This window comes from Planotetraspora sp. GP83, from assembly GCF_041262585.1.
In the GTDB taxonomy this organism is placed as follows: domain Bacteria; phylum Actinomycetota; class Actinomycetes; order Streptosporangiales; family Streptosporangiaceae; genus JAOEGB01.
Window position 1 is genome coordinate 1 of sequence record NZ_JBGCBZ010000018.1, and the last position, 181,276, is coordinate 181,276.

General features: G+C 69.9%; 157 protein-coding genes, 4 tRNA genes and 7 pseudogenes. 71 read left to right on the forward strand and 97 right to left on the reverse strand.

The window, feature by feature from the left end:
* Positions 1-207: 207 nt before the first annotated feature.
* The 3 genes from ABH927_RS23590 to ABH927_RS23600 are packed head-to-tail and all read right to left on the reverse strand — an operon-like array spanning position 208 to position 1,923.
* Complete coding sequence (locus ABH927_RS23590) at positions 208-873, reverse strand: rhomboid family intramembrane serine protease (protein ID WP_370024551.1); 666 nt, start codon at positions 871-873, stop codon at positions 208-210.
* A 60-nt stretch (positions 874-933) separates the two neighbouring features.
* Positions 934-1,335 carry a nitroreductase family deazaflavin-dependent oxidoreductase gene (locus tag ABH927_RS23595; RefSeq protein WP_370024553.1) on the reverse strand — a complete coding sequence of 134 codons (402 nt, stop codon included), beginning with the start codon at positions 1,333-1,335 and terminating at the stop codon, positions 934-936.
* Between the two features lie 27 nt (positions 1,336-1,362).
* Positions 1,363-1,923 carry a TetR/AcrR family transcriptional regulator gene (locus tag ABH927_RS23600; RefSeq protein ID WP_370024555.1) on the reverse strand — a complete coding sequence of 187 codons (561 nt, stop codon included), beginning with the start codon at positions 1,921-1,923 and terminating at the stop codon, positions 1,363-1,365.
* A gap of 102 nt (positions 1,924-2,025) precedes the next feature.
* On the opposite strand from ABH927_RS23600, the gene ABH927_RS23605 reads away from it, so the two are divergent.
* Complete coding sequence (locus tag ABH927_RS23605; protein ID WP_370024557.1) at positions 2,026-3,615, forward strand: MDR family MFS transporter; 1,590 nt, start codon at positions 2,026-2,028, stop codon at positions 3,613-3,615.
* 74 nt (positions 3,616-3,689) lie between these two features.
* Here ABH927_RS23605 and gndA read toward each other — a convergent pair whose 3' ends face one another.
* Together gndA and ABH927_RS23615 are read right to left on the reverse strand one after the other, a co-directional pair.
* Positions 3,690-5,111, reverse strand: coding sequence for an NADP-dependent phosphogluconate dehydrogenase (gndA, locus tag ABH927_RS23610; protein WP_370024559.1), 1,422 nt, complete (start codon positions 5,109-5,111; stop codon positions 3,690-3,692).
* A 100-nt stretch (positions 5,112-5,211) separates the two neighbouring features.
* Positions 5,212-6,411, reverse strand: a complete 1,200-nt coding sequence (locus tag ABH927_RS23615; RefSeq protein WP_370024561.1) for a TIGR03118 family protein — start codon at positions 6,409-6,411, stop codon at positions 5,212-5,214.
* 310 nt (positions 6,412-6,721) lie between these two features.
* Between ABH927_RS23615 and ABH927_RS23620 the strand changes: the two genes are divergently transcribed.
* On the forward strand, positions 6,722-7,606 hold the full coding sequence (locus tag ABH927_RS23620; RefSeq protein ID WP_370024563.1) for a hypothetical protein: 885 nt from the start codon (positions 6,722-6,724) through the stop codon (positions 7,604-7,606).
* On the opposite strand, the gene ABH927_RS23625 is transcribed toward ABH927_RS23620, so the two are convergent.
* Both ABH927_RS23625 and ABH927_RS23630 read right to left on the reverse strand, forming a co-directional pair.
* Positions 7,598-8,572 (reverse strand): sulfotransferase, encoded by a 975-nt coding sequence (locus tag ABH927_RS23625; RefSeq protein WP_370024565.1) that lies wholly within the window; start codon positions 8,570-8,572, stop codon positions 7,598-7,600. The two genes, ABH927_RS23620 and ABH927_RS23625, sit on opposite strands and share 9 nt — an antisense overlap.
* A 163-nt stretch (positions 8,573-8,735) precedes the next feature.
* On the reverse strand, positions 8,736-9,197 hold the full coding sequence (locus tag ABH927_RS23630; RefSeq protein WP_370024567.1) for an ATP-binding protein: 462 nt from the start codon (positions 9,195-9,197) through the stop codon (positions 8,736-8,738).
* A 106-nt stretch (positions 9,198-9,303) separates the two neighbouring features.
* Here ABH927_RS23630 and nhaA point away from each other — a divergent pair, with 106 nt between their 5' ends.
* Positions 9,304-11,196 (forward strand): Na+/H+ antiporter NhaA, encoded by a 1,893-nt coding sequence (gene nhaA, locus ABH927_RS23635; protein ID WP_370024569.1) that lies wholly within the window; start codon positions 9,304-9,306, stop codon positions 11,194-11,196.
* A gap of 19 nt (positions 11,197-11,215) precedes the next feature.
* Here nhaA and ABH927_RS23640 read toward each other — a convergent pair whose 3' ends face one another.
* The gene (locus ABH927_RS23640) at positions 11,216-12,463 is read right to left on the reverse strand and encodes a hypothetical protein (RefSeq protein ID WP_370024570.1); all 1,248 of its coding nucleotides are present in this window, start codon (positions 12,461-12,463) and stop codon (positions 11,216-11,218) included.
* An 82-nt stretch (positions 12,464-12,545) separates the two neighbouring features.
* Complete coding sequence (gene add, locus ABH927_RS23645) at positions 12,546-13,556, reverse strand: adenosine deaminase (protein WP_370024572.1); 1,011 nt, start codon at positions 13,554-13,556, stop codon at positions 12,546-12,548.
* A 142-nt stretch (positions 13,557-13,698) separates the two neighbouring features.
* On the opposite strand from add, the gene ABH927_RS23650 reads away from it, so the two are divergent.
* The 5 genes from ABH927_RS23650 to ABH927_RS23670 all read left to right on the forward strand — a co-directional run bounded on the left by ABH927_RS23650 (position 13,699) and on the right by ABH927_RS23670 (position 18,115).
* Positions 13,699-15,285, forward strand: a complete 1,587-nt coding sequence (locus ABH927_RS23650) for an ATP-binding protein (protein ID WP_370024574.1) — start codon at positions 13,699-13,701, stop codon at positions 15,283-15,285.
* A 36-nt stretch (positions 15,286-15,321) separates the two neighbouring features.
* Positions 15,322-15,990, forward strand: a complete 669-nt coding sequence (locus tag ABH927_RS23655) for a DNA polymerase beta superfamily protein (protein WP_370024576.1) — start codon at positions 15,322-15,324, stop codon at positions 15,988-15,990.
* Positions 15,987-16,751 (forward strand): DNA polymerase beta superfamily protein, encoded by a 765-nt coding sequence (locus ABH927_RS23660; RefSeq protein WP_370024577.1) that lies wholly within the window; start codon positions 15,987-15,989, stop codon positions 16,749-16,751. Before ABH927_RS23655 ends, ABH927_RS23660 begins: the two co-directional genes overlap by 4 nt.
* 61 nt (positions 16,752-16,812) lie before the next feature.
* Positions 16,813-17,613, forward strand: a complete 801-nt coding sequence (locus ABH927_RS23665; RefSeq protein ID WP_370024579.1) for an SAM-dependent methyltransferase — start codon at positions 16,813-16,815, stop codon at positions 17,611-17,613.
* 271 nt (positions 17,614-17,884) lie between these two features.
* Entirely contained in the window at positions 17,885-18,115 is a 231-nt protein-coding gene (locus ABH927_RS23670) for a hypothetical protein (protein WP_261588193.1), read from the forward strand.
* Positions 18,116-18,192: 77 nt separating this feature from the next.
* On the opposite strand, the gene ABH927_RS23675 is transcribed toward ABH927_RS23670, so the two are convergent.
* The 4 genes from ABH927_RS23675 to ABH927_RS23690 all read right to left on the reverse strand — a co-directional run bounded on the left by ABH927_RS23675 (position 18,193) and on the right by ABH927_RS23690 (position 20,627).
* Positions 18,193-19,971: a CBM35 domain-containing protein gene (locus ABH927_RS23675; protein WP_370024581.1), complete on the reverse strand. Its 1,779-nt coding sequence runs from the start codon at positions 19,969-19,971 to the stop codon at positions 18,193-18,195.
* Positions 19,972-20,383: 412 nt separating this feature from the next.
* Positions 20,384-20,458, reverse strand: a tRNA-Val gene (locus ABH927_RS23680).
* 13 nt (positions 20,459-20,471) lie between these two features.
* A tRNA-Cys gene (locus tag ABH927_RS23685) sits at positions 20,472-20,542 on the reverse strand.
* A 13-nt stretch (positions 20,543-20,555) separates the two neighbouring features.
* Positions 20,556-20,627 (reverse strand) — tRNA-Gly (locus tag ABH927_RS23690).
* A gap of 158 nt (positions 20,628-20,785) precedes the next feature.
* Here ABH927_RS23690 and hutH point away from each other — a divergent pair.
* Positions 20,786-22,333 carry a histidine ammonia-lyase gene (gene hutH / locus ABH927_RS23695; protein WP_370024583.1) on the forward strand — a complete coding sequence of 516 codons (1,548 nt, stop codon included), beginning with the start codon at positions 20,786-20,788 and terminating at the stop codon, positions 22,331-22,333.
* Positions 22,334-22,352: 19 nt separating this feature from the next.
* Here hutH and ABH927_RS23700 read toward each other — a convergent pair whose 3' ends face one another.
* Positions 22,353-22,565, reverse strand: a complete 213-nt coding sequence (locus ABH927_RS23700; RefSeq protein WP_370024585.1) for a hexameric tyrosine-coordinated heme protein — start codon at positions 22,563-22,565, stop codon at positions 22,353-22,355.
* A 256-nt stretch (positions 22,566-22,821) separates the two neighbouring features.
* On the opposite strand from ABH927_RS23700, the gene ABH927_RS23705 reads away from it, so the two are divergent.
* Positions 22,822-23,859, forward strand: coding sequence for a chorismate-binding protein (locus tag ABH927_RS23705; protein WP_370024586.1), 1,038 nt, complete (start codon positions 22,822-22,824; stop codon positions 23,857-23,859).
* 16 nt (positions 23,860-23,875) lie between these two features.
* Positions 23,876-24,706 carry an aminotransferase class IV gene (locus tag ABH927_RS23710; RefSeq protein WP_370024587.1) on the forward strand — a complete coding sequence of 277 codons (831 nt, stop codon included), beginning with the start codon at positions 23,876-23,878 and terminating at the stop codon, positions 24,704-24,706.
* 12 nt (positions 24,707-24,718) lie between these two features.
* Here ABH927_RS23710 and ABH927_RS23715 read toward each other — a convergent pair whose 3' ends face one another.
* Positions 24,719-25,972, reverse strand: coding sequence for an LVIVD repeat-containing protein (locus tag ABH927_RS23715; RefSeq protein WP_370024589.1), 1,254 nt, complete (start codon positions 25,970-25,972; stop codon positions 24,719-24,721).
* Between the two features lie 288 nt (positions 25,973-26,260).
* Between ABH927_RS23715 and ABH927_RS23720 the strand changes: the two genes are divergently transcribed.
* Positions 26,261-26,866: a DUF305 domain-containing protein gene (locus ABH927_RS23720; protein ID WP_370024591.1), complete on the forward strand. Its 606-nt coding sequence runs from the start codon at positions 26,261-26,263 to the stop codon at positions 26,864-26,866.
* A 32-nt stretch (positions 26,867-26,898) separates the two neighbouring features.
* Here the strand turns inward: ABH927_RS23720 and ABH927_RS23725 are convergent, their stop codons facing one another.
* Entirely contained in the window at positions 26,899-27,315 is a 417-nt protein-coding gene (locus ABH927_RS23725; protein WP_036329836.1) for an SsgA family sporulation/cell division regulator, read from the reverse strand.
* Between the two features lie 467 nt (positions 27,316-27,782).
* Between ABH927_RS23725 and ABH927_RS23730 the strand changes: the two genes are divergently transcribed.
* Positions 27,783-27,857: transfer RNA gene (locus tag ABH927_RS23730), tRNA-Val, on the forward strand.
* A gap of 492 nt (positions 27,858-28,349) precedes the next feature.
* On the opposite strand, the gene ABH927_RS23735 is transcribed toward ABH927_RS23730, so the two are convergent.
* From ABH927_RS23735 to ABH927_RS23840, 22 genes are all read right to left on the reverse strand, one after another.
* Positions 28,350-30,206: an ABC transporter ATP-binding protein gene (locus ABH927_RS23735; protein WP_370024594.1), complete on the reverse strand. Its 1,857-nt coding sequence runs from the start codon at positions 30,204-30,206 to the stop codon at positions 28,350-28,352.
* On the reverse strand, positions 30,199-31,989 hold the full coding sequence (locus tag ABH927_RS23740) for an ABC transporter ATP-binding protein (RefSeq protein ID WP_370024596.1): 1,791 nt from the start codon (positions 31,987-31,989) through the stop codon (positions 30,199-30,201). The genes ABH927_RS23735 and ABH927_RS23740 overlap by 8 nt, the downstream gene beginning before the upstream one ends.
* Positions 31,986-33,104 (reverse strand): lanthionine synthetase LanC family protein, encoded by a 1,119-nt coding sequence (locus ABH927_RS23745; RefSeq protein ID WP_370024597.1) that lies wholly within the window; start codon positions 33,102-33,104, stop codon positions 31,986-31,988. Before ABH927_RS23745 ends, ABH927_RS23740 begins: the two co-directional genes overlap by 4 nt.
* A 66-nt stretch (positions 33,105-33,170) precedes the next feature.
* Positions 33,171-33,311, reverse strand: coding sequence for a hypothetical protein (locus tag ABH927_RS23750; protein WP_370024598.1), 141 nt, complete (start codon positions 33,309-33,311; stop codon positions 33,171-33,173).
* Positions 33,312-33,349: 38 nt separating this feature from the next.
* Entirely contained in the window at positions 33,350-33,502 is a 153-nt protein-coding gene (locus tag ABH927_RS23755) for a hypothetical protein (protein ID WP_370024600.1), read from the reverse strand.
* A gap of 34 nt (positions 33,503-33,536) precedes the next feature.
* The gene (locus ABH927_RS23760; RefSeq protein ID WP_370024601.1) at positions 33,537-35,906 is read right to left on the reverse strand and encodes a lantibiotic dehydratase; all 2,370 of its coding nucleotides are present in this window, start codon (positions 35,904-35,906) and stop codon (positions 33,537-33,539) included.
* A complete protein-coding gene (locus ABH927_RS23765; RefSeq protein ID WP_370024603.1) occupies positions 35,903-36,748 on the reverse strand; it encodes a thiopeptide-type bacteriocin biosynthesis protein in 846 nt (281 codons plus the stop codon). The genes ABH927_RS23760 and ABH927_RS23765 overlap by 4 nt, the downstream gene beginning before the upstream one ends.
* Before the next feature lie 60 nt (positions 36,749-36,808).
* Positions 36,809-37,861 carry a RimK family alpha-L-glutamate ligase gene (locus ABH927_RS23770; protein WP_370024605.1) on the reverse strand — a complete coding sequence of 351 codons (1,053 nt, stop codon included), beginning with the start codon at positions 37,859-37,861 and terminating at the stop codon, positions 36,809-36,811.
* Positions 37,858-40,740: an AAA family ATPase gene (locus ABH927_RS23775; protein WP_370024607.1), complete on the reverse strand. Its 2,883-nt coding sequence runs from the start codon at positions 40,738-40,740 to the stop codon at positions 37,858-37,860. Before ABH927_RS23775 ends, ABH927_RS23770 begins: the two co-directional genes overlap by 4 nt.
* On the reverse strand, positions 40,740-40,925 hold the full coding sequence (locus tag ABH927_RS23780) for an aroma-sacti cluster domain-containing protein (RefSeq protein WP_370024608.1): 186 nt from the start codon (positions 40,923-40,925) through the stop codon (positions 40,740-40,742). The genes ABH927_RS23775 and ABH927_RS23780 overlap by 1 nt, the downstream gene beginning before the upstream one ends.
* Positions 40,926-40,959: 34 nt before the next feature.
* On the reverse strand, positions 40,960-41,586 hold the full coding sequence (locus ABH927_RS23785; RefSeq protein ID WP_370024609.1) for a GAF domain-containing protein: 627 nt from the start codon (positions 41,584-41,586) through the stop codon (positions 40,960-40,962).
* Positions 41,587-41,596: 10 nt separating this feature from the next.
* Positions 41,597-42,448, reverse strand: coding sequence for a S8 family serine peptidase (locus ABH927_RS23790; RefSeq protein ID WP_370024610.1), 852 nt, complete (start codon positions 42,446-42,448; stop codon positions 41,597-41,599).
* A 23-nt stretch (positions 42,449-42,471) separates the two neighbouring features.
* Complete coding sequence (locus ABH927_RS23795) at positions 42,472-44,055, reverse strand: BTAD domain-containing putative transcriptional regulator (RefSeq protein ID WP_370024612.1); 1,584 nt, start codon at positions 44,053-44,055, stop codon at positions 42,472-42,474.
* 64 nt (positions 44,056-44,119) lie between these two features.
* A complete protein-coding gene (locus ABH927_RS23800) occupies positions 44,120-47,020 on the reverse strand; it encodes an AAA family ATPase (RefSeq protein WP_370024614.1) in 2,901 nt (966 codons plus the stop codon).
* Between the two features lie 31 nt (positions 47,021-47,051).
* On the reverse strand, positions 47,052-47,300 hold the full coding sequence (locus ABH927_RS23805; RefSeq protein WP_370024616.1) for a hypothetical protein: 249 nt from the start codon (positions 47,298-47,300) through the stop codon (positions 47,052-47,054).
* A gap of 31 nt (positions 47,301-47,331) precedes the next feature.
* On the reverse strand, positions 47,332-50,151 hold the full coding sequence (gene lanM / locus ABH927_RS23810) for a type 2 lanthipeptide synthetase LanM (protein ID WP_370024618.1): 2,820 nt from the start codon (positions 50,149-50,151) through the stop codon (positions 47,332-47,334).
* Between the two features lie 560 nt (positions 50,152-50,711).
* Positions 50,712-51,566: a hypothetical protein gene (locus ABH927_RS23815; protein ID WP_370024620.1), complete on the reverse strand. Its 855-nt coding sequence runs from the start codon at positions 51,564-51,566 to the stop codon at positions 50,712-50,714.
* Positions 51,567-52,290: 724 nt separating this feature from the next.
* Positions 52,291-55,266 (reverse strand): glycoside hydrolase family 2 TIM barrel-domain containing protein, encoded by a 2,976-nt coding sequence (locus ABH927_RS23820; RefSeq protein WP_370024622.1) that lies wholly within the window; start codon positions 55,264-55,266, stop codon positions 52,291-52,293.
* Positions 55,267-55,562: 296 nt separating this feature from the next.
* A complete protein-coding gene (locus tag ABH927_RS23825) occupies positions 55,563-56,420 on the reverse strand; it encodes a carbohydrate ABC transporter permease (protein WP_370024624.1) in 858 nt (285 codons plus the stop codon).
* Positions 56,417-57,364 carry a carbohydrate ABC transporter permease gene (locus ABH927_RS23830; RefSeq protein WP_370024626.1) on the reverse strand — a complete coding sequence of 316 codons (948 nt, stop codon included), beginning with the start codon at positions 57,362-57,364 and terminating at the stop codon, positions 56,417-56,419. The genes ABH927_RS23825 and ABH927_RS23830 overlap by 4 nt, the downstream gene beginning before the upstream one ends.
* Positions 57,365-57,371: 7 nt before the next feature.
* A complete protein-coding gene (locus tag ABH927_RS23835; RefSeq protein WP_370024628.1) occupies positions 57,372-58,706 on the reverse strand; it encodes an ABC transporter substrate-binding protein in 1,335 nt (444 codons plus the stop codon).
* A gap of 162 nt (positions 58,707-58,868) precedes the next feature.
* A complete protein-coding gene (locus tag ABH927_RS23840) occupies positions 58,869-60,038 on the reverse strand; it encodes a PLP-dependent aspartate aminotransferase family protein (RefSeq protein ID WP_370024630.1) in 1,170 nt (389 codons plus the stop codon).
* 56 nt (positions 60,039-60,094) lie between these two features.
* Between ABH927_RS23840 and ABH927_RS23845 the strand changes: the two genes are divergently transcribed.
* From ABH927_RS23845 to ABH927_RS23860, 4 genes are all read left to right on the forward strand, one after another.
* Positions 60,095-61,126 (forward strand): LacI family DNA-binding transcriptional regulator, encoded by a 1,032-nt coding sequence (locus ABH927_RS23845; protein ID WP_370024632.1) that lies wholly within the window; start codon positions 60,095-60,097, stop codon positions 61,124-61,126.
* A 296-nt stretch (positions 61,127-61,422) separates the two neighbouring features.
* Complete coding sequence (locus ABH927_RS23850) at positions 61,423-62,010, forward strand: (2Fe-2S)-binding protein (RefSeq protein ID WP_370024634.1); 588 nt, start codon at positions 61,423-61,425, stop codon at positions 62,008-62,010.
* Positions 62,010-62,975 (forward strand): xanthine dehydrogenase family protein subunit M, encoded by a 966-nt coding sequence (locus ABH927_RS23855; RefSeq protein ID WP_370024636.1) that lies wholly within the window; start codon positions 62,010-62,012, stop codon positions 62,973-62,975. Before ABH927_RS23850 ends, ABH927_RS23855 begins: the two co-directional genes overlap by 1 nt.
* A 5-nt stretch (positions 62,976-62,980) precedes the next feature.
* Positions 62,981-65,152: a xanthine dehydrogenase family protein molybdopterin-binding subunit gene (locus ABH927_RS23860; protein WP_370024638.1), complete on the forward strand. Its 2,172-nt coding sequence runs from the start codon at positions 62,981-62,983 to the stop codon at positions 65,150-65,152.
* Positions 65,153-65,491: 339 nt separating this feature from the next.
* Here ABH927_RS23860 and ABH927_RS23865 read toward each other — a convergent pair whose 3' ends face one another.
* Positions 65,492-65,836 (reverse strand): hypothetical protein, encoded by a 345-nt coding sequence (locus ABH927_RS23865; RefSeq protein ID WP_370024640.1) that lies wholly within the window; start codon positions 65,834-65,836, stop codon positions 65,492-65,494.
* Between the two features lie 69 nt (positions 65,837-65,905).
* On the opposite strand from ABH927_RS23865, the gene ABH927_RS23870 reads away from it, so the two are divergent.
* Entirely contained in the window at positions 65,906-66,535 is a 630-nt protein-coding gene (locus ABH927_RS23870) for an NADP-dependent oxidoreductase (protein ID WP_370024642.1), read from the forward strand.
* On the opposite strand, the gene ABH927_RS23875 is transcribed toward ABH927_RS23870, so the two are convergent.
* From ABH927_RS23875 to ABH927_RS23895, 5 genes are all read right to left on the reverse strand, one after another.
* Positions 66,498-67,340, reverse strand: coding sequence for an oxidoreductase (locus ABH927_RS23875; protein WP_370024644.1), 843 nt, complete (start codon positions 67,338-67,340; stop codon positions 66,498-66,500). The two genes, ABH927_RS23870 and ABH927_RS23875, sit on opposite strands and share 38 nt — an antisense overlap.
* Positions 67,341-67,720: 380 nt before the next feature.
* Positions 67,721-67,951 carry a hypothetical protein gene (locus ABH927_RS23880; protein WP_370024646.1) on the reverse strand — a complete coding sequence of 77 codons (231 nt, stop codon included), beginning with the start codon at positions 67,949-67,951 and terminating at the stop codon, positions 67,721-67,723.
* Positions 67,952-67,992: 41 nt separating this feature from the next.
* A complete protein-coding gene (locus ABH927_RS23885) occupies positions 67,993-68,433 on the reverse strand; it encodes a VOC family protein (protein ID WP_370024648.1) in 441 nt (146 codons plus the stop codon).
* A 35-nt stretch (positions 68,434-68,468) separates the two neighbouring features.
* On the reverse strand, positions 68,469-69,299 hold the full coding sequence (locus ABH927_RS23890; RefSeq protein WP_370024650.1) for an alpha/beta fold hydrolase: 831 nt from the start codon (positions 69,297-69,299) through the stop codon (positions 68,469-68,471).
* A gap of 410 nt (positions 69,300-69,709) precedes the next feature.
* The gene (locus tag ABH927_RS23895; RefSeq protein ID WP_370024652.1) at positions 69,710-69,931 is read right to left on the reverse strand and encodes a hypothetical protein; all 222 of its coding nucleotides are present in this window, start codon (positions 69,929-69,931) and stop codon (positions 69,710-69,712) included.
* 1 nt (position 69,932) lies between these two features.
* Here ABH927_RS23895 and ABH927_RS23900 point away from each other — a divergent pair, with 1 nt between their 5' ends.
* Together ABH927_RS23900 and ABH927_RS23905 are read left to right on the forward strand one after the other, a co-directional pair.
* Complete coding sequence (locus ABH927_RS23900) at positions 69,933-71,372, forward strand: DUF6351 family protein (RefSeq protein ID WP_370024654.1); 1,440 nt, start codon at positions 69,933-69,935, stop codon at positions 71,370-71,372.
* A gap of 31 nt (positions 71,373-71,403) precedes the next feature.
* Positions 71,404-71,973, forward strand: a complete 570-nt coding sequence (locus tag ABH927_RS23905) for a hypothetical protein (protein WP_370024655.1) — start codon at positions 71,404-71,406, stop codon at positions 71,971-71,973.
* Between the two features lie 104 nt (positions 71,974-72,077).
* Here ABH927_RS23905 and ABH927_RS23910 read toward each other — a convergent pair whose 3' ends face one another.
* Positions 72,078-73,136: an alpha/beta fold hydrolase gene (locus tag ABH927_RS23910; protein ID WP_370024656.1), complete on the reverse strand. Its 1,059-nt coding sequence runs from the start codon at positions 73,134-73,136 to the stop codon at positions 72,078-72,080.
* Between the two features lie 272 nt (positions 73,137-73,408).
* Here ABH927_RS23910 and ABH927_RS23915 point away from each other — a divergent pair, with 272 nt between their 5' ends.
* Positions 73,409-74,179 carry an alpha/beta hydrolase gene (locus ABH927_RS23915; protein WP_370024658.1) on the forward strand — a complete coding sequence of 257 codons (771 nt, stop codon included), beginning with the start codon at positions 73,409-73,411 and terminating at the stop codon, positions 74,177-74,179.
* 9 nt (positions 74,180-74,188) lie between these two features.
* On the opposite strand, the gene ABH927_RS23920 is transcribed toward ABH927_RS23915, so the two are convergent.
* Positions 74,189-76,948, reverse strand: a complete 2,760-nt coding sequence (locus tag ABH927_RS23920; protein WP_370024660.1) for an AAA family ATPase — start codon at positions 76,946-76,948, stop codon at positions 74,189-74,191.
* A 163-nt stretch (positions 76,949-77,111) separates the two neighbouring features.
* Here ABH927_RS23920 and ABH927_RS23925 point away from each other — a divergent pair, with 163 nt between their 5' ends.
* Complete coding sequence (locus ABH927_RS23925; RefSeq protein WP_370024662.1) at positions 77,112-77,663, forward strand: TetR/AcrR family transcriptional regulator; 552 nt, start codon at positions 77,112-77,114, stop codon at positions 77,661-77,663.
* A gap of 652 nt (positions 77,664-78,315) precedes the next feature.
* Here the strand turns inward: ABH927_RS23925 and ABH927_RS23930 are convergent.
* Positions 78,316-79,179, reverse strand: coding sequence for a hypothetical protein (locus tag ABH927_RS23930; protein ID WP_370024664.1), 864 nt, complete (start codon positions 79,177-79,179; stop codon positions 78,316-78,318).
* A gap of 553 nt (positions 79,180-79,732) precedes the next feature.
* On the opposite strand from ABH927_RS23930, the pseudogene ABH927_RS23935 reads away from it, so the two are divergent.
* Positions 79,733-79,837, forward strand: a pseudogene (locus tag ABH927_RS23935) (hypothetical protein); the annotation flags it as partial.
* Positions 79,838-79,928: 91 nt separating this feature from the next.
* Here the strand turns inward: ABH927_RS23935 and ABH927_RS23940 are convergent.
* Together ABH927_RS23940 and ABH927_RS23945 are read right to left on the reverse strand one after the other, a co-directional pair.
* Positions 79,929-80,203, reverse strand: a pseudogene (locus ABH927_RS23940) (IS3 family transposase); the annotation flags it as partial.
* A 131-nt stretch (positions 80,204-80,334) separates the two neighbouring features.
* The gene (locus tag ABH927_RS23945; protein ID WP_370024666.1) at positions 80,335-82,398 is read right to left on the reverse strand and encodes a BMP family ABC transporter substrate-binding protein; all 2,064 of its coding nucleotides are present in this window, start codon (positions 82,396-82,398) and stop codon (positions 80,335-80,337) included.
* Between the two features lie 740 nt (positions 82,399-83,138).
* On the opposite strand from ABH927_RS23945, the gene ABH927_RS23950 reads away from it, so the two are divergent.
* The 7 genes from ABH927_RS23950 to ABH927_RS23980 all read left to right on the forward strand — a co-directional run bounded on the left by ABH927_RS23950 (position 83,139) and on the right by ABH927_RS23980 (position 88,211).
* A complete protein-coding gene (locus ABH927_RS23950; protein WP_370024668.1) occupies positions 83,139-83,894 on the forward strand; it encodes an SDR family oxidoreductase in 756 nt (251 codons plus the stop codon).
* 215 nt (positions 83,895-84,109) lie between these two features.
* Positions 84,110-84,595: a class I SAM-dependent methyltransferase gene (locus ABH927_RS23955; RefSeq protein ID WP_370024669.1), complete on the forward strand. Its 486-nt coding sequence runs from the start codon at positions 84,110-84,112 to the stop codon at positions 84,593-84,595.
* On the forward strand, positions 84,595-84,825 hold the full coding sequence (locus ABH927_RS23960; protein WP_370024671.1) for a hypothetical protein: 231 nt from the start codon (positions 84,595-84,597) through the stop codon (positions 84,823-84,825). Before ABH927_RS23955 ends, ABH927_RS23960 begins: the two co-directional genes overlap by 1 nt.
* The gene (locus tag ABH927_RS23965; RefSeq protein ID WP_370024673.1) at positions 84,815-85,324 is read left to right on the forward strand and encodes a ferritin-like protein; all 510 of its coding nucleotides are present in this window, start codon (positions 84,815-84,817) and stop codon (positions 85,322-85,324) included. The genes ABH927_RS23960 and ABH927_RS23965 overlap by 11 nt, the downstream gene beginning before the upstream one ends.
* A gap of 20 nt (positions 85,325-85,344) precedes the next feature.
* On the forward strand, positions 85,345-86,028 hold the full coding sequence (locus ABH927_RS23970; protein ID WP_370024675.1) for an alpha/beta hydrolase fold domain-containing protein: 684 nt from the start codon (positions 85,345-85,347) through the stop codon (positions 86,026-86,028).
* 180 nt (positions 86,029-86,208) lie between these two features.
* The gene (locus tag ABH927_RS23975; protein ID WP_370024677.1) at positions 86,209-87,411 is read left to right on the forward strand and encodes a low temperature requirement protein A; all 1,203 of its coding nucleotides are present in this window, start codon (positions 86,209-86,211) and stop codon (positions 87,409-87,411) included.
* A 74-nt stretch (positions 87,412-87,485) separates the two neighbouring features.
* Complete coding sequence (locus ABH927_RS23980; protein WP_370024679.1) at positions 87,486-88,211, forward strand: SDR family NAD(P)-dependent oxidoreductase; 726 nt, start codon at positions 87,486-87,488, stop codon at positions 88,209-88,211.
* On the opposite strand, the gene ABH927_RS23985 is transcribed toward ABH927_RS23980, so the two are convergent.
* The 5 genes from ABH927_RS23985 to ABH927_RS24005 form a co-directional block, all read right to left on the reverse strand.
* Complete coding sequence (locus ABH927_RS23985) at positions 88,169-89,644, reverse strand: MFS transporter (RefSeq protein ID WP_370024681.1); 1,476 nt, start codon at positions 89,642-89,644, stop codon at positions 88,169-88,171. The two genes, ABH927_RS23980 and ABH927_RS23985, sit on opposite strands and share 43 nt — an antisense overlap.
* Before the next feature lie 140 nt (positions 89,645-89,784).
* Positions 89,785-91,230: an aldehyde dehydrogenase gene (locus tag ABH927_RS23990; protein WP_370024683.1), complete on the reverse strand. Its 1,446-nt coding sequence runs from the start codon at positions 91,228-91,230 to the stop codon at positions 89,785-89,787.
* A gap of 115 nt (positions 91,231-91,345) precedes the next feature.
* Entirely contained in the window at positions 91,346-92,542 is a 1,197-nt protein-coding gene (locus tag ABH927_RS23995; RefSeq protein ID WP_370024684.1) for an oxygenase MpaB family protein, read from the reverse strand.
* A gap of 250 nt (positions 92,543-92,792) precedes the next feature.
* Positions 92,793-93,692, reverse strand: a complete 900-nt coding sequence (locus ABH927_RS24000) for an SDR family NAD(P)-dependent oxidoreductase (RefSeq protein ID WP_370024686.1) — start codon at positions 93,690-93,692, stop codon at positions 92,793-92,795.
* A gap of 32 nt (positions 93,693-93,724) precedes the next feature.
* Positions 93,725-94,378: an FMN-dependent NADH-azoreductase gene (locus ABH927_RS24005; RefSeq protein ID WP_370024687.1), complete on the reverse strand. Its 654-nt coding sequence runs from the start codon at positions 94,376-94,378 to the stop codon at positions 93,725-93,727.
* 229 nt (positions 94,379-94,607) lie between these two features.
* Between ABH927_RS24005 and ABH927_RS24010 the strand changes: the two genes are divergently transcribed.
* On the forward strand, positions 94,608-95,378 hold the full coding sequence (locus ABH927_RS24010; protein WP_370024689.1) for an SDR family NAD(P)-dependent oxidoreductase: 771 nt from the start codon (positions 94,608-94,610) through the stop codon (positions 95,376-95,378).
* Positions 95,379-95,546: 168 nt separating this feature from the next.
* Here ABH927_RS24010 and ABH927_RS24015 read toward each other — a convergent pair whose 3' ends face one another.
* Entirely contained in the window at positions 95,547-96,218 is a 672-nt protein-coding gene (locus ABH927_RS24015) for a TetR/AcrR family transcriptional regulator (RefSeq protein WP_370024691.1), read from the reverse strand.
* Positions 96,219-96,389: 171 nt separating this feature from the next.
* Here ABH927_RS24015 and ABH927_RS24020 point away from each other — a divergent pair, with 171 nt between their 5' ends.
* Positions 96,390-96,929: a carboxymuconolactone decarboxylase family protein gene (locus ABH927_RS24020; RefSeq protein WP_370024693.1), complete on the forward strand. Its 540-nt coding sequence runs from the start codon at positions 96,390-96,392 to the stop codon at positions 96,927-96,929.
* A gap of 91 nt (positions 96,930-97,020) precedes the next feature.
* On the opposite strand, the gene ABH927_RS24025 is transcribed toward ABH927_RS24020, so the two are convergent.
* Positions 97,021-97,743, reverse strand: a complete 723-nt coding sequence (locus ABH927_RS24025; protein WP_370024695.1) for a GntR family transcriptional regulator — start codon at positions 97,741-97,743, stop codon at positions 97,021-97,023.
* 320 nt (positions 97,744-98,063) lie between these two features.
* Here ABH927_RS24025 and ABH927_RS24030 point away from each other — a divergent pair, with 320 nt between their 5' ends.
* The 4 genes from ABH927_RS24030 (at position 98,064) to ABH927_RS24045 (ending at position 103,151) form a co-directional block, all read left to right on the forward strand.
* Positions 98,064-98,903 carry a fumarylacetoacetate hydrolase family protein gene (locus tag ABH927_RS24030; RefSeq protein ID WP_370024697.1) on the forward strand — a complete coding sequence of 280 codons (840 nt, stop codon included), beginning with the start codon at positions 98,064-98,066 and terminating at the stop codon, positions 98,901-98,903.
* A gap of 190 nt (positions 98,904-99,093) precedes the next feature.
* Positions 99,094-100,017, forward strand: a complete 924-nt coding sequence (locus ABH927_RS24035; protein WP_370024699.1) for a VOC family protein — start codon at positions 99,094-99,096, stop codon at positions 100,015-100,017.
* A 45-nt stretch (positions 100,018-100,062) separates the two neighbouring features.
* The gene (locus tag ABH927_RS24040; protein ID WP_370024701.1) at positions 100,063-101,856 is read left to right on the forward strand and encodes an FAD-dependent monooxygenase; all 1,794 of its coding nucleotides are present in this window, start codon (positions 100,063-100,065) and stop codon (positions 101,854-101,856) included.
* A gap of 302 nt (positions 101,857-102,158) precedes the next feature.
* On the forward strand, positions 102,159-103,151 hold the full coding sequence (locus tag ABH927_RS24045) for a pirin family protein (RefSeq protein WP_370024703.1): 993 nt from the start codon (positions 102,159-102,161) through the stop codon (positions 103,149-103,151).
* 204 nt (positions 103,152-103,355) lie between these two features.
* Here ABH927_RS24045 and ABH927_RS24050 read toward each other — a convergent pair whose 3' ends face one another.
* The 3 genes from ABH927_RS24050 to ABH927_RS24060 all read right to left on the reverse strand — a co-directional run bounded on the left by ABH927_RS24050 (position 103,356) and on the right by ABH927_RS24060 (position 107,052).
* Complete coding sequence (locus ABH927_RS24050) at positions 103,356-103,937, reverse strand: MarR family winged helix-turn-helix transcriptional regulator (protein ID WP_370024705.1); 582 nt, start codon at positions 103,935-103,937, stop codon at positions 103,356-103,358.
* A gap of 360 nt (positions 103,938-104,297) precedes the next feature.
* Entirely contained in the window at positions 104,298-105,107 is an 810-nt protein-coding gene (locus ABH927_RS24055; protein WP_370024707.1) for a hypothetical protein, read from the reverse strand.
* A 685-nt stretch (positions 105,108-105,792) separates the two neighbouring features.
* Positions 105,793-107,052, reverse strand: a complete 1,260-nt coding sequence (locus ABH927_RS24060; RefSeq protein WP_370024709.1) for a serine protease — start codon at positions 107,050-107,052, stop codon at positions 105,793-105,795.
* Positions 107,053-107,324: 272 nt separating this feature from the next.
* Here ABH927_RS24060 and ABH927_RS24065 point away from each other — a divergent pair, with 272 nt between their 5' ends.
* Positions 107,325-107,747 (forward strand): hypothetical protein, encoded by a 423-nt coding sequence (locus tag ABH927_RS24065; protein WP_370024711.1) that lies wholly within the window; start codon positions 107,325-107,327, stop codon positions 107,745-107,747.
* Here the strand turns inward: ABH927_RS24065 and ABH927_RS24070 are convergent.
* The gene (locus ABH927_RS24070; RefSeq protein WP_370024715.1) at positions 107,729-108,907 is read right to left on the reverse strand and encodes an ROK family protein; all 1,179 of its coding nucleotides are present in this window, start codon (positions 108,905-108,907) and stop codon (positions 107,729-107,731) included. The two genes, ABH927_RS24065 and ABH927_RS24070, sit on opposite strands and share 19 nt — an antisense overlap.
* 119 nt (positions 108,908-109,026) lie before the next feature.
* Here ABH927_RS24070 and ABH927_RS24075 point away from each other — a divergent pair, with 119 nt between their 5' ends.
* From ABH927_RS24075 to ABH927_RS24105, 7 genes are all read left to right on the forward strand, one after another.
* A complete protein-coding gene (locus ABH927_RS24075) occupies positions 109,027-110,586 on the forward strand; it encodes a sugar ABC transporter ATP-binding protein (protein WP_370024717.1) in 1,560 nt (519 codons plus the stop codon).
* Between the two features lie 62 nt (positions 110,587-110,648).
* Positions 110,649-111,668: an ABC transporter permease gene (locus ABH927_RS24080; protein ID WP_370024719.1), complete on the forward strand. Its 1,020-nt coding sequence runs from the start codon at positions 110,649-110,651 to the stop codon at positions 111,666-111,668.
* 81 nt (positions 111,669-111,749) lie between these two features.
* Positions 111,750-112,805, forward strand: coding sequence for an ABC transporter substrate-binding protein (locus tag ABH927_RS24085; protein WP_370024721.1), 1,056 nt, complete (start codon positions 111,750-111,752; stop codon positions 112,803-112,805).
* Entirely contained in the window at positions 112,802-114,010 is a 1,209-nt protein-coding gene (locus tag ABH927_RS24090; protein ID WP_370024723.1) for a Gfo/Idh/MocA family protein, read from the forward strand. Before ABH927_RS24085 ends, ABH927_RS24090 begins: the two co-directional genes overlap by 4 nt.
* Before the next feature lie 168 nt (positions 114,011-114,178).
* Positions 114,179-118,693: a ThuA domain-containing protein gene (locus ABH927_RS24095; protein ID WP_370024725.1), complete on the forward strand. Its 4,515-nt coding sequence runs from the start codon at positions 114,179-114,181 to the stop codon at positions 118,691-118,693.
* Between the two features lie 527 nt (positions 118,694-119,220).
* Positions 119,221-120,102 (forward strand): hypothetical protein, encoded by an 882-nt coding sequence (locus ABH927_RS24100; protein ID WP_370024726.1) that lies wholly within the window; start codon positions 119,221-119,223, stop codon positions 120,100-120,102.
* 75 nt (positions 120,103-120,177) lie between these two features.
* Complete coding sequence (locus tag ABH927_RS24105) at positions 120,178-120,996, forward strand: SAM-dependent methyltransferase (RefSeq protein WP_370024728.1); 819 nt, start codon at positions 120,178-120,180, stop codon at positions 120,994-120,996.
* 7 nt (positions 120,997-121,003) lie between these two features.
* Here the strand turns inward: ABH927_RS24105 and ABH927_RS24110 are convergent, their stop codons facing one another.
* Entirely contained in the window at positions 121,004-121,630 is a 627-nt protein-coding gene (locus tag ABH927_RS24110) for a TetR/AcrR family transcriptional regulator (RefSeq protein WP_370024730.1), read from the reverse strand.
* Between the two features lie 72 nt (positions 121,631-121,702).
* Here ABH927_RS24110 and ABH927_RS24115 point away from each other — a divergent pair, with 72 nt between their 5' ends.
* Both ABH927_RS24115 and ABH927_RS24120 read left to right on the forward strand, forming a co-directional pair.
* Entirely contained in the window at positions 121,703-122,197 is a 495-nt protein-coding gene (locus ABH927_RS24115; RefSeq protein ID WP_370024732.1) for an FBP domain-containing protein, read from the forward strand.
* Positions 122,198-122,428: 231 nt separating this feature from the next.
* On the forward strand, positions 122,429-123,235 hold the full coding sequence (locus ABH927_RS24120) for a hypothetical protein (RefSeq protein WP_370024734.1): 807 nt from the start codon (positions 122,429-122,431) through the stop codon (positions 123,233-123,235).
* Positions 123,236-123,264: 29 nt separating this feature from the next.
* Here the strand turns inward: ABH927_RS24120 and ABH927_RS24125 are convergent, their stop codons facing one another.
* The 8 genes and pseudogenes from ABH927_RS24125 to ABH927_RS24160 all read right to left on the reverse strand — a co-directional run bounded on the left by ABH927_RS24125 (position 123,265) and on the right by ABH927_RS24160 (position 128,223).
* Positions 123,265-124,641: an ATP-binding protein gene (locus tag ABH927_RS24125; RefSeq protein WP_370024735.1), complete on the reverse strand. Its 1,377-nt coding sequence runs from the start codon at positions 124,639-124,641 to the stop codon at positions 123,265-123,267.
* The gene (locus ABH927_RS24130; RefSeq protein WP_370024737.1) at positions 124,638-125,306 is read right to left on the reverse strand and encodes a response regulator transcription factor; all 669 of its coding nucleotides are present in this window, start codon (positions 125,304-125,306) and stop codon (positions 124,638-124,640) included. Before ABH927_RS24130 ends, ABH927_RS24125 begins: the two co-directional genes overlap by 4 nt.
* Before the next feature lie 289 nt (positions 125,307-125,595).
* Positions 125,596-125,994 (reverse strand): hypothetical protein, encoded by a 399-nt coding sequence (locus tag ABH927_RS24135; RefSeq protein ID WP_370024739.1) that lies wholly within the window; start codon positions 125,992-125,994, stop codon positions 125,596-125,598.
* 176 nt (positions 125,995-126,170) lie between these two features.
* The gene (locus ABH927_RS24140; RefSeq protein ID WP_370024741.1) at positions 126,171-126,515 is read right to left on the reverse strand and encodes a sensor histidine kinase; all 345 of its coding nucleotides are present in this window, start codon (positions 126,513-126,515) and stop codon (positions 126,171-126,173) included.
* Positions 126,516-126,609: 94 nt separating this feature from the next.
* Positions 126,610-126,672, reverse strand: a pseudogene (locus tag ABH927_RS24145) (hypothetical protein); the annotation flags it as partial.
* An 8-nt stretch (positions 126,673-126,680) separates the two neighbouring features.
* Positions 126,681-126,824 (reverse strand): annotated as a pseudogene (locus ABH927_RS24150) (response regulator transcription factor); the annotation flags it as partial.
* 57 nt (positions 126,825-126,881) lie between these two features.
* A complete protein-coding gene (locus ABH927_RS24155) occupies positions 126,882-127,823 on the reverse strand; it encodes a M56 family metallopeptidase (RefSeq protein WP_370024743.1) in 942 nt (313 codons plus the stop codon).
* A gap of 10 nt (positions 127,824-127,833) precedes the next feature.
* A complete protein-coding gene (locus ABH927_RS24160) occupies positions 127,834-128,223 on the reverse strand; it encodes a BlaI/MecI/CopY family transcriptional regulator (protein WP_370024745.1) in 390 nt (129 codons plus the stop codon).
* A 242-nt stretch (positions 128,224-128,465) separates the two neighbouring features.
* Here ABH927_RS24160 and ABH927_RS24165 point away from each other — a divergent pair, with 242 nt between their 5' ends.
* From ABH927_RS24165 to ABH927_RS24200, 8 genes and pseudogenes are all read left to right on the forward strand, one after another.
* Positions 128,466-129,767 carry a glycosyltransferase family 4 protein gene (locus ABH927_RS24165; RefSeq protein WP_370024747.1) on the forward strand — a complete coding sequence of 434 codons (1,302 nt, stop codon included), beginning with the start codon at positions 128,466-128,468 and terminating at the stop codon, positions 129,765-129,767.
* A complete protein-coding gene (locus ABH927_RS24170; RefSeq protein WP_370024749.1) occupies positions 129,764-130,600 on the forward strand; it encodes an undecaprenyl-diphosphate phosphatase in 837 nt (278 codons plus the stop codon). Before ABH927_RS24165 ends, ABH927_RS24170 begins: the two co-directional genes overlap by 4 nt.
* A gap of 158 nt (positions 130,601-130,758) precedes the next feature.
* Positions 130,759-131,670 (forward strand): helix-turn-helix domain-containing protein, encoded by a 912-nt coding sequence (locus tag ABH927_RS24175; protein WP_370024750.1) that lies wholly within the window; start codon positions 130,759-130,761, stop codon positions 131,668-131,670.
* On the forward strand, positions 131,667-132,257 hold the full coding sequence (locus ABH927_RS24180; protein ID WP_370024752.1) for a helix-turn-helix transcriptional regulator: 591 nt from the start codon (positions 131,667-131,669) through the stop codon (positions 132,255-132,257). The genes ABH927_RS24175 and ABH927_RS24180 overlap by 4 nt, the downstream gene beginning before the upstream one ends.
* 252 nt (positions 132,258-132,509) lie before the next feature.
* Positions 132,510-133,226, forward strand: a complete 717-nt coding sequence (locus tag ABH927_RS24185) for an alpha/beta fold hydrolase (protein ID WP_370024754.1) — start codon at positions 132,510-132,512, stop codon at positions 133,224-133,226.
* A 51-nt stretch (positions 133,227-133,277) separates the two neighbouring features.
* Positions 133,278-134,240 carry an alpha/beta hydrolase gene (locus tag ABH927_RS24190; RefSeq protein ID WP_370024756.1) on the forward strand — a complete coding sequence of 321 codons (963 nt, stop codon included), beginning with the start codon at positions 133,278-133,280 and terminating at the stop codon, positions 134,238-134,240.
* Positions 134,241-134,270: 30 nt separating this feature from the next.
* Positions 134,271-134,576: pseudogene (locus ABH927_RS24195) on the forward strand (substrate-binding domain-containing protein); the annotation flags it as partial.
* Entirely contained in the window at positions 134,573-135,730 is a 1,158-nt protein-coding gene (locus tag ABH927_RS24200; protein WP_370024758.1) for a mandelate racemase/muconate lactonizing enzyme family protein, read from the forward strand. The pseudogene ABH927_RS24195 and the gene ABH927_RS24200, both read left to right, overlap by 4 nt.
* Before the next feature lie 102 nt (positions 135,731-135,832).
* Here the strand turns inward: ABH927_RS24200 and ABH927_RS24205 are convergent, their stop codons facing one another.
* Both ABH927_RS24205 and ABH927_RS24210 read right to left on the reverse strand, forming a co-directional pair.
* A complete protein-coding gene (locus ABH927_RS24205) occupies positions 135,833-137,014 on the reverse strand; it encodes a hypothetical protein (protein WP_370024759.1) in 1,182 nt (393 codons plus the stop codon).
* Positions 137,011-137,352 carry a PadR family transcriptional regulator gene (locus ABH927_RS24210; RefSeq protein ID WP_370024761.1) on the reverse strand — a complete coding sequence of 114 codons (342 nt, stop codon included), beginning with the start codon at positions 137,350-137,352 and terminating at the stop codon, positions 137,011-137,013. Before ABH927_RS24210 ends, ABH927_RS24205 begins: the two co-directional genes overlap by 4 nt.
* Positions 137,353-137,595: 243 nt before the next feature.
* Between ABH927_RS24210 and ABH927_RS24215 the strand changes: the two genes are divergently transcribed.
* Positions 137,596-138,363, forward strand: coding sequence for a mechanosensitive ion channel family protein (locus ABH927_RS24215; RefSeq protein WP_370024763.1), 768 nt, complete (start codon positions 137,596-137,598; stop codon positions 138,361-138,363).
* Between the two features lie 10 nt (positions 138,364-138,373).
* Here ABH927_RS24215 and ABH927_RS24220 read toward each other — a convergent pair whose 3' ends face one another.
* Genes ABH927_RS24220 through ABH927_RS24230 form a run of 3 tightly spaced genes read right to left on the reverse strand, consistent with a single transcriptional unit; the run spans position 138,374 to position 139,537 of the window.
* Complete coding sequence (locus ABH927_RS24220; protein WP_370024765.1) at positions 138,374-138,682, reverse strand: DUF6401 family natural product biosynthesis protein; 309 nt, start codon at positions 138,680-138,682, stop codon at positions 138,374-138,376.
* Positions 138,683-138,708: 26 nt separating this feature from the next.
* Entirely contained in the window at positions 138,709-139,302 is a 594-nt protein-coding gene (locus ABH927_RS24225; RefSeq protein ID WP_370024767.1) for a nucleosidase, read from the reverse strand.
* A 55-nt stretch (positions 139,303-139,357) separates the two neighbouring features.
* Positions 139,358-139,537 (reverse strand): hypothetical protein, encoded by a 180-nt coding sequence (locus ABH927_RS24230; RefSeq protein ID WP_370024773.1) that lies wholly within the window; start codon positions 139,535-139,537, stop codon positions 139,358-139,360.
* 20 nt (positions 139,538-139,557) lie between these two features.
* Between ABH927_RS24230 and ABH927_RS24235 the strand changes: the two genes are divergently transcribed.
* Positions 139,558-140,175, forward strand: coding sequence for a CGNR zinc finger domain-containing protein (locus ABH927_RS24235; protein WP_370024778.1), 618 nt, complete (start codon positions 139,558-139,560; stop codon positions 140,173-140,175).
* A gap of 35 nt (positions 140,176-140,210) precedes the next feature.
* Here the strand turns inward: ABH927_RS24235 and ABH927_RS24240 are convergent, their stop codons facing one another.
* Positions 140,211-141,437, reverse strand: coding sequence for a cytochrome P450 (locus ABH927_RS24240; RefSeq protein ID WP_370024780.1), 1,227 nt, complete (start codon positions 141,435-141,437; stop codon positions 140,211-140,213).
* Between the two features lie 107 nt (positions 141,438-141,544).
* Here ABH927_RS24240 and ABH927_RS24245 point away from each other — a divergent pair, with 107 nt between their 5' ends.
* Positions 141,545-142,672 carry a TetR/AcrR family transcriptional regulator gene (locus tag ABH927_RS24245; protein ID WP_370024785.1) on the forward strand — a complete coding sequence of 376 codons (1,128 nt, stop codon included), beginning with the start codon at positions 141,545-141,547 and terminating at the stop codon, positions 142,670-142,672.
* 92 nt (positions 142,673-142,764) lie between these two features.
* On the opposite strand, the gene ABH927_RS24250 is transcribed toward ABH927_RS24245, so the two are convergent.
* A complete protein-coding gene (locus ABH927_RS24250) occupies positions 142,765-143,502 on the reverse strand; it encodes a TetR/AcrR family transcriptional regulator (protein WP_370024790.1) in 738 nt (245 codons plus the stop codon).
* A 190-nt stretch (positions 143,503-143,692) separates the two neighbouring features.
* Here ABH927_RS24250 and ABH927_RS24255 point away from each other — a divergent pair, with 190 nt between their 5' ends.
* The 9 genes from ABH927_RS24255 to ABH927_RS24295 all read left to right on the forward strand — a co-directional run bounded on the left by ABH927_RS24255 (position 143,693) and on the right by ABH927_RS24295 (position 151,088).
* A complete protein-coding gene (locus tag ABH927_RS24255; protein WP_370024793.1) occupies positions 143,693-144,127 on the forward strand; it encodes an ester cyclase in 435 nt (144 codons plus the stop codon).
* A 12-nt stretch (positions 144,128-144,139) separates the two neighbouring features.
* Positions 144,140-144,427, forward strand: a complete 288-nt coding sequence (locus ABH927_RS24260) for a hypothetical protein (RefSeq protein ID WP_370024798.1) — start codon at positions 144,140-144,142, stop codon at positions 144,425-144,427.
* A gap of 133 nt (positions 144,428-144,560) precedes the next feature.
* Entirely contained in the window at positions 144,561-145,265 is a 705-nt protein-coding gene (locus ABH927_RS24265; RefSeq protein ID WP_370024802.1) for a response regulator transcription factor, read from the forward strand.
* Entirely contained in the window at positions 145,262-146,779 is a 1,518-nt protein-coding gene (locus ABH927_RS24270; RefSeq protein ID WP_370024817.1) for a sensor histidine kinase, read from the forward strand. Before ABH927_RS24265 ends, ABH927_RS24270 begins: the two co-directional genes overlap by 4 nt.
* Before the next feature lie 41 nt (positions 146,780-146,820).
* Positions 146,821-147,384, forward strand: coding sequence for a hypothetical protein (locus ABH927_RS24275; RefSeq protein ID WP_370024822.1), 564 nt, complete (start codon positions 146,821-146,823; stop codon positions 147,382-147,384).
* Entirely contained in the window at positions 147,381-148,421 is a 1,041-nt protein-coding gene (locus ABH927_RS24280; RefSeq protein WP_370024826.1) for a peptidoglycan-binding protein, read from the forward strand. Before ABH927_RS24275 ends, ABH927_RS24280 begins: the two co-directional genes overlap by 4 nt.
* The gene (locus tag ABH927_RS24285; RefSeq protein WP_370024832.1) at positions 148,418-149,137 is read left to right on the forward strand and encodes an ABC transporter ATP-binding protein; all 720 of its coding nucleotides are present in this window, start codon (positions 148,418-148,420) and stop codon (positions 149,135-149,137) included. Before ABH927_RS24280 ends, ABH927_RS24285 begins: the two co-directional genes overlap by 4 nt.
* Positions 149,131-150,354, forward strand: a complete 1,224-nt coding sequence (locus ABH927_RS24290) for an ABC transporter permease (protein WP_370024838.1) — start codon at positions 149,131-149,133, stop codon at positions 150,352-150,354. Before ABH927_RS24285 ends, ABH927_RS24290 begins: the two co-directional genes overlap by 7 nt.
* Positions 150,355-150,674: 320 nt before the next feature.
* Complete coding sequence (locus tag ABH927_RS24295; RefSeq protein ID WP_370024843.1) at positions 150,675-151,088, forward strand: CoA-binding protein; 414 nt, start codon at positions 150,675-150,677, stop codon at positions 151,086-151,088.
* A 12-nt stretch (positions 151,089-151,100) separates the two neighbouring features.
* On the opposite strand, the gene ABH927_RS24300 is transcribed toward ABH927_RS24295, so the two are convergent.
* The 9 genes and pseudogenes from ABH927_RS24300 to ABH927_RS24340 all read right to left on the reverse strand — a co-directional run bounded on the left by ABH927_RS24300 (position 151,101) and on the right by ABH927_RS24340 (position 162,987).
* Positions 151,101-152,282, reverse strand: coding sequence for a globin domain-containing protein (locus ABH927_RS24300; RefSeq protein WP_370024848.1), 1,182 nt, complete (start codon positions 152,280-152,282; stop codon positions 151,101-151,103).
* A gap of 69 nt (positions 152,283-152,351) precedes the next feature.
* The gene (locus ABH927_RS24305; RefSeq protein ID WP_370024854.1) at positions 152,352-152,780 is read right to left on the reverse strand and encodes an Rrf2 family transcriptional regulator; all 429 of its coding nucleotides are present in this window, start codon (positions 152,778-152,780) and stop codon (positions 152,352-152,354) included.
* A gap of 36 nt (positions 152,781-152,816) precedes the next feature.
* Positions 152,817-155,576 carry an AAA family ATPase gene (locus ABH927_RS24310; protein WP_370024858.1) on the reverse strand — a complete coding sequence of 920 codons (2,760 nt, stop codon included), beginning with the start codon at positions 155,574-155,576 and terminating at the stop codon, positions 152,817-152,819.
* A gap of 47 nt (positions 155,577-155,623) precedes the next feature.
* Positions 155,624-156,562, reverse strand: a complete 939-nt coding sequence (locus tag ABH927_RS24315; protein WP_370024862.1) for an NADP-dependent oxidoreductase — start codon at positions 156,560-156,562, stop codon at positions 155,624-155,626.
* 32 nt (positions 156,563-156,594) lie between these two features.
* Positions 156,595-157,395 carry an alpha/beta hydrolase gene (locus tag ABH927_RS24320; RefSeq protein WP_370024866.1) on the reverse strand — a complete coding sequence of 267 codons (801 nt, stop codon included), beginning with the start codon at positions 157,393-157,395 and terminating at the stop codon, positions 156,595-156,597.
* Between the two features lie 325 nt (positions 157,396-157,720).
* Positions 157,721-158,023: pseudogene (locus ABH927_RS24325) on the reverse strand (hypothetical protein); the annotation flags it as partial.
* A 63-nt stretch (positions 158,024-158,086) separates the two neighbouring features.
* Positions 158,087-158,866: an SDR family NAD(P)-dependent oxidoreductase gene (locus tag ABH927_RS24330; RefSeq protein WP_370024869.1), complete on the reverse strand. Its 780-nt coding sequence runs from the start codon at positions 158,864-158,866 to the stop codon at positions 158,087-158,089.
* Positions 158,867-158,953: 87 nt separating this feature from the next.
* Positions 158,954-159,808: an alpha/beta fold hydrolase gene (locus ABH927_RS24335; RefSeq protein ID WP_370024880.1), complete on the reverse strand. Its 855-nt coding sequence runs from the start codon at positions 159,806-159,808 to the stop codon at positions 158,954-158,956.
* Positions 159,809-160,071: 263 nt separating this feature from the next.
* On the reverse strand, positions 160,072-162,987 hold the full coding sequence (locus ABH927_RS24340; protein WP_370024898.1) for a CBM35 domain-containing protein: 2,916 nt from the start codon (positions 162,985-162,987) through the stop codon (positions 160,072-160,074).
* Positions 162,988-163,715: 728 nt separating this feature from the next.
* Here ABH927_RS24340 and ABH927_RS24345 point away from each other — a divergent pair.
* On the forward strand, positions 163,716-164,273 hold the full coding sequence (locus ABH927_RS24345) for a MarR family winged helix-turn-helix transcriptional regulator (RefSeq protein WP_370024900.1): 558 nt from the start codon (positions 163,716-163,718) through the stop codon (positions 164,271-164,273).
* Entirely contained in the window at positions 164,270-164,650 is a 381-nt protein-coding gene (locus tag ABH927_RS24350) for a hypothetical protein (protein ID WP_370024902.1), read from the forward strand. The genes ABH927_RS24345 and ABH927_RS24350 overlap by 4 nt, the downstream gene beginning before the upstream one ends.
* 18 nt (positions 164,651-164,668) lie before the next feature.
* On the opposite strand, the gene ABH927_RS24355 is transcribed toward ABH927_RS24350, so the two are convergent.
* A complete protein-coding gene (locus tag ABH927_RS24355; RefSeq protein ID WP_370024903.1) occupies positions 164,669-165,016 on the reverse strand; it encodes an STAS domain-containing protein in 348 nt (115 codons plus the stop codon).
* 249 nt (positions 165,017-165,265) lie between these two features.
* On the opposite strand from ABH927_RS24355, the gene ABH927_RS24360 reads away from it, so the two are divergent.
* The gene (locus tag ABH927_RS24360) at positions 165,266-166,291 is read left to right on the forward strand and encodes a right-handed parallel beta-helix repeat-containing protein (RefSeq protein WP_370024905.1); all 1,026 of its coding nucleotides are present in this window, start codon (positions 165,266-165,268) and stop codon (positions 166,289-166,291) included.
* A gap of 95 nt (positions 166,292-166,386) precedes the next feature.
* Positions 166,387-166,992 (forward strand): hypothetical protein, encoded by a 606-nt coding sequence (locus tag ABH927_RS24365; protein WP_370024907.1) that lies wholly within the window; start codon positions 166,387-166,389, stop codon positions 166,990-166,992.
* Positions 166,993-167,049: 57 nt separating this feature from the next.
* On the opposite strand, the gene ABH927_RS24370 is transcribed toward ABH927_RS24365, so the two are convergent.
* The 5 genes from ABH927_RS24370 to ABH927_RS24390 all read right to left on the reverse strand — a co-directional run bounded on the left by ABH927_RS24370 (position 167,050) and on the right by ABH927_RS24390 (position 171,275).
* On the reverse strand, positions 167,050-167,709 hold the full coding sequence (locus tag ABH927_RS24370; protein WP_370024909.1) for a fasciclin domain-containing protein: 660 nt from the start codon (positions 167,707-167,709) through the stop codon (positions 167,050-167,052).
* 42 nt (positions 167,710-167,751) lie between these two features.
* Positions 167,752-169,407 carry a molybdopterin-dependent oxidoreductase gene (locus ABH927_RS24375; protein WP_370024911.1) on the reverse strand — a complete coding sequence of 552 codons (1,656 nt, stop codon included), beginning with the start codon at positions 169,405-169,407 and terminating at the stop codon, positions 167,752-167,754.
* A gap of 176 nt (positions 169,408-169,583) precedes the next feature.
* A complete protein-coding gene (locus ABH927_RS24380) occupies positions 169,584-170,351 on the reverse strand; it encodes an anti-sigma factor domain-containing protein (RefSeq protein WP_370024913.1) in 768 nt (255 codons plus the stop codon).
* Positions 170,348-170,968: an ECF RNA polymerase sigma factor SigK gene (gene sigK / locus ABH927_RS24385; protein WP_370024914.1), complete on the reverse strand. Its 621-nt coding sequence runs from the start codon at positions 170,966-170,968 to the stop codon at positions 170,348-170,350. Before sigK ends, ABH927_RS24380 begins: the two co-directional genes overlap by 4 nt.
* 118 nt (positions 170,969-171,086) lie before the next feature.
* Positions 171,087-171,275 carry a transposase gene (locus tag ABH927_RS24390; protein WP_370024915.1) on the reverse strand — a complete coding sequence of 63 codons (189 nt, stop codon included), beginning with the start codon at positions 171,273-171,275 and terminating at the stop codon, positions 171,087-171,089.
* Between the two features lie 165 nt (positions 171,276-171,440).
* Here ABH927_RS24390 and ABH927_RS24395 point away from each other — a divergent pair, with 165 nt between their 5' ends.
* A complete protein-coding gene (locus tag ABH927_RS24395; RefSeq protein WP_370024916.1) occupies positions 171,441-173,603 on the forward strand; it encodes a glycogen debranching N-terminal domain-containing protein in 2,163 nt (720 codons plus the stop codon).
* A gap of 19 nt (positions 173,604-173,622) precedes the next feature.
* Here ABH927_RS24395 and clpB read toward each other — a convergent pair whose 3' ends face one another.
* From clpB to ABH927_RS24425, 6 genes and pseudogenes are all read right to left on the reverse strand, one after another.
* Positions 173,623-176,241 carry an ATP-dependent chaperone ClpB gene (gene clpB, locus ABH927_RS24400; protein ID WP_370024918.1) on the reverse strand — a complete coding sequence of 873 codons (2,619 nt, stop codon included), beginning with the start codon at positions 176,239-176,241 and terminating at the stop codon, positions 173,623-173,625.
* Complete coding sequence (locus ABH927_RS24405) at positions 176,223-176,552, reverse strand: chaperone modulator CbpM (protein ID WP_370024919.1); 330 nt, start codon at positions 176,550-176,552, stop codon at positions 176,223-176,225. Before ABH927_RS24405 ends, clpB begins: the two co-directional genes overlap by 19 nt.
* Positions 176,549-177,631 carry a DnaJ C-terminal domain-containing protein gene (locus ABH927_RS24410; RefSeq protein ID WP_370024921.1) on the reverse strand — a complete coding sequence of 361 codons (1,083 nt, stop codon included), beginning with the start codon at positions 177,629-177,631 and terminating at the stop codon, positions 176,549-176,551. The genes ABH927_RS24405 and ABH927_RS24410 overlap by 4 nt, the downstream gene beginning before the upstream one ends.
* The gene (locus tag ABH927_RS24415; protein ID WP_370024922.1) at positions 177,631-178,227 is read right to left on the reverse strand and encodes a nucleotide exchange factor GrpE; all 597 of its coding nucleotides are present in this window, start codon (positions 178,225-178,227) and stop codon (positions 177,631-177,633) included. Before ABH927_RS24415 ends, ABH927_RS24410 begins: the two co-directional genes overlap by 1 nt.
* Before the next feature lie 15 nt (positions 178,228-178,242).
* On the reverse strand, positions 178,243-180,156 hold the full coding sequence (dnaK, locus tag ABH927_RS24420) for a molecular chaperone DnaK (RefSeq protein WP_370024924.1): 1,914 nt from the start codon (positions 180,154-180,156) through the stop codon (positions 178,243-178,245).
* Positions 180,157-180,972: 816 nt separating this feature from the next.
* Positions 180,973-181,276, reverse strand: a pseudogene (locus ABH927_RS24425) (hypothetical protein); the annotation flags it as partial.

The following is a 181,276-nucleotide window of genomic DNA, read 5'->3' on the forward strand; positions in this document are numbered from 1 at the left end:
CCCGCAACCACACAGACCTACAGCTTCCACGCCGACGTCACGATCTTCGAGAAGGGACTTGCCTCCCGTCCCCGACGCTAAACGCAACGGCGTTGCTCATGGCCTGCTCAGAAGGGCTGTGTGGGAATCTGTGCATGATCACGACTGGCGTGTGGGCTGATGAGCGGCCATCTCGGGGAGGGCGTGCATGATCACGCGCGAGGGGGGTCAGAGGCCGAGGTCCTCGATCTCCTTGAGTAGCGCGGAGCGGGAGTCGCCGGTCGCGGCCTTCGGGGCCTGCTTGGGGGCGTGGGCGGGGCGGCGGTCCCGGAACAGGTAGCCGCCCACGATCCCGCCGACGAAGCCGAAGGCGTGGGCCTGCCAGCCGATCCCCTCGGCCGGTAGGAGCCCCGCGAACTGGTAGGCGAAGCAGAGCCCCATGACCAGGCCGATGACGATGTCGATCAGGTGCCGGTCGAAGGCTCCGCGCACCAGCACGTACCCGAAGTAGCCGAACACCAGCCCGCTCGCCCCCGCCCCGATGGCGGAGGAGTCGGCGGTGAACCAGGACCCCAGCCCGCTGGCCAGGGCGATGAGGCCGGTCACCCCGAGGAACTTCCGCACGCCGCGATAGGCCGCCAGGAACCCGAAGATGAACAGCGGGCCCGAGTTGCCCTCGATGTGAGCCCAGCTCCAGTGGAGCAGCGGCGCGGAGACGATGCCCGGCAGCCGGTCGACGTCCCACGCCCTGATGCCGTAGTGGTAGCTGAGCCCGTAGTCGCCGGCCCAGTTCACGATCTGGACGACCCAGATGAGCCCCAGGAAGCCGACCATCACCCAGAACGCCTTCCGGGCCTCGGCGATCATGATTTCGGCGGTGTGCCCGTCGGTCACCGAACCTCCCCGTTCCGCGGATGACGCAGGCGGAAAGATATCGTCGCGGGCGCACGCGCGCTAGACGCGTTCGAGTACGACCACCGGGATCTCGCGGGAGGTCTTCGTCGTATAGACGTCGTAGTCGGGCCAGGCGGCCGTCATCGTCCGCCACATGTCCGGCTTCTCCTCCGGCGTGGCCGTACGGGCCCTGGCCCGGAACCTCTCACCCTTGACCTGCAGTTCGACCTCGGGGTCGGCCTGGAGGTTCAGGTACCACAGCGGCGGATCGTCGGATCCGCCCTTGGAGGCGACGACCAGATAGGCGCCGCCGTACGGCCGGTAGATCAGCGGGGTGCTGCGCTTTTCCCCCGACTTGCGGCCGGTCGTCGTCAGGATCGCGACGGTGGTGCCCTGCCAGTCGTGGCCCTCCTCGCCGTCGGTCTCGACGTAACGCCTGACGTGTTCCTGTCCGAAAAGCATGTCGGTCACCTACCCTTTCGCGGAGCGTCAACCGCGGGAGGCGTCGATCAATTCCATGGCGACGTTCAGCGCGGCCTCGGCCCGCTCCTCGTCGGTCACGTCCTCGTCGCGCACCACGAACCAGACCGCGTGCAAGGTGAACAGCGCCATGGAACGCTTCAGCCGGATGGTCAGCGGGTCGCCGGGGTCGCACAGCACGTCGAGGAGCGCTGTGATCCGCTCCCGCATCGCCTCCGCCTTGCTGTGGCCGCGCAGCGCGGTCTGGTTGCGTTCCATGAAACGCATGACCTCGTGATGGCGCCCGCGGGTCATGTCGGCGGAATAACGCCGGATGATCTCCCGCCTGGCCTCCTCCGTCCGCGGCTGCTGCTTCGCCCAGTCGATCAGCGCGTTGAGAGCCTCCATCCGGTCGTCCATGAGGCTGGCGACGATGTCGTCCTTGGTCTTGAAGTGGTAGTAGAGCGCGGCCTTGGTCACTCCGAGGGCTTCGGCGATCTCGCGCAGGGATGTCGCCTCATATCCCTGCTCGGTGAACAGCCTGATAGCGACCTCCTGGATGCGGGTCCGCGTATCGGTTTGTGCGCCCATGGTGAATAGTCCCTTATTTGGCTTGACGGCCGGCAAGTAAGGACCATACCGTGTCCCGGTGCACTAGCCGGTCGGCAAGTAAGTTCTTTTTAAGGGGGCCCTATGACGGAGACCGCGACCGCGACCGCGCCAAAGCGGTCGAGGGAAGTAATGATCGTGCTGCCGGGCCTGATGCTGGCGATGATGCTGGCGATGCTCGACAACATGATCGTCGGTACGGCGATGCCGAGGATCGTCGGCGAGCTCAACGGCCTGGAGTACTTCACCTGGGTGACCACGGCATACGTCCTGGGCACCACGGTATCGACCCCGATCTGGGGCAAGCTCGGCGACCTCTACGGCCGCAAGAACATCTTCCTCGGCTCGATCGTCCTGTTCCTCGTCGGCTCCGCGCTCTGCGGCATGGCGGGCACGTCGATGTTCGGCGGCACGGCGGACGGCATGACGGAGCTCATCGCCTTCCGCGCCGTCCAGGGTCTCGGCGCCGGCGGCCTCATGGTCAACGTGATGGCGATCATCGGCGACCTGGTGCCGCCCCGCGAGCGCGGTCAGTACCAGGGCATCATGGCGGCGATGATGTCGCTCGCCATGATCGCGGGCCCGCTCGTCGGCGGCTTCATCACCGACCACCTGAACTGGCGCTGGGCGTTCTACGTCAACCTGCCCCTCGGCGGCGTCGCGCTCCTGTGGCTGGTGCTCAAGCTGCACCTCCCCAAGTACCGCACCGAGCACCGCATCGACTGGCTCGGGGCCGCCGTCCTCACCGTCGGCATCACCGCGCTCGTGCTGATCACCTCGTGGGGCGGTCAGGCGCACGGCTACCCGTGGGGCTCGTGGCAGATCCTGGCGCTGGCGGCCGTGGCGGTGGTCGCGCTCGGGCTCTTCATCCCGATCGAGCGGCGGGCGGCCGAGCCGGTCATGCCGCTGCACGTGTTCCGCGACCGCAACTTCTCGCTGATCTCGCTGGTCGGCTTCCTGCTCGGCTTCGCGATGTTCGGCGCGATCAGCTTCATGCCGCTGTTCCAGCAGACCGTCCAGGGCGCGTCGGCGACCAACTCCGGCCTGCTCCTGCTGCCGATGATGGCCTCGATGATGGTCGTGTCGCTGTTCGTCGGCAAGGCGATCACCCAGACGGGCAAGTACAAGATCTACCCGGTGATCGGCGGCGTGGTCATGGCCGTCGGCATGTGGCTGCTGTCGCTCCAGGACGTCAACACCCCCGTCTGGCAGACCGGCGTGTTCATCGCCGTGCTGGGCCTCGGCATGGGCTTCCTGATGCAGACGAGCATGCTGATCGCGCAGAACAGCGTCGAGCAGAAGGACCTCGGCGTGGCCAGCAGCGCCTCGACGTTCTTCCGGTCGATCGGCGGTTCGTTCGGCATCTCGCTGTTCGGGGCGATCTTCAACAACCAACTGGAGTCGAGCCTCACCGAGAAGTTCGGCGCGAAGGTCGCCCACGCGCTCACCTCGGGCGGTCCCCGCATGGGCTCGGGGTCCCTCGGCAACCTGCCCCCGCAGGTCAAGGCCGGGTTCCTGGAGGGGCTCGCCAACGCGATCAGCTCGGTCTTCGGCTGGGCCGTCCTGTTCGCCGTGCTCGTCCCGGTGCTCGCCGCCTTCATCAAGGAGATCCCGCTCCGGGGCGGCGCCACCACCCCGAGCGAGCAGCCCGATCCGGTGGCCGCCTTCGAGTGACCCGCAGTTGAGGCCCTGTACGTGAGGCCCTGTACGGCTTACGCCCCCGCGCGGGCGTAAGCCGTACAGGTCGTTCAGGCGGGTCTTTCCACCCGGTCGCCGGACCAGTCGGTGTGGAACGAGCCGTCCCGGTCGACGCGCCGGTAGGTGTGGGCGCCGAAGTAGTCCCGCAGGCCCTGCAGGAGCGCCGCCGGGAGGCGGTCCCTGCGCAGGCCGTCGTAGTACGCCAGGGCCGACGAGAACCCGGGCGTCGGGACGCCGATGGTGGCCGCGGTCGCCACGACCCGGCGCCAGGAGTCCTGGGCCAGGGCGAGCGCGGCCGAGAACGTGGGGTCGACCAGCAGCGTCGGCAGGCCGGGGTCGGCGTCGTACGCCGACCGGATCCGGTCGAGGAACCGCGCCCTGATGATGCAGCCGCCGCGCCAGATCGTGGCCATGGCCCCCAGGTCGATGTCCCAGCCGTACTCCTTGCTCGCCGCCGCCATCTGGTCGAACCCCTGGGCGTACGCGACGATCTTCGAGGCGTACAGCGCCCGGCGCACGTCCTCGACGAAGTCCCCGTCCTGGGCGGCCGCGTGCGGACCGGCGAGCGACCGCGCGGCCGCGCGCTGCTCGGGGTGGCCGGACAGGGCGCGGGCGAAGACCGCCTCGGCGATGCCGGTCACCGGGATGCCGAGGTCGAGCGCGCTCTGCACCGTCCAGCGGCCGGTGCCCTTCTGCTCGGCCTGGTCGACGATGACGTCCACGAACGGCGTGCCGGTCTCCGCGTCGGTGTGACCGAGCACCTCGGCGGTGATCTCGATGAGGTACGACTCCAGCTCGCCCTCGTTCCACTCGCGGAAGACGTCGGCCAGCTGCGCCGGGGTGAGCGCGAGCGCCTGCCTGAGCAGGTCGTAGGACTCCGCGATGAGCTGCATGTCGGCGTACTCGATGCCGTTGTGCACCATCTTCACGAAGTGGCCCGCGCCGTCCGGGCCCACGTGGACGCAGCAGGGCGTCCCGTCGACCTTGGCGGCGATGTCCTCCAGCAGCGGGCCGAGCGTCTTGTACGCCTCGGCGGCGCCGCCGGGCATGATGCTGGGCCCGTTGAGCGCCCCCTCCTCGCCGCCGGAGATCCCGGTGCCGACGAAGTGGATGCCGCGCTCCTTCAGCGCCGCCTCCCTCCGGCGGGTGTCCTCGAAGTTCGCGTTGCCGCCATCGATGATCATGTCGCCGGGCTCCATGCGGGCGGCCAGTTCCTCGATCACCGCGTCGGTGGGCGCTCCGGCCTTGACCATGATGATCGCCTTGCGTGGCCGTTCGAGCGACGCGACGAAGTCCTCGACCGAGCCGGACGGGATGAAGGCGCCCTCGTCCCGGTGGTCCTCCATGAACTGCGTGGTGCGGCTCTCGGTGCGGTTGTGAATCGCGACCACGTGGCCATGATGGGCGAAGTTCCGGGCCAGATTGCGACCCATCGTCGCCAGGCCGGTCACTCCGATATCTGCTTTGTCCATACCTGCTTTGTCCATACCTGCTTTGTCCATACCTGCGTTGTCCATATGCCTAGTCATATACCGTTCGCCTCGTCGGATGCGGCATCGGCCCGGCGTCCGCTCAGTATCCGTAGCCGCCCGAGTGCGAGTGCGTCGGGGCCGGGGTCGCCGTGGGGGTCGCCGTGGGGGTCGCCGGCGGTGACGCCGATGTGGACGTCCCAGCGCCGGCCGGCCGGATCAGCCCGAGCAGGCCGTGCTGCGCCTTGCCGGTCCCGGCCGAGAACCACAGCGCGTCCGTGCCGCCGTTCTGCGCCGTGCCGGGCTCCAGGTCCCACAACCCCTCGATCGCGATGGCCGTGCCGTCCGTCTTGCGGAGCGGCCCGAGGTAGCGGCCGGTGTGCCGGTTGTACGCGTTGACCCAGCCGTCGCCGAAGTTGCCGACGAGGAGCGCCCCGGCGTAGGGGCCGAAGCCCTGGGGCGCGAGGGTCATCGCCCACGGCGCGTTGAGCGGGCCTCTGCTCGCGAACCGGCGCAGGTAACGGCCGCCGGGGCTGAACTGGCTGACGAAGCCCTTGCCCCGGCCCGCCACGGCCCCGCCCGTCCGCGGGTCGCGCTTGGCGTACGCGACGAAGACCGAGCCCCCGACCACCTCCACGTTGAAGGGGGAGTAGTCCGGCGGCAGGAACGGGTCCCGGAACTGGCGCCGAGTGAGCCGTACCCGGTCGAAGTCGTCGTCGAAGACGTGGATCCGGCCGTGCGAGAAGGACGGCGCCAGCAGGAACGTGCCGCGGTTGGTCTCCATGAGGGCCAGCCCCTTGTAGTCGGCGCCCCGGGTGAAGGCGCCGATGACGGCGTGGTCGGCGTCCGCCTTGGCGCTCCAGGCGGTGATCGCGCCGCTGGGGCTGGAGAAGATGAACGACGCCGGGGCCGTCCCGAGCCTGCCCTTGACGGTGAAGTTCTCGCCGCTGTAGAGCACCTGGCCGGTGGGGGTGCCGCCGGGGATCCACACCTGCGTGGGGGCCTTCTTCACGGTTCCCGCGCCGCCCGTGTAGACGGTGGCGCTGCCGGTGCCCGCGTCGGACACCCACAGGGTCGCGCCCATGGCGAGGCCCCACGGGTTGACCAGCTTGGGGTCCGTGACGGCGGCCTTGCCCGCGACGTCGGAGACCAGGTCGACCTCGGTGAACCTGGCCGGGGTGCGGGTTGTTCCGGAGTACCGGGTTGTTCCGGAATGCTGGGTTGTTCCGGAATACGCGGGGACCGCGCCGACGAGTGCCAGCGCGAGCGGTGCGGCGCAGAGCGTGACGATACGTGCCCGCATGGGGCCTCCCTGATGAGGATGAGACGGTGCGTCGGCATGCCCTTACGCCGGGAGATACGCCGCCCTCCTCCGGAGGGTTCACCCGAGGCGGTCGCGGATCCCCCGGTGGGCACAGCCGGTCAGCACAAGGGGAGGCAATGTGGTGTGCGGCGTCACATATGATGACGGAAACCTGTAAACCCGACGGGTTTTGTATAGAGATGGCACCCTGGGGCGAGTGAGGCTTGGTGTCGCCCGCGACTCCCTGCTATGAGGAGAGCCTAGAACCGGTCCTCTTGGCCGAGGCCCGGGCCGTCCCCATCGTCATTATGTGGAGAAGATCGACGTGTTCATACCGCAGCCGGAACGGTCAGTCGTCGCGGTTCCCCCACCCGGAGACGGGCCCGGGTTCTGGTCCGGGGCGCCCAGCGCCGTGAGCAAGGACGGGTGGATCTACCTCGCCTACCGGCTGCGCCGCCCCATCGGCGAGGGCAGGGGATACGCGGTCGAGGTGGCGAGATCGGCCGACGGGGAGCACTTCGAGACCCTGCTCACGATCACCAAAGAGGACATGAAGACGGAGTCGCTGGAGCGCCCCACCCTCGTGGTGACCCCGGAGGGCGTCTGGCGGCTGTACCTGAGCTGCGCGACGTACGGCACCAAGCACTGGCGGGTGGAGGTCATCGAGGCCGCCGATCCCGCCTCCTTCGACCCCGGCGACGCGCGCGTGGTCCTGCCCGGAGACCTCAAGACCGGCGTCAAGGACCCCGTGATCGTGCACCACGACGGCCTGTGGCACCTGTGGGCGTCCTGCCACCCGCTCGACGACCCGCAGGAAGCCGACCAGATGGTCACCGACTACGCGACCAGCGTCGACGGGATCGAATGGTCGTGGCAGGGGACCGCCCTCGACCGGCGACCCGGCGCGTGGGACTCCCGCGGCGTGCGCGTCAGCGCGGTGAGCTTCACCGGCGAGACCGTGATCGCCTACTACGACGGCAGGGCGTCGGCCGAGGAGAACTATGAGGAGCGCACGGGCGTCGCGATCGGCCCGGACCCGTCGACGCTGACCGCGACCGGGATGGAACCCGCCGCCCAGTCGGCGCACGGCGGGCTGCGCTACCTCGACATCGTCCCCGTCCAGGGCGGCCACCGGCTGTACTACGAGCTGACCCGGCCCGACGGCGCGCACGAGCTGCGCACCGAGCTACGCTGACCGGCCTCTCGGGCGGCCGTTGCGGGCCTGCCGCTGGCCGGAGGGCCGGCTGCCCACGAGGCCGCCCGACCTCTCGCGGGGCCGGAGCCAGTCGCTGAAGTCCTCGTCCGTCACGTCCTGCAGGACCGCGATGTCGGCGGCGAAGTAGGACAGCAGCTCCTGCCGTTCCGGCCAGGTCAGCGGCCGGCGCGCGCGTCCCTCCCGCTGGAGGACCCGTTCGAGCGGCGCCGTGAGCCGCTGCCCCAGCACCCGGTCGCCCAGCCGTACGAGCTGGGAGAGGAGCTCGTGGCGGCGGCTCTCCGGGGGGTGGGCCGTGACGTTCTCCTTGGGCACCTCGCCGACCAGCCCCCGCTCGACGCCGAGGAACCCGCAGATGCGGTCCAGCGTGTCGGCCGGGCGGTCCACCAGGTCGCGGTAGCGGAACAGGAGCACCTGCTCGCGCGGGAACAGCGTGAACAGGTGCCGCAGCTGCTCGCCGTACCGGCCGAGGCCGATGTAGTGCCAGAACGGTGCCCAGCCCGCCGCGGCGCGGCGCTTCTCCTCCGCGCAGGCCCGGATCACGTCGCCGATGGGCTCCAGCCCGGCGGACCACAGGTGGGTCCAGTTCGAATGCGCCCGCTCCACGGGGTCACGCAGCGAGACGATGAGCTTGGCGCCGGGGACCGTCTCCCTGATCCGCCGCTGGGCGGCCAGGTCGTAAAGGTAGAAGGGCGTCGACTCGCCGCGGAGCGTCCCCGGCGGAGCGCCCTCGAACAGCGCCTCGTAGTCGTCCCGCCGCCACACGTGCTCACGGTAGGTCTCCGCGTCGCCCGGACCGCCCTTGGCCGGCGGCGGGCCATCGGTGAGGAAGAACTTGGGTTCCTTGACGGCCGACATGAAGAGCCCCGGATGGCGGGCCAGGGCGGCGTGCAGGGCAGTGGTGCCGGCTTTCGGCACTCCGATCACCAGGAAGTCGGGCAGGGCCATGGCCATCCTCCGCCACTTCTTCTCGGGGCCACTCGTTCTCGGCCACTTTTCCTACAAGTTTAGTGTGAAATGCCACCTCCTGTGTAGGATTCCATCACAGATGATGTACCACCCTGGTCAGGGCCCTATCCGGGGCCTTATCGCCGACCTCGCCCCGCGCCTCTCAGCCGCTCAGGAGGGCGGGCTCGGCCGCTGAGCACGTCGTCCCGCACCGGCCCCTGAGGGCCTCGAACCAGATCTCGAACCAGACCTCGTTCCGGCCGCCCTCCCGGACGATTCCCCACCGGTCGGACAGCGCGTCCAGTAGCGGGAGGCCCCGCCCGCTGGAGCCGTTCGGCACGGCGTGGCCCGCGCAGGGCGGTCTGGCGGACCCGTCGTCCCGCACGCAGATCCGCACGCGGTCCGGCAGGCAGGACACCGTGATGGTGAAGGTGCCGCCGTCGCCCGACCGCGAGTGGATGACCGCGTTGGTGACGATCTCGCTGGTCAGCAGCACGCAGTCGTCGTGCCGTGGATGGTCGCGGCCCAGCGTCGCCGACACCAGCCTGCGCGCCCGCCCGACCTGTACCCGTCCGCCGGCGAGCCGCGCCACGCGGTTCCCCGCGCCGTCCCCCAAGATCTCCATGTAAGACAGGACGCTCGCCCGTCAACCCCAGATGTCACGAGAAAGTAGGAGTGTGCTTGCCTGGCGGATCGGGAATGTCGTGCCCCCGGTCAATGTCTGATGGAACGTGACGGAATCCCACGAACCATCCCAGGGCACCCTGTCGGGCCGGACTACGTGGGTGCGGCGCTTCGACACGCCGCTGCGCGAGTTCCTCCGCACCGAGACCGGCAGCGCCGCCATCCTCCTCGCAGCCACGCTGGCCGCCCTGGCGTGGGCCAACATCGACCTCCGGTCGTACGAGGCCGTCTGGGGGACGGGGCTGTCGATCCGCCTCGGCGGCTGGGGCGTGTCCCAGGACCTGCGGCACTGGGTCAACACCGGGCTGATGACGTTCTTCTTCCTGGTCGTCGGGCTGGAGGCCAGGCGCGAGTTCGACATGGGCGAGCTGCGCGACCGCCGGCGGCTCGTGCTCCCGCTCGCGGCCGGGGTCGGCGGGATGATCGTCCCCGTCGCGATCTACCTCCTGTTCAACGCCGGCCGGCCGTCCGTGCACGGCTGGGGCGCCGCGATGTCGACGGACACGGCGTTCGCCCTGGGGATGCTCGCCCTGGTGGCGAGGCGGCTCCCGGCCCGCGCGCACACCTATATGCTCACCGTCACCGTCGTGGACGACCTCGTCGCGCTGTGCGTGATCGCGATCTTCTACAGCGAGCACGTGCGGCCGCTCGCGCTTCTCGCCGCGGCCGGGATCTTCGCCGTGGTCCTCCTCGTCCGGTCCCTCGGCGTACGGCAGGGCATCGTGTACGCCCTGCTCGGGGTGGCGGCCTGGGTGGCGCTGTTCGAGTCGGGCGTGGAGCCGGTCGTGCTCGGCCTGGCCATGGGGCTGCTGACCTACGCGTCCCCGGCGGCGCGCGGGGACCTGGAGCGCGCGACCGACCTGTTCCGGCTCTTCCGCGAGCAGCCGACCCCCGAGCTCGCCCGGTCGGCGGGGGTGGGGCTGGCCCGGGCGCTCTCGCCGAACGACCGGCTCCAGCAGATCTACCACCCGTGGACGAGCTATCTGATCGTGCCCCTTTTCGCCTTGTCGAACGCCGGGGTCGCGATCAGCGGCGACTTCCTGTCGCGGGCCCTCACCTCACCCATCACGCTGGGAATCGTGCTGGCCTACGTCGTGGGCAAGCCGATCGGGATCATCGGGTCGAGCTGGCTCGTCACGCGCCTGACCCGAGGCGGCGTGCGGCCGCCCGTCGGCTGGGCGGCCGTCGCGAGCGGCGGCACGATCGCCGGGATCGGCTTCACCGTCTCCCTGCTGATCGCCACCCTGGCCTTCAGCGGGCCGCGGCTGGAGGAGGCCAAGTTCGGCATTCTGGCGGCGGCGCTGCTGGCGTCGGTGGTGACCTGGATCGTCTCCCGCGCGATCGCCCTGCTGCCGCCGTTGGTGCGGACCCGGGCGGTGCTCGGCACCGCCGAGAGCATCGTCGACCTCGCCGCTCCCGTCGATCCGGAGCGCGACCACCTGCGGGGACCGGACGAGTCGCTGGTGACCGTGGTGGAGTACGGCGACTTCGAGTGCCCCTACTGCGGCATGGCGGAGCCGGTCGTGCGGGAGCTGCTCAGGGACTTCGGGGACGTCCGCTACGTCTGGCGGCACCTCCCGCTGCGTGACGTCCACCCCTTGGCGCAGCTCGCGGCGGAGGCGGCCGAAGCGGCGGCGGAGCAGGGGGCGTTCTGGGAGATGCACGACCTGCTGCTCGACCACCAGGGCGACCTTCTGCTTCCCGACCTCGTCGGCTACGCCGAGAGCCTGGGGCTCGACGTCGAGAGATTCCGCCGGGACCTGGAGGGTCACGTGGGCGCCGCCCGGATCGCCGAGGACGTCGACTCCGCCGACGTCAGCGGCGTCTCGGGCACGCCGACCTTCTTCGTGAACGGCCGGCGGCACCAAGGCGCCTACGACATCACGACGCTCTCGGCCGCCGTGCGGGCGGCGAAGGCGCGAGCGATCCTGATGTCGTAGGCGACCGGCGGGGGGGGGATCAGTGCTCCGCGGAGGAGCCGTTCACCGTCAGGACGCGCTCCGGCACCTCGATGGCGGGGAAGGTGCCCGTGTCGATGATGCCGTGCTCGTTGTACGCCGCCTCCAGCAGCGCGTGCGCCCGCGGCTCCAGCTTCCACAGAGCGCGGCACTCCCGGGCGGTGCTCAGCGGGATGCCGATCTCCTGGGCGATGTCGGCCGCCCGGGGGACGAACTTGCGCTCGATCTGCTGGTCCCAGTAGTCCCGGGCCGCCCGAACGAGTGCCGCGCGCTGGGCCGTGTCCACCGGGGCGGCGGGCTCCGCGGCGCCCGAATCCTCCTCGTCATCGTCATCGAGCATGGTGGCCCTGACGGCGCCTGAGGGCAGCGCCGGGGGAGCGGGCGGCTCGGGCGCCCACGGCACCGGCGGGCTCAGGTCAATCAGCGCCGACGTGTTGTAGAGCGCTCCGATCTGCGACAGCAGCGCCTCCTGCCGCTTCTCGTCGATGGCGAGGCCGGTGTACTCCACCGCGCGGTCCATCGCCCGGTCGAGCTGGGCGAGGGCGGCCCGCATCTTGCGGTCCGGCGCCCCGGCCTCGCGCAGCGCACGGGCCTTCTTGGCCGCCAGCGCGACGCGGGTCAGCCTGCGGTGGGCGTCCACCTCGCTCGCCGTGCGGTCGCTGGCCTCGGCGAGCCCGACGCGGACGAGCACCCGTTCGGGGGTCAGCCGCCAGTTGATCCGGGCGCGGCCGGTGATGCGGTGCCGTTCGATCGCCATGCCGCGCTCCCACAGCCACGCGGCGACCAGCGGGGCCGCGAGCCGGAACAGCGCCTCGGCGACGCTGCGGGCGTCCATGCTCGACAACACCGCCGACAGGCCGGTGAGGGCCCACACGGCGATGCCGTCGATGCCCGCCGAGTAGTTCTCCCTCATGTTCCGGCGGGCCCGCACGGCACTGGTGATCACGGCGACTTCGATGAACGCGAAGAGCAGCAGCCGCAGCGGCCCGTCGAATCCGAGCACGTCGCCGGAGAAGCGCCACATGCCCTGTGCGGACACGCCGGTCGCGATGCTGGCGGCGACGATGGTGAGGATGTCCTCGGCTGGTCGGTCGGCGGCGTAGCGGCGGAAGAGATGGGTCGTCGCACGGATGGCGGCGCGCAGGGCGACGTAGGCCAGGGCCAGGAGGACCAGGGCGAACACGCAGATGATGACTGTTCCGACCGGATGGGCCGACGCGAACGCGGTTATTTTATCAATGGGTGGCATCAGTCACTGGCTCTCGATGTCCGACAGGGATATCTCCGAGATCATTCCAGAATGTCGGCACCCTATGTGAAGAAACCCCTGTCTAGTTATGTGACTGGGGGGACTGGAAGCCGGGGGAGGCCAGCCAGGCGTCCACCTGGCGGCGCAACCTGTCCTTCGTCCCTGCGGGCGCGAACGACGCGTCGATCGAGGCGCGGGCGAGCTCGGCCATGACCGCGTCGCCGTACCCGAAGGTGTCTCTGACGCGGGCGTACTCCTCCGCGAGCGACGTCCCGATGATGGAGGGGACATCGGTGTTCACCGTGACGACCAGCCCGGCGTCGCGGAGCCGGGGCAGCGGGTGGGCGGACAGGGAGCCGGCCACGCCGAGCGCGACGTTCGACGAGGGACACACCTCCAGCGGGATCCCGCGGTCGCGCACCTCCGCGACGAGCTCGTCGTCCTCCAGCACGCGGATCCCGTGTCCCAGCCGCTCGGTGCGGCCCAGCGTGACGGCCTCCAGGATGCTCTCCGGGCCGCGGCACTCGCCCGCATGGTGTACCACGTGGAGCCCGGCGTCCCCGGCCGCGTGGAAGACATCGGCGAACGGAGCCAGCGCGTAGGACTCCTCCCCGGCCACCCCGACGCCCGCGACGCCGTCGGAGGCGTAGCGCGTCGCCAGCCTCAGGGTGCGCCAGGCCCGCTCCACCGAGCGCCGCCGGGAGTGGTCGAGCAGCACGCGGCATTCGATGCCGTAGGCCACCTGCCCCTCCGCCAGGCCGTCCAGCACCGCCTCCAGCGGCATCTCCAGGTCGCCGAGCCTCTCGCCATGGGAGGCCGCGGTGAACGTCACCTCCGCGTAGCCGGTGCCCTGCGCCGCCTCGTCCTCGCAGAACTCCAGCGCGACGCGGCGGAAGTCCTCCGGCCGGCGCAGGCAGCCGCGCACCAGCGAGTTGTGGTCGGCGAACTCGCGGAAGCCGCTGAAGGTGAGCGGTGTCCCACCAGGGAGGTCCACGCCGTTCGCGGTCGCGATCTCCCGGAGGGTCGAGGGCCGCACCGTGCTCTCCAGGTGAACGTGCAGATGAGCCTTCGGCAGCCGTGTGAGGTCCCGCATGCCGGTGAGGATAGGAAACCCTCACCCGGACCGCATCCGAATTCTCCCGGCGGAGTACTCGCCCCACCCCGCGGGACCTCCCGCCGGAACCGCCTCCCCGATTGCCCTGCGAGGCCGGATCCCGGCAGCCTAACCTGGACAGGTGCTGCAGAAACCCGCGGAGATCGTCGACCGCGACAAGGACTGGGAGGTCCTGTCGGGGTTCCTGCGTCCGCGCCGGCCCGAACGGCCCGGGTCCTCGATCGCGGCCGTCACGGGACGCCGCAGGGCGGGCAAGACCTACCTACTGGGGCGCTTCAGCGAGCAGGCCGGCGGTCTCTATTACGAGGCCCGCCAGGAGGACAGCCTTCTGGAGGCCCAGGAGCGCCTCCGCGCCGAGATCGCCGCCTACGAGCCGACCCGCGCCTCGGAGATCAACGCGATGCCGCTCGGTATGGCCGACACCTGGGACCGGCTGCTGCAGACGGCGATGGACGTCACCTATGCCCGCCGGACAGGCGACATGGTGCCGCCGGTCATCATCGACGAGTTTCCCTACCTGCTCCGCGACACTCCGGTTCTGCAGTCGATCCTGCATCAGCTCTACGACACGCACATGTTCCGCCCTGGTGAGATCGCCCGTGGCGGGATGAGGATCGGCTATTTCGACCGGATCATTCAGGGAAAGCTGCTGCTCTGCGGATCGGCGATGTCAGTCATGCACGAGCTGGGTCACGGCTCCCGGCCGCTGTTCGGGCGGCTCGCCTGGACCATGACCGTACAGCCGTTCGACCACATCGACATGGCCCGGTTCTGGGGCATCGAGGACCGGGAGGTCACCCTCCTTCTCCACGCCGTCCTCGGCGGCGCCGCCGGCTATCTCGACCTCACGGACGACCGCACCGGCCTGGGGCCGCCCCGAAACCTCGGCGAACTCGACGCGTGGATCGCCAAGACCCTGCTCAGGCCAGAGCCGGACTACCTCACGGAAACCGAGATCTGGCACCTGCTCAGGGAAGACCCACGGGCGGGAGACAAGGTGATCTACCAGCGGGCGATGCAGGAGATCGCCGATGGCGCCACAACGGCGACCCAGGTGGGCGGCCGGCTGCAGAAGCCCAAGGAGGAGATCGAGCCGGTCGTCGACCGGCTGGTGGCGATGGGCTACGTCGAAGAGCGGGTGGAGCTCTTCCCGTCCAGCCAGTACGTGCTGCGGCTACGCGATCCGGTCATCCGATTTCACTACGCGGTGGTCGAGCCCTCCCTGGGGCTGCTGCGCGACGGGGTGGATCCGGTCGAGATCTGGAAGCAGTCCGCGAGTCGCTTCCGCTCCCAGGTGCTGGGCCCGGCCTTCGAGGAGGTCGTGTCCATCAGCGTCTCCCGCATGCTGCGCAATCGCGGCATCGAGATCGGCTACCACGGCTGGACTGTCGTCCACGACCCGGAGACCCGCAAGAACCACGAAGTGGACCTCGTCGGGCTGGAGCCGTTCGCATTGGCGCGCCACGAGAAGTCGCGGATCGCGGTGATCGGCGAGGCGAAGGCCACACAGCGGCCACGTGGCATGAAGGACCTGGAGCGCCTGCGCCGGATCCGCGACCTCCTCTCGAAGCGACGCCGGGCCGCCGACGCCAAGCTGGTCCTCATCTCGATGTACGGCTTCTCCGACGCGTTGCTCAAGGAGGCCGGGAACCGTCCGGATGAGGTGGTCCTCTTCGGCCTCGATGACCTCTTCGGCTGGAAGGGCTGACCCGGCGGTAGCGCGCCTGTGGCAGTATCCGCCCTCATGGAACTCCACGTGCCGGATCACACCGTGCTGTCCGTGGTCGTCGGGTCACGCGCGTACGGGCTGGAAACCGAAAGTTCGGACATCGACCGGCGAGGCGTCTTCGTGACGCCCACGCCGCTCTTCTGGTGCCTGGACAAGCCTCCGACGCATATCGAGGGGCCGATGCCCGAGCAGTTCTCCTGGGAGATCGAGCGCTTCTGCGTGCTGGCGCTAGAGGCGAACCCGACGGTCCTGGAGTGCCTGTGGTCCCCGATCGTCGAGCACTCCGGCCCGCTCGGCGACGGCCTGCGGGCCATCCGCCGGGCGTTCCTGTCCCGAAAGGCCGAGCGCACGTTCGCGGGCTACGCCGATGAGCAACTCCGCCGCCTGAAGTCGCACGGCTCGCCGGACGGCGACGTGAGGCCGCGCAAGATGGCCATGCACATGATCCGGCTGCTGCTCAGCGGCCTGCACCTGGCCCGCCACGGCGAGCCGCTCGTCCGCGTGGACGCCCACCGCGACCGCCTGCTCGCCGTACGGCGGGGCGACCTGGACTGGCCGGAGGTGCGGCGGTGGCGTGACGAACTGGCGGCTCAGATCGCCGAGGCCGGAAGCGTCCTTCCCGAGCGCCCTGACCGGGACACGGTGGAAGACTTCCTGATCACCGCCCGGAGATCCTCCCTGTGACCGCCATCCTGCCGGACTGGCTCGCCGAGATCCCCGGCGAGCAGCCGCATCCCCTGATATTCGCCACCGTCAGCGGCGCCCACCTCTACGGGTTCCCGTCGCGTGACTCCGACGTGGACCTGCGCGGCGTGCACCTGCTCCCGCTGGACCAGGTCATCGGGCTGCGCCCCGGGGAGGAGACCATCACCCGCTCCTGGCTCCGCGAGGGCGTCGAGGTGGACCTCGTCACGCACGACCTCGCCAAGTTCTGCCGGCTGCTCTTGGGGCGGAACGGCTACGTCCTGGAGCAACTCCTGTCGCCGCTGGTCGTGGCATCCTCGCCGCTCCACGAGGAGCTGCGGGCCTTGGCCTCCGGTTGCCTGACGCGGCACCATGCCCACCACTACCTCGGCTTCGCCCGCACGCAGCGGCGGCTGTTCGAGAGGACGGGCGAGCTGAAGCCCCTGCTGTACGCGTTCCGCGTGCTGCTCACCGGCATCCACCTGATGCGGACAGGGGAACTCGTCGCCGACCTGACCCGGTTGCTCCATGGCGGGCCGCCGTACCTGGCGGAGCTGGTGGCCGCCAAGCGCGCCGCCGAACACGGCGTGCTCCCCGGCGACGCCCCGGATCCCGTACGGCTGGCAGGCGATCTCGACCGGCTGACCGCTGAATTGGGGGCCGCGCGGGACGCTTCGGCGCTGCCGGACACGGCATCGGCGCACGATGCCTTGCACGATTTCGTGGTTTCGGCACGGCTTCTGGGGGGAGCCGAGCGCTGACAAAGCAGGATAGAAGTTATGCTGATCATTGTTGGGATCAATGCGCACGGGGGAGTGCCTATTGGGGCAGGATCGTGAATCGTGGGGCTTCGACCCGAACACGCCCAACATCGCGCGGCTTTATGACTACTACCTGGGTGGCAAGGACAATTTCGCGGCCGACCGTGAGGCGGCCGAGCGCATCCTGTCCGTCGCCCCGGAAGTACGGCTGGCCGCCCGCGAGAACAGGGCCTTTCTGGGGCGGGCCGTACGATTTCTCGCGCAGTCAGGGATCACTCAGTTCCTGGACATCGGCACGGGCCTGCCGACGCAGGGCAACGTCCACGAAGTCGCGGGCGAGATCGTCGACAGGCCCCGGGTCGTCTACGTGGACAAGGACCCGATCGTGCTCGGCCACGCGAGGGCGATCCTGGCGGGCCGCGGGGACACCACCGTCGTCGAGGGTGACCTGAGGCGTCCCGAGGAGATCCTCAACGACGCCGACGTGGTCAAGGCCCTCGACTTCACCAAGCCGATGGGCCTGCTCCTGGTCGCGATCATGCACTTCATCACCGATGAGGACGATCCGGCGCGCATCCTCACCACTCTGCGGGACGCCCTGCCGCAAGGAAGCCACCTCGTGCTGTCGCACGGCACCCGGGACACCCGCGCGGAGGCCGTGGAGGCCGGAACGCAGGTGTACCGCAACTCCACCGCGCCTCTGGTGCTGCGGAGCCGTGACGAGATCCGCGCCCTCTTCGACGGATTCGACCTGGTCGATCCGGGGCTGGTCTGGGTGCCCGAATGGCGGCCCGCGCAGGCCGGCGTCCTCGACCCGCCGGAGAAGTCGCTCATCCTGTGCGGCGTGGGCCGCAAGAGCTGACGGCGAGGCTCCCGCGTGGAGATCGGCCTGGCACTCGCCCAGTAGGGGCGGTTCGCGTCGCTGGAGAGCGTCACGCTGGTGGCTCGGGAAGCCGAGTCGCTCTGGCCCGCTCGCTGGCCAGCCTCGACCAGCTCAGCGCAAGCGTTCCGCGCCGCGCTCCACGGATGACGCGGCCTCGTCGCGTGGCTCCCGCGCCCCCGGCCGTTCCCGAGATGAGAGAATCCGGGGAACCGCACTCGTCAGCGGCGCCGTCACCACTCGAGGAGAACCGTTGACCTCATCCACCAAAGACAACCTCGATGTCGCCGCCAGCGCCCAGGAACTCGCGGACAGCGCGCCGGCCGGGTCGCTGAGCCACGCCGCCGCCAAGTCGGTGGCGATCACGTGCGCCACCACGCGGGACCTCGCCGAGGCCAGGGCCGCGCTGGACGGCATCACGCCCGACGACGTACGGCAGGCCGCCCTGGAGCTCCTGGACCGGCTTCTGACCGAGTCCGCCTGACGGCGTGCCGCCCGGGGACGGACCCCCGGGCGGCCGCCGCCGTCAGGCCGTCAGGTCGCGATGAGGCCGTCAGGTCGTCAAGAGGTCGTGATGAACTCGTCGGGGCTCGTCACGACGGGCGACTCGACGTAGAGACTGCGGTACTCGTCCTGGATCCCGCTGTTGTGCACCTGGATCGCGAGCGGGCCCACCCGACCGGCGGTGGGGTCCTTAAAGCGCAGGACCTCGACGCCCTTGCAGGTCGTGGCGCCCGAGGGGAGCGGGCAGCAGGCCATGCGGGCCACTCCGGTCGTCTGGTTGGCCACGATCTCGCACTGGCTCCAGACGTGGATGTCGATCTTGGTGTGCGGAACCTGCGTGAAGAGGCTGCCGCCGCCGTTGTTGTGCCCCGGCCGGTAGTCCCAGTGCCCGCCGTTCGGCGGCTGGAACTGGATGGCGCTGAGGGCGTCACGGATGGGGTCGGTCGTGCCCCAGATCAGCACGGTCGGCGCGTGGTCTCCGACGACCTGCCTGACGTTGAAGATCCAGCGGAAGCTGCCGACCTGCTTCTTGTTGTAGTAGATCCATCCCCGGCTGGCGCCCGTGCCGTGGATGGCGTTGTTCTGGACCGTCCAGCCGTTGGCGGCGTGCGGCGTCCAGCCGTCCAGGGTCGTGCCGTTGAACATCGACACGAGGTTGGGGTCGCCGTACGGGTTTCCGGGATTGCCGCTGTTCGTGGTGCCTGAGACCTCCGAGCTGTGCCCGGACTCGTTGCCCGCGGCGTCGACGGCGGTGATCGTGTAGGTGTGCGTCGAGGAGGCGGCCAGGCCGCTGATCGTGGCCGTGGTCCCGCTCGGGGTGGCGACGACGGTGGAGCCCTCGTAGACGCGGTAGCCGGTGACGGCGACGTTGTCGGTGGAGGCCGTCCAGGACAGCGAGATGCTGGCGGCGGTCGTGGCGGTCACCTGCGGGCCGGTGGGGACGCTCGGCGCCTGCGTGTCGTCCGTCCCGCCGCCGATGACGGTCAGCTTGTCGATGTTGGGCCCGCCGTTGGAGGTCGTCGCGGTGGCCCTGACCGTGTTCGTCCCGGCGTTGAGCGGGGCGCTGATCGTCGCGTCGGCCCACGTGTCCCAGTTGGCCGTGGCGTTGAACGCCTTGCCGGCCGCGACCACGGTGCCGTTGACCGAGATGTCCAGCGGGCGGTTGATCGTGGTGCCGTTGGCGTACCGCAGGACGAGGGAGGCGGTGCCGGCCGACGCGGCGCTGACCGTCCACTCGATGTAGCCGCCGGTCGTGTTGACGTAGTCGACGAAGCCGGTGCCGGTGAAGCCGGTGTGGTTGGACGCGATGGCGGCCTGGCTGAGCGTGGCGCTCTCGGCCTGATATTCGCTCGACGGCGTGTCGGAGGTCACGACCTCGACATAGTCGAGGTTGGGGTTGCCGTTCGACGTCGTCGAGGTGATCCGCACGGTGTTGGCGCCCGCGTTCAGCGTCGCGGTGAGGGTGGCGGTGGCCCAGGTGTCCCACGTGCCGGTGCTGTTGAAGGCCCGGGCGGCCGACACCACCGTCCCGTTGACCGCGATGTTCGAGGGCCGGTTGGTGGTGGTCCCGTTCGCGTAGCGGATCGAGACGGTGGCGCTGCCCGCGACGGGGGCGTTCACGGCGAACTCGACGTAGCTGCCGGTGACGTTGTCGCCGTTGACGTAGCCGGTGCCGGAGAACCCGGTATGAGTCGTTTCGAGGACTCCTTGGGAGATGGTGGCGTTCTCGGCCTCGTAGCGGTTGGTGGCCGCCTGGGCGGCCAGGTTCGGGAGGGCGGAGAGGATGAGAGCGAGCAGGGCGAAGAAGACCAGCCCAGCGCGGGTCGGTTGATGCACGGCTTCCCTTTCTGCCGAGTGTGCGCCTCGTTGCCTCCACCCAGAACAGACGGGGCGCCACCTGTTGACCGCTAAATCGGATCATCGGGTGATATATCAGGTCAAGTAGGAAAGGGGGCCCAAATCCCGCCCCCTTTCCCCGTGATCATGCACAGGTTCCCTGCGACGTCTCCTACCTCGCGCTTCACCGTTCGTGATCATGCACGGGTTCCCGTGGACGGCTCCCCGCCTCGGGCTTTGTTCCTCGTGATCTGGGCATGGCATGATCACGCCGTACGTTCGCGCAGGTCGTACGGCATGCGAGGGAATCTGTGCATGATCACGGCGTGGTTGGGGGGCGCGTGATCACGGCGTGATGGGGGGGCGTATAACGCGAGAACCCCAGACCGGGCCGGTCTGGGGTTCCTGCGAATGGTGGGCGATACTGGGATTGAACCAGTGACCTCTTCCGTGTCAGGGAAGCGCTCTCCCGCTGAGCTAATCGCCCCTCGAACTACCAGAGGTGGAGACGGGATTTGAACCCGTGTACGCGGCTTTGCAGGCCGCTGCCTCGCCTCTCGGCCACTCCACCAGGTGAAGCTCCGAGCGGAAGACGGGATTCGAACCCGCGACCCTCACCTTGGCAAGGTGATGCTCTACCACTGAGCCACTTCCGCGCGATGTCCGTCAGCTGTCCGCCAGCCGGACTCACGCAGAGCACTTTATCGAATCCGCGCCGACTCCCCAAATCGGCCCCGGCCGCGTGGTGACCTCCACCGGCTGTAAGGAGCTAACATGCGATACGCTGGTTACCTTTCCAGGAAAGAGTGGGACGATGCACGACAGCGGGGTCGTAGCGGTCGGGCCTGAGCCGCTGACCTTTGACGACGTGATCCGGGTCGCGAGGCACGGAGCGGCGGTACGGCTGACGGACGATGCGATCGCCGAGATGGCCGCCTCCCGGGGCAGGATCGAGGAGCTTGCCGAGGGCGACACGCCCGCCTACGGCGTCTCGACCGGCTTCGGCGCCCTGGCCACCCGGCACATCGACCCGGCGCTGCGGGCGCGGCTCCAGCGGAGCCTCATCCGCTCCCACGCCGCCGGATCCGGCCCCGAGGTGGAGACCGAGGTCACCCGGGCCATGATGCTGCTGCGCCTGCACACGCTCGCCACCGGCCACACCGGCGTCCGGCCCACGACGGCCAGGGTCCTGGAATCGCTGCTCAACGCGGGCGTCACGCCCGTCGTCCACGAGTACGGCAGCCTCGGCTGCTCGGGCGATCTCGCCCCGCTGTCCCACGTCGCTCTGACGATCATGGGGGAGGGGATCGTCCGCGACGCCGAAGGCAGGCTCAAGCCGGCGGCGGAGGCGCTCAAGCAGAGCGGCATCGAGCCCGTCGAGCTGGCCGCGAAGGAGGGGCTCGCCCTCGTCAACGGCACCGACGGCATGCTCGGCATGCTCGTGCTGGCCATCCACGACCTCACCCGGCTGCTCAAGACCGCCGACATCAGCGCGGCCATGAGCGTCGAGGCCCTGCTCGGCACCGACTACGTCTTCGCCGCCGACCTCCAGGCGCTGCGGCCGCACCCCGGCCAGGCGGCCGCGGCGGCCAACATGCGGGGAGTCCTCAGCGGCTCGGGGATCATGGCCTCCCACCGGGACGGCTCCTGCACCCGCGTCCAGGACGCCTACTCCCTGCGCTGCGCGCCCCAGGTCGCCGGAGCGGCCAGGGACACCGTCGCCCACGCCGCGACGGTCGCCGCCCGCGAGCTGGCCAGCGCGATCGACAACCCCGTGGTCCTCGCCGACGGCCGCGTCGAGTCGAACGGCAACTTCCACGGCGCCCCCGTGGCGTACGTCCTCGACTTCCTCGCCATCGCGGTCGCCGACGTCGCGTCGATCGCGGAACGGCGGACCGACCGCATGCTGGACGTGTCGCGCAGCCACGGGCTGCCGGCCTTCCTCGCCGACGATCCCGGTGTGGACTCCGGCCACATGATCGCGCAGTACACCCAGGCCGCCATCGTCTCCGAGCTGAAGCGGCTCGCCGTCCCCGCCAGCGTCGACTCGATCCCCAGCTCGGCCATGCAGGAGGACCACGTCTCCATGGGCTGGTCCGCCGGGCGCAAGCTGCGCCGCGCGATCGACGGCCTCACCCGGGTGCTCGCCATCGAGGTCCTCACCGCCGCCCGCGCCCTCGACCTGCGCAAGCCGTACGAGCCGGGGACGGGGACCGGCGCGGTGGTCCGGCTGCTCCGCGAGTCGGTCGAAGGTCCGGGGCCGGACCGGTTCCTCGCCCCCGAGATCGAGACGGTGGTCCAGCTCGTCGGCGACGGCTCGGTGATCGCTGCCGCGGAGACCGCGACGGGTCCCCTGCAGTAGGGGGCTCAGCGTAGGGGGCTCAGCGCCAGTAGTTGTTCGCCGCGGCGATGGTGGCGAACTCGATCGAGACGACATGGGCCGCGGTGGTCAGCGTCTCGGAGTCCATCGCGTTTCTGAGCACCTCCACGTCCGGCCCGATCGCGTGGATCGTGTTGCGGGCCATCAGGACGGCCAGGGCCCGGCCGTCCTCGGGGCTCGCGGTGATCAGCGAGTTGCCCGGCACGAGTTCCATGGTCAGCCCCCCGTTCCGTAGCCATCGGTAACGACAGACTAGCTCTCCGGAGCGCCGGAACGGCCGGCGACGGACCGAGGGCGGACCGGGGGGCTCACCGGTGAGGTCCCGGCTCCGCACCTTCCCATGCTCGGCCAGCCGTCCAATGTCGGTCACGAACGTCCTGATGTGCGGCCTCCCGGCCGCCCGCGCGCTGCTCCGGCTTCTCCAGAGGGGGGACGGCCCGTCGCGGGGAGCGGCCGGAAAGAATGGACCCGTGCGGGACGCTTTTGCCCATATCGGGGGATATCTGGCCACCGGGCTGCGGGAGGTGACCACCGATCTGGCCGCGCTCGACGGCTCCGGATGGTGGGCCGTCGTCGTGTCGTACGAGGGCAAGGTCACCTGCGCCCGCTTCGGCGACGTACGGCGGGCGCCGCTTCCACGGCCGGCCGGCCCCTGGCGGGGACCGGCCCCCGGCGCGTGGCGGAGCTCGCTCGACCAGGCCCGCTACGAGCTGGGCGTCCAGCGGATCAGGGACTACATCGAGCAGGGGGAGGTCTACCAGGCCAACCTGTGCCGGGTCCTGTCCGCCCTTCCCGGCAGGCCGGCGGACCCCCTCGCGCTCGCCGTACGGCTGGCAAAGGGAAATCCGGCCCCCTACGCGGCGGTGATCGACATCCCGGCGCTGGCCGTGGTGTCGGCCTCGCCGGAGCTGTTCTTGTCGCGCCGCGGGGACGTCATCGAGTCCAGACCGATCAAGGGCACCGGAGTCACCGCGGCCGATCTCCTGGAGAAGGACTACCCCGAGAATTTGATGATCGTGGATCTCGTCCGCAACGACCTCGGCCGGGTGGCCAGGGTAGGCTCGGTGTCGGTGCCCTCACTGTTCGAGATCGAGGAGCATCCCGGGCTGGTGCATCTGGTGTCGACGGTGCGCGCGAGGCTCGCCGAGGGCGTCGGCTGGCCGGAGCTGTTCGCCGCCACGTTCCCCCCAGGCTCGGTGACAGGGGCCCCGAAATCCTCGGCGGTCCGCGTCATCAACGAGCTCGAACCGGAGCCCCGGGGGCCATACTGTGGGGCGGTGGGCTGGGTCGACGCCGACCGCCGCGAAGCGGCGCTGGCCGTCGGCATCCGTACCTTCTGGATCGAGCACGACACGATCCGGTTCGGCACGGGAGCGGGCATCACGTGGGGCTCCGACCCTCGGCTGGAGTGGCTCGAGACCGAGCTGAAGGCCGCCCGGCTCATCGGATTGGCGTCAGGGAACGGGCCGGAAAGCACAGGGCCGGAAAGCACAGGGTCGGAAGCATAGAGATGGAGTTGGAGAGATGGCTGTACCCATCTGGGTGAACGGTGACCTCATCGAGCCCGGCAAGGCCGTGGTCTCGGTGTTCGACCACGGGCTGATGGTCGGCGACGGCGTCTTCGAGACGATCAAGGTCGTGGAGGGGGAGTCCTTCGCCCTCACCCGGCACCTCGATCGCCTCGCGCTCTCGGCCAAGCGGGTGGACCTCCCCGAGCCCGACCTGGCCTCGATCGCCGACGGCGTGCGCAAGACCCTGGCCGCCGCGCCGAAGTGGCCCCTGGGCAGGATCAGGGTCACCTACACCAGCGGGCCCGGGCCCCTGGGCTCGGACCGCGGCTCCGAGGGCACGACCGCGTTCATCATCGTGGCCGAGCAGAAGCCGTTCCCCGCCACCGGGGACGTCACCGTCGTGCCGTGGCCGCGCAACGAGCGCGGCGCGCTGGCGGGAGTCAAGAGCACGTCCTACGGCGACAACGCCAAGGCTCTCGCGTACGCCAAGGAGCGCGGCGGCGGCGAGGCGATCTTCGAGAACCTGGCCGGCAACCTGTGCGAGGGCACCGGCAGCAACATCTTCATCGTCACCGGCGGCCGCCTCGTGACGCCGACCCTCGCCTCCGGCTGCCTCGCCGGGGTCACCCGCGCGCTCACGCTGGAGTGGTGCGGCGGCGAGGAGGCCGACGTCCCGATCTCGGCGCTGTACGAGGCCGAGGAGGCGTTCCTCACCTCCACGACCCGTGACGTCCAGCCGATCCGCCTGGTGGACGGCAAGGCCCTGCCGCAGGCGCCCGGACCGGTCACGCTGGCGGCCATGAAGGCCTTCGCCGAGCGGTCGGCGGCCGACCTCGACCCGTGACGGGGCCGCCGTTCAGGCTCCGCCGTACGAGTGCTGGCTCTGGACGTTGAGCTCCTTCATGCGGACCGACTTGGCGGGGTCGGTGAGCGGGTCGTCGACGCGGAGGACGTCGAGGCCCTTGGTGATGTCGCTCGAGTAGATGTAGCCGTTGTAGTAGTACGCCGACCAGGACCCGCCGAGCTGCAGACCCGGCTTCAGCGGCCCGCGCTCGAAGTAGGCGATCTCCTTCGGATGGTCGGAGTCGGTGAAGTCCCACACCGAGACGCCGCCCATGTACCAGGCCTGGACCATGATGTCCCGGCCTGGGACCGGCACGAGCGACCCGTTGTGCGCCACGCAGTTCTCCTTCGAGCTCTGCACCCGTGGGATCTTGAAGAAGCCGTGCCGTACGAGCTCGCGGTCGGCCGTGATCTCGTAGACGGCGTCCGCGCCCTTGGTGGGGCTCCCGGAGCCGTCGCAGGTCGGGGCGATCCCGCCGCCGAGCTCGTCGCTGAAGACCACCTTGGTCCCGGCGTCGTTGAACGTCGCCGAGTGCCAGATGGAGAAATTCTCCTTGTCGGTCACCATCTGGAGCACTTTCGGCTTCACCGGATCGGAGATGTCCATCAGGACGCCGTCGCCGAAGCACGCCCCCGCCGCCAGCTTCTTCTCCGGGTAGACGGTGATGTCGTGGCATCCGGCCGCCGCGTACGCGTCGCTCTGGTCGAGCTTCCGGTCCTTGAACAGCTCGGGCTTCGCGATCACCTTGGCGCGGGCCGGGCTGTCGACCGGCACCTCGACGATCGAGATGTTCTCGTGCGGCGGCGGGCAGCTCTTCGATCCCGGCGTCGGCCCGGGGGAGGAGACGTAGAGGTAGAGCGTGTCCGAGGTCGTGCCGGGAACGACGGCGTGCGTGTGCGAGCCGCACTCGGTCTTCACCGCCGCGAGGTAGTGCGGGTCCGACTTCTCCGAGATGTCGAAGATCCTGATGCCCTCCCACTCGGTTGCGCTCATGGGGTCGCCGGGGGAGCTGGCGCAGGTGTTGTCCGTGCGCGGCTCGTCGATGGAGAGGAAGAGCAGGTCGCCGGAGACCGAGATGTCGTTCTGCCCGCCGGGACACTCTACCCGGGCGACCGCCTTCGGGTGCGCCGGATCACTGATGTCGGCCACGGTGAAGCCCTCGTAGTTGCCGACGAAGGCGTAGCCGCCCTGGAAGGCCAGGTCGGTGCCCCACGCCTCCGGCCCGTTGAACGGCGCGTCGAGCGGGACGTTCGCGATCACTTTCATGTTGTCGCTGTGCCGGATCTCGTCCGGCCCGGGGATGCCGGTGGCGCGTGACGTGGGGTTTCCTAATGTTTCGTGATTCTCCCGGGGAGGGGAGCCGCAGGCGGCGGCCGCACAAAGGACAGCGGCCAGGACGGCCGTGAGAATCGGTCGTTTCACTTGTCCCCCCATCCGGCCCGGGTTCCCTGGGCTCCCCCGCCGGGTGGAAAGTAGCCCAGTATGGAAACTATGTCGGGCGGGCGATCAGCGTGGGCGGCTTTCGTAACGGTTGGACTCGTATCGGTTGAGCTCGTGACGGGCGCGGCACTCGCCGGATGCTCGGCCGCCGACCCGCCCACCCCGCTCGTCGCCGGTTCCCAGGCCCCCGTCCTCGTCCCCGGAGCCCCAGGAGAGCCCGGCCGTACGGCGAAGCCCGGGCAGCGGCTGGGCGACTCGGAGGCGAGGTCGACCGGTGCGGACGTCCGCTTCGCGGAGGCGATGATCCCCCACCACAGGCAGGCGCTGGAGATGGCCGGCCTGGCCGGGGCGAGGAGCTCGGAGCCGCTGGTGACCGCCATCGCCGACCGGATCACGACGGGTCAGGGCCCCGAGATCACCGTGATGACGTCGTGGCTGGAGTCGCTCGGCCGCGAGGCGCCCTCCGCCCATGATCACAAGCCGGGGTACGGCATGGCGACGCTGGAGGAGCTGAACCGCCTGCGGGCGGCCAGGGGCGCCGCGTTCGACAGCCTGTTCCTGGAGTTGATGATCAGGCACCACCAGGGCGCGGTCCGCATGGCGGGGGAGGAACTGCGCGACGGCACGGACCGGGCCATGCGGAAGATGGCCCAGGACGTGGTGTCCGGCCAGCAGATCGAGATCACCCGCATGCGGGAGATCCTGGACGGCCGGTCATAGCGATCGTGCCGAGCCGGCCTTACGAGCCGGCCTTATGAGCTCCAGAGCATGTTGGTGAGCTCTTCGTCGAGGTCCATGAAGTCGGTCTCGCGACCGGCGGGGACGAGCTCGTAGGTTCGGTGCAGGAACTCGGTCAGCGGAGCCAGTGGGACCTCGAACAGCGCCTGGCCGAAGGGCGAGGTGAGGCTGATGTTGAGCGTGCGCTCGCCGTCGGAGCGGGCCGGCCAGACCTGGACGTCCCCGTCGCCGACGCGCCTCACGATGCCGACGGTCAGCAGCTCGCGGGCGAAGATCCACTCGACCGGTTCGTCGTTCCCCACGTGGAAGGCCATCCGGATGGCGTACGGATCTTCGGCCGTATAGCTCAGACCGGCGAGGAGGGGGACGGTAGTACGGTCGGGGACCACAAGCCGAAGGCCCAGCTCGGCAGAGACGGTGGTGCTGTTCATCGTCAGCCAAACCTTTTCGTCGTCGGGTCCCCTAACAGGGGCTTTCACTGCTTTGACGGACTTCGCCCGCTGCTCGCGCTACGAGATCGCGCTATGAGGCGAACGAAGAGACCCGTAGGAAAGATTCCGCCTCCAGGCCCTTCTGTAACGCAGATCACAGCTTGACATTCGGTCATCTACCTGCTCAAACATCGTCAAGAGCCGCATGATTACTCTGACTTGGCGCGTCGTTGGAGCCTTCCCGGTCCTGCTATTGCGGGCAAACGATCTTAGGTAGTGCGTATCGGTTGAGCATGGGGCATCACGATGCTATGACACCACACCGTCACGCCGGGCTTTCTCCGGGGAACCTTTCGACGCTGTTGGCGAAGGCCGGACGATCGAGCCTCGTCGCCCTTGCTTTCGCCAGCAGCCCCTAGGTTGCGGTATGGTTTTCCCCGTCGGCACCGCGAGGTGCGGACCATCCCGGGCGATTAGCTCAGCGGGAGAGCGCTTCGTTCACACCGAAGAGGTCACTGGTTCGATCCCAGTATCGCCCACCACGTTTCCGCAGTTCAGAGGCCGGATCCCATGTACGGGAGTCCGGCCTTTTTATCGTCTGACCCCGATCTGACCCCCGGATGAGCCGTCACCGCCTGTCCCGGACCGTCACCGAGCCCCTCGTAGCGGCACCCTCTCAAGCCCTCAGTTTCTGAAACGGTTGGGGTCTCTGCGACATGCCGAACTTCAGTGTGACCGGGCTGATCGCCGGGCACCGGCCCGGGTGTCACCGCCCCCACGACGGCTGAGACGACGAAGGGCACGGTGTAGAGCGCAGCGAGGCGCGTCCGCAGGGTGCGGCGATGCAGGCGCCGCAGCGAGGCCGCTTCGCGGAAGATCACACCACGCCTCTCCGATCCGGTACCCGCCCGCCCCGGTTCCACCGCCTGCGCATCGACCCGGCCGGGCTGGCGGCCGCTCTCACTGATCGGCACGCCCAGCCTGTCCCGCGACATCACCGGGCGCCTCCACCGTTGCCTGCAGGCGACGACGTGTCACGCGGGCGAGGCCAGAGCTGACTCCTGGTAGCCCTTGGCGTGCAGCTTGTAGAGGGTGGCGTACAGGTCTTCCGCGGCCATCAGTTCGTCATGGCTGCCCACCTCACGGATCTGGGCGTCGTCGAGAACGACGATGAGGTCGGCGCTGCGTACGGTGGCGAACCGGTGGGAGACGAAGACGGTGATCGTGCCCTCGCCCGACTGCGCCGCCGTCTCCTGGAAGCGCTTGAAGATCTCGTACTCGGCCGCCGGGTCCAGGTTGGCCGCCGGTTCGTCCAGCACCCGCAGCAGCGGGGCCGCCCGCATGCCCGCCCGGGCCATGGCCAGCTTCTGCCACTGGCCACCGGACAGGTCGGTGCCGCCGGGGAACGTGGCGCCGAGCTGGGTGCGCAGGCCCTTGGGCAGCAGGTCGGGGATGACCGCCGCGCCGGCCCGGTCCAGGGACTCCCCGACCGCCTCCAGGTCGCCGATCCGGGGCAGGTCGCCCAGGCCGACCGACTCGTGCAGCAGGAACTCCGGCCGCAGATAGTCCTGGAAGCAGGCAGTGGTACGGCTGCGCCAGGCCTGGAGGTCGTAGTCGGTGATGTCCCTGCCGCCGTAGGTGATGTGGCCCCCGGTGGGCTGGTACATCTGGCAGAGCAGCTTGACCAGCGTGGTCTTGCCCGCGCCGTTCTCGCCCACGATGGCCACGGTGCTTCCGGCGGGCAGGCGCAGCGACAGGTCGTTCAGGATCGGCCGAGAGACCCCCGGGTAGCCGAAGCTGAGGTGCTCAAGCACCAGGTCCTCGCCCTGAGCGGGGGGAACGGCCGAGCCCGCGGAGGCCTTGGCCGCGGTCTTGGCGTGGTCGTCCAGCCACAGGTAGTACCCGACCGAGCGGACGGACTTCTGCAGGAACGAAAGCATGTTGATCATGTTGGAGACGTTCCCGGTCAGCTGCCCGCCGAGGGAGAGGGTGAGGACGACGTCGCCCGCGGTCGCCTGGCCCCGCAGCACGGCAGCCACGACCAGGTAGAGCGCGCCCGCGAAGCCCAGGCCGAAGACCGTCCAGCCGGCGCAGGTCCACAGGGCGGTGCGCGCCTCGGCCCGCCGCTTGGGCCCGTCCACCTGCTCCTGCAGGTCGCGGTGGCGCTCGGCCAGTTCCCGCTGCAGGCCGCAGACGCGCACCTCCTTGGCCGCGTTCGGCGAGCAGACCAGTGCGAACAGGCTACGCCTGAGCCGGGCGGCGGACGTCGACTCCTCTTCGGCGCGGGCGGTGGCGCGTTCGCCCCGCCGTACGGCGAGCACGGTCGGGAAGGCCAGCAGGACCAGGAGGAGCAGTTCGGGGCGGACGCTGGCCAGCAGCGCGACCGTGAAGCCGAAGGTGATGAGCGTGCGCAGGTTCTCCACCAGCACGCCGAAGGCGGCGCCCAGCCCGGCGCGCTGGCTGCGCAGCAGGTCGAGCCGGTCCTGGTAGGCGGGGTTCTCGTGGTGGTCCAGATGCGGCAGGGTGCTGCACAGGGTCATGATGCGCTGGTCGAGCACGAGCCCGACGCGCTGTTGCAGCCGGTTGCGCACCTCGGCCACGAGGGTCGCGGTGAAATAGGAGGCGACCAGCGCGCCCGCCATCAGGGCGGCCGCGATCGTCATGCCGAACAGGTCGCCGGCGATGGCGCAGTCCACCATCTTCTGCAGGCCGATCGCGGTCACCGCCGTGATCGCGCCGGCCGCGGGGGCCAGGCCGAGGACGAGCAGGGCGTGCCGGGGGTTGGCCCGGAAGGCCGTGCTGATCAGCAGGGCGGCGCTGCGCACCACGGCGCGGGGGGTGACCTTCTCGTCCGCCACCGGCTTCTTGTGCGCCATCGGGTTCTCAGACATGGTGCGCCTCCCGGAATGGTGCGCTCTGCAGGGTGAACATGTGGGCGTACTGGCCGTCGAGTGCCATGAGTTCCTCGTGCGAGCCGTACTCGATCACCCGGCCGCCGTCGATGACGCAGATCCGATCCGCCAGCCGTACCGTGGCGAAGCGGTGCGAAACCAGGATCGTGGTGAGTCCTCGGGTGATGTCCAGGAAGTGCTCGTAGATCTCGGCCTCCGCGCGCACATCGAGGTTGGCGGTGGGCTCGTCGAGGATGAGCACGCGGGCGCCGTGCTCGACGGCCAGGAGCGCGCGGGCCAGCGCCACGCGTTGCCACTGGCCGCCCGACAGGTCGGTGCCGCCCTCGAACCTGCGGCCGAGCGGGGTGTCCCAGCCGAAGGGCAGTTTGGGAAGGACCTCGTCGAGACCGGAGATGCGGGCGACCCGCTCCAGCGCCGCGTCCGAGCGCTCCGCGTCGACCCGGCCGAAGCCGACGTTCTCCCGCAGCGGCAGCTCGTAGCGCAGGAACTCCTGGAAGACGACGGCGAGCTGGCGCCGCCAGGCGCGGGCGTCCAGGTCACGCAGGTCCACGCCGTCGACGGTGACGCGTCCGGCGTCCGGCTCATACAGCCGGGAGAGCAGTTTGATGATCGTGCTCTTCCCGGCGCCGTTGACGCCGACGATCGCGAGCGAAGAGCCGGCCGGGATCTCCAGGTCCAGGCCTTGCAGGACCGGGCGGTCCGGATAGCCGAAGGACACCCCTTCGAGGCGGATGCCCCGGGCGGGCAGGGCCGTGTCCGGTACGGCGGCCGCCCGCTCGTGCGCGGCTTCCACGCCCAGCTCGCCGACCGCGAGGGCGTGCGGTACGGCGGCGCTGGCGTTGGTCAGAATCCACTGCACATCCCCGAGGTAGCCCAGCATGGCCATGCCGGAGATGGCCTGCAGCGCGACGACGATCGACTCCACCCCGAGCCGGCCGCCGGAGGCCGCGAAGGCCAGGTGGAGGAAGACCGCCGTGTGGGCCGCGGCCAGCAGGACCAGGCTCACCACCTTGATGAGGGCGCTGCCGGAGCTGTTCAGCGCGGCCGTGCCTTCGTGCCACGCCCGGGTGAAGCGCTCGAGCAGCCAGTCCTGCAGGCCGAAGACCCGGATCTCCTTGGCGGCGGCGTCGCCGATCGCCAGGTCCCTGGCGTATCCGGCGTGCCTCAGCGCGGGCACCGCCTCGGCTACGGCGGCCACCGCCCGCCGCACGTCCCGCAGCCGCCACCGGGACAGGAGGATCCAGACGGCGGCCAGGGGCAGCGGCAGCCACCATTCCACGGTGGCCAGCGTGATCGCCGCGGCCAGGCCGCTCAGCCGGCTGGAGATCAGGCCGGCGAGCGAGGTCACTGCGGCGCCCGGCGGATGTCCCGTGTTCAGGCCCTGCGCGAGCTGGATGCGGTCGGCCACGGCGGGATCGGTGAGGTGGCCGATGCCGACGGGGCGCAGCGCGCCCTCCAGAGTGGTCTGGGTGAGCATCGCGGTGAAGCGGCGGGCCAGCCCGTTGCCGATGGCGCCGGAGATGGGGAAGATCGCCAGGCGGGCCACGAAGCTGACCATGAGGATGGCCAGGTGCCACCCCACGGAATCCGCCTGGTTGGCCAGGTCGTCCACGACGGCGCCGGTGGCCAGGATGAACCCGGCGCTCAGCAGGGCTTGCAGCAGCAGTACAGCCAGCAGGGTCACGGTCAGGCCGACGGAGACCCGGGGCAGGACCCGGATCACCGCGAGCACACTGGCGCGGTTGTCCGCGTGGTCGCTCATCTCAGGCCCAGCGCGGCAAGCCAGCGCCGGTTCCCCCCTTCCACGGTCAGCAGGGCGGCCAGCACACCGCTGGCCCCGTTCATCAATGACCAGTCGGTGGCCGCCAAGGCGGCGATCTCGTCCGGCCGGTCCAGGAGGTGGTCTTGCAGGTGCGTGGCGAGCGCCGCGGCCCCGGGCAACGGGGTGAAGCGCGAGAAGGCGTCGAAGATGAGCAGCAGTCCGGCCGCGCCGTGGCAGATGGCCAGGTCGCGCAGGTCGAGGTCGTCGTCATAGGCCGTCACGAAGGAGGCCGCCGCCTCCAGCGCGAACGCGGCGAGGCCGGCGTCATCCAGGACTCGCGCCGTCTCCCACAACACCCAGGCGTTGCTGGGACATCCATAGCACCAGGCCTGCAGCGGCCGTTGCCCGTGGAGGGCCCCGGTGCCGGGTGGCCAGGAGAAGACGCCGCGGTCGTCGAGGTAGCACTCGGCGACCATCCGGTCGGCGAGGCGGCGCAGCACCTCGGCCGCCTCGCCGGTGAGCCCGTCGACTTCGGCGGCGGCGCGCAGCGCGGTCAGGATTCCGGGAAGCCCGTGGGCCAGGCCCAGATTGATCCGGCCGATGTTCCAGGCGCGGCGCTCGTCGGCCTGGTGCGGGCCTACCCGCAACCGGGACAGGTCCGCCCCGCCGCACAGCCGCATCAGGTGCGCTGCCAGCGGCGCCCGCCCTACGGCGTCGATGCCGGGGTCGGCCGCCATGGCGAGCAGCACTCCTCCGGGTCCAGAGATGAGGTCGTAGTCCGGCCAGCCGACCTGCTCGTCGCGCCAGGTCAGCGCGGCCGCCTGAGCGACGAGCAGGTCGCGCTGTTCGGCCAGGGGCTCGGCGAGCCGGGGCCAGGAGGTCGCGGCGATGCGCAGGGTCAGCAGGCGTTCCGCCGTACCTCCGCCGAAGAGGCCGAAACGCCGGGGAGGCCGCCGCAGGCCGCGCAGCCAGGAGGCCAGCGCCCGGGTGGCGGTCGGCCCGGAGAGCGCGGCCGCGAGAATTGCCGCGCCCCCGTCGGGGGCGACCGCCGGGAGATCCCGGAGCAGCCGTTCGGCGTAGGACTGGGTCGAGGGTCGTTCGGTTACGCGGGTCATGGGTGGCCTTCCGCCTGTGGCGACGGCGGCGCACAGGGGCGTGCGCCGCCGTCGCCTCCGTGCTTGTCAGCAGGCGATGGTGCAGACGCAGCTGCTGGTGCAGCCGTCGGTGGTGCCGCCCCCGGGCGCGATGGAGTGGACCTCCAGCTCGTCGATGAGGGACTCGACCTCGTCCTGGCTCGGCTCGGGGGTGGGGTTCTCAGACATGATGATCTTCCTTTCTGCTCTGCTGTTCTATACGGACTTCAGAAGGTCTCGTCGCAGGCGATGGTGCAGATGCAGCTGCTGGTGCAGCCGTCGGTGGTGCCGCCCCCGGGCGCGATGGAGTGGACCTCCAGCTCGTCGATGAGGGACTCGACCTCGTCCTGGCTGGGCTCGGGGGTGGGGTTGTCGGACATGGGTGGTGCTCCTTTCGTGGGGGGTTCAGTTCCGTTAGGGCACGGAGACTGGTTCTCGGGCCGCGCGGGCTGCCAGCTCCTGTGGCGTCAGCCCGTACGGCAGGCGGAGGAGGATTTCGGCGGCCACATGTTCGGCCGCAGCCCTGACGGGAAGCTCGTCAGGCGCGGGAAGCATCTCCGAGATGGTGAGCGTCCGCGGCCCGTCGCCCCGCACGAGCGTCTTGAGCGTCTGCTCGAACACCCGGAGCGCGCGCAGGCTCTCCAGGTCGCAGGCGAGCGGCTGCTCGCCGTACGGACCGGAGACGAAGACCCAGCGGGGCAGCCCGAGCTCCGCGCGCAGCCTGCTGAGCGCCCGCAGCTCGGCGAGGTCTCCGCCGCCCACGGGGGCGAGCCGGCCGGCGTCCACCGCCCACTGGGCGACGGAGATCACCAGGGAGCCGGCCACATCGATGCGCGGGACGAAAGCGCGCTGGGGGTGGGCCCTGAGCGAAAGGCCCAGCCGGAGTGTGTGCGACGTGCGCTGCGGGGAGTCGGCGCACAAGATTCCGTTCATCACGGTCCAGGGCACCATCGGGGTCCGGGTCGCGTGCTGGAGAATCCGCAGAGGACGTCCCGCGTGGGAGATCACGATGCGCCCGTCGTCGGCGCGATGCACGCTGAGCTCGCCCAGTGGCAGGAAGCCGTCGGCGCCCTCGTCCCAGGACGAGCCGTAGTGACCCGCGTGGGGGTCGCCCGTCCACAGCTTGGTGAACCGGGGGCGGCGTACCGCGTTGGCGGCCCGCTCGGCCAGCGGCGGAACCAGCAGCTCCACCGAGGGGATGCCGGTGAGCCGGTCCAGCTCGGCCAGGAACGCCCGGTAGTCGTCGGCCGCGGGAACGCTGCCGTGCAGCCAGCGCAGCGTCTCGACGAAGCGCGCGTCCAGCACCCCGGCCGGTCCCGAGTTGTCCAGGACCCAGCCGCCCGAGGCCATCGGCCGGAGCAGGCAGTCCACCGGCCAGCGGAGCGGAGCCCGCGGGGCGCCTAGCGCGTCGAGCGTTTCGGCGGTGATGCTCACCGGGCCGTCGCTGGAGGCGATCAGGTCAAGCAGCCTGGCGTAGCCGGAGCCGGGCTGCAGGGCCGCCGGCCAGCCGGACCTGCCCAGCGGGCGCAGCGCCAGCTCGCCCTTCTCGAACTGCGCGGTGGCTTCTTCGGCGAAAACGTCCAGGACAGGCCGGGGCTGAGGGCCGACGCGGCCGGTAAAAGCGGGCTCTGCAGGCGAGCGCTCGGCCCTGATCAGCGCGAAGATGCGGCGGCACTGCTCGAAGGCGTGCTGCAGCATGGCCAGGTCGGGGGAGAGGGCTCCTCGCGTGCGCCGGTAGACGTCGACGAACCCGGTGTCGCCGGGTGTGTCCCGCTCGGTGATCGTCCGCCAGCGGCGACGCTGCTGCTCCAGGGGAGCCGACACCTCCAGCACACCTCGGCGGGCGAGCTTGGCGAGGAGTGCCGGCGACACGTCGGGCAGCTCGCGCGTCAGCTCCGCCACCGTGCGGGTGCGGGAGCCCAGCAGCCGGACGACCTCGTCGAGCCCCAGCGCCAGACGGACGTTGCTCATCACCGCGCGGGGGGTGGGGGAAGACGGGTCGACGGTCCAGACCGTGAGCCTGCCATCCTCCAGCCGGTGCAGCGGGGGGAGTGAGATCCGGTGGTCCGGGTCCAGCTGTTCGGCGCGGGCCAGGCCGACCCGGTGGGTGTGCACGTTCTGCGTCCACTCGGTCGCGACTCGGTCGTCCACCGACAGCTCGGCCACGGCATGCGTCTCCAGCTCATCCGGCTCGGCGAGCGGGACGAGCGCGACCTGGCCCAGCCAGGCTCTCGGCGTGGTCTTGACCGAGCCCCTGGCGATCATCCGCCACAGGTAGTCGCTGCTCTTGCGTAACCGTTTGGAGCTCCACGGCTCGCCTTCGCTCAGCCGGCGCCGGATGTCGGCGACGATGTCGAAGCTCTCGCTGTCCAGCGTCAGGCTGGAGCCGACCAGCTCCCACGGCAGCGCCAGCAGCCGCTCGTGTTCGGCGTCGATCCGGAGGCGGGTCAGCTCTTCCAACTCGCGCAGCCTGGCCGACAGACGGGTCACCTGGTCCACATCGGGGAGCAGGCCCTCGGTGACGATCGTGCGCAGCCGGGTGGTGTCGGCGTGTCTGCCCTGGTGCAGGCTGCGCCGTACGGACAACACCAGACGACGGTCCGCGACCCGGAGCTCGGGCCTGGGCACCAGCTCCTCCCCGAGCCGCTCGGCCAGAGCGGCCGCCCGCTCGCGGTAGGTCTCCTCGGCGTGGTCCAGCGCGCGGACCAGCTCGAACAGGTCGGGGGCCGATCCGGCCAGCCACGTCCTGATGGGCAGGCCCGCCATCCGCAGCAGGGCACTCATACGCCGCGCACCAGGAGGGCCTCGGTGATCAGGGCCTGCCGTACGGCGGGCAGCGCCGCCCGGTTCCAGTGGAAGATGATCATGAAGGCGGCGACCTCGCGGGGGCCGACGACGGCCAGACCACTCTCGAAGTACTCCTCGAACCAGCGCGCGCCCTCCCCGAGCACACCCGCGTGGTACTCCTCCGCCAGCGGGACCGCCTCGGCGGAGAGCTTGGCGGCCAGCTTGTCCCGGGACGGCCAGGCCGCGCGCAGGGCAGTGGCCAGGGCCTGGATGCGCGGGTCCGCCGCGGCGTCGGGGAGAGCGCGGCCATGGCGGCGCAGGCGGTCCCAGACGTCGAGGTCCTCCCAGCCCACCACCCTCAGGGTCGCCAGCAGCGACTGGACCATCAGCATGGACATCGCCCAGGCCGGCCCGGGCGCGGCCAGGCGGTGGTAGCCCAACCAGGCCAGCGAGTCCGCGGTGAACACCCGGTGCACGCTGCGCATCGAGGCGTCCCCGCCGAAGAGGTAGCTCTCCGGCTCGTAGACGCCGTGCCGCCACTGCTCGATCAGGCCCGCGTCCTGCCAGCCGCGCAACCGCTCGGCCAGCAAGGTGTCGAGCTCGGCTGACGCCTGGAACTCGGCTGACGCCTGGAAGCGGATGCGGAGGCCCGGCGCCTTGTGCATGAAGAAGAACTCGCTCGCCACGCCCTCGGCCAGCACCTGCCTTGCGAGGGAGCCCAGCTCCGCGTACAGGGTGGCCCATGCGTCCAGGCGCGGCTTGAGGCCGTACTGGAGCCAGCGCTCGGCCGGTCGCTCCGGCGGGGCGGCGGGCAGCACTTCCGATTCGATCAGTCGCATTACTGTCTCCGAGGTGGAGGGCGGACATGAGTAATGTCGAACGGGGCCTTCAGAGCCGGTTCATAGTCCGCTCATAGCGGTCAGGAAGGACATCGGGACGACCCGGCCGCCTCCCGCCGCGCAGTGGAGACCGGCGAGCATCCTGACCGCGGCACGTGTGATCGTCCGCGTGGCCGCCTTGCGCTCGAACCAGCGCCAGTCCCCGGTGACGTTGGCTTCCAGGAAGACCGGTTCGCCCCGGCTGAGCAGGAAGTCGAAGGCGGCGTACCCCAGGCCCAGAACGTCGGCCAGCCGCAGGGTCGCGCTCGCGACCGGCTCGGGCACGCGGCAGGACCTGACGCGCACGGCCCGTTCGTCGAGCCAGAGCGCCTCGGGAGCGCTCTTGACCACCCGGAAGCCGTGGATCTCTCCGCCGAGGTGGTAGACGCGCAGTTCGCACTCGTGGGGGACGTACTCCTGCAGCACCAGGGGCGCCTGGCGGGGCCAGCGCAGCACCTCGTCCCTGTCGGCCACCTGGGCGAAAGCGTTGGCCAGCAGGCCGGGTGCGGCCTCGACGGCGTGGCTGTCCAGAGCCTTGGCCACCACCCGCGGCGAGCGCAGCAGCGCGACATCGGTCCCCGGCTGGGTGGTGATCACCGTCTCCGGCACCCTGACACCGAGAGCTCGGGCGGCGGCCAGTTGCCGCAGGAGGCCAGGCCCGGTACCGAGGACGGGGGCGCCGGTGACGGCCTCCACCTGGCTCAGCAGGGCCCGCCACGCGTCACTGCGGTACCGCCTGACCGCGGTCACCGGATGTTCGGGCGCCGACCGCGGGGAAAGGTGCCTGACCCACAGCACGGTCGGGATCACGCCGTCGAACTGGACGCCGTCCGATGTCAACCGGACAGGCGTGCCGAGCCCGGCCCGCAAGGAGGGGACGCCCAGCCGCCACAGGCCCGCCCGCAGCGCGTCGACCTCCGGGTCACGCTCCCGCGCCAGAAAGACCGGACACGGTACGGCAGGCGCCCCCGGCCGCTCACCCCCGGAGGGGGGCCGCAGGTCGATCACCCGGGCCTGATCGTCGAGTTGCCACTCCAGCGGCCGGCCCGGCTCGGCGGGGCGCCCTGCGTTCAACGTTCCAGGCTCTCCAGCCAGGCGGTCACCTGGGCGGCCTGGAGAGTGGCGCCGCGGGCCTCGTAGAGCTCCACCGCCCGCGTGGCGAGTTCCACGGCCTCCGACGCCTGGCCCAGGTCCTTCCAAACGTGGGCGATCTCGGCCAGGGCTTCGCCGCGCAGGCAGAGGTCGTCGGTATCGGTCAGCAGGGCCAGGGCGGCCTCGGCGTGCCGGCGGCTGCCCGCCCGGGCGCGCAGGCAGGTGGCGATGAGATCGGCACGCAGTTCCAGATCCTCGGCAGGCAGCTCTGGGAGCAGCTCGGCCAGAGGCGTCCCGGCGTGGAAGCGCTCACGTGCGGCGTAGACCTTCAAGGTGCGGGCGGGCGTGGGCAGGCCCATCGCGACCAGGGTTCGGGCGGCTTCGCCGTACAGCCGGGCCGCCGTGGCATGGTCGCCGGCGAGCGAGGTGACCAAGGCCCTGGTCTGGGTCACCGCGATCCTGGCCAGGTGCAGGTTGAGGTCGCCGGCGTGCCCGTCCGCCAGGTCGAGCAGGGCGTGCGCGGCGTCGATCTCGCCGCGCAGAGCGAGCAGGCGGGCCTTGGTGAACAGGACCATCACCAGCAGCGACCGGTCCCCGGCGAACCGCTCCGCCAGGTCGGCGCAGAGGGCCAGCCCCTCGTCGAGGTGCGCGGGTGACCACTGGGCCAGCTCGCACCTGGCGATGAGCAACCGTTTCTCCTCATAGGCGTCGCCCAGCGCGCGGGCGTGCCCGGCGGCCGCGCGCATGGCCTCCTCGGCCTTGCCGACCTGGCCAGAGGCCAGCCAGGACAACGCGTGTACCTGCTGCATCCGGCACCAGCCGAGGTGGTCGTCGGCGTCCGGCTCCAGGTCGGTGAACGTGCCGGGTGTGCCGTACCGCAGCGCGAGAAGCTGCCGCTGGATGGCCAGGGTGCGCTGCCCGCGCGGGTCGGCGAAGGCCGCCGCGCTGCGGTCCAGTAGGGCGAACGCGTCCTCGCGCCGGCTCAGCAGGACGTAGGCGTCGCACAGGCGGATGACCAGGAGGCGGTGGTCCGGCTCTCCCATCGGCATCAGGGCCAGGGCGCGTTCGAGCAGGTTGACCGCAGCCGAGAGGTCCTTGCGCGCCAGCGCCTGCGTGCCCGCCTCGGCCAGGTGGCCGGACGCGCGCCTGGCCAGCGGCAGGTTGCCCGGATCGCCGGGGCTGACCTCTCCGGCCAGCAGGCAGGCGGCTTCGAGGTGGTAGGCGACCTCATGCACGTCGTCGAGCCGGTCGGCGATGCGCAGGTGCCAGTCTCGGCGCTCGGCCTTGGGGCTCATCGAGTAGACCACTTCGCGGGTGAGCGCCTGGGCGAAGCGGAAGTCGGGGCCGGCCCGCTCCACCAGGCGACGGCGACGCACCTGGAGGATGGCTCCGGGCACCTCTTCTGGCGCGTCGTGCAGCGCGGCCACGCCTTCGCTGCTGAAGCGGCGGCCGAAGGCGGAGGCGCGGGCCAGCACCCGGCGCTCGCCGGGGAGCAGACGATCGATCGTGGCGGTCAGCAGCGCCTGCACCGTGGGCGGGATGGCGTCCTCGCCCCCTTCGGCCAGCATGTCCATCATGAGCTCGGCGAACAGTGGGTTGCCCCCGCTGGCCTCGGCCACCCGCTCCAGCGCGTCGGTCGCCGAATGCGCCAGCACCCCCGTGTCGAGCTGGTCGAGGAAGAGATCAAGCTGATCGGGCGGCAGCGGGCCCAGCTCCATGACGGTGGCGGCGGCCCAGCCCGGCCGTGCCTCGACGAGCTCCGGCCGGGCCACGCAGATCAGCAGGACCGGCAGCCCCGTCAGGTCGGCCGCCAGCCCCTCCAGGAGGTCCAGCAGGGTGGGCTCGGCCCAGTGCAGATCCTCGCAGACCACGATCAGCGGGCGCTGTGCGGCCAGCTCCTCCACCTGGCGGCGCACCACCCACGCGAGCTCCTCCACGCCGCTGTTCGCGGCCATGCACCTGGCCAGTTCCGCACTGGCGGGCAGGCCCTGGAACAGCTCGGCGATCGGCTGGTAGGTGATGCCCTTGCCGTATGACTGACAGTGCCCCACCAGGACGTGGGCCTCTTCCCGCGGCACCGAGGCCAGGAACTCGCGTACCAGCCGCGTCTTGCCCAGCCCCGGCACGCCGAGCACGGTGACGACGCGGCACTCCTGGTCGCGCACCACCCTGCGGAAGGCGCGCCCCAGTTCGTCCAGCTCGTCGGCCCTGCCGACGAAGGGCACCCGGTCCCGCTCGACCGTTTTTTTCTGCCCGGCGACCAGCCACGCGGGCACCGGCTTGGCTTTGCCCTTCAACGTCAGCGGCGGCACCGGGCGCAGTTCCATGAGATCTCGGACGGCTTGCGCCACGCTCTTGCCGATGAGGATCTCCCCGGGACCGGCGGCCGACTGCAGCCGGGCAGCCGTGTTGACCGCGTCCCCCACCACCCGCAGGTCACCGGTGGGCAGCGCGGTGGCGATCACCTCACCCGAGAAGATCCCCGAGTGCACGTCCAGCCCGCCGCCCAGCTCGTGGACGCCCGCGGTGACCTCCAGGGCCGCCCGCACCGCACGCGCGGCGTCGTCCTCGTGCGCCACCGGCACCCCGAAGACCGCCATGACGGCGTCGCCGATGAACTTCTCGATTACGCCGCCGTGCCCGCCGATCGCCTCGGTGCAGACCCGGTAGTACCGGTCCATCAGGGCGCGCAACGGCTCGGGGTCCAGCCATTCGGCCAGGGTGGTCGAGCCGATCAGGTCGATGAAGAGCACCACCACGCTCTTGCGGCTGCGCAGCTCGGGGACGGTGTTCAGGCGGGCGCCGCAGTGGCGGCAGAAGCGGTCCTGTGGCGTGGTCTCGGCACTGCAGCCCGGGCACATCAGAGCACCTTGACCGAGTGGCCTTCCAGGTCGGAGTCGTCGGCCTCCTCCAGCCTGGACTTGATCGAGTTCAGCAGTTCCACCTCGGACTCGGACAGGCCGGCGAAGACGGCGCGCTGGCCATCGGTGAGGAACTCCAGGGGGTGACCGGCCTCCTGCAAGGCGGCCAGGGCGTCGAACGACATGGTTGTGTCCTTTCTGCTTGCGGCCTGAGCCGGTTCAGTGACGGCCTGAGCTGGTCAGCACGAACTTGCCCAGCGCATCGAGCAGCTCGTCCACGGCGGTGCTGGGCGCCTCGGCGCGGCTGAGCGCCCGCTCCAGCCGGTGCAGAGGTGTGACCTCCTGCCTTCGGGCGACCGTCACCAGCGCGAGGGCGATCGCCAGCTGGTTGGCAAGCTCGGTGAGCAGGTCGATCGCGGCCAGTTCGCCGAAGCGGTCGATGGCGGGGTCCAGCACCTGCATCACGCCGATGACGCGCTCCTCCAACTCCAGCGGGGCGGCCATCAGCACGTCGGGCACGTAGCCGGTGCTCTGGGCGAAGTCCCGGTCGAAGCGGGGGTCCTCACGGACGTCGCAGAGGATGGTCTCACCGGTCTGGAAGACCCAGCCCGCGATGCCGCGACCGGCGGGAATGGCCATGCCGACCAGGCGGTCCTCGCCCTCTCCGGAGGAGGCCTCGAAAACCAGTTGATCGCGCTGCTCGTCGTAGAGGAAGACGGAGGCCGCGGCGGCTGAGAAGGTCAGCCTGCCCAGCCGTACCGTCGACCTCATCAGCTCGGTGTGCGCGCCGGGCAGCAGCACCCGGCCCAGCGAGGCGGTCAGGGAGTCGGGCATCTCCAAGCCCATGTCGGTCTCCTCAGATCCTGTTGTCGGCGATCGCGGCCAGCACGTACTTGAGCTGGCCGGTGGGCAGGCCGGGGTGGTGTCCCAGGATGCGGGCGCACATTCCGGTGACATGCGGGGTGGCGAAGCTGTTGCCGGACAGACGCGATGTGCCGCCGCCCGGCTGCGGGACCTCCACCGCGACGCCACGGGCAAAGAACTCGACGGGGGGTTCGGGGTTGAACTCGAGGTATTCGCCTTCCGCCATGCTGTGCGAGCCGACAGAGATCACGCTCGAGAAGTTCCAGGGCCAGCTGCGCACCGGCCGGTTGTGCGCGGAGGCGACGATGGTGACCCCTGCGAAGTAGGCCCGGTCGGCCAGGTCGTGCAGGGCTTCCTTGTGCTCGGTGCGGCGGGTGGACAGGCTCAGGTTGATCAGATGGAAGCCGTGACCGATGGCCCATTCCAGCGCGCTCAGCAGCACCTCGCCGCTGCCCCGCAGACCGCTGCCGAGCACCCGGATGCTGGTCAGCTCGCAGCCCGGGGCCATGGCGCGGATCACCCCCGCGCAGGCGGTGCCGTGACCTGCCTGGTCTCCGGCCTCGTCCGGCACGATCTGGTGGTAGCTCACGCCGTCGTCGTCGGGCTCGCTGGTCACGGTGAACGTGGTGACCGGCCCGCCCAGGCCGGGGTGTGCCGTGTCCACGCCGCTGTCGATCAGGCAGACCCGTACCCCGGCGCCATTGGAGGAGCCCCATGCCCACTCGCGGGTGATCACGCACGGCAGCGCGAGCCGCGCGGAGTCCACACTCGCCCCGCGTGAAGCGTGGGCGATCCGGAAGGTCTGGGTGGTCGGCCTGTCCTCGACGACTCGAGTACCCGTCATGCGGGCATCGTCGGCGGCAGAGTTCAGAGTTGTCTCATAGTCCGGTTACAGTGCAGCCCGGCCAGCCCGAGCTTGCGCCGCTCTGGAGGCTTGATGGGCGGGGCGGCGTGCAGGACGATGTCGTCCTGTTCTTCGAGGTCGGCGACGACATCGGCGATCGTGCGCTCATACGAGAGGTCGGCGGCCGCAAGGCGCAGGGCGGCAGGTAGATAGTCGCAGAGCTCGGCCAACCGGGCGGCGGCCTCAGCTTCCCTCCGCACGCGCTCCGGGCCGAGCAGGTGCGTCAGCAGGTCCCGGGCCTCGCCGGGGTTGAGCGGCTGCAGTCGCAGCGGGCGGGCGCCGTCCAGTGCGATCAGCCCGCTCAGCCGTTCCCGGCTGGTGGTCAGGGTGAGGCTGCCACCGGCGCCGGGCAGGAGCGGTCTGACCTGCTCGGAAGTGACGGCGTTGTCGAGCAGGACCAGCATCCGCCGCCCGGCCAGCAGGGTGCGGTAGAGCGCCGCGGCCTCGTCTGGGCCCACGGGCATGCCGCCCTCGCTGACGCCCAGGGAGCGCAGGAAGCGGGGGAGGGCGCGGCGGGAGCCGTACTCGTGCAGGTCGATGTAGAGCTGCCCGTCGGGGAAGCGGTGGCGGACCCGGTGTGCCCAGTGCACTGCCAGGGCGGACTTGCCGGTTCCGGGCGGACCGATGATGGCGACGGCGACCGGCGTCGTGAGGTCCCCGGCCAGCTCATCCAGCCATCGCAGCTGGGGGGTCCGGCCGGTGAAAGCGGAGACGGCAGGGGGCAGCTGAGCGGGCGTCAACGGCTGCGGCTGCGCCGCCCGGCCGGGCGGCGGCAGCACCGGGTCGTTGCGAAGGATGGCCGTCTCCAACTGCCTGAATTCCGGACAGGGGTCGATGCCGAGTTCGTCGGCCAGGAGCCGCCGCGCCTTGCGCGCCACCTCCAGAGCCACATGAGTCTGCCCGCTGCGGTACAGGGCGGTCATCAGCTGGCAGGTCAGCCGCTCGCGGAAGGGGTGCGCGCGCGTCAGCGCGGTCAGCTCCTCCAGCAGGTCGCGATGGCGGGCCAAGCGCAACTCGGTGTCGATCCGGTCCTCGATGGCCGCCAGCCGGGCCTCCTCCAGGCCGCCGCCTAGGCGCTCCTGCACCTCGGGGGAGGCCGCTCCGGCCAGCGCGGGCCCGCGCCACAGGCTCAGTGCCGCCTCTAGCAGGCTCAGCCTGGCCTGATCGTCCAGGGCGGCGCGCGCCCGCTGCAGCAGGTCGCGGAAGAGATGCACGTCGATGTTGAGCGGGTCGGTGCGCAGCATGTAGCCCGATCCCTGTGAGCGCAGTTCCACCTCGGTGATCTGGCCGAAGACCGAGCGCAGTTGGGAGACCGCCACCCGGACCGCGTGTTCGGCGGTGCGGGGCGGCGATTCCGGCCAGTTGAGCTCGACCAGGCGAGCCATCGGAACCGGCCGGTTGGCCTCCAGTGCCAGGATGCCCAGGGTCAGGCGCTGTTTACGTGGCCCCAGCCCGAGGCGCTGTCCGTCGTGATACGCCTCGACGGCGCCGAGCAGTCGGAACTCCATCACACCGGCCACTGTGCCGCCGAATGCGGTGGTCGACATGGGCAGGCGTTACCCCCATATAGGTCGATATTTCGGTGTTTGGTGGGTGAATGCCCCCAGAAACTCAGCCCGTCAGCTCGACGGCAAGGTCGCACAGGGTGATGCGATCGGCCCGGCCGGTCTTGAGCAGGAGGCTGGCCACGTGCTTCTCGGCGGTCCGCGGTGAGATGAACAGCCGTTTGGCGATGTCCACGTTGCCCCGCCGTTCGGCCAGCAGCACGAAGACCTCGTACTCCCGCACGGTCACGCCCAGCCGCCGCAGAACCTCGGGGATACGCTCGTGGCCGCTGCGGCGGTGGGCCGCGCCGACCCCGGCCTGGCGCAGCAGGGTACGGCAGGCGCCGGTGACCGCGGGGATGTGCGCCCTGTGGAAGTACTCCTCCGCAGTGCGTAGCCACGCGGGCGCGTCGCCCCAGCCGTCGGCCAGTGCCGCCTCGGCGACCAGCCGCAGGCCCAGGTTCGCGGCCATGCCGTACGGCTTGGCCGCCTCCCGAGCCCGCTCGACGACGGCCCGCGCCTCGGCACCCTGCCCGGCCCGGCCCAGCAGCACGGCCTCGGCCAGCAACAGGAAGTGCCGGTTCCACAACAGCTTGGCGGCTGGGCTCTCACCGGCCACGGCGTATTCCCCGGCCCCGGTACGGCCCGCGAGCGTGTCCAGCAGCACGCCCAAACCGAACCGGCCGGTCAGCGAGTACACGCTCGGGTGGTTGTCCTCCCACGCCCTGGCCCGGCCCAGCGATTCCACGGCACGTTCCCGATCCTCCTCCAGCAGCGCGCAGACCGCCTGGCACAGGCCGTTCGACAGGGCCACGTACTCGCCGTCCTCGCCTCCCCAGCGCCGGAACTCGGCCAGCGCCTTGTCCATCTCCTTGCGCCTGCCCTGGTGGGCGGCGGAGGTGGCCTGAGTGAGCAGGACGTACTGGGTATAGTCGGCGTGGCCGAGCCGGATGCTGGTCTCGGCGCACGATGCGGCCAGGGCTTCGGCTTCAGCGTAGTCGCCGCGCAGGACGAGCAACATCGCCAGCGTCGCCTGGGCGGTGTGCACCGAGGTGACGGCGCCCGCCGCGACGCCCTGCCGTACGGCCTGCTCCAAGCGGGAGGTGTCGCCGTCGCGCAGGCTGCCGTTGATGGCCAGGCGCACCAGCGCCCGGATCTTCCACAACACCAGGCCATGTTCTTCGGCGATGGCGACCACCTTGCTCAGGCACTGGTCGGCCTCGGCCAAGCCTCGCGGGCGGACCAGATAGGCGAGCAGTTCCCACGCCTGGCAGGCCACCTCGGGCAGGGGCAGGCGCTCGGCCGTTTCCGCCGCCCGCCGCGCCAGCTTCTCCGGCTCCTGGCCGCTGTCGCGCATCAGCAGTTGGGCTTCGACCACGTCCAGGGCGGTGGAGTGCGTCTGATCGCGGTGGATCGTCAGCAGCTCCCGCGCCGCCGACACGTGAGCCAGGCCCTCGGCGATCCGGCCGGTCTCCGCCGCGATCCAGGCCAGCTTGAGACGCAACGCGATCCGATCGCCCGCCGGGATCTCCGGGCCATCCAGTTCCGGCAGCTCCACGGCCAGGGCGATGGCCCGGTCCGCTTGGCCACCCTCGGACAGCGCGTACAGCAGCGAGGCCAGTACTTTCGCCCGCAACCGTGCGCTGTCGGCTCGCAGCAGCTCGTAGGCGTTCTCCAGCAGGCTGATCGCCGAACCTGCCGCCCCGCTCTCGAGCAACCGCTGGCCCGCATCGGCCAGTAATCGCCCCGCCTCCGCATGCTCGCCCGCGGCCAGGTGTAGCGCGGCCACCACCTGGCACCACTCGCCAGGCAGGCCGGGATGGAGCCGGGTGACCGCCTGGACGGCCCCGCGGGCGATCATGGCGCGTTCGGTGGGGATCAGACTGGTGAGCAATGCCTCGGCGGTGAGAGCGTGGCGGAAGGCGTACCAGTCTGTCGCGGACTCGTCGGGTGTGATCAGCTGGGCGGCCACCCCGGCGCGCAGGAAGGCCAGCATGTCCCGGTCGGGCAGGCCGACGATCTCCTGCAGCGGCGAGACCGGGAAGCGCCGCCCGAAGATCGCGGCGGCGCGGAGGATCTCCTGCCCGTCCGGCCCGATCTGCTCGGCGCGTACGGCGATGCTCTCGACCAACGTGACGGGCACCTGGGTGGCCGGATCGCTGGTAAGGCGCCACCGGCCGCCTTCCCGCCGCAGAGCGCCGGTGCCGGCCATCGCGCTGAGCAGTTCCTCGATGACGAAGGGGTTGCCGTCGGCGGTGCGCTCCAGGTGGCGCAGGAGGCTGCCCGGCAGTTCGACTGACGTCGTGTCGAGGCAGGCGGCGGCCAGGGCGCCGATGTCGGTACCGGTCAACGGCCCGACCTCCACGAGGGTGGCCGCCCGCCGCCGGGCGCAGTCGTCGGCGAGCCTGCGGGCCGGACTGATGTGCCCGCGCAGATTGGCCAGAAGCAGGACGGGAAGATCGTGCAGGTTGTCGGCGAGGTACTCCACCACCGCCAGCGTCTCGGTGTCGGCGTCGTGGAGATCCTCCAGGACCAGCACACACCCGCGCTCCCGCCCGATCGCGATCAGCAGCCGGAGCACGGCCTCGGACAACACGATCAGCGATTCGAGATGCTCGGCGACCGGAGTGGTGCGCCATTCCGGCAGCAGGGTGGTCAGCGCGGGCAGGTAGGCGTCCAGAGCCGGGTCGTCGGGCGGCCCCTGGGTCCTGGCGAAGGAGAACAGGGCCTCCTTGAGCGGCTTGCAGGAGACGTCACGGCTGGAGCCGCTCCCCCTGCCGCGCAGCACCACCATGCCGTCATCCAGCGCCTGGTAGGTGCAGCCGGCCATCAGCCTGGACTTGCCGATCCCGGCGTCTCCGGTCAGGAAGACCGCGCCGCCACGCCCCTGCCCCGCGGCCCGCAAAAGCGAGCCGAGCAGCGCGCTCTCCCGGTCACGGCCGATGAGCAGGGGTGATCGAAACCGCATGGGGCAAGGGTAATTCTTCCCGGCTTAGGGGTCATCCCTCCCAGGTACAGGTGGTGAGGGTCGGTATCGGACCCCCGTCGCCGCCCGGCACTTCCACCAGGGCGGACATCGCGTCGGCGGCCGCGGGAGCGGCCGCGGCGACCGGCGCGAGCGCGGCGGCGCCCGCGACCAGACCGGCCAGGATCCACGGGCGGCTGGCCGCGGTGATCGCGGAGATCCTGATCATGATCTTGCCTGCGGGGTGCTCGTCCTCGTCGTTGTTCCACGAGTGGTCGGTCATGACTTCTCCCTTGTCGTGATGGAGTGGGTGACTACCGAAGAAGCAGCAGAGGCGGGATCTGCCCGGGGTCCGCCAGGCGCAGCAGACCGTGGCCGATACCGGCCAGACCGGACAACAACCCAGGAGTGGAAACCTGGTTCGGCGTGCCGCACCGCGGACCGAACCTTTCCAGGGAGGCTAGGAGGAACCCGGCATAGCGGTTCATGACGTTCCTGGCCTCCGGGTGGCCATGACCGGCAAGAGTGGTCAGGAGCTCGATGCGTCCCAGCTCGCCGTGGCACAGGTCGTGAGTGGCCAGCGGGCGAGCATCGCCGATTCCGGCCAGGACGTCCCCCCAGTCGTACGGCCCGCCATCGGCGCAGGCGAGAAGGGCGCCAGGAACCCCCTGGCACCACGACAGGCCGCGCGCCCCTGCCCTGCCGCCGGCGAGCAGCCGCAGGCCGAGCTCACCGTGACCGGCACGACGCAGCGCCCAGCCGACGCCGGAGCTCCCGAAGGCGAACCCAGGAGGCAGCTCTTCCCCCGACGCCCGGGCGGCGAGCACCCCGGCGCAGCGGTCGGCCGACTTCTTGACCCGCTCCAGGCCGGTTGCCCGGTGCACGGCGAGCAGGGCGGCCAGGCACCCGGCCAGGCCGTCGTACACGTCAAGGGGTGCCTGGTCGGTGACGACGGCATCGAGGAGGTCGAGAGTCGGTTCCAGACAGGCCGCGAGGCCGGTGTCGTCGAGCAGGGCCGGCAGCTGGGTGAGCGCGTAGGCGATGCCGCCCAGGCCGCTGAATCCGCCAGGCCCTACCGCCCTGGCCAGTTCCGGGTGGGCGGTCAGGGTTTCCAGCAGTTGGGGCAGCCCCGCAACCGCCTTCACCGCTATTTCCTGATATTTCATGACTCCGGTGGCTCGCCCGGCTTGGGCGAGAAAGAGGGCGACGCCGGTGTATCCGGTCGCCAGTCCTCCTCCCAATGGCATGACCGACCAGTGCCCAGAGCCAACGGGCTCGAGGCCCAGCCAGTTGACCCGCTCGCCGTCGCTGTGCAGGTCGGCACAGAGCTGGTCGCCGATGTCGCGGGCGGCGGCCAGCAGTACCTCCGGGTGGGGCGGCACCGGTGCCAGCCGTGATGTGGCAGGAACGGGCGGATGGTGGTGCTCTCCCGTGACGCGGGCCGCCAGCGAAGCCCTGGTGATCCACTCTTGGTCCGCCAGGTCGGCGGGCCCCATTGCAGCGACTTTCCTGGTTACGGCGTCCAGCCCGCTCTCCTTCAAGGAGACCCCCAGCGGGGTTCCGTCAGCGGCGAACAGCTCCAGCGAGTCGCCCCGGGTGCAGAACATCGGGACGTCTCCGGCCCACAGTGCGGAGACCTCGTGCGGCACCGCCGCCATCAGCACCGGATCGCCGCCCGACATGGTGGCCAACAGGTGGAAAACCGCGTCCCTGGTTCGCGACTGCCTCATCACGTCCGGATGCGTCGACTCGCTGAGCAGCTCGGCGTAGATCCGGCTCTGCCGTACCACGACCCGGACCTGATCCCCGGCGAAGCGCCGCAGCGGCCCTGCGAGCAACTCCTCGCGGCCCGCGGCGAAGGCGTTGTAGGCGTTCTGGAAGCCCTGCACCAGGCTCTGCACGTGCTCGGCGGGATCGGCGTCCGCGCCCGCCAGCGTGGGCCTGTTGGCGGCTCCGGCGAAGTGGCGGCTCTGACGCACCAGCCGCATCGTGTCAGTACCCGCATCCTCCCAGGTGGCGGCCGAGAAGGGAGCGATCTGCTCCTTGTCGCCGCCGAGACCGGAGATGTCCAGCGCGCCTCGGTCACCCACAACGAACTGGGGCAGCAGGGCCGTCCGCTGAACCGAGTCACGCAGCACCCGTACCGCGGGGTCCGCGGTGTCGGGACCCAACAGGCCGCTGGGGTGCAGGAGCGTCTCCAGGTCCACGATGAGCGGCTGGTCGGCGCGGGCGATGAGGTTCTCGTAGTGGATGTCGGTGCCGTTCAGAACATTCAGGAGCGCCAGCAGCGCGCCCTGCCTGCGGTAGAAGAGGCTGATCTGTGCCTGCTGCGTGCAGGGCGCGGGGGCGACGAACTCGGCCCAGCCGTACCCCGGTCTGACCAGGACGCGCACCGTGCCCAGCCCCAGCCCCGGCACCCGCTCGTTGAGCCAGTGCACCAGTTCGTTGAAATGAAGATGCGCCTCGACCGCCCGCGGCCGGTAAACCAGCTTCGCGCCGCCCGCGAAGTCCAGGATGGAGACAGTACGGCCCAGCCGATGCGGGTCACCGGCCCCGGTGAAGCCCAGCAGCTTCTCCGGGTCGGCGCCCAGCAGTTCAGCCAGCTCCGCCCGATCAGCACTGAACCTGCTGAGCAGCTCCGCCCCGGCGTCGACCGCGTGCTCACACGCCTGACCCAGCACCCGACCCAGGACGGGATACTCCCTCAGCAGCGCCGGCAGAGTCTTCCGCATGTGCGTAACAAACGCCCGGAACCGGTCGGCGGGCGAATCACCAGCCAGGCGACCGTGCACCCGCATGACGTTCAGCTCGAGCACCAGCACCCGCGCGGCCAGCCGGGCCAACTTCTGCGCCAACTGAGTGACGAAACCCGCCCGGATCGCCGCCGCGTCCATATCGTCACTGACGGGGTGGGTCAGCGCGTTGTGCCTGCCGACGGGGTGTACTGGGCCGTCGCCCCTGCCGACGGCCCGCATCAGATCGTCCCCCGCCTGCTCGGCAAGCGGCCAGACCACGGCGGTGAAATCCTCGGCGTGGGCCTCGCACTCCCGGGCCGCCTCCACCCTGGCCACCCAGGACGGGATCCCTCCGGTCTGCTCAGCCGGGGTCAGAGCCGCCTGCCACCACTCGCTCATGCGAACCAGTATTGGGAACGGGATCTGGCCGGACATGGGGAAGATGCCCCCAGATTTCCCCATCGCCGCCACGCGTTCGCCGCGGCCGCCACTCCCTGATCTCAGAACCGAGGCTCGGGCCGGGGCCTCCACGCGTGCCAGCGCCTGACCATGCTGAGCAACGTCAGCAGTCACACTGAACGCGAGCTACGCCGTGAACGGCGAGCAGAAGAGCCGTAAGCCCCGGCGAACCTGGTCACGCGCAGTCCTTGGCGCCGATCCGCAAGGCAGGCGGGCGCTGGCGTCGCGTGCCTTGCGGTTGGACCTCGTCGGTGTGGGAGAGACGGTGCGCGGAGCCTGAGTCCGTGTGGGGTGCGGGTCTCCACCCGGCTCCGGGCCGGTTGTGTGAAAGGAGACCGTCGTGAAGATCGGCATGACGCGGCCGGCTGGAGCCGGAGGACCGGGTGCGGGAGTTGGGCGATGCGTCGGTGCACGATCGGATTCGCTTCACTTACCCTTCGGGCGCCCTCGGCATTCCCTCCGTCTACGGTGCCCGTGCGGACGGGCACACCACTGCGGGTTTACGAGCGCACCGGCTTCAGAAAGCCTCCGAGGACCACCAGCCCCTTGCCGTATTTCTCGTCGACCTCGCGTTGGAGTTCCGGTGTGACCACCCAGACCCCGATCTCGACACGGCCCGCCAGCTCATCCACCGAGGTCGAGTACACGCTCTTGATCTCCTTCCCTGCCCGCTCTTGGAGTGCATGAAGCTCCGCCGCGGTGTGCTGGGCTCGGCTCAGACACAGCGCGCCGCCCCAGATTTCGCGGATCGCGGCCTCATGGACGGCCGGGTCGCCCGTGAACCGCAAGTTCAGCACGAGCCGCTTGGGGTCGTTGGCATATCGCTCCACGGATCGAGGGTCATCAGGGTCGAAACCTTCGATCTCCTCAACGTAGTTGTGGTCTACCCAGCTGCCCGCGTATCCGGGGAGCTTCCGGGCCCTGGCGATCGCGGCTGCTTCCGCCTCCAGAGTGGCCGTCGCCGGGTCGACCGGGCGCCAGCCGCCCACAGGCTTCGGGCACGGTGTGGTGAAGCGGGATCGGTCGGGTGGGGCGTCGCGGTGCCCGGCCGGGTGTGGAGGCTCGGTGAGTGTCAACCTCTGTCCGTCCCAGGTCCCGACTACGTGGTATTCGCCCCAACGGACGCCCCCCTTGGCGGAGTGCTGGACGGCGTTCCAATCCCACCCGCTGATGTCAGGCCCACCACACTGGGGCGGCAGGGATTCAAGGACGCCGGCGCAGAGCTGGGGGCCGTGCTGTGGGTTGGACAGCACGGTCCCGTCGGCCTGATATCGCATCAAGGGAGCGGTCGCGGCCGGGGCCGTCCCGCAGGCGGCGAGCGTCACGAGCACGGCGACGAGCCACATGCCTCTCATGCACCTGAGACGGGCGGAAGCGCTCAGAGGTTCACGGTGTCCCTGCTGACAGGCCGGCCCCTGCGATAACTGGCAACCTTCCCCAGGGTTGCACCTTTGTGCCTTTGGCGGGGGCACTTCCGCTCCGAGACGACAGCGGCTCGTATCGCTAGGGGCGTTGGTGGCTGGGGTGAGCCCGATTGTCTCGCCCGCTGTCGTCCCGGACCTCACCTGACCGCAGGAGCAGGTCAAAGGTTCACGTTCGATATCCACGTGTTGATCTTCAGCGAGGACGCGGTGGCTCTGGAAGGGCGGCTGCATGGCGAGACGAGTGAGCGGCGCGTCAACCGGGGTCAGTATCCGCCGGGAGTTCTTCTACGCGCCCCTGGCCGAGGTGCGGGGATTGCTGGAGAAGATTGCCGGCCAGCACCTGCTGGAGTGCTGCGACGTCCCCGTGGCGCTGGAATGGCGCCAATCAGCGCACGGTGCCGCGCCGGCCGTGACGCTTGCTGGTGCCCTGCCGAATCCATGTGTCGAGTTCGGTTCCCTGGGGTGCCGGCCGTTGTGGGGGTTCCGGGGCTGGAAGGTCGCTGAGCGTCGTCTCCCACCCGGGCGGCGGTGTCCGGGTGCACGGAATCCTGCCGGCGGTGACCGGAACAGCATCCGGGTCGGTGATCGGAACCGGCCGATCACGGCTACCGGTCGGCACCGACAAAGCCCGGGGGGAAGTGGCTCCCAGAGCAGGTCAGCCTGCTGCGATGCGAAGCCTGATCGTGCGAGCTTCAGGGCGAAGCGCGAACTCAGGCCACACATCCGGTCCACAGGCCCGTGAGCCAAGCCCGTGCTGGGCCGCATCGATGATCAGGTGACTCGTCGTCGAATCCGGAAGCTCAAATGGGTGTCCAGCCTGTGCGATCTGCTGTGGGGTGTGGCGGCTGAGCGTGAAGCCGGGGCGACGTCCGCGCCCGTCGGGGAATGTAACGATGCGCAGCACCTTGCTGCCGGCACTCGTCAGGGTCAGCTGTCGCAGCTGGGAGCGGTGCCCGGTCTCCTGGGGTCGCGCGTAGTCAACGGAGAGGTCGCGGATGGTGGAGGAGAAACGGCCGGTGTGTGCCGCGCGGAGACTGTCGGGGTAGGACTCGAGCGGGCCAAGGCCGAACCACTCGGCGCCGTCGATGGGAGCCGCGCCGTCGGGCAGATCGAAACGAATCCCGATCCGCGGCCACACCGTCAGCCAACCGCTTGACGGCTCGATCTCCACACGCAGCTCGAGTTCGCCGCCCTCAAGCGACCAGACAGACTCCACCATCACCGACAAGGCGGAGTTCGCCGCGGAGACTTTATCGATCGTTCGCAGGGCTTCCGCGGTGCGCTCCACGGACACTCGCCGCGTGGTCAGCCGGTCGAGACCGTCGCGACGCCACAGTTCGGCATTGGAAACCCCGGCGATGCTGGCGTCGCTCTCCTCGTCCCGCAGGGACGCGGCTTCATCGTTGTCGGTTGGGGCACGGAACAGTTCCAACCGCGGGCCCGCCACAGCGCGGCCGGCGAGGCGCACGAGGGCCCCGTCGACGAACTCGGCGATTCCAAGCGTCAGCGTTCCGTTGCTCTGCCGCCAATCCGTTTGGGGTCGGACACCACCGGCGGGACGACGCGTCGAGCGGTCCAGCTGGGCGGTCGCGATCACATGCCCCTCGCGGGCCCAAGCAGTCTCAGCCGCCAAGACCGCATCAATGGTGAGCCACGTTTCCGAGTCCTGCGCCAGCGGGATCCGTGGAAGGGGCACACGCGCCGACTCGCCTGCCGCGACGACGGGGACCTCCATGTCCCCGGAATCCACGAGCGTCCCGTCGTGCTCGACGCGCCAGCGGAAGCGCAGGTCAGACGTGTCAGCCGAGTGCCGCAGGTTTGTAATCGCAACGTCGTCACCGTCGAAGGTGAAGCGGACCGGCTGCGCGACCGCCTTGTACTCGTGGAGGCCGGGAGTCGGGACGTCGTTGCTCAACAGCATTCCGTCCATCACGAAGTTGCCGTCGTGTACGACCTCTCCGAAGTCGCCACCGTACGCGTAGTAGGGCGTACCATCCGGGGCCGTCGTCAGGATGCCGTGATCGCGCCATTCCCAGACGAAGCCGCCGTGCAGCCGCGGATGCTCGTGCACAAGCGCCTCGTACTGGTCGAGCGCTCCCGGCCCGTTGCCCATCGCGTGGGCGTACTCGCAGAGCAGGAACGGCTTGGTGCGCTGCCGAGCGCCCTGCGCGGGAGTGCAGCTCAGCAGCGGTGAGCGTGAGCCGTCGGTTCCGATCTGCTCGGTCTCGAGCACCGACGAGTACATACGCGAGTAGATGTCGGTGTATTCGCCGGTGTAGTCACCTTCATAGTGCACAGGTCGTCCGGCGTCGCGGGCGTGGACCCACGCTGACATCGCAGCGAGGTTGCTGCCGGTGCCTGATTCGTTGCCGAGCGACCAGATCACGATACTGGGGTGGTTCTTGTCTCGTTCGACGGTGCGCTGGATGCGGTCGAGGTACGCCTCACGCCACGCCGGGTCATCGCTTGGATTGCCGGCCCAGTTTATTGTTCCGAAGCCGTGCGTCTCGAGATCGCATTCGAGGACAACCCAGAATCCGAGTTCGTCGGCAAGGTCGAGCAGTCGTGGATGCGGTGGATAGTGGCTGGTGCGGATCGCGTTCACGTTGAACCGCTTCATGCGGGCCAGGTCTTCGCGGGCGTGCTCCTCGTCGAAAACGCGGCCGCGCTCGGGGTGGGTTTCGTGGCGATTCATCCCGTGGAACACGACGCGGCGGCCGTTGACCAGGAACCGGTCGCCGCGGATCTCGACCGTGCGGAAACCTACCCGCATGGCGATGGTCTCTGCGGCCGTTGACACGGTGACGTCGTACAGGCGAGGCTGCTCGGCCGACCAGGGCTCCACGCTATCGACGTCGAACGGGGCCACGTCGGCCGGTGTCGCCCAGACCCGCTCGATGCCGAGTTCAGGGAGACAAAGGGTGACCGGGAATGCCGCCGCATCGGCGGTGATCTCCGCCTCGATCCGTCCGTGCCCGTTCTCGAACCCGGTTCGCAGCCAGACGTCCTCAATGCCTCCGGCCGGCCGTGCGATCACGGTGACGTCGCGGAAGATTCCTGGCAGCCACCACTGGTCCTGGTCTTCGAGGTAGCTGGCCGCCGACCACTGGTGCACTCGCACGGCGATGACGTTGTCGCCCGGGCGGACGGAGGATGTCACGTCGAATTCGTGGGCGAGCCGGCTGCCGGCGGCGTTGCCGATTTCGTCGCCGTTCACCCACACCTTGAAGACCGACTCGACCCCGTCGAACCGCAGCAGGACGCGCTCGGCTTCCGACCAGTCGGCGGGTATGTCGAAGTGGCGGCGATAGTCGCCAGTGGGGTTCTCATCCGGGACATAGGGCGGGTCGATCGGGAACGGGAACTGGATGTTCGTGTAGATCGGCCGGTCGTAGGCACCGTCACCCTGGAGCACCCAGTGGGCGGGTACCGGGATGCTGTCCCAACCGCTGTCGTCGAAGCCTCCGGCCGCGAAATCCTCTGCCACAGGCACCGTTGGCGATAGACGGAAACGCCAAAGCCCGTTCAGCGAACGAGAGGGGGCGTCGGAGTGCAGCCACGAGCGTGCCGTGCGCAGCGCGCCACGCCCTGGTGGGATGTCCGTGACGTATGCGGAATGTTGGGAGGGCACGAGGTCACAACTCTTTCTTGATAACTAAGGGATCCGAGCGCCGGCTGCGTCGCCGACTCGAGTGATCAGGCCTTGGTTGCCCTCGATCACCGGCGTCGTGCGGAGAAGGCCGGCTCCAGGAAAGCGGGGGTAGTTGTCCACCGGGCCACGACCGTTCGGAGAGAGGGGGAGAGAGTCGGCCTTCGGCGGGCGCGGTCCCTCGGGCGAACAGCACGTCGTTGCGGAAGTCTCCGGCGAGAGCGACCGCGTTCGCGCCCTGCGGGGGACGCGGGAGACAGGAGAGCGAGGGTACGGAGTTATTTGAGGGAGCCGGAGGCGAGCCCGGTGCGCCAGAACCGCTGGAGGAGGATGAACAAGATGATCACCGGCACGATCGAGACCAGCGAGCCGGTGATCACCGATTCCTGAAGGAGCGGGACATGGGCGATCTGATGGTTCCATTGGTAGAGGCCGAGCGTGATCGGGAAGAGCGACTCCTTCTGCAGCATCACCGCTGGGAGGAAGAAGTTGTTCCAGATGCCGACGAACTGGAAGAGGAAGATGGTCACCAGCGACGGCGTCAGCAGTTTGAACGACACCGAGAAGAACGTGCGGAACTCCCCGGCGCCGTCCAGGCGCGCCGATTCGAGGATCTCCTCGGGGACGGCGGCGACGGTGAAGATGCGGGCGAGGTAGACGCCGAACGGGCTGACGACGCTGGGCAGGAACACCGCGAAGTAGGTGTCGACGATCCCGACCGTCGAGAACAGAAGAAACAGCGGGAGCGCGAGCGCTGTGCCCGGAACAAGGATGCTGCCGAGGACGACGGAGAACAGGAACTCGCGGCCCCGGAACTTGAACTTGGCGAGCGCGTAGCCGCACAGCGCGGAGATCAGGGTTCCGACGGCCGCGCCCAGCACCGCGTAGATCACGCTGTTCAGAGCCCATCGCGCGAAGATGCCGTCGCCTTGGCTGAACAGGGTGCTCAGGTTCTCGAACAGGTTGAAGTGCGAGAACCAGAGGCCGAAGGTGGAGGCGAGGTCGCCCTGCGGTTTCGTCGCCGCCACGATCAGGAAGTAGAGCGGCAGCAGGAAGTAGATCGCCAGGAGGAACATCAGAGCCATGGCAGCCGTGCGACTGACGTGGCTTTCGCGGATCATGGTCTTGTTACTCACAGTCCGGCCTTTTTCGAGGTCAGTCGCATGAACCCGAAGCTCAAGACGAAGGTGATGAGGGCGATGACCACGGAGATCGCCGCTGCCTGCTGGTAGTTGCCCCCGACGGCCACCGCGTAGGCGAGCATGTTCGGAGTGAACGTGCTCGAGATGTTCGAGGAGATCTGGCTCAGCACGGCCGGCTCGGTGTAGAGCTGCAGTGTGCCGATGATCGAGAACACCGTGGTGAGGATGATCGACGGGATGACGATCGGGACTTTGATCCGCCATGCGATCGCCCAGTTGCTCGCACCGTCGAGCTTGGCGGCTTCGTAGAGCTCCTGCGGGATCGACTGCAGTGCCGAGAATATGATCAGCATGTTGTAGCCGATCCAGAGCCAGGTGGAGATGTTCGCCGCCGACCACAGCACGGCGCCCGGGCCGAGGAAGTCGGGGTGGAGGCCGATACCTTTCAGCAGGTCGACGACGGGGCTGAGCTGCGGCGAGTAGAGAAACGACCACATGATCGCGGCGATGACGCCCGGTATGGCGTACGGCATGAACGCCGAGATGCGGAAGAACGACTTGAGCTTGAGCAGGGGAGTGTCAAGCAGCAGCGCCATGATCAGCGCGACGAAGAGCATGACCGGTGCCTGCACCATGCCGAACAGTGCGATGCGGCCGATGCTCGCCCAGAGCTCGGTGTTCTGGAGCGCCTGCGCGTACTGTTCGAAGCCGCCGAAGGTCGTGTACGACGTGCCGTACTGGCCGCTGGTGCGGCGTACGACGAGGAAGCTCTGCCCGATCGCGTAGGCGATCGGCACCACGTAGAACAGCACGAACGGGACGAAGAACGGGAGCAGGAACGCGGCGATGGTACCCCCCCGAGGGCCGCCGCCGTTGTGACGCCGGCGGCCTCCGGGCGCTGCCACCACGCGGGGTGCGCGGGTTGCGATGTCAGTCATGCTGCGATCAGTCGCCTGCCACAGCCGGGATTGCCTGATCCTTCATCGACTTCAGCGCGGATGCCTGGGCGGCCGAGAGCGCGTCGGTGAGCTTGCCGTCGCCGGCTATCGCCTTGGCCGTCGCATCGTGAAGCGCCTGGTCCACCGTCTGCTGGGTGGGACCCCAGGTGAAGCTGGTGTCGACGTTCTTGGACGAGTCGGCGAAGACGTCGAAGATCTTCTCGTTCTTGTAGTACGGGACGCCCTGCGAGAGCGCGGGAAGCTTCAAACCGTCGATGGCTGCCGGGTAGAGGCCGCCCAGCTTGTTCTCCAGTGCGAGGGCTTCGGGGTCGGTGTTCAGCCAGGTGTTGAACTTGACCGACTCGTACAGGTGCGTGTTGCCCTTCATGAACGCAACGCTGGATCCGCCCCAGTTGCCGGACGCGGCGCTCGAACCCCATGTCGGCAGCGGGACGACCGACCACTTGCCGGCCAGGTCGGGCAGGTTGTCGCGCAGGACGCTGTAGCCCCAGGCGGCGCCGATGTAGCTGGCGATCTGGTTCTTCTGGTACGCGGCGAACATCGGGGTCGAATCTTGGGTCAGGTCGGTGCGAACGAGCTTGGCGTCGATCAGCTTCTGCCAGTACTCGGCGACCTGCTTGCTCTGGTCGGAATCGACTGTGACGTGCCATTTGTCGCCAGAGTAGTTGTACATTTTGGCGTTGTTCTGCCAGAGGAGTCCATAGAACCACGCGGTGTTCCGGTTGAAGATCGTGATGCTGAGGTCAGGGTCCGCGTCGTGCAGTTTCTGCGCGGCCGCTGCGTACTCATCCCAGGTCTTCGGGATCTCGACGCCGTGCTTGGCGAAGATGTCGCCGCGCACGAAGAGGGCCATCGGGCCGGTGTCCTGCGGGAAGGCGAACACGCCGGTGCCGCCGAAGCTGCTGTGCGACCAGGTCCACGGCACGAACTTTGACTTGGCCGCGGTGGCGTCCGCGCATGCCGAAACGTCCAGGAAGGCGTCCTGGGTGCGCAGGTACGGAAGCTGGTCGTAGCCGACCTGAGCCAGTTCCGGCGCCTTGCCCGCCTTGAGGGCGTTGCTGATGGTGCCGGACGCGTCGTTGGAGATGTCCTTCGTCTGAACCTCGATGTTCGGGTTCTTCTTGTTCCACAGGTCGACGACCTTGTCCATGCCCGGAACGTAGTTCCAGTACTGAAGGGTGACTTTGCCCTTCGCGGGCTCACAGGAGGCTGCGGACGCACCACCCGACGGAGCGGGCGACGAGCACGCTGTGAGTACGGCGATACCGGCCGCCACGGCGACGGCGCCCGCGAAGCGGGGACGCGTGACTGTGTTGCTCATATTTCCTTCCAGGTCATGGTCAGCACGCCGGCCAGCAGGGCGGCGAGGCTAGGGGGGTTCTCATGCTCAGGGGTCGGTTCTTTGGGTGGGGGGCCGATGCCTCTGACAGCGCTGTCACAACGGTGAATGACGGGGATGCTACACGGTGCCATGCGTGCCTCGTCAAGATGTCTTCAGAGCGTCCGCGAGATCGGCGATCAGCGTGCCGGCGTCCTCCAGACCCACCGAGAGGCGGACCAGCCCCACCGGAATCCCCATGGTCGCGCGCACAGACTCCTCCGTGGTGAGCGCCGGGGCGTTCACCAGGCTCTCGTGCCCGCCCCACGACACGCCGATGCGGAAGTGCCGCAGCGCGTCCACGAACCGGCCCACCTCGGCGAGATCGTCGGTGTCCATCTCGAAGCTGAACACGCTGGAGAAGCCTGTCATCTGCGCCAGTGCGAGCTCGTGCTGCGGATGGCCGGGAAGGCCCGGGTGGTTCACCGTCCGGATCGCCGGGTGCTTGACCAGGAACTCCGCGACCTTGAGCCCGCGTTCCTGGTGTGCCTGCATGCGGACCGGCAGCGTCCGCAGCCCTCTGATCGCCTTGCCCGCCTCGTGGGCCGACAGGGCCGCGCCGTAAAGCTGGTACTCGGTCAGCGCGAGAGGCCGGACGAGGCGTGCGGGACCTGCCACGACGCCGCCGACGAGGTCGCTGTGGCCGCCGATGTACTTGGACAGGGAGTGCACGACCAGGTCGACCCCCATGGTCAGAGGCTTCTGGAAGATCGGAGTCGCCCAGGTGTTGTCCATCACCGTGGTCAGGCCCCGGTCACGCGCCCATGTGGCGAAGGCCCGGATGTCGATGATGCCGTAACGCATGTACGACGGTGATTCCAAGTAGAGCATGCGGCTGCTTTGCTTGACAACGCTATCAAGCTCGGCAGGATTGTCCGCGTGCACAGTCGTATGCGACACCCCGAATTTCTCCAGGTAACGGAGGAACTGGGTGGTCGGCCCATAGACCGCCCCGAGCACGATCACATGGTCGCCGGCGGAGACCAGCGAGGAGATCGTGGCCGAGATGGCACCCATGCCGGAGCCGAAACACTTGGCCCGCTCCGCCCGCTCGAGCGCGGCGAGCTTGCGCTGGAGGAGGTCCACCGTGGGGTTCGTGCCACGCGAGTAGACGTAGTTCTCGTCCTCGGCCGTCAGGGCCTCCGACAGCGCGCGCGCCGTGGGAAAGGTGAACAGGGAGTTCTCGAAGACCGGCGGGTTGACCGCGCCCAGCGTCCAGGGCTCGTCCTCGCCGTACCGGCCGCAAATCCAGCTGTCGTCGATGTGTTCGTACATGACTGCGCAAGGTACAACATGTTCTGGATTGATCGCCCGGTGGGTGAGAGGTGAGGATGAGCCGCCGCAGGACCACGATGGCCGATGTCGCCCGGCATGCGGGGGTCAGCCTCAAGACGGTCTCCCGGGTGGTGAACCAGGAGCCCCACGTACGGCAGGACCTGGTGCGACGCGTCCAGGAATCGATCACGACGCTGGGGTTCCGCCGCAACGAGGCCGCCAGTCGGCTCGCGCGCGGCGAATCGGTCCTCACCCTGGGCCTGGTGATCGAGAACATCTCCAACGAGTTCTACTCACGCCTCGCCAAGGCCGTGGAGTCGGCCGCCGCGGCACACGACGCCCTGGTGATGTTCGGCAGCTACGAGGAGCGGGCCGACCGCGAGGTCATGCTCATCGACACGATGTACGGCCGCGGGGTGGACGCCATGGTCATCGTCCCGACCGCCGGGGACCACGGCTGGCTGGGAGAGTACCTCGCGAGCGGGCTCACCGCGGTCTACGTCGACCGGGTGCCCGAAGGGCTGGCGGACGTGGACGCCGTGCTGCTCGACGCCGACTCGGGCGGCCGGATCGCCACCGAGCACCTGCTCGCGTACGGCCACCGGCGTATCGCGCTCATCTCGGACAGCGACCCGTTGAGCTCGGTGCACGCCAGGGCCGAGGGGCACCGTACGGCGCTGCGTGCCGCCGGGGTCGCCGTGGACCCGGCGCTGTGCGTGACCGGAGTGTTCGAGCCCTGGCGGGTCGAGCACGAGGTGCTGCGGCTGCTCGCGCTGCCCGACCCGCCGACCGCGTTCTTCGCCACCAACAACCGTGCCGCGATGGGCCTCATTCAGGCCCTGCGTGACCATCCGGGTCCCCGGCCGGCGTTCGTCGGCTTCGACGATTTCGAGATGGCGGGAGCGTTCACGCCGGGGGCCACGGTGGTGCGCTACGACGTCGGGCGCCTCGGCAGCGCGGCGGTGGAACTCCTGCTCGCCCGAATGCGGGATCCGGCGCGTCCGAGGCGGCGCGTGACCGTGCCGGTCGAGCTCGTCGTCCGCGGCTCGGGAGAGCTGCCGCCGCCGACCAGAGCCATGGCCGTGTAGGAGGAGACGCCTGCTGGTGCTCCCGGTGAGCTACCCCCTGCTGCTCGCCTTACGTCGGCAAGGTCAGCCCGCTCACCTTCTACCGCAAAGCCTGGCCCGCGATCGAGCTGGCCCTCGTCTCCTGCTCGTCGGGTCGGGACCATGCCCCTCACCCAGCGGGTCACCACCGAGCGCCTGGGCGTGGACCGCGACTACAGATGGCGACGGGCGATACATAGCTCGTGGGGCGGCGCCTGTGCCCCATTCATCCGATGTATCGCTTGACGGACGGATAAACAGATTTTACTTTCGGCGGTATGAATAGCGGTGATCTATCCCGGCGGGGGTTCTTCGCGCAGGCCGCCGTAGCCTCGGTCGGGATGGCGGTGCCCGCGTCCGTCCAGCTAAGTCCCCCAGACGCCCAACCGAGCCCCCCGGACGCGGACGGCCTGGTAGAGGTCGCGTTCACGGTGAACGGGAAGAGCGAGCGGCTCCGCGTCGACCCGCGGATCACACTGCTCGACGCGCTGCGGGAACGGCTGGGGTTGACCGGCACGAAAAAGGGCTGCGACCGCGGCCAATGCGGGGCGTGCACCGTGCACGTGGACGGTAGGCGGGTGCTGTCGTGCCTGACGCTCGTGGCCACGATGGACGGCAAGCGGCTCACCACCATCGAGGGCCTGGCCAAGGGCGACCGGATTCACCCGGTGCAGCAGGCGTTCATCGACTGCGACGGCTTCCAGTGCGGGTTCTGCACCCCGGGACAGATCATGTCGGCGGTGGCCGTCCTGCGCGAGGGGCACGCGAAGAGCGACGAGGAGATCCGGGAGGCCATGTCGGGCAACATCTGCCGCTGCGGGGCGTACCCGAACATCGTCGAGGCCGTGAAGAAGGCGAGATCCTGATGCGCGCCTTCGACTTCGCCGCTCCGCGCGACATCGCCGACGCCCTCCGCCTGGCGGGGGACGGATCGGCCTTCCTCGCGGGCGGCACCACGCTGGTCGACCTGATGAAGCTCAGTGTGCTCGCGCCCGAACACGTCATCGACATCAACCACCTCCCGCTGCGAGGGATCAGGCTCGGACCCAACGGCCTGCGCATCGGCGCGCTCGAACGGATGGACGACGTCGCCCGCCACGGCGCCGTCGCCGCCCAGTACCCGCTCATCTCACGTGCGCTGCTCCTCAGCGCCTCGCCGCAGATACGCAACATGGCCAGCATCGGCGGCAACCTCATGCAGCGGACCCGGTGCGGCTACTTCCGCGACGTGGCGACGTCGTGCAACAAACGCAACCCCGGCAGCGGATGCCCGGCACAGACCGGCGACAACCGGGGCCACGCCGTACTGGGCACGAGCGCCTCCTGCGCCGCCACCCACGCCAGCGACGTCGCGGTGGCTTTGGTCGCGCTGGACGCCTCCGTACGGCTGCGCGGCCGCGATGGGGAGCGATCGGTACGGCTGGCTGATTTCTACCTGCTGCCCGGCGACACCCCCAACGTGGAGAACCGGCTGCGGCCGGGTGAGATCATCACGGAGGTGATCGTGCCGCGCCTCAAGTGGGCCAGGCACTCGACCTACGTAAAGGTCCGTGACCGGCAGTCGTACGAGTTCGCGCTGGCCTCGGCCGCCGTCGCGGTCGACCTCCACGGCGGCGCGGTGCGCGACGCGCGGATCGCGGTCGGCGGTGTGGGGACCGTGCCCTGGCGGCTGCCCACCGTCGAGGCGGCCCTGCGTGCCGGGCAGAGCTTCGAGCAGGCGGCCGCGCTCGCCGCGGAGGGCGCGCGTCCCCTGGCAGGCAACGCCTTCAAGGTGAAACTGGTGCAGCGCACGATCCTGCGCGCCCTGACGGAGGTGGCAGGCTCACGATGAGATCGGTGGGCAGATCGGTGGACAGGGAGGACGGGCCGCTCAAGGTCACCGGCGCGGCGGTCTACGCCGCCGACCACCACCCCGACCGGCTCGCCTACGGCTACCTGCTGACCAGCACGATCGCGCGTGGCTCCATCCTTGGCATGGACACAGGCCAGGCGGCGAAGGCTCCGGGAGTGCTCGCGATCTACACGCCGTTCGACCCGCTCAAGCTCTACCGCTATGCCAAGGAGGAGAACGCCGAGCTCACACCGCCGCTACAGAACACCGACGTCCGCTACTACGGCCAGGCCATCGGGCTGGTCGTGGCGGAGACGTTCGAGCAGGCCAGGGATGCCGCGGCGCTGGTGATCACCCAGTACAGCGCCCAGCCGCCCCGCGCGTCCTTCACGGACGGCATGCCGAGCGCCACCCCGCCGCCGAGCGGCACATCCGTCGTGGACGTGCTGGCCCCCGGGGTCACCTCCATCGACGAGGCGCTGGCGGCCGGCGACGTCACCGTCACCGCGACGTACAGCACGCCCGCCGAGACCCACGTCGCGATGGAACCCCACGCCACGACGGCGTTCTGGACCGCGGACCAGCTCACGATCTACACCGCGACCCAGGGCGTACGGCTGGTCGTGGACCGCCTGACCGAGACGCTCGGCATCGAGGCCGCGAAGATCCACGTCATCAACCCGTACGTCGGCGGCGGCTTCGGCAACAAATGGGGCATGTGGGCGCACACCCCGCTGACCGCGGCGGCGGCGCGCGCTCTCGGCCGCCCGGTCAAGACCGTCCTCACCCGCGAGCAGGTGTACAGCGTGGTCGGGCACCGGCCGCCCAGCAGCCAGACCGTCTCGCTCGGCGCCGCCCGGGACGGCACGCTCGTCGCCGTCAAGAACGATGGCGTCTCCGGCAAGTCGGCCTCGAACAACTTCTACGAACCGGTCGCCAACCTCTCTCTCGCCCTGTACGGCTCCGCCAACCTCCACGTGAGCAGGAAGGTCGTCACGCTGGACGTGCCGGTCACGACCATCATGCGGGCGCCCCAGGAGTCCAACGGCTCCTTCGCGCTAGAGAGCGCCATGGACGAGCTGGCCGACAAGCTCGGCATGGACCCGCTCGAGCTGCGCAGGAAGAACGACACCCCGATCAGGCCTTCCGACAAGCTGCCCTGGTCCAGCAAGCATCTACAGGAGTGCTACACGCTGGGCGCGGAGCGGTTCGGCTGGTCGCGGCGGAGTTCGAAGCCCGGCACCGTGACCGATGGCGACTGGGTGGTCGGCCTGGGCATGGCGACGGCGACCTACGGCGCATCGAGGGGCGAGGCATCGATCAAGGTACGGCTGCGCGACGACGGCCGGGCGGTGGTGTCCGGCACCGGGGCCGACCTCGGCACCGGACAGTCCACGGTCTTCGCCATCCTCACCGCCGACGGCCTGGGAATCCCGGTCGCCCGGGTCCTTCCCCAACTCGGCGACTCCGCCACGCCACCGGCGGCCAACGCGGGCGGTTCCGGGTCGACCTCCACCAACGGGCCGGCCGTACAGCTCGCCACCGACGCCACCAAGGCGGCGATGGTCAAGCTGGCGACAGAACACGACAAGTCGCCGTTCAAGGGTCAGGAGGTCACGTTCTCGAACGGCGAGATCAGGGGTGGCGGCCGGGCGATGCCGTTCGGCGACCTGCTGACGCTCCTTGACGTGCCCGCCGTCGAGGCCACCGCGACCTCGCCCCGCAGCCCCGTGCGGGACCACGCCTTCAGGTCCTTCGGCGCGCACTTCTGTGAGGTGCGGGTCAACCGATGGACCGGAGAGCCGCGTGTCTCGCGGTGGCTCTGCGTCGTGGACGCGGGCACGATCGTCAACGCCAAGACGGCCCGTAGCCAGATCGCCGGCGGCGTCATCATGGGAATCGGGCAGGCACTCCTGGAGGACCTGCGCGTCGAGCCGGAGACGGGCCGTTTCGGGAACGCCACGATGGCCGACTACCTGGTCCCCATAAACGCCGACATTCCTGATATAGACGTCGAGTTCCTAAATTATCCGGACACGTTGCTGAGCGACCTCGGCGCCCGAGGCATCGGCGAATTCGGCATCGTCGGAGCCGCGGGTGCCGTGGCCAACGCGATCTACAACGCCACCGGCAAACGCGTCCGCGACCTCCCCATCACCCTGGACAAGCTTCTTTAGCCACCGCTCCGGCTTCGTGTACGGCCGCGGGCCCCCGCAGCCAGCACCACGATCCGGCCGCCGTCACGCACGACCTGCGCCGGCACGACGACCTGCGCGCCCGCGCGGGACGTGTAGCGCGTCCCTGCCGCCCCGCCACCGGAAGATAAGGTGGCGTTCCTTGCGCCCGAACGTGCAGGTTCGCTGGGCCGTACACCGCTTGGCATCGGTATGGCCGCGCGGCGGTCGTGGTGCTCTGGGTCACCAGGCGCCCGCCGTATGGGCTCTGCGGTTGGCGGGGCGCCCGGTTTAAGCCGCCGGTGTCCGTACCCCACACCGGGTGACCGGACAGCCAGGAGTTCAGACCCGGCGCAGGCTCAACCGCAGCCCCTCGAAATTGGTGCCTGCGTCGGCGCCCCAGAAGCCGTGCAGGATGGACGGCGAGGCCGTGTAGCCGGCCCGGAACAGCGTCACGTAGTCGTTGCCGTACAGCTCGCGCAGCACCTTGACCGTGGATGCCTCGTAGAGCTCCGGGTAGCAGTTGTGCAGCTCGGTGCGGGGTCCGGCCTGGAACCGCGTGGTCTCGAAGTCCGGAGCCAGCGTTTCCCGTAGTGGCTTGCTCGCGCGGCGAGTGCGGCCTGGTAATGACGGTAGCGGGCGGGACGTCGCCGTGCTACCCGGCGACTCGCGGCAGCGAGTTCGCACGGATCAAATCCCTGCACAGGCGGGTACGTTCGTCCTGCTCGATATCTTCACCACTGGCGAGGACATGCCATGCAAGCCATCACCGTCCGAGACCGCGCCGCCGGTGTGGCCGGGCTTTCCCTGACGGAGGAGCCATACCCCCACGCCGCCGAGAACGACGTCATCGTGCGGGTGCATGCTGCGGGGTTCACCCGCGGCGAGCTCGACTGGCCGGGAACGTGGACCGACCGCGCGGGCCGCGACCGGACGCCAAGTGTGCCTGGGCATGACATGTCGGGTGTCGTCGCCGAGTTGGGGTACGGAACCACTGGCCTGACCGTCGGCCAGCGGGTGTTCGGGTATACCGACCCGACCCGCAACGGCACGCTGGCCGAGTACGTGGCAGTGGAGGCCCGCAACCTCGCGCCGCTGCCGGCTGGCGTCGACCACACCATGGCCGCCGCGCTGCCGATCTCAGGGCTGACCGCGTGGGAGGGCCTGTTCGACCACGGCCGCCTCGCTGCCGGCCAGACGGTCTTGATCCACGGCGCCGCGGGCGGTCCGACCGTCCGCGCACGCCGCCCGGACCGTACGGTCTCCCAGCCGGCAGGGAGTGTCAGCCGTCGAAGGCGTTCGAGGGCGATCTCCATCCACACGGTTCATCGGGGGCTCCTCGCGGTGGCTAGCGTTCGTCGGTGGGGTAGTCGGCCGAGCGGCTGACGTCGGCCCATTTCTCGGTTTCCGCGGCGCGGATCTCGGCGGCTTTCTGGGCGGAGGCAACGGCGTCGCTGCCAAGGAGGAGTCGACGGGGTGGGTCGTCATCGCGGACGACGTCGATGATGATCTTGGCGGCGCGGGCCGGGTCGCCGGGCTGGGTGCCGTCGGTGTCGCGTCGGTAGCGGTGGATGGCGCCCACGGTCTGCTCGTAGTCGGGCCCGACGGGGTGGATCTCCATGGAGGAGCCTTGCCAGTCGGTGCGGAACGCGCCCGGTTCGACGATGATGACCTTGATGTCGAAGGGTGCGACTTCGTTGGCGAGGACTTCGGAGAAGCCTTCGACGGCGAACTTCGCGGTCTGGTACGCGCCCATTCCGGGGGTGCCGCCGACGCGTCCTCCGATGGAGGAGAACTGTACGAAGACTCCTGAACGCTGGGTGCGCAGGACGGGCAGGGCGGCCCGTGTGACGTTCACGACGCCGAAGAGGTTGGTTTCGATCTGGGCGCGGAAGTCGTCTTCGGCCATCTCTTCGATCGGCGCGCTGTTGCCGTAGCCGGCGTTGTTGACGACCACGTCGAGGCCGCCGAAGGTGTGGGTGGCCTCCTTGACCGCCCGGGAGGCCGCGGCGGCGTCGGTGACGTCGAGTTCGACCGCTCGTATCCGGTCGCCGTGGCGGGCCACCAGGTCGTCGAGCTGCTTGGGGCTGCGTGCGGTGGCGATGACCTGGTCGCCTGCTTCGAGGACGGCTTCGGTGAGGCGACGTCCGAAGCCGCGTGATGCTCCGGTGATGAGCCATGTCTTGGCCATGGATGTTTCCTTTGTGATCGATATTCTCTCTAAATGTCTCATCAAAGTAGCACTTACGGCTCAGAATATTCGCAATACGACACGAATCTCTTCATGTGCTACAGAAACCCTTGGCTGCGCTGGGTCCCGGAGCCAGTCGCCGGGGGCGGCGGTGACGGTGAGGGTATCGTCGGTGGTAAAGCCAGTCCCCGGGGGGCAGGCCGACGGTCTCGAGGCCGATGTCGCCGGTGCGGGGTGCGCGGCCGGTGGCGAAGAGGATCTCATCCGTAGTGAGCCGGCCGCCGTCGGAAAGGGTGACGCGGACCTCGCCGCCCGTACGGGCAGCGGTGGCGACGGTCACGCCGAACCGGGTGCGCCAGTACGGCGGCGGTGTCCAGCGGTCAGGCTGCGGCCGGGTCGAGGCCGGGCACTCGGCCGGCGTCGGCACGCAGGAGTGCGGGCCGCAGCAGGGCTTTGCTCGGTTCGCACGCCCAGTAGGAGCATTCGCCGCCGACGAGTTCGCTTTCCACGATGACGGTGCTCAGGCCGGCGGCGGTGGTCCGGTCGGCGACGTTCTCACCGACCGGACCGGCCCCGATCACGTCATAGGTACGGGTGTCTTCGGTGGTCACTGGTCCTCCGTGGTGTGGCCGTGTCTTGGGGATGCCCTTGGTCAGCGGCCGGGCAGCCGTTGGGTGATCTCCTGCAGGAACCAGCGGTTGCCATCGGGGTCGTCGAACGAGGCGAAGGAGCCGTAGCTGGCACGCTGCGGGTGCGGGCCCATGATGCGGCCGGTCTCGCCGGCCTGGTGGAAGGCGCCGGTGGCGTCGTGGAACGGGCCGGTGACGTCGACGCCGAGGCCCGCCAGTTCCTTGTGGGCCTGCTCGATGTCGGACACGATCAGGTGCAGTCCCTGGACCGTGCCGGGTTCGGCGTCGGTGAGGCCGTCGCCGAAGATGATCGAGCAGGCCGAACCGGGTGGAGTGACCTGAATGATCCGGTAACCGTCGTTGATGGGGAGGTCCGCGTCGAGGCGGAAGCCGAGCTGCCGGGTGTAGAAGTCCTTGGCGCGGTCGGCGTCGGATACGGGCAGGACGACGACTTCGAGCTTCATGTCCATGGTCGTGATCTTTCTTTCTGGTCGTGGGGCTATCGGGTGGCGCGTGCGGCCTTCTCGATGACGCCGGCCACTGTCTTGGGCTGGGAGACGGCGACGGAGTGGGAGGCGCGTACTTCGACGGAGTGCGCGTGGGCGCGCTTGGCCATGTAGCGCTGGACTGCGGCGGGGATGTTGAGGTCCTGGGTCGTGATGATGGCCCAGGTGGGCTTGTCCTTCCAGGCGGCGGCCTCGGTCTTCTCCTCCAGGGCGGACTGGGCGATGGGCCGCTGGGTGGCGGCCATGAGGGCCGCGGTGCCGGCCGGTACGTCGGCGGCGAACTGGTGGTGGAACTTGCCGGGCTTGATGTACAGGTCGGTTCCGGTGGTGCCGTCGGGGAGGGCGAAGGGGGTGGGGTCGAGGGTGGCGGGGAGGGTGGAGCCGGGGTACTTGTTCGTCAGCTCCAGGGCGGTCTCGCCGAGGGCGGGCAGGAAGGCGGCGATGTACACGAGGGCCTTGACCTGGGGGTCGTTCGCGCCGGCGACGCTGATGACCGAGCCGCCGTAGGAGTGCCCGACGAGGATCTTGGGTCCGGCGACGTGGTCGAGGACGCTGCGGAGTGCGGCCGCGTCCTTGGCCGGTCCGCGCAGCGGGTTGGCCGCGGCGACGACGGGGTAGCCGTCCGCGCGCAGCTCTTCGATCACCGCGTTCCAGCTGGAGGCGTCGGCGAAGGCGCCGTGCTCCAGCACGATGGTCGGCTTGGCGGGCTTGCCCGCCGCGAGGGCGGGCGTGGCGGCGATGGTGATGGTGAGGAGACCGATCGCGACCGTCGACAGGGCGCCCAACATGAGCCGCCAGCTGCGTACGCCCTTGATGCTGACCACGACATTTCCCCTTTCAGGAGGCTTCAGACCAAGGTGGTGGACCTGATGCCATCACTGTCGTCCGAGAAGGGCCGCGGCCACATCGGTCACTTGACGGTCAGTCACGAGGAGCCCGGCGGAACCGTCGTTCAGCAGCACAACGGCGCTGTTCGGCGGGGTGCCTGGCCTTGCGTGGCGCCGGGTGCGCGCCTGTGCGCGCCTGTGCGTTAAGCCATTCAACTCTTCAGTGTGTGACGTGAGTACGGGCGGACCGCCCAGCCGTGGGCCGCGAGCTGCGCACAGGTCCCCCTATGCGACCGCTGACCTGCGCCGCGACGTGTGTGACGTGCGCCCGGAGCGGCTCGCCGATGCTGAGCGTCAACTGACTGATGTGCCGGTGCCGGCAGCGGACGACAGTGAGACGCACCGCATCAGCTGACGATTCGGTATTTCAGCGAGAGGAACGTCATGAAACGCCTTCTAGCCATCTTCGCGGCCGGAGTGCCGCTGGCGGCGGCGTGCCTGCCGGCCGCGGCTTCGGCCGGCACCGCGAGCTCCGCCGCCATCCCGTTCACGTGCTCGTCCATATCCGTGAACGCCCCGGCAGGCACCGCGGTGGAGTCCGTGACGGTGGTGAGACGAGAGGGAGGCACCGTGACCATCCCTCCGGTCCCGCCGTTGACCGACGTGGTCAAGATCCCGGACGTGCCGGCCTACTGCGATGTCACGGTCACGCTCACCCACCCAGGCGTCGGCGACCACGCCAAGGTGCGGGTCTGGCTGCCCGAGACGGGCTGGACCGGCCGTTTCCAGGCGCTGGGCGGCAGCGCCTTCGCCGCCGGCGACTACGGCGCGGGCCTGGCCGGCGCGATCAAGAGCGGCTACGCCGCCGCGACCACCGACGCCGGCGTCGGCACGTACCTGGACACCGGCTGGGCCCTGAACAGCGACGGCGAGGTCAACACGGCGCTGCTGAAGAACTTCGCCGACCGGTCCCAGCACGAGATGGCGATCGTGGGCAAGCAGGTCGTCAACGAGGTCTACGGCAGGTCCGTCTCCTACTCATATTGGAACGGCTGCTCGACCGGCGGCCGCCAGGGCTACATGGAGGCCCAGCGCCACCCTGGCGACTTCGACGGCATCCTGGCCACCGCTCCGGCGATCAACTGGGACGAGTTCGAGGTCGCGACCCTGTGGCCGCAGGTGGTGATGAACGAGGAGAACACCTTCCCCTCCCCTTGTGAGTTCAACGCCTTCAACCAGGCCGCCGTCAAGGCCTGCGACCCGCTCGACGGCGCTCCTGATGGGCTGATAGGCGACCCCGCCAGGTGCACCTTCGACCCGCGGAAACTCATCGGCAAGAGCGTCGAATGCGACGGCGAGCAGGAGACCATCACCGCGGCCGACGCCGCCGTCGTACGCAAGATCTGGGACGGCCCCCGCACCCCGTCCGGTAAGAAGTTGTGGTCAGGCATCCCGATCGGAGCCGGCTTCGACCTCGCCGGCACCCGCGTCGACGCGGACGGCAACCACGTGGGCACGCCGTTCCCCGTGCCGGCCATCTGGGTCTCGACGTTCCTGAAGCGGCAGCCCTCCTACGACCTCTCGACGATCACTTACGCCGAGTTCGCCAAGCTGTTCGCGCAGTCCCAGGCCGAGTACGACAAGGTCATCGGCACCGATGACCCCAACCTGTCGGCGTTCCGCAGGTCCGGCGGCAAGCTGCTCACCTGGCACGGCCAGGCCGACCAGTTGATTCCCGCCCAGGGCACCGTGGACTACCGCCGGCGGGTGGAGCTGGCCATGGGCGGTGCGCGCCGGGTCGACGACTTCTACCGGTTGTTCCTGGCGCCGGGCGTCGCGCACTGCGCCGGCGATACGAGCACCGGCCCGAAGCCCACCGACGCCCTCGGCGCCCTAACGGCCTGGGTCGAACGGGGCAAGGCCCCGCAGACGCTGAGCGCCGCCATCACGGACTCCTCGGGCAAGACGGTGACGCGCGAGTTGTGCCTGTACCCGTCCGTCTCCCGCTACACCGGCCACGGCGACCCGGCCGACGCCGGCAGCTACTACTGCGCCCCGGTCCGGCACTGACAACCAGCCAGCCGTCGAAAGGCCACCCATCATGAACACGAAGACTCCGCCGTCCGGAACGTCATCCCTGTTGAAGCTGTACCTGGGACGTGGAGTTCTGGCCGTGGCGTGGGCCGCCGCGTTCGCCTCCGCGCACGACCCCATCGACGCCCTCACGATCATCCTGCTGGTCGTCTATCCGCTGATCGACGCGGTGTCGTCGCTGATCGACCTGCGTGCCTACCAGTACGGATCGGAGGGTCGCCTGACGCTGTTCAACGGGCTGCTCAGCACCCTGGCCGCTGTCGGCGTCGGCCTGGCGGGGGCGGGCGGGCCGGCGGCGGTGCTGCACGTGTTCGGTGCCTGGGCCGTCGTCTCCGGTGCGGCGCAGGTGTTGGTCGGGGTATTGCGGCGCGGCCCGGAGCTGGGCAGGCAGTGGCCGGTGCTGATCGCGGGCGGTCTGTCGTTCCTCGTGGGCATCTTCTACAACATCCAGGCCTTCGGGGAACACGCCTCGCTCGACGTGCTGTCCATCTATGCCACCGGCGGCGGCGTGTTCTTCATCATCCAGTCCGGGCTGCTGGCCTGGCGTGCCCGCCGGTCGCGGACACAGACCGTCTGACGGCACTCTGAGCTCGACACGGCCACGAACGCACCGACAGCCTGCCGGATCGCATCCGGCAGGCTGTCTTGTTATCGCAGGCGGTGGGCTGGCCGTCGCGCTCGTCAGAAGTGGTCCACGTCGACGACGGCCTGGGCGAAGGCAGTGGGCGCTTCCTGCGGCAGGTTGTGGCCGATGCCCTCCAAGGTGCGGTGTTCGTAGGGGCCGGTGAACATGTCGCGGTACGACGAGCCGTCGCCCGGTGGCGCCGTGAAGGGGTCGTGCTCGGCGTCCAGGGTGATGGTCGGCACCTTGATGACCGGCCGGTCGGCGAGCCGCTTCTCCAGACCGTCGTAACGGCGCTCCCCGTCGGCCAGGCTCAGTCGCCACCGGTAGTTGTGGATCACGATGGCGGCGTAGTCGGGGTTGTCGAAGGCCGCGGCCGTACGCTCGAAGGTGGCGTCGTCGAAGTCCCACGTCGGGGAGACGGTGTCCCAGACGAGCCGGGTCAGGTCGTGGCGCTTGTCCTTGTTCTGCATGGCCTTCCGGCCCCGCTCGGTGGCGAAGTAGTACTGGTACCACCAGGCGTATTCGGCCTTCGGCGGTAGCGGCTCAAGGTTGGCCTCGAGGTTCGTGATGAGGTAGCCGCTCACCGACACCAGGGCCTTGCACCGCTGCGGCCACAGGGCCGCGACGATGTCGGCGGTCCTCGACCCCCAGTCGAAGCCGGCGAGCACGGCCTTGTCGATCTTGAGGGCGTCCATCAGGGCGATGATGTCGAGCGCGATCGCCGACTGCTGGGCGTTGCGGAACGTCTTCGAGGACAGGAACCGCGTCGTGCCGTGACCGCGCAGGTAGGGCACGATCACCCGGTAGCCCTGCGCCGCCAGCAGCGGAGCGACGTCGACGAAGCTGTGGATGTCGTACGGCCAGCCGTGCAGGCAGATGACCACGGGCCCTCGGGCCGGCCCCGCCTCGGCGTAACCGATGTCCAGCAGCCCGGCCTTTACCTGCTTCAGGGAAGCGAAGGACGTGTGTGTGCCGGGCGTGACCGCCGGTAATGTCGGGGCGGCCCCGCGCGTGGTGGCGAAGGCGGCCGGGAAGGCCTGCAAGCCCGCCAGCGAGGCGACGGTCGCGCCGGTGGCCAAACCGACGGCCTTGCCGAAGGTGCGCCTGTTGATCATGTAGAGACCTCCGTTTCGTGTCACAGGGTATGCGGCATTTCTTACTATTTCGAGTAGGGGAATCTGACACATCAGTCAGATGACGGTGAGACGCGGCGAACGGCAGCCATGCCGGCCACGCGAACCGCCCTCCCCCGGAGCCCGGCGTCCCGGCAGACCCGCCGGACCAGCGACGCAAGGCGGACGGAATATTCAGTCATTCGACTGTTCCCGCCCAGGCTCATCCGGACGATCCTTGATCAGACCTGGTCGTGAGCCTTTCCGGAGGATCCGTGAACCGCACTCCCGTCGTCTTCATCCACGGCGCGTGGCTCCACGCGTCGTCGTGGGAGTCATGGAACGAGCGCTTCTCCAGTTTCGGTTTCGCCGTCTGCGCGCCGGGCTGGCCGGGAGAGCGCGCCACGGTGGGCGAGGCCCGCCGGCATCCCGAGACGCTTCACGAGCTGGGGCTCGACGCGCTCACGGATCACTACGCGCGCATCGTGGGTTCCTTCGACACCCCGCCCGTGATCGTCGGCCATTCGGTGGGCGGGCTCATCGCGCAGCACCTCCTCGGCACGAACGCGGGCCGTGCCGCGGTCGCCATCGCCCCCACCCCGGTCGATCACGCGACCGCCCTGGCGCCCGGGGACCCGTGGCCGGTGTCGATGGACGCCGCGAGGTTCCGGCGGCTGTTCGCCAACGCGGTCACCGAGCAGGAGTCTGCCGAGCTGTTCGAGCGCCACGTCGTTCCCGGGTCACGTCGGCTGCTGGCCGAGCTGGGACACGGCGGCGCCGTACGGCACCCGCGGGCGGTCGTAGACCACGGCAACACCGGCCGCGGCCCGCTGCTGCTGATCTCGGGGCAGGAGGACCGGCTGGTGCCCGACCACGTCACCCGGGCCGTGTACAAGTTGTACGGCGACTCGACGGCCACCAGCAGCCTCAAGCAGTTCCCGGACCGGGCCCATTCGCTGGTCGTCGACAGCGGCTGGCGGGCGGTCGCCGACTACGTGCTGGGCTGGCTCGCCGAGCGAGGGGTGCGCGCCGACCCGTCGACGTAGCGAAGGGGCTCACGCGTCGTCGCCGGCCTTGCCCAGAGCGTCGCGCAGCGCGGCACGCGAGGTGATGCCCAGTTTCGGGAAGACGCGGTAGAGATGGGAGCTGACGGTGCGCGGGGACAGGTGCGTGCGCTCGCCGATCTCCTTGTTCGTCAGCCCGCTTGCGGCCAGCTCCGCGATGCGGCGTTCCTGCCAGGTCAGCGCGACCAGGTACGACAGCGAGGCGCGGGCGGGCGCCCCTGAGGCGCGCAGCTCGGCCTGGGCACGTTCCGCCCAGCCTTTGGCGCCGAGCCGTTCGAAGGACTCGGCGGCGCGGACCAGGACGGGCCGTGCGGCTTTGGGCCCCTGGGTGTGCCTGAGCCGGACGCCGTGGGCCAGGCGGATGCGCGCCAGCTCGAACGGGAAGCCGGCTCCGGCCGAGTGGGCCTCGGCCCGGGCGTACATGTCCTCGGCCTCCCTCTCGTTGGCGGCCGTCATCGCCAGGGCGCCGTACGTGATGAGGGCCAGCCGGGGCGAGACGCCGGGCAGGCCGGCGTCGGAGGCGGCCTGGGCGTGCCGGCGGGCCTCCTCCAGGCGCCCGGTGTGCACGGCGGCCTCGACCAGGTCGAGCAGCGTGCGTGCGGCCTGGTGGGCGCAGCGCTGGAACGATCCCGGCGGCGTGATGCCGATGGCGTACAGGTAGGCGGCTTCGTAGTCACCGTCGCTCAGGGCCGCCGCCGTGCCGATGGCGTCGGCGATCTGCGTCAGGAATCCCACGCCGCGCGGGCGGGCCCAGGCGTCGAGGACGGCCTGCAACTCCCGGGCCCGTTCGACCTGGCCACGTATGGCGGCCAGGAGCCCCAGGTAGGCGCGGGTGTGGTGGATGAACAGCGCGTTTCCGTGGGACGTGGTCAGCTCCAGCGCGCGTTGTCCCGTCCGTTCGGCGTCGTCCCACTCGCCTGCCGCCAGCTGGTCGAGCATGATCAGGTGCAGCATGGTTATGCCGCAGGCCACGGCGCCGGTCTCCACCTCACGGTCGACGGCCCGCTGCAGGTAGGGGCGGTACTGGCTCAGCGTGTCGACGTGGTAGGCGGCGACGGCCAGGCGCGAGACGTCCCACGGTTCCAGCTCCGAGACGCCGGCGAAGGCGCGCTCGACGCGCTCGTGCACGCCCGCGCCGTGACGGACGACGTCGCTCCACGCGTCGCGGTAGATGGCCGAGCATGTGTCGACTCGGTCCCCCAGAGAGTCCATGAGCTGCTCGGTGCGGTCCCACAGCGCGGCGTCGCCGGCGTACTGGCTGATGGCCAGCAGCACGTTCACCAGCCGGGTGAGTACTTCGGCGGGCTCGCGCGCGCTGTCTTCTCGCAGGCTCTCGATCGCCGCCGCGACGTGGCGATGCGCGGAGCGTACGTCGCCGTCTTCGTACAGGGCCACGTAGGCGGAGGTGACGACCGTGGCGGGGGACTCGCTCGCGCCCGGCAGCAGGTCCGAGCGGATGAGTTTCTGCGCCTGGTCCAGGAGCGCGGCATGTCCGGCGATGAAGGCGGCGTCGCCGAGCCGCCTGGAGCGGTCGGCGGCGGTCTCGCTCAGCTCCGCCGCGCGGGTCAGCCAGGCCACTGCGGCGACCGCGCCGCCGCGCCGGGTCGCCGAGTCGGCCGCGGCTTCCAGCGCGGCTGCCACCTCCTCGTCAGGATCCACGATCGAGGCCGCCAGGTGTCGGGCGCGCCGCTCGACGTCGTGGCGATGCACCCGCGCGAGCTCGGCGTGTGCCGTGCGGCGCTGGTTGGGAGTTGCCAGCTGAACGACGGTGGTGCGGATCAGCGGGTGCCGGAAGATGAGGTTGCCGGTGGCGGGGTCGATGTCCAGGAGGCCGGCCGCGACCGCTTCGTCGGCTTCGCGCATGCGGTAGCGGGTGTCGGGGCCGGGGTTGCCGCCTGTTCCCGCGCCGACGCCGTCAAGGGCGCCGCGCAGCAGTTCCTCGCGTACGGGACCGGGCAGGCGTTCGATGCGGATGCCGTAGCCGTGCTGCAGACTGCGCGACAAGGGGGTGTTGCCGAATCCGAGGAGTTCCTCGGCGGTGCGGCCGGTGCGGCCGCTGTTCAGGTAGGCGGGCAGCTCCAAAAGGGCCAGGGGGTTGCCCATGGCGTGCTCCAGGACGATGTGCCGGGTCTGCGTGTCGAGCTGCGGATGGCGCAGGTCCAGCAGTTGCCTGGCGGCCTCCTCCGACAGGGGCGCCACGGGGAGCTCGGGAAGCGCGGCCGTGTCGAACCGCGAGCCGATGTCGGACCGTACGGCGATGAGCATCTTCACGGAGCTGCCGGTGAGCCGGCGCCCCACGAACCCGCAGACCTCGGCGCTGGAGGCGTCCATCCACTGACCGTCGTCGAGCAACAGCAGCAGTGGTTTCTCCGACGCCGCCAAGGACAGCAGGTCGAGGACGGCGATGCCGAGGGACATGATCGACGGTGCCTTGCCCTCGCGCAGCCCGAAGACGACGTCGAAGACGGCACGGTGGCCTTCGTCGAGCCCGGCCGCGTGGGGCAGCAGCGAGTACAGCAGCTGGTGCAGGCCGGCGAAGGGCAGCTCCGCCTCCGCCTCGACGCCGGCGGCGCGGATCACCCGGTGATTCTCCGGGGCCGCGAGGCCGGCCACGTGGTCGAGCAGGGCGCTCTTGCCGACCCCGGTCTCGCCTCTGAGGATGAGGGCCTGCCCCCCAGTGGCGGTTACGAACGCGGCCAGTTCCCCTTGGACGTCATCCCGGCCCACCATTCTCGAGATGAGCGACTCCACGCTTCCCTCACTCCTTCAGGTATGGCCGATCAGGCCAGAGCCCTTGGCCGCGAAGCGGCGACACCATAACTGCCTTACTAGAGTAGCTATTAATAACCTGACCTTCCCTTTCGTGTGACACTAAGTTGCTTCATCTGCTACGGGAAGGAGTACCTTTGAGCAGGTGAGAGCAGACGCGACACGCAACCTGGAACGTGTCCTGAGCACGGGCGCCCGCATGCTCGCCGACGACCCCTCGGCGACCATCGCCGCCATCGCCGCTGCGGCAGGAGTGGACCGCCGCACCGTCTACCGCCGCTTCGCCTCCCGCGAAGACCTCATGGCCGCCGTCTACGGAGCACGCTACGACGCGGTCGAGGAGGCCATTGAGGCCGCCAGGCTACACGAGGCTCCAGTCGCGGTCGCGCTGCATCGTTACGTCGAAGGCATCATCGCCGTCAACCGCAAATGGCCCGTGGAAACGAGCCGCATGCTCCGCGAGGTGACGGTCGGCGAGCGCCGCCGCCGTCTGATCGACGAGGTCGACGCCTTCCTGCAGCGCGCCACCGACGAGGGCCTGCTGCGCTCCGACGTGCCGCCCGGCTGGGTGGCCACGGTCCTGCCGCCGCTGATGGAACACGCCGCCGAGGACCTGTCCGAGCTGAGCGCCGCACAGGCCGCCGACGTCGTGGTCGACACACTGCTGCGAGGCGTCGGCGCCACGCAGGCGCGCTGACCCTGCGTGGTGGTGGGCGTGCGGGGCTCGCGACGGGCGGTGTTCCAGGACACCGCCACCGTACTCGCGCGTCACGGGGGTGTGGTGATCCGGAAGGTGTCTCCGGCGGTTCGAGAGATATCGAGACTCGACAGGCGCACGGCCATAGGCGCCACCCGCATGCGAAACGTTGACGACGGGTATAGGCCGCGACCGGGCACGCGGCTGTGGCGGCAGGCCGCCGCACGCACAGCATGCGAAGTCCGTCAAGCGCTGCGTTCGGGTGCCCAGTTCCGTACGGCGGGGGCGTACCCGGCCGGCTTGCCCCCGACCTTGACGCCCGGACTGACCAGCCAGCTCTGATAGTCGGGCGTGAACATCTGGTAAATCGGTCGGGTGGGGCGTCGCGGTGCTCGGCCGAGTGTGGAGGCTCGGTGAGTGTCAACCTCTGTCCGTCCCAGGTCCCGACTACGTGGTATTCGCCCCAACGGACGCCCCCCTTGGCGGAGTGCTGGACGGCGTTCCAACAGGGTGAAGCCGACGTGCTCCTCCAAGGAGGCGGTGGTCCGGCGAGGTGCCGTTCCGTCCGGATACCGGTGTGTTCTGTCCGGCCGGAACGGCAACGCCGCCAGATGTCGGTTGCCCCCGTTGCAACCTGCCGGGCGAGGTTGTTCTAATACCGGTCGAGGACCAGCTGTGTCTTCAGGATGTCGCCGTGGTAGAGCCAGCCGTTCGACTCGGCGACTGCGATGGCGTTGTTATGCAGGGCGGCCGCGTCGGAGTATTCGTCGGTCTTGAACGACAGTTCGACGATGTACTCCGTGCCGATCCCGCCTGCACCGGTAACCGGGAGCACCTCGATGCTCGCGTCGTCGGAGGCCCCCCAGGCGCCCTTGTAAACCTTCGCGGTCACCGGGCCGTGGGCGCGGGAGATCTTGAGGATGTCCTTGCCCCAGTTGTTGTAACCCCAGTTCTGGAGCTTGCCGGGGATGTCGTTGACCAGCCAGGTGCGGCCGGTGCCGCTGGTCGGCATCGCCGTACCGGAGTAGCCGCTGGCACTGTGGCTCTTCTCGTTGCTGAAGCTGAGAGTCTGCTTTGCGTAGCCCCAGTCGACCTGGGCGTCGTAGTTTGTATCGCTGCTGTCGAAGCCGGCCGCGTTCGCCTCGTCAAGGGCAGCGTCGATGTCTCCGCCGACAATGGCGAACCGCATTTTGTAGGTCTCCTCGAACGACGAGCCCGACTTGTGCCGGAGGCGGACGTTCCAGCCCTCGTCGTCGAGTTGCAGGGCGTCGGTGTCGTAGTAGGAGTACGAACGCGCCGCGGCGGAACCTGTGATCCCGAAGGCGGCCTTCACCGCCGAGGTCGGGTTGTGCGATACGTCGAGCGCTGCGGCGGTAAGGTTGATCTTCACCTCGTACGTCGGGACGGCGTTGGCGGCAGCGTGCGCCGGCGTGGCGGGTGTGAGTACGGCGACGGAGGCGGCAAGGGCGATCGCTGATACGGCGGCAGAGCGGCGCAGCCGAGACATGAGGATCATGCGCCCACACTTTCCGCGGTGGGTGATCACCGCGTGGCCGCTGGGTTCCTGTCACATGAACCAGTGACGTCAGGCGAGTCGCCGCCCGCTTACGCCGAGGCCGGCCAGATGCGCGGGTTGCGGGGCGCCACTATGACGAAGCAAGGTGCCATCCCCTCACCCTTGTCCTGGTCGCAGTCTGAGTCTCACCTCGTAACGTGGAGGTGTCTCCTGCCGGGCGTTGGGAGTATCGCCAGCCTGGCTGCCGCAGAATCGGCGGCCGGACACAGCACCGACGAGGAAATGGGGGGCACGACGTGGGTGTGTTGTCGATGTACGGGGGACGCGGCGACCTCGAACCGCTGATGAGATTGGCGGTGCGGTTGCGGGTGCTTGACGCGGAGGTGCGGGGGTGCGCGCCGCCCGACCGGGCGCGGCGGCCGGCCGACTCGTCAGAGGGAAGCCAACCAGACATGAGGACGCGCCGAACAAGAGGTTCGACACAGATCGAGGCGCCGGTGATTCGATCGGCCAGTGCGGTGCGACGGAGCACGGCTGCCTCGGAGGTGTCGCGATGATCGAGCGGTACGTGTTGGATCTTCAAGAGGTTGACGAGGCGCAGGTCGCGGTCGTTGGCGGCAAGGCCGCGCACCTGGGCGGGCTGTCGCGGATCGAAGGCATCCGCGTGCCGGCTGGGTTTTGCGTGACGACGGCCGCCTTCCGGCGGAAGCGCCGTCGATCAACGATCGGCTCGATCAGCTGTCGCGCTCGCGCATCAGCCGCCGCACGGTGCAGCGGGCGACTTCATGACCGTCGCGGCGGAGCTGGTGGTACATCTTGCCGACGCCGCTGAGGGCGGCCGAGACCGGGCGGCGTAGTAGGTCGACGGGGCGTGCTCCAGTACCCGGCAGATCGGCTCGACGCCGAAGGCGTCGCGGTGGGCGTCGATGAAGGCGTTCACCTGGGCGGGCGTGGGTCGAGTTGACTCGCGAAAAGCCGAGGCCGCCTTGAGGATCTCGTTGGCCCGGCGCAGCTCGCGCACTTCACAAGCTGAGCAAGATCTGTACCGCGTTCGTGACTGCGCCAAGGGCGAGGCGAAACGCCTGTCCGTCCCCCGCGACCTGGCCGAGCGGCCCTGGGACGACCGTTCGGCGGGTAGTGGAGCGCTGGGCCCGATCATGAGCTGGGGGCGACGAGCTCGCCGTTAGCGATCTTCTGTTCGACCTCCTCCAGGCGTGTCCTGATGCCCTCGATCCGGTTGCCGGTCGTCGTGTAGTCGATGCCGTTGTCCTTAATGCCGTAAACGGTGGGGCCGGGCTTGGCCGAGCCGGTGGAGAAGGCCTTGAGAAAGTCGAAGACCACCGTGTCGACCCGGTTGATGACCGAAGTGAGGACGACGTCACGCAATGTGGCGTCCGCGGTGCGGGCCTCGTCGCCCTCGGCGCCGATGACCTTGCCGCCGGCCGCCTTGGCGGCCTGCATGACACCGAGATTCGAGCTGCCCGCCGCCTGGAAGAGAACATCGGCGCCCGCGTCGAACATGCCACTCGCTATGAGCTTGCCCTTGGCCGGATCGTCGTAGCCGCTGAAGTCCGGGGAGCGGCTCAGATACTTGACGTCGATCCTGATGTCCGTCTTGACTGCTTTGGCGCCGGCGACGAAACCCGCGGCGGCTCTTTCGATGTTCGCCCCGTCCTTGACGGCGCCGGCGAACCCCACGTGCCCCTTCTTCGACAGCAGCGCTGCCGCCGCACCGGCGAGGAACCCGCCTTCCTGTTCGGCGAAGACAAGGTTGGAGACGTTCTTCCCGGTGGCCTCTTCGTTGTCGACGATCGCGAACCAGGTGTCCGGAAACTCGGCCGCGACGCTCTTGACCGCTTCGGAATAGGGGAAGCCGATCGCGATGATCGGGTTGTATCCGCTTCGCGCGAGCACCCGCAGCCGTTGTTTCCTTTGCGCGTCCGTCTCACCCGCGCTCGCCGCCAACTCCTTGAGGTCGCGTACGCCGAGTTCCCGCTTGGCGCGTTCGAGACCCTGCGCGGCCGAGTCGTTGAACCACAGATCGCCGCGGCCGCCGACATCGAAGGCGATGCCCACCTTGTCCAGTTTGTTGACGATGGCGGAGGAAGGCCTGGCCCGGCTGGAGGGAGTTGTGTGGGAAGCGGTAGATGTGGAGGCGGGGTCGGTAGGTGAGTTCCGGAGCCAGATGCCGGCCGTGACCGCGAGGGCGAGCAGCACACTCAGCAAGGGGACGGCCGATCGCGACACGACGCGCCGGGTGCGGCCGGCATGGGGTGAATCGCCGATCGCCCCCGGAGCGGTGAGGGCCGCGGGCTGCGGCACGGGCTCGTGCGTCGAAATAGACACGGTGGAGGCGGGGGACGGCGATGCCCGGGTCGGCTCGCCGGTTGTCGCCCCAGGAGGCCGGCCGGTGCCATGGCCCACCAGCTGGAGCATGATCTCGGCGGCGGCCGGCCTGTCGTGTGGCGCCTTGGCGAGGCATTGGCCGAGCAGTGAACGCAGCGACTCGGGCACCCCACTCATGTCGGGTTCTGTGGTGAGGACGGCGTGCAGGACGGCCGGAACGCTGGTGCCGCCGAAGGCGAGACGGCCGGTGGCCGCGAAGATCATGGTGACCGCCCAGCTGAACACGTCGGCCGGTGGGCCGGCCTGATCGTTGGCGATCTGCTCGGGCGCCATGTATGCCGGGGTTCCGGCAACGCCGCTGGCGGTGGCCGTGAACGAGTCGAGGGCTCGGGCGATGCCGAAGTCGATCACCCGCGGCCCATCGGCGCCGAGCAGCACGTTGCTCGGTTTGAAGTCGCGGTGCACGACGCCCGCTTGATGGATCGCGGCCAGTGCGCCGGCCGTGCCCAGCGCCAGTCGTACCAACTCGTCGCCTGTGCACGGCCCACGCTCCCGGACCCGTTGCTCCAGCGAGACGCCCTCGACGTACTCGCTGACGATGTACGGCCGCTGACCTTCCGTGCTCACGTCGATGACACGTGCCGTGGAAAAGGTCGCCACCCGCCGCGCGGTGGCGACCTCGCGCACGAACCGGCGCCGCGCGTTCTCGTCCATCGCCTGGTGCGCGTGCAGGACCTTGATGGCGACCCGCTCGCCGGAGGGGGACTCGGCGAGGTACACCGCGCCCTGGCCGCCCTGACCGATGCGGCCGAGCACCCTGTAGTCGCCGAACTGGTCAGGCTCACCGGAGAGTAACGGGTGTAGGTCGGGCATATATGACCTCCAGTGTGTCGATCCGAACGATATTGGATGCCAGAACCTCGCGCGAGGAGGCGGCGACACGCTGGCCCGGGGCGTCGCCGGGCGGTCCCGAGCCCTATCGATGGAAAGTTTTACAGTCCCGAGATGACTCCCGCGGACCGTACGCGTGGCAGTGGCCGGCGCATGCGGGGGTACGGCACGGACGAGTGACAACGCGCCCGGACGCGTACGGACGCCGATGGACTGCCGGGGATTGTTTTACGAGGATGCGCGCCGTGGAGTTCGGTTGCTTCCAGTTCGATGTTCGCCGCTCCTGAGGGCGTCTACGTGGCGTGTGTCAGGGGGCGCCGCGATCACCGGGCGGGCGTGGTTCCGACTTCTGGGCGTGTGGGAACTTGCGTCGTACACCGCGACGAGCGCTGCCGGGCATGTCATCCACCCCCTTGGCGCCAACGTCGCCTACGCGGGGCCGTTCGAAGTCGTTGATCCGACGACGGTCGAGCACCACGTCCCCATCAGCCTCTTTCCGACCCGCAAAGAACTGTCCGATCTGGGCCTGGGGCGCCGGGCCCGACACCATCGCCTGGCACCTGAACCAGCACCACCAGGTGACCGTGTCGCGGGCGACCATCAGCCGCTACCTGACCCGGTCTGAAGGAATTTCGCGGCAGCTGTCACAAGCCCGGAGGCTGTCCGGTCTTAGCTGGCGACCGGGTGGCAACGAGGTGGCCCGGTGGATGAAAGGGATCGCGATGAAGATCGTGGTAGTCGGCGGGACGGGCCTGATCGGGTCGAAGCTGGTGTCGAAGCTGGGCGAGCATGGTCACGAGGCGGTGGCGGCGGCGCCGAGCACCGGCGTCAACACGCTGACCGGCGAGGGACTGGCCGAGGTGCTGGCGGGTGCGCAGGTAGTGATCGACGTGTCGAACTCGCCGTCGTTTGAGAGGGCGGCGGTGCTGAAGTTCTTCGAGACCTCCACGGGCAACCTGCTCGCGGCGGAGGCTGTGGCGGGCGTGGGTCACCACGTCGCGATGTCGATCGTGGGCACAGAGCGGATGCCGGACAACGGCTACTTCGCGGCGAAGATCGCTCAGGAGCAGCTGATCGAGAAGTCAGGGATTCCGTTCTCGCTCGTGCACTCGACCCAGTTCTTCGAGTTTGCCCGCAGCATCGCCGACGAGGCCACGGTGGATGGCAAGGTGCACATAGCGCCCGTGCTCTTCCAGCCGATCGCGGGTGACGATGTGGCCCAGGCGGTCGGCCGGACCGCGGTCGGGTCGCCGCTGAACGGCAGGGTCGAGATCGCCGGGCCCGAGCAGTTCCGGATGGATGAGTTCTTCCGCCAGGCGCTGGCCGCCTGGGGCGACCCGCGCGAAGTGGTCACCGACCCGCACGCGCGCTACTTCGGCAGTGAGTTGAGCGAGCGGTCGCTGGTTCCGGGTGACGGCGCCACCCTCGGCACGATCCGCTACCACGACTGGCCCGGCCGGAACGCGACCGGAAAGTAGCCCCGGGCGCTCATAGCTCACGAGAGGTGGCTTCCATACCTGGCATCGCCTCCAAGCCGAGATCGAACGCCCGGCAGACGGCGCTGACCATGGTGTAGGAGACCCAAAAGCGGATCGTACGCGGCGGCAGGCGTTCTGGGAGCTAGACGGCGACACCGCGACGACATCCGCTCCGCTTCACACCGTCACCATCCTGTGCGCACCCTGGCAAACCCATGCTCACCCTGCTGGACGAGGAGAAGCTCGCCCAGCGCAAGGACCGCCGGGCCGGCGGCCTGGGTTGCCGAGCGGTCCGGGTCCGGCCGATCCTGGTGGAACCGATGCCGGCCGCGGGCCGGGCCGCCGCCCGCCCGTTCGGACTGCCGGTCATCGCGGCGGACGGCCGGCGGATCCCGCTCCGTACGGGGTCGGCCGACGCCGCCTGGTGCCTGGGGATGTTGTGCACCGTGCGGGACAAGGCCGCGGTGCTCAGCGAGATTCACCGGGTGCTGAAGCCCGGTGCCTCACTGGGACTTCTGGTGGTTGTCGCCCGGGACCCGCAGACCCTTCCGGCTCCGGACGGCAACCACTTTCCCACCCAGCGAGAACTCCTCGCGCTGCTCGCCGACGCCGGGTTCGCCTCCGGCCAGATCACCGTGCAACTGATCCACGCGGTCAGCCGGTCTGCCGGACATCCACTCAAGCCACGTATGGAGGAATGATGAGCGCTCCGAGCGGCGAGAACGACTTTCTGTACGAGCTCGAGCTCGAGGTCGAGGCGGAACTGACCCTGGCCGAGTCCAGTCATCCGGAGGAGGCCGTCGGCCTGTCGATCATCGACTGGCTGTTCGATCCGGCGGACGTCGAACGCGAGGAGATCGGCCTGCGGGGTCTGCTCGACGCGGTCGAGGTGCTGGAGGACGGCTCAAGGCCGGGCGATCATGCCGCGTGAGACGCGGACCGACACGCTCGACAGTCTCCGTGTGCACCTGCAGTGGGCGATCGAGCTGGAACACGCGACGTTGCCGCCGTACCTGTGCGCGCTGTACTCCCTGGACCCGGAGCGCAACCCCGAGGCAACGGACGTGGTGGGCAGCGTCTTCGCCGAGGAGATGCTGCACCTGGCGCTGGCCGCGAACCTGTTCAATGCCGTCGGCGGCCGGCCGCGCCTCGACATGCCGCGGATGCTCCCTCCCCATCCCCGGACCCTTCCTCACGGCGACCGGTCCTTGGAACTGTCGCTGGTCCCCTTCGGCGCGGAAGCACTCGAGACGTTCCTGCGTCTCGAACAGCCGGCCCCACCTTCGAGTACGTGGCGCCCGAACGCCGCCGGTGGAGCGTCGGCGACCGGCGGCGAATCGTCGTCCTGCGCGACGGCCCGTACGTCGTGTACGGCGGCGTTCCGCTCAGACGCAAACGCAAGGTCGTCTCTGCCGAGAACAACGCGCTGACCTGAAAAACCGGCGAGCCTTTGGAGACCGAGGACACCTACGCGCTGTGCCGCTGCGGCCACTCGGGCTCCAAGCCGTTCTGCGACGGGACCCACGCCGTGATCGGGTTCGACGGCACGGAGAGCCCGGTCATGCGTCCATACAAGGAACTGCAGCACATGCACGACGGTGTGGGCATCTCGGCGCAACGGGTGGGCGAGCTGTGCATCCACGCCGCTTTCTGCATCGGCCGCACCAGGCCGATCGCCGAGATGCTCGCCGACACCGGCGACAGCGACGTGCGCTCGAACATTATGGGCCGCATCGATCACTGCCCCTCCGGTTCCTACAGCTACGCGCTCGAACGCGGCGGCGAGACGATCGAGCAGGCCTACGCCACCGCCCAGTGGATCACCCGGCACGGCGTCGAGGAGGGGCTGGACGCCTCCCGGCTGGCGGTGGCGGGCGACTCGGTCGGCGGCAACATGACCGCCGCGCTGACCATCCTGGCCAAGCGGCGCGGCGATGTGACCTTCGTGCACCAGTCGCTGTACTACCCGGTCACCGACGCCGCCCAGGACACCGGCAGCTACCGCGAGTTCGCCGACGGCCCGTACCTGACCGCCAAGGCGATGGCGTGGTTCTGGGACGCCTACACCACCGACTCCGCCCTACGCCAGAATGATCCCCAGGGCATCCCCGCCACCATCGGCCTGGCCCCCTGATCAGTTTCCTGCCTGTCCGCCGAGGAGCCGCTCGTGCGGGGTGCAGGCGGCATGTGCGATCTCGGTGCCGCGTGTCACAGATCGGAACGTCGCCCTGTCTTTGAGACGGACCGTACGTTGCGAAGCGACAGGAGCGAGACCTTGCCACCACCCGGCACCACAATCCGGATCCGAGTACGGATGAGCGCGCGCCCCATCGATGAGCCGCACCGCGCTTCGAGCCAGCTCGAGCTGTTGTTCGATCTCACCTTCGTGGTCGCGGTCGCAGCCGTCACCGCGCAGTTCGCGCACGGCATCGCCGACGGTCACGGCCTGGCCGGGCTGGTGCCGTTCCTTCAGGTGTTCTTCGCGATCTGGTGGGCGTGGATGAACTTCACGTGGTTCGCCTCGTCCTACGACACCGACGATGTCGCCTACCGGCTGCTGACCATGGTGCAGATGGCCGGCGTGCTGGTGCTGGCCGCCGGCGTGCCCGCCGCAGCGGGCCACTCCGACTATGGAATCGTCACGCTGGGCTACCTCATCATGAGGATCGGGCTCGTCGCCCAATGGCTGCGGGCCGGTCTCGAAGACCCGGCGAGCCGCCGCACCGCGCTTCGCTACGCCGGCGGCATCACCATCCTGCAGATGGGCTGGCTGTTTCGGCTCGTCCTCGTGGAGACGGGAACCCTGCCCTCGTCCTTCGGTTTACCGTTCTTCGTCTGCCTGGTCGCTCTGGAACTCGCGGTGCCACGGTGGGCGGAGCGGACCAGACCCACCAACTGGCACCCGCACCACATCGCCGAGCGCTACGGCCTGTTCACGATCATCCTGCTCGGTGAGAGCGTCCTGGCCGCGAGCCGGGGAGTCGAGGGAGCGCTCGAAACGGGCAAGATCAGCGGTCCCTTCGTCGTCATCGCCAGCTCGGGCCTCGTCCTGCTGTTCGCTCTTTGGTGGCTGTACTTCCTCGGACCAGCGGGGGACGGTCTCAGTGACCGCCGTCATCGGTCCTACCTGTGGGGATACGGCCACTATGGCATCTTCGCAGCCCTGGCCGCCCTCGGCGCCGGGCTCGAAGTGGCGGTGGAGCAGAGCGGGCACGACGTTGCGGCGTCACCGCTGGCGCTCGGCTACGCGGTCGCCGTCCCGGTCGGTGTGTATCTTGCCCTGCTGTGGGGGGTACACGTGCTTGTCATCGCAGAGCCCGTCATCTTTCCCGCCGCGGTTCTGGGGTGCGTCATCGTCGTCATGTTGCTGCCGCTCGCGACGCCCTGGATCGGGGTGTCCGCCGTGGTCGCGGCGATCGCGGCCATCTGCGTTCTGCTGGTCGCCGTCACGATGTGGACGGCAGCGGTCGGGACCCGTGCTGAAGCGCGTCGGTATGGCGCTCCTCGCCCGTCCTGAGCGCGGCCGAGCTATTGCAGCATGACGAAACCTGTGAGCGCCTGCGGAAAGGAAGCACATGAGCAACACGTTGAATGGAAAGGTCGTCCTCGTCACTGGAGCGTCGTCGGGCATCGGCGAGGCCACGGCGTTGGCCCTCTCAGCGGAGGGGGGCCCGTGTCGCGGTCGGGGCCCGGCGCGCCGACCGGCTGGAGGCTCTGGTGCGCAAGGCGCCCGGCGAGATGCTGGCCCTCGAACTGGACGTCACCGACCAAGAGTCGGTGCGGGCCGCGGTCGCTAAGACCGTCGAGTACTTCGGCGCCCTGGACATCCTGGTGAACAACGCCGGGGTGATGCTCGCCGGTCCGATCGCGGGTGCGGACACCACGGAATGGACGCGCATGATCGACACCAACCTGCTCGGGTCGGTGTTCATGGTCCACGCGGCGCTGCCGCACCTGCTGGAGCGCAAGGGCGCCGTCGTGCAGGTCTCCTCGACCTCGGGCCGGGTCGCGTCGGCCGGCAACGGCGCCTACGCCGCGACCAAGTTCGGCATCAGCGCCTTCTCTGAGGCGCTGCGGCAGGAGGTCACCACCCAGGGCGTGCGTGTCGTGGTCGTCGAGCCCGGCTTCGTCGCCACCGAACTGGCCGACCACATCACGGACCCCACGATGCGGGCCGCCGCGCAGAACATAGCCGCCTCCATGCGGACCCTGCAGCCCGAGGACATGCTGCCCCCCCTTCGTCCCAACGCGGCGGCTCAGCAGAGTCCCGGAGATCAGTCAGCCCGCGAACGGGATGTCATCCGGCGACGGGAGTGAGTGGAGTCCACCGGCGGCGTGCTCACCGGCGCCGGCCGGGGGCGCCGGGACGGGAAGATCAGGGCAGACGCGACGACGGCCACCACGCCGACCGCGCCTGCGATCAGAAAGACGATCCGGAAGCCCTCCAGAGTCGGAACGGCGACACCGCGGAAGGAGCGACTGGTCGCGGCGAGGACCGCTCCGGCGACGGCGCTGGAGGTGGAGGTGCCGACCGCCCTCATCAGGGAGTTGAAGCCATTCGCGGCCGCTGATTCGAATGGCGGGACGGACCCCATGATGAGGGCGGGTAGCGCCGAGTAGGCGAACGCGATACCGGTGCTCATCACGATGGCGGCCAGGACGACCTGCCATACGCCCCCCATCAGAGCGAGCCCGACGGCGTACCCCGCGGTCGCGATGAGAGCCCCGAGGAGCAGCGAGAGCTTCGGTCCGCGTGTCGCGGAGATGCGGGCGGACAGAGGGGAGACCACCATCATCACCAGGCCGCCCGGGGCCATGACGAGCCCGGCGGCGAGCAACGGCTGGCCGAGGCCGTAGCCGGTCGCCCGCGGAAGCTGCAGAAGCTGCGGCAGCACCATCGACTGGGCGTACATCACGAAGCCGACCAGGACCGACACGATGTTGATGAGGGCCAACGGCGAGCGCGCCGTGGTCCTGATGTTGACGAGCGGCTGCCGGGTGCGCAGTTCGACGAACGACCAGACGACGAGGATGAAGGCGGCGGCGGCGAACATGCCTACCGTCGTGGCGCTGCCCCAGCCCCAGTCGCCGCCCTTCGATACGGCGAGCAGCAGGCAGACCAGGGCCGCCGACAGGCCGATCGCGCCTGGGAAGTCGAAGCGTCCCGGCGTACGGACCGGGGCCGCCGGGACGTAGATCGCTGTAAGGACGAACGCGGCGGCGCCCAGCCCGGCGGAGGCGAGGAAGAGGACGTGCCAGTCGGTGTGCTGGGCGACCGCCGCGGAGGCGGGCAGGCCGAGCGCGGCGCCGATGCCCAGGGATGAGCTCATCAGTGCCATCGCCGAGCCGAGCCGCTCCATCGGGACCATGTCCCGCATGATGCCGATACCGAGTGGAATGACCCCCATGGCGCCGCCTTGCAGCGCCCGGCCGACGACCATCGGGACCAGCGAAGACGTGAACGCCGAGGTCAGGGAGCCGACCACGAGCAGCGCGAGGCTGACGAACATCATGGGCCGCTTGCCGTACATGTCGCCGAGGCGGCCCATGACGGGAGGGGCGACGGCTCCGGCGAGCAGCGTGGCGGTGATGGTCCACGTCGTGTCGGAGGCCGGGGCGTGCAGCAGGACGGGAAGTTTCGGCAGCAACGGGGCGAGCAGCGTCTGCATGACCGCGACCGTGATGCCCGAGAGGGCCAGGACGAGAACGGGGGCGTTGCCGCGCCCGCGGGAGGAATGAGTGTGCGCCATGCGCTTTCCGGTTGGAGTCGATGGTGGGACGGGGGCGCGTGGGAGGCGTCACCTCAGGCGTCGCCCCAGGCGTCGTGCCGTGGCCGTCGTCATCGCGTCTTCCGGGGGGTGGTAGCGGCGGCTCCGCTAGGCGTGGCCGGTCAGGCCGGCAGGTAGACGGACTTGAGCTGGAAGTATGCCGCCAGACCCTCGGGGCCTAGCTCGCGGCCGAGTCCACTGGCCTTGTAACCGCCGAAGGGCGAGCCGAGGTCGAGGATGTAGCCGTTCACGCCGACGCTGCCGGTCTTCATGCGCGCGGCGACCGATGCGCCACGGCCGGTGTCGGTGGTCCACACCGACCCCGCGAGGCCGTACCGCGAGTCGTTGGCGATCGCGACGGCCTCGTCCTCGTCTTCGTACGGGATGACCGCGAGGACCGGGCCGAAGATCTCCTCCTGCGCGATGGTCATGTCGTTACGGACATCGCCGAAGACCGTGGGTTCGAGGAACCAGCCGCGGTCCAGGTGGGCGGGGCGCCCGCCGCCGGTCATGAGCCGGGCGCCTTCCTCGCGGCCGATGGCGATGTAACGCTCCACCTGCTCTCGCTGACGCGCGGAGGCGACGGGACCGATGGCGGTCTCGGGGTCGAGCGCGTCGCCCACGCGGAGCGACCGGGCCATGGTCGTGATCGCGTCGAGCGTCTCGGCGTACCGGCTCCGGGGCGCCAGCACCCGGGTGCAGGCGTAGCAGGTCTGACCGTTGTTGGGGAACGACACGTTCACCAGGCCGGCGATCGTGGCGTCCAGGTCGGCGTCGTCCAGGATGACGGCCGCCGACTTGCCGCCGAGTTCGAGGGTGACCGGCCGCAGCAGCCGCCCGCAGAGCTCGGCGATGCTCCGTCCCGCGGCGGTGGAACCGGTGAAGGCCACCTTGTCGACGTCCGGGTGCGCCACCAGGGCCTGACCTGCCTCCAGCCCACCCGGCACGATGTTGAGCACGCCCGGCGGCAGGCCGGCCTCGATGGCGGCCTCGGCCAGGAGATACGCGTCCAGGGACGTCTCCAGCGCCGGCTTGAGCACGATGGTGCAGCCCGCGGCCAAGGCGGGGCCGATCTTCATCATGGCCAGCGCCTGCGGGTAGTTCCAGGGGACGATGGCGCCCACCACGCCGACCGGCTCACGGCGTACGCGGGTGGTGCCGCCCATGAACACCGCCGGCCGCTCCTCCTCCAGCTCCAGCTTCCGCGCCAGCTCGGCGTAGAAGCGCAGCATCCCGGCGGGGCCGTACGCGTTGGCGGGGGCCGACATGAACAGCGGCATGCCGTTCTCGGACGAGACGGTGCGGGCGAAGGCGTCGGCGCGGGCCTCGATCGCGGTGGCGAGGCGGTCGATGGCGTCGGCACGCTCGGCCGCGGGCAGGCCCGGCCAGTGGCCGTCATCGAACGCGCGCCGGGCCGCCGCGATGGCGGCGTCGACGTCCCCCGCGCCGCCCAGGGGTGTCCGGCCGATGACCTCCTCCGTGGAGGCGGAGATGACGGTGTTGATCTCGGTGGCGGCCGGAGCCACCCACTCCCCGCCGATGAACAGCGAGGTGCGGTTGTCGTTCATGGCTTCTCCTAAGACGTTGGATGAGCGGCGGCCGGGGCGACGCCGGCGTTTCCGGAGGGCGGGACCGCAGGCGGCCCCGGCTCTCCGGAAGGTCCCGCCAGGCCGCTCCCGGTGATCAGGCGGCCGGCGCGGGCGCCTGACCCGTGTTCATGTGCTGCTCATACTCGGGGCCTTCCGGCACGGTGACGGCCTGGGCCTGGGCGGCGGCCACGAACTCCTCGAGTGCCGCCGCGGCGGTCTCCGGGGTGCGGGTCTGCCAGCGCCGCGCCTCGCCGTTCAGGATGGTGATCAGCGGAAGCAGCGGGGTGATGTCCGAGACCGGAAGGTGCAGCGCGTCGGCCATCTCATCGCCGAAGAACCGCCGGACAAGGCTGTCGAAGAGCTGCCGCAGGGTGGCCTTCGGGATGCCCAGCGGCTCCGACAGTGCCTCGGCCTGGGCGTCGAGCATGGCCTCCGTCAGGGCCCGGGAGTTCTCGTCCGGCGGCGCGATGGTCGAGTCGGTCAGGTCCTGCAGCCTCTGGGCGTCGGCATGGGTCTCGACGCCGAGGAAGAACTCCTCCTCCAGCCCCAGCAGGTGCGCGGTGTGCCACCAGTACCGATAGAGCTTGTTCTGCTCGGCCTCGGTGAGGAGGACCCCGAGTGTCTCGTGCGCCTTGAACGGCACGAGGGTGAAATCCAGCCAGGTGCGGGCGATGTCGATCTGGTTGATGGGAACGCCCCACTCGGCCGTGTCCCAGCCGTGCTTGAGGGCGGTGGCGCGGACGCGGGCGTGCAGCAGGCGGACCTGTGCGGTGGCGATGTACCCCGGGGCTCCGCGCAGCAGCCCGCCGGGTAGTGTGCTCTCCCTCGCCCACATGCCCGTCTCGACCAGCCGGCGTGGCGCCATGGTGGTCAGCTGGCCGGTCCGCACCAGCAGCTTGGCGATGGCCGGGGAGGCGTAGGTGTGGACGAGGGCGCTGCCGACGCCCGCGAGAGCGGCCGAGACCGGGTTGATCGACAGGAACATCACCTCGCCCCGCTTCAGCATCTCCTGGTCGGCCCACCGGGGAACGGTCTCCAGTTGGCGCAGCAGGGCGGCGATCGCCGGTGGCGGGTTCTCCAGGCTGCCGAGTCCGTCAGCGAGACCCGCGTTGAGGATCTTGCGTCCCTCCTTGCCGAGCCGGTCGAGCTCGGCGATCACGGCGTCGGCCAGCGGGTCTCCGACGTCGAGCTTCTTGACCATGTCGTCGGCTTTCTCGCCGTGGACGGCACGCACCGCGTCGAAGTTCACGACCCGGCCGGGCAGCCGGTCGCGCTGGTGGGTGAGCGTCACGTTTGCCTCAATTCGTGGGCGTTCGGGGTGATGATGCGCCGGCCTGCTCGGGGTGTCCGGAGGGCAGTCCGGGCGTAAGGGATCGCGAGGAATTCGCGCTCGGACAACTGGCCGATCGTCAGGGGCATACAACAGCCGAAACCTGACGAATGTCAAGTATTGGGCGTACGGCGCCCGATGCCAGCGCCTGTCACCAGGAGGGCATGTTGGGCGCGGCCGCCGGGAGAGCCGGGGACCGGGCCCCGATCGGTTACGACAGCTGTTCCACGCGCACGGTGGTGATTCCGAGCGGCTGGATGGTCGCCTTGAGGGGGCCGTCGAAGGCCTCCTCGACAGACCGCAGCGACGTGGCCGAACCGGCCGCGGAGCCCTCCATCGCGGCCGGGTGGGTCAGCAGCGCGACGCTGGCGTCCCACCTGATCTGCACCGCCTGGCCGTCCACGCCGGCCGAGCGGTCGGACAGCAGGTAGACCACCACGGGGGCGTTGTCCGCCGGCTGGGGCATGCCGGCCCGCGCCTTCTCCCGCGCCGCCTCGTCCAGTCCCTCGAAGTCGTACTGAGTCTCGGTCATCCGGGAGTACGCCAGCGGGGACAGCGCGTTCACGCGGACGCCGGAGCCCCGCAGGTCGATGGCCCAGCCGTACGTGAGCGAGGCGATGGCGCCCTTGCTCGCGCCGTAGACGCTCATGCCCGGGATGCCGGCGATCGCGCCCGAGGTGACGTTGACGATCGAGCCGCTGCCCCGCTCGACCATGTGGCGGATCGCGTGCAGTCCGGGGTACGCCGTCCCGAGGACGTTGATCTCCAGCACCCGCCGGAGGGAGGTCTCGTCCTCCTCCGCGATGGGCCGTACGCGGAAGACGCCGGCGTTGTTGACCAGCCCGTCCAGCTTGCCGAACTCGTCGACCGCCCGCTGGACCAGACCTCCGGCCTGCTCCCAGTCGGCGACGTCGGCCGCATGGGCGACGGCCAGACCGCCGTCCGCCACGATCTGCGAGGCGACCTCCTCGGCCGGCTCGGCGTCGAGGTCGTTCACCACGACGGCCGCGCCCTGCCGGGCGGCCAGCAGCGCGATCGCCGCTCCCACTCCGCGGCCCGCGCCGGTGACGACGACCGCCTTGCCGGCGAGCCGGCCACTTTCTTCGTTCATCGGTGACGCTCCCAAGGTTCGGTGCTTTCGAATCAGGCCGTGAGCTTGGCGATCAGGTCGCGGGCGCGGGTGCCGGCTTCGACGTGGGCGGCGTCGCGGATCTCCCGAGAAAGGGGGATGAGCTCGGCCATGGCGGGGTTCCTCTCGGCCAGGGTGAGCTGGACCTTGATGAAGGTGACGTCGAGGCCGAGCGCCTTGCCGAGGACGGTCTCGAGGTAGGGCTGCACGAAGTCCCAGCCGTGGCGGGGCGTGCCGGGGTCGTACCCGCCGCCGTAGCTGAGAATGACGGTCGCGGGACGGCCGGACAGCGGCGCCGGGCCGTCGAGCGGGAGGGTGCGCCCGGCGAGGATGATCTGGTCGAGCCACGCCTTGAAGGCGGCGGGGACGCCCCAGTTGTACATCGGGATGCCGAAGAGGTACGCGTCGGAGCCGAGGACCTCGGCGACGAGGCGGTTCCGGAGGGCGAACGCCTCCGCCTGGTCGGCGGTGTGGTCGCCGGGTGGGATGAAGGCGGACACGATGCCGGCCTCGGCCAGCGGGGGAACCGGGTGGGATCCAAGGTCGCGGTAGATGATGGCGCCGTCTGGGTGCGCCTCCTGCCAGGCGCTGCGGAAGGTGGTCGTGATCTCCTTCGACACCGAGCCGGCCGACAGCGCGGATGAGTCGACATGCAGCAGCTTCGCCATGATGGAACCCTTCTCTGGCAGCAACAGATGTTCTAGAGTGAAGATAATCTCCGAAACAGAAGAGTTGTCAAATCCCGTACCTCTGTGACCTCTCGTGCGAGGAGTAGTTGCCAGCTTAGCGAACGCTAGATAGGTTGGCCGGGTAAGCGGGCCGGGCAACGCCCCCCCTCGCGACCTGTGAGCTGCGAAAACGGGCCGTGCCGGATTGTCGAGCAAGGGAGCTGATGAGGTGACTGAGAACCTCTTCGATCTCACCGGTCACGTGGCGTTGGTCACGGGCGGCAACGCGGGCATCGGGTTGGGGATGGCCACCGCGCTCGCGCGGGCCGGCGCCGACGTCTGCGTGTGGGGGACCAACGACAGGCGCAGCGCCGAGGCCGTCGCGACGCTCGCCCGGTACGGCGGGAGAGCGCTTGCGGTGACGTGCGACGTGGGGGAGCCCGGCGACGTCGACCGCGCGATGGCGGCGACGCTCGACGCGCTCGGCCGGGTCGACTCCTGCTTCGCCAACGCCGGCGTGGGGACGAACGGCGTCCCGTTCCTGGACATGACCCTCGAGGAGTTCCGCCGGGTGACACGGGTCAACCTAGACGGCGCCTTCCTGACCTTCCGTGCGGCGGCCCGGCACATGGTCGAACGCGGTGGCGGCGGCGTCCTGGTCGGCACGTCCAGCCTCGCCGCCAGGGAGGGCCAGCCGCGCGGTCAGCACTACGCGGCCAGCAAGGGCGGTCTGATCTCGATGATCAAGGCGTGCGCCGTCGAACTGGCGCGTCACGGGATCAGGGCGAATGCCATCCTTCCCGGCTGGGTGGAGAGCAGCATGACCGACGGGGTGCTCGGCAGCGAGGCGTTCCGCCGGCGCGTGCTGACGCGGGTGCCGGCGCGGAGGTGGGGGACCCCGGCGGACTTCGGCGCGGCGGCCGTCTATCTCGCGAGCCCCGCCAGCGCGTACCAGACGGGGGACTGTCTCGTGATCGACGGCGGTTACGGCATCTTCTGAGGCTTCAGCCCTCGTACGCGGAGGGCGCGGAGGGCGCGGCGTCTCCCACGAACTCGCCGGCGTGGTCGAGCAGCAGCCGTGAGGTGCGCTCGATGTGGCGGTCGCCGTGGTTTTGCCTGTCGGCGGGCCGTACGCAGGCCCGTGACCCGCAGGCCCGTGACCCGCCGCTCAGCGAGGCGCTGGGCGCAGGAGGCCGTTGAGCACCACCTCCGCGAGGGTCTCGGCGTCGGCCGTCACCTGCTGTGCGTCCTCCCGGGAGGGCCCGCCGAGCCGCTCGGCCAAAGGGTGCCGGGTCATGGCGATCACCGGGCCGGTGACGGCGAAGTACAGCAGATGCATGGAGATGGGCGGGATGCGCCCGGCCTTGATGAGGCGATCCACGCTGGGGGCGAGCGCGGCCAGCGAAGGGCCGAGATAGTGCTCGTACAGGTAGTCGAGCCGATCGGACTCGCGGACCGACTCGTCCGCCATCAGCCGGTTGAGCTGCGAGGCGCGCGCGGCCAGCCGATAGAAGTGGGTGACCCCCGCGACCATGCGGTCGACGTCGTCGTCCTGGCTCTCGACCGCTGGAACGAGCTGCTTGTTCATCTCGGCCAGGGCGAAGTCGACCACCGCCCGCCAGAACCTTCCCTTGGATCCGTACCGGTCGTTGATGAAGTTGTGGCTGACACCGAGGCGCCGCGCGAGCTCGCGCACCGAGGTGCCGTCGTAGCCCAGATCGGCGAAGGCGTCGAGCCCCCCTCGCAGGATCTCCTCTTCGTCCGGGACGGGCGGGCCGTCGGCTCCCGGCCGGCCCGGCCGGCGTGGGATGCGGGCCCTGCCGTCGTCGTGATCCGCCATTCTCCTATCGTTCCATGCTTGCCACCCCGCCGGTGGAGCAATATTCTGACGAACGTCAGATACTTTCTCTCGCGTTTCGTCGCGTGTCATATGTCGAGGGCATCGGCACGATCCGCCAGCGCATGGTCGCCCCGTGAGCGGCGCGGGGGCCCAGGAAGGGAGACGGTGACGATGGCGCGTGTGCCCTACCCGGAGATGCCGGAGCACCTGCTCGCGGCCTTTCCCATGGACAAGCCGCTCAACGTCGTGCGGATGCTGGCTCACGCCGAGGGCGTCTGGGCGTCGTACCTGAAGACCGGCAGCGCCCTGCTCACGAGGATCGCGCTGCCGCCCCGGCTGAGGGAGCTGGTGATCCTCCGGGTCGCCCACCTGCAGGTCGCTCCATACGAGCTGGCGCAGCACGAGCCGCTGGCCCGTGCATACGGCGTGACCGACGAGGAGCTGGCCGCGCTGGAGATAGGTGCGAAGCTCGCGGACGGCGCCTTCGACGACATCGAGCTCGCGGCGCTGGAGCTCGTCACCGAGATGATCACGGAGAAGGACGCCGCCGACCGGACCTTCGACCGCGCGTACGCGGCGCTCGGCGACCGGGGCACGGTCGAGTTGCTGCTGCTCGCAGTGCAGTACGCGGGCCTGGCCCTGTTCCTCAACACCCTGCGGGTCGACGTCGACGTCGACACCCGGCCGACTCTGCCCCATCTGGACCGGTAACAGGGTCCGCGAAGTCCCAGGAGACAGCATGGCACTGCATCAGCTTTCCTCGATCACCATCGGGGTTCCCAACCTGGAGGAGACCGCCAGGTCAGGAGTCTTCATTTAGATGTGGATCGGGCCGTGGGAGCGCTGCAGCGTCGCCGGTCAGCTCGTCGGCGTGGTCCAGCAGGAGTTGGGCGGTGCGCTGGATGTGCTGGGTGAGCACCGCGACGGCCCGCTCCGTGTCCCGGTCGAGCATCGCGTCGAGCAGGTCCCGGTGCTCGCGGATGGCGTCGCGGCCTTCCTGGAGACCGAACGGGGCGGCCCATCGCTGGTAGAGCTCGGCCGACTCCCGTAAATCGGTGGCTATCTTGATAAGCCGGGGACTACCGCACGCGGCGAGCACGTCGGCGTGGAAATTCAGATGAGCTTCGGCCGCCTCCTGGTGTAGCTCCGTGTCGGCGGTCGGGCGCATGCGGTCCATGGTGTGATGGGCGGCGATCACCCGCGCCTCCCAGGCCACATCCCCTCGGGCGATCGACCGGCGCAGCGCGAGTGTCTCGATGTCCACCCGTACGGCTGTCAGGTCGGAGAGATCCTCCGCGGACAGCGGTTTCACCCTGAACCCCAGTTGTGGTTCCGAGATGATGAGCTCCTGCTCAGCGAGCCGGGTTACCGCTTCCCGCAGGACGCTCAGGCTGACCCCGTGCTCCTTCGCGAGCGCGGCGAGCGGCAGCCGCTCGCCCGGCCGAAACCGGCCCGCGAGGATGGCCATCTTCAACTGACCGTGGACCTTTTGGGTCAGCGTCGTGCTCTTGGCGGGCCGGGACATGACTCCACTGTATCGGTCATCGATCTAGGGCACTTAATCGATTTCCCACGTCTCCTTCGCTGGCCCCGCTGCCTGACGCTCGACAGAAGCCTATTATTCTGACGTGCGTCAGATTCTTTGCTCGTCGCAGCGCCGGCACCCCGGCCGCGCCGACGGCCTTCCCTGCTCTCGCCCGATAGGGCGATCTATCGAGATCTCCACAGAAATCGATTTTCGCTTGACGTATCGATTTGTCGGGGCGTACAACGGACTAACCGCGCCGCAGGTTGGCGTGTGAAGTGATCCCTCGAAAGCCGGGAAAAGCCGAGAAGAGAGGTGCGATGCGTACCGCGAACATTGACGGGCGGCTGGCCCTGGTCCAGGGCAGCGTGGCGCTGGACGTGGAACGAGCCAGCGGCGGGAGGTTCGGCGCGGACCCGCAGGCGGTCTTCGACCGCTGGGACGAGTTCAGGGAGTGGGCCGCCGGGGTCGACGTGACGGCGGGCGCCGAGATCGGCGCGGCATGCCGGGGCGCGGTGGCGCCGGCGCCGCGCCAGGTGTTCGCCATCGGCCTCAACTACGCGGACCATGCCGCCGAGGGCAATGTGGAGCCGCCGAAGAGCCCGCCGACTTTCACCAAGTTCCTCAGCTCGCTCGCCGGGCCGTACGAGGAGGTCGTGCTCCCGGCCGAGACTGTGGACTGGGAGGTCGAGCTTGTCGCGGTGATCGGCAAGACCGCCATCCAGGTCGCCCGCGAGGACGCGTGGGACTACGTGGCCGGTCTTACCGTCGGCCAGGACCTGTCCGAGCGCCGCCTGCAGACCGTCGGCCCGGCGCCGCAGTTCAGCCTGGGCAAGTCGTTCCCCGGTTTCGGCCCGATGGGCCCGGAGCTGGTGTCGGTGGACGAGTTCAGCGACCCCGACGACCTGGAGCTGGGCTGCTCGGTGAACGGCGTGCTGATGCAGAAGGGCCGCACCTCGGGGATGATCTTCTCGGTGCCCGAGCTGATCGCCCGCATCTCGGCCGTCTGCACGCTGTACCCAGGCGACGTGATCTTCACGGGCACGCCCGGGGGGGTGGGCGCCGCGCGCGATCCTAGGGTCTTCCTCAAGCCGGGCGACGAGCTGGTGTCCTATGTCGAGGGCATCGGCACGATCCGCCAGCGCATGGTCGCCTCTTGAACAGCCGGACTCGGGGCCGGCCTCGGCGACCGCGGTACGGCGGAGCTTCGCTGCTGGCGGGCGTCTACGCGGGCCTGGCCTTGTTCCTCAACGTTCCTCAGCGTTCCTCAACACCTTGCGGGTCGACATCGATACGGATGCCCGCCCGGCCTCGTGCCGAGCTGTGATCCAACCCATTTTAGGAGACCACATGGGACTGCACAGGCTTTCCTCGATCACCATCGGAGTGCCGAACGTCGAGGAGACCGCTCAGTACTACGACGATTTCGGCCTGATCCGCGACGGCGGCACCTTCTCCACCACGGACGGCGGTGAGCAGTTGCGTCTCGTTTCCACGCCGACGCGCCGCGCTCTGGAGATCGTCATCGGCGCGGACGACGCGGACGACCTCAGCCGCATCGCGTCGCGGCTCGCGAAGCTCGAGATCGACGCCGAGTTGGACGACAACGGCATCATCGCGGTCGAGCCGTTCACGCGCGTGCGCTTCGTGGTGCGGATCACGGACCGGATCAAGCAGCCGGAGGTGCCGCGGCCCGCGCAGAACGGGCCGGGCCGCACCGAGCGGACGCAGGCCCGCGCGGAAGCCCTGGACAGGGAAGGTCCGGTACGGCCGCGCAAGCTCGGCCACGTGGTCCTCGGTTCCCTGGACGCGGAGGCGAGCCAGCGGTTCCTGGTCGAGGGCATCGGGCTCAAGATCAGTGACGTGATCAGCGGGCACGCCGCGTTCCTGCGCTGCTCCACCGACCACCACAACGTCCTCGTGCAGCAGTCGCCCGTCGCCTTCCTGCACCACACGTCGTGGCAGGTCGACGACGTCGACGAGGTCGGGCGCGGCGCGATCAACATGATCGAGGGCCATCCGGAGCGGCACACCTGGGGCTTGGGCCGGCACTACATCGGGTCCAACTTCTTCTGGTACCTGCGCGATCCCGCCGGCAACTTCTCCGAGTACTACTCCGACATGGACTGCATCCTCGACGACCAGCTCTGGGAGCCGGGGGTCTTCGAGCCCGGGCCGAAGGCCGGGTACCTCTGGGGGCCGCAGGTGCCCGCGTCCATGATCCGCCCCGACGACCTCGCCGAGCTCATGACCGGCGCCCACCAGCCGGGCTGACCGGCCGACAACACCATTACCCCACTTCCTTCTGGGAGAAGAACCATGTCCGATCTGGACGTCGATGTGCTCATCGTCGGTGGCGGAGCAGCTGGCCTGACGGTGTCCGCGCTGCTGGGCAGCTACGGCGTGGACACGCTGCTGGTCAACGCTTGGCCGCACACCTCGATCCTGCCTAAGGCGCACATCCTCAACCAGCACACCATGGAGATCCTCGCGGCGATTGGGGCCGCCGACGAGGTGTACGAACGGGCCACTCCGCCGGAGATGACCCGTTACACCGGCATCTTCGCCGGGTTCGCCGGACCGCACGAGGACTACGGGCGGCTGATCACCAAGACCGAGTCGTGGGGGGCCGCCGGGGACGACGTCGACTACGTCGCCGCGAGCGAGCATCGGCTGGCGAATCTCCCGCAGATCCGGCTGGAGCCGATCATCCGAGCGCGCGCCGAAGCGCTGGCGGGCAAGGACAGGGTGCGCTTCGGCCATGAGATGCTGTCCTTCACCCAGGACGACGAGGGCGTGGAGGCGGTGATCCTCGATCGGGAGACCGGGAACGAGTACCGCGTGCGGGCCCGCTACCTCCTGGGGTGCGACGGTGGCCGGACCGTGCGGCCGCAGCTCGGCATCGAGCTGGACAACCTGGGCCCGGAGAAGTCACAGGCGGCGCGGATCGTCAGCATCTACATGACCGCCGACCTGTCCAAGTGGGCCACCGAACCCGAGGCCCTGCTCCGTTCGTACTACCTGCCGGATCTCGGCAGGACCATTGGTCTCCTCGCCATGGGGCCCGACCACTGGGGGCCGGAGTCCGAGGAGTGGGTCGTCCATCAGTTCTTCCCGGCCGAGGAAGAGGCGACGACAGACGACGAGGCGGCGGTCGTGAAGATGCGGGAGGCGCTCGGCATCGGCGACGTCGAAGTCACCGTGCACGCCATCACGCGATGGTGGTTTGAGGGGGTGCTGGCCCGCGAGTTCAGGAAGGGCCGGGCATTCCTGCTTGGTGACGCCGCGCACCGGCACCCGCCCACGGGCGGCCTCGGGCTGAACAGCGCCGTCCAGGACGCCTACAACATCGCCTGGAAGCTCGCCGCGGTGCTCCAGGGCCACGCCGGCGACGAGTTGCTGGACACCTACGAGGCCGAGAGGCGGGCGGTCACCGGCCGCAACGTCCGGCGAGCGCTGGAAAACGCGGCCAACGCTCCCAAGTTGAGAGCCGCGATGGGAGTCGAGTACGTCCCGGACCCTGAGGGCAACTGGAAGACCCTGCGGGACTACTGGGCCGACACGCCGGAGGGCAAGCGCCGCCGACGTGAGGTGCTGGCCGCGGTCACCGAGCAGTCGATGGAGTTCCGGGCGCACAACACCGAGTACGGCTACACCTACGAGTCCACCGCCGTCCTGCCCGACGGCGAGCCGGCGCCCGAGCCCATCGACGAGATCCGGGTCTACCGGCCGAGCACCAGGCCCGGCCATCCGCTGCCGCACGCGTGGCTGCTCGACGACGACGGTGACCTCGTGCCGATCGCGAGCCTGCTGGGCCCGGGGCGCTTCCTGCTCATCGCGGGCGAGAAGGGCCAGGCATGGCAGGAGGCCGCGCGCAAGATCGCCGCTGAGCACGGCCTGCCGCTGGACGCGGTGACCATCGGACACGGGGAAGGCGACTACCTGGATCCACGCTGCACGTGGCTGCGGCACCGGGACATCGACGCCGACGGCGCGATCCTGGTAAGACCTGACAGGTTCGTCGCCTGGCGCAGCCGCGGCGCGTCGGCCGACGCGGTGTCGGAGTTGTCCGGCGCGGTGTTCTCCGTGCTCGGCCGTGCTCCACACGCCTGACCCTTACGGCGCCCTACCCCCGCGGCTGTCGTCGTGCCGCGGGGGCCTGCCGCTCCTCGCGCGCCGCGACGATCCGCGCGGACGTCACAGCCCGCCTCGCCGTCGCCAACCCCGGTTTCCTGCCCCAGCCGCCGGACGCGGAGCGATTCGGGTGGAAGGACCCGGACGGGCTACGCGCTGGCGCGTGCAATACTTGACAAACGTCAGATTAATGACCGTGGACGGGTGGCACGCGCGCCGGCCCGCCACGCGAGGAGGCCCGCCGTCGCAGGGGCGACGGCGGCGACCGGAGAGGTGGACTCATGCCGGCGATCACCGTGGAGAACCCGCTCGCGCTGCCCCGACTTCCGGCGCCAGACCCGCTGACCCGCGTCGACCGTGACGTGGTCGTGCTGAACACCGCGGAGAGCGCGACGCTGGGCGACCACTTCGTCATGCGCCGGCCGTTCGCCGGCCTCGACCTGGAGACGCTGGACCCCTTCGTTCACATGGACCAGTCGGGCGAGTCCCACCTTCCTCCCGGGGAGCCGATCGGCACCGCCTGGCATCCCCACCGCGGATTCGAGACGGTCACGTATGTCATCGACGGCCGAGTCCGCCACCAGGACTCCAACGGCGGCGGTGGCCTGATCGGCGACGGCGACACCCAGTGGATGACCGCCGGCGCCGGAATCCTGCACAAGGAGGCACCTCCGGAGGAGCTGGTCATGAAGGGCGGCGTGAGCCATGCGGTCCAGTTGTGGGTCAACCTGCCGGGCAGCCTGAAGTTCGCCGCGCCCCGTTACCAGGACATCACCGCCGAGAAGATCACCTTGCTGGGTTCGTACGACGGCGGCGCTCTGGTGCGGGTCATCGCGGGGCGCGTCGGGGGGTACAGCGGCCCCGGCATCACCCACACGCCGATCACGCTGGTCCACGCCACGCTCGCGCCCGGCGCGTCGCTCACCTTGCCGTGGCGGCGCGACTTCAACGCGCTGGCCTATGCCCTCGCCGGACGGGGTACGGCCGGCCCTCGGGGCCGCCGGTTCGAACTCGGGCACCTCGCGGTCTTCGGCCCCGGCAACAGCGTCACCGTCGCCGCGGACACCGTCCAGGACGAACGGAGCCGGTCGCTGGAGGTGCTCTTCATGGGCGGCCTGCCGATCCGCGAGCCCGTCGCCGTCTACGGGCCGTTCGTCATGAATACCCAGGCCGAGTTGGCCCAGGCGTTCGAGGACTTCAGGGCCGGCCGGCTCGGGAGCATTCCGGCGGTGCCCGTACCGGTACGCCGCACCACGCCGGATCCCGCGAAGTGACGGACCACCATGAGCGAGCGTTCACTAGAATGAGGCGCGCTCATGGAGCGTTGTCCATGAGGCGGACCTGCTGAGAGAGAGTACGTCGGCCTGCGCGATGAACTGGAGGCCAAGCTCCACGGCATCATCGGCGAAGGCATGCGCTACCGCAAGCCCGCCGGCTGAGAACGCGAAAGCCCCGCGAGCTCCTCGGGCCCGCGGGGGCTATCGGCGAGCCGTGGAACGGCGGCGGCGGGGCACGGGCGTGACTTCCGCGTCCGAGACGCCGATTTCTTCGGCCGCCTTGCAGGGGTCCGTCACGGGGTCAAGTGTGTCTGCGTGGGTGGCCAGGCGCCGCAGCAGAGAACGGAAGGCGACGCGGTCGGACTCGTCGAGGGCGCTCAGCACGTGGTCCTCGGCGTGTTTGAGCTTCTGCCTCATCTCGACCAGAGTGGCGTGGCCCTTCTCCGTGGCCACGATACGCCGGGCCCGCCGGTCTGCCGGGTCGGGGCGCCGCTGGATCAGGCCTGACTCTTCCATGTCGTCGAGCAGGTAGGTCATGACCGTACGGTCGATGCCGAGCTGCTGAGCGATGGCCAGCTGCGTCGCGGGCAGGGCGCGTGCGGCGGCGGTGAGGACCTGGTATCCCCGAGGACCGCCGGTCATCTCGGCTATCGCGTGGTTGGCCGTCTTGATGTACGACCGGAACACCATGCCTAGCGCCCAGCCCAGATCGCCCTTCAGCGCCCCCGCGCAGTCTTCCGGGGGGGCGCTGTTCGCGGGAGAGGGTGAGGATGCGGGGGTCATCGTTCGATCATAACTGGTAGCGGCCTCACAACCATGTTGCCGGGCAGACGTTCTGCTACCCATTCTAGTCCCGCTCGCGCCGTCGGGGGCGCGCCAGAGCCGCCGTAGTGGTCCCGAGACCGGGATGAGCGCGTCTCAAGTGGATGGACCCCGTACGGCGGGCGCGGTGCCGTACGGGGTCCAGTCCATCGATGAAATCCACCTCGGCGGGAAGGACGAGGCGCGTCTAGGGCGACGGCCTCCGTGGCCCACCATCGCGAATCCCAACCGTGATCGCGAACGTCCCTGGACTCGCCAGGTTGTCCCTCACGTCTTCCGCCTGCTCGGGCCGCCTTGGCCGGCTGTCGCGGGGACGACTCCCTAGCCGACTACCTTCACGTAGTCGCGTGCTTCGGCGCCGCGGAAACTGTCGTTGCCGTTGAACTTCACCAGCCAGGTGCCGGAGCGGCGAGCCCGGACATCGGTCCGGAAGCCGCCATCGGAGTCGGTCGTGAGGGTGTCGACATTCCTCCAGTCACCGTAGCCGTTTGAGCGGAAGTAGACGTGAATACGCTGGCGGCCGATGTGGTGCCCGTTTGATGCACCGCTCCGGAGCCTCCCGTCGAGGGAAAGCCGATCGCCCTCGTGGGCCCGCCCCGGCGTCACCTGGAAGCCGGTGATTCGAGTCGCCCGGCTCTCGTTCCAAGAGAAGTCCCGCTTGATGTACAGGCCTGACTTGTGGCTCCACTGGTTGTCGTCGTACCAATTGTGACCACCGTGGTTCCAGTCGTAGTTGTTCCACCCGTTCCAATCGTGGTTGTTCCACCCGTTCCAGTGGTGATGGTTCCACTGGCCGTCGTGGTGGTGACCGTGTTCGTTTCCGTCGTGACCCCACTGGTTGTGGTTCCCGGAGTGATTCCCGTCGTCGCCGGGGCTGTGGTCTCCGTCGTTGTGGTCGTTGTTGTGGCTCTCCCCGTCGTGGTCACCGCGGCCGTCTCGCTTCTGGTGGTCGCGTGCGGATGCGGACGACTGGGAGTCGCTGTCCCCGCGGACGGCGGCCTGGGTGTTCGTGCTGATGAGGAAGGCCTTCTGCCCCTGCTCATGCCCGGACGCCACGTCCGCGTACGCCGGTGCGGACGCCACCGCCAGGGCCAGGGCGCCGGCTGCGACCGCCCCAATAGTCGTAATCATTTTCCGTGCCATTTTCTTGCTTCCTTTCCCCGATGAAGCGCACCCGATCGGGTGTATGTAAACGCTAACGCCGGATTCCGGAGAACTATTGCCGAAAGAAAGGCCTGATAATGTGTTGTCCGCCACATGTGTTCGGGGGCCCTGCTATTTCATGAACGGCAAAACCGCACAACCGCAATGCCTCTGGCCTGCGGTTGTGCGGTTCTTCTATGGGAAATGTACTAATGGCGGCCGTGTCCCGCCCGGCGGGTGAGAATGATGATCGGCATTCAGCGGCCATAATTGCGGCAGCACAGCCGATAAGGAATGCCGTCCGAAATCCCTCCGTCGAAGGGATGGCTATACCGCGGAAGGACTGACAGGTGCCGGCCGGGACTATCCCCGCCCACAGCGCTGGAGGTTGAGGTGCGATGCGCGCGTCTACGAGTTCAACCCGTTGGCCGCCCCCTCGCGGACCGTGGGACGGCCTTCATGATCAGGTGAGGTCCCCTCGCCGCAGACAGGTGCGTGGACACCGAGGAGATCACCATCACCACCAGGTCTGCCGCAGCCATGTCGAGCCCGCGATCAGCTGAGATCAGGCCGTGGATTCAGGTCGACCAGGACCGCCCGTGATGGCCCGTGTCTTGAGGACTTGACGCGGGCCACACGATCGATCGAGACGACTTCTCTCTCCGCCCGGAGGTCAGGCGATCGAGCCCGACCAGCGGTTCTTCGCCGCGCTGTAGACCTGGTAGGTCTCCCCGTCGAAGTAGGGGGAGAGACTGGTGTCGAAGCGCTTGTTCTTGTCGGTGTCGGAGACGCCGATGGTGACACCGTTCAGGTAGCCGAGACGGTGGCTGTTGCTGTAGCCCGAGACCCAAGCCGACCCCAGGGCGCCTTCGCCGGTGAAGGCCGACCTGACGGCGACGAGCTGCTCGGCCTTCAGGTCCTTGGACCTGGCCGCGAAGGTCTTGCCGTACGACCACTTGAGGGTCTTGCCGGTGAAGGCGTGGTTGCCGTCCGGGTGGGAGCCGCTGGGGTAGCCGAAGACGTAGACGTACCTACCGAGCTTCTGGTTGTAGGCCAGGCCCTGGCCGCCGACGTTGTTGCCCAGACGGCCGACGTCGTGGAACCTCAGGACGTAGTAGTGGGTGTGGCCCTGGTCGTCCTCGCCCTTCCAGTAGCCCCAGCCGTCGTGGTCGGAGTCGCCGCGGGCGTACGCGTCGTAGGTCGCCTCGTCGACCTCCTTGACCTTGACGTAGTCCTTGAGCTGGTCCCACTTGTGCTGGTGGATGAGGTCCTCGACGTCCTTGAAGCCGCCCGCGGGCAGCTTGAGGCCGTTGTAGACGGTGACGAAGGCGTAGTCGCGGTCGCCGTCCTCGTAGACGCTGTAGTCGTAGTGCGTGAAGGCCTGCTTGCCGACGTAGATTCCCCAGGGGGTCTTGCCCTGGTAGTAGCCGGGGACGAAGACCCAGTACTTCAGGGTGGCCTTGTTCGACTCGGTGTCGTAGACGCAGTGGCCGGCGGTGGCGACGAGGTTGCGGTACTGGGCCTGGACCGAGGTGGCCGAGCACCAGTGCGGCCGGTCGTCGGAGCCGAGGAAGAACACCTTGCCGGTGCTCCTGGGCAGGTTGACGTTCTTCGACGCGCCGGCCTTCTTCTCGTCGCCGATCGCCGGCACGAGGCCGGGCTTGCCGCTCGCCGCGGGGCCGCCCTTGGAGACGACCTGGGTGGTGACGGCCTTGGTCTCCACCTTGTACGGCGTGGCGTTGATCAGGTTGGCCGCGTTCTCGGCGTACCAGAAGGCCACGATGTTCTTCGCGGCGACGGCGTCGCCGGCCAGGTTCGCGCTGGCGACGTCGGGCTTGGGGTCGGGGGACGCGGCCTGAGCCGGGGCGGTGAGGCTGACGGCGAGCAGGCCGCCGGCCGTGACGATGCCGCCGAGTGCGACGGTGCGCTTCAAGGGAGCTCCTCATGAGCGTCGTGGGGCCTCATATGCCCCACGGGGTACGTAAAGAGACAATGCGACGATACACCGATCATCTGTTCTTAAGACGGTTAACCTCGTTGGTCGGTCGATGGAGAGGTGTCGAGATCTTTCTGTGACTTTGACAACAAGGGAGACCTTTGTCGTCAAAGATTGGTGTTCACGCAGATGGCGTGTCCTGTCGATGATCGAGGTCCGGAAAGGGGCGAGAGGCCGCATGATGCGCGGGAGGCCGCCTGATGAGGGCTATGTCTCATCGGAGAGACGAGGCGGCGCTCGGCTCGGGGAACTGCCGACCGACCGGCTGGAGCTCCTGCTCGGCCTCGGCCCCCGGCTCGCCGCACGGGCCGGCCGCGCTGATCGAGAGCCACCTCGCCGACCGCGCGCCGGCCGGACAGATCGACGCGGTCGTCGGGCTGGGCCCGGCCGAGCCGCTGGACCGGCTGGACGTCTCGTTCCGCGCGGCATTCCGGGCGATGGAAGAGAAAGCGCGAAGGAGTGGGCACGTGGACGATGCGAACGCGGCGGCCCGGCTGCGGGAGATCTGCCTGCCACTGCCGGAGGCCCAGGCCGCGTTGGCTCTCATGATCGTCCGGCAGGTCCTCGGGATAGTCGGTCTGACCTGTCCGCGGATGCCGAATGATTCAGCCGTTCACACCATGACCGTCTGATCGACGGTGCCCGGCGCCAGCACATGCTCCACCACCATGACCGCGGCTCCGATGACGCCCGCCCGGTCGCCGAGCTCGCTGGCCCGGATGCTCAGGTGCTGGGTGGCCAGGGGGAGCGAGCGGCTGTATATCGCCTCGCGCATCCCCGCGAGCAGGTGTTCGCCCGCCTCGGCGATGTCGCCGCCGACGACGATGACCGACGGGTTGAAGAAGTTCACCACGGCGGCCAGCACGCCACCGATGTCCCGCCCGGCCTGTCGGATGACCTGAGCGGCCAGGGCATTGCCCGCGCGTATCAGCCGGACGACGTCGCGGCTGTTCGCGGCGTCGAGTCCCGTATCGCGCAGCTTGGCGGCCATCGAGGCCCCGCCCGCGACCGCCTCGAGGCAGCCGGCGTTGCCGCATCTGCAGAGCGCGTCGACCGACGAGGTCGCCCGGATGTGGCCCACGTCGCCCGCCGCCCCCTGCGCGCCCCGGTGGAGCCGCCGGTCGGCGATGATGCCGCAGCCGATGCCCGTGCCGACCTTGACGAAGAGGAGGTGGTCGACCTCGGGGCTGGTGACCCAGTGTTCGCCCCGGGCCATGATGTTCACGTCGTTGTCGACGAGGACGGGAGCGGTGAGCCGCTCGCCCAGCCACTCGGGGACCGGGAAGTTGTCCCAGCCCGGCATTATCGGTGGGTTCACCGGCCTGCCCGACGCGTGCTCTACGGGGCCTGGCAGGCCGATCCCGATCCCGCACACCTGGGCGAGCCGGTGCCCCGTCTCGGTCAGCATCTCCTTGAAGGAGGTGACCAGCCAGGTAAGGGTCGGCTCAGGGCCCCGGTCGATGGGCAGCTCGACCGCGCGCTCGGCCAGCACGGTCATGCCGAGGTCGGTGATCGCCAGCCGCGCGTGCGTGGCGCCCAGGTCGGCCGACAGGACGATCCGCGCGCTCCTGTTGAAGGCGAACGCGGTGGCCGGTCGCCCGCCGGAGGAGATCGTGTCCTGGGTGGGGACGATCCACTCATGGTTGATCAGCGCGTCGAGACGCTGGGACACCGTGGACCTGGCCAGGCCGGTGAGCTGGGCGAGCTCGGCGCGGGTTCGGGCCTGGCCGTCCCTGAGGATCGCCAGGAGCGCGCCCGCGCCCACCGCTTGACCGCTGGATTCACTCACCATGCCTTGAGTCAACGCTCCTCCTGTCAACGCGCCTGGACGGCCCTTCATCGCAATGTTACATCGACAAAAGAGCGACTTATGTTGACAGTCGGCATAAGTTCGATTTACCGTCCCGAAATATGCAGGACATAAGACGCGAGCCGACAGATCTCCTGCTCGTAATGCGCGGCATCGTGAAGCGGTTCCCCGGTGTCCGCGCCCTCGACGGCGTCGACCTGGAGGTCCGGGAGGGCGAGGTCCACTGCCTTCTCGGCCAGAACGGCGCGGGCAAGTCGACCCTCATCAAGATCCTTTCCGGGGCCCATCAACCCGATGAGGGCACGATCACCCTGGCAGGCAGGCCGGTACGGCCGGCCGGCCCCACAGCGGCCATCGATCTCGGCCTCTCGACGATCTACCAGGAGCTCGACCTGGTGGACGGGCTGACCGTGGCGGAGAACGTCTTCCTCGGCCATGAGCAGGCTCGGTACGGATTCACCAGGCGCGCGCAGATGAACAGAGCGACCGGCGAACTGCTGGCCAGGCTCGGCCACGCCGAGATCCACCCGACGACCGAGGTGGGGAGGTTGCCCGCCGCGGGCAAGCAGGTCGTCAGCATGGCACGAGCGCTGTCGCACGACGCGCGTCTGATCATCATGGACGAGCCGTCGGCGGCGCTCGCCCACGACGAGGTCGCCAACCTCTTCCGCATCATCAGGGAGCTCACCGCGCAGGGGGTCGCGATCATCTACATCTCCCACCGGCTGGAGGAGATCCGCGAGATCGGCGACCGCGTCACCGTGCTGAAGGACGGCCGGACCGCCGCCGTCGGTCTACCCGCCCGCGACACGCCCACCTCCTCGATCGTGTCGCTGATGACCGGGCGGAACGTGGAGTACGTCTTCCCGCCCCGGCCCGCCCCCGGTGCCCTCGACGACCGGCCCGAGGTGCTCCGGGTGGAGAACCTCAGCGTTGCCGGCGTCTTCTCCGACGTCTCCTTCAACGTGCGGGCCGGGGAGATCGTCGGCCTGGCGGGCCTGGTCGGCTCCGGCCGTTCGGAGATCATCGAGGCCGTTTACGGCGCCCGCCGGGCGTCGGGCCGGGTCATCCTTGAGGGCGTCCCCGTACGCCGCGGCGGGCCGAGCCTGGCCGTACGGCTCGGCATGGGCCTCGCGCCTGAAGAGCGGAAGGCGCAGGCGTTGCTGCTGGACCAGAGCGTGGCCCGCAACATCACGCTCGGAGGTCTGGGCAGGTACGCCCGGTTCGGCTGGCTCGACCGGAAACGGGAGGTGGCCGACGCGCGACGCCAGATCGAGGCCCTCGGCATTCGTCCGGCCGACCCGCACCGGCCGATCAGAACACTGTCGGGCGGCAACCAGCAGAAGGCCGTACTCGCCCGGTGGCTCGTCAACGGCCGCAAGCTGCTCCTGCTGGACGAGCCGACCCGCGGTGTGGACGTCGGCGCCCGCGCCGAGCTGTACGCGGTGATCCGCCGGCTGGCCGACGAGGGGATCGGCGTGCTCCTGGTCTCCAGCGAGGTCCCCGAGGTGCTGGGCCTGGCCGACCGGGTCCTGGTCGTCCGCGAGGGCCGGATCGTCCACGAGGCCGAGGCGGAAGACCTCGACGAGCACCGCGTCCTCGACCTCGTCATGGTCTCGCCGCCCGAGACCGCCCACGCGGAGGTGCCCCCCGATGCCTGAACAGCCTCTTTCCGCTGACCGTCCGGAGCGCCCGGGCTCCCCTCGTCCCCCAGGAGCGTCCCATGACTGAGGTCGATCCGGTGCGCGCGCCGCACGCCGCCGAGCGTCCCCAGGTCCCACCTTCCCCGAGGAGCCGGCTCGGCGGCCTGGGCGAAACCCGGCATCTCGGGTTGGTCGCGGCACTCGTCCTGCTGGCGATCGTCGGCTTGGTGACCAGGCCGGAGAATTTCGCCACGTCGTCGAATCTGGTGAGTGTTCTCGCGCTCGCGTCGACGATCGGGGTGATCACGGTTGGTATGACCTTCGTGATCATCGGAGGTGGCATCGATCTGTCGGTCGGCGCCGTCATGGCGCTGGCTTCGGTCTGGGCCACCACCCTGGCCACCCAGTCGTACGGGCCGGTGGTGATGGTGGTGTGCGCGGTCCTGGTCGGGACCGGGGCGGGGTTGGTGAACGGCCTGTTGATCTCTTACGGGCGGATGGTGCCGTTCATCGCCACGCTGGCCATGCTGGTGGCCGCGCGGGGTCTGGCGCAGCGCATGTCGGGGCAGCGCACCCAGCTCGTGCGGCCGGACAACTCGGCGATCGTCGAGTTGTCGACCACGCGGGTGCTCGGGCTGCCCCTTCTCGTTTACGTCTTCGCGCTGGTGGTGGCGGTCGGGTGGGTCGTACTCAACCGCACGACATTCGGCCGCCGGACCTACGCGGTGGGCGGCAATCCGGAGGCGGCCCGGCTGGCCGGCATCGACGTCCGCCGGCACACCATGCTGCTGTACGCGCTGTCGGGGCTGTGCTGCGGGATCGCGGCGGTGATCATCATGGCCAGGACGACCACGGGCTCGTCCACGCATGGGGACCTCTACGAGCTCGACGCGATCGCGGCCGTCATCATCGGCGGCACGCTGCTGTCCGGCGGCCGGGGCACCATCATCGGCTCGATCCTCGGCCTCCTGATCTTCACCTTGATCACCAACCTGTTCATCTTGAACGGGCTCAACACCAGCGACCAGCTCATAGCGAAAGGTCTGATCATCGTCGTCGCCGTGCTGCTGCAGCGGCGCGGCGTCCGCACCGGCACATAGTTCGCCTCACATCTGGAAGGGCCGCGGGAGCAAGCGCCGCGGCTCTGGTTCCGCACGCCTTTCACCCCCTAGGAGAATGACATGACACGCAATCCGGGCCGTCGAGGGTTCATCTTCGGCGGAGCCGTCATCGGCGCCGGCGCCCTGGTCACCGCCTGCACGAGCAACGAGCCGGCCGTACGGCCCAGTGCCGCGGCGGCCGCCGCCACGCCGGCCGGGGGCGACGACCAGCCCGGCAAGCAGGTGACGATCGGGTTCTCCGCGCCCGCCGCCGATCACGGGTGGATCGCCGCCATCGCCAAGAACGCCCAGAGTGCGGCCGGGCAGCACGCCGATGTGACGTTCAAGCCGGTGGAGCCCACCAACGACATCAACCAGCAGATCTCGGCGGTGGAGTCGCTGATCCAGCAGAAGGTCGACGTGCTGGTGCTGCTGCCCAACGACGGTGAGCAGCTCAACCAGGTCGCCAGGCAGGCGATGGACGCGGGCATCCCGGTCCTCAACCTGGACCGGGTCTTTCCCGACAAGCTGTCCTACCGGTCGTGGATCGGCGGGGACAACTACGGCATGGGCGTGGCCGCCGGGCATTACATCGGTAAGCGGCTCAAGGACAAGGGCGTGGCCAGCCCGGTGATCGTGGAGATCCAGGGCATCGCGACGCTGCCGCTCACGCAGGACCGCAGCGCGGGGTTCGCCGACGCGCTCAAAACGTATGGGTTCGGTGTGACCGCCAAGCAGGATGCCAAGTTCACGGTCGAGACCGGCACCCAGGTCGCCGCCAACCTGCTGCAGGCGCACAAGAAGATCGACGCGCTGTGGAACCACGACGACGACCAGGGCATCGGCGTGCTGGCCGCGATCAAGGAAGCGGGCCGGAGCGAGTTGTTCATGGTCGGCGGCGCGGGCTCGGCCAACGCCATGCGGGAGATCCAGTCCGGGTCGAGCGTGCTGGAGGCCACGGTGACCTACAGCCCGACGATGGCCGCCTCCGCCATCAAGCTCGCCCGGCTCATCGCCCAGGGCAGGGGTATGTCCGACCTCGTGGAGAACCAGGTGCCGCAGTCGATCACACTGGCGTCCGAGACCGTCACCAAGGACAACGTCGCGGCCTACCTTCCGCTGGGGTTCGAATCGTGAAGCCGCCTATCGGGGTCGGCCTGGTCGGGTACGCGTTCATGGGACGTGTGCACTCGCAGGCCTGGCGGAACGTCGCCGCGTTCTTCGACCTGCCCGTGAAACCGTCGATGGCGGTGCTTTCGGGCCGGTCGGGGGACCGTGCGGCCGCCGCCGCGGCGCAGCTCGGCTGGGCCTCCGTCGAGACGGACTGGACCAAGCTCGTCGATCGCGAGGAGGTGGCCATCGTCGACATCTGCACGCCGGGCGACTCTCACGCGGAGATCGCCATCGCCGCGCTCGCGGCCGGCAAGCACGTGCTGTGTGAAAAGCCGCTGGCCAACAGCGTGGCGGAGGCGGAGGCCATGGCCGCCGCCGCGCGGGCGGCGGCCGCCAGGGGCGTGCGCAGCATGGTGGGGTTCAACTACCGCCGCGTCCCGGCGGTGGCGCTGGCCCGGCGGTTGGTGGCCGAAGGCCGCGTGGGGGAGATCAGGCACGTCCGCGCGCAGTATCTCCAGGACTGGATCATCGACCCGGAGTTTCCCCTGGTGTGGCGGCTGCGGAAGGAAAGAGCCGGGTCGGGCGCCCTGGGCGACATCGGGGCGCACATCGTCGACACCGCCCAGTTCGTCACCGGCCAGTCGCTGACGGGCGTCTCGGCGCTCACCGAGACCTTCATCAAGCAACGACCGCTGGGCGAGGGCGCAAGCGGCCTGGCGGGCGGCAGCCGTACCGGAGAGAAGGGGCCGGTCACGGTGGACGACGCGGCCCTGTTCATCGGCCGGTTCGACGGCGGAGCCGTGGGGTCGTTCGAGGCCACGCGTTTCGCCACCGGCCGCAAGAACGCGCTGCGCATCGAGGTGAACGGCTCGCGCGGCAGCGTGGCCTTCGACTTCGAGGCCATGAACGAGCTGTGGTTCCACGACAACGAGCAGCCCGACGCCGGGTTCCGGCGGATCCTCGTCACCGAGCCCGGCCATCCCTACGCCGGAGCGTGGTGGCCTCCGGGGCATGGCCTGGGGTACGAGCACACCTTCGTCCACGAGGTGAAGGACTTCCTGGAGGCCGTCGCCACCGGCGCCGACCCGTCGCCCTCGTTCGACGACGGCCTCCAGGTGCAGCGAGTCCTCGCCGCCGTCGAGGAGAGCGCGGCCAACGAGAGCCGGTGGACCCCCGTGGGCACGAAGGACCCGCAATCGCCATGGTCCTCCCGGTCCCCGTCCAGATGATCGAGACCTAGACAGACCCCCGGTCAAACGGCTGCGACGCCGTCAACTCACCGGCAGCCGCTTCAGCGCGTCGGGGCTCTCCGCCGGTGGACCGGCGGCATACCGCGTTCTACCCGGCCGATCCCCCGTGCCGGGCCCGTCGCACAACGAGTGAAGGGAAGTTCCGCCATGCCCCCCAGGCGGCCAACCGCTCACGCCCCCCGATGGATCGCGCAGATCTGCGCCTTACTACTGGCGCTCACGGGCCTGACCGTGCTCACCGTGGCCACCCCCGCCCAGGCGCACGCGGCGGCCATCGACCCCGCGGACTACCAGCGCGTGGAGATGGCCAAGGGCGTCGCCGAGATGGGCGAGCCCCTGACGATGACCGTGCTGCCCGACCTGTCGGTGCTGCACACTTCGCGTGACGGGACCCTGCGGCGTACGGACAAGGCCGGCAACACCGGCGTGATCGGCGCGCTGAACGTCTACACCCACGACGAGGAGGGACTCCAGGGGATCGCGGCCGACCCGGGGTTCGCGACCAACCGGTTCATCTACCTCTACTACGCGCCGCGCCTGAACACCCCGGACGGTGATGCCCCGGCGACCGCCACCGACTTCTCGGTGTGGAAGGGCGTGAACCGGCTGTCCAGGTTCACCGTCAAGGCCGACTGGACGCTGGACATGGCGAGCGAGGTGAAAGTGCTCGACGTGCCGGCCGACCGCGGCAACTGTTGCCACGTCGGCGGCGACCTGGACTTCGACGCGGCGGGCAACCTCTACCTGTCCACCGGCGACGACAGCAACCCGTTCGATTCGTCGGGGTACGCGCCGCTGGACGAGCGGCCCGACCGTAACCCGGTCTACGACGCCCAGCGCAGCGCCGGCAACACCAACGACCTGCGAGGAAAGATCCTGCGGATCAAGGTCAAGCCTGACGGGACCTACAGCATCCCCGCGGGCAATCTCTTCCCGACGGGGACCGCGAACACGCGGGCCGAGATCTACGCGATGGGCTTCCGCAACCCGTACCGGATGAGCGTCGACAAAGCCACCGGAGTGGTGTACGTGGGTGACTACGGTCCCGACGCGGGCTCCACCGATCCCAACCGGGGGCCGAGCGGCCAGGTCGAGTTCGACCGGGTGACCGGCCCCGGCAACTACGGCTGGCCGTACTGCACGGGCACCAACACGCCGGACGAGACCTACAACGAGTTCACCTTCCCCTCCGGGCCCTCTGGTCGGAAGTACGACTGCGCCGGCGGACCGACCAACAATTCCTTCCGCAACACCGGCCTGAGCAAGCTGCCGCCCGCCCAGCCCGCGTGGATCAAGTACGGCGGTGACGCCGGCTCGCCGCCGGAGTTCGGCGGCGGGTCGGAGTCGCCCATGGGCGGACCGGTCTACCACTACGACGCCAACCTGAACTCCGCTGTCAAGTTCCCCCAGGACCTGGACGACCACTTCTTCGCCGGCGAGTTCGGCCGCCGCTGGATCAAGGCGATCGAGGTGGGCGCCGGTGGAACGCGCGGCGACATCACGGACTTCCCGTGGACCGGCACCCAGGTCATGGACATGGCGTTCGGTCCCGACGGCGCCCTGTACGTGCTCGACTACGGCGCGGGCTACTTCGGCGGCGACCAGAACTCCGCGCTGTACCGCTTCGAGTACATCAAGGGCGGCGACCACTCGCCGATCGCGGTGGCCACGTCCGACAAGACCTCAGGAAAGACCCCACTGACCGTCACCTTCTCCTCGGCCGGGTCCGCCGACCCCGAGGGCGGAGCACTGACCTACGCCTGGGACTTCGGCGACGGCACCACCTCAACGGCCGCCAACCCCGTCAAGACCTACACGACCAGTGGGCGGTACAGCGCCACACTCACGGTGAGGGACCCGGCCGGCAACACCGGCAGCGCCAGCGTGCTGATCACAGTGGGCAACACCGCGCCCACGGTGACGCTGGAGTCGCCGAATGACGGGCAGCTGTTCCAATGGGGCGACACCGTACCGTTCAAGATCAAGGTCACGGACTCCGAGGACACGACCATCGACTGCGCGAAGGTCAAGATGACCTACGTGCTCGGCCATGACAGCCACGGTCACCAGATCAGCTCGAAGAACGGCTGTTCGGGAGATCTGACGATCCCGGTCGACGGGGAACACGACGACGCGGCCAACATCTTCGCGGTTTTCGACGCGGAATACACCGACAAGGGCGGGCTGACCACCCACACCCAGCACATCCTCCAGCCGCGGCACCGGCAGGCCGAGCACTACACGGCGATGTCGGGTGTGAACAAGTTCGACAAGACGCAGGCCCACGGCGGCAGGACGGTCGGCGACATCCACAACGGCGACTGGATCTCGTTCAAGCCGTACGAGCTCAGCGGCGCCAAGACGTTCACCGCCCGGGTGTCCTCCGGCGGTGCGGGCGGCAGCATAGAGGTGCGGGCGGGCTCGCCGACCGGCACCCTGCTGGGCAAGGCGACTGTGCCGGTGACCGGCGGCTGGGAGACCTTCACCGACGTCTCCGCTCCGCTGTCGAACGCGCCCTCCGGCACGACCGAGCTCTACCTCGTGTTCACCGGCGGCGGTGGCGCGCTGTTCGACCTGGACGACTTCACGCTCGTGTCTGACGGCGGCACCGGCCCCGCCAACGGTCAGATCACCGGTATAGGCGGCAAGTGCATGGAAGTCGCCGGCGCCAACTCGGCCAACGGCACCAAGGTGCAACTCGCCACCTGCAACGGCACCGCGGCGCAGACCTGGAACATGAGCGGCTCCACGATCCAGGCGCTCGGCAAGTGCCTGGACGTCGCCGCCGGCGGCAGCGCCGACGGAACGAAGGTGCAGATTTACAGCTGCAACGGCACCGGGGCGCAGAACTGGACCATCCAGCCGGACGGTTCGCTGAAGAACCCGCAGTCGGGCAAGTGTCTCGACGGCTCCAACGCCGCGCAGCTGGTCATCAAGACCTGCGACGGCGGCGCGGCCCAGAAGTGGAAGACGTCACCCCCGGCCGGCACCGGGCAGGGCGACCTCCTCGTCTTCTCGCGTACGGCCGACTACCGGCACGACTCGATCCCGGCCGGCATCCAGGCCATCAAGAACCTGGGCTTCAACGTCACCGCCACCGAGGACCCCGCCGCCTTCACCACCGCCAACCTGGCCGGGTACAAGGCCGTCGTCTTCCTCAGCACCACCGGTGACGTGCTCGACAACGCCCAGCAGGCCGCGTTCGAGTCCTACATCCGCGCGGGCGGCGGCTACGTCGGTGTGCACGCCGCTGCCGACACCGAGTACGACTGGCCGTTCTACGGTGGCCTGGTCGGCGCGTGGTTCGCCTCCCACCCGGCCGTCCAGCAGGCGACCGTCAAGGTGGAGGACCGGGCCAATCCGGCCACCGCCCACCTCGGGCCCACCTGGACCCGCACCGACGAGTGGTACGACTACCGGACCAACGCCCGCACCACCGCGCATGTGCTGGCCTCGCTCGACGAGTCCTCCTACTCCGGCGGCGGCATGGGCGCCGACCACCCCATCTCCTGGTGCAGGACGTACGAAGGCGGACGGTCGTTCTACACCGGTGGGGGACATACGGCCGGATCCTTCGCCGAGCCGGACTTCCTCAAGCACCTGCTCGGCGGCATCAACTACGCGATGGGCGACGCCCACGCGGACTGCCGCCCCGAGATCGGCTACACCTCGATCTACAACGGCAGCACGACCGGTTGGTCGCAGGCCGGGCCGGGCGGCTTCACCAACGCCGGTGGCGCCCTCACCTCGCAGGGTGGCCCGGGCATGCTCTGGTACAAGGCGAAGGAGTACGGTTCCTACTCGCTGAAGCTGGACTGGAAGATGAGCGGGGACGACGACTCCGGCGTCTTCGTCGGCTTCCCCGCCTCCGACGACCCGGCGTCGGCGGTGAACAACGGCTACGAGATCCAGATCGACGCCACGGACGCACCGGAGAAGACCACCGGCTCGATCTACACCTTCGAGTCCGCGGATCTCACGGCCCGCGACGCGGCGCTCAACCCGCCGGGGCAGTGGAACACCTACGAGATCAGGGTGGAAGGTGAGCGTCTGCGGGTCTTCCTCAATGGCGTGGTGATCAATGACTTCACGAACACCGACCCGGCCCGCTCGCTCCAGCAGGGGTACGTGGGCATCCAGAACCACGGCACCGGCGACGAGGTCGCGTTCCGCAACATCCGGATAAAGGAGCTCGGGCCCGCCACGGGCGACGTCACCGTCCAGGCGGAGAACTGGTCGAGCGCGAACGGCGTGGAGCCTTACCCGCACGCCCCGGCGCACGGCGGCACGGTGCTCGGCTTCGTCAACCCGGGCGACTGGGCCGCTTACGACGGGGTCGACCTCACCGGCGTCACCGGCTTCAGGGCCCGGGTCGCCTCGCCCGGCCCCAACGGCGGCTTCGAGATCCGCACCGGCTCCCCGACCGGGGCCGTGCTCGGTAGGGTCACCGTGCCGAACACCGGCGCGTGGGAGTCCTACGGCGACGTCTCCACGACGCTCACGAACGTTCCATCCGGAAGCACCAAGCTGTACCTGGTGTTCACGGGGGCGAACTTCGACGTGGACGACTTCACGCTGGTCCGCGGGTCCGCGGACACCGCGGCGCCGGTCATGAAGGCCGCCCCGGGGAGCAACCGGCCGCTCGGTGCATCGCACCGGTGACCGTCACCCTGACGGCCGCCGACGGTGATCGCGACGCCGTTCCTGTCCGCTGACGACCACTGTCAACCGGCATCGTGGCCCGCCCGATCCCGGGCGGGCCACGCACTTTCGAAGGGAATTTGGTGCCTGCGCGCCGGGAAGTCTGGTCGGCATGTTGCCATGTTCCCGTTGCCGGCGGCCCAGCAGTGGCGCGCCCGGGGCCGGCCCGGCAACGTCGCCGCCCCGCCCGCCGACGCGGCAGGCGGACAAACCTCGGGCAGACGACCATGTCTTAGGGGTTGCCCAGGTGGATCTGTTGGCTGATCCTGCGTGGGAGATCCTCCCATCCGCTCGCCGATAGGGGATCGTCCGTCCACTCAGGCCAAGTGAGCTCCAGACCTGACAGTTCCGCCGCGTTCTGCGGCGTCCCAAGGATGCTCGACTCGAAAGGGTGTCTTATGGTTCGGACCGCCCCCCTTCCTGCCTCGTCATCTCATGTCAACCCCACTGATCTGCCCCGCCGCCGAGGGCTCATCATCGTCCTCAGCGTGCTGGCGGGAGCGTTGATCGCCGCGCTGTGGTCCTTCCGGCTCGTCGACAGCGTGATCGGCGACAACGTCGCCAACACGCTGCTCGGCTATGACGCCAAGCAAACCTCGATCGGGGGCCTGATCGCGGGGACCGTTTTCGCCTTCGTCTCGGGCCTGGCCGGCACGTTCACCGCCTGCAACATCGCCGTTTTCGGGGCGATCGCCCCCATGGCGAACGCTCGGGATGGCCGGGCGAGCGCCACCGACGCGGATGCCGCACGCCCGATCAGGTCGGTGCTGGGGCCGATCGGCTGGCTCGCGCTCGGCATGATCGTGATCTCTGGGGTCTATGGCGCCATCGGCGCGATGCTCGGTGAGCGGCTGCCACAGCTGTCCACCGCGCCGGCCGGCTCCGGGCTCCCACCGCGGCTCGTTCAGGCGTCGATCGTCTTCGGCGTGATCGGCGTGGCCTTCGTCTACCTCGGCCTGGCGGCGCTGCGTGTGGTTCCTGATCCCCTGGCGCGGCTGTCGCGTCGTTTCCCTCAGGCCCGTCTGGTCGTGATCGGTGCGCTGATCGGCGGGTTTCTCGTCGGACGGCCGTTCCCGCTGTTCCACAAACTGTTCGAGTACGCGGCCCGGACCCACAACCCGTTCTATGGAGCGGCCGTGTTCGTCCTGCAGTCGCTCGGCAACATCACGGTGATGGCTCTGCTCTACGTCATACTCGTGTACGCGACCAGGGGGCGCTTCACCCGCTGGCTGACCGCGAAGCCGGCACGCGTCGCGACGATCACGGCCGTGGCCTTCATCGTGGTCGGGGCGTTCACCTTCTTGTACTGGGATCTACGCCTGCCCGCGCGATTCGGCTACGGCTGGTTCCCGACGGCCCCCTGGGAGTGAGCCCCCGCTCGTCCTGGCGGACGGGAACTAGGATGCCGGAGCAGGCTGATGTCCCCACTCGTATCCGAGGCCTCCATGAGCGACACTCCGCTATCCGACAGCGACCGTATCCCCCCGACGATCGACAGCACGGTGCCGCACTCGGCCCGGGTCTGGAACTACATGCTGGGTGGCAAGGACAACTACCTCGTCGACCGTCAGGCGGGGGAGCGTATCCGTGAGATCTTCCCCGGTATGGTCGACATCGCCCGCCAGTCTCGGTACATGCTCGCCCGCGCGGTCCGGTACCTGGCCGGTGAGGGACAGCTCCGCCAGTTCCTGGACATCGGCACTGGGCTGCCCACCGTGGACAACACACACGAAGTCGCCCAGCGGTTGGCGCCGCAGTCACGGATCGTCTATGTGGACAACGACCCCTTGGTGCTGGTGCACGCTCAGGCGCTGCTCACCAGCACCCCTGAGGGAGCGACCGACTACATCGAGGCAGACGTACGCGACCCCGGCACCGTCTTGCGGATGGCCGCCAAGACGCTCGACTTCGGGCAGCCCACCGCGCTCCTGCTGATGGGTATCCTGGGCCTGGTCGGCGACTACGACGAGGCGCGGTCGATTGCGGACCGGTTGATGGCGGCCCTGCCCTCCGGCAGCTATCTGGCGCTCTACGACGGCACCGACACCGATCCGGCGTACGTCGAGGCCATCGGACGGTACAACGCGGGGAGCGGCGCCACGCCGTACACTCCTCGCAGCCCCGAGCAGATCGCCCGTTACTTCGACGGCCTGGAACTCGTGGAGCCTGGCATCGTGTCAGTGTCGCGGTGGCGGCCGGAGCCCAGCCCGTGGGGCGACCCGCCCCTGGTCGCCTGTGCCGGCGGAGTCGCGCGCAAGCCGTAGGACACGGTCAGACCGGCCGCGCGGGCATCATGTCCTCGCCTGCTCCGCCAGGCGACGCAATGGATTCACTGGGCCAGTGCTCCAGCAGGAAGTGGAGAGCGTCGAGGGCCCGCTCCCAGGACCTCTGCACTTCGCGGGAATGGCTGAATCCGCCGTTGGCCTCCAGGGTGATGTAGCCATGGAAGGTGCTGCGCAGCAGGCGGCCCGCGTCGGTCAGGTCCGGCTCGACCAGCCTGTATGCGCGCAGCATCGCGTGGGTCAGCTCGATGGTGCGGGCGTAGACGGTGGACTGGGCGAGGACGGCGGGGTCCAGTTGGACCGCCTGGGTCGCCGCGTAGCGGCCGGGGTGGGCCAGCGCGTAGTCCCGGTAGGCGTTGGCGAACGAGGCCATGGCGTCCTTCCCGGCCCGGCCCGCGACCGCCGCGGCGATGCGGTCGGCCAGCTCTCCCGCTGCCAGCAGCGCGACCCGTTCCCGCAGATCCTGAAGATTCCTGACGTGCGCGTACAGGCTCGCGTCCTTGACCCCGAAGCTCCGCGCCAGCGCGGACACGGTGATGTTCTCGAACCCGACGGCGTCCGCCAGGTCCGCGGCCGCCTCCGCCACGCGCTCGCCCGTCAGTCCCGCACGAGCCATCCGCCACCTCCACGCTTCCTAGAGATAATAGGTAGTTGCATAATAGTCCTAGGGATTGTAGCGTTCCGCGCCATGAAAGCAGTCAGTGAACAGGAAATCCGCGCGTCGTTCGTCAACTGCTCCAAGGGAGAGGCCAAGCGGCTGGCGCTCCCGCGAGGCCTGGCCGACCAGCGCTGGGACGACCTTGACTTCCTGGGATGGCGCGACCCCGGCGCGCCGGATCGCGGCTACCTCGTCACAGACCTCGGCGGCGAGGTCGTCGGCCTGGCGCTCCGCGTGGCCGCCCGGCAGCGCGGACATCTCCACCGCGGCATGTGCTCCGTGTGCCTGACCACGCACCCCGGCAGCGGCGTCTCTCTCATGACCGCCCGGCGGGCGGGTCAGGCCGGCCGGGACAGCAACTCGGTCGGCGTGTACGTGTGCAGCGACCTGGCCTGTTCCCTGTACGTGCGCGGCATGAAGATCCCGGAGCTGGGAGGGCGTCTCGAAGGGTCCCTGACGCTGGAGGAACAGATCGATCGCACCAGGGCCAGATTGTCCGCCTTCCTGGACAAGGTCATGGCGTGAATCGGACGTCTCGAACGTTCGCCCGTGGGCTGGGAGCTTGCCGAAACCCCAACGGAAAGAAGGGGCATGATGCGGCACAGCGGATGGGCCGACGAAGGGTACGGAGCGGCGCTGCGCATGGGCCTGCACGCCGCGGCCCGGCACAACGACCTCCCCGCCGGCTAGCGCGCAATTCGTCCGGTGGACACGCGATCAGGTCGTGTTCAGGTGGCCGGTGCGACGCTACGCGGTATGACCACCTCATACGAAAGGCCTGGGCACCATGCCGTGGGCCGCCGGATGCTCAACAAGGTTCCAGAGGTCACCATCTACTTCTGGATCATCAAGATCCTCTGCACCACCGTCGGGGAGACGGCGGCCGACTTCCTGAACGACAATCTCGGACTGGGCCTGACCTACACGTCCGTCGTCATGACCCTGCTGCTCGTGGTCGTCCTCGCCTTCCAGTTCTCGGTGAAGCGGTACGTGCCGGGCATCTACTGGCTCGCGGTCGTCCTGATCAGCGTTGTCGGCACCCTGGTCAGCGACAGCCTGACGGACAATCTCGGCGTTGCCCTGGAAACGACGACCGTCGTCTTCGCCGTGCTGCTGGCGCTCACCTTCGTAGCCTGGTACGCCAGCGAGAAGACGCTGTCCATCCACACCGTCTTCACGCTTCGGCGGGAGGCCTTCTACTGGCTGGCCGTCCTGTTCACCTTCGCGCTGGGCACCTCCGCGGGCGACCTGGTGGCCGAGCGGCTGGACGTGGGCTACTTGCTCAGCGCGGTCCTGTTCGGCGCGCTGATCGCCGTCGTGACCGCCGGTCACCTCTGGCTCCGGCTGGGCGCGGTCCTGGCGTTCTGGATCGCTTACGTGCTCACCCGTCCCTTCGGAGCTTCCATCGGCGACTACCTGTCGCAGGCCAAGGATGACGGCGGCCTCGACCTCGGCACGGTGACGACCAGTGGACTCTTCCTGGCCACGATCCTGTGCCTGGTCGTCTATCTGAGCATCACGCGGAAGGACGAAGCCGTACCGCGGCCGGCGGAAACGTCGTAACGCCTCCGCGCTGTGAACCGGCCCGGCCTTCAACCGGCCGGAAGCCTGACGACGAATCGTGCGCCGCTCGTGCCGGTGGCCAGATGGATGTCGCCGCCGGCCGCTCGGGCGAGACGCCGGGCGAGGGCGAGGCCCAGACCGGCTCCGTCGTGCCCGTCCTCGGGATCCGCGCGGCGACCCGGTTCGAAGACGGCCGCGCCGATGGATCCGGGAACCCCGGGCCCGTCATCGCTCACGGCCACCTCTATACCTCCCGTTACCTGCGCGCACTCGATCGTGATCGTCCGTACGGCGTAGCGGCGGGCATTGTCCAGCAGCGGCGCGAGGATGCGTTCGGCGACGGTAACGGAGACTCCGGCGGTGGTGGAGATGCCCCGGACGACGACATCGGGCGCGTCCGGGTGCTCCTCGGCGGCGCGCCGAGCCAGGCCACGTGCCACGTCGTCTACCGCGCAACGACCCGGGATCGGCGACGATCGGGCGCGGGCCTCCGACAGCAGGGTCTCGCAGATCTGCCGCATGGTCGCGGCGGCCGACGCGATCGCCGTGTAGGAGTTGTGTCGCCCTTCCGCGTCCCGGGGCCGGGCTGTCAGCCAGTCGGTCTCCGCGACGATGCGGGCCAGCGGGGTGCGCAACTCGTGCGAGAGCTCGGCGGACTGCTGTTGTTCGTGGCGCAGGACGGCGGCCAGGCGGTCGAGCAGTTCGTCGAGGTTGGCCGCGAGCGACGCGAGTTCGTCGGGACGGCCCGCCGCGCCGAACCGCTCGGCCGTGCCACGCTCGCTCCATCGCGCCGCCTGGGCGCTCATCTCGGCCACCGGACGAAGGGCCCGTCCGACGATCGCCCGGGTGACGAGGTAGACGACGCCGAGAAGCAGAAGCCCGAGAACCGCCGTGCCGGCGAGAGCCGCGCGCGCCGTGCTGCGATACGGATCGAGGCCGACCAAGGCGACGACGGTGCCGACCTGCCGTCCGTGGCCACGCGCGGCCAATACCGGCAGGGCGTAGAGCCGCGCCTGGTACGGCTCGGCGGTCTCCACGAACACGTCGCGGCGTCCCGCGAGCCGGTCGGCCTGTCGCTGCAGCCCCTCAGGGGCCTTGGGCCGTTCGATCGCCAGGCTGTCCCGGTAGATCCAGACGCCGATGTCCAGCGCACGATCGTCCGCGGGTTCGTGTACGAAGATCTCACCGTCCGGCCCTACCTCCAGAGTGGCCGCGACCGCCGCCGCGCGGGTGCGCAGCAGGTCGTCGGCCTGCTCGCCGAGACGCGCGGACAGGACGAGGTTGAAGGCTCCGGTGAGCAGTGCGACCCAGAGCGCTGCGGTGACCAGGGCGAGCAGCGCGAGGCGGCCACGCAGGGTTCCCGGTCGCGAGATGCGCCATGGCATGGTCGTGTGCGGCCGCCTCATGCGAAGCGGTAACCCACGCCTCGTACCGTGGCGATGCCCAGCGGGCTGTCGAGCTCACGCAGCTTGCGCCGCAGCCGGGCCAGGTACTGGTCCAGGGTGTTGTCGCTGACCTGGGCACCCTCGGGCCACGCCGCACGTAGCAGCACGCGCCTGCGCACCACGGCGCCGGGGGACGCCATCAAACAGGCCAGAAGGCGGAACTCGGTAGGAGTCAGGGAGGCCGGCACTCCCGCCACCTCCAGGTGATGCCGGACCGGGTCGAGCCGCAGCCCTTCCATCTCGATGGACGGCTCCCGCCCCGCTCTGCGCAGGGCCGCCCGCACCCGGGCCGCGAGCTCGGCTACGTGGAACGGTTTGCCCAGGTAGTCGTCGCCTCCCGCGGAGAAGCCGGAGAGCCGGTCGGTCAGGGTGTCGCGGGCGGTGAGGAAGACCACCGGGACGTCGATGCCCGCCGCCCGCATGGCCTGGCACACATCACGGCCGTCGGAGTCCGGCAGGCCGATGTCCAGGACCACCGCGTCCACACGATGATCCTGGACGGCTCGCAGCGCCTTGGCCCCATCAGGCGCGGTGAGCACCTCGAAATGCTCGTCGCGCAGGCCCCGGGCGAGGACGTCGCGGAGCCCGGCGTCGTCCTCGACCACCAGGACGCGGTAGACGGTCACCCGGCCAGTATCGCCCGCTTTCGCGGTGTCCCCATGCTGGTGACGGGCGGCGTTCAGGTTCGATAAAGGTTCGCGCCGTACGCGCCAGACCGCGTCTCCTCCGGACCTCCGCTCCTGTACGGCTCAGCCGCGGAGACCGGCGGCGAGAAAGCAGGCGGCATACTCTCCCGGCCGGCCCGGTGCGAGCGAGGCCAGGGCCGCGACCGCAGCCCTGGCTTCTGACCATGTCAGGTGAGAACCCTGTCAGGTGATATCCCTGCCAAGTGAGAGCAAGGGACACGACCCCAGTTCAGTTGTCGCCGCTCTGCTCGTTCCGCACGTCGCCGGCCTGGTCGGCGTGGCCGCCGCTGGAATCCTCCTTGCCGTTGTCGCTCGCCTCGCCGGCCTCCGGCTCGCCACTGTCAGCGGACTCCTTGTCCTCCGTGGACTCTCCGGACTCTCCGGACTCTCCGGACTCTCCGGACTCGGTGGACTCCGGGCCCCCGTTTCCCTCGGCTGTGTCCTGGCCGTCGGAATCGCCTTCCTGCTCCGTGCCGGGCTCGGACTCCGGCGCAGGCTCGGAGGTCGGCGCCGCCTTGACGGCAGGGGCCGGCGTGGCGGCGCCGGAGGCGAGAGCGTTGCCGGCGCCCACGCCGCCCAACGCGAGCACTGTGACGACGATCGCGGCGATCTTGGGTGTGATCTTCATAAGGCATTCCTTCAAGCGGTCTTTCCGGGACATCGACAGCCTGGACCGCGCCGGATGAGACGACCGTGTGCGTCAGATGTGAAGCAACATGAATGTCACGCTTTTGCCGTACTTGGTGACCTGGCGCTGAGCGCCGTTGGTGACGTCGTGCGTCGCAGTGAGAACTGGCCGCTGAGTCATGCGGGTGGGCGAAGCGGCAGTTCGATCGATACCCGTGCGCCCCCCTCCGGATGGTTGCCGGCTTCGGCCTTGCCGCCGTGGGCATGGGCGATGGAGGCCACGAGGGCAAGGCCCAGACCGGCTCCGCCCTGCTTGCGGGCACGCCCGGGATCGGCGCGGCGGAAGCGTTCGAACGCGTGGGGGAGGAACTCCGGCGGGAACCCGGGCCCCTTGTCGCGCACCTCGATCGCGGCTGTTCGCCGGCGGCTTTCCTGCCTGGCCCTCAGGTTGACCTCGATGACGCTCCCCTCGGGAGCGTGCCGCAGCGCGTTGTCGAGCAGTGCGAAGCTCGTGTCCGGCATCGGCGACGAAGCCGCGCTGGCGCGCCATGGCTCGCTGGAGCCGGTCCAACAAGGCGTTCATCGCCTGCCCGAGCGCGGCGACTTCGTCGCGGGTGCCCGGGACGTGCAGACGGGCACCGAGGTCGTGTTCGGTGATCTCCGTGAGCCGGCGGCGCATCCGAGTCACGGGTCCAGCCTCAGGTCACCCGCTTGCAGCAAGGTCGGCCGCTCACGGGCGCCGCGCCGGATCAGCGCCCGCAGCCGCGCGGACAACTCGACGAAGCTGAACGGCTTGGTCAGGTAGTCGTCCGCGCCCGCGTCCAGGCTCCGCATCATCGTCGATGAGCCGCTTCGGCCAGGGCCTGCCGCCGACAGGTGGCGAGGCGGCTACCAGGCGCCGACGACCTCCAGCAGGCGGTGGAGGTCGTCGGCGGCATCGGCGGTGGAGTAGGCCACGGTGGCGAGGAGCGCCGCGGTCGCGAACACGAGTCCGGGGTGGCGGCGAAGCGGCGGCGCGAGGAGGGCGGCGACACGGCGGGGAACCGGGCCGGCCCCGCTGAGTCCGCTGCGGCGGCCGAGGACGCCGAGGGTGGCGCCCGATACGCGGGTGCGGGCGGGGGCGTGGTGGGCGGCCAGGGCCGCCTTGCCGACGGTGCGGGCGACCCGGGCCCGGTCGCCTGTGGCGGTGGCGGCGCGTTCGTCGGCCCAGCGTTCGACGGTGTAGGTGACGGCGGTGGCGAGCGGGCGCAGTAGAGGATTGGCGGCTGCGCCCAGCCCCGTGAAGGCGACGAAGAGATAGTGGTGCGCCGCCAGATGGGCCCGCTCGTGGGCGAGCAGGATGTCATGCTCGCTCTCCTCCAACGCTTGAAGCATGCCGGTGGAGACGATGACGCGCCCCGGCAGTCCGGGCAGGGCGAAGGCGTCCGGAGTCTCGTCCTCGACGACGACGAGACCGTCGGGCGTGGACATGCACGCGGCCTCCTGGGCCGCCGCGGCGAGCGAGCGGGCCCGGCGCCACAGCACGCGCGCCGCCGCGAGTACGGCGCCGCCGAGCAGGAGGCCGGCGATCAAGGCGACGGACAGCTCGGCGGGGTCGTCACGCTGAGCGGCGCGAGCCGACCAGTGGCCGAGGTCCGCCAGCAGCGGGATGCGGATCACCCCGGTGACGGCCAGGAGGCCCAGGGAGATGGTGCTCGCCGCCGCCAGCACCACCGCGGAGGTGGTAAGCAGCCAGGTGGCGAGGCGGGGCTCGCAGCGTTCGGCCAGCAGCCGTGCGCCGAAAGGGGCGAGCAGGGACAGCAGCAGCGGGAGATAGACGGCAATGCGCATCCAGGCGCCCCTACCGGTCGGACTGTGGATCGGACCCGAGCAACTGGCGCAGCAGTTCGGCGTCCGCACTGGACAGGCCGTCGGCGAAGCGTGCCAGGACGGCCTCGCGGTCGGGCCGCTCCTCCAGGACGGTCCGCATGCGGCGGGCGGCGAAGCCGGGGTCGTCGGTGACGGGTGTGTAAGCGTAGGCCCGGCCACGGGGGCTGCGGGTGAGCAGTTGCTTGGCGTGCAGGCGGGTGAGGATCGTCACCACCGTGCTGTAGGTCAGCTCGCCGCCGAGGCGTTCGGTGACCTCGCCCGGGGTCAGCGCACTGTCAGCCTGTAACAGCAGGTCGAGGATCTCGGCCTCCCGCTCGCCGTTGGCCCGCTTCGGGCCCCGCTCCTGCGCGTTGGCACCCATGAGTTTGTCGTTCCCTCGGCTATCTTCTACAGTCGTGTAAAACTTCTACGGCGGTGTAAAAGCTGCCGCGCTCCAAGTGTGCCATGCGCCCATGCCCGCAGACAGCGCACGGCAGGAAAGGACCCAGGGGTGTCACAGGTGAGGGGCGCACCGCTGAGCGGCGAGGGCTCCACCTTCATCACTGAACCCGTCCACCGGCGCGGCTGGGCTGTTCAGCTGCTGGAACTACGGAAGGCCGCCATATGAAGATCACTTTTCTGATCCACAACGTCTACGGGATCGGCGGCACCATCCGCACCACGCTCAATCTCGCCGCCGCGCTCGCCGGGCGCCACGAGGTGACGATCGTCTCCCTGTTGCGCGATCGCGCCCGCCCCCGGTTCGCGATCGATCCGCGGGTGATGGTGATACCCCTGGTCGACCTGCGTGAGGACGCGGCCGACGCGGCGAATCCGCTGCTGCGCCGGCCTGCCGAGGTCTTCCCCGCCGCTGAGAAGCGGTACGGGCAGTACAGCAGGCTCACCGACCAGCGGGCCGAGCAGTACCTGCGCGCGTGCGACGCGGACGTGATCATCGGCACCCGGCCGGGCATCAACGTCTACCTGGCCCGCTTCGGCCCGCCATATGCTCTGCGCATCGCCCAGGAGCATCTCACCCACGACTCCCACAGCAAGAGGCTGCGCGCCGGCCTCGCACGCGCCTACCGCACCCTGGACGCGGTGGTCACCACCACCGAGGCGGACGCCGGCGTCTATCGGGCCAGGATGCGGCTGCCGGGTGTGCGGATCCTCGCAATGCCAAACAGCGTGCCCGACCCCGGTCTGCCGGCCGCCGACGGCACTGCCAAGGTCGTCGCCGCCGCCGGGCGCCTGGTCCCCGCCAAGCGGTTCGACCTGCTCATCGAGGCGTTCGCCGAGGTCGCCGGCGCACACCCCGACTGGTCGCTGCGCATCTACGGCGTGGGGACCGACAAGCGGCGCCTTCAGCAGTTGATCGACAGCCGAGGCCTGCGCGGGCACGCGAGCCTGATGGGCGCGGTCTCGCCCATCGAGGGTGCGTTCGCTCAGGCGTCGATCGTCGTGAGCGCCTCCGACGCCGAATCCTTCGGCATGACCCTGGTCGAGGCGATGCGCTGTGGCGTCCCGGTGGTCAGCACCGACTGCCCGCTCGGCCCCGCTGAGATCATCAACGATGGCGTCGACGGCCGCTTGGTGCCCGTGGGAGACCGGCAGGCGCTGGCCGGCGCGCTGCTCGGCCTGATCGCCGACGAGCCCACCCGCCGCCGCATGGGGGAGGCGGCCCGCATCGCCGCTCGCCGCTTCGATCCCGCCCCCATCGCCCGCGCCTACGAGGAACTGTTCACCGAACTGGCCGCCACGCGCCGCTCCCGCGACCGGCTGCGTCAGCGAGCTCGGTGGCGCAGCCGCTTGCGCCGGGCTCTGGGCAGCCTGCGGCGTGATCTGGGCGCCACCCTTGTGCGCCTTCCCGGCATGGCGGATGCCGTGCGCTCGCCCGACCACCCACCTCAGAGATGGATGCCATGAGTGCTATCAGTGTCAGCCAGGCCGTCGTGCTGGGAGTCGTGGAGGGGGTGACGGAGTTCCTTCCGGTCTCCTCCACCGGCCATCTCAAGATCACGGAAGGACTGATGGGCATCCCCGTCGACGACACGTCCGTGGTGGGCTTCACCGCCGTGATCCAGGTCGGCGCGATCGCCGCGGTGCTGGTCTACTTCTTCAAGGACATCGTGCGGATCGTCTCTGCCTGGGGCCGCGGCCTGGCGAACCGCGCGGAGCGCGACAATCATGACTACAGGTTCGCCTGGTGGGTCATCTACTCCACCGTCCCGATCGTGGCCGTGGGTCTTGCCGCCAAACCGTTGATCGAGGGCCCGCTGGCCTCGCTGTGGGTGGTGGCCGGCTCGCTGATCGCCGGTAGCGGCGTGATGTGGGTAGCCGATCGGATGGGCCGTCACAAGCGCGGTGAGGAGGACACCTCCCTCAAGGACGCGATGCTGGTGGGCTGCTCGCAGATCCTCGCCCTGCTCTTCCCCGGCTTCTCCCGCTCGGGTGCGACGATGTCCACCGCCCTGATCCTGGACCTCGACCGGGTGGCGGCGACGAGGCTCTCCTTCTTCCTCGGCATTCCCGCGCTGACTGGTGCGGGCCTGTACGAACTCAAAGACGCCGCCGGCGCCGGGGTCGGCGCCGCGCCGCTCATCGTGGGCACGACCGCGTCCTTCGTCGTCGCCTACGCCTCCATCGCGTGGCTGCTGAAGTTCGTCGCCCGGCACTCCTTCAACGCCTTCGTCATGTACCGGATCATCATCGGAACGCTGCTCTTCGCTCTGCTGGGCACCGGAGTCCTCACCGCCTGACCATCCCGGTCACCGTTGGGTGCGAGCGTCGGCGGGCGTCCAAAGCGATCCAAGAGGGCGGTTATGCTTCCGCGTGGCCGCGAGCCCTGACGTGTATCCCCAACCGGGCCGGCTTCATGCCTTCGCAGGTTGCCGGTCGCGGAGAGGATGTGATCGCCATGCTGCTGCCGTCCAGCCCCGCGTGTGTGCTGGTGCAGATGGAGGCAAGGACCACCAGCGATGCTCCTCCCTTTCGCCGCATGCGCCGTCATTCGCTGGGGCCCGTCGCGATGGCCACGATCGAGTCGGTTCCGCAGAGGGTGCGCGCACTCCTCCACGAGGTTCCCGCCACGGCCGAGGAGGGCGTGCAGCTCCATCTCGTTCACGCTGGTCGCCTCGCCGTTGAGCAAGGTCGCGGCGCGACGGTGGCGAGCGCGGGGGAGGTGCTGTTCTACGACGCGGCGCGGCCGTTCCGGTTCGACTACCCGGACCCGTTCTCGGTGTCGATCGTGCAGATGCCCAAACGCCTTCTCGGGTTCGACTCGTCCCGGCTGGCCGCGCTCGCAAGCCGTCCGGTGGGGGCCCGATCGGGTATCGGATCCGTGCTCGGAGCTCTCCTGTCTCGCACCGCTCAAGCCGAGCCGGACCTCGACCCGATCGGCCGTGAGGCGGTAGCGGCGGCCATAGTCGACGTGGTCGCGCTGCTGGGAGACTCGGAACTCGGGCGCACTTCACCTGCTGAAGTGCACCAGCGGGGGCTCGCCGCCGCCGCGAACGAGTACATTCGCTCGCACCTCGCCGACCCTCTGCTCGGTCCGGACATGATCGCGCGAGAGCTCGCCGTTTCCCTCAGAACGTTGCACGCGGTGTTCGAAGCCGAACCCGACACCGTCGCGCGCACGATTGCGAAGCTGAGGCTGGGAGCCGTACGCCGCGACCTCGCCGACACGTCTTTCAGTCATCTTCCGGTGGGCGCGATCGCCCGCAGCTGGGGATTCACCAGCGGCGCTCACTTCAGCAGGTCGTTCAGGCAGGCTTTCGGCATCTCTCCGACGGAATGGCGAAGAGCCGACCTCGGCCAGAACCGATGAGCTACGGGCAGTTCGGCGCGGCGCCGGATTCTCCTCCCCGAAAAGGCGCGCTCGAAGCGGTGGCCGACGGCTTCGTCGAGGCGATCCGGGCGGTCGATGCCGAAATCTCGTTTTTGGACCGGCAACGGTTGTCGGCGACCGCGGACGCCCTCATCGCGGCCTGCGCGGAGGCCGGGAGCCGACCGAGATCGCTGAGCCGCCCAAGCGAAGTGAGAGACCGCGCGCGGCTGCACGTCTCAGCACATCTGCGAGAACCGGGGTTGAGCGTCGAGGGCGTCGCGCGGCACCTTGGCATCAGCGTTCGTGCGCTACATCTGGCGTTCGCGACCGAGCCGGAAACGATCGGGGCTCTGATCCGGCGGCTCCGGCTCGAGCGCGCCCGCGACGATCTCTTTACCGAGCAGAATGAGCGCGGACTCGTCGGAACGGTGAGCCGGCGTTGGGGGTTCGGCAGTGCCGCGAGCTTCGCTCGCGCGTTCCGCCGAGAGTACGGCTGTTCGCCACTCCAGTGGCGACGCTCGAAAGCCGAGTCCGATCCGGCGGTCGGGACGCGCAATCGGCGATTATCGCTCCGGAGAGGTTCATGAGCCACGCCGAAGCCGTTCCCACCTGGGAGAGCGCACTCATTGACTGTGAGCGCAGCGCCTCGATGCGATTCGCGCACCGCGTTGGTCGTGGAGGGGTGATTCCACAATGCTGGCAGGCGTGGCCCTCCCTTCATCTCCGCAAAGGGGGGCACGGCTCCGGCCTCACTGAGACCGAAAGGACCGCGGCCTCGCGCGTCCGGCCTGAGGGGCCCAACAGCTTTACCCGACGCATCAGAAGAAAGAGAGATATCTGTGTCCGCGACTCCCACCATCGTGCTCGTGCACGGTGCCTTCGCCGACGCCGCCAGTTGGGCGCCCGTGACGCTGCGGCTGCTCGACCAGGGCTACAAGGTCCTCGTACCACCCGTCTTCAACCGCAGCCTGTCCGGCGACTCGGCTTACATCAAGTCGTTCGTCGAGCAGATCGACGGGCCGGTCATCCTCGCCGGCCACTCCTACGGGGGCGCCGTCATCACGGTCGCCGGTGTCGCCGAGAACGTCGTCGGTCTCGTCTACGTGTCCGGCTACGCCCTGGAAGAGGGCGAGAGCCTGGGACAGCTGCAGGGCGGATTCCCGGACTCCGAGCTCGCGGCGAATCTCGTCTACTCCCCGTACCCGATCGAGGGCGGCGAGCCGGGCACGGATGTGTCGGTGAAGATCGACGCGTTCCCCGCCGTGTTCGCCGCCGGTGTCGGCGCTGACGAGGCGAAGGTGTTCGCGGTGTCGCAGCGGCCTCTGTCGGCGATCGCGTTCGGGGAGCCCGCATCGGTGGCCGCGTGGAAGACCAAGCCGGGCTGGGGGATCGTCTCCAGCGCCGACCGCACTATCAACCCCGAGGTCGAGCGCTTCGGTTACAAGCGGGCGGGGCTGCGGAAGGTGATCGAGATCGATGCCCCTCACCTGGTGATGCAGACCCACCCGGCCGAGGTGGCCGCGTTCATCACCGACGCGATCGCCGAACTCGGCTGACCCGGCTGATCCGTCCAACGCGGCACATCGACAAGAGACAGAGGTACGACCATGGCAGGAAACCCCTTGGGCATCTCGCTTGAGAAGGCGGCGCAGGAGTTCGTCGACGCGACCTCGGAGCCCCCGTTCCTCTACCAGCTCGCTCCGGAGGAGGGCCGCAAGGCCGTCGACGGGGTGCAGGACAGCCCGATCTTCAAGCCTGAGATCGACGAGGAGTGGATCATCGTCGAAGGCGGCCCCACCGGTTCGGTGAAGGTCCGCATCGTCAAGCCCAAGGGCACCGTCGGAACCCTCCCGGTGATCATCTACGCCCACGGAGCGGGCTGGGTGTTCGGTGACGCGCACACCCATGACCGCCTCGTGCGCGACCTGGCCGTCGGCGCGAACGCGGCCGTGGTCTTTCCCGAGTACGACCGCTCCCCGGAGGTGCGCTACCCGGTCGCGAACGAGCAGTCGTACCGCGTCGCCCAGTGGGTCACCACCGATGGCGCCGGGAAGGGGCTGGACTCTTCGAAGATCGCTATTGCCGGTGACTCGGTCGGCGGCAACATGGCCATCGCTTTGACGCTCATGGCGAAAGAGCGGGGTGATGTCTCGTTCGTGCAGCAGGTGCTGTTCTACCCGGTGACCGACGCCAACTTCGACACCCCTTCGTACACGGAGTTCGCCCAGGGGTACTTCCTCACCCGCGAGGGGATGAAGTGGTTCTGGGATCAGTACACCACCAGTGAGCAGGACCGCGCGCGGATCACGGCCTCGCCGCTGCGCGCCACCGCCGAGCAGTTGACCGGGCTGCCGCCCGCGCTGATCATCAACGCGGAGGCCGACGTCTTGCGGGACGAGGGGGAGGCGTTCGCGGGCAAGCTGCGTGAGGCGGGCGTTCCGGTCACGCAGGTCCGGTACGCGGCGATCATCCACGACTTCGTGATGGTCAACTCCATGCACGACACTCACGCGGCCAAAGCCGCCGTCGCGCAGGCCGTCGCCGTACTGAAGGAAGCCCTGCACGGCTGAGTCAGCCGGCACCATCGGCGGTCGAGAAAACTCCGCGCCACCTGCGTCCTGGCCGTGACCGACCTCATGGCCGTGGGCGCGCTGGCGGCCCCGCGCAACCACGGACTCTCCGTACCAGCCGATGTGTCGCTCGCCCGATTCGATGACATTCCCCTGGTCCAGGACCTCAGCCCGCCGCTGACCACGGTCGCCCTCCCGCTGGAGGACCTGGGCAGACGCGCGCTGGCGATTACCATGCGGCCAGGCAGCACCCTCCGCAGCCGGGTCGAAGGCGTCCAGGGCGAGGTCGTCCTGCGCGCGAGCACCGCACCTCCTCCGCCGAAAGGATGTCCGTGAACCTGAACTCCCTGACTGTGGACCGTGTGGAAACCTACGCGGTCGCCCTGCCCACCCTGCGATCCTTCGGCGTCTCCGGCGGCTCGGTCGCCGTCGCCGGGCGCCCGAGCATCCGCGTCCTGGTCAAGGTGAGCGCCGACGGCGTGCACGGCTGGGGCGAGGCGACTCCGATCCCCGCCTGGACGTACGAGACGGCCGAGTCGATCGTCACGACCATCGACCGCTATCTCGCGCCGGCCATCCTCGGCCACCCCGCCTGGGATCTGGACGGCGTCACCCGGCTGTTCGACCGGGCCGTCAACCGCGGGTTCTCCATCGGCGCGCCGCTGGCCAAGTGCGCCGTCGACGTCGCCCTGCACGACCTCCTGGGCCGGGCGGCGGGCGTGCCCGTCGGGGTGCTCTGGGGCCAGCGCCGGGCCGAGGAGATCCAGCTCGCCTGGATCGTGTCCGGCCAGACCCCCGTCGAGGTGGCCGAGGCCGTGGCGGAGGGGAAGGAGGCGGGCTACCGCGCGTTCAAGGTCAAGATCGGACTACACGACGAGGAGACCGACCTGTCGGTGGTGGCCGCCGTCCGGGACAGCGCTCCCGAGGCGCCGCTGTGGGTCGACGCGAACCAGGGCTACACCTGCGACGCCGCGCTGCGGCTGGCCGGACGGCTGCTCGACCTCGGGGTGACCGCGTTCGAACAGCCGCTGCCCGCGAACGACGTGGCCGGGCTGCGCAGGCTCCGCGGCTCCTCGCCCCTGCCCGTGGCGCTCGACGAGAGCCTGCGCCACCCCACCGACCTGGCCACCTTCGTCAAGCTCGGGGCGATCGACGTGGCCATCGCCAAGGTCCAGCGCAGCGGCGGGCTCACCCTGTCGCGGCGGCTGTGCCAGCTCGCCGAGGACTCGGGGGTCCGGCTCATGGGCTCCGGCCTGACCGACTCCGACCTCGGCCTGGCCGCGTCGCTGCACCTGTTCGCGGCCCATGGGATCACCGGCCCGGTAGACCTCAACGGGAGGCAGTTCATCGCCTCGCCGTACGCCTCGGGGACGACCGTCAAGCTGGCGGCCGGCGTCGCCGAGGTCCCCACCAGCCCCGGCCTGGGTGTCGAGGTGGACGAGTCGGTCGTCCGCGAGCTCGCGGTGAACGTCCTCGAACGACGCGACTGAGAACATGCGATATCCCGGACTGAGAAGCCGCCGATCGACGATCGGGGAAGGGGAAGCCCTCGGCGGCGGCGAACTGGTGGGAGATCGCCGTGCTGTACGGCTTCACGAGCTGACCTGACGGTTCGCCGCCGGGGGAAGCCCCGCGGGGATCCGTTCTCCTCGCGGGCCGGTGACCAGTGCGAGCATCCCGGTCACCAGCGTGGCGACGACGACGATCACGGCCGCGCCCTTCTCCCCGGCGGCCGCACCGATGAGGGCGAGAACCGCTCCCGCGACGGTCAGCGTCTGGAGGCCGCGCGTCAGCCGGCGGGTCGCGGGGCGCATCATCGCGCCGAGTACGACGACGAGCAGACAGCCCCAGATCAGGCCCGCTATGTACTCGTCCCCGGCCTCCAGCCGGGACAGCGCATGCCGTACGGCAGGCGGCCCGGCGTTGAGAGGGACGATGCCGGGCATCTGGTCGGGGAGGAGCAGGAACGCGCCGTAGCCCAGGAGGGCGACCACCGCCGCGCAGACGGCGCCGGCGCAGAGCGCGGTCATGACGGCCTGCCTGGCGCTGCGCGTCCGCCGGGCGACGACGACCATCGCCGCTCCCGGCGCGCCGGCCACGACGAGGAGCAGCCAGAGGCCGTGTCCCGGCAGGCCGTCCGCGAGCGGCGGCAGGACGCGCTCGAAGGGCAGGACCAGGAAGCACGCCAGGCCGGCGACGAGACCCGCGCCGATGCCGGACAGCAGGCAGGCGGGGCCGGCCGTCGAGCCGCGGGCCGTCATGGCCAGCGTCACGACGGTGTAGAGCACCAGCGTGATCATGCCGGGCAGAAGGCCGTCGCCCGGTCCCAGGAGCTGCGGTCCCTGGTGGTCCATGACGGAAATTACCAGGTAGCCGCACGTCAGGGCGTACCCGGCGGCTCGCACCGCACGGGATGTCCGGGACCGTCCCACCGGGCCGAGCAGGCCCGGCCTGCCGCCCCGCCAGGCGAGCGCCGCGAGGATCACCACCAGGGCGATGATCTCGAATCGGGCGCCGGGATAGGTGACGCCGCCCGCCAGCACCAGCGTCACCGCGGCGGCCGTCGCCGCCAGGTGGCCCAGAGCGCGCAGCGCCGCCGGCTGCACCAGTGCCACCCGCACGCAGCCGAGGGCGAAGCCCAGACGGGCCCGTCCTCCCTCGACCTGGAGGAACTCGGCCCGCATGGCCTGGCCCCAGCCCCGCCTGGCGGCGGGGAGGAGCCGGACGGCCAGGGCGACCAGCGCCCCCGCCATGTCGCGTCGCGGCCGGCTCACCAGGCGCTCCGCAGCTCGCCCCGGACGCCGGGTCTGTCCCGCTGGACCGCTTCCTCGGGATGACGGCCGGGCTCGGCGGCGACATGTGCGGCCAGCGCCAGGCCACTCCCCGTGAGCCGGTACAGATGCCGGGGAGGCCGGCCCACGGGCGGATCGGCCTCCCACGAGGCCTCCAGCAGCCCCCGGTCGGTCAGCCGCATCAAGATCGGGTACAGCGAGCCGGCCTTGAGCCCGACCTGCTGGCCGAGCTCGTAGCCGTAACGCCAGGTGGAGGGGTCGGCCGCCAGGGCGGCCAGGACTCTCACCGTCTGCGGGGAAGGTCGCCTTGTCCGGGTCACCGGATAACTCTATCTAGGTAGACTTTTTCCTGACAAGGTCGCCAGGTCTTGTGATGCCCTCCGGGTATCAGGCGTGCTCCGGCCGCAGACGCGGCGGGCTTTCCAGACTCCGATGTGGCCCGTCCTGGAAAAGGCAAAAGTTCGGTGCGGTGCCGGGAAACCTGCCTTCCCCTCGTGTCCTGCGGTGAGTGGGTTCGTCCGCTTCGGAAACACCCCGGTTTGGTAGACCCATGAGGGGGGGTCATGGCCATGGACCTACGTCAGGGCCTGTTGGACGCGTGGCGGCAGATAGCCACATTCGTGCCCAAGTTCGTCGGCTTCATCGTCGTACTGATCATCGGCTGGCTGGTGGCCAAGCTGCTGGAGAAGGTGGTCGACAAGCTCTTGGAGCGGGTCGGCTTCGACCGGGCGGTGGAACGCAGTGGGGTGGGCCGGATGCTGGAGCGGACCCGTTATGACGCCAGCAGCCTCATCGCCAGGCTCGTCTACTACGCCGTCCTGCTGTTCACGCTTCAACTGGGCTTCGGGCTGTTCGGCCCCAACCCGGTCTCCAACCTGCTGGCCGCGGTGGTCGGCTGGCTGCCCAAGGCGATCGTCGCGATCATCATCCTGGTGGTGGCGGGGGCGATCGCGCGTGCGGTCAACGATCTGGTCAGCGGGGCGCTCGGGGGCACGCGTTACGGCCGGTGGCTGGCCACCGCCGCGTCGGTGTTCATCTGGGCGCTGGGCATCATCGCCGCGCTCAACCAGATGGGCATCGCGACCACCGTCACGACTCCCGTCCTGATCACCGTTCTCGCCACCCTGGGCGCGATCCTCGCCATCGGTCTCGGAGGCGGCCTGGTGCGTCCGATGGAGCAGCGCTGGGAACGCTGGCTGAGGACGGCGGAGGCCCAGACGCCCGAGATGAAGGTGCAGGCGGAGGCCTACTACCGGGGGCGGCAGGACGCCAGGCAGGCGCGGGCGGCGGAGCCGCAGGCCGGGACGGCCAAGTCGGTGCCGCCCGAATGAGGCCGCCGGCTCACGCCGGCAGTTCGTCAGTGAGGAAGCCCGACTCGCGTGCGAGCCAGCAGATCGCCGTCAGCCGGATCTCCGCGAAGTCGCCGTCACCGGCGTACGTCCAGCCGGTTTCGCGAAGTTCGTCCAGGAAGCCCAGGAGGTAGTCGCCCAGCGCCTCCCGGTCCAGCGTGATCGCGTCTCGCACGGCGGCGGCGTGCTGGTCGACCGCCGCGAGCAGCCCCGGATCGCCGGAGGCCCGGACGAGCTGGGCCCCCATCGTCTCATCGAGCCACGTTAAAGGGGAGGTCGACCAATCCTCATCGAACACCATCGGTCCACCATAACCTCCCCCTCAAATCACCTGTCACCGGCCAGGTGGGAGGTGGCCCAGGCGGCCAGCGCACGGGCGCAGCCCGCCACGGACTCCCGCCAACTCCTGGCCGCGCCGTCTCCCGCGTCGTCGCTGACGTGTTTGACGAGACGGATGGGGACTCCAGCCTGGCTCGCGACGGAGGCCAGGGCGTACCCTTCCATGTCGACCAGATCGGCGCGTGCGGCGAGCCGGTCCCGCGATGCCTCGTCGGAGACGAAGACATCCCCGGTGGCGAGGACGGGGCCGCCGGGGGACAGCGTCAACGGCGCCCCGTAGGTCTCCCCGGTGAGGCCGCGCAGCATGTCCGTGTCCAGATCGTGCTGGAGCACCGTGCCGACCTCATGGGTGCCGGACCAGCCGGGCCGAAGCGCCCCGGCCGTGCCGAGGTTGATCACCGACGAGGGCAGGGGGCCCCGGCCCAGGACGGTCGCGAGCGAGGACGCCGCGTTCACCTTGCCCATGCCCGTCAGCAGCACCGGCAGGCCGAGGTCCACAAAGCGGTCCAAGAACTGGGCCTCCTCCTTGACGGCGAGCACGAGGAGGGGCCGGTCGGGGGTGACTATGCCAGTTAGGTCCATGAGCGCACACATTAGATCCATCGTCGCTCGCGGCGCACGGGGCACTGCCCCGGGCTCAGGCCGTGAGAAGGCCGACGCCGAGGGCGATGACGCCCACGGCCAGCGAGGCGGCGCCGAGCCACAGGATCGCGATGAAGCGGTTCGGCCCCGTGACCTCACGCCCGGCGGATGAGGCGAAGAACCCCCGGACATCAGAACGGCCGCCACCGGCATCGGGGGGTCTCCCTTTCCTCACTGTCTAGTTACGATATGCCAGTGACGATAGATGCGACCGCCATCACTAGTCAACAGACTTTTGATAGTTACGTGGCCGAGTTCGCCGCGCTCGCCCTCCGGCTGGTGAACGACCTGGCCACCGAACGCGCGCACGGCCAGCACGTCGAGCCGCCGAGCCCCGGGACCGATCAGCTGGAGGTGATCCGGCGTGCGCTGTCGGCACATGACGGCCTCCACGCGGCGGCCTTCGGCCCCGACGGCGCCGCAGTGCTGGCGGCCGCGGTGCGACGGCTCCGGGCCGCGATCGACGCGTGTGTGGACGGCGACGTCCTGGGCGCCGCCGACGTGCTGAACGATCTGCTCGCGGCGCACCACGCCATGCCGAATCTTCACGGCCGGCCCGGACTCCCGCTGGTGCTGGCCTTCCACGCGGTCGGCCAGGGCCCGGTGGACTCGTACATCGCCGACATGGCCACGAGCATCGCGATGATCATCGGCGCGGGTCGTGGCGCCAGGCTCGGCAGGTGCTCGGCCAACGAGTGCGATCGGGTCTTCTACGACACCACCCGCAACGCCTCGCGGCGGTTCTGCGATCTGTCCTGCCAGAACCGCGCCAAGGCGACCGCCTACCGGGCCCGGCGCTCCCGCGACCGCTGAGTCGTGGCCCGCCCCCGGCGCCGGTGCGTGCCGCGTCAGAACGTCCCGAGGGTCACGGGCAGGGACGTCAGGCGCCAGCCACCGGGGTCGGGCGCGCGCATCCCCTCCAGGGAAATGTCCTCAGGGGACACGGCGAGCGCGAGGCCGGGGAAGCGGCGCAGCAGTGCCGTGAGCGCGACCTCGGTCTGCGCGCGGGCCAGCGAGGCCCCGAGACAGAAGTGCGGGCCGTGGGCGAATCCGAGATGTCCCGGCGATGCCAACGGCCGGGTGATGTCCAGCCGTTCGGGGTCGGCGAACGCGCGCGGGTCGCGGTTGGCGGAGGCGATCGCGACGGTGACGGGTTCGCCCTTGCGGACCAGCACGCCCCCCACCTCGGCATCCTCCCGCGCGTAGCGGGGGATGGTCAGCAGTTGCGGTCCGCACCAGCGCATCAGCTCGTCGACGGCGCGGGGCATGAGGCCGCCGTCGTCGCGCAGCGCGTCGAGCTGCCCGGGGTGGGCGAGCAGGACCGCCACGGCGTTGGCGATGAGGTGCGTGGGCGTCTGCCCCGCGAGGACGAGGTGCCAGACCAGCGTGACCATCTCGGCGTCGCCGAGCCGGTCCCCGTCTTCGGCTTGGGCGCGGATGAGGTCGGAGAGCAGGTCGTCGCCGGGCTCGGCCCTCCGGCGCGCCACCGCCGCCTTGGCGCCCTCCATGATGCCCGGGATGGCCTCGGCGAACCCCTGGCCCCATCCCGCCGCGACGGCCGCGCCGTACTCCCGCCATCGCGGGCGGTCGGAATCGGGAATGCCGACCAGCTCGCAGATCACCTCGATCGGCAGCGGCCGCGCGAAGTGCCGCAGCAGGTCCACCGAGCCGCCCTCGGCGTGGTCCGGCAGGTCGTCGAGCAGGCTCTCCACGATCGGCTCGACCCGTGGCCTGAACTCGGCGGCGCGGCGCGCGGAGAACGCGGGCGACACCAGCCCGCGCAGCCGCGTGTGCTCCGGCCCGTCCATCTCCGCCATGGTCCGCATGTACGGCAGGCAGTCGTCGGGTACGGCGGGTCGCATGAAGCTGGCGGCGTTGAGCTCGAACCGAGGGTCGCTCAGCATCGCCCTGGCCTCCTCGTGCCGCGTCACGGCCCACATCGGGCCGAAACCCGGGGAGAGGAGCCGCGCCAGCGGGGAGCGCTCGCGGGCCCGCCCGTACGCGGTGAAGGGGTCGCGCAGCACGTCGGCGCCGGTCAGGTCGATCTCGGGGACGTCGCTGCTGGGGCCGGTCATGAACACTCCACGTCTCGGACGGCATTTCGGATGGTGCTAACAGATGATCTCATCATTTGAATGGTCACGATATCTTGAGCTCGGGACCGATCGCAACGAGGAGGACGATGGGCCGGCTCACCCGGGCGGAGCTGCAGGAGCGCAACCGCGCAAAGGTGCTGGCCGCGGCCAGGGACGAGTTCAGCGAGCACGGCTTCCGAGACGCGAAGATCGACAGCATCGCCGAGCGCGCGGAGCTCACCCGCGGCGCGGTCTACTCCAACTTCCCCGGCAAGCGGGCGCTCTACTTCGCCGTGCTGGCCGACCTGGCCGAGCGTGCGTCCGAGCGGGCACTCGCCGAATCTTCCGAGCCCGGCCGTACCGCCCGGGAGGCGCTCGGCGCGCTGGCTCGATCGTGGGTCGCCCGGCTCCCGCTCGCCACCGACGAGAAGCACGGCTCGGGCCGGCTCGGCGTGGACCTGATCCCCGAAGTCCTCGCCGACGAGCGGATGCGGCGACCGTTCGCGCAGTTGATGAGGCTCGACGCGATCCTGCTCGGGCTGGCCATGGAGCGCCTGTCGCCGCCCAAGACGCCCGATGGCCGCCTCGTGCGCGTGGCCGAGACGGCGCTCACCACCTTGTACGGCGCGAGCCAGATGGCGGCCGCCGCGCCGGGCTTCATCGAGCCCTTCAACGTCGTCAGCGCCTGTGAGCGGCTCGCGGACCTCGACCTGGGGGACCGGTGGCCACCCCCGCCCATCGTCCCGCAGGCGCGACCGGCCGACGATCCGTGGTCTCCGCCGCCCGCGGTGGACCTGATCCGGGGGGAGGCCGCGCGGCTCACGGGCGACGGCGTGGTGGTGGTCCTCGGGACGCACCGGCTCTCCGCCGCCGAGGAGGCGGTGCGGGGCGCGCCGCCCGGCGCCACGGTCACCGCCGTCCTCGTCACCGGCGCTCCCGGCGAGCTGGTGCCTCTGGCGCGGCTGACCATCGCCGACCTGTGCGTCGGCCTGCGCCAGGCCTTCCCCCGGTGGGCGTGGCCGCGCCTGCAACTGGTCTGCGACGAGTCGGGCGCCCTCGCCGCGGCGGCCGGCGTGCCCGCCGTCAGCGACGCCACCGAGACGGCCGTCCGCATCGAGTCGGGCCGGATCGTCACCCGCGCCGACGGCTACGGCGCCTGCCACGCGGCCGCGTCGGCCACGTCATCCGGTGGGTCCGCACCGGCCGACATGTCGCGGGTGTGGCGCCGTACCTGAAAACCGGCCCTGAAACCAGCCCTGAAAACCGGTGGGGGAGGGTATGGCAGGGGCCGGTGGTGTGCGCCGTTTATGTGGTGTTGTGCGCGGTGTTATATGCGTGCGCCGGAGCTCGCCGGGCTGGCGATACGGCCCAGCCAGTCTCGTAGCAGGGCGGTCTCCGCGTCGTTGAGAACTGTCGGCGCGTCCTCCAGCGTGGAGGCGAGCGCGATCGCGGCGGACGCCGTGGTGACCTCTCCGCCGCTGGACACGGGGCTCGTGCTACCGGTCGTGATCGAGTCGAGGATCGCGTCGCGCACTCTCGTGGACAGCCCCGGGTCGACCGCGTCCTCCGGCTGGGTGATCAAGGTGAGGATCACGCCGCTGCTGGCCGCGAGCACCTCGGCGGCGGCGTCGGCCGGCGTGACCGCCAGGCGGCCCTGTCGCGCGGCGGGCGCCAACGCCTGCAGCAACATGGCCTCCACCTCCGCCACGACGCCGCAGCGCTTGCCGCGCTCGACTCGGCCGTAGATGTGCGCGTAGGACGCCGGATGCTGGAGCCCGAACTCGACGTGGATGTCCCAGCCCTGCCGGATCTCCTCGATGGGGTCCGCCGACGCCGAGGCCTGATCGCGGCGGGCCGCCAGGAACTGGCGGAACCCGTGGCTCACGACCGCGTCGAGCAGGCCTTCCTTGCTGCCGAAGTGGTGATACAGCGTCGGCGCCTGCACGCCGGCGAGATCGCAGACGGCGCGTGTGGACACGTCGCCCCCGCCGGCCTTCTCCAGCAACTGGACGCCGGCGAGCAGCAACCGGTCGCGGACGGGGATCTCACGTTGATCGCGTACCATACCGCTACACTAACACCTATAGCATAGGTAGGCATTCCTGGAGGGCGTCGAACGCCCCGAGCGCGCAAATCATGCGCTATAGGGTGTCATGTAGCGTGGATAGCATTGCTATATGTCATGGTTTGTCGCGATAAGTCTGGTAGGAGGCTGATGGCGGCGGGTAGCGTTGCCGAGGTAAAGGGGGGTCAGCATGCTCACTGCGTGGGATGTAAAAGATCGACTGTATAACTCGCTGAACGAACACGATCTGCACCGAATGCTGGAGTATTACAGGGCGGACGCCGTTCTGGTGACCCCGGTGGGCGTGGCGGAGGGTCTTGAGCAGATCGCCTGGTTCTACGAGCAGTACTTCAAGGCTTTCGCCGATCTGCGGGTCACGACCTGGTACAAGGTCGCCTGCGCCGATCCCGCGGTCACCGAATGGACGCTCACCGGCACTCATAGCGGGCCCCTTCTTCTCCCCGGCGGGGACGTGGTCGAGGGAACCGGCAGACATATCGCCGTCCGCGGATCCTGCGCGGCCCACGTCGAGAACGGCAAGATCACCACGCACAGGGAGTACTACGACCAGCTGGAGCTGTACAGCCAGTTGGGGTTCCGGATCGAACCGATCGGGCCTGAGTGACGTCTCAGCGGTGTGAGGATTCTCTCCCTGTTCGGCATCGCCGTCACCGTGGCAGCCGTATGCGCGGCAGCCGTACTGGTCACGCGATCCGCTGACGGGTCGCGCTCTCTGCCGGCGTCGTGCCCGGAACGCTGGGGCGGTGCGGACACCGGCGGCTGGGTGCCCGAAGCCGCGGAGGTCGACGGGGCCGAGGAGTCGCTCGTGCCCGGCGAGCCGGGCGTGGACAACGACCTGCTCCAGGCGGACCTCGACGACCGTGTCCGGGATCAGACGGTCCGTTTCGCCCCGCCAGCCCAATAGCCCCGCGGGCCCCCCGGTAGCCGGCTGCCGCGACACCGCTCGCCCTCCTCACCGCCCTCCGGGAACCGCCGCGCGCTGAGCGGACGCCGAGGCTTTGAGCGGGCATTGAGGAACGTCCGGTAGACCAGGAGTCATGGAACGGCCCCCCAGTCCCATGGCCAAGGTGCTCGTCGTCGACGACGAGCCGAACATCCGCGCCCTGCTCTCGCAGACGTTGCGCCTGGTGTCCTTCGACGTGAGAACGGCCGAGAGCGGGTCGCGGGCGCTGACCGTGGCCAGGGAGTTCGAGCCCGACATCGTGGTCCTCGACGTGATGCTGCCCGATCTCGACGGGTTCGAGGTGGCGCGGCGGCTCGGCGAGGTGCCGGTGCTGTTCCTGACCGCGCGGGACACGGTCGAGGACCGGGTCCAGGGGCTCAGCATCGGCGCGGACGACTACGTCGCCAAGCCGTTCAGCCTGGAGGAGGTCGTGTTGCGGATCAGGGCCATCCTGCGCCGCAGCCGGGTGGCGGAGCCGCACAACGGCAACCTGCTCACCTATGCCGACCTGCGGCTGGACCCGGACGCGCACGAGGTGCGGCGGGCCGGGGAACTGGTGGACCTGTCGCCGACGGAGTTCAACCTGCTGGCCTACCTGCTCGCCAACGCCGGGCGGGTGGTGAGCAAGGCGCAGATCCTGGACAGCGTGTGGCGGTACGACTTCGACGGCGACTCCAGCATCGTCGAGTCCTACGTCTACTACCTGCGCAAGAAGATCGACAAGTGGGATCCGCCGCTGATCCATACCGTGCGCGGGGTCGGCTACACGTTGCGGCTGCCGCGCGGGGGCGACGCGTGAGGGGGCCGGACCAGTGGACGGTCCGCACGCGGCTGGTGGTCGCCGCGGTGGCGCTGACCGGCGTCGCGCTGGTGCTGGCCAACGCGGCCGGCCTGGGTCTGCTGCGGGACTACCTCTTGGACCGGCTGGACGAGCAGCTCCGCGCGACCACCCAGATGGCCTCGATGACCCAGCCCCTGCCGTTCCCCCTGCCGGAGGGGAGAGGAGTCACGGTCCTGCCGTTCGAGAAGAAGGTCGTCGCGCGGATCGTCGGAGACAGGCAGATCTTCCTGTTCACATCTCAGGGGAAGCTGGCCGGCGAGTTTCCGTCGGCACCGGGCAACCGGCCGGATCTCGGGCCGTACGATCAGATGCGGAAGGGCGAGCCGTACACGGTGCCGGGCACGGACGGGCCGTCGTGGCGGGTCATGGCGGTCGACCTGCCCGACGGCGGAGCCGTCGTGATGACGGCGTCGCTCGCCGAGGTCGAGGCCATCCAGAGATGGCTGCTCGCCATCGACGGCGGGGTCATGGCCGGCGTGCTCCTCCTGCTGGGCCTGGCCGCCGCCGCTCTGGTACGGCTCGGCCTGCGCCCGCTGACCAGGATCGAGGAGACGGCCGGGCACATCGCCGCCGGCGACTTCAGCCGCCGCGTGCCGGAGGCCGACCCGCACACCGAGCCCGGCCGCCTGGGCATCGCGATGAACGTGATGCTCGACCGGGTGGAGCGGGAGATCGCCGCGCGGGCCGAGTCGGAGGCGCGGATGCGCCGCTTCCTCGCGGACGCCTCGCACGAGCTGCGCACCCCGCTGACCTCGGTCCGCGGCTTCGCCGAGCTCTATCGCAGGGGAGGGACCCCGCCGGGGCCTCCGATGGACGAGACCATGCGGAGGATCGAGGAGGAGGCCACCCGGATGGGGGTGCTGGTCAACGACCTGCTGGCGCTGGCCGACCTCGACGAGGAACGGCCCCTGGAGGCCCGCCCGGCCGACCTCCTGGAGATCGCCGCCGACACGATCCGCGACGCCCGCGCCCGCGTCCCCGACCGGCAGGTACGGCTGGCCGGGCTCGGCTCCTCACTGAGCCCGGTCGTGGTGCTCGGCGACGAGTCGCGGCTGCGGCAGGTCGCCGCCAACCTCGTCGCGAACGCCCTCGCGCACACCCCGCCGGACGCGAAGATCACGGTCCGGGTGGGCACAGGCACGGCCGACACCTTCCCGACGGCCGCCGTCGGCGCGGGCCGGCCGGAGCCGTTGGGCGTGTTCGAGGTGCGCGACACCGGGCCGGGGATCCCGGCCGAGCACGCGCCGCGCGTCTTCGAGCGCCTCTACCGGGTCAGCGAGAGCCGCTCCCGGGCCGATGGCGGTGCGGGGCTCGGGCTCGCCATCGTGGCCGCGATCGTCAAGGCCCATGGTGGCCGGGTCGAGCTGCGCACGGCCTCCGGCTCCGGGGCCGCCTTCCGGGTCCTGCTGCCCTTGCGGACGTCCCCGCACGAGATCACCCCGAGACCGGACTCCGAGGGTGCTCCGAGGTAGCTCCGGGCTCGTTCCGATCAGCGTTCACCAGCATCGGTCCCATGAGAAGGACACTTGTGGCGGTGGCGCTCCTCGCGCTCGCCGCCGGATGCGGACAGCAGGACGACACGGCGGGGGTCGCCTCGGTCAAGGGCGCCGGGACTACAGGGACCACCGGGACCACCGGGACCACCGCCCAGGCGAGCGCCGGTCCGACCGCCTCGGTGGATCCCGAGGAGCAGGGCAGGAAGTTCGCCCAGTGCATGCGGGACCACGGCGTCGACATGCCCGACCCGGATTCCGACGGCGGTGGCGGGGTCAAGATCCGCGTCGACGCGAAGGGCGACCCTTCCAAGGTCGACAAGGCGATGCAGGCCTGCCGCAGCCTGTCCCCGTTCGGCCAGAAGGGGCGCGAGATGACTCCCGAGCAGCAGGAGAAGGCACGCGCGTTCGCGCAGTGCATGCGGGACAACGGCGTCGACATGCCCGACCCGGACTTCAGCGGCGGCGGCATCGGCATCAGGATCGGCGGCCCCAACAGCAAGATCAAGCCGGACGACCCCAAGTTGAAGAAGGCCATGGAGGTATGCAGGGACAAGATGGGCCCGATCGGAGTCCCCAAGTGAGGGCGGTGAAGCTCGTCGGGGTGACCGGTGGCGCCGCGCTGCTCGCCGCCGCCGTGGCCGCCGCGGCGATCGGCGTGGGAGGAGACACCGGAGCGGCCGTCGCCCAGCGGACGCCCCCGGCGACCGCCAAGGTCGTCCGGACGACGCTGACCGAGACCAAGACCGTCGACGGCACCCTCGGCTTCGGCGACACCGCCACCGTAACTGGGCGGGGGCAGGGGACGATCACCTGGCTTCCGTCGCCCGGCTCGGCGATCACCCGTGGCCACGCCGTCTACAGCGCCGACGCCCATCGCGTGCCCCTCCTCTATGGGGGTACGCCCCTCTACCGCGTCCTCCAGAACGGCGTCGAGGGACGGGACGTCAAGCTGCTGGAGGAGAACCTGGCCAAGCTCGGGTACGACGGCTTCACCGTGGACGACGAGTTCACCTCGGCCACCCGGGAAGCCGTCGAGCAGTGGCAGGACGACCTGGGGCTGGAGGTCACCGGCCGGGTCGAGCCCGCCGACGTCGTCGTGCACGACGGCCGTCTGCGGGTGGCGGAGCTCAAGACCGCGCTCGGCGCCCAGGCGAACGGCCCCGTGCTCACCTACACGGGCGCCACTCGCGAGGTGACGGTCGCCCTCGACGTCGCCGACCGGCATCTGGTGCGAAAGGGCCTGAAAGCCACCGTCGAGCTGCCGGACGGCGCCACAGTGCGCGGCACCGTAACGAGCATCGGCAAGGTGGCGACCCAGAGCAGCACGCAGGATGAGACCACGACCACGATCGAGGTCGTCATCTCGGTCCGCGACGACAAGAGGCTCAGGACGTACGACACCGCGCCGGTGGAGGTCACGATCGTCTCCGCGCGGCGTGAGAACGTGCTCGCCGTGCCGGTCGGCGCCCTGGTGGCGCTCGCCGAAGGCGGGTACGGCGTGCAGGTCGTCGAGGGCCCCGCCACCCGCTACGTGCCGGTGAAGACCGGGATGTTCGCCGACGGCGAGGTCGAGGTGACCGGAGCCGACGAAGGCGCGACCGTGGTGGTCCCCAAATGAGCGAGGAGGGAGGGGGCATCGTGGAGCTGCGGGACGTGAGCAAGGTCTACGGCGGTGACGTGGCCGCCCTGCGCGGAGCGAGCATGACCGTCCGGTACGGCGAGCTCGTCGGCATCGTCGGGCCGTCCGGCTCCGGCAAGTCCACGATGCTGAACATGATCGGCACGCTGGACCGCCCCACCAGCGGAACCGTGCGGATCGCGGGCCGCGACGTGGCGCGGCTCTCCGACAAGGAGCTGTCGGCCCTGCGCGCCACCACGATCGGCTTCGTCTTCCAGCAGTTCCATCTGGCGTCCGGGGTGCCGGTCCTGGACAACGTGGCGGACGGGCTGCTCTATTCGGGCGTCTCCATCCGCGAGCGGCGCAGGCGGGCGAAGGAGGCGCTGCGCCGGGTGGGGCTCGGCCATCGGCTCACCCATCGCCCGCACGAGCTCTCCGGCGGCGAGCGGCAGCGCGTGGCGATCGCCCGCGCGGTGGTGGGCGAGCCCGACCTGCTCCTCGCCGACGAGCCCACCGGCAACCTCGACTCGGCGTCGGGCACCGGGGTGATGACGCTGCTCCGCGAGCTCCATGAGGGCGGCACCACCGTCGTGGTCATCACGCACGACCGGGACATCGCGGCCGGCCTGCCCCGGCAGATCGGGATGCTCGACGGCCGCGTGGTCGACGACTCCCAAAGGGATCGGGCACAGAGGGAGCGGGTGCCGGCATGCTGACCACTCCGGAACCGCCGCGCGCCGTACGGCTCGCACCGGCCAGGCTCAGCCCGGGCGACGTGGTCCGGGTCGGCGGGGCGGGCCTGCGGGCCCGGCCGCTGCGGGTGTTCCTGTCCGCGCTCGGCATCGCCATTGGCATCGCCGCGATGCTCGGCGTGGTCGGCATCTCCGCCTCCAGCCAGGAGGACCTCAACCGGCAGCTGTCCGCCCTCGGCACCAACCTGCTCAAGGTCTCGCCGGGCCAGACGCTCTTCGGCGAGGGCTCCCACCTCCCGGCCGAGGCGGAGGGCATGATCGGCCAGATCGCGCCGGTCACGTCGGTGACCGCCATCGGGAGCACCAGCGCCAAGGTCTACCGCAACGACCACATCCCCGAAGGCCAGACCGGCAGCATCTCGGTCCAGGCGGCCCGGCTCGACCTGCTGAAGGGCGTCGGCGCCACCGTCGCCGGCGGCGCCTGGCTGAACGAGGCCACCCACCGTTACCCGGCCGTGGTCCTCGGGTCCAGGGCCGCCGACCGGCTCGGCGTCGCCGGGGCCGGACCCGACCAGCGGGTGTGGCTCGGCGGGCAGTGGTTCACCGTCGTCGGCGTGCTCGCCCCCGTGCCGCTCGCCCCGGAGCTGGACACCTCCGCCCTCGTCGGCTGGCCGGTCGCGGAGAAACGGCTGGGCTTCGACGGATATCCCACGACCGTCTACACGAGGGCTGAGGAGCGGCACGTGGTCGCGGTGCGAGACGTGCTGGCGGCCACCGCCAACCCGGAGAACCCGAACGAGGTCGAGGTCTCCCGCCCCTCGGACGCGCTCGCCGCCAAGCAGGCCACCGACGCGACGCTGAACGCGCTGCTGCTGGGGCTCGGCGGCGTCGCCCTGCTGGTCGGCGGGGTCGGCGTGGCCAACACGATGGTGATCTCGGTGCTGGAACGCCGCGCCGAGATCGGCCTGCGCCGGTCGCTGGGCGCCACCCGGGGGCAGATCCGGCTGCAGTTCCTCGCCGAGTCGCTGCTGCTGTCGGCGATCGGCGGGATCGGGGGAGTGGTCCTCGGCATCGGCGTGACAGCGGCCTACGCCACTTCGCAGGGCTGGCCGTCCATCGTCCCGGTCTGGGCGATGGCGGGCGGTGTGCTGGCGACGCTGGTGATCGGGGGAGTGGCCGGGTTCTATCCCGCGGTCCGCGCGGCCCGGATGCCGCCCACCGAGGCGCTCGCCACACCGTGACGGCCGGCCCTAACCGTCGCCGTGATCACGCAGGGTTTCCCGGGAAGCTGGGGGACGTGGGTTCGCCGGATCGTGATCATGCATGGATTCCGCCGTACGCGGTCTGATCAGCGCCGACACCGTTTGTGATCACGCGGTGTCCGTCCGCCGGGCGCACCCTCGTCATGCATGATCACGCTGCACAAAGCGCCAGGCAGGACGGTGCCTGCGGGAACACGTGCATGAAGACGCCGCGCAAAGCGCCAGGCAGGACAGTGCGTGCGGGAACATCTGCATGATCACGCGGATGACGCGAGAGCCCCGCGGTGTTGCAACGAGGCATGGGAGATCGCTTCGCGGATCGCAATGTCATCAAGCGGCTGCTCGAGGAGTCGCGCACCTGGGCGTTCGTCGGCCTGGCCGACAACCCGACCCGGACCGTCTACGACCAGGCCCGGTTGCTTCAGGGGCGCGGCAAGAGGATCGTGCCGGTGCACCCGTCGGCTGAGACCGTCCTCGGAGAGCAGGGTTACGCGACCCTCGCGGAGGTGCCGGGCCCGGTGGACGTGGTCGGCGTCTACCGGAGGCCGGAGTTCGCCGGGGCGGTCGTCGACGAGGCCATCGCCGCCGGGGTGGGAGCCGTATGGCTGCCTCTGGACGTCGTCGACGAGGCCGCCGCCCAGCGAGCGCTGGACGCCGGCCTCGACGTCGTCATGGACCGCTGCCCCGGCGTCGAGTGGGCCCTGCGCCGCTGAGCGGATCGGGTCTCAGTCCTGGCCGAGCCAGAGGTCGGGACCGAACACCTCGTAGTGGATGTCCGAGGCGGGCACCCCGCGCCGGAGCAGCTGGGAGCGGACACTCCGCATGAACGGCACCGGCCCGCAGAGGTAGGCGACCAACCGCTCCGGCAGTTCGATCCGGGCGAGGTCCACCTGGCCGACGTTGGGCGCCGGGTCGCAGGCGCACCCGTGGACTTCCTCGTACCACCGGTGCAGGGTGCCGCCGGGGAGGCCGTCGACGAGGTGCTTGAGCTCCTCTCGGTGAGGGTGGTCGGCCGGGGCGCGGTCGGCGTGGATGACGGTGACCCGTCGCGTGGACTCGGTGGTCGCCAGGTGGTCGACCATCGACAGGATGGGCGTGGCGCCGATCCCGGCCGAGGCGAGGAGCAGTCGAGTGTCCCCCGGGGGCAGCGTCAGGTCGCCGAAGGGCGCCGAGATCGTCAGCACGTCGCCGGGACGGACGTTCGCGTGCAGCCAGTTCGACACCTCCCCGTCCGGGGCGGCGGCGCCGCGCACCCGTTTGACGGTGATCCGCCAGTCACCCCGCTCGGGGGCGCGGGACAGGCTGTACTGCCGGATCTGCCGGGCGCCGTCGGGCAGGGTGACCGCGACGCTGATGTACTGGCCGGGCTTGAAGGGCAGGGGGATCTGGGGCCGGAGGGTGAAGGAGACCGCGTCCGGCGTCTCGGCCCGCCGCTCGGCGACGGTCGCCTGGAGCCATCCCTCGTGCGATTCGCGGTAGAGGTCCGCCTCCAGGGCGATCAGCGCGTTCGCCATCAGCCAGTAGACCTCGTCCCAGGCCGCCCCCACTTCAGGGGTGACGGCGTCGCCGAGGACGTCGGCGATGGCGGCGAAGAGGTACTTGTGGACCAGCTCGTACTGGTCGGGCGTGATGCTCAGCGAGACGTGCTTGTTGGCGATTCGGGCCAGCATCGTGTCCGGCCGGTCGTCCGGGCGCTCCACCAGGATCGTGGCGAAGGCGGCGATCGAGCCCGCCAGCGCGCTGCGCTGCTCGCCGTTGGCCTGGTTGCCCCGGTTGAACAGGTTGCGCAGCAGTTCCGGGTTGTCGGCGAACATCGAGCCGTAGAAGCGCGCGGTTATGTCCTCGATGGCGGCGCCGACCACGGGCAGGGTCGCGCGGACGATCGCGCTCGATTCCTGGGAGAGCATGATTCCTCCAAATTGATATGTGATCTTCATATTTATCCCTGTGAACGATGACTCGCCATGTGCCTCCGATCAGCTGAGGCCGAGCAGCACCGGTCCGGTCGGCGAGGTGACCAGGTCGTTCACTGTGAGCCGGTCGAGGGAGGCGTAGAAGGCCTGCTGGGCCTGGCGCAGCGCGCCGCGCAGGCGGCAGGCGGCCCGCAGCGGGCAGGGGGTCTCGCCCTCGCAGGCGACGACCTCCTCTTCGCCTTCCAGTTCGCGGACCAGCCAGCCGAGTGACGCCGAGCGGCCGAAACCGGTCAGCGCCAGGCCGCCGCCGCGCCCCCGGTGGGCCTCCACCACCCCGAGGTGCTGGAGCCGGGCGATCGCCTTGGCCGTGTGCGTGTACGAGATGGCCATCGCCTCGGCCACCTGCCGGGTGGTGAGGGTCGTCCCCTGCTTCGCGACCGCCAGGCGCATAGTGACGCGCAGGGACAGGTCGGTGAACTTCGTGAGTCGCACACCATGACGCTAACAAATTGGAGGCTTAGATTCCAATTAATCGGGTGTGTCTCTCGCCACTCCCCGCAGTTGCGTCCGCGACGTGATGCCCAGCTTCGGGAAGATGCGGTAGAGATGCGACCCGACGGTGCGGTGCGACAGGAACAGCCGCTGCCCGATCTCCCGGTTGGAGAGACCCTCCGCGGCCAGCTGCGCGATCTGAAGCTCCTGTGGCGAGAGCAGCAGATCCCACCCGGCGGAGTCGCGGGTCCGGCTCGTCTCACCGGCGGCGCGCAGCTCCCGGCGGGCCCGCTCGCTCCACGGGACGGCCCCGAGGCTGTCGAACGCCGCTATCGCCGCCCGCAGCGGAGCCCGTGACTCGGCCACGCGCCGCTGCCGCCGGAGCCACCCGCCGTACGCCAGGTGCAGGCGGGCCTGGTGGTACGGCCAGCGGCTCACGTCCGCTTCGAGCGCGGTGGTGAAGAGCGCCTCGGTGCCGGAGCCGTCGGCCAGAAGCGGGCGGGCGAACCGCATGCCCAGGCCTATCCCGGACGACGTCGTCAGCGCGGCCAGCGGCTCGAGCTCGGCCAGCACCGCCCGAGCCCTGTCGCGGCGTTCGCCGCGGAACGCGGCCTCCGCGAGGTATCCGATGGCCCAGAACCGCTGGACGTGGTGATAGGCGGGGTCGCCGGGGTCGAAGAGGCGCAGCAGTTGCTGGAAGGCGGCGGCGTACTGTTCCCTGCCCAGGGCGATGACGCCCAGCGCCAGCTGCACGTTGCTCAGCAGGGCGGTGTTGCCGGTGGCCGATGCCCACCGCTCGGCCTCGTCGGCGAGCTCTTCGGCGGTCTCGTGCTCGCCCCGCACCCCCGCCACGAGCGCTTCCCACGCCATCGCGGAAGCGGCCCACACCGGCTGGGCCGTCTCCTCCGCGAGCCGGCGGCCCTCCTGCGCCGCCTGCCTGGCGACGCTCAGGTTCCCGAGGTGCCACGCGCTGCTCGCCCGCAGGACGAGCGCCCGGGCCAGCGGGCCGAGGCGACCCTGCTCGCGGAGGTGGTCGATCGGGCCGGCGAGAAACATCAGGCAGCGCTCGAAATCGCCGGTCGCGAACGCCGCCATGCTGAGCACCACCGCGTCGGCCGGATCGGTGGTCTCGCCCGGATCCCACCGGGAAAGGCGGTCGGCGACGGCCGGGCTCCGCCCGGCCGGATCCGGGACGGTCTGGATCGCGAGCAGCCGCGGATCGCTCTCGGCGGCGCCCATCCGGGCGCCGGCCGCGACCACCTCCACGCGGACGGCGGGCTCGAAGTCACCCCACCAGCAGCGTCGCGCCGCTCTGACCAGCAACTGCAGGGCGAGGTCGGTGTCGCCGCCGGCCCTGGCGTCGTCGGCGAGGGCGACCAGCTCCCGCAGACCGGCCGCGTCGCCGGGCGTGCCGTCGTCGAACGCGCCACGGAGCCAGACCGCACGGGTGCGGTCCCGCGGGCTCAGCGGCAACGCCTCGGCTTCCCGCCGCAAGCGGTCTGACAGAGCCTGCCGCCCGAGTTCGTAGCCCATCTCGGCGGTGTCCAGCAGGCGGCTTCCGCGACGTCGCGGGTCGGGGGTGAGCTCGGCCGCCCGCTGCTGGGCGGTGACGGCCACGGTTACGGCGCCACGCCGGCGGGCCCGGCGGGCCGCCTGCTCCAGCTCCAGCGCCACCTCCTCATCGGGCAGCACGGTCGCCGAGGCGCGGTGCCAGGCGCGGCGGTCCGGCTGGTCGGCCAGGAGCGTCGCCAGTGCCGCATGCGCCTGCTGGACCCGATGCCCGGGCGCGGTGTGATAGATCGCGGAGCGCACGAGCGGATGCCGGAACCGGAGGTTCGTGACACCGCCGATGTCGACGAGGCCCGCGTCGATCGCGGGTTCGACCGCCTCCGCGGGCGCCGTCGTCTGGCAGAGGACGGAGGCCACGCCCAGGATCTCGGGCAGGTCCTCGGTGTCGTTGACCGCGGCGGCGAGCAGCACCATCCGGGTGGTGTCCGGCAGGCCGGCCACCCGCGACGCGAAGGCCCGCTCCAGCCGCGCGGTCAGCGGGAGCACCTCGGGGAGTAGGACCGGCCCCCCGGCCTGCCCTGCCAGCACGCCGGGCAGCTCCACCAGCGCGAGCGGGTTGCCGGCCGCATCCTTGATCACCCGCTCCCGGGCCGCCGTGGGCAGGCCCGGCGCGCGAGCGTCCAGCAGCGCGCCCGCCGCCTCGTCGTCGATCCCACCGAGAACCAGCTCGTCCAGGTCCGAGTTGACCAGGGGGCTGTCGAACCCGTCCCTGAGAGCGGCCAGCATGATGACCGGCTCTGCCGCCAGCCGCCGGGCGACGAAGGCCAGCGCGTCGCACGTGGGCTGGTCCAGCCACTGGACGTCCTCGACGATCAGCAGCAGCGGTGCGCGCGCCGCCGACTCGGCGAGGAGTTCGAGGGCGGCCAGGGCGATCAGGAACAGGTCCGGCGCGGCCGAGTCGGCCATCCCGAAGGCGGCGAGCAGGGCCCGGCGCTGTGGTCCGGGAAGCCGGTCGGCGCCTTTCAGGACGGGCTGGAGAAGCTGGTGCAGCCCGGCGAAGGGGAGGTGCGCCTCCGCCTGGACACCGGTCGTGCTCAGGATCTCGAAACCCCGCTCGGGCGCCCCTTCGCGCACCGCCGCCAGCAGGGAGGACTTGCCGATGCCGGCGTCGCCCCGGAGCACCAGCGCGCCGCCTCGCCCGTGGACTCCATCCAGTGAACGGTCCAGTAACCGGTCGAGGAGGCGCGTTTCCCGCTCCCGCCCGTAGAGGGTAAGCCCCGCGCTCACCCGGAAATGTTCTCAGACCATGGTGAAGGTGGCTAAACCGGGCATGCTCAGCGGACGACGAGGATGGTCTTGCCGGGCGGGTGCGGCTGCTTGCCGCTCAGGAAGGCGGTCCGCCCCTCGGCGAGGGGGAACGTCTGGCTGACGACCGGCCGTAGCAGGCCGCCGTCCACCATCGTGGCGATGTGGGCCAGCTCGGGGCGGTCGGGCCGTACGACGAAGAACATCGCGTTGACGTCGTGCTTGCCGGCCAGTTCCGATGACGGCGGGGCCCCGAGCGTGACCAGGCGGCCGCCCGGGCGGAGCACGCCGTACGAGCGCTCCAGGGTCGCGCCGCCGACGGTGTCGAGGACGACGTCGAGCCCGGAGGTGGTCTCGTCGAACGCCTCGGTGGTGATGTCGATGAAGCGTTCGGCCCCGAGGTCCTTCACCATGCCGGTGTGCACGGGAAGATCGGTGGCGACGACCTGGGCCCCGAGGCTCGCGGCCACCTGCACGGCGTACACGCCCACCCCGCCGGCCCCGCCGTGCACGAGCACCTTCTCACCGGACGTGAGGCGGGCGTGGTCGACGAGCGCCTGCCAGGCGGTGAGCGCGGCGAGCGGCAGCGCGGCCGCCTCCACGTGCGACACCGTGCGGGGCTTGTGCGCCAGGGCGTCGGCCGGAACGGTCACGTACTCGGCGGCCGCGCCGTCGCGGGTGAACTCGATGAGCCCGTAGACCTCGTCGCCGACGGCGAAGTCGGTGACCCCCTGGCCCTGCGCGGCCACGACGCCGGAGACCTCGTGGGAGGGGATCACCGGCGTCCGGTCCGCGCCCTGCTCATCGGTCCACGACTTGTCCCACAGGAGCTCGGTGAAGGTGATCGCCGCCGCGTGGACGGCCACGAGCACCTCCCCGGGCCCCGGGACGGGGACGGGGGCGGTCTCGTAGACCAGCTGCTCCGGGCCGCCCCGGGTATGCGCTCGCAGCGCCATCATCGTGTCCATCGAAAACCTCCTCGCTTGATCGGTGATTGCTGTCAAAGTCCCTGCTTCCGCAGCCAGTCGAGGCAGGTGTCGGCGACCGTCCGCCATCCGCTGTCGATCGTGAGCGAGTGGCCGCGGTCTTCGAACTCGACGAGATCGGTCACCGCCTCGGAGTGGCGGTACTGCTTCAGCGTCGACTTGGTGATGGCCTCCGGAACCGTGTGGTCCTGGCCGCCCATGATCAGCAGCAGCGGCCCGCGCTCGCTGTTGCCGGTGTCGACCTTCGCCGGCGAGTGGAGGGAGAAGTTCGCCACCGCGGCCTCGAACAGCGGCCTGCCCGGCGCCGGGATCGTCCAACGCTCGTAGAGGGCGTCGGACTCCTCGGGGCTCACCGCGTTGCCGAAGCTGTAGCGGAACTGCTCGGCGGTGAGGGACACCGCCCGGTGCTTGTTCGCCGGGTTGCTGAACACCGGCAGGGTCGACCGCAGCGACGACAGGGGCAGCGGCAGCACGCCCTTGATCTGCGCCGCGTCGATGGCGATCGCGGCGGCCCCGTAGTTCATGCCGAGCAGCTTCTCGGCGATCATGCCGCCGAAGGAGTGGCCGATCAGGATCGGCTGGCGCGGCAGCCTGTCGATGATCGCCGCGTAGTGGCCGGCCACGTCGTCGATGCCCTTGTCGGCGATGTCGTCCGGGGTGGCGCGGGCGGCTTCGACGGAATCGGCGACGCCCGGCCAGCCCGGCGCGACCGGCTGGTAGCCCGCGGCCTCGAACAGGTCGACCCACGGCGCCCAGGAGCTGGCGTGCAGCCACAGGCCGTGGATGAAGACGATGGGAATCGGTGCGCTGGTCATGGTGGTGGCCCGTTTCGCTGGGGAACATTCTCGATGAGCCAAGCGTGCCGGGACAGTCATGGCGTCCGCTTCAGTCAACCGACTGATCCAGGCACCGTCATCGGCGGCACGGGCCGGTGTGGCGCTCCCCCTCCGCCGTTGGGCCCTTCGCCGTACCCTGAGCTCTGAACGGGCCTCCTAATTGCCGCTGGTGAGGTGGGCTGAATGTCGTCCGTTTCCGAGACACCGCGCGGCGGGGAACTCGGTGTGCGCAAGATCTTTCTTAAGTCCATGGAGGGCCGAGGACCGCAGGTTGGCGTCGTCGAAGTTGGCCAGCGCTCACAAGTCAGCGACTTGCCACGGCTGTGCGCTCTCGGGTGACGCGCCCCGCACGATGGCATGGGCGACGCTTCGGACGGCATCCTTGCTGATGAGCTGGGGTGGTGTGGTCACCAGGGTGAACAGCGCACCACCGTAGAGGGTGATCAGGGGTGGGGATTCTCTCGACGGGGATGGGGAGACCGAGCCGGGCGTGGTGATCGGCGGTGAGTCGCGTCGACATGTCCTGCAAGCCCGCGAGGGCTGAGGCCAGCGCCGGCCGTCGCACTGCCTCAAGCTGGAGTTCGAAGATCGCGAGATAGCGGGTGCGGAGAGCGGTCGCCGCACTGAGCCGTACCGTGTGGGGTCGCCCGCCGCGGTGAGTAAGGGACCGTCACCACGTCGGGATGAGACCCCCGTCGACGGTGAAATCGGCGCCCGTGACGTTGGACGACCGGTCGCTCGCGAGCAGCAGGACGATGTCCGCGATCTCGTCCGGCTGTGAGAAGCGGCCGGTCACGGAGCTGTGCGCCGCCTGGTCGACGACCTCCTCGGGCTTCATCCCCGTCGCCCGGGCCACCGTGTCCGCGACCCCGCCCGCGCCCAGCCACAGGGCGGTCGCGACCGGGCCCGGGCTTACGGTGTTGACCCTGATGCCCCTGGGGCCGACCTCCTTGGACAGCGCCTTGGAGAAGTTGACCAGGGCCGCCTTGGCGGCGCTGTAGTCGATCACCGCGGGGTCGGGCAGCGTCGCGTTGACCGACCCGATGTTCACGATCGACCCCCGGCTCGCGGCGAGCATCACCGGCAGGACGCTCCGCGTGGTCCGTACGGCCGGCATCAGGTTGAGGTCGATCGTCGCCTGCCACTGCTCGTCGGTGACCTCGAGGAACCCGCCGGTGCGGGCGGGCGCGCTGCCCACGTTGTTGACGAGGATGTCGATCCGGTCACCCGCCTGCCGTACGAGCCGGTCGGGACCGGACTCCTCGGTGAGGTCGACCCGGACGAGCCGCACCTGGCCCGCCTTCACCAGCTCGTCCAGCTCGGGGGAGCCGCCGCGAGCCCCGGCGACCACCTGGACGCCTTCGGCGGCCAGCGCCCGCACGACCGCGAGGCCGATCCCTCTGCTCGCTCCGGTGACGACCGCCACCCTGCCGCTCAGTCCGAGATCCATCGTTGGTTCTTCCTTTCGAGGTGTGCCCGGAGGCCGGACCGCCGTGCGCGGCCCGGCCCCCCGGTGCGGATCAGAGGTCTCCGCCGGTCAGCTGACGTGGCTGACGGCGTCGAGCACGATCCCGACCACGGCGCCGGGGTGCGACACCATCACGGCGTGCGAGGAGTCCACGGTCCGGATGTGGGCGTGCGCGCGCTCCGCCATGAACCGCTGACCGGCCGGCGGGATGGCGTGGTCGGCGAGCGTGATGAGGTCCCAGCTCGGCAGCGTCTTCCACGCGGGCTCGCCGGACGGGTCGTTGTTGGCGCTGAACGCCAGCGGCCGCTGGGTCGCGGCCATCAGGGCCGCCGTGCCCGCCGCCACGTCACCGGCGAAGACCGACCGGAAGCTCTCGGGCTTGATGTAGACGTCGACGTTCACGCCGTTCGGCGCGGCGGGGTTCGGGAACGGCCGGCCGATCGTCGTGTCGGGTCCGATCAGGGAGCCGGGGTACTTCTGCGGGTCCAGCACATTGCCGACGGTCTCGTCCTTGTCGGGGACGAAGGCGCCGACGTAGACGAGTGCCTTCACGTTGGCCACGCCGCGAGCCGCGTTGGTGATGACCGCGCCGCCGTAGGAGTGCCCGACCAGCACGATCGGGCCGCTGAGGGTCTGCAGGATGGAGCGGACGTAATCGGCGTCGCCGGTCAGGCCGCGCAGCGGGTTCGGCGCGGCGATCACGGGATAGCCGAGGCTCCGCAGTTTGGCGATCTCCGCGTTCCAGCCGCTCGAGTCGGCGAAGGCGCCGTGCACGAACACGATCGTCGGTTTCGCGGTCCTGGCCTTGGTCTTGACCGTGGCCGCGTTCGCCGTGGAGGCGGCGCCCGCCATCGCGAACGCCAGCATGGCGGCCGCGGCGATCAGGACAAGGCGCTTCCACCGCGTCGCGATGGATCCAAGCATTCCGGTTGACATGGTTACCTCTCGTCCGGCCGTCTCAGGCCGAGGTGGGGGAGACGCGCCGCTCCGGGCGGCGCCGACGAGAGATCACGGTAGGTCTTCGCCTGAATCGGAGGCATCTGTCATCCGACTGAGAGTCGTGCGGTTGCGTCGGATGACCTAAGAAGCCGGGCCGCCGGCCGACGCGGCGGCCGTTCTCGCCGGAGAGGCCAGGACGACGATCACGCCGTCCCGGCCTCTCTGTTCATCACCGGCTCCGGCCCCCGTCAGCCCGTGGCTTGTCCGATCGACAACCGGTCGAGGTCGGGCGCCCCCTCCGCGTCGTTGTAGATCTTCACGGTGTTGGCGCCGGCGGTGAGCGTCACCGGGATGGACGCCGTCTGCGGGGTGGCGTTGCCCTGGCCGTTCACCTTCACCTCGACCGGGGCTCCGCCGTTGACGCTGACGAAATACGACCTGGGGCCGTTGACGGTGTAGTCGATGTACAGCGTGTACTGCCCGGCCGTGTCCACGGCGACGTTCTCGAACAGCACGTAGGCCTCCGGGCTGCCGCCGATGTTGCGGACCTTCTGGCCACCCGAGCACTTGCCGCAGCTCGTGACGCCCGCGCTGCCGATCTTGTTGCGCGAGTCCTCGGCCTCCCGCATGAACACCCGGTCGGCCGGGCGCAGCCGTACGCCGACCTGCTTGGTGACCTGGGCCGGCCGGCCGAGCGTCTGGAACGACGCGGTGATCGGGATGTCCGTCGAGCCGACGTTCTGCCCCGGCGGCGAGGTCAGTGTCCACGAGCCCGACAGCGTCTGCCCGAGCCGCATGGAGGCCGCCGTCACGGCGGGGCCGTCGACCGACCAGCCTTGCGGCACCACCGGGGCCAGCTTGACCTGGTCGATCGCGTCGTCGGCGTCCAGCCGCAGCGTCGCCGACACCTTGATCGACTGCTGACCGGCGCTGACCCACTGGAGGCCCGCCGGGTCGACGGTCAACGTCGTCTTCGGCACGTACGGCGCCGGCGGGAGCGGCGCGACCGCGATGCGGTCGATCCCCGGTCCCCGGGCCGCCCTGCTGAACAGCGTGACCGTGTTGGCCCCCGCGCGCAGCGGTACGGGGATCGCCGTGGAGGCGGGGACGTCCGGGTTGCCCCCGGCGACCGCCACGTCGACCGGCGCGGCGCCGTTGACGCTCACCGACAGCGTCGTGTCGGCGGCGGCGGTGTAGTCGACCTGGAGCCGGTAGTCACCGGCCTGCGCGACCGTCACATCGCGGTAGGTGAGCGCGTTGCGCGTCCCGCCGCCGAACCCCGTGACCTGGAGCGAGCCGGAGCAGGCCGCGCACCGGCCGGGGTGGACCCGGCCGTCGCGGGCGTTCCGCCACGACTCCGCCTCCAGCGGCGCCGACGCCCCGAGCGACAGCGGGTAGTCGTACGCCACCTTGATCTCGTCGATCTGGAGCTGCTTGTAGAAGACCGGCGCCTGCGCGCCGCCCCAGGTGTTCAGGACCTCCAGCTTGATGTAGCGCGCGTGCTGCTCGCCGATGTCGATGAACTGGACACCCCGGGCGCTCCTCATCGCGCCGGTCCGGACGGGCTCGCCCCACCGCTTGCCGTCGTTGCTGACGTAGACCCGGTAGTCCTTGATCCGGGCGGAGTCCTCCGGCCGGCCGAACGTCTCGCGGGCGTACGTCGGCGACCACTCCCGCTGGTTGACCGCGAGGTACGTCGCCGCCCGCGGCCTGCCGAGGTCGAGCGTCACGGACACCGGCAGCGTCGCGTCGCTGTCCCAGTAGTTCTGGAAGCTCCCGTCGACCAGGTTGCCCGCCGGGTGTCCCTCACGGGAGGCCGACGCGGTCGCCTTGAGACCGGAGTGGAAGTAGCGCTGCCCGGCCGTCTCGACCTTGAACACCGTGTCGTAGGTGTCCCACTTGCTGATATCGAGGATGGTCAGGTAACCGCCGGACTGGCTGAACCGCATGCGCTCGCCCGTCCGCAGATCGGACACCCGGGTCACCTGGTAGCCGTTGTCACGCAGGCGGACCACGTTGGTGGCCGGCGGGGTCACCACGTGGACGTACTGCACCTTGGCGCCGGGCTCGACGGTGACGACCCCGTGGGCGCCGTCGTTCCAGAAGCCCGGCTGCATGCCGCCGTACATGTAGCCGCCGCCCTCGGTGCCCTGGAGCGACGACTTGATCGGCGGCACCCACCCGGCCATGAACGCGTTGAACTGCTCCTGGCTCGGCGGGAACCTGCCGTTCACCATCGGCGTCTCGGCCATCAGGGACTTCATCGACGAGCCCGCGTTGGTGATGTAGCGCCCGGTGCTGAGGCGGAAGTCGACGGGGGAGTCGCCGCCGCTGTACCACCAGTCGCCGACGGTGGGCAGCTTGTAGTCGGCCTCGGTGAGCCGGGGCAGCGGCGTGAACGCGGCCTGCGGGTAGTCATAGGCCGGCGTCATGCCGGTCTTCTGCTCGTTGCTGACCGTGTCCATGATCGGGGTGTCCTCGTTGTTGTTGCTCAGCAACCAGGACGGCCGCTTCTCGCGGATCTGCTCGTAGAGGTGGTTCTGCTCCCAGTACTCGTTGTCGTTGTCGATCCAGAACCCCGACAGGTCGGGGTAGTTCTCCATCACCTCGAAGAACAGGTCATAGCTGAACATGCCGAAGCCGGGGCGGGTGGTCAGATCGACCTGCTTGCCCTTGTACGCCGAGTAGGCGGCCGAGTCGAGGGTTTCGACGCCCTGCTCGTTGTGCCACTGGGGGTCGTCGGTCATGTACAGGATGATGTGGACGCCCTTGGCCTTGCCTGCCTGGACCAGCTCGCCCAGGAGGTCGCGCTTCGTGGAGCAGCTCCCCGGGATCTTCGACGGCCACGGCCGCGCGTAGCCCAGCCTGCTGTGGAAGGTGGCCAGCACGATGTACGACGCGCCGAGCTTGGTGGCCTCGTCGACCCAGTAGTCCGGGGTCCATCCGCCCTCGGTGACGTCATGCTCCCACTGCGCGCAGTCGAGGTGTTTCGGCGCGGTGAACATGCCCCAGTGCAGGAACAGGCCCGCCGTGGAGTTGCGCAGCCACTGCTGCCGGGGATGCTCGACCTCCGCGCCGGCGGGAACGGCGCCGGCGAGGATCGCCGTCGCGGCGAGGGCGGCGCACAGTGCGCGCCATCCGCGTGGGCGGGGGTCCGATGGCAATGCTCGACGCCGGGCACGGCGCCGCAATCCGAATCGCATGGGCAACGTCTCTCAATAGGCTGACCGGGGGGATGAATTTCAGCAAGCCTGCCTGTACAGAGATCCGATGATTACAACAGTGGAGACTCCGGTCAAGACCTCCGGTCGATCAGCCCGGCGCGTCATCGAGTACAAGTGAGCGTGGCCCCACGCCAGCGGCGGGTGCCTGACTTCATCGGTTATTCGCGCGGCTTTGCGGTCCAATGACCGGCATCACGTCGTCTCGGTCGAGGATGTGCGCCTTCCCTCACGCTCGTCCCTGCCGCGCGGGCGGTACCTTGGCCGGTCGCGTACGGCGTTCGCCCCGAGATGATAGGTCGGACCAACTGGCCTGCGGGCGGCGCGTCCCGGCACGTCCGGAACGTCCGGGCGGACAAGGCCCGCTCCCGGGCGTCCGGCGGCAGCGGCCTCGGGCTATCCATCGTCCGCGCGGTGGTGGCCGCCCACGGCGGCACCCGTGAACCTCGAAAGGGACCTGGAAAGCCGCCCCGGCCGGACGGTGTTCCGCGTGCTGCTGGGTCAGGCCTGACGGCGTGGGCCGCTATGTCCGGCTGGGGGACGCTTGCGGGGCGTCGGCGACAGGGGCGTCCCAGTCGATGGCGAGCGACGCCCATCAATATCAACTATTGGCGCATGACTCATCGAGCGTTGGCGAGTTTTGGAAGTACGTACTAATCTAGATTTTTACTATGAACGATGTACATATCTTTGAGTCTGATTCGGGCGGGTTCCTCTACGATCCCCGTGTCAGGGCGGCGATGACCCAGTTCGCTGACGGCGAGGACGACCTGCTCCCTGTTGAGGCGGCCGCCGCCGTCCGCACCGCCTACCACGCCATCGAGCGCATGCGCGCGCATGGCTCTGAGGGCAGGGGGGTCAGCGCCGGCGCCCTCGACCTGCTGATCCGGCTCAGCGGCAGCGACCAGGGGATCAGCATCGGCGAGCTCGCCCGCGCCGCCGGCGTCAGTTCCCGTAATGTCACCGGCCTGGTGGACACGCTGGAGCGCGACGGGCTGGTCCGCCGGGTCCCCGCCCCGGGGGATCGACGGTCAGTCCTGGCCGAGATCACACCCGCCGGTCGGGCGTGGATCGAGGCGTTCCGCCGGCCGTCGCAGCTCGCAATGCGGGCGATGTTCCGGGGGTTCACGCCGGAAGAACTGGTCCTCTTCCGCGACATGTGCCTGCGGCTGGCCACCAATCAGCATCGCCTCGCCGACCACCTTCGCCAGATCGGAGCCCAGCCATGACCCTGACGACTCGTGAACAAACTCGCCGCGCCGTACGCGGGTATCACCAGGCCCGCTTCCGCGGCGACATCGCGGCAGCCGCCGCGCACCTGGGAGAGCCGTTTCGATTCCAGAGCCCATTCATCAGCTCCGACGACCGGACGGGGCATCTGGCGACGTTGCCGGGGTTCGTGTCGATCGTGACCGGGGTCGAGCTGATCAGCGAGCTGTACGGTGAAGCGGAAGCGACGCTCGTCTATGACGTGCATACCGCGACACCGGCCGGCGTCCAGCGCACAGCCGAGCACTTCCGCCTGGACGCCGGCAAGATCGTCTCGATCATGCTGGTGTTCGACGCCTCGCCTTGGCAGCCAATGAAAGCTCTGATCGAGCCGTGAGGTGACGGAACCGGGGATTCAGCCGTGGGCCGCCTGGGAGACGGCGTCCTCGCAGGTCTGGTAGATGGCGATCTGGCCGGTGAGCCCGAGGACGTCGAACACCTTCCGCACGATGGGCGTCAGGCCGCAGACGGAGACATGGTCGCCCCGCCCCAGATGGTGGTAGGCCTCGAAGATGACCTGCATCCCGCTGCTGTCGATGAAGCGGAGCTGGGACAGGTCGAACACCAGCCGTGGGATCTCCTGGGCGAGGAGCGCCTCGACCTGTGTCCGGAACTGGTCGATGGTGGCGATGTCGAGCTCTCCGGCCACCGCGATGATCGCGAAGGGGTGCCGCAGTGCTATGGAAACCCGGAAGTCGTCCACTCTGTCTCACCTCCGTCGGGTGACAGAACTGGGTGTGTACAGCAGCCTATGCCTGACCTGGGGCGATCCCTCTGCCGGAGGTGCCGCCACGGCGCGTGGGGCCGTGGCCGCGCGGGATCCCTTGACACTTTCGTTAAGGATTCTTACATTTACGGCTGTTCAGCATCCTGACTGTCGTTCACACATGTGAATAGTGAGGGGTTTGTCATGCGCCGTTTCCGCCGGTTGGGCGGCTTAGCCGTAAGCGTCATGACCGCGGTCGTCCTGGTCGCCGCCGCGGTCCCGGCCGCCGCCCAGGCCAAGCCGTACCGCCTTGTGCCGGTCGGCACCTCGGCCGAGCTCGCGGAGGCGGTGCGGACGGCGCAGCCCGGCGACGTCATCCAGCTTGCCGACGGCGAGTACCGGGGGGAGACGGTCGCCACGGTGTCCGGCACCGCCGCCGCCCCCATCACCCTGCGCGGCTCCGCGAAGGCGGTGCTGGTCAACGACTGGTTCGAGCAGACGCCGCTGCCCTGTCCCGCCCCCGGGGCGCACTCGGCCTACGGCCTCTGGCTGTACGGCGCGAGCCACTGGCGGGTCCAGGGGCTCACGATCGCCCACTCCAAGAAGGGCATCGTGATCGACCGGTCGACCGACGTGATCATCAGTGGGGTCACGGTCTACGACATTCAGGAGGAGGGCGTCCACTTCCGGGCGTCCACCACCGACAGTGCGATCATCGGCTCGCGGATCTACGACACCGGCGTCGAGAAGCCCGGCATCGGCGAGGGCGTCTACATCGGCTCGGCGTTCGGCAACTGGCGCTGCTACGGCGAGGCGGGCGCGGGCACGCCCGACCGGAGCGACCGCGTGCGGGTGATCGGCAACCGGTTCGGCCCGGGGATCGCGGCCGAGCACATCGACATCAAGGAAGGGACGGTCTCCGGCTCGGTCATCGGCAACGTCTTCGACGGGCGCGGCCTGAGCGGCGAGAACTCGGCGGACAGCTGGCTCGACATCAAGGGCAGCTTCTACGAGATCACCGGCAACCGCGGGAGCTACAGCGCCACGCCGGGATCGGTCTTCGCCAACGGATACGAGACCCACGAGCAGTACGGCCAGGGCTATGGCTGCGGCAACGTCTTCACGGGCAACTACTCCGACCTCGGCGGAGTCGGCAGCTACGCCTTCTACATCACCAACCAGCCGCAGTGCGCGGACCACCCGAACGTGGTCCGGCAGGGCAACTTCGTCGTCGGCGCCACGGCCGGAGTGACCAATATCGAGGTCGGCTGACCGTTTGACCGGACATTGGCCGCCAGGTGCGTGATCACACGGGCATGGGATGCTTACCGTCTTCCTCGTACGGTCCATGACCTTGGGGGAGCATCATGCCAATCTGTACTGCCGTTTTCGCCGCCGCGCTCCTGGCCGGACCGGCGGCCAGGCCCGCCGACCCGGCCCCGACGGTGCCGAAGAGCGTCGCCGCCAAGATCGAGAAGGCCAGAAAGGCACTCGACGATTACGAGAAGGGCCAGACCCGGCCGGCGGGGCACCAGCTCGTCACTCTGCCCGTGCAGGTGAACGACGGCTCCAAGCCGGATCAGCCCGCCGGGTCGTCCTCGGTTCCTGAGGGAGCCCCGGAGACGGCGCCGGAGATGACGCCCGAGATGGGCGCACACGAGATGGCGCTTCGGCCGGAAGGCGGGAGCGCCCAGCTCAAGGAGACGGCGGCGAAGCCGCCCGCGGTGGCGCCGATCAAGATCCAGACCCGGAGCCCGAAGAAGTTCAAGATGCCCGTCGTCGATCCCGAGTCGCCGAATGTCGTCTTCGTGCCGATGTCCAGCGACGGCGTGTCCGCCACCCCCGTCAACCCGCTGTCCCTGCCTCAGCTCAAGGGGCAGCAGGTGGCCCAGTCGTTCAATGTGTACGGCCCGCGGACACGGAATGCCGCTCCACGACACCACCGTCAGCCGGCGGCGCATCGCCGGGTGTGACCGGGAAGGGGTGAGCCGGTCCTCTGGCTCACCCCTCCCTGGATCACTCACCGGTCGTCACTTCTTGGGCATCAGCACCGTGTCGATGATGTAGACGGTGGCGTTGCGGGTGGTGACGTCGCCGCAGACCACCTTGGCGTCGTTGTTGATCGTGAAGCTCTCGCCGGAGCCGGTGGCGGTGACGTCGCCGCCCTGCAGGGTCGGGAAAGAGCCGTTCCGCAGGTCGGCGGGTGTCTTACGCCCCTTGACCACGTGGTAGGTCAGGATGCTCGTGAGGGTCTTCTGGTCGGCGAGGACCTGGTCGAGCTGCTGCTTGGGGATCTTGGCGAACGCGTCGTTGGTGGGCGCGAACACCGTGATCCCGTCGGCCGCGTTGAGCGTGTCGACCAGCCCGGCCTTCTTCACCGCGGTGACCAGGGTGGACAGCACGGGGTTGTTTGACGCGGCGGTGGCCACTGGATCGGCCGCCATCCCCGCGAAGCTGCCCTTTCCGGAAGCTGGCACGGCGGAGCAGGCGGCGCCGAACGGCGCCGCGGCCATGGTGGACCGCGTGGCCGCGGCGGACGCGGCGCCGTTCGCCGCCGGAGCCGCGGCGCCGTTGCCCGCGCCGTTGCCCGCGCCGTTGTCTGCGCTGTCACCGGCGCCGCTGCCGCCGCACGCCGTGGTGAGTGAAAGCGCCACGGTGAGAGCGGAGAGGGCGAGAAGACGGGTCTTCATAGTGGTTTCCTTCGTGATGAGTGAATGGTGGACGGGAGGGGGTCAGAGGACGGTCACGAGGACCGAATGCCTGCCTGTCGCGCCGCTGGGGAACGGCGGCACGCGGTCGGCGGTCTGGGTGAGCCCGGCGGCGTCGGTGGCGCGGACCTCCAGGCGGTGGTCGCCGGGGGTGGCGTCCCAGGTCATGTGCCACTGGCGCCAGGTGTCGGGGCCCGGGGAGGGCGCCAGCCGGGCCTGCCGCCACGGCCCGCCGTCCACGCGCACCTCGACGGCGGCCACGCCCCGGTGCTGGGCCCAGGCGACTCCGGCGATGACCGCCGGCCCGGCCCGCAACCGGGCGAACGGCTTGGGCACCTCGATGCGGGAGGCGGTTTTGACGGGCGCCCGTTCGGCCCAGCCCCGCGCCGCCCAGTAGGCCCGCTCGTCGGCGAACCGGGTGAGCTTGATTTCCGTCACCCACTTGGTCGCCGAGACGTACCCGTACAGGCCGGGGACGATCAACCTTGCCGGGAAGCCGTGCGCCGGAGGCAGCGCCCGGCCGTTCATGCCGACGGCGAGCAGCGCGGCGCGGCCGTCCAGAACGGTCTCCACCGGCGTCCCGCAGGTCCAGCCGTCGGCGGAGCGCGACAGGATCTGATCGGCCCCCGCGCGCACCCCCGCCTCTCGGAGCAGCGCGGCGAGGTCGATGCCGAGCCAGCGCGCGTTCCCGGCGTACGGCCCGCCGACCTCGTTGGACACGCAGGTCAGGGTGATGTCCCGCTCGATCAGCGGGCGGCCGAGCACCTCCTCGAAGGTGAGCTCGACGGGCCGCTCCACCAGGCCGTGGACGCGTAGCCGCCAGTCGCGGGGCGGGACGCGTGGGATCACGAGCGCGGTGTCGACCCGGTAGAAGCCGTCATCGGGCGTCGTGAACGGGCTGAGGCCGGGGATGCGGAGGTCGCTGCCCGGGGCGAGAGGCGGGGCGGGCTCCGCGGGTCGCGGGAGCACGAGGCCGGCCCCGCGCGCGGCGCTGTCGCGGGCGGCCGTGATCGCGCGTCCGGTCCCTCCGGTGAGGGCGGCGAAGGCCAGCGTCGCCGTACCCGCGCGGAGTAACGCCCGCCGATCGGAGAGCCCGCCCTCAAGGGGGCCGGGCACGACGCCGTCAGGGGGGCCCGGCGTGGACGGCGAGGACGCCTCCTGCCCCGGCGCCGTCGTACCGGTCTCCGGGACAGGAGGCAGCTGAGAGGGGCGCACGGCCCGCCGGCTCAGGGAGCTGAGCAGAAGGCGGAGCGCCAGCGCGCCGACAACGGCCGCGACCAAGGAGGGCAGCGCGTCGGCGGGGACCGCCCCGGGCCGGGACAGCGCGGCGGCGGCCGCCGTCAGCCCGAGGGCCGCCGGAACGGCCGGCGCTAGACGGGGGCGGCGGCGCGCGGCGAGGCCCGCCACGGCCGCGACCGCCAGCACCGTGGCCGCCAGCCCGATCAGGAGCACGAGCTTGTCGTCGGCCCCGAAGGCGCGGATCGCGGCGTCTTTCAGCCGGCGAGGGGCCAGGTCGATGAACGCGGACCCCACCGCGACCAGGGGACCGGCCTGCGCTCGGAGGAGAGCGGCGGTCAGTTCCGCGGCCCCCAGCGCCGCCGCCACGGCCGCCACTCCGCACAGCGCACCGAGCGCCCGGCCCGCGCCGCGCCCTCGGACGGGGGGCTTTCCGATGTTCACGACACGCCTTCGGAGCGCCTTCCCGCTCGGATTGGCGCGGCGGCGGGAAAGCTGGAGGCCCAGCCAGACGCGCGCCGACCCCGGCCGGGAGGGCCGGGGCCGGCGGACGGGCAGGTGACGGTGGCGGGGTGACGGGTCTGACCCTGGCCGTCGCCGGCCGGTTCAGTGGGCGCAGGTCAGGCGGTGCGCAGGTCCAGGAGGAGAAGCGGCCGGGTGGTGGGCTGCGCCGAGCCCCCGGCGGGCTCGACCGTGAGGCCGACCTGATCGGCCCGGCCGGCCCCGGCGGCGACGACAGGCGGGATGTCCCCCGAGTCGTCCGGGCGCAGCAGCCCGGCCGATCGCATCCGCCCGGAGGTGATCTCCCAGAGCTGGTAGGTCTTGCCGTCCGGGAGGGCGGCCAGCCCGCTGGAGACGAACACCAGCCGGCCCTGCGACCGGGAGACCACCACGGTCCCTGTCGCGCCGCGGCCGTCCACGCCGGTGCCGGTCACCGTGCGGGCGTCCGGTGCCGCCAGGACCGCCGCGATCTGGCGATTGCCGGCCCTGGCCTGTTCGAGCTGGTCACGGGTCTTGATCACGACCGCTCCCAGAGCCGCCGCCGCGATCAGGCACGCCGCGGCGAGTCCGGCGGCGAGACGAGGCCACCAGCGGGTGAACGGCGACGGGCCCGGACCCGAGGAGCCGGGCAGCAGGAGCGGGGGCAGCTGCCGGACCTGGCCGATCTCCGCCATCACCCGCTCGCGCAGCGCGGCCGGAGGCTCCACGGCCGCGGCCTGGCCGAGCCGGGCGGCCGTCTCCACCAGGCCGCGCAGCTCCTGAGCGCATTCGGCGCACCGGGCCAGGTGATCCTCGAACCGCAGGCGGTCGGCGTCGTCGTCGATGGCGTCCAGGGCGTAAGCGCCCGCCAGCGTGTGCGGGTCGCGACTGCGCGTCTCGTTGCTCACCGTTCCACCCCCATGCAGTCGCGCATCCGGATCAGGCCGTCGCGCATCCGCGTCTTCACCGTCGCGAGCGGCACCTTCAGAAGCTCGGAGACCTCACGGTAGGAGTATCCGCCGTAATAGGCGAAAGTCACCGATTCGCGCTGCAACTCTGTCAGGCCGTCCAGGCACCGGCGTAGCCGTTCGCGTTCCAGACGGCCCTCCACCGACTCGGCCACCTCGTCGAACGGCCGCCGCACCTCCAGCCGCGCCGCCCGGTCCTCCCGGTCCACGGCCGACTGGGCGGTGCGGACCCGGTCCACCGCGCGGCGGTGGGCGATCGTCATCACCCACGACATCGCCGAGCCGCGAGCCCGCTCGTATCGGGCGGCGCTGCGCCAGATCTCCACGAGCACCTCCTGGGCGACCTCCTCGCTCTGGGCGGGATCGCGGAGAACACGGAGCACCAGTCCGTAGACCGGCCCGGCCACGAGGCCGTAGAGATGCTCGAAGGCGGCGCGGTCTCCGCGGGCCACCCGCTCCAGCAGCTCCTCGGGGCCCGATCCGCCCTCGGAGCCGCTCTGCCGCTCGGTTCCGGGGCCCTGCCCGTCCGCGAGACGCAACGCCCGTTTAGCCCTCATGCACCCTCCTGGCCGCCAGGTCGCCACCAACGTAGGCGCTTCGGAGCGGGACCGGCATCCGGATTGCCCGGAGGGTTACACAGATGTCGCACGCGTGCCGTACCGGCCGGAAAAGAGCTCAGGCGGTCGGCTGCTGGGGGAGATCCGCGACCTCGACGAGCTCCGCGAGGTCGACGTAGCGGGCGACCTCGGTCACCGAGCCGCAGAAGGCGATGTGGTAACCGAGGTGACGAACCCGGAGGACCTGGCAGCCGTCCAGGACGATCACGTCCACCTCGTAGCCGTTCACGCCGACCCACTTGTGCATGGCCCGAAGACTAAGAAACCGCAGGTCAAGGCCCGGCAAAAGGATGTGCTTGAGGATCCCGGCGGAGGGTGGCGGCCTCGCGCCCAGCCACCCGTCCGCGTAAAATCGCCCAGCAGGCAAGTAGTAGGGCCAAACAGCACGAAATCGGACGAGAGGGCCGTAATCGTGGATGGATGGACATTCGAAGGGCAGCCGAGAGCGCTCGGCGAGGCGACCATGACGCTTGTCGCGGGAGGCTCCTTCTGTGTCTCCGCGCGCAACGGGGACATCCTCCAGGGAGGGGCGCAGGGCGTTTTCTTCGCCGACACCCGGTTGCTGTCCCGGTGGGAGCTGCGCATCGACGACGCCCCGGTCGAGGAACTGCAGGTCCTGGTGGCCGAGCCGTACCACGCGACCTTCATCGGCCGCGCCACCCGGCGCCCCGGGCAGGCCGAGAGCACGCTGCTCGTGATCAGGGACCGCTTCACGGGAGGGGGCATGTGCGAGGACATCGTCCTGCGGAACCTCTCCGACGAGCCGGCCGGATGCGTGGCGTCGCTGAACATCGCCTCCGAGGTCTGCGACCTGTTCGAGGTGAAGACCAACCACATCTGCAGGGTCACCGACGTGGAGGCGACCTCTGAGGAGCGGGCGCTGCGCCTCTTCTCGGTCAGCCGGGGGAGGGGCGTTCGCGTCGTGGTCGGCGGCGAGGACACGCCCGTGCTGGCCGTGCCGCCCGGACTGCTCGTCTTCCGCGTGGTCGTGCCCGCCAGGGGTGACGTGCGGCTGTGCCTGCAGGCGAATCCCATCATCGACGGTGTGGAGTCGGAGCCCTGGTTCTCGGCCGCGTGCCTGCCGCAGCAGGCGGAGGCCGCGCGGTGGCTGTGCGAGTGGGAGGTGGACACCGGAGCCATCACCACCTCCAACACGACGCTGGCCACAATCCTGGACAGATCGCGGACCGACCTCGGGTCGCTGCGGCTGTTCGATCCGGACTACCCGGACGAGCCGCCGTCGATCGCGGCCGGGGCGCCTTGGTTCATGACGCTGTTCGGGCGTGACTCGCTGCTGACCTCGTGGCTCGCCCTGCCGCTCGACCAGAACCTCGCCGTCGGCACGCTCCGCCGCCTGGCCCGGCTCCAGGGGGTCAAGGCCGACCCTCTCACGGAGGAGGAGCCCGGGAAGATCATGCACGAGCTGCGGTATGGCGTGAGCACGGCCCCCTCGGATCCGGGCGCGCGGGCCTACTACGGGTCGGTCGACGCCACGCCGCTGTTCGTGGTGCTGCTCGGGGAGCTGCGCCGCTGGGGGATGCACCATGACGTGGTGGAGAAGCTCCTGCCGCACGCCGACGCGGCGCTGGACTGGATCGAGCGGTACGGCATGCGGGACGGCTTCCTGTGGTATCGCCGCAAGACCGACCAGGGCCTGGTCAACCAGGGCTGGAAGGACTCCTTCGACGGGATCAACTTCGCCGACGGCGCGATCGCCCGGCCGCCGATCGCCCTCGCCGAGGTGCAGGGCTACGTCTACGCGGCCTACCTCGCCCGGCACTACTTCGCGCGGGAGGAGGGAGACGCCGAGGCAGAGAGGCGCTACGCGGTCAAGGCGGCGGAGCTGCGCGAGGCGTTCAACGAGAGGTTCTGGCTGCCGGACCGGGGCTACTACGCCATGGGCCTGGACCGGGACGGACGGCCCATCGACGGCCTCGGCTCCAACATGGGCCACTGCCTGTGGTCCGGCATCGTCGACCGGGACAAGGCCGGACAGGTGGCCGAGCGTCTCATGTCACCCGCGATGTTCACCGGCTTCGGCGTGCGGACCCTGGCCGCGGACATGGGCGCCTACAACCCGATGAGCTACCACAACGGGTCGGTGTGGCCGCATGACAACGCGCTGACGGCCGCCGGGCTCATGCGGTACGGCTTCATCGAGGAGGCCCAGACCATCGTCCTCGGCCTGCTCGACGCGGCCCGGGCCTTCAACGGGCGGCTGCCGGAGCTGTTCTGCGGGTTCGACCGCGATGAGTTCCCCGTGCCCGTGCCGTACCCGACCTCGTGCTCTCCGCAGGCGTGGGCGTCGGCCACGCCGATCCAGCTCGTGCGGGTCCTCCTGCGCCTGGACCCGTGGGTGCCACGCGGCAAGCTCTGGATCGCACCGGTCCTGCCGGACGGGTTCGGCTCGCTGCGGATCTCCCGCCTGCCCCTCGCCGGGACGCGGATCACCGTGGAGGTGGACGACGGCTTCGGCGATCCCGTCGTCACCGGGCTGCCCGAGGGGATGTGCATGATCGCTGGGCCGCGGCCCGCGATGACCGCGTCCGTCTACGCCGGGCAGTGGATCGGCTAGAGGCTCTTCGACGCCATCGTCAGGCCTCCGGGTTCTCGAAGGACACCACGAGCTCGTCCCGAGACAGGTCCACGCGGATGACCGCGCCGTCGAGGACGTCCCCGGCGACCAGCGCCCGCGCGACGCGGGTCTCGACCTCGCGGGCGATGAACCGGCGCAGCGGCCTGGCCCCGTAGACGGGGTCGAAGCCCTGCTCGGCGATGAACCGCAGCGCGGGCTCGGTGACCTCCAGCGTCATCCGGCGGTCGGCCAGCCGCGCCCTGATGTCGTTGAACATCAGCGAGACGATCTGCTCGATCTCCGGCTGCGTCAGCGGCTTGAACAGCACGATCTCGTCGATGCGGTTGAGGAACTCCGGCCGGAACCGCCCGCGCAGGTCGGCCATGACCAGATCTCTCGCCTCCGGTTCGATCTCCCCCCGGGGCGTGACGCCGTCCATCAGGTAGGGCGACCCAATGTTCGACGTCATGATGATCACGGTGTTGCGGAAGTCGACCGTACGGCCCTGCGCGTCGGTGAGCCGCCCGTCGTCGAGCACCTGGAGCAGCGCGTTGAACACGTCCGCGTGCGCCTTCTCGATCTCGTCGAACAGCACGACGGAGTACGGCTTGCGCCGCACGGCCTCGGTGAGCTGGCCGCCCTCCTCGTAGCCGACGTAGCCGGGGGGCGCTCCCACCAGCCGGCTGACGGTGTGCCGCTCCTGATACTCGCTCATGTCGACGCGGACCATGTTGTCCTCGGTGTCGAACAGCGCCTCGGCGAGCGCCTTGGCCAGCTCGGTCTTCCCGACGCCGGTCGGGCCCAGAAAGATGAACGACCCGATGGGCCGGCGCGGGTCCTTGATCCCCGACCTCGCCCGGATGATCGCATCCGAGACCAGCCGGACGGCCTCGTCCTGGCCGATCACCCGCTCGTGGAGGATCTCGTCGAGCCGCAGCAGCTTCTCCCGCTCGCCCTCCTGGAGACGGCTGACCGGAATGCCCGTCCAGCGGGACACGATGTCCGCGATCTCCTCCTCCGTCACGACCTCGCGCAGGAGCCGGTGGCCGCCCTGCTTGGATTCGAGCTGCTCCTCGGCCGCCTTGAGCTTCCGCTCCAGCTCCGGGAGCCTGCCGTGGGTCAGCTCGGCGGCGCGGCTGAGGTCGTAGATCCGCTGGGCGTGCTCCGCCTCGCGGCGCACCGTCTCGATCTCCTGGCGCAGCGACTGCGCCCGGCGTACGGCATGCCGTTCGGCCTCCCACTGGGCGCGCATGGCGTCCGCCTGCGCGCGCAGATCGGCGAGCTCTCTGCGCAGGGCCTCCAGCCGCCCCCGGCTCGCCGGGTCGTCCTCCTTGGCGAGGGCCGCCTCCTCGATCTCCAGGCGCATCACGCGGCGGGTGAGCTCGTCCAGCTCGGCCGGCATGGAGTCGATCTCCGTACGGAGCATCGCGCACGCCTCGTCGACCAGGTCGATCGCCTTGTCGGGAAGGAACCGGTCGGAGATGTAACGGTGGCTCAGGATGACGGCGGCCACGATGGCGCTGTCGGTGATCTTCACGCCGTGGAACACCTCCAGGCGCTCGCGCAGCCCGCGCAGGATGGAGACGGAGTCCTCGACCGAGGGCTCGTCCACGACGACGGGCTGGAAGCGGCGCTCCAGGGCGGCGTCCTTCTCGATGTACTTGCGGTATTCGGCGACCGTGGTGGCGCCGACCAGGTGGAGCTCGCCGCGGGCCAGCATCGGCTTCAGCATGTTGCCCGCGTCCATCGCCCCCTCCGCCGCGCCCGCCCCGACGACGTTGTGCACCTCGTCGACGAACAGCAGGATCCGGCCCTCCGAGGCCTTCACCTCCGTCAGGACGGCCTTCAGCCGCTCCTCGAACTCGCCGCGGTATTTCGCCCCCGCGATGAGGGCGCCCATGTCGAGGCTGAAGACCGTCTTGTCCTTCAGCCCCTCGGGGACGTCGCCCCGGGCGATGCGCTGCGCCAGCCCCTCTACGATGGCGGTCTTGCCCACTCCGGGGTCGCCGATGAGGACCGGGTTGTTCTTGGTCTTGCGGGACAGGATCTGGATCACCCGGCGGATCTCGGCGTCCCGGCCGATCACGGGATCGAGCTTGTCCGACAGCGCGGCGGCCACGAGGTCCCGGCCGTACTTCTCCAGGGCCTCGTAGGCGACCTCGGGGGTGGCCGAGGTCACCCGCTGGTTGCCGCGCACCTGGGTGAGCACCTCCAGGAAGCGCTCCCGGGTCAGCCCGTGCCCCTGGAGCAGCCGGCCTGACGGGGTCTCGGCCCCCTCGTCGAGCAGCGCGAGCAGCAGATGCTCGACCGAGACGTATTCGTCCTTGAGCCGCCTGGCCTCCCGGTCGGCGGTGTCGAGCAGGCGCGACAGCCGCTGGGTGAGGTAGACCTGGCCGGGGGCGGCGCCGGGGCCGCTGACGCGCGGCCGCCGCTCCAGCTCGGCCTCCAGCTCCAGGCGGAGCTTCTCCGGGTCGGCTCCGGTGGCCGAGAGCAGGCGGGGGACCAGCCCTTCCGGCTGCGTGAGCAGCGCGAGCAGGAGGTGCTCGCCGTCGACCTCAGTATGCCCGTACCGGATCGCCTTGGTCTGGGCGTCGTGCAGGGCTTCCTGTGACTTCTGCGTCAGGCGGTTGGGGTCCACGTCTTGCCTCCGGTGGTTCTGGAGCGGGATCGCAGAGCGGCCTCCAGCTCAGCGATGCGGTCAAGGAGGTCCATCACCAGGCCCAGGGAGGCGTAGTTGAGGGCCAGCCCGGCGCGCAGGCGGCGCATCCTGGCCACGGCGGAGACCTGGGATAAGGGGATGCACAGGTCGCCGGCCGAGTCCCGCCAGGCCTCGATCAGGCCGAGCGCCACCAGCCGGCGCACCATCTCGGGATGCAGCCCGGTCACCGCCGAGAAGGACTCCAGGTTCGCGTGCGAGAGCCGTACGAGCGGGTGGGCGGAGTCGGTCATGGCCGGGTCCTCGGAGTCCTGGGGTTGCTCGTCCTGGGATTGCTCGGAGTTCTGGGGTTGCTCGGAGTTCTGGGGTTGAAGGTCGACAGGCTGGCGAGCCGCTCGTAGAGGCGTCGCTCCTCGTCGCTCAGCGTGGGCGGCACCATGATCCGGGCCTCGGCGAGCAGGTCTCCGGGCTTGCCGCGCGGGTTGGGCATGCCCTGGCCGCGCAGGCGCAGACGGCGGCCGCCCGAGGTGCCCGGCGGGACCTTGACCTTGGCCTCTCCGCCCGGGGTGTCGACCGCGACGGTCGCCCCCAGCGCGGCCTCGGAGGGGGTGAGGGGCAGCTGGACGTGGATGTCCCGTCCCTCCACCCGGTAGCGCGGGTGATCCGCGATCCGCACGATCAGGTACAGATCGCCCGGCTGACCCCCGTCGCCGCCCTGGCCGCCCTGCCCCGCCAGCCTGATGCGCTGCCCGTCGGTGACCCCCGCCGGGATCTTGACGTCGAGCGTCCGCGTGCCTCCGCCGCCGGGAAGGGTGATCGTGCGGCGGCCCCCGCGGTACGCCTCCTCGACCGTGAGCGGAAGCTCGGCCTCCTGGTCGGCTCCCGGCACCGGGCCCCACCCGCGACCGGCCCACCCGCCGAACCCCGCGGGTCCGCCGGGTCCGCCGCCGCCCCTCGCCCGGCCGCCGAACATGCCGCCGAGCAGGTCTTCGAGGTCGATGTCGATCCCCTCACCCGTGCTGAACCTGATCTCCTCGTCTCCCCGGCCGCGGGCCCTTCCGGCCCCCGCCCCGGCGTACCCGGCTCCGGCCCTCCCTGCTCCGGCTCGGCGGGCGCGTGCCCACGTCGCCGGGTCCACGCCCTCGGGCACCTGGCGGAAGTCCCGCCCGAACGCGTCGTACCGGCGCCGCGTCTCCGGGTCGGAGAGCACCTCGTAGGCCTCCGAGACCTCCTTGAAGCGGTCTTCCGCGCCCGGGTCCTTGTTGACGTCCGGGTGGTAGGACCGCGCGAGCTTGCGGTAGGCCCGCTGGATCTCCTCCTGACTGGCCGACCTCGAAACCCCGAGGGCCTCATAGAAGTCGCGGTCCGCCATCAGTCCTCCACTTTCGTGGCCACGATCACCGACGCCGGGCGAAGCTGCCGCCCTTCGTCGCCGTAGCCGGGCCGTACGACCTCGAGGACCGTGCCCGGCTCGGCGTCCGGGTCCTCGACGGTGCTCACGGCCTCGTGCCGGGACGGGTCGAACCGAGTCCCGACGTCCTCCCTGCGCGGGAACCCGAGGCGGCCCAGCACACCGACCGCCTGGTCACGGACGGCGCGGACCCCCTCGATCACGGCGCCCGCGTCGGCGTCCGCGTGCTTGAGCGCCAGCTCCAGGTTGTCGATCACCGGCAACCATTCGGCCGCGACACGGGCCCGCTCGTCGAGCCGCTGCCGTTCGAGGTCGCGGACCATCCGCTTGCGCAGGTTGTCGAGCTCGGCCACCGCTCGGAGCCACCGGTCCTGCAACTCGGCCAGCCTCTCCTCGACTGCCTGTGACGCCTCGACTGCCTGTGACGCCTCGACTGCCTGTGACGCCTCGACCGCCTCGGACGCGGAGTCCTGGGCGGCGCCGGATCCGGCGGACGGCTCTGACTCCGGACCGGGCTCGGCCGGCTCCGGGGGCGGGGTCTCGTTTCGCGCGTTCATGTCACTGCGCCCATGTCACTCGGGGCTGGTGAACTCGGCGTCGATGACGTCCTCGTCCGACACTGGTTGCCCGGCCTGAGACTGCCCGGCTTGTCCTGGCTGTCCCGCGCCCGGCTGTCCCGCCTGGGCCTGCGCGGCCGCCGCCGACGCGCCGAGGCCGTGGTAGACCTGCTGCAGCTCGGCGGTCAGGCTCCGCAACCGGTCGATCGGCGCCTCCTCCTTCACCGCCTGGCGCGCGTCCGCGATCAGCGCCTCCGACCGGGCCTTCTCATGAACCGGCACGGCGTCCCCCAGCTCGGTCAGGCGGCGCTCGACCTGGTAGGCGATCGAGTCGAGCTCGTTGCGGGCGTCGATCGCCTGCCGGAGCTGGGCGTCCTCCGTACGGTGCCGCTCCGCGTCGGCGATCATCCGCTCGATCTCGCTCCTGTCGAGGTTGGAGCTCTCGCTGATCGTGATGCGCTGCTCCGCCCCCGTGTCCTTGTCACGGGCCGACACGTTCAGGATGCCGTTGGCGTCGATGTCGGTGGTGACCTCGATCTGCGGGACTCCCCGGGGCGCCGGCCTGATGTTCTCCAGCCGGAACCGGCCGAGGACGCGGTTGTCGGCGGCCCGCTCACGCTCGCCCTGCAGGATGACGACGTCGACGGCCGACTGGTTGTCCTCAGCGGTGCTGAACACCTCGGTACGGCGGGCAGGAATCGTGGTGTTCCGTTCAATGATCTTGGTCATGACCCCGCCGAGCGTCTCGACGCCGAGCGACAGCGGTGTGACGTCGAGCAGCACGACGTCCTGGACCTCGCCCTTGATGATGGCCGCCTGGACCCCGGCGCCGAGCGCCACGACCTCGTCCGGGTTGACCGTCATGTTCGGTTCCTTGCCGGTCATGCGCCGCACGAGCTGCTGTACGGCCGGCATGCGGGTGGCGCCTCCGACGAGGATGACCTCGTCGAGGTCGTCCTGGGTGAGCTTGGCGTCGGCCATGGCCTGCTCGACCGGATGCCTGAGCCGTTCGATCAGGTCGTGGGTGATCTCCTCGAAGGTCGACCGCATGATCGTGGTGTTCAGGTGCTTGGGGCCGTGGGCGTCCGCCGTGATGAACGGCAGGCTGACCTGCGTCTGGGTGACCGAGGACAGCTCCACCTTGACCTTTTCGGCCGCCTCGAACAGCCGCTGCAGCGCCTGGGGATCGCGCCGCAGGTCGATGCCCTCCTGACGCTGGAACTCGTCGGCCAGATAGTCCACGATCCGGCGGTCGAAGTCGTCCCCGCCCAGATGGGTGTCCCCGGACGTCGAGCGGACCTCCACCACTCCTTCGCCGATGTCGAGGATGCTGACGTCGAAGGTCCCGCCGCCCAGGTCGAAGACGAGCACCGTCTCGTTCGCCTTCTTGTCCAGGCCGTACGCCAGGGCGGCGGCCGTGGGCTCGTTGATGATCCGCAGGACCTCCAGCCCGGCGATCTTGCCGGCGTCCTTGGTCGCCTGCCGTTGCGCGTCGTTGAAGTAGGCGGGCACGGTGATGACGGCCTCGGTGACCTTCTCCCCGAGGAACTTCGCGGCGTCCGACACCAGCTTCCTCAGCACGAACGCGGAGATCTCCTCCGGCGCGTACAGCTTCTCCTTGACCTTGAACCGGACAGCGCCGTCGGGCCCCGGCACCACGTCGAACGACACCGCCTTGATCTCATCCTGGACCTCGTCGTAGCGCCGGCCGATGAAACGCTTGGCGGAATAGATGGTCCCTTTGGGGTTCAGGATCGCCTGGCGTCTCGCCATCTGGCCCACCAAGACCTCGCCCTGGTCGGTGAACGCCACGACCGAGGGCGTCGTCCGCGATCCCTCGGCATTGGGAATGACCGTCGGGTGGCCGTCCTCTGTGGTCGCGATGACCGAGTTCGTCGTGCCGAGGTCGATGCCTACTGCCTTCGCCATCTCCTCATCCCTTCACGAGATCTCCCCGCGTCCCGGTCTCCTCACGTCCCCGTCACATCGCGTCCCGTCGCGAGGTCCTCTTCGCGAGCCTCAAGGGCTACGTCCGCTCCGACTGGCTCATCGTGCTGTGTGGCGGGCTGGCTCACCGGCGTCTGGCCGGCCCACCCAGGGAGTGCCGGCTGCATGCTGGAAGGCGTGAATGCGCCCGAGCCTCGGCATGCGCCAGCAGCCGGACGTAAGCGCCCATTTCCTGACATTCACCCCTGAATGGGTGGTGACACCTCGACATCCAGTACTTTGCGCGTCCTTAGAGCGCGCTTGGGCGTGCGTGGTACACGGCCTCGCCGTCCCGCGGAGAAGAGCTCGATTCCCCCCACTGAGGCCGCAGCCGATGGTCTGCTCAGGCCCGTTCGTCCCCGGCATCCAGCAGCCGGCGTCGGCGGGTGGTGCCGGATCCGGGTGCCGTTCCCGACCGGTTGGAGGGGCGGATTCCTCGCCCTGCCACCCGAATCTCCACCCGTGATGGCGATCAGAAGGGCGGAATGTCAGGCGCAGCGTCGGGGGATGGCCGTTCGACCGGTGCCGGTCGCCATCCGCCGTCGCCCCACCCCACCCGAGCTCAGCCCCCAGCTCAGCCCCCAGCTCAGCCCCCAGCTCAGCACGGTCTCAGGGACACAGCGGCGTCCCGCCCTCGCGGAAGCGGCTGCTTGCGGCGGTCTTCACGGCGTCACTGCTGTCAGGAGCGGCCGTACCCGCCGCTGCGGATGACGCGCAGCCGAGTCAAAGCCCGGCATCATCCACGGGGCCTCTTTGATCTCAGAAGGGTGGGATGTCCGCTTCCGGGTCTGGTGAACGGGTCCCGGGCGGCTGCTGTCCATCGGCCGCTTGCTGGTCGGCTGGCGTGGGCTGGCTGCCGGGCGGCTGCTGGGGCTGCGTTTCTTCGAGCCATGCTGGGCCGTATTCCCAGGTGGAGGGGAGTGGAAGGTCGTCTTCCGACGTGGTTTCCGGGATTTGCGGGATGGTGGGGGTGATCGGTTCGGGGAGGGGTTCGGTGATGGGTGGTGGTGTGACCGGGTAGTGGTGGCCGGTGCGGCTGATCCAGGTGAGGTGGCCGGGTTGG

What these genes read in the sequence shown, in the direction of transcription:
- ABH927_RS23595 (WP_370024553.1), bottom strand. Translation starts at nt 1,335, where the DNA reads ATGCTTTTCGGACAGGAACACGTCAGGCGTTACGTCGAGACCGACGGC.
- ABH927_RS23600 (WP_370024555.1), bottom strand. Translation starts at nt 1,923, where the DNA reads ATGGGCGCACAAACCGATACGCGGACCCGCATCCAGGAGGTCGCTATC.
- ABH927_RS23605 (WP_370024557.1), top strand. Translation starts at nt 2,026, where the DNA reads ATGACGGAGACCGCGACCGCGACCGCGCCAAAGCGGTCGAGGGAAGTA.
- gndA (WP_370024559.1), bottom strand. Translation starts at nt 5,111, where the DNA reads ATGGACAAAGCAGATATCGGAGTGACCGGCCTGGCGACGATGGGTCGC.
- ABH927_RS23615 (WP_370024561.1), bottom strand. Translation starts at nt 6,411, where the DNA reads ATGCGGGCACGTATCGTCACGCTCTGCGCCGCACCGCTCGCGCTGGCA.
- ABH927_RS23625 (WP_370024565.1), bottom strand. Translation starts at nt 8,572, where the DNA reads ATGGCCCTGCCCGACTTCCTGGTGATCGGAGTGCCGAAAGCCGGCACC.
- ABH927_RS23630 (WP_370024567.1), bottom strand. Translation starts at nt 9,197, where the DNA reads ATGGAGATCTTGGGGGACGGCGCGGGGAACCGCGTGGCGCGGCTCGCC.
- ABH927_RS23640 (WP_370024570.1), bottom strand. Translation starts at nt 12,463, where the DNA reads ATGCCACCCATTGATAAAATAACCGCGTTCGCGTCGGCCCATCCGGTC.
- add (WP_370024572.1), bottom strand. Translation starts at nt 13,556, where the DNA reads ATGCGGGACCTCACACGGCTGCCGAAGGCTCATCTGCACGTTCACCTG.
- ABH927_RS23655 (WP_370024576.1), top strand. Translation starts at nt 15,322, where the DNA reads ATGGAACTCCACGTGCCGGATCACACCGTGCTGTCCGTGGTCGTCGGG.
- hutH (WP_370024583.1), top strand. Translation starts at nt 20,786, where the DNA reads ATGCACGACAGCGGGGTCGTAGCGGTCGGGCCTGAGCCGCTGACCTTT.
- ABH927_RS23700 (WP_370024585.1), bottom strand. Translation starts at nt 22,565, where the DNA reads ATGGAACTCGTGCCGGGCAACTCGCTGATCACCGCGAGCCCCGAGGAC.
- ABH927_RS23710 (WP_370024587.1), top strand. Translation starts at nt 23,876, where the DNA reads ATGGCTGTACCCATCTGGGTGAACGGTGACCTCATCGAGCCCGGCAAG.
- ABH927_RS23715 (WP_370024589.1), bottom strand. Translation starts at nt 25,972, where the DNA reads ATGAAAGTGATCGCGAACGTCCCGCTCGACGCGCCGTTCAACGGGCCG.
- ABH927_RS23725 (WP_036329836.1), bottom strand. Translation starts at nt 27,315, where the DNA reads ATGAACAGCACCACCGTCTCTGCCGAGCTGGGCCTTCGGCTTGTGGTC.
- ABH927_RS23735 (WP_370024594.1), bottom strand. Translation starts at nt 30,206, where the DNA reads ATGTCTGAGAACCCGATGGCGCACAAGAAGCCGGTGGCGGACGAGAAG.
- ABH927_RS23740 (WP_370024596.1), bottom strand. Translation starts at nt 31,989, where the DNA reads ATGAGCGACCACGCGGACAACCGCGCCAGTGTGCTCGCGGTGATCCGG.
- ABH927_RS23745 (WP_370024597.1), bottom strand. Translation starts at nt 33,104, where the DNA reads ATGACCCGCGTAACCGAACGACCCTCGACCCAGTCCTACGCCGAACGG.
- ABH927_RS23750 (WP_370024598.1), bottom strand. Translation starts at nt 33,311, where the DNA reads ATGTCTGAGAACCCCACCCCCGAGCCGAGCCAGGACGAGGTCGAGTCC.
- ABH927_RS23755 (WP_370024600.1), bottom strand. Translation starts at nt 33,502, where the DNA reads ATGTCCGACAACCCCACCCCCGAGCCCAGCCAGGACGAGGTCGAGTCC.
- ABH927_RS23760 (WP_370024601.1), bottom strand. Translation starts at nt 35,906, where the DNA reads ATGAGTGCCCTGCTGCGGATGGCGGGCCTGCCCATCAGGACGTGGCTG.
- ABH927_RS23765 (WP_370024603.1), bottom strand. Translation starts at nt 36,748, where the DNA reads ATGCGACTGATCGAATCGGAAGTGCTGCCCGCCGCCCCGCCGGAGCGA.
- ABH927_RS23775 (WP_370024607.1), bottom strand. Translation starts at nt 40,740, where the DNA reads ATGTGCCCGGGCTGCAGTGCCGAGACCACGCCACAGGACCGCTTCTGC.
- ABH927_RS23780 (WP_370024608.1), bottom strand. Translation starts at nt 40,925, where the DNA reads ATGTCGTTCGACGCCCTGGCCGCCTTGCAGGAGGCCGGTCACCCCCTG.
- ABH927_RS23785 (WP_370024609.1), bottom strand. Translation starts at nt 41,586, where the DNA reads ATGGGCTTGGAGATGCCCGACTCCCTGACCGCCTCGCTGGGCCGGGTG.
- ABH927_RS23790 (WP_370024610.1), bottom strand. Translation starts at nt 42,448, where the DNA reads ATGACGGGTACTCGAGTCGTCGAGGACAGGCCGACCACCCAGACCTTC.
- ABH927_RS23795 (WP_370024612.1), bottom strand. Translation starts at nt 44,055, where the DNA reads ATGTCGACCACCGCATTCGGCGGCACAGTGGCCGGTGTGATGGAGTTC.
- ABH927_RS23800 (WP_370024614.1), bottom strand. Translation starts at nt 47,020, where the DNA reads ATGCGGTTTCGATCACCCCTGCTCATCGGCCGTGACCGGGAGAGCGCG.
- ABH927_RS23805 (WP_370024616.1), bottom strand. Translation starts at nt 47,300, where the DNA reads ATGACCGACCACTCGTGGAACAACGACGAGGACGAGCACCCCGCAGGC.
- lanM (WP_370024618.1), bottom strand. Translation starts at nt 50,151, where the DNA reads ATGAGCGAGTGGTGGCAGGCGGCTCTGACCCCGGCTGAGCAGACCGGA.
- ABH927_RS23815 (WP_370024620.1), bottom strand. Translation starts at nt 51,566, where the DNA reads ATGAGAGGCATGTGGCTCGTCGCCGTGCTCGTGACGCTCGCCGCCTGC.
- ABH927_RS23830 (WP_370024626.1), bottom strand. Translation starts at nt 57,364, where the DNA reads ATGACTGACATCGCAACCCGCGCACCCCGCGTGGTGGCAGCGCCCGGA.
- ABH927_RS23835 (WP_370024628.1), bottom strand. Translation starts at nt 58,706, where the DNA reads ATGAGCAACACAGTCACGCGTCCCCGCTTCGCGGGCGCCGTCGCCGTG.
- ABH927_RS23840 (WP_370024630.1), bottom strand. Translation starts at nt 60,038, where the DNA reads ATGTACGAACACATCGACGACAGCTGGATTTGCGGCCGGTACGGCGAG.
- ABH927_RS23845 (WP_370024632.1), top strand. Translation starts at nt 60,095, where the DNA reads ATGAGCCGCCGCAGGACCACGATGGCCGATGTCGCCCGGCATGCGGGG.
- ABH927_RS23850 (WP_370024634.1), top strand. Translation starts at nt 61,423, where the DNA reads ATGAATAGCGGTGATCTATCCCGGCGGGGGTTCTTCGCGCAGGCCGCC.
- ABH927_RS23855 (WP_370024636.1), top strand. Translation starts at nt 62,010, where the DNA reads ATGCGCGCCTTCGACTTCGCCGCTCCGCGCGACATCGCCGACGCCCTC.
- ABH927_RS23870 (WP_370024642.1), top strand. Translation starts at nt 65,906, where the DNA reads ATGCAAGCCATCACCGTCCGAGACCGCGCCGCCGGTGTGGCCGGGCTT.
- ABH927_RS23875 (WP_370024644.1), bottom strand. Translation starts at nt 67,340, where the DNA reads ATGGCCAAGACATGGCTCATCACCGGAGCATCACGCGGCTTCGGACGT.
- ABH927_RS23885 (WP_370024648.1), bottom strand. Translation starts at nt 68,433, where the DNA reads ATGAAGCTCGAAGTCGTCGTCCTGCCCGTATCCGACGCCGACCGCGCC.
- ABH927_RS23905 (WP_370024655.1), top strand. Translation starts at nt 71,404, where the DNA reads ATGAACACGAAGACTCCGCCGTCCGGAACGTCATCCCTGTTGAAGCTG.
- ABH927_RS23910 (WP_370024656.1), bottom strand. Translation starts at nt 73,136, where the DNA reads ATGATCAACAGGCGCACCTTCGGCAAGGCCGTCGGTTTGGCCACCGGC.
- ABH927_RS23930 (WP_370024664.1), bottom strand. Translation starts at nt 79,179, where the DNA reads ATGATCCTCATGTCTCGGCTGCGCCGCTCTGCCGCCGTATCAGCGATC.
- ABH927_RS23945 (WP_370024666.1), bottom strand. Translation starts at nt 82,398, where the DNA reads ATGCCCGACCTACACCCGTTACTCTCCGGTGAGCCTGACCAGTTCGGC.
- ABH927_RS23950 (WP_370024668.1), top strand. Translation starts at nt 83,139, where the DNA reads ATGAAGATCGTGGTAGTCGGCGGGACGGGCCTGATCGGGTCGAAGCTG.
- ABH927_RS23955 (WP_370024669.1), top strand. Translation starts at nt 84,110, where the DNA reads ATGCTCACCCTGCTGGACGAGGAGAAGCTCGCCCAGCGCAAGGACCGC.
- ABH927_RS23960 (WP_370024671.1), top strand. Translation starts at nt 84,595, where the DNA reads ATGAGCGCTCCGAGCGGCGAGAACGACTTTCTGTACGAGCTCGAGCTC.
- ABH927_RS23965 (WP_370024673.1), top strand. Translation starts at nt 84,815, where the DNA reads ATGCCGCGTGAGACGCGGACCGACACGCTCGACAGTCTCCGTGTGCAC.
- ABH927_RS23975 (WP_370024677.1), top strand. Translation starts at nt 86,209, where the DNA reads ATGAGCGCGCGCCCCATCGATGAGCCGCACCGCGCTTCGAGCCAGCTC.
- ABH927_RS23980 (WP_370024679.1), top strand. Translation starts at nt 87,486, where the DNA reads ATGGAAAGGTCGTCCTCGTCACTGGAGCGTCGTCGGGCATCGGCGAGG.
- ABH927_RS23985 (WP_370024681.1), bottom strand. Translation starts at nt 89,644, where the DNA reads ATGGCGCACACTCATTCCTCCCGCGGGCGCGGCAACGCCCCCGTTCTC.
- ABH927_RS23990 (WP_370024683.1), bottom strand. Translation starts at nt 91,230, where the DNA reads ATGAACGACAACCGCACCTCGCTGTTCATCGGCGGGGAGTGGGTGGCT.
- ABH927_RS24000 (WP_370024686.1), bottom strand. Translation starts at nt 93,692, where the DNA reads ATGAACGAAGAAAGTGGCCGGCTCGCCGGCAAGGCGGTCGTCGTCACC.
- ABH927_RS24005 (WP_370024687.1), bottom strand. Translation starts at nt 94,378, where the DNA reads ATGGCGAAGCTGCTGCATGTCGACTCATCCGCGCTGTCGGCCGGCTCG.
- ABH927_RS24015 (WP_370024691.1), bottom strand. Translation starts at nt 96,218, where the DNA reads ATGGCGGATCACGACGACGGCAGGGCCCGCATCCCACGCCGGCCGGGC.
- ABH927_RS24020 (WP_370024693.1), top strand. Translation starts at nt 96,390, where the DNA reads ATGGCGCGTGTGCCCTACCCGGAGATGCCGGAGCACCTGCTCGCGGCC.
- ABH927_RS24025 (WP_370024695.1), bottom strand. Translation starts at nt 97,743, where the DNA reads ATGTCCCGGCCCGCCAAGAGCACGACGCTGACCCAAAAGGTCCACGGT.
- ABH927_RS24030 (WP_370024697.1), top strand. Translation starts at nt 98,064, where the DNA reads ATGCGTACCGCGAACATTGACGGGCGGCTGGCCCTGGTCCAGGGCAGC.
- ABH927_RS24035 (WP_370024699.1), top strand. Translation starts at nt 99,094, where the DNA reads ATGGGACTGCACAGGCTTTCCTCGATCACCATCGGAGTGCCGAACGTC.
- ABH927_RS24040 (WP_370024701.1), top strand. Translation starts at nt 100,063, where the DNA reads ATGTCCGATCTGGACGTCGATGTGCTCATCGTCGGTGGCGGAGCAGCT.
- ABH927_RS24045 (WP_370024703.1), top strand. Translation starts at nt 102,159, where the DNA reads ATGCCGGCGATCACCGTGGAGAACCCGCTCGCGCTGCCCCGACTTCCG.
- ABH927_RS24050 (WP_370024705.1), bottom strand. Translation starts at nt 103,937, where the DNA reads ATGACCCCCGCATCCTCACCCTCTCCCGCGAACAGCGCCCCCCCGGAA.
- ABH927_RS24055 (WP_370024707.1), bottom strand. Translation starts at nt 105,107, where the DNA reads ATGATTACGACTATTGGGGCGGTCGCAGCCGGCGCCCTGGCCCTGGCG.
- ABH927_RS24065 (WP_370024711.1), top strand. Translation starts at nt 107,325, where the DNA reads ATGTCTCATCGGAGAGACGAGGCGGCGCTCGGCTCGGGGAACTGCCGA.
- ABH927_RS24070 (WP_370024715.1), bottom strand. Translation starts at nt 108,907, where the DNA reads ATGGTGAGTGAATCCAGCGGTCAAGCGGTGGGCGCGGGCGCGCTCCTG.
- ABH927_RS24075 (WP_370024717.1), top strand. Translation starts at nt 109,027, where the DNA reads ATGCAGGACATAAGACGCGAGCCGACAGATCTCCTGCTCGTAATGCGC.
- ABH927_RS24080 (WP_370024719.1), top strand. Translation starts at nt 110,649, where the DNA reads ATGACTGAGGTCGATCCGGTGCGCGCGCCGCACGCCGCCGAGCGTCCC.
- ABH927_RS24085 (WP_370024721.1), top strand. Translation starts at nt 111,750, where the DNA reads ATGACACGCAATCCGGGCCGTCGAGGGTTCATCTTCGGCGGAGCCGTC.
- ABH927_RS24095 (WP_370024725.1), top strand. Translation starts at nt 114,179, where the DNA reads ATGCCCCCCAGGCGGCCAACCGCTCACGCCCCCCGATGGATCGCGCAG.
- ABH927_RS24105 (WP_370024728.1), top strand. Translation starts at nt 120,178, where the DNA reads ATGAGCGACACTCCGCTATCCGACAGCGACCGTATCCCCCCGACGATC.
- ABH927_RS24110 (WP_370024730.1), bottom strand. Translation starts at nt 121,630, where the DNA reads ATGGCTCGTGCGGGACTGACGGGCGAGCGCGTGGCGGAGGCGGCCGCG.
- ABH927_RS24115 (WP_370024732.1), top strand. Translation starts at nt 121,703, where the DNA reads ATGAAAGCAGTCAGTGAACAGGAAATCCGCGCGTCGTTCGTCAACTGC.
- ABH927_RS24120 (WP_370024734.1), top strand. Translation starts at nt 122,429, where the DNA reads ATGACCACCTCATACGAAAGGCCTGGGCACCATGCCGTGGGCCGCCGG.
- ABH927_RS24125 (WP_370024735.1), bottom strand. Translation starts at nt 124,641, where the DNA reads ATGAGGCGGCCGCACACGACCATGCCATGGCGCATCTCGCGACCGGGA.
- ABH927_RS24135 (WP_370024739.1), bottom strand. Translation starts at nt 125,994, where the DNA reads ATGAAGATCACACCCAAGATCGCCGCGATCGTCGTCACAGTGCTCGCG.
- ABH927_RS24140 (WP_370024741.1), bottom strand. Translation starts at nt 126,515, where the DNA reads ATGCCGGACACGAGCTTCGCACTGCTCGACAACGCGCTGCGGCACGCT.
- ABH927_RS24155 (WP_370024743.1), bottom strand. Translation starts at nt 127,823, where the DNA reads ATGCGCATTGCCGTCTATCTCCCGCTGCTGCTGTCCCTGCTCGCCCCT.
- ABH927_RS24160 (WP_370024745.1), bottom strand. Translation starts at nt 128,223, where the DNA reads ATGGGTGCCAACGCGCAGGAGCGGGGCCCGAAGCGGGCCAACGGCGAG.
- ABH927_RS24165 (WP_370024747.1), top strand. Translation starts at nt 128,466, where the DNA reads ATGAAGATCACTTTTCTGATCCACAACGTCTACGGGATCGGCGGCACC.
- ABH927_RS24170 (WP_370024749.1), top strand. Translation starts at nt 129,764, where the DNA reads ATGAGTGCTATCAGTGTCAGCCAGGCCGTCGTGCTGGGAGTCGTGGAG.
- ABH927_RS24175 (WP_370024750.1), top strand. Translation starts at nt 130,759, where the DNA reads ATGCTGCTGCCGTCCAGCCCCGCGTGTGTGCTGGTGCAGATGGAGGCA.
- ABH927_RS24180 (WP_370024752.1), top strand. Translation starts at nt 131,667, where the DNA reads ATGAGCTACGGGCAGTTCGGCGCGGCGCCGGATTCTCCTCCCCGAAAA.
- ABH927_RS24190 (WP_370024756.1), top strand. Translation starts at nt 133,278, where the DNA reads ATGGCAGGAAACCCCTTGGGCATCTCGCTTGAGAAGGCGGCGCAGGAG.
- ABH927_RS24215 (WP_370024763.1), top strand. Translation starts at nt 137,596, where the DNA reads ATGGCCATGGACCTACGTCAGGGCCTGTTGGACGCGTGGCGGCAGATA.
- ABH927_RS24220 (WP_370024765.1), bottom strand. Translation starts at nt 138,682, where the DNA reads ATGGTGTTCGATGAGGATTGGTCGACCTCCCCTTTAACGTGGCTCGAT.
- ABH927_RS24225 (WP_370024767.1), bottom strand. Translation starts at nt 139,302, where the DNA reads ATGGACCTAACTGGCATAGTCACCCCCGACCGGCCCCTCCTCGTGCTC.
- ABH927_RS24240 (WP_370024780.1), bottom strand. Translation starts at nt 141,437, where the DNA reads ATGACCGGCCCCAGCAGCGACGTCCCCGAGATCGACCTGACCGGCGCC.
- ABH927_RS24245 (WP_370024785.1), top strand. Translation starts at nt 141,545, where the DNA reads ATGGGCCGGCTCACCCGGGCGGAGCTGCAGGAGCGCAACCGCGCAAAG.
- ABH927_RS24250 (WP_370024790.1), bottom strand. Translation starts at nt 143,502, where the DNA reads ATGGTACGCGATCAACGTGAGATCCCCGTCCGCGACCGGTTGCTGCTC.
- ABH927_RS24255 (WP_370024793.1), top strand. Translation starts at nt 143,693, where the DNA reads ATGCTCACTGCGTGGGATGTAAAAGATCGACTGTATAACTCGCTGAAC.
- ABH927_RS24265 (WP_370024802.1), top strand. Translation starts at nt 144,561, where the DNA reads ATGGAACGGCCCCCCAGTCCCATGGCCAAGGTGCTCGTCGTCGACGAC.
- ABH927_RS24275 (WP_370024822.1), top strand. Translation starts at nt 146,821, where the DNA reads ATGAGAAGGACACTTGTGGCGGTGGCGCTCCTCGCGCTCGCCGCCGGA.
- ABH927_RS24285 (WP_370024832.1), top strand. Translation starts at nt 148,418, where the DNA reads ATGAGCGAGGAGGGAGGGGGCATCGTGGAGCTGCGGGACGTGAGCAAG.
- ABH927_RS24290 (WP_370024838.1), top strand. Translation starts at nt 149,131, where the DNA reads ATGCTGACCACTCCGGAACCGCCGCGCGCCGTACGGCTCGCACCGGCC.
- ABH927_RS24295 (WP_370024843.1), top strand. Translation starts at nt 150,675, where the DNA reads ATGGGAGATCGCTTCGCGGATCGCAATGTCATCAAGCGGCTGCTCGAG.
- ABH927_RS24300 (WP_370024848.1), bottom strand. Translation starts at nt 152,282, where the DNA reads ATGCTCTCCCAGGAATCGAGCGCGATCGTCCGCGCGACCCTGCCCGTG.
- ABH927_RS24315 (WP_370024862.1), bottom strand. Translation starts at nt 156,562, where the DNA reads ATGGACACGATGATGGCGCTGCGAGCGCATACCCGGGGCGGCCCGGAG.
- ABH927_RS24320 (WP_370024866.1), bottom strand. Translation starts at nt 157,395, where the DNA reads ATGACCAGCGCACCGATTCCCATCGTCTTCATCCACGGCCTGTGGCTG.
- ABH927_RS24330 (WP_370024869.1), bottom strand. Translation starts at nt 158,866, where the DNA reads ATGGATCTCGGACTGAGCGGCAGGGTGGCGGTCGTCACCGGAGCGAGC.
- ABH927_RS24335 (WP_370024880.1), bottom strand. Translation starts at nt 159,808, where the DNA reads ATGCTTGGATCCATCGCGACGCGGTGGAAGCGCCTTGTCCTGATCGCC.
- ABH927_RS24345 (WP_370024900.1), top strand. Translation starts at nt 163,716, where the DNA reads ATGAACGATGTACATATCTTTGAGTCTGATTCGGGCGGGTTCCTCTAC.
- ABH927_RS24350 (WP_370024902.1), top strand. Translation starts at nt 164,270, where the DNA reads ATGACCCTGACGACTCGTGAACAAACTCGCCGCGCCGTACGCGGGTAT.
- ABH927_RS24360 (WP_370024905.1), top strand. Translation starts at nt 165,266, where the DNA reads ATGACCGCGGTCGTCCTGGTCGCCGCCGCGGTCCCGGCCGCCGCCCAG.
- ABH927_RS24365 (WP_370024907.1), top strand. Translation starts at nt 166,387, where the DNA reads ATGCCAATCTGTACTGCCGTTTTCGCCGCCGCGCTCCTGGCCGGACCG.
- ABH927_RS24370 (WP_370024909.1), bottom strand. Translation starts at nt 167,709, where the DNA reads ATGAAGACCCGTCTTCTCGCCCTCTCCGCTCTCACCGTGGCGCTTTCA.
- sigK (WP_370024914.1), bottom strand. Translation starts at nt 170,968, where the DNA reads ATGAGGGCTAAACGGGCGTTGCGTCTCGCGGACGGGCAGGGCCCCGGA.
- ABH927_RS24390 (WP_370024915.1), bottom strand. Translation starts at nt 171,275, where the DNA reads ATGCACAAGTGGGTCGGCGTGAACGGCTACGAGGTGGACGTGATCGTC.
- ABH927_RS24405 (WP_370024919.1), bottom strand. Translation starts at nt 176,552, where the DNA reads ATGACCGACTCCGCCCACCCGCTCGTACGGCTCTCGCACGCGAACCTG.
- ABH927_RS24410 (WP_370024921.1), bottom strand. Translation starts at nt 177,631, where the DNA reads ATGGCGGACCGCGACTTCTATGAGGCCCTCGGGGTTTCGAGGTCGGCC.
- ABH927_RS24415 (WP_370024922.1), bottom strand. Translation starts at nt 178,227, where the DNA reads ATGAACGCGCGAAACGAGACCCCGCCCCCGGAGCCGGCCGAGCCCGGT.
- dnaK (WP_370024924.1), bottom strand. Translation starts at nt 180,156, where the DNA reads ATGGCGAAGGCAGTAGGCATCGACCTCGGCACGACGAACTCGGTCATC.